At 40.9% G+C, this 230686-nt stretch carries 235 protein-coding genes, 1 tRNA gene, 1 riboswitch and 1 other annotated feature (1 of these 238 cut by a window edge); of the genes, 83 read left to right on the forward strand and 153 right to left on the reverse strand.

Features of this window, described 5'->3' with window-relative positions; translation table 11 throughout:
• A protein-coding gene (locus tag NYE23_RS13445) for a hypothetical protein (RefSeq protein WP_341078553.1) crosses the window boundary here: on the reverse strand, window positions 1–351 show its 5' portion. Its footprint begins 171 nt before the window's first position; the window shows 351 of its 522 coding nt (coding positions 1–351); it begins with the start codon at window positions 349–351; the stop codon falls past the left edge of the window.
• Between the two features lie 292 nt (window positions 352–643).
• On the opposite strand from NYE23_RS13445, the gene NYE23_RS13450 reads away from it, so the two are divergent.
• Together NYE23_RS13450 and NYE23_RS13455 are read left to right on the forward strand one after the other, a co-directional pair.
• A complete protein-coding gene (locus tag NYE23_RS13450; RefSeq protein WP_341078555.1) occupies window positions 644–946 on the forward strand; it encodes a hypothetical protein in 303 nt (100 codons plus the stop codon).
• A gap of 91 nt (window positions 947–1037) precedes the next feature.
• Window positions 1038–1844 (forward strand): glycerophosphodiester phosphodiesterase, encoded by an 807-nt coding sequence (locus NYE23_RS13455; RefSeq protein WP_341078558.1) that lies wholly within the window; start codon window positions 1038–1040, stop codon window positions 1842–1844.
• A gap of 41 nt (window positions 1845–1885) precedes the next feature.
• On the opposite strand, the gene NYE23_RS13460 is transcribed toward NYE23_RS13455, so the two are convergent.
• Window positions 1886–3349 carry a UDP-N-acetylmuramoyl-L-alanyl-D-glutamate--2,6-diaminopimelate ligase gene (locus NYE23_RS13460; protein WP_341078561.1) on the reverse strand — a complete coding sequence of 488 codons (1464 nt, stop codon included), beginning with the start codon at window positions 3347–3349 and terminating at the stop codon, window positions 1886–1888.
• A gap of 223 nt (window positions 3350–3572) precedes the next feature.
• Window positions 3573–4313: a protein-glutamine gamma-glutamyltransferase gene (locus NYE23_RS13465; protein ID WP_341078564.1), complete on the reverse strand. Its 741-nt coding sequence runs from the start codon at window positions 4311–4313 to the stop codon at window positions 3573–3575.
• Window positions 4314–4543: 230 nt separating this feature from the next.
• On the opposite strand from NYE23_RS13465, the gene NYE23_RS13470 reads away from it, so the two are divergent.
• The 3 genes from NYE23_RS13470 to NYE23_RS13480 all read left to right on the forward strand — a co-directional run bounded on the left by NYE23_RS13470 (window position 4544) and on the right by NYE23_RS13480 (window position 6562).
• Complete coding sequence (locus NYE23_RS13470; RefSeq protein ID WP_341078566.1) at window positions 4544–5980, forward strand: carbon starvation CstA family protein; 1437 nt, start codon at window positions 4544–4546, stop codon at window positions 5978–5980.
• A gap of 178 nt (window positions 5981–6158) precedes the next feature.
• Window positions 6159–6281 (forward strand): 3-methyladenine DNA glycosylase, encoded by a 123-nt coding sequence (locus NYE23_RS13475; RefSeq protein ID WP_341078567.1) that lies wholly within the window; start codon window positions 6159–6161, stop codon window positions 6279–6281.
• A gap of 14 nt (window positions 6282–6295) precedes the next feature.
• Window positions 6296–6562 (forward strand): hypothetical protein, encoded by a 267-nt coding sequence (locus NYE23_RS13480; RefSeq protein WP_076256854.1) that lies wholly within the window; start codon window positions 6296–6298, stop codon window positions 6560–6562.
• Between the two features lie 89 nt (window positions 6563–6651).
• On the opposite strand, the gene NYE23_RS13485 is transcribed toward NYE23_RS13480, so the two are convergent.
• Window positions 6652–7221, reverse strand: a complete 570-nt coding sequence (locus NYE23_RS13485) for an HAD-IA family hydrolase (RefSeq protein WP_341078569.1) — start codon at window positions 7219–7221, stop codon at window positions 6652–6654.
• 190 nt (window positions 7222–7411) lie between these two features.
• Between NYE23_RS13485 and NYE23_RS13490 the strand changes: the two genes are divergently transcribed.
• The gene (locus tag NYE23_RS13490) at window positions 7412–7645 is read left to right on the forward strand and encodes a helix-turn-helix domain-containing protein (RefSeq protein WP_076256850.1); all 234 of its coding nucleotides are present in this window, start codon (window positions 7412–7414) and stop codon (window positions 7643–7645) included.
• Window positions 7646–7799: 154 nt separating this feature from the next.
• Window positions 7800–8132 carry a hypothetical protein gene (locus tag NYE23_RS13495; RefSeq protein WP_095243969.1) on the forward strand — a complete coding sequence of 111 codons (333 nt, stop codon included), beginning with the start codon at window positions 7800–7802 and terminating at the stop codon, window positions 8130–8132.
• Window positions 8133–8687: 555 nt separating this feature from the next.
• Here NYE23_RS13495 and NYE23_RS13500 read toward each other — a convergent pair.
• From NYE23_RS13500 to NYE23_RS13510, 3 genes are read right to left on the reverse strand one after another with little or no spacing between them, the layout of a single operon-like run.
• Window positions 8688–9416 carry an exonuclease domain-containing protein gene (locus NYE23_RS13500; protein ID WP_341078572.1) on the reverse strand — a complete coding sequence of 243 codons (729 nt, stop codon included), beginning with the start codon at window positions 9414–9416 and terminating at the stop codon, window positions 8688–8690.
• A complete protein-coding gene (locus tag NYE23_RS13505) occupies window positions 9416–10396 on the reverse strand; it encodes a DUF294 nucleotidyltransferase-like domain-containing protein (RefSeq protein WP_341078574.1) in 981 nt (326 codons plus the stop codon). Before NYE23_RS13505 ends, NYE23_RS13500 begins: the two co-directional genes overlap by 1 nt.
• Before the next feature lie 33 nt (window positions 10397–10429).
• Window positions 10430–11680, reverse strand: a complete 1251-nt coding sequence (locus NYE23_RS13510; RefSeq protein ID WP_445662599.1) for an ammonium transporter — start codon at window positions 11678–11680, stop codon at window positions 10430–10432.
• A gap of 286 nt (window positions 11681–11966) precedes the next feature.
• On the opposite strand from NYE23_RS13510, the gene NYE23_RS13515 reads away from it, so the two are divergent.
• Entirely contained in the window at window positions 11967–12161 is a 195-nt protein-coding gene (locus tag NYE23_RS13515; protein WP_341078577.1) for an alpha/beta-type small acid-soluble spore protein, read from the forward strand.
• A gap of 82 nt (window positions 12162–12243) precedes the next feature.
• Window positions 12244–12369 carry a hypothetical protein gene (locus NYE23_RS13520; protein ID WP_341078578.1) on the forward strand — a complete coding sequence of 42 codons (126 nt, stop codon included), beginning with the start codon at window positions 12244–12246 and terminating at the stop codon, window positions 12367–12369.
• A gap of 47 nt (window positions 12370–12416) precedes the next feature.
• Here the strand turns inward: NYE23_RS13520 and NYE23_RS13525 are convergent, their stop codons facing one another.
• The 5 genes from NYE23_RS13525 to NYE23_RS13545 all read right to left on the reverse strand — a co-directional run bounded on the left by NYE23_RS13525 (window position 12417) and on the right by NYE23_RS13545 (window position 17734).
• Entirely contained in the window at window positions 12417–13325 is a 909-nt protein-coding gene (locus tag NYE23_RS13525; protein WP_341078580.1) for a COX15/CtaA family protein, read from the reverse strand.
• A 150-nt stretch (window positions 13326–13475) separates the two neighbouring features.
• Window positions 13476–14588, reverse strand: a complete 1113-nt coding sequence (menC, locus tag NYE23_RS13530) for an o-succinylbenzoate synthase (RefSeq protein ID WP_341078581.1) — start codon at window positions 14586–14588, stop codon at window positions 13476–13478.
• Window positions 14589–14606: 18 nt separating this feature from the next.
• Window positions 14607–15410: a GNAT family N-acetyltransferase gene (locus tag NYE23_RS13535; RefSeq protein ID WP_341078583.1), complete on the reverse strand. Its 804-nt coding sequence runs from the start codon at window positions 15408–15410 to the stop codon at window positions 14607–14609.
• Window positions 15411–15444: 34 nt separating this feature from the next.
• Window positions 15445–16827, reverse strand: a complete 1383-nt coding sequence (locus NYE23_RS13540; protein ID WP_341078584.1) for a YjiH family protein — start codon at window positions 16825–16827, stop codon at window positions 15445–15447.
• A gap of 52 nt (window positions 16828–16879) precedes the next feature.
• A complete protein-coding gene (locus tag NYE23_RS13545; RefSeq protein WP_341078587.1) occupies window positions 16880–17734 on the reverse strand; it encodes a MurR/RpiR family transcriptional regulator in 855 nt (284 codons plus the stop codon).
• A 498-nt stretch (window positions 17735–18232) separates the two neighbouring features.
• Between NYE23_RS13545 and NYE23_RS13550 the strand changes: the two genes are divergently transcribed.
• Both NYE23_RS13550 and NYE23_RS13555 read left to right on the forward strand, forming a co-directional pair.
• A complete protein-coding gene (locus NYE23_RS13550; RefSeq protein WP_341078589.1) occupies window positions 18233–19873 on the forward strand; it encodes a PTS transporter subunit IIBC in 1641 nt (546 codons plus the stop codon).
• A 2-nt stretch (window positions 19874–19875) separates the two neighbouring features.
• Window positions 19876–20661 (forward strand): endonuclease/exonuclease/phosphatase family protein, encoded by a 786-nt coding sequence (locus tag NYE23_RS13555; RefSeq protein WP_341078590.1) that lies wholly within the window; start codon window positions 19876–19878, stop codon window positions 20659–20661.
• 39 nt (window positions 20662–20700) lie between these two features.
• Here the strand turns inward: NYE23_RS13555 and NYE23_RS13560 are convergent, their stop codons facing one another.
• The 3 genes from NYE23_RS13560 to NYE23_RS13570 form a co-directional block, all read right to left on the reverse strand.
• Window positions 20701–21165: a GNAT family N-acetyltransferase gene (locus tag NYE23_RS13560; RefSeq protein WP_341078591.1), complete on the reverse strand. Its 465-nt coding sequence runs from the start codon at window positions 21163–21165 to the stop codon at window positions 20701–20703.
• A gap of 132 nt (window positions 21166–21297) precedes the next feature.
• On the reverse strand, window positions 21298–22263 hold the full coding sequence (locus NYE23_RS13565; RefSeq protein ID WP_341078592.1) for a proline dehydrogenase family protein: 966 nt from the start codon (window positions 22261–22263) through the stop codon (window positions 21298–21300).
• A gap of 198 nt (window positions 22264–22461) precedes the next feature.
• Window positions 22462–22534, reverse strand: a tRNA-Val gene (locus NYE23_RS13570).
• A gap of 247 nt (window positions 22535–22781) precedes the next feature.
• Here NYE23_RS13570 and NYE23_RS13575 point away from each other — a divergent pair.
• From NYE23_RS13575 to NYE23_RS13585, 3 genes are all read left to right on the forward strand, one after another.
• The gene (locus tag NYE23_RS13575) at window positions 22782–23546 is read left to right on the forward strand and encodes a SurA N-terminal domain-containing protein (RefSeq protein WP_341078594.1); all 765 of its coding nucleotides are present in this window, start codon (window positions 22782–22784) and stop codon (window positions 23544–23546) included.
• Between the two features lie 140 nt (window positions 23547–23686).
• Window positions 23687–24301 (forward strand): YczE/YyaS/YitT family protein, encoded by a 615-nt coding sequence (locus tag NYE23_RS13580; protein ID WP_341078595.1) that lies wholly within the window; start codon window positions 23687–23689, stop codon window positions 24299–24301.
• Window positions 24302–24410: 109 nt separating this feature from the next.
• Window positions 24411–24629 carry a hypothetical protein gene (locus tag NYE23_RS13585; protein ID WP_035327332.1) on the forward strand — a complete coding sequence of 73 codons (219 nt, stop codon included), beginning with the start codon at window positions 24411–24413 and terminating at the stop codon, window positions 24627–24629.
• Between the two features lie 223 nt (window positions 24630–24852).
• Here NYE23_RS13585 and NYE23_RS13590 read toward each other — a convergent pair whose 3' ends face one another.
• The 3 genes from NYE23_RS13590 to NYE23_RS13600 form a co-directional block, all read right to left on the reverse strand.
• Window positions 24853–26811 carry a TRAP transporter permease gene (locus NYE23_RS13590; protein ID WP_341078596.1) on the reverse strand — a complete coding sequence of 653 codons (1959 nt, stop codon included), beginning with the start codon at window positions 26809–26811 and terminating at the stop codon, window positions 24853–24855.
• Complete coding sequence (locus NYE23_RS13595) at window positions 26801–27331, reverse strand: DUF1850 domain-containing protein (protein ID WP_341078598.1); 531 nt, start codon at window positions 27329–27331, stop codon at window positions 26801–26803. Before NYE23_RS13595 ends, NYE23_RS13590 begins: the two co-directional genes overlap by 11 nt.
• A 139-nt stretch (window positions 27332–27470) precedes the next feature.
• Window positions 27471–28463, reverse strand: a complete 993-nt coding sequence (locus NYE23_RS13600; RefSeq protein WP_341078600.1) for a TAXI family TRAP transporter solute-binding subunit — start codon at window positions 28461–28463, stop codon at window positions 27471–27473.
• 228 nt (window positions 28464–28691) lie between these two features.
• On the opposite strand from NYE23_RS13600, the gene NYE23_RS13605 reads away from it, so the two are divergent.
• The 4 genes from NYE23_RS13605 to NYE23_RS13620 all read left to right on the forward strand — a co-directional run bounded on the left by NYE23_RS13605 (window position 28692) and on the right by NYE23_RS13620 (window position 31375).
• On the forward strand, window positions 28692–29414 hold the full coding sequence (locus NYE23_RS13605) for an alpha/beta hydrolase (RefSeq protein WP_341078604.1): 723 nt from the start codon (window positions 28692–28694) through the stop codon (window positions 29412–29414).
• Window positions 29415–29605: 191 nt separating this feature from the next.
• The gene (locus NYE23_RS13610) at window positions 29606–30124 is read left to right on the forward strand and encodes a YjcG family protein (RefSeq protein WP_341078607.1); all 519 of its coding nucleotides are present in this window, start codon (window positions 29606–29608) and stop codon (window positions 30122–30124) included.
• Between the two features lie 4 nt (window positions 30125–30128).
• On the forward strand, window positions 30129–30551 hold the full coding sequence (locus tag NYE23_RS13615; protein ID WP_341078609.1) for a GNAT family N-acetyltransferase: 423 nt from the start codon (window positions 30129–30131) through the stop codon (window positions 30549–30551).
• Window positions 30552–30700: 149 nt separating this feature from the next.
• A complete protein-coding gene (locus NYE23_RS13620; protein WP_341078610.1) occupies window positions 30701–31375 on the forward strand; it encodes a DUF421 domain-containing protein in 675 nt (224 codons plus the stop codon).
• A gap of 42 nt (window positions 31376–31417) precedes the next feature.
• Here the strand turns inward: NYE23_RS13620 and NYE23_RS13625 are convergent, their stop codons facing one another.
• Window positions 31418–31702, reverse strand: a complete 285-nt coding sequence (locus tag NYE23_RS13625) for a hypothetical protein (RefSeq protein ID WP_341078611.1) — start codon at window positions 31700–31702, stop codon at window positions 31418–31420.
• A gap of 204 nt (window positions 31703–31906) precedes the next feature.
• Between NYE23_RS13625 and NYE23_RS13630 the strand changes: the two genes are divergently transcribed.
• On the forward strand, window positions 31907–34225 hold the full coding sequence (locus tag NYE23_RS13630) for an ATP-dependent helicase (protein WP_341078612.1): 2319 nt from the start codon (window positions 31907–31909) through the stop codon (window positions 34223–34225).
• 37 nt (window positions 34226–34262) lie between these two features.
• On the opposite strand, the gene NYE23_RS13635 is transcribed toward NYE23_RS13630, so the two are convergent.
• The 7 genes from NYE23_RS13635 to NYE23_RS13665 form a co-directional block, all read right to left on the reverse strand.
• Window positions 34263–34517: a stage VI sporulation protein F gene (locus NYE23_RS13635; RefSeq protein WP_264737415.1), complete on the reverse strand. Its 255-nt coding sequence runs from the start codon at window positions 34515–34517 to the stop codon at window positions 34263–34265.
• 296 nt (window positions 34518–34813) lie between these two features.
• Window positions 34814–34927: a YjcZ family sporulation protein gene (locus tag NYE23_RS13640; protein ID WP_019381501.1), complete on the reverse strand. Its 114-nt coding sequence runs from the start codon at window positions 34925–34927 to the stop codon at window positions 34814–34816.
• 160 nt (window positions 34928–35087) lie between these two features.
• Window positions 35088–35444, reverse strand: coding sequence for a stage V sporulation protein AE (gene spoVAE / locus NYE23_RS13645; RefSeq protein ID WP_341078613.1), 357 nt, complete (start codon window positions 35442–35444; stop codon window positions 35088–35090).
• 13 nt (window positions 35445–35457) lie between these two features.
• A complete protein-coding gene (gene spoVAD, locus NYE23_RS13650) occupies window positions 35458–36471 on the reverse strand; it encodes a stage V sporulation protein AD (protein WP_341078614.1) in 1014 nt (337 codons plus the stop codon).
• The gene (spoVAC, locus tag NYE23_RS13655; protein WP_341078616.1) at window positions 36471–36944 is read right to left on the reverse strand and encodes a stage V sporulation protein AC; all 474 of its coding nucleotides are present in this window, start codon (window positions 36942–36944) and stop codon (window positions 36471–36473) included. The genes spoVAD and spoVAC overlap by 1 nt, the downstream gene beginning before the upstream one ends.
• Before the next feature lie 15 nt (window positions 36945–36959).
• On the reverse strand, window positions 36960–37433 hold the full coding sequence (locus NYE23_RS13660) for a YhcN/YlaJ family sporulation lipoprotein (protein ID WP_341078617.1): 474 nt from the start codon (window positions 37431–37433) through the stop codon (window positions 36960–36962).
• Between the two features lie 343 nt (window positions 37434–37776).
• Window positions 37777–38130, reverse strand: coding sequence for a DUF1360 domain-containing protein (locus NYE23_RS13665; protein ID WP_341078618.1), 354 nt, complete (start codon window positions 38128–38130; stop codon window positions 37777–37779).
• A gap of 131 nt (window positions 38131–38261) precedes the next feature.
• Between NYE23_RS13665 and NYE23_RS13670 the strand changes: the two genes are divergently transcribed.
• Complete coding sequence (locus tag NYE23_RS13670; RefSeq protein WP_341078620.1) at window positions 38262–38765, forward strand: CotY/CotZ family spore coat protein; 504 nt, start codon at window positions 38262–38264, stop codon at window positions 38763–38765.
• A 65-nt stretch (window positions 38766–38830) separates the two neighbouring features.
• Here NYE23_RS13670 and NYE23_RS13675 read toward each other — a convergent pair whose 3' ends face one another.
• The 4 genes from NYE23_RS13675 to mgtE all read right to left on the reverse strand — a co-directional run bounded on the left by NYE23_RS13675 (window position 38831) and on the right by mgtE (window position 43638).
• A complete protein-coding gene (locus NYE23_RS13675; RefSeq protein WP_341078621.1) occupies window positions 38831–39367 on the reverse strand; it encodes a CotO family spore coat protein in 537 nt (178 codons plus the stop codon).
• A 108-nt stretch (window positions 39368–39475) separates the two neighbouring features.
• Window positions 39476–40246, reverse strand: a complete 771-nt coding sequence (fabI, locus tag NYE23_RS13680; protein WP_341078622.1) for an enoyl-ACP reductase FabI — start codon at window positions 40244–40246, stop codon at window positions 39476–39478.
• Between the two features lie 140 nt (window positions 40247–40386).
• Window positions 40387–42246, reverse strand: coding sequence for a monovalent cation:proton antiporter family protein (locus NYE23_RS13685; RefSeq protein ID WP_341078623.1), 1860 nt, complete (start codon window positions 42244–42246; stop codon window positions 40387–40389).
• Between the two features lie 12 nt (window positions 42247–42258).
• A complete protein-coding gene (gene mgtE, locus NYE23_RS13690; RefSeq protein ID WP_341078625.1) occupies window positions 42259–43638 on the reverse strand; it encodes a magnesium transporter in 1380 nt (459 codons plus the stop codon).
• A 579-nt stretch (window positions 43639–44217) separates the two neighbouring features.
• Between mgtE and prpE the strand changes: the two genes are divergently transcribed.
• Window positions 44218–44952, forward strand: a complete 735-nt coding sequence (gene prpE / locus NYE23_RS13695) for a bis(5'-nucleosyl)-tetraphosphatase PrpE (RefSeq protein ID WP_341078627.1) — start codon at window positions 44218–44220, stop codon at window positions 44950–44952.
• A gap of 26 nt (window positions 44953–44978) precedes the next feature.
• Here prpE and NYE23_RS13700 read toward each other — a convergent pair whose 3' ends face one another.
• The 4 genes from NYE23_RS13700 to NYE23_RS13715 all read right to left on the reverse strand — a co-directional run bounded on the left by NYE23_RS13700 (window position 44979) and on the right by NYE23_RS13715 (window position 47884).
• A complete protein-coding gene (locus tag NYE23_RS13700; RefSeq protein WP_341078628.1) occupies window positions 44979–45863 on the reverse strand; it encodes an RluA family pseudouridine synthase in 885 nt (294 codons plus the stop codon).
• Window positions 45864–45902: 39 nt separating this feature from the next.
• Window positions 45903–46697 (reverse strand): NAD kinase, encoded by a 795-nt coding sequence (locus NYE23_RS13705; protein WP_009331194.1) that lies wholly within the window; start codon window positions 46695–46697, stop codon window positions 45903–45905.
• 26 nt (window positions 46698–46723) lie between these two features.
• Window positions 46724–47362 (reverse strand): GTP pyrophosphokinase, encoded by a 639-nt coding sequence (locus NYE23_RS13710; protein ID WP_035327274.1) that lies wholly within the window; start codon window positions 47360–47362, stop codon window positions 46724–46726.
• 144 nt (window positions 47363–47506) lie between these two features.
• Window positions 47507–47884 (reverse strand): UPF0738 family protein, encoded by a 378-nt coding sequence (locus tag NYE23_RS13715; protein WP_341078630.1) that lies wholly within the window; start codon window positions 47882–47884, stop codon window positions 47507–47509.
• 198 nt (window positions 47885–48082) lie between these two features.
• Between NYE23_RS13715 and NYE23_RS13720 the strand changes: the two genes are divergently transcribed.
• The 4 genes from NYE23_RS13720 (at window position 48083) to NYE23_RS13735 (ending at window position 50869) form a co-directional block, all read left to right on the forward strand.
• The gene (locus NYE23_RS13720) at window positions 48083–48673 is read left to right on the forward strand and encodes a CYTH domain-containing protein (protein ID WP_341078631.1); all 591 of its coding nucleotides are present in this window, start codon (window positions 48083–48085) and stop codon (window positions 48671–48673) included.
• Window positions 48674–48705: 32 nt separating this feature from the next.
• Window positions 48706–49344 (forward strand): lytic transglycosylase domain-containing protein, encoded by a 639-nt coding sequence (locus NYE23_RS13725; RefSeq protein WP_341078632.1) that lies wholly within the window; start codon window positions 48706–48708, stop codon window positions 49342–49344.
• 248 nt (window positions 49345–49592) lie between these two features.
• Window positions 49593–49997 (forward strand): globin domain-containing protein, encoded by a 405-nt coding sequence (locus NYE23_RS13730; protein WP_341078634.1) that lies wholly within the window; start codon window positions 49593–49595, stop codon window positions 49995–49997.
• 2 nt (window positions 49998–49999) lie between these two features.
• On the forward strand, window positions 50000–50869 hold the full coding sequence (locus NYE23_RS13735; protein ID WP_341080733.1) for a ClpXP adapter SpxH family protein: 870 nt from the start codon (window positions 50000–50002) through the stop codon (window positions 50867–50869).
• Window positions 50870–51386: 517 nt separating this feature from the next.
• Here NYE23_RS13735 and pepF read toward each other — a convergent pair.
• From pepF to NYE23_RS13760, 5 genes are all read right to left on the reverse strand, one after another.
• Window positions 51387–53204 (reverse strand): oligoendopeptidase F, encoded by a 1818-nt coding sequence (gene pepF / locus NYE23_RS13740; RefSeq protein WP_341078636.1) that lies wholly within the window; start codon window positions 53202–53204, stop codon window positions 51387–51389.
• A 122-nt stretch (window positions 53205–53326) separates the two neighbouring features.
• Window positions 53327–54490, reverse strand: coding sequence for a competence protein CoiA (locus NYE23_RS13745; protein WP_445662619.1), 1164 nt, complete (start codon window positions 54488–54490; stop codon window positions 53327–53329).
• A gap of 183 nt (window positions 54491–54673) precedes the next feature.
• Window positions 54674–55339: an adaptor protein MecA gene (gene mecA / locus NYE23_RS13750; protein ID WP_341078641.1), complete on the reverse strand. Its 666-nt coding sequence runs from the start codon at window positions 55337–55339 to the stop codon at window positions 54674–54676.
• A gap of 362 nt (window positions 55340–55701) precedes the next feature.
• Window positions 55702–56097, reverse strand: coding sequence for a transcriptional regulator SpxA (gene spxA / locus NYE23_RS13755; protein WP_009331204.1), 396 nt, complete (start codon window positions 56095–56097; stop codon window positions 55702–55704).
• Between the two features lie 475 nt (window positions 56098–56572).
• Window positions 56573–57148, reverse strand: a complete 576-nt coding sequence (locus tag NYE23_RS13760; protein ID WP_341078644.1) for a GNAT family N-acetyltransferase — start codon at window positions 57146–57148, stop codon at window positions 56573–56575.
• Window positions 57149–57393: 245 nt separating this feature from the next.
• On the opposite strand from NYE23_RS13760, the gene NYE23_RS13765 reads away from it, so the two are divergent.
• On the forward strand, window positions 57394–57582 hold the full coding sequence (locus tag NYE23_RS13765; protein ID WP_159868752.1) for a hypothetical protein: 189 nt from the start codon (window positions 57394–57396) through the stop codon (window positions 57580–57582).
• A gap of 115 nt (window positions 57583–57697) precedes the next feature.
• Here the strand turns inward: NYE23_RS13765 and NYE23_RS13770 are convergent, their stop codons facing one another.
• The 6 genes from NYE23_RS13770 to NYE23_RS13795 form a co-directional block, all read right to left on the reverse strand.
• Window positions 57698–58849, reverse strand: a complete 1152-nt coding sequence (locus NYE23_RS13770) for a putative glycoside hydrolase (protein WP_445662620.1) — start codon at window positions 58847–58849, stop codon at window positions 57698–57700.
• Window positions 58850–59272: 423 nt separating this feature from the next.
• Window positions 59273–60208 carry an ABC transporter ATP-binding protein gene (locus NYE23_RS13775; protein ID WP_341078648.1) on the reverse strand — a complete coding sequence of 312 codons (936 nt, stop codon included), beginning with the start codon at window positions 60206–60208 and terminating at the stop codon, window positions 59273–59275.
• Between the two features lie 2 nt (window positions 60209–60210).
• Window positions 60211–61278, reverse strand: coding sequence for an ABC transporter ATP-binding protein (locus NYE23_RS13780; RefSeq protein ID WP_341078650.1), 1068 nt, complete (start codon window positions 61276–61278; stop codon window positions 60211–60213).
• 11 nt (window positions 61279–61289) lie between these two features.
• A complete protein-coding gene (locus tag NYE23_RS13785) occupies window positions 61290–62207 on the reverse strand; it encodes an ABC transporter permease (protein ID WP_048010957.1) in 918 nt (305 codons plus the stop codon).
• On the reverse strand, window positions 62207–63142 hold the full coding sequence (locus tag NYE23_RS13790) for an ABC transporter permease (RefSeq protein ID WP_076256690.1): 936 nt from the start codon (window positions 63140–63142) through the stop codon (window positions 62207–62209). The genes NYE23_RS13785 and NYE23_RS13790 overlap by 1 nt, the downstream gene beginning before the upstream one ends.
• A gap of 95 nt (window positions 63143–63237) precedes the next feature.
• Window positions 63238–64884: a peptide ABC transporter substrate-binding protein gene (locus NYE23_RS13795; protein ID WP_341078658.1), complete on the reverse strand. Its 1647-nt coding sequence runs from the start codon at window positions 64882–64884 to the stop codon at window positions 63238–63240.
• Between the two features lie 613 nt (window positions 64885–65497).
• Window positions 65498–65718 (forward strand) — a binding site (T-box leader).
• A gap of 112 nt (window positions 65719–65830) precedes the next feature.
• Between NYE23_RS13795 and trpS the strand changes: the two genes are divergently transcribed.
• Window positions 65831–66820, forward strand: a complete 990-nt coding sequence (trpS, locus tag NYE23_RS13800) for a tryptophan--tRNA ligase (RefSeq protein ID WP_341078660.1) — start codon at window positions 65831–65833, stop codon at window positions 66818–66820.
• A gap of 23 nt (window positions 66821–66843) precedes the next feature.
• Here trpS and NYE23_RS13805 read toward each other — a convergent pair whose 3' ends face one another.
• From NYE23_RS13805 to NYE23_RS13845, 9 genes are all read right to left on the reverse strand, one after another.
• Window positions 66844–67590 carry a YjbA family protein gene (locus NYE23_RS13805; RefSeq protein WP_341078662.1) on the reverse strand — a complete coding sequence of 249 codons (747 nt, stop codon included), beginning with the start codon at window positions 67588–67590 and terminating at the stop codon, window positions 66844–66846.
• A 501-nt stretch (window positions 67591–68091) separates the two neighbouring features.
• Entirely contained in the window at window positions 68092–69012 is a 921-nt protein-coding gene (opp4C, locus tag NYE23_RS13810) for an oligopeptide ABC transporter permease (protein ID WP_341078664.1), read from the reverse strand.
• A gap of 12 nt (window positions 69013–69024) precedes the next feature.
• Complete coding sequence (gene opp4B, locus NYE23_RS13815; protein WP_035327217.1) at window positions 69025–69990, reverse strand: oligopeptide ABC transporter permease; 966 nt, start codon at window positions 69988–69990, stop codon at window positions 69025–69027.
• 97 nt (window positions 69991–70087) lie between these two features.
• Window positions 70088–71818: an oligopeptide ABC transporter substrate-binding protein gene (gene opp4A, locus NYE23_RS13820; protein ID WP_341078667.1), complete on the reverse strand. Its 1731-nt coding sequence runs from the start codon at window positions 71816–71818 to the stop codon at window positions 70088–70090.
• Window positions 71819–71853: 35 nt separating this feature from the next.
• Window positions 71854–72870 carry an ABC transporter ATP-binding protein gene (locus tag NYE23_RS13825; protein WP_341078670.1) on the reverse strand — a complete coding sequence of 339 codons (1017 nt, stop codon included), beginning with the start codon at window positions 72868–72870 and terminating at the stop codon, window positions 71854–71856.
• The gene (locus NYE23_RS13830; protein ID WP_341078672.1) at window positions 72870–73895 is read right to left on the reverse strand and encodes an ABC transporter ATP-binding protein; all 1026 of its coding nucleotides are present in this window, start codon (window positions 73893–73895) and stop codon (window positions 72870–72872) included. The genes NYE23_RS13825 and NYE23_RS13830 overlap by 1 nt, the downstream gene beginning before the upstream one ends.
• 154 nt (window positions 73896–74049) lie before the next feature.
• On the reverse strand, window positions 74050–74706 hold the full coding sequence (locus NYE23_RS13835; protein ID WP_341078673.1) for a DUF2268 domain-containing protein: 657 nt from the start codon (window positions 74704–74706) through the stop codon (window positions 74050–74052).
• A gap of 241 nt (window positions 74707–74947) precedes the next feature.
• Window positions 74948–76186 (reverse strand): beta-ketoacyl-ACP synthase II, encoded by a 1239-nt coding sequence (gene fabF, locus NYE23_RS13840; RefSeq protein ID WP_341078675.1) that lies wholly within the window; start codon window positions 76184–76186, stop codon window positions 74948–74950.
• Between the two features lie 46 nt (window positions 76187–76232).
• A complete protein-coding gene (locus NYE23_RS13845) occupies window positions 76233–77165 on the reverse strand; it encodes a beta-ketoacyl-ACP synthase III (RefSeq protein ID WP_341078676.1) in 933 nt (310 codons plus the stop codon).
• 217 nt (window positions 77166–77382) lie between these two features.
• On the opposite strand from NYE23_RS13845, the gene NYE23_RS13850 reads away from it, so the two are divergent.
• Window positions 77383–77769, forward strand: coding sequence for a hypothetical protein (locus tag NYE23_RS13850; protein WP_341078678.1), 387 nt, complete (start codon window positions 77383–77385; stop codon window positions 77767–77769).
• 186 nt (window positions 77770–77955) lie between these two features.
• Here NYE23_RS13850 and NYE23_RS13855 read toward each other — a convergent pair whose 3' ends face one another.
• From NYE23_RS13855 to NYE23_RS13870, 4 genes are all read right to left on the reverse strand, one after another.
• A complete protein-coding gene (locus NYE23_RS13855) occupies window positions 77956–78144 on the reverse strand; it encodes a ComZ family protein (RefSeq protein ID WP_076256669.1) in 189 nt (62 codons plus the stop codon).
• Window positions 78145–78173: 29 nt separating this feature from the next.
• Complete coding sequence (locus NYE23_RS13860; protein ID WP_341078682.1) at window positions 78174–79130, reverse strand: BMP family ABC transporter substrate-binding protein; 957 nt, start codon at window positions 79128–79130, stop codon at window positions 78174–78176.
• Window positions 79131–79239: 109 nt separating this feature from the next.
• A complete protein-coding gene (locus tag NYE23_RS13865; RefSeq protein WP_341078684.1) occupies window positions 79240–80067 on the reverse strand; it encodes a hypothetical protein in 828 nt (275 codons plus the stop codon).
• Window positions 80068–80147: 80 nt separating this feature from the next.
• Window positions 80148–80885, reverse strand: a complete 738-nt coding sequence (locus tag NYE23_RS13870) for a serine aminopeptidase domain-containing protein (protein ID WP_341078685.1) — start codon at window positions 80883–80885, stop codon at window positions 80148–80150.
• A 181-nt stretch (window positions 80886–81066) separates the two neighbouring features.
• On the opposite strand from NYE23_RS13870, the gene NYE23_RS13875 reads away from it, so the two are divergent.
• Entirely contained in the window at window positions 81067–81258 is a 192-nt protein-coding gene (locus NYE23_RS13875; RefSeq protein ID WP_341078687.1) for a DUF2929 family protein, read from the forward strand.
• 68 nt (window positions 81259–81326) lie between these two features.
• Here NYE23_RS13875 and clpB read toward each other — a convergent pair whose 3' ends face one another.
• Both clpB and NYE23_RS13885 read right to left on the reverse strand, forming a co-directional pair.
• On the reverse strand, window positions 81327–83924 hold the full coding sequence (gene clpB / locus NYE23_RS13880) for an ATP-dependent chaperone ClpB (RefSeq protein ID WP_341078689.1): 2598 nt from the start codon (window positions 83922–83924) through the stop codon (window positions 81327–81329).
• Window positions 83925–84076: 152 nt separating this feature from the next.
• Window positions 84077–84256: a YjzC family protein gene (locus NYE23_RS13885; RefSeq protein ID WP_076256660.1), complete on the reverse strand. Its 180-nt coding sequence runs from the start codon at window positions 84254–84256 to the stop codon at window positions 84077–84079.
• A 171-nt stretch (window positions 84257–84427) separates the two neighbouring features.
• Here NYE23_RS13885 and NYE23_RS13890 point away from each other — a divergent pair, with 171 nt between their 5' ends.
• Window positions 84428–85240, forward strand: coding sequence for an undecaprenyl-diphosphate phosphatase (locus NYE23_RS13890; protein WP_445662600.1), 813 nt, complete (start codon window positions 84428–84430; stop codon window positions 85238–85240).
• Window positions 85241–85276: 36 nt separating this feature from the next.
• On the opposite strand, the gene argF is transcribed toward NYE23_RS13890, so the two are convergent.
• The 10 genes from argF to NYE23_RS13940 form a co-directional block, all read right to left on the reverse strand.
• Entirely contained in the window at window positions 85277–86233 is a 957-nt protein-coding gene (gene argF / locus NYE23_RS13895) for an ornithine carbamoyltransferase (RefSeq protein ID WP_341078691.1), read from the reverse strand.
• The gene (locus NYE23_RS13900; RefSeq protein ID WP_341078692.1) at window positions 86230–89355 is read right to left on the reverse strand and encodes a carbamoyl phosphate synthase large subunit; all 3126 of its coding nucleotides are present in this window, start codon (window positions 89353–89355) and stop codon (window positions 86230–86232) included. Before NYE23_RS13900 ends, argF begins: the two co-directional genes overlap by 4 nt.
• Window positions 89348–90427, reverse strand: a complete 1080-nt coding sequence (locus tag NYE23_RS13905; RefSeq protein WP_341078695.1) for a carbamoyl phosphate synthase small subunit — start codon at window positions 90425–90427, stop codon at window positions 89348–89350. Before NYE23_RS13905 ends, NYE23_RS13900 begins: the two co-directional genes overlap by 8 nt.
• Window positions 90428–90504: 77 nt before the next feature.
• The gene (locus NYE23_RS13910; protein WP_341078697.1) at window positions 90505–91662 is read right to left on the reverse strand and encodes an acetylornithine transaminase; all 1158 of its coding nucleotides are present in this window, start codon (window positions 91660–91662) and stop codon (window positions 90505–90507) included.
• Window positions 91659–92432: an acetylglutamate kinase gene (gene argB / locus NYE23_RS13915; protein WP_341078698.1), complete on the reverse strand. Its 774-nt coding sequence runs from the start codon at window positions 92430–92432 to the stop codon at window positions 91659–91661. The genes NYE23_RS13910 and argB overlap by 4 nt, the downstream gene beginning before the upstream one ends.
• A 12-nt stretch (window positions 92433–92444) precedes the next feature.
• Complete coding sequence (gene argJ / locus NYE23_RS13920) at window positions 92445–93674, reverse strand: bifunctional ornithine acetyltransferase/N-acetylglutamate synthase (protein WP_341078700.1); 1230 nt, start codon at window positions 93672–93674, stop codon at window positions 92445–92447.
• A 13-nt stretch (window positions 93675–93687) separates the two neighbouring features.
• Complete coding sequence (gene argC, locus NYE23_RS13925; RefSeq protein WP_341078702.1) at window positions 93688–94719, reverse strand: N-acetyl-gamma-glutamyl-phosphate reductase; 1032 nt, start codon at window positions 94717–94719, stop codon at window positions 93688–93690.
• Window positions 94720–94906: 187 nt separating this feature from the next.
• Complete coding sequence (locus tag NYE23_RS13930; protein WP_341078704.1) at window positions 94907–95626, reverse strand: YwiC-like family protein; 720 nt, start codon at window positions 95624–95626, stop codon at window positions 94907–94909.
• A gap of 151 nt (window positions 95627–95777) precedes the next feature.
• The gene (mobB, locus tag NYE23_RS13935; RefSeq protein WP_341078707.1) at window positions 95778–96320 is read right to left on the reverse strand and encodes a molybdopterin-guanine dinucleotide biosynthesis protein B; all 543 of its coding nucleotides are present in this window, start codon (window positions 96318–96320) and stop codon (window positions 95778–95780) included.
• Entirely contained in the window at window positions 96308–97573 is a 1266-nt protein-coding gene (locus NYE23_RS13940) for a molybdopterin molybdotransferase MoeA (protein WP_341078709.1), read from the reverse strand. Before NYE23_RS13940 ends, mobB begins: the two co-directional genes overlap by 13 nt.
• A 226-nt stretch (window positions 97574–97799) precedes the next feature.
• Between NYE23_RS13940 and ric the strand changes: the two genes are divergently transcribed.
• The gene (gene ric / locus NYE23_RS13945; RefSeq protein WP_341078712.1) at window positions 97800–98492 is read left to right on the forward strand and encodes an iron-sulfur cluster repair di-iron protein; all 693 of its coding nucleotides are present in this window, start codon (window positions 97800–97802) and stop codon (window positions 98490–98492) included.
• A 112-nt stretch (window positions 98493–98604) separates the two neighbouring features.
• On the opposite strand, the gene moaA is transcribed toward ric, so the two are convergent.
• Window positions 98605–99621: a GTP 3',8-cyclase MoaA gene (gene moaA, locus NYE23_RS13950; protein ID WP_341078715.1), complete on the reverse strand. Its 1017-nt coding sequence runs from the start codon at window positions 99619–99621 to the stop codon at window positions 98605–98607.
• Window positions 99622–99906: 285 nt separating this feature from the next.
• Here moaA and NYE23_RS13955 point away from each other — a divergent pair, with 285 nt between their 5' ends.
• A complete protein-coding gene (locus NYE23_RS13955) occupies window positions 99907–100608 on the forward strand; it encodes a Crp/Fnr family transcriptional regulator (protein ID WP_341078718.1) in 702 nt (233 codons plus the stop codon).
• Between the two features lie 30 nt (window positions 100609–100638).
• Here NYE23_RS13955 and NYE23_RS13960 read toward each other — a convergent pair whose 3' ends face one another.
• The 3 genes from NYE23_RS13960 to NYE23_RS13970 all read right to left on the reverse strand — a co-directional run bounded on the left by NYE23_RS13960 (window position 100639) and on the right by NYE23_RS13970 (window position 103084).
• Entirely contained in the window at window positions 100639–101766 is a 1128-nt protein-coding gene (locus NYE23_RS13960; protein WP_341078720.1) for a TIGR04053 family radical SAM/SPASM domain-containing protein, read from the reverse strand.
• Between the two features lie 170 nt (window positions 101767–101936).
• Window positions 101937–102245 carry a metal-sulfur cluster assembly factor gene (locus tag NYE23_RS13965; RefSeq protein ID WP_048011912.1) on the reverse strand — a complete coding sequence of 103 codons (309 nt, stop codon included), beginning with the start codon at window positions 102243–102245 and terminating at the stop codon, window positions 101937–101939.
• A gap of 71 nt (window positions 102246–102316) precedes the next feature.
• The gene (locus NYE23_RS13970; protein ID WP_341078723.1) at window positions 102317–103084 is read right to left on the reverse strand and encodes an alpha/beta fold hydrolase; all 768 of its coding nucleotides are present in this window, start codon (window positions 103082–103084) and stop codon (window positions 102317–102319) included.
• A gap of 277 nt (window positions 103085–103361) precedes the next feature.
• Here NYE23_RS13970 and NYE23_RS13975 point away from each other — a divergent pair, with 277 nt between their 5' ends.
• The 3 genes from NYE23_RS13975 to NYE23_RS13985 all read left to right on the forward strand — a co-directional run bounded on the left by NYE23_RS13975 (window position 103362) and on the right by NYE23_RS13985 (window position 104644).
• On the forward strand, window positions 103362–104180 hold the full coding sequence (locus NYE23_RS13975; protein WP_341078725.1) for a Cof-type HAD-IIB family hydrolase: 819 nt from the start codon (window positions 103362–103364) through the stop codon (window positions 104178–104180).
• 123 nt (window positions 104181–104303) lie between these two features.
• Complete coding sequence (locus NYE23_RS13980; protein ID WP_174750431.1) at window positions 104304–104456, forward strand: hypothetical protein; 153 nt, start codon at window positions 104304–104306, stop codon at window positions 104454–104456.
• A 2-nt stretch (window positions 104457–104458) separates the two neighbouring features.
• Window positions 104459–104644, forward strand: a complete 186-nt coding sequence (locus NYE23_RS13985) for a DUF3813 domain-containing protein (RefSeq protein WP_341078727.1) — start codon at window positions 104459–104461, stop codon at window positions 104642–104644.
• A 35-nt stretch (window positions 104645–104679) separates the two neighbouring features.
• Here the strand turns inward: NYE23_RS13985 and NYE23_RS13990 are convergent, their stop codons facing one another.
• Window positions 104680–105429: a BsuPI-related putative proteinase inhibitor gene (locus NYE23_RS13990; RefSeq protein WP_341078729.1), complete on the reverse strand. Its 750-nt coding sequence runs from the start codon at window positions 105427–105429 to the stop codon at window positions 104680–104682.
• Between the two features lie 19 nt (window positions 105430–105448).
• Window positions 105449–106279, reverse strand: coding sequence for a YitT family protein (locus NYE23_RS13995; RefSeq protein WP_341078732.1), 831 nt, complete (start codon window positions 106277–106279; stop codon window positions 105449–105451).
• A 125-nt stretch (window positions 106280–106404) separates the two neighbouring features.
• On the opposite strand from NYE23_RS13995, the gene NYE23_RS14000 reads away from it, so the two are divergent.
• Both NYE23_RS14000 and NYE23_RS14005 read left to right on the forward strand, forming a co-directional pair.
• Window positions 106405–107259 (forward strand): DegV family protein, encoded by an 855-nt coding sequence (locus NYE23_RS14000; RefSeq protein ID WP_341078734.1) that lies wholly within the window; start codon window positions 106405–106407, stop codon window positions 107257–107259.
• A 109-nt stretch (window positions 107260–107368) separates the two neighbouring features.
• On the forward strand, window positions 107369–107500 hold the full coding sequence (locus NYE23_RS14005) for a DUF3941 domain-containing protein (RefSeq protein WP_009331260.1): 132 nt from the start codon (window positions 107369–107371) through the stop codon (window positions 107498–107500).
• Between the two features lie 52 nt (window positions 107501–107552).
• Here NYE23_RS14005 and NYE23_RS14010 read toward each other — a convergent pair whose 3' ends face one another.
• A complete protein-coding gene (locus tag NYE23_RS14010; RefSeq protein WP_341078737.1) occupies window positions 107553–108416 on the reverse strand; it encodes a CvfB family protein in 864 nt (287 codons plus the stop codon).
• A 157-nt stretch (window positions 108417–108573) separates the two neighbouring features.
• On the opposite strand from NYE23_RS14010, the gene NYE23_RS14015 reads away from it, so the two are divergent.
• Window positions 108574–109065, forward strand: a complete 492-nt coding sequence (locus NYE23_RS14015) for a YajQ family cyclic di-GMP-binding protein (RefSeq protein ID WP_035327116.1) — start codon at window positions 108574–108576, stop codon at window positions 109063–109065.
• A gap of 62 nt (window positions 109066–109127) precedes the next feature.
• On the opposite strand, the gene NYE23_RS14020 is transcribed toward NYE23_RS14015, so the two are convergent.
• Window positions 109128–109631 (reverse strand): GNAT family N-acetyltransferase, encoded by a 504-nt coding sequence (locus NYE23_RS14020; RefSeq protein WP_341078738.1) that lies wholly within the window; start codon window positions 109629–109631, stop codon window positions 109128–109130.
• 119 nt (window positions 109632–109750) lie between these two features.
• On the opposite strand from NYE23_RS14020, the gene NYE23_RS14025 reads away from it, so the two are divergent.
• Window positions 109751–110620 (forward strand): SDR family oxidoreductase, encoded by an 870-nt coding sequence (locus NYE23_RS14025; RefSeq protein ID WP_341078739.1) that lies wholly within the window; start codon window positions 109751–109753, stop codon window positions 110618–110620.
• A 75-nt stretch (window positions 110621–110695) separates the two neighbouring features.
• Here the strand turns inward: NYE23_RS14025 and NYE23_RS14030 are convergent, their stop codons facing one another.
• The 5 genes from NYE23_RS14030 to NYE23_RS14050 form a co-directional block, all read right to left on the reverse strand.
• Complete coding sequence (locus tag NYE23_RS14030) at window positions 110696–111742, reverse strand: LacI family DNA-binding transcriptional regulator (RefSeq protein ID WP_076261251.1); 1047 nt, start codon at window positions 111740–111742, stop codon at window positions 110696–110698.
• A gap of 121 nt (window positions 111743–111863) precedes the next feature.
• Window positions 111864–113402 (reverse strand): alpha-amylase family glycosyl hydrolase, encoded by a 1539-nt coding sequence (locus NYE23_RS14035; protein ID WP_341078742.1) that lies wholly within the window; start codon window positions 113400–113402, stop codon window positions 111864–111866.
• Window positions 113403–113490: 88 nt separating this feature from the next.
• Entirely contained in the window at window positions 113491–114333 is an 843-nt protein-coding gene (locus NYE23_RS14040) for a sugar ABC transporter permease (RefSeq protein ID WP_341078744.1), read from the reverse strand.
• 2 nt (window positions 114334–114335) lie between these two features.
• A complete protein-coding gene (locus NYE23_RS14045) occupies window positions 114336–115619 on the reverse strand; it encodes a carbohydrate ABC transporter permease (RefSeq protein WP_341078746.1) in 1284 nt (427 codons plus the stop codon).
• Window positions 115620–115882: 263 nt separating this feature from the next.
• The gene (locus NYE23_RS14050) at window positions 115883–117175 is read right to left on the reverse strand and encodes an extracellular solute-binding protein (RefSeq protein WP_341078748.1); all 1293 of its coding nucleotides are present in this window, start codon (window positions 117173–117175) and stop codon (window positions 115883–115885) included.
• A 314-nt stretch (window positions 117176–117489) separates the two neighbouring features.
• On the opposite strand from NYE23_RS14050, the gene NYE23_RS14055 reads away from it, so the two are divergent.
• Both NYE23_RS14055 and NYE23_RS14060 read left to right on the forward strand, forming a co-directional pair.
• Window positions 117490–119259: an alpha-glycosidase gene (locus tag NYE23_RS14055; RefSeq protein ID WP_341078752.1), complete on the forward strand. Its 1770-nt coding sequence runs from the start codon at window positions 117490–117492 to the stop codon at window positions 119257–119259.
• Between the two features lie 124 nt (window positions 119260–119383).
• Window positions 119384–120733, forward strand: coding sequence for an MATE family efflux transporter (locus tag NYE23_RS14060; protein WP_341078755.1), 1350 nt, complete (start codon window positions 119384–119386; stop codon window positions 120731–120733).
• 229 nt (window positions 120734–120962) lie between these two features.
• On the opposite strand, the gene asnB is transcribed toward NYE23_RS14060, so the two are convergent.
• Window positions 120963–122810 (reverse strand): asparagine synthase (glutamine-hydrolyzing), encoded by a 1848-nt coding sequence (gene asnB, locus NYE23_RS14065; protein WP_341078757.1) that lies wholly within the window; start codon window positions 122808–122810, stop codon window positions 120963–120965.
• A gap of 157 nt (window positions 122811–122967) precedes the next feature.
• Here asnB and NYE23_RS14070 point away from each other — a divergent pair, with 157 nt between their 5' ends.
• Window positions 122968–123531 carry a DUF2777 domain-containing protein gene (locus NYE23_RS14070; RefSeq protein WP_341078759.1) on the forward strand — a complete coding sequence of 188 codons (564 nt, stop codon included), beginning with the start codon at window positions 122968–122970 and terminating at the stop codon, window positions 123529–123531.
• A gap of 111 nt (window positions 123532–123642) precedes the next feature.
• Here NYE23_RS14070 and NYE23_RS14075 read toward each other — a convergent pair whose 3' ends face one another.
• The 5 genes from NYE23_RS14075 to NYE23_RS14095 form a co-directional block, all read right to left on the reverse strand.
• Complete coding sequence (locus NYE23_RS14075; RefSeq protein ID WP_341078763.1) at window positions 123643–126564, reverse strand: EAL domain-containing protein; 2922 nt, start codon at window positions 126562–126564, stop codon at window positions 123643–123645.
• Between the two features lie 192 nt (window positions 126565–126756).
• Complete coding sequence (locus NYE23_RS14080) at window positions 126757–127113, reverse strand: YisL family protein (RefSeq protein WP_341078764.1); 357 nt, start codon at window positions 127111–127113, stop codon at window positions 126757–126759.
• 186 nt (window positions 127114–127299) lie between these two features.
• Window positions 127300–128208: a fumarylacetoacetate hydrolase family protein gene (locus NYE23_RS14085; protein WP_341078766.1), complete on the reverse strand. Its 909-nt coding sequence runs from the start codon at window positions 128206–128208 to the stop codon at window positions 127300–127302.
• Between the two features lie 66 nt (window positions 128209–128274).
• On the reverse strand, window positions 128275–129462 hold the full coding sequence (locus tag NYE23_RS14090; protein WP_341078767.1) for a DUF418 domain-containing protein: 1188 nt from the start codon (window positions 129460–129462) through the stop codon (window positions 128275–128277).
• A gap of 143 nt (window positions 129463–129605) precedes the next feature.
• On the reverse strand, window positions 129606–131198 hold the full coding sequence (locus tag NYE23_RS14095; RefSeq protein ID WP_341078769.1) for a long-chain-fatty-acid--CoA ligase: 1593 nt from the start codon (window positions 131196–131198) through the stop codon (window positions 129606–129608).
• A gap of 207 nt (window positions 131199–131405) precedes the next feature.
• Here NYE23_RS14095 and NYE23_RS14100 point away from each other — a divergent pair, with 207 nt between their 5' ends.
• The 6 genes from NYE23_RS14100 to NYE23_RS14125 are packed head-to-tail and all read left to right on the forward strand — an operon-like array spanning window position 131406 to window position 133331.
• Window positions 131406–131627 (forward strand): spore germination protein, encoded by a 222-nt coding sequence (locus NYE23_RS14100; RefSeq protein ID WP_341078770.1) that lies wholly within the window; start codon window positions 131406–131408, stop codon window positions 131625–131627.
• Between the two features lie 13 nt (window positions 131628–131640).
• On the forward strand, window positions 131641–131880 hold the full coding sequence (locus NYE23_RS14105; RefSeq protein WP_341078772.1) for a spore germination protein GerPB: 240 nt from the start codon (window positions 131641–131643) through the stop codon (window positions 131878–131880).
• Window positions 131881–131905: 25 nt separating this feature from the next.
• Window positions 131906–132520: a spore germination protein GerPC gene (gene gerPC / locus NYE23_RS14110; RefSeq protein ID WP_341078773.1), complete on the forward strand. Its 615-nt coding sequence runs from the start codon at window positions 131906–131908 to the stop codon at window positions 132518–132520.
• The gene (locus tag NYE23_RS14115) at window positions 132517–132693 is read left to right on the forward strand and encodes a germination protein GerPD (RefSeq protein ID WP_009331284.1); all 177 of its coding nucleotides are present in this window, start codon (window positions 132517–132519) and stop codon (window positions 132691–132693) included. Before gerPC ends, NYE23_RS14115 begins: the two co-directional genes overlap by 4 nt.
• A 7-nt stretch (window positions 132694–132700) precedes the next feature.
• Window positions 132701–133087: a spore germination protein GerPE gene (locus NYE23_RS14120; RefSeq protein ID WP_341078774.1), complete on the forward strand. Its 387-nt coding sequence runs from the start codon at window positions 132701–132703 to the stop codon at window positions 133085–133087.
• A 25-nt stretch (window positions 133088–133112) separates the two neighbouring features.
• Window positions 133113–133331, forward strand: a complete 219-nt coding sequence (locus NYE23_RS14125) for a spore germination protein (RefSeq protein WP_035327074.1) — start codon at window positions 133113–133115, stop codon at window positions 133329–133331.
• Window positions 133332–133365: 34 nt separating this feature from the next.
• Here NYE23_RS14125 and NYE23_RS14130 read toward each other — a convergent pair whose 3' ends face one another.
• From NYE23_RS14130 to addB, 3 genes are all read right to left on the reverse strand, one after another.
• Window positions 133366–133677 carry an HNH endonuclease gene (locus NYE23_RS14130; RefSeq protein ID WP_341078776.1) on the reverse strand — a complete coding sequence of 104 codons (312 nt, stop codon included), beginning with the start codon at window positions 133675–133677 and terminating at the stop codon, window positions 133366–133368.
• Between the two features lie 176 nt (window positions 133678–133853).
• A complete protein-coding gene (gene addA, locus NYE23_RS14135; protein ID WP_341078777.1) occupies window positions 133854–137612 on the reverse strand; it encodes a helicase-exonuclease AddAB subunit AddA in 3759 nt (1252 codons plus the stop codon).
• The gene (gene addB / locus NYE23_RS14140) at window positions 137590–141096 is read right to left on the reverse strand and encodes a helicase-exonuclease AddAB subunit AddB (protein WP_341078778.1); all 3507 of its coding nucleotides are present in this window, start codon (window positions 141094–141096) and stop codon (window positions 137590–137592) included. Before addB ends, addA begins: the two co-directional genes overlap by 23 nt.
• 147 nt (window positions 141097–141243) lie before the next feature.
• Between addB and NYE23_RS14145 the strand changes: the two genes are divergently transcribed.
• Window positions 141244–142395: an MFS transporter gene (locus tag NYE23_RS14145; RefSeq protein ID WP_341078779.1), complete on the forward strand. Its 1152-nt coding sequence runs from the start codon at window positions 141244–141246 to the stop codon at window positions 142393–142395.
• Window positions 142396–142402: 7 nt separating this feature from the next.
• Here NYE23_RS14145 and NYE23_RS14150 read toward each other — a convergent pair whose 3' ends face one another.
• The 3 genes from NYE23_RS14150 to fabG all read right to left on the reverse strand — a co-directional run bounded on the left by NYE23_RS14150 (window position 142403) and on the right by fabG (window position 145021).
• Window positions 142403–142969: a GNAT family N-acetyltransferase gene (locus NYE23_RS14150; RefSeq protein ID WP_341078780.1), complete on the reverse strand. Its 567-nt coding sequence runs from the start codon at window positions 142967–142969 to the stop codon at window positions 142403–142405.
• A 78-nt stretch (window positions 142970–143047) separates the two neighbouring features.
• On the reverse strand, window positions 143048–144226 hold the full coding sequence (locus tag NYE23_RS14155) for a thiolase family protein (RefSeq protein WP_341078781.1): 1179 nt from the start codon (window positions 144224–144226) through the stop codon (window positions 143048–143050).
• 54 nt (window positions 144227–144280) lie between these two features.
• The gene (gene fabG / locus NYE23_RS14160) at window positions 144281–145021 is read right to left on the reverse strand and encodes a 3-oxoacyl-ACP reductase FabG (RefSeq protein ID WP_341078782.1); all 741 of its coding nucleotides are present in this window, start codon (window positions 145019–145021) and stop codon (window positions 144281–144283) included.
• Window positions 145022–145267: 246 nt separating this feature from the next.
• Here fabG and NYE23_RS14165 point away from each other — a divergent pair, with 246 nt between their 5' ends.
• The gene (locus tag NYE23_RS14165) at window positions 145268–145594 is read left to right on the forward strand and encodes a hypothetical protein (protein WP_341078783.1); all 327 of its coding nucleotides are present in this window, start codon (window positions 145268–145270) and stop codon (window positions 145592–145594) included.
• A 65-nt stretch (window positions 145595–145659) separates the two neighbouring features.
• Here the strand turns inward: NYE23_RS14165 and lepB are convergent, their stop codons facing one another.
• The 4 genes from lepB to NYE23_RS14185 form a co-directional block, all read right to left on the reverse strand.
• A complete protein-coding gene (gene lepB, locus NYE23_RS14170; RefSeq protein ID WP_341078784.1) occupies window positions 145660–146214 on the reverse strand; it encodes a signal peptidase I in 555 nt (184 codons plus the stop codon).
• 27 nt (window positions 146215–146241) lie between these two features.
• Window positions 146242–146865: a TVP38/TMEM64 family protein gene (locus NYE23_RS14175; RefSeq protein WP_341078785.1), complete on the reverse strand. Its 624-nt coding sequence runs from the start codon at window positions 146863–146865 to the stop codon at window positions 146242–146244.
• A 131-nt stretch (window positions 146866–146996) separates the two neighbouring features.
• A complete protein-coding gene (locus NYE23_RS14180; protein ID WP_341078786.1) occupies window positions 146997–147926 on the reverse strand; it encodes an LCP family protein in 930 nt (309 codons plus the stop codon).
• A gap of 274 nt (window positions 147927–148200) precedes the next feature.
• A complete protein-coding gene (locus NYE23_RS14185) occupies window positions 148201–150186 on the reverse strand; it encodes a S9 family peptidase (RefSeq protein WP_341078787.1) in 1986 nt (661 codons plus the stop codon).
• Between the two features lie 231 nt (window positions 150187–150417).
• Here NYE23_RS14185 and NYE23_RS14190 point away from each other — a divergent pair, with 231 nt between their 5' ends.
• On the forward strand, window positions 150418–150807 hold the full coding sequence (locus NYE23_RS14190) for a hypothetical protein (protein ID WP_341078788.1): 390 nt from the start codon (window positions 150418–150420) through the stop codon (window positions 150805–150807).
• A 105-nt stretch (window positions 150808–150912) separates the two neighbouring features.
• Here the strand turns inward: NYE23_RS14190 and NYE23_RS14195 are convergent, their stop codons facing one another.
• The gene (locus NYE23_RS14195) at window positions 150913–151467 is read right to left on the reverse strand and encodes a competence protein ComK (protein ID WP_341078789.1); all 555 of its coding nucleotides are present in this window, start codon (window positions 151465–151467) and stop codon (window positions 150913–150915) included.
• A gap of 200 nt (window positions 151468–151667) precedes the next feature.
• Between NYE23_RS14195 and NYE23_RS14200 the strand changes: the two genes are divergently transcribed.
• The 3 genes from NYE23_RS14200 (at window position 151668) to NYE23_RS14210 (ending at window position 152613) form a co-directional block, all read left to right on the forward strand.
• Window positions 151668–151904 carry an IDEAL domain-containing protein gene (locus tag NYE23_RS14200; RefSeq protein ID WP_341078791.1) on the forward strand — a complete coding sequence of 79 codons (237 nt, stop codon included), beginning with the start codon at window positions 151668–151670 and terminating at the stop codon, window positions 151902–151904.
• A gap of 63 nt (window positions 151905–151967) precedes the next feature.
• Window positions 151968–152243: a hypothetical protein gene (locus NYE23_RS14205; protein WP_341078792.1), complete on the forward strand. Its 276-nt coding sequence runs from the start codon at window positions 151968–151970 to the stop codon at window positions 152241–152243.
• 25 nt (window positions 152244–152268) lie between these two features.
• Complete coding sequence (locus NYE23_RS14210; protein ID WP_341078793.1) at window positions 152269–152613, forward strand: Type 1 glutamine amidotransferase-like domain-containing protein; 345 nt, start codon at window positions 152269–152271, stop codon at window positions 152611–152613.
• A 45-nt stretch (window positions 152614–152658) separates the two neighbouring features.
• Here the strand turns inward: NYE23_RS14210 and NYE23_RS14215 are convergent, their stop codons facing one another.
• The 10 genes from NYE23_RS14215 to NYE23_RS14260 form a co-directional block, all read right to left on the reverse strand.
• Window positions 152659–153951: a M48 family metallopeptidase gene (locus NYE23_RS14215; protein ID WP_341078794.1), complete on the reverse strand. Its 1293-nt coding sequence runs from the start codon at window positions 153949–153951 to the stop codon at window positions 152659–152661.
• A gap of 163 nt (window positions 153952–154114) precedes the next feature.
• The gene (locus NYE23_RS14220; RefSeq protein ID WP_009331384.1) at window positions 154115–154420 is read right to left on the reverse strand and encodes an AzlD domain-containing protein; all 306 of its coding nucleotides are present in this window, start codon (window positions 154418–154420) and stop codon (window positions 154115–154117) included.
• Complete coding sequence (locus NYE23_RS14225; RefSeq protein ID WP_341078795.1) at window positions 154413–155141, reverse strand: AzlC family ABC transporter permease; 729 nt, start codon at window positions 155139–155141, stop codon at window positions 154413–154415. Before NYE23_RS14225 ends, NYE23_RS14220 begins: the two co-directional genes overlap by 8 nt.
• 151 nt (window positions 155142–155292) lie before the next feature.
• Window positions 155293–156087 carry an ABC transporter ATP-binding protein gene (locus NYE23_RS14230; RefSeq protein ID WP_341078796.1) on the reverse strand — a complete coding sequence of 265 codons (795 nt, stop codon included), beginning with the start codon at window positions 156085–156087 and terminating at the stop codon, window positions 155293–155295.
• Complete coding sequence (locus tag NYE23_RS14235; protein ID WP_341080735.1) at window positions 156062–157084, reverse strand: ABC transporter permease; 1023 nt, start codon at window positions 157082–157084, stop codon at window positions 156062–156064. Before NYE23_RS14235 ends, NYE23_RS14230 begins: the two co-directional genes overlap by 26 nt.
• A 180-nt stretch (window positions 157085–157264) precedes the next feature.
• The gene (locus NYE23_RS14240) at window positions 157265–158275 is read right to left on the reverse strand and encodes an ABC transporter substrate-binding protein (protein ID WP_341078797.1); all 1011 of its coding nucleotides are present in this window, start codon (window positions 158273–158275) and stop codon (window positions 157265–157267) included.
• A gap of 192 nt (window positions 158276–158467) precedes the next feature.
• Window positions 158468–159244 carry an enoyl-CoA hydratase-related protein gene (locus NYE23_RS14245; protein ID WP_341078798.1) on the reverse strand — a complete coding sequence of 259 codons (777 nt, stop codon included), beginning with the start codon at window positions 159242–159244 and terminating at the stop codon, window positions 158468–158470.
• A gap of 125 nt (window positions 159245–159369) precedes the next feature.
• Window positions 159370–160926, reverse strand: a complete 1557-nt coding sequence (locus NYE23_RS14250) for a fatty acid--CoA ligase family protein (protein WP_341078799.1) — start codon at window positions 160924–160926, stop codon at window positions 159370–159372.
• A 192-nt stretch (window positions 160927–161118) separates the two neighbouring features.
• On the reverse strand, window positions 161119–162108 hold the full coding sequence (locus tag NYE23_RS14255; RefSeq protein WP_341078800.1) for a lipoate--protein ligase: 990 nt from the start codon (window positions 162106–162108) through the stop codon (window positions 161119–161121).
• Window positions 162109–162120: 12 nt separating this feature from the next.
• Window positions 162121–162855, reverse strand: coding sequence for an MBL fold metallo-hydrolase (locus NYE23_RS14260; protein WP_341080737.1), 735 nt, complete (start codon window positions 162853–162855; stop codon window positions 162121–162123).
• Between the two features lie 187 nt (window positions 162856–163042).
• Between NYE23_RS14260 and yhfH the strand changes: the two genes are divergently transcribed.
• Window positions 163043–163177, forward strand: coding sequence for a protein YhfH (gene yhfH, locus NYE23_RS14265; protein WP_076261153.1), 135 nt, complete (start codon window positions 163043–163045; stop codon window positions 163175–163177).
• A 54-nt stretch (window positions 163178–163231) separates the two neighbouring features.
• Here yhfH and NYE23_RS14270 read toward each other — a convergent pair whose 3' ends face one another.
• The 5 genes from NYE23_RS14270 to hemE all read right to left on the reverse strand — a co-directional run bounded on the left by NYE23_RS14270 (window position 163232) and on the right by hemE (window position 169734).
• Entirely contained in the window at window positions 163232–165400 is a 2169-nt protein-coding gene (locus tag NYE23_RS14270) for a YhgE/Pip domain-containing protein (protein WP_341078801.1), read from the reverse strand.
• Window positions 165401–165472: 72 nt separating this feature from the next.
• Window positions 165473–166045 (reverse strand): TetR/AcrR family transcriptional regulator, encoded by a 573-nt coding sequence (locus NYE23_RS14275; protein WP_341078802.1) that lies wholly within the window; start codon window positions 166043–166045, stop codon window positions 165473–165475.
• Between the two features lie 113 nt (window positions 166046–166158).
• Window positions 166159–167598, reverse strand: coding sequence for a protoporphyrinogen oxidase (hemY, locus tag NYE23_RS14280; protein ID WP_341078803.1), 1440 nt, complete (start codon window positions 167596–167598; stop codon window positions 166159–166161).
• Between the two features lie 31 nt (window positions 167599–167629).
• Window positions 167630–168562 (reverse strand): ferrochelatase, encoded by a 933-nt coding sequence (gene hemH, locus NYE23_RS14285; RefSeq protein ID WP_341078804.1) that lies wholly within the window; start codon window positions 168560–168562, stop codon window positions 167630–167632.
• 125 nt (window positions 168563–168687) lie between these two features.
• On the reverse strand, window positions 168688–169734 hold the full coding sequence (hemE, locus tag NYE23_RS14290) for a uroporphyrinogen decarboxylase (protein WP_341078805.1): 1047 nt from the start codon (window positions 169732–169734) through the stop codon (window positions 168688–168690).
• Window positions 169735–170031: 297 nt separating this feature from the next.
• On the opposite strand from hemE, the gene NYE23_RS14295 reads away from it, so the two are divergent.
• Window positions 170032–170541, forward strand: a complete 510-nt coding sequence (locus tag NYE23_RS14295) for an antibiotic biosynthesis monooxygenase family protein (protein WP_341078806.1) — start codon at window positions 170032–170034, stop codon at window positions 170539–170541.
• A gap of 84 nt (window positions 170542–170625) precedes the next feature.
• Here the strand turns inward: NYE23_RS14295 and NYE23_RS14300 are convergent, their stop codons facing one another.
• From NYE23_RS14300 to liaF, 3 genes are read right to left on the reverse strand one after another with little or no spacing between them, the layout of a single operon-like run.
• The gene (locus NYE23_RS14300; protein WP_341078807.1) at window positions 170626–171273 is read right to left on the reverse strand and encodes a response regulator transcription factor; all 648 of its coding nucleotides are present in this window, start codon (window positions 171271–171273) and stop codon (window positions 170626–170628) included.
• Window positions 171270–172313, reverse strand: coding sequence for a sensor histidine kinase (locus tag NYE23_RS14305; RefSeq protein ID WP_341078810.1), 1044 nt, complete (start codon window positions 172311–172313; stop codon window positions 171270–171272). The genes NYE23_RS14300 and NYE23_RS14305 overlap by 4 nt, the downstream gene beginning before the upstream one ends.
• Window positions 172314–172322: 9 nt before the next feature.
• Window positions 172323–173147 (reverse strand): cell wall-active antibiotics response protein LiaF, encoded by an 825-nt coding sequence (liaF, locus tag NYE23_RS14310; RefSeq protein ID WP_445662601.1) that lies wholly within the window; start codon window positions 173145–173147, stop codon window positions 172323–172325.
• A 251-nt stretch (window positions 173148–173398) separates the two neighbouring features.
• Between liaF and NYE23_RS14315 the strand changes: the two genes are divergently transcribed.
• A complete protein-coding gene (locus NYE23_RS14315) occupies window positions 173399–174805 on the forward strand; it encodes a hypothetical protein (protein ID WP_341078814.1) in 1407 nt (468 codons plus the stop codon).
• 39 nt (window positions 174806–174844) lie between these two features.
• Here NYE23_RS14315 and NYE23_RS14320 read toward each other — a convergent pair whose 3' ends face one another.
• A complete protein-coding gene (locus NYE23_RS14320) occupies window positions 174845–175501 on the reverse strand; it encodes a phosphatase PAP2 family protein (protein ID WP_341080739.1) in 657 nt (218 codons plus the stop codon).
• Window positions 175502–175661: 160 nt separating this feature from the next.
• On the opposite strand from NYE23_RS14320, the gene NYE23_RS14325 reads away from it, so the two are divergent.
• Window positions 175662–176867 (forward strand): M20 family metallopeptidase, encoded by a 1206-nt coding sequence (locus NYE23_RS14325; RefSeq protein WP_341078815.1) that lies wholly within the window; start codon window positions 175662–175664, stop codon window positions 176865–176867.
• Window positions 176868–176934: 67 nt separating this feature from the next.
• Here the strand turns inward: NYE23_RS14325 and NYE23_RS14330 are convergent, their stop codons facing one another.
• The 3 genes from NYE23_RS14330 to NYE23_RS14340 form a co-directional block, all read right to left on the reverse strand.
• On the reverse strand, window positions 176935–177660 hold the full coding sequence (locus NYE23_RS14330; RefSeq protein WP_341078817.1) for an EcsC family protein: 726 nt from the start codon (window positions 177658–177660) through the stop codon (window positions 176935–176937).
• A gap of 63 nt (window positions 177661–177723) precedes the next feature.
• Window positions 177724–178944 (reverse strand): ABC transporter permease, encoded by a 1221-nt coding sequence (locus NYE23_RS14335; protein ID WP_341078821.1) that lies wholly within the window; start codon window positions 178942–178944, stop codon window positions 177724–177726.
• The gene (locus NYE23_RS14340) at window positions 178937–179677 is read right to left on the reverse strand and encodes an ABC transporter ATP-binding protein (RefSeq protein ID WP_341078823.1); all 741 of its coding nucleotides are present in this window, start codon (window positions 179675–179677) and stop codon (window positions 178937–178939) included. Before NYE23_RS14340 ends, NYE23_RS14335 begins: the two co-directional genes overlap by 8 nt.
• A 632-nt stretch (window positions 179678–180309) precedes the next feature.
• Between NYE23_RS14340 and NYE23_RS14345 the strand changes: the two genes are divergently transcribed.
• The 3 genes from NYE23_RS14345 (at window position 180310) to NYE23_RS14355 (ending at window position 182640) form a co-directional block, all read left to right on the forward strand.
• Window positions 180310–180729: an HIT family protein gene (locus NYE23_RS14345; RefSeq protein WP_159346512.1), complete on the forward strand. Its 420-nt coding sequence runs from the start codon at window positions 180310–180312 to the stop codon at window positions 180727–180729.
• Between the two features lie 172 nt (window positions 180730–180901).
• Window positions 180902–181984, forward strand: coding sequence for a 3-phosphoserine/phosphohydroxythreonine transaminase (gene serC, locus NYE23_RS14350; RefSeq protein ID WP_341078829.1), 1083 nt, complete (start codon window positions 180902–180904; stop codon window positions 181982–181984).
• A 128-nt stretch (window positions 181985–182112) separates the two neighbouring features.
• Window positions 182113–182640, forward strand: coding sequence for a tryptophan transporter (locus tag NYE23_RS14355; protein WP_341078831.1), 528 nt, complete (start codon window positions 182113–182115; stop codon window positions 182638–182640).
• A gap of 48 nt (window positions 182641–182688) precedes the next feature.
• Here NYE23_RS14355 and NYE23_RS14360 read toward each other — a convergent pair whose 3' ends face one another.
• A complete protein-coding gene (locus tag NYE23_RS14360) occupies window positions 182689–182877 on the reverse strand; it encodes a hypothetical protein (protein ID WP_341078832.1) in 189 nt (62 codons plus the stop codon).
• A 194-nt stretch (window positions 182878–183071) separates the two neighbouring features.
• Here NYE23_RS14360 and NYE23_RS14365 point away from each other — a divergent pair, with 194 nt between their 5' ends.
• From NYE23_RS14365 to NYE23_RS14380, 4 genes are all read left to right on the forward strand, one after another.
• Window positions 183072–183425, forward strand: a complete 354-nt coding sequence (locus tag NYE23_RS14365; protein ID WP_341078833.1) for a YtxH domain-containing protein — start codon at window positions 183072–183074, stop codon at window positions 183423–183425.
• A 290-nt stretch (window positions 183426–183715) separates the two neighbouring features.
• Entirely contained in the window at window positions 183716–184291 is a 576-nt protein-coding gene (locus NYE23_RS14370; RefSeq protein ID WP_035326936.1) for an HTH-type transcriptional regulator Hpr, read from the forward strand.
• Between the two features lie 230 nt (window positions 184292–184521).
• Complete coding sequence (locus tag NYE23_RS14375) at window positions 184522–185070, forward strand: DUF3267 domain-containing protein (RefSeq protein ID WP_341078835.1); 549 nt, start codon at window positions 184522–184524, stop codon at window positions 185068–185070.
• 150 nt (window positions 185071–185220) lie between these two features.
• Window positions 185221–185400 carry a hypothetical protein gene (locus NYE23_RS14380; RefSeq protein ID WP_009331432.1) on the forward strand — a complete coding sequence of 60 codons (180 nt, stop codon included), beginning with the start codon at window positions 185221–185223 and terminating at the stop codon, window positions 185398–185400.
• A 79-nt stretch (window positions 185401–185479) separates the two neighbouring features.
• Here NYE23_RS14380 and NYE23_RS14385 read toward each other — a convergent pair whose 3' ends face one another.
• Window positions 185480–185572 carry a YjcZ family sporulation protein gene (locus NYE23_RS14385; protein WP_076261102.1) on the reverse strand — a complete coding sequence of 31 codons (93 nt, stop codon included), beginning with the start codon at window positions 185570–185572 and terminating at the stop codon, window positions 185480–185482.
• A gap of 64 nt (window positions 185573–185636) precedes the next feature.
• On the reverse strand, window positions 185637–185720 hold the full coding sequence (locus tag NYE23_RS14390) for a YjcZ family sporulation protein (RefSeq protein WP_064503397.1): 84 nt from the start codon (window positions 185718–185720) through the stop codon (window positions 185637–185639).
• 379 nt (window positions 185721–186099) lie between these two features.
• On the opposite strand from NYE23_RS14390, the gene NYE23_RS14395 reads away from it, so the two are divergent.
• Complete coding sequence (locus tag NYE23_RS14395) at window positions 186100–186990, forward strand: peptidylprolyl isomerase (RefSeq protein WP_341078836.1); 891 nt, start codon at window positions 186100–186102, stop codon at window positions 186988–186990.
• Between the two features lie 48 nt (window positions 186991–187038).
• Here NYE23_RS14395 and NYE23_RS14400 read toward each other — a convergent pair whose 3' ends face one another.
• From NYE23_RS14400 to NYE23_RS14425, 6 genes are all read right to left on the reverse strand, one after another.
• Complete coding sequence (locus tag NYE23_RS14400) at window positions 187039–187224, reverse strand: sporulation YhaL family protein (protein WP_035326924.1); 186 nt, start codon at window positions 187222–187224, stop codon at window positions 187039–187041.
• Window positions 187225–187347: 123 nt separating this feature from the next.
• The gene (yhaM, locus tag NYE23_RS14405; protein WP_048010717.1) at window positions 187348–188292 is read right to left on the reverse strand and encodes a 3'-5' exoribonuclease YhaM; all 945 of its coding nucleotides are present in this window, start codon (window positions 188290–188292) and stop codon (window positions 187348–187350) included.
• Between the two features lie 200 nt (window positions 188293–188492).
• The gene (locus NYE23_RS14410) at window positions 188493–189182 is read right to left on the reverse strand and encodes an LrgB family protein (protein ID WP_341078840.1); all 690 of its coding nucleotides are present in this window, start codon (window positions 189180–189182) and stop codon (window positions 188493–188495) included.
• A complete protein-coding gene (locus tag NYE23_RS14415; RefSeq protein ID WP_341078841.1) occupies window positions 189179–189538 on the reverse strand; it encodes a CidA/LrgA family protein in 360 nt (119 codons plus the stop codon). Before NYE23_RS14415 ends, NYE23_RS14410 begins: the two co-directional genes overlap by 4 nt.
• A gap of 154 nt (window positions 189539–189692) precedes the next feature.
• A complete protein-coding gene (locus tag NYE23_RS14420; protein ID WP_341078842.1) occupies window positions 189693–192686 on the reverse strand; it encodes an ATP-binding protein in 2994 nt (997 codons plus the stop codon).
• 23 nt (window positions 192687–192709) lie between these two features.
• Window positions 192710–193930 carry a metallophosphoesterase family protein gene (locus NYE23_RS14425; protein WP_341078844.1) on the reverse strand — a complete coding sequence of 407 codons (1221 nt, stop codon included), beginning with the start codon at window positions 193928–193930 and terminating at the stop codon, window positions 192710–192712.
• A gap of 205 nt (window positions 193931–194135) precedes the next feature.
• Here NYE23_RS14425 and NYE23_RS14430 point away from each other — a divergent pair, with 205 nt between their 5' ends.
• Window positions 194136–194768 carry a LysE family transporter gene (locus NYE23_RS14430; protein ID WP_341078846.1) on the forward strand — a complete coding sequence of 211 codons (633 nt, stop codon included), beginning with the start codon at window positions 194136–194138 and terminating at the stop codon, window positions 194766–194768.
• 51 nt (window positions 194769–194819) lie between these two features.
• Here NYE23_RS14430 and NYE23_RS14435 read toward each other — a convergent pair whose 3' ends face one another.
• The gene (locus NYE23_RS14435; RefSeq protein ID WP_341078847.1) at window positions 194820–196070 is read right to left on the reverse strand and encodes an ABC transporter permease; all 1251 of its coding nucleotides are present in this window, start codon (window positions 196068–196070) and stop codon (window positions 194820–194822) included.
• Complete coding sequence (locus NYE23_RS14440) at window positions 196063–196962, reverse strand: ABC transporter ATP-binding protein (protein ID WP_341078848.1); 900 nt, start codon at window positions 196960–196962, stop codon at window positions 196063–196065. Before NYE23_RS14440 ends, NYE23_RS14435 begins: the two co-directional genes overlap by 8 nt.
• A gap of 180 nt (window positions 196963–197142) precedes the next feature.
• Between NYE23_RS14440 and NYE23_RS14445 the strand changes: the two genes are divergently transcribed.
• Window positions 197143–197328, forward strand: coding sequence for a YhzD family protein (locus NYE23_RS14445; RefSeq protein ID WP_341078849.1), 186 nt, complete (start codon window positions 197143–197145; stop codon window positions 197326–197328).
• A gap of 358 nt (window positions 197329–197686) precedes the next feature.
• Here NYE23_RS14445 and NYE23_RS14450 read toward each other — a convergent pair whose 3' ends face one another.
• From NYE23_RS14450 to NYE23_RS14465, 4 genes are all read right to left on the reverse strand, one after another.
• Window positions 197687–198478: an enoyl-CoA hydratase gene (locus tag NYE23_RS14450; RefSeq protein ID WP_341078850.1), complete on the reverse strand. Its 792-nt coding sequence runs from the start codon at window positions 198476–198478 to the stop codon at window positions 197687–197689.
• Window positions 198479–198727: 249 nt separating this feature from the next.
• Window positions 198728–200350: a long-chain fatty acid--CoA ligase gene (locus tag NYE23_RS14455; protein ID WP_341080741.1), complete on the reverse strand. Its 1623-nt coding sequence runs from the start codon at window positions 200348–200350 to the stop codon at window positions 198728–198730.
• A 147-nt stretch (window positions 200351–200497) separates the two neighbouring features.
• Complete coding sequence (locus NYE23_RS14460) at window positions 200498–202012, reverse strand: coproporphyrinogen III oxidase (protein ID WP_341078852.1); 1515 nt, start codon at window positions 202010–202012, stop codon at window positions 200498–200500.
• Between the two features lie 254 nt (window positions 202013–202266).
• Complete coding sequence (locus NYE23_RS14465; protein ID WP_341078853.1) at window positions 202267–203133, reverse strand: Cof-type HAD-IIB family hydrolase; 867 nt, start codon at window positions 203131–203133, stop codon at window positions 202267–202269.
• A gap of 226 nt (window positions 203134–203359) precedes the next feature.
• A riboswitch (TPP riboswitch) is annotated at window positions 203360–203461 on the forward strand.
• Window positions 203462–203840: 379 nt separating this feature from the next.
• On the opposite strand from NYE23_RS14465, the gene NYE23_RS14470 reads away from it, so the two are divergent.
• The 5 genes from NYE23_RS14470 to NYE23_RS14490 all read left to right on the forward strand — a co-directional run bounded on the left by NYE23_RS14470 (window position 203841) and on the right by NYE23_RS14490 (window position 207937).
• Window positions 203841–204446 (forward strand): YkoF family thiamine/hydroxymethylpyrimidine-binding protein, encoded by a 606-nt coding sequence (locus NYE23_RS14470; protein WP_341078854.1) that lies wholly within the window; start codon window positions 203841–203843, stop codon window positions 204444–204446.
• Between the two features lies 1 nt (window position 204447).
• Complete coding sequence (locus tag NYE23_RS14475) at window positions 204448–205044, forward strand: ECF transporter S component (RefSeq protein ID WP_341078855.1); 597 nt, start codon at window positions 204448–204450, stop codon at window positions 205042–205044.
• Complete coding sequence (locus NYE23_RS14480) at window positions 205028–206728, forward strand: ABC transporter ATP-binding protein (RefSeq protein ID WP_341078856.1); 1701 nt, start codon at window positions 205028–205030, stop codon at window positions 206726–206728. Before NYE23_RS14475 ends, NYE23_RS14480 begins: the two co-directional genes overlap by 17 nt.
• Window positions 206715–207494: an energy-coupling factor transporter transmembrane component T family protein gene (locus tag NYE23_RS14485; protein WP_341078858.1), complete on the forward strand. Its 780-nt coding sequence runs from the start codon at window positions 206715–206717 to the stop codon at window positions 207492–207494. Before NYE23_RS14480 ends, NYE23_RS14485 begins: the two co-directional genes overlap by 14 nt.
• Window positions 207495–207736: 242 nt before the next feature.
• The gene (locus tag NYE23_RS14490; protein WP_009331452.1) at window positions 207737–207937 is read left to right on the forward strand and encodes an alpha/beta-type small acid-soluble spore protein; all 201 of its coding nucleotides are present in this window, start codon (window positions 207737–207739) and stop codon (window positions 207935–207937) included.
• Between the two features lie 67 nt (window positions 207938–208004).
• Here NYE23_RS14490 and NYE23_RS14495 read toward each other — a convergent pair whose 3' ends face one another.
• From NYE23_RS14495 to NYE23_RS14505, 3 genes are all read right to left on the reverse strand, one after another.
• Window positions 208005–208529 (reverse strand): D-glycero-alpha-D-manno-heptose-1,7-bisphosphate 7-phosphatase, encoded by a 525-nt coding sequence (locus NYE23_RS14495; RefSeq protein WP_341078860.1) that lies wholly within the window; start codon window positions 208527–208529, stop codon window positions 208005–208007.
• 129 nt (window positions 208530–208658) lie between these two features.
• The gene (locus NYE23_RS14500) at window positions 208659–209009 is read right to left on the reverse strand and encodes a YlbF family regulator (RefSeq protein ID WP_341078861.1); all 351 of its coding nucleotides are present in this window, start codon (window positions 209007–209009) and stop codon (window positions 208659–208661) included.
• A gap of 106 nt (window positions 209010–209115) precedes the next feature.
• Entirely contained in the window at window positions 209116–210255 is a 1140-nt protein-coding gene (locus NYE23_RS14505) for a DUF445 domain-containing protein (RefSeq protein ID WP_341078862.1), read from the reverse strand.
• 227 nt (window positions 210256–210482) lie between these two features.
• Here NYE23_RS14505 and NYE23_RS14510 point away from each other — a divergent pair, with 227 nt between their 5' ends.
• The 4 genes from NYE23_RS14510 to NYE23_RS14525 are packed head-to-tail and all read left to right on the forward strand — an operon-like array spanning window position 210483 to window position 215469.
• The gene (locus NYE23_RS14510) at window positions 210483–211898 is read left to right on the forward strand and encodes a YheC/YheD family endospore coat-associated protein (RefSeq protein WP_341078863.1); all 1416 of its coding nucleotides are present in this window, start codon (window positions 210483–210485) and stop codon (window positions 211896–211898) included.
• Window positions 211858–212961, forward strand: coding sequence for a YheC/YheD family endospore coat-associated protein (locus tag NYE23_RS14515; RefSeq protein ID WP_341078865.1), 1104 nt, complete (start codon window positions 211858–211860; stop codon window positions 212959–212961). Before NYE23_RS14510 ends, NYE23_RS14515 begins: the two co-directional genes overlap by 41 nt.
• A complete protein-coding gene (locus NYE23_RS14520; RefSeq protein ID WP_341078867.1) occupies window positions 212939–214303 on the forward strand; it encodes a YheC/YheD family endospore coat-associated protein in 1365 nt (454 codons plus the stop codon). Before NYE23_RS14515 ends, NYE23_RS14520 begins: the two co-directional genes overlap by 23 nt.
• Window positions 214300–215469 carry a YheC/YheD family endospore coat-associated protein gene (locus NYE23_RS14525; protein WP_341078869.1) on the forward strand — a complete coding sequence of 390 codons (1170 nt, stop codon included), beginning with the start codon at window positions 214300–214302 and terminating at the stop codon, window positions 215467–215469. The genes NYE23_RS14520 and NYE23_RS14525 overlap by 4 nt, the downstream gene beginning before the upstream one ends.
• A gap of 81 nt (window positions 215470–215550) precedes the next feature.
• On the opposite strand, the gene NYE23_RS14530 is transcribed toward NYE23_RS14525, so the two are convergent.
• Window positions 215551–215721, reverse strand: a complete 171-nt coding sequence (locus tag NYE23_RS14530) for a hypothetical protein (protein WP_341078870.1) — start codon at window positions 215719–215721, stop codon at window positions 215551–215553.
• Between the two features lie 99 nt (window positions 215722–215820).
• On the opposite strand from NYE23_RS14530, the gene NYE23_RS14535 reads away from it, so the two are divergent.
• Window positions 215821–216027: a YheE family protein gene (locus NYE23_RS14535; protein ID WP_341078871.1), complete on the forward strand. Its 207-nt coding sequence runs from the start codon at window positions 215821–215823 to the stop codon at window positions 216025–216027.
• Window positions 216028–216117: 90 nt separating this feature from the next.
• Window positions 216118–216303 (forward strand): hypothetical protein, encoded by a 186-nt coding sequence (locus NYE23_RS14540; RefSeq protein WP_341078873.1) that lies wholly within the window; start codon window positions 216118–216120, stop codon window positions 216301–216303.
• 195 nt (window positions 216304–216498) lie between these two features.
• Here the strand turns inward: NYE23_RS14540 and NYE23_RS14545 are convergent, their stop codons facing one another.
• Complete coding sequence (locus tag NYE23_RS14545; protein ID WP_035326844.1) at window positions 216499–216759, reverse strand: metal-sensitive transcriptional regulator; 261 nt, start codon at window positions 216757–216759, stop codon at window positions 216499–216501.
• A 128-nt stretch (window positions 216760–216887) separates the two neighbouring features.
• On the opposite strand from NYE23_RS14545, the gene NYE23_RS14550 reads away from it, so the two are divergent.
• Both NYE23_RS14550 and NYE23_RS14555 read left to right on the forward strand, forming a co-directional pair.
• Window positions 216888–217781, forward strand: coding sequence for a PucR family transcriptional regulator (locus NYE23_RS14550; RefSeq protein ID WP_341078874.1), 894 nt, complete (start codon window positions 216888–216890; stop codon window positions 217779–217781).
• Window positions 217782–217896: 115 nt separating this feature from the next.
• On the forward strand, window positions 217897–219006 hold the full coding sequence (locus NYE23_RS14555) for an ABC transporter ATP-binding protein (protein WP_341078875.1): 1110 nt from the start codon (window positions 217897–217899) through the stop codon (window positions 219004–219006).
• Between the two features lie 102 nt (window positions 219007–219108).
• Here the strand turns inward: NYE23_RS14555 and NYE23_RS14560 are convergent, their stop codons facing one another.
• The gene (locus NYE23_RS14560) at window positions 219109–219351 is read right to left on the reverse strand and encodes a hypothetical protein (protein WP_341078876.1); all 243 of its coding nucleotides are present in this window, start codon (window positions 219349–219351) and stop codon (window positions 219109–219111) included.
• 297 nt (window positions 219352–219648) lie between these two features.
• Here NYE23_RS14560 and NYE23_RS14565 point away from each other — a divergent pair, with 297 nt between their 5' ends.
• Window positions 219649–219867, forward strand: coding sequence for an alpha/beta-type small acid-soluble spore protein (locus NYE23_RS14565; protein WP_035326833.1), 219 nt, complete (start codon window positions 219649–219651; stop codon window positions 219865–219867).
• 68 nt (window positions 219868–219935) lie between these two features.
• Here NYE23_RS14565 and fumC read toward each other — a convergent pair whose 3' ends face one another.
• From fumC to NYE23_RS14615, 10 genes are all read right to left on the reverse strand, one after another.
• Window positions 219936–221318, reverse strand: a complete 1383-nt coding sequence (gene fumC / locus NYE23_RS14570; RefSeq protein ID WP_341078877.1) for a class II fumarate hydratase — start codon at window positions 221316–221318, stop codon at window positions 219936–219938.
• Between the two features lie 364 nt (window positions 221319–221682).
• Window positions 221683–223695, reverse strand: coding sequence for an ABC transporter ATP-binding protein (locus NYE23_RS14575; RefSeq protein ID WP_341078878.1), 2013 nt, complete (start codon window positions 223693–223695; stop codon window positions 221683–221685).
• Window positions 223692–225449 carry an ABC transporter ATP-binding protein gene (locus tag NYE23_RS14580; RefSeq protein WP_341078879.1) on the reverse strand — a complete coding sequence of 586 codons (1758 nt, stop codon included), beginning with the start codon at window positions 225447–225449 and terminating at the stop codon, window positions 223692–223694. Before NYE23_RS14580 ends, NYE23_RS14575 begins: the two co-directional genes overlap by 4 nt.
• Before the next feature lie 570 nt (window positions 225450–226019).
• On the reverse strand, window positions 226020–226808 hold the full coding sequence (locus tag NYE23_RS14585; protein WP_341078880.1) for an alpha/beta fold hydrolase: 789 nt from the start codon (window positions 226806–226808) through the stop codon (window positions 226020–226022).
• 217 nt (window positions 226809–227025) lie between these two features.
• Window positions 227026–227343 (reverse strand): YbjQ family protein, encoded by a 318-nt coding sequence (locus tag NYE23_RS14590; RefSeq protein ID WP_048011864.1) that lies wholly within the window; start codon window positions 227341–227343, stop codon window positions 227026–227028.
• Window positions 227324–227527 (reverse strand): hypothetical protein, encoded by a 204-nt coding sequence (locus NYE23_RS14595; protein ID WP_197200846.1) that lies wholly within the window; start codon window positions 227525–227527, stop codon window positions 227324–227326. Before NYE23_RS14595 ends, NYE23_RS14590 begins: the two co-directional genes overlap by 20 nt.
• 15 nt (window positions 227528–227542) lie before the next feature.
• The gene (locus tag NYE23_RS14600; protein WP_341078884.1) at window positions 227543–227743 is read right to left on the reverse strand and encodes a sigma-Y antisigma factor component; all 201 of its coding nucleotides are present in this window, start codon (window positions 227741–227743) and stop codon (window positions 227543–227545) included.
• Window positions 227740–228090, reverse strand: coding sequence for a YxlC family protein (locus tag NYE23_RS14605; protein WP_341078885.1), 351 nt, complete (start codon window positions 228088–228090; stop codon window positions 227740–227742). Before NYE23_RS14605 ends, NYE23_RS14600 begins: the two co-directional genes overlap by 4 nt.
• Window positions 228044–228607 carry an RNA polymerase sigma factor SigY gene (gene sigY / locus NYE23_RS14610; RefSeq protein WP_341078887.1) on the reverse strand — a complete coding sequence of 188 codons (564 nt, stop codon included), beginning with the start codon at window positions 228605–228607 and terminating at the stop codon, window positions 228044–228046. The genes NYE23_RS14605 and sigY overlap by 47 nt, the downstream gene beginning before the upstream one ends.
• Window positions 228608–228757: 150 nt before the next feature.
• The gene (locus tag NYE23_RS14615; RefSeq protein WP_341078889.1) at window positions 228758–230044 is read right to left on the reverse strand and encodes an MFS transporter; all 1287 of its coding nucleotides are present in this window, start codon (window positions 230042–230044) and stop codon (window positions 228758–228760) included.
• Between the two features lie 258 nt (window positions 230045–230302).
• Between NYE23_RS14615 and NYE23_RS14620 the strand changes: the two genes are divergently transcribed.
• Entirely contained in the window at window positions 230303–230626 is a 324-nt protein-coding gene (locus tag NYE23_RS14620) for an HPr family phosphocarrier protein (RefSeq protein WP_197207770.1), read from the forward strand.
• The last annotated feature ends 60 nt before the right edge of the window (window positions 230627–230686 follow it).

Below are 230686 nucleotides of genomic sequence, written 5' to 3' on the forward strand. Positions count from 1 at the left end.
TAATACCGTACCTACTCTTCCCCTTAAGGATTCATCTGTGTAAACGAGAGATTCCTCAGCAGAAGATAATGGTATAAGAACAAAGATATTCAGCAATATATCCAGCAAAACCGCAATAACAGCCGCTAACAAAAGAATGACTACGCTACTAAGAGAGGTTGTCATTTCAAAAATATAGCCTGAAGCGGAGAGAAAAGTAATAAATGCCAGAATCAGTACTGGATTTAGAAAGCTTCCCTCCCCTATTCCGTCTGCCATATCTCCAAAAAACACATACAAAATAATTAATATACCAGAAAAAATAAGTGTGCTGAGATAAATTGTCTGAATAGGAAAACCAAATAGTTCCATAACATGCACCCTATCCATTTTTTATAGTCCGGCTATCGATTCCGTGCCTCCTTCCTTTTTACTATTACAGCTTAATTTATATACGGATAAAGACCATGAATTGTTTCATTTTTCTAAACTTTCCTCCAATTAATACTGCTGCCTGTTAAGCTTGTCTAACTTCTTCCTCTTTTAGTCATTTTCATTATTATTCCTGCATACCATATTTGAGGATTTAAAATTCCCTTTTAGGATTAAATGGTGAAAAATGGTGGAATAAACAATATATCTGGTTTGCGGAGGGATAGGAATTATGACAAGATCTGAATTGCATATGGAGAAGCCTAAGAGCAAATTTATGCTGATGTCAATTGTCCTAATGGGATGTTTAGCTGCTGCTTTTACAGCATTATATTTTTATTCTCAAAGTCTGATTACTATTGAAGCCCCCAAAAAAGAACTGGGTGAGAAAATTATCATTCAGCTTCCTTCCGGAAAGAGTGTATTTACATATGAAAACCTTATAGTTGAAGAAGAAGGAAAACTTTTTTATAAAGGAGAAAGAAATACCCTGGATTTGACTGGCGGTACAATTGTTTATGAGGAATGGGATTAAACAGGGATTAAAAGTCGGTACTTAAAGAAATCCTCTGCAGTTGACAAAATGTTTTCACATCCTTTAAGATGAGCAAAAATGGCGAGGAGAAATGACTTTGAAGGTAATGAAAAATGTTTTTTTTACAGCTTTGGCTACAGTTATTTCATTTTTCGGCATTAAAAAAATGGCAAATACTGCACATAAGATAAAAAGAATAGGTCATCGGGGAGTTGCCGGCTACTGCCCGGAAAATACTTTTCCTTCATATGACCGAGCAATCGAAATGGGAGCAGATTATCTGGAAATTGATGTTCAATTAAGCAAGGATCGAAGGCTTGTCGTGATTCACGATTCCCTTGTAGACCGCACAACTGACCATAAAGGAAAAGTCTCTGACTTTACCTTTAAAGAGCTCAGAAAAATGGATGCCGGCAGCTGGTTTTCTACAAAATACAGCGGTGCCTGTATCCCTTCATTTGAAGAGGTCTTAGACAAATATGCGGATCGTGTCGGGCTTTTAATTGAATTAAAGAAACCGTCCCTGTATCCTGGCATTGAAAAGATGATCGCCGAGGAACTAAAAAAAAGAAAACTTGATTCAAAGGGTAAAGACCACATTATTGTGCAGTCATTTGAAACATCTTCTATGAGATTATTTCATGAACTGATGCCGGAAATCCCTGTCGCCATCTTAATCAACTATCCTCCTGACAAAATGGAGATAAAAAGTATTGCCGAATATGCAAGCTACATGAATCCTAAGTGGACTGTGGTTAATAAGCGCGTGATCGATCTTATTCATTCGAATGGCATGAAAGCAATCGCCTGGACTGTGCGTTCAAAGAAAGAAGCAGAAAAATTAAAGCATTACCCACTGGATGGCATTGTTGCTGATTATTTAGATCTTATTGAATAGACAAAAAGGGTGCAGTCCGAGTAATGGTCTGCACCCTTTGCTTATAAAACTGCCTGTTTTCTTCCGGTTTCCAGCAGCAGCTTTAAGGTTTCCAAATCATTTTCAGCTGGTAGAGCAAATGCCTTTTGATAAGCTTCAGGCCCTTTCCCGGTGATAAAGATCCAGTCATTTTCATTTGCTTCAGCCCAAGCTTTCCGAATAGCCAATGTCCGGTCGGGGATCACTTCACCCTTACCGTCTCCATATTTTTTATTCAGAGAAATTAATTGACTTAACATTTCATTTTCACACTCATCGTTTAGGTCATCAGCGGTCAAATAAAATTTATGGCAGTATTTTGCTGAGGCTTTAATCATATCCACACGCTTTGATTGATCTCTTCCGCCACGGAATCCATAAATTTGAAAGATTCTTTCAGCCCCCTGCTGCTTTGCTGTGTCAAGACAATATTCAAAGGCATCCACTGTATGGGCATAATCCACAACAAATTTGGCTCCTGATGGATGAATAATCATTTCAAAACGGCCAGGTATGCCCGGAAATGAAGCCAGAGCCTTTATCAAATCTTCCGGGTCAATCCCCAAATCAATCCCTGTCAAAAAAGCCATTGCTGCATTATATACATTATGGTGACCAGGAAGAGGAAATTCAATTTCAAAGGAATTCCCTCTCACCTCCAGAATAAAAACTGTCTTCCCATTTATAGCAGTGTCTTTTATTGAACAGCACTTCTCATCACCCAGCATAATCAAAGGAATTTTTTCATTTTGCAGATGCTCTGCCATTTTTTCTCCCCATGAATTATAAAGATTGACGACTCCTTTACCGCCTTCTTTTAACAAGTTAAAGATTTTCTTTTTATCATAAAAATACTGATCCATATTATCATGATAATCAAGATGGTCATGAGCCAGATTAGTAAATAGCCCGTAGTCTAATTCCAGACCTTCTGTTCTTGACTGCTCCAGCGCATGAGAAGAAATCTCCATAACGACAAACTCATCATGGCTTTTACTCAGCATTTTTTGAATCTGCAAGGCATCCGGCGTCGTGTTGCTGGTCTTATATTCCTTGTTATTAATAATGTTTGATACAGTTCCCAAGAGGGAGCAGGTCCTGCCTGCAGTCTCCAATATATGCTTTAAAATATAGGCGGTGGTCGTTTTCCCATTAGTTCCTGTAATGCCTATTATTTTATGCTTTCTTGATGGGCGATCATAGAAGCAGTTCGCCAGTTTCCCAAGACTGGTTCTGCTATCCGTTACTTTTATATAAGGCACATTTAACTCAATTGCTTCCTCACCCACTACGGCAGCCGCTCCATTTTCAACAGCTTGTCCAATAAAGTCATGTCCATCTGCCTGAAAGCCTTTAATCGCAACAAAAAGGCTTCCTTTCCCCACTTTGCGTGAATCCATTTCGATTCCTGTAATATCAGGATCGTTTGTTAGTTCACCCATCTCCCCGCTATCCTTTAGGCAATTAATAACCTGGGATAATTTCATATTTCTGTCTCCTTTAATGTTTAAACATCAAGTAATTTGGTGTATATATCTATAATCATTATCTTTTGTTTTCCCACATTCACAGGAAATATGCCTTCTAAAGGATACAAATATCGGGGTATGAGAAAAATCGTCTTAATATACTAGAATTGAGGATAATTTTGGGTGAATAGCTTCTGAAAAATAAGCGATTCACCCTATTGAATGTCAGCTTAATTTCATTTCACACTAAAGACAATGGCCGCTTGGCAAACTGTGATAGATACTTTACGTTCAATCGGCTATGCTGTGAAATGAGATAAGCATCCCTTGTAGCACCGGGCTTTCTTAGCGTGTTAAGAGCTCTTATCATCCCTGCTTCGCTTTCCATGCCAACCCCATGCCCAAAGAACATGCCCCCGCCCAAATAAACGGAATTCTCACCAGTCCAAACAGGATGATCATAATCAGGATTGTAAAAATAAACGACGTCACCAGGTATGAAATTCCGGCCTCTTTTTGTAACAATCGACAGGTCATGATCATAATTCCAGTCCCATACAAGTAGTCCCTGAAATAGTGTATTGAAGCGGCTGACAGAGATGGAGTCCAATACAGCTTTATAAAAAATCAGCACAATGGCTGTTGTGCATTCAAAAGCATATTCCCAGCTGTTCGTGAACACATCCATTATCGCATCTGACGGTAAAACAGATGGATCAAGCAGGTATCCATATTTTGTCCTTCTCCATATGCGCGGATTGAAGCGTGATGTGTTAAAGGGTGCAAATTCCACACGGCTCCCATGAAGCTGCCTGGCTGCTTTAATAATATTCTCCCTTAAAAGGATATCAAATAGCAGTTCATGCATTGAATCGTATTGATGAGTCTCAGGACTGCTCTCGAGCGCCAGATAAATTTCACGCTGAACTCCAATAAAGCTGGAAGCCCCCGGTTTATTCTGATTATTCGAAAGGATAATCATTCTCTTCCCCCCTTCAAATGAACTTATAGTAGCTTATGGTTTCATTTACAGGAGGGTTCCTTCATTCTTTGACTTCCTTCACGTTATCCAATCCAAGTTATTTATTATCGGAAAATATCTTTTTTTCTGAAATAAGCTTGCTTTTTATTCCAGATTCCCTGTACAATATTCAACATATTCTTAAGTTTCAGACTATACTTATAATTATTTTACAACAGGAGGATATTTTCATGGCGACTTTTTTAGGATCAATTGTTTTGCTGATTGCAGGTTATGCCATTTATTCCAAGGTAGTGGAGCGTATTTTTGGTATAAATGACAGCAGCCCTACACCCGCTTATACGGAAAAAGACGGAATGGACTTTGTTCCAATGAGCTGGTGGAAAGGCAGCTTGATTCAACTTTTAAATATTGCTGGGCTAGGTCCCATTTTCGGTGCAATTATGGGGGCATTATATGGGCCCGCAGCTTTTATCTGGATTGTTGCCGGATCTATTTTTGCCGGGGCGATTCATGATTATTTTTCAGGAATGCTTTCTCTAAGGCATAAGGGGGAACAATTTCCAAGCATTGTCGGAAGATATTTAGGAAAACCGGCCAAAACGTTCATTAATATCTTTTCAATTCTCTTAATGGTTTTAGTTGCCGCTGCATTTACTGCCGGTCCGGCACAGCTGATTTCAAGCATAACTCCATTAAGTTTTATGGCATCATTGCTCATTATTTTTGCTTACTTTATCCTGGCAGCTGTTTTGCCTGTAAACCGTATAATCGGAAAGATTTATCCTCTGTTTGGAGCAATTTTAATCTTTATGGCAGTTTCCATTGCAGTTGCACTGCTTTTCAGCGAAAAATCCATACCGAATGTAACACTGTCTAATCTTCATCCTGGTGAACTTCCAATCTGGCCTTTACTGATGGTCACCATTTCATGCGGAGCGATATCAGGTTTTCATTCAACACAAAGTCCGATTGTCTCACGCACATTAAAAAAGGAAAGTGATGGAAGAAAGGTTTTCTATGGTGCCATGATTGGCGAAGGAATTATTGCCTTAATCTGGGCAGCAGCGGGCATGACCCTTTTCGGCGGAACAGGAGGGCTTCAGGATGCATTAGCGGCTGGCGGTCCAGCGGGAGTGGTTAATGAAATTTCCGGCAGCCTCCTTGGTACGTTTGGAGGAATCCTTGCTATACTAGGTGTAATCATCCTGCCAATTACAACCGGAGATACCGCCCTGCGTTCCTCAAGAATGATGCTGGCAGAATCACTTTCGTCTTTAATAAAAATGGATGGGAAATGGAAGGTTATCATCACCACTTTACCTGTGGCTCTTCCTACTTTATATCTGGCAACAATCGATTACTCATTCCTTTGGAGATATGTCGGATGGACAAATCAGGTTACAGCGGCGGTCATGCTTTGGACAGCTACCATGTATCTTTTGAAAAATAACAAATTCCATTGGATTAGCGGTGTTCCTGCATTGTTTATGACCGGTGTAGTATCCACCTATATCTTCTATGCCCCTGAAGGCTTTCAAATGGATTATCAACTATCAATGCTTATCGGATCAGTCATTACATTCATTATTACAGGCTGGTATGTTTATCAAATCGTAAAACAAAAGCAGCTGAGCAAGAACAAACCCAGCCTAAAAGCTGCTTAAAACGTAAAAAAATGCACCTAACACAAGAGTGAAGGTGCATTTTTTAATTGGCTGGTCCCTTACAGATCAATTCTCTTATTTTGAATTAAGCCTTTAAAAACTCTCAGCCTGTAATTAGGAAGGTTTTCCACTGCCTTAAGCGGGTAATGAATACTAACAGTTAAAGGAGGTTATAACCATGGCGGATAAAACCAATTCAGAAAAAAATAATTCGATAGAACAAGAAAAAAAGAAAGAAAACAATAGAGATATCGAACCCCAAAGAGAGCCTGAAAAACCTCAGGAAGAAAACCGGAAATAAGGAGGATGAACAATATGGCCGACAAAAACATTCAGGATGGAAAGATGGATAACCCCGAACAATATAAAACCGAAAAAGAAAGTTTATTTGACAAGTATGAAAGCGAAAAGAATGTTGATCCTATTCCAATGGAAGACTTAAAGCAAGAGAAAGAAGAAGAAAAAAACGGATCCAAAATAAAGAGCAGTTCATCAACAGAGGAAAAGTACAAAGCAGACTTTGAAACTATAAAAAAGAAAAAGCTGTTTGGCGATAAATATGACGATGGAACAAGAACATAAATAAGGCAGGATACTATGAAGGACAAAATCAGGATAAAAAGAAATATGTAAATTAAACTCCTGGCACCCAAAAGTGCCAGGCTTTTTTACTAATATGGCTTTATTATCTTATTAAAATCCTTATAGTGTTTCAGATAGTAATCAGCTCCAGGGGCTTCATTCTGAAAAAGGCAGGTCCTAATGCCAAGTTTCTTTGCCGGCAGGATGTCTATTTCCCTGTCCCCTATTGCTAAATCAACCTTATGCTTGTCATGCAGAAATTCATAAGAAGCTGTGTGAGGCTTGCGGGGATAGCCATCGTCTCCTGCTACCATATCGGTAAAGTATCCATCTAATTTATGGAAGGTTAATATGGAAAGAACATCATCTCTTTCCTTGTGAGTCATAATTACATTCTTATCAGCCTGCTTTAATACTTGCTCCACATCAGGAAAAGGCTTTAAATCACTTGGACGCAACTGTCTCGCCCTCATCCTGGTTGTCTTTATTTGTTTGTCATTTAATTTAAAATGTTGAAAAGCATCGCTGAAAGAAACCTTTAGCTGACAAAAAATCTCTTCATCGGAAACCTTTTTATCACTCATAACCTCTCTGACGATCGCTGTGTAAGCTGGATATGTATCAAATAAAGTGCCATCAAAATCCCAAAGTATATTCAACAGGCAAAGCTCCCTTCTATTTTCTTTTTATCCTCTTATTTAGTTATTATACCTCCAGCCAATCTATTAAACTGCTTTTCCATTGTTATTAAATTACTTTGACAAACCTATATCACAATGCTAATTTTATAGCTATAAGACAAAAAACATAGCCCTGAAAAATGGGTGAATTGTTAAAGGATGAATAAAAATGAACAAAGAAATTATTAAGTTAATCAGAAAGAGCTATAACATGACACAGCGTGATTTCGCAAGAGTTGTAAGCTGCAGCTTCTCTTTAATAGCTCTGGTTGAGGTGGGCAAGAGAAGAGTAACAGCTGATCTGGAAAACAAGATCAAAATTGCTTTTGACCTCGATGACCAGCAGATGCAGTCACTTGCTTCTCTTGTTTCGGAAATCAGCAAAGTCCCCCCTTTCATGTAATCAGAGGCGGCCGTTTTAAAAACTTCCCTTCTAAGATAATATCGGCCACAAAGCAGCAGCCCGTCATTAAAATAGGCATTTGCCGTGCCTCTCCGCCCATTTATGCATAGATTATAAGGAGTTAGAGGATTTTTGCATAAAAGGAGAGTGCCCAATGTATCCATATGGCTATTATCAAGGTTATCTTCCTCAGCCAGCAGCCCACTTCACCCCTGAATATGAAATTCAGCAGTTCGAACAATATGATACTGACAGACAGCCCCAGCAGCTCGAAAGAAGAGTTACTGCTCTGGAAAGGCAAAATCAGGATCAATCCAGAGAGATTACACGCCTTAACAGGCAGCTCGTCAATTTGACTGACCAGGTTAGAATGCTTAATCAGACCGTTGACCGCCATACACGAAGACTTAATCGCCTAAACCAAAGACTAAGAGCAGTTGAGAATAGACTTAACATCCCTTTTACTCCATTTGACGGGGAATTCTAAGGGAGAACTTTGTACTTTTTGCTCCGAGCATCAGGAATACCAAATTTGCCCCAATCTCACAGTGATTGGGGCTTTAATTTTATTGGCAGTGTTATTATGACTGGGAGGTGGACAGCATTTGGGACTTTGTGTGTTGAATCTAAAAACTCTCCAGGTTCGGACTCAAACTTTCTTAAGTCCGGTGTTTCTATCTGGAGTTTCCTTGGTTTCAGACTCAAACTGGATTAATCATAGGATTCCTGTCCGAAGTTGCCCCAGGTTCAGACTCAAACTGGCTTAACCACAGGATTCCTGTCCGAAGTTGCCCCAGGTTCAGACTCAAACTGGCTTAACCACAGAATTCCTGTCCGAAGTTCCCCCAGGTTCAGACTCAAACTGGCTTAACCACAGGATTTCTGTCCGAAGTTGCCCCTGCTTCATACTCAAGCTTCCTTTAACCACAGGATTTCTGTCCTAAGTTCCCTCAGGTCCAGACTCATATTGACTTAACCATGGGATTTCTGTCCGAAGTTACCTATGCTGGCTTCATCTGCTCCGGTCCAAAGCTGACTTTTTTCACCTTAACCTGGCCAGGCGCTCGTATACTTCTTTTAAATTTGAGCACCCCATTTTATTAACTTCCCCTATTAAGCAGCACCATAGGATAGCTGTCAGCTTTGCATCTTCCAGCGCATGATGGCGGTCCTTAACAGGGATGTTATAAAATTCACAGATATCTTCTAATTTCCATAATACTTTATTAGGATCAGTTATCCTATAAAGGAAGGAAGTATCTAATATCCTGTGCTTGAATGGCGTGCGAAAAAGCTTCCAGCTGCTGTACTGCATAAAGCTTTTTTCGTGGTTCGCATGATGGGCAACCAGCGGCGTTTCCTTTACAAATTCAAGAAAGCTAATCAATACCTCCGATAGTGGAGGAGCTTTTTCTAAATCAGCCTCAGATAGACCTGTAAGCTCCTTTATTTTACTTGAAAGAGGCTTATCAAAATGAACAAGTGAATAAAAACTGTCTTCACTGACTTTCCCGTTAATAATTTTAACCGCACCAATCGAAATAATTTGATCCCCTTTATCAGGATAAAATCCAGTTGTCTCCATATCAAAGACAGCCACATCTAAATTCTCTAAGGGGATAGCCTTTAAATCTGCATTCTCCAGATCCCTCTGCATTTGTCTAATAAATGCTATATGCTGCGGATTGTGACCATTTATTCCACCTAAAATGTTAGTCTGAAGTTTGCCCTGAATACCTCTGACAAATTGGACAAAAGGATGGAACTTCATTAACCTGCACCCTTTTGAATGGTCCTTACCACAAACTGATGAAGTTTTTTGGCATCCTTTAAAATATCCCTCAGTTCATTCCGCTCTGATATTGATAAGGTTTTAAGCTGAATGTAGTGAGTATCATCATAGTCATCTGTTTGCCTGTATGACAGAAGCCTCCATTTTAACAAAGCAGCAAAATTATTTCGATATTTCCCCATTCCCTCATATTCATTTATTTTTATAATTTTATTGATTCGGGCAATAGTAGATGTATCCTGAATTCCTTCTTTCACAGCAAGGATTCTAACCGCATTTACATAAGGTATAAAGGCAGAGTATTTGAGATCCAGCTCTCCTTGATGGCTTCCCTTCTCCTCTGCCAGAAACTGGCCAAATGGACCTACCGACTTTTTCATGTGCATGCTGGTCTCCATCATTCTGGTCAGTAAATGTGGGCTTTTTTGAATGTTCACGGTAATAAAAGACTTCAATTCAGCTATATACTTTTCCTCGCCTGTCAGCACTCTGCTGTCATAAAAAATGTGGAGATTTCTCATCGTCTGCAGACTCTCCTCCTGCATCCATGCATGGATTTGTTCTTTCCATTCAGAGAATGATTTGCACCATAGCGGATTAGAACTCATCACATTCCCTTCGCAATATGGATAGCCAGCTGCTTTCAGACCTTTTGAAATTTCCTCCCCCAGCTCTAAAAAATACGCTTCCGCTTCATCAGCCCCCGCTTCAAACACCAATCCATGGTCCTGATCACTCAGAAAGCCTTGTTCCCTTCTCCCTGAGCTGCCCATTGTGAACCAGGCAAATTTCCATGAGGATGCTCTTTCAACTTTAATTCTATCCAAAGCTATGCTAATAACCTCTTTCATAATAAGGTCGTGAAAATCATTCAGAGCGCTGGCATCTGAGCGGAATTTTAAAATCTTTTCCTTTTTCCACTTTTTCACGGAATGATAAGAATTAAATGATGATTCCATCCAGGCACTCCCTTTAAAAAAGTCTATTCCTGCTTACGAGCTTATCTTTCTGTTTTCATCGGCCATGAAGACTTCGGGATACCCATAGCTTCCATGTTCACTTAAATCCAACCCCATAATTTCTTCTTCCTCTGTTACCCGAAGTCCTCTCAATATCTTCCCGGCAGCTGCCAAAATTATGAAGGATACAGCAAAAGCATAAAGGCCGGAAACAGCCACACCCATAAACTGGACTCCCAGCTGTTCAAAACCTCCCCCATAAAACAGCCCAGGTTTACCAACTGATGCCAATTCAGGTGTGGCAAAGAATCCAGTTGATAATGTTCCCCATACCCCGGCAGCACCATGAACAGATAGAGCAAAGATTGGATCATCGATCTTTCTCTTTTCAAAGAAACGCACACTGTAGAATACAAGGATTCCTGATACAAAACCTATAACAACAGCCGCCCATGTATCAACAAAAGCACAGGAAGCTGTAATTGCGACCAGACCTGCCAGAGCGCCATTAAGCATTGTCGGCACATCGGATTTACCCATAACCATCCACGAAATAATCAGTGCGGCAACTGCTCCTGCTCCGGCAGCAAGATTTGTGTTAAGAGCGACAAATCCAAAGAATCCATCTTCTACAGTCAATGTACTGCCGGCGTTAAACCCGAACCAGCCAACCCACAGGATCAGTACACCCAAGGCTGTATATACCTGGTTATGGCCATAGATATTGTTAGCGGAACCGTCTTTATTGAATTTTCCAATTCGGGGCTTAAGCAAGATCGTAGCTGCCAAGGCTGCCATAGCACCCGTTAAATGGACAACTGTTGAACCAGCAAAGTCCTGCTTGCCGTGTTCAGCAAGCCAGCCTCCTCCCCAAATCCAATGTGCGACGACAGGATAAACAATAGCAGAAAATAACACGGTAAAAATGAGGTAAACAGAAAGTTTTGCACGTTCAGCAAATCCGCCTAGTGCAATCGTAATGGATATACCGGCAAATGCCAGCTGAAATACGAAGAATACAGAAGAAGATAAGCTCATTCCCTCAAGCTCAGCACCTGAGTAAAAAAAATTTGATAACCCAACCAGTATATTTGCATGATCGCCGAAAATGAAACCAAAGCCAATGGCCCAAAATACCAATGATGATAAGCCAAAGGTAAAAATCGTTTTACCTGCAATATGCCCCGCATTTTTCATCCTGGTCGAACCGGCTTCGAGCATTACAAAACCCCCAAGCATAAAAATGACTAAAATGGCTCCCAGCATCACCCAAAGACTATTCATTAAAAATATGGCCTCCAATTATAATTCCTCCTTATTTTGAATAATGTAAGGATAAAAACGATATACATGTTACATTTCCTTACATCAATTAAATTTAATCCTTATTTTACTCATTTTTACACCGATGTCAATAAGTTTTTTGAAGATTTATAATTTTTATGTTATAAAACCTTACATAATTAGATTATTTGGATTGGCAATTTTATAGTTGCATCTGCGGTTCTTTAATCGGTTAAGTTAAGAACGAGCATTTAATTGCTCAATTTATCGTCGGGAGTGATGTATCATGGCAAGAAACAAACTTTTGGTACCCGGTGCAGGAGATGTATTGGATCAAATGAAACAGGAAATTGCCAATGAGTTTGGAGTTCAGCTTGGTGCTGATACAACCGCACGAGCAAACGGTTCTGTCGGCGGGGAAATGACAAAGCGCCTTGTCGCAATGGCAGAGCAGCAGCTTAAAAACCAGCAAAATCAGTAAAATTGCTTGCTGGGATACCGGCCCTGCCCTCGGGCCGGTCTTTCTTTCACCTAACAATACACTTACCGATGGAGGCAGACCTATGACCAACAAAAATGACAACCGCGAAAGAAAAAACAAATATCCAAATAATAAAAAGCAGGATGCAGAGTTCTCAAGAGAGGCAAATATCCGAAGCGAAATCACTAGAAAAGATCTGCAAAAATAACAAAACAAAAAAGGCATGTCACGTGACTGCCTTTTTTGGTATTACTATCATCCATAATAATGATTACTGCTCTTTTCTCCAAGCCTGCTGATCCTGCTGGAAGAGGAGGCAAATACGGCCGCCTCACAAATAACTGCAAATAATGCTGTTCCAAAAGCAAGATGGAGAACAGCCCAGGATATTTCAATGTAACTTACAATTGTCAATATACCGATAATGATTTGACCTAAAACCAGCAGGGAGGCAGCCATAAGCCGATTCTGCAATCCAGCCTCCCATCTATTTTTTAATGAAAGATATGTGAGTATAAATATATATAAAGACAAAACCCCGGCCAGAAGTCTGTGTCCGGTCTGGATTATTTCCGGAAAAGATACTGGAATAAAACCACTTGTACATTCAAGCCAGCTGCAGGCCAATCCGAATGATTGGTGCTTAATATAAGCACCAAGAAATAAAGTAAGAAGCAGCAATATCAACAGTGCTTTAAACTTGTTTTGAATACTCTGCTCTTTTCTTGTTTTAGTCCGCGACGACTGTTCATCAGCATGCTGCCAGATCCAGATTAGTACAGCAAGGAAAAACATCGCAACCATAAGGTGAACAGACACAATTATAGCAGGCAAATCCAGCCAAACTACAGCCGCCCCCAGTAAAATTTGAATTATTAATAGCAGCATCAATACCTTAGAAGCTTTATCAAGTCCCCGCACCTGTTTTGATTGCAGAATACTAAAGTACAATACAGCTGTCATTATTCCAAGTACTGCACCAATAACTCTGTGAGCAAATTCAATTAAGGTATCTCCTTCCAAAACCGGGATCACCAGCCCATTGCATAAAGGCCACTCCGGCCCGCACCCCATGCCAGACTCCGAAGATGCAACATACCCGCCGAATATAATTAAAATATAGGTTAGGATAATAGTTAAGAACGCCAGCCTTTTTATCTTCAAACTACACACTCCTTATATTTCAAAATTCTAAATTTTTCATTCAGTTTATCAAAACCTGGACAAACATTCGGTGATATGTGTCACAATATAGGGAGCGAGATGCAATTCACACAGTAAAACGCCAGAATTATCTCTGGCGCTGCATGGCTTTTATTTATTTGAAAATGTCCTGCTGCAAAGAGTTACATCCTCTATTTTAGAGTGATTAGGCTCATACCCTATTCCTGGGCCCTGAGGCACGAATATAAACCCGTCTTCCATAGTGACTTCAGGTTCGATGATATCTTCTTTCCAATAATGGGAAGACGGGGCTGTATCACCAGGAAGTGTAAAATTGGAAAGGGAAGTTATGGCAATATTGTGCGCACGTCCTATTCCAGCTTCAAGCATTCCGCCGCACCACATTGGAATGTTGTGATCTCTGCAAAGATCGTGAATTTTTCTTGACTCTGTAAGCCCGCCAACCCGGCCAATTTTTAAGTTTATGATTCTGCAGCTTCCAAGCTCAATCGCCTTTCGGGCATCCTCAAAGGTATGTATGCTTTCATCAAGGCAAATTGGTGTTTTCAAATGGTTTTGAAGCTTGGCATGGTCGATAATATCATCATGATCCAAAGGCTGTTCAATCATCATTAGATTAAACTCCTCCATCCTTTGAAGATGATTAATATCATTAAGTGTATAGGCGCAATTCGCATCAGCCATAAGCTTAATATCAGGAAACTGGGCACGGATGGCTTTTAAGATATGCACATCCCAGCCAGGCTTAATTTTCACTTTGATCCGCTGGTAGCCCTCTTTTACATATCCTTCAATTTGTTTAAGCATCTTTATTTCTGACTCCTGAATGCCAACACTAACACCCACTTCTATTTTTTCCTTTTCTCCGCCCAGAGCTTTTGAGAGCGAGATCCCTCTCTCCCTGGCATAAAGGTCCCAGACAGCACCCTCCAGCGCCGCTTTGGCATTGAAATTTCCCCTGATTGGCCTGAATGCTTCTGAAACATCATCAGGGTGCCGAATCTCTGATGCAAAAAGGATCGGTATTAAATGATCACTCATAATATGCCAATTTGTTTTAACTGTTTCTTCATTGTAGATTGGCTCCATAATGGAAACCGACTCTGCCCAGCCTGATTGTCCGCTTTTTGATTTTACTTCTACCAAAATAAAGTCCTTATCCACTTCTGTTCCGACACTAGTAGTAAACGGATTCATCAACTCCATTTTTACGTGCCTTAAAACAATGCTTTTAATTTCCATATTCCCATTCTCCCGGCATTATCTCTTTTCCAAAAGATATAAGTATTGGTTTTCCGCAGCGTCCTTTATAAGATCTGTTACAATCCAGCCTTTGCTGAAATAATGAGCAAAAGCATCTTTTGTGCTCTTTCTCCATTTCAGAGCCAATTCAAAATCCCGCTTTTTTATGTCCTGAAAATTCCCTGGGACCGGTATAAGAATTTTTTCATTATCATAGAATAAATTTACGTTTTCGGGGACAGCCAAACCATCAGCGACTCCTGTTTCTATTGCCCTTGGCAGAACTTCAAGAGAAAATTGGCGCAAAGGCCTTTCATCTTGAATTCGCCACTCCACTAGAAATCGGTCAGATGGTATGCCTGCATTCATATGGTCTGACATTTCACCATATGCATTTTCTATATATTGAGTGCATTCAGCCCCGAGCTTATGAAGATTGAGATTGGCATTTACGGTTTCAAGAGGGTCGTATGTCCAGGAAATGAGATCATAGCCTTTCTCAAGCGCTGTCTGTTTCTGAGCATTTTTTAGCTTTTCACCAATCCCCAATGCCCGGTACTCCGGGTGAATCCCCAGGCTGTGGGAGCAAAGATATACCTTTGTGCCGTCAAAGCCTGGAAAGCTGTATTGAAAACCGATCAGTTCCTCTCCCAGGAACGCGCCTAACACAAACCCTCCATTTTTAACCGTCGCCACTGTGTGATTAACCGGCACAGCTTCTTCCACACTCCATATTCTTGCTTCAAGTTCGTATACAGCTTCAAGATCCTTAACTGTGTGAAGGTTTTTAATGACCAGTGATGTTAATGCTTCTTGCTTCATAACCTTCCCCTTTCCCAGAAATTGCGATAAAATCCTAAAATATAATATGAGCTACAGCAGCTACAATCGGCAGCGTAATAATCGTACGGAGAAGGAAAATAAGAATTAAATCCTTTATGCTGACAGGGAGATTTGACCCTAGAAGCAGGCCGCCCATTTCAGACATGTAAACGAGCTGCGTTACAGAGACACAAGCAATGACAAATCTTGTCATTTCACTTTCAATGCCGCTGCCGATGACAGCCGGAAGGAACATGTCTGCAAATCCAACCACCATTGTCTGGGCCGCTTCTGCCGCTTCCGGAATTTGCATTAGAGCAAGGATTGGCTCAAACGGCTTGCCAAGAATCGAAAAAGCAGGGGTGAATTCAGCAATCACAAGGGCAACCGTTCCAATTGCCATAACAATTGGCAGAACTCCCATCCACATGTCTAAGACATTCTCAAAACCTTCTTTTACAACAGCGCCTGCACTATTATTTGTACGTGCTTTCTTAATAGCATTATTTAATCCCCATTTTACAGGTGTAGTATGTGAAGGAATAGAAGTTTCCTCCTTCATTACTGTCCCTTCATAAGCAGTATCAGCTTTTCTGGATAACGGCGGAATCCGCGGCATTACTACAGCTGCCACCAGACCAGCAAGGACAATGGTTAAATAGTAATGTATGAAATATTGCTCTAAATTCAAATATTGAATAATGACAATCGTAAACGTTATGGAAACAACCGAGAAGGTAGTTGCAACAACTGCCGCCTCCCGCTTTGTATAATATCCTTCTTCATATTGTTTTGTTGTTAACAGGACTCCAATTGTCCCATCACCTACCCATGATGCCAGACAATCAAGCGAAGAACGTCCCGGCAGCTTAAAAACAGGCCTCATAACTTTAATTAATAATGCACCAAAAAATTCGAGCAGGCCAAAATTTAATAAAAGCGGCAGCAATAAACCTGCCAGAAGAAATGTAGTAAACAGGATCGGAATTAGATCATAGATTAAGAGTGCACCCGTGTTCTCTGAAAATACTGGTTCCAGACCTATCTCAAATAAAGTAATAATAGCAAAAACTGTTCCAAGCAAACGGGCTGCTACCCAAAATTTACTCACATTTAGCAATTTGTTCAAATAGGGGCTGTTTAAGATAAAGCCCGGTTTAAAAATTACTGCTATCAGTGAACCAATAACTGATAGAGCCATTATAGTAACAGTAATCGCAGGTATTGAAGCACCCAGCAACCCGTTAATTTGATTTGCTAAATATGCAACCGGGATTGTAATCCCATCTTCTCCTTGAATCGGCACCATAAATAGTAAAACCCCGACCAGTGAAGGAATTAGAAATTTTAAATAGTCCCCGGCAGTATAGGATTCCGTATCCTCCTGCTGAATGAATTTCTTTGAAAGACTGCTCATGCGTTATTTCCCCCTTTTATTTTTATAATTTTAACTCCCCTGCTGTTCAGCTTTATTCAACAAATAACTTCTGATCAGCGTATAAGATTTCCAGTTCCTGCTGTCTTTTGGCAATCCTTTCACGATCCTGTTCATCGATACCCGCGATCAGCACTTCCAGTAAACAAATAACCGAAGCAATAGAATGATGTCCGGTATCCAGAAGTTCATCAGTAGTAAGTGTGACTGCAGCCATTTGTCCGATCGGCGAAAGCTGTCGATCTGTAATGGCAATTATCCTGGAGCCCTTCCTCTCAGCAAATGAAGCCAGCTTTATAGTTTCCTTTCGATAGCGAGGGAAAGAAAAAATGACAACTGCTGACTGTTCTGTCAAATCACACACATCCTCAGGTAGAAATCCATGAGGGCCTGTGATATAAACATTTACCCTCATTTGTTTAAGAGTGTAATAGAACCAGTATGCGGCCGCAAAAGAGCTGCCAAAACCCCCAATATAAACCCTGTCTGCCTGAATTAAGAGATCAATTGCTTTCCAAAGCTCTCTTTCATCAACCTGATCAAGCAATTGCCGAAGTATTTTCCTCTCTTGATCAATGACTCTCTTAAACAGGTTCTCTTTCGCTGCATTTATTATGTAAGAATCACGTTCATCTGCAGCATGCTGTTTCCCTGTCAGCCAGTCTTTTCTGATTTGTTCCTGCATTTGGGAAAAACCGCTGAACCCAAGTGCGTACGCAAGCCGAATGACCGTTGTCTCACTGACTCCTGCATTTCTTCCAACTTGAAATGCTGTTAACAACACCGCTTCATTAGCGTGCTCCATTATAAATTCAGCTGCTTTCCTCTGTCCTGGCGAGAGGGACGAATAGCTTTCTTTAATCATCTGGTTCATTGTTTTCTTATCCATGCCGGCTCCTCATGAATAGTGAAGGAAAAACTTCTTATGCAAAGTATAAAGCATGAAATGCTTCTTAAACAAGAAGTTTTCTACTATTCAAAATTATTTTTATTTACATTTTGTTTAGAAATTTATTCTTTTATGTGAAGGTAATCCTTCTTTTAGTAAATTTTAAAGGATGAAATACTTCTTTAGCAAGAGAAAGATGTATTTTTAAAAACGTAAATTTATTTTTATGCATAAAACCATACTAAGGTATTTCCTTATAGATGGATAACTTAAAAAATAATTATCAATGGAAATCCTTCGTTATCCTTAAACGTCTTAAACATTTTTACGCAAACGGTTGCATCATTTTCCTGCCCGTGTTATTTTAAGATAATAATAAAGCTAAATAGTATTTTCATAGAATAAATCCATGCATTCATCGAAATTTTTTCGTGAAATTATGGGAATGCTTTTTTAGCCCATCTAATGAAAGCCCATACAATAAGGGAGAGAAGAACAATGAAAAAATTATTTTCTTTTGATTTCTGGCAAAAGTTTGGGAAGGCATTACTTGTAGTAGTGGCCGTAATGCCAGCTGCAGGCATTATGATTTCACTTGGCAAGCTTGTTGGCATGACAGGTACTGACATAGCATTTGTGCAAGCGATTGCACGAGTTCTGGAGGATATCGGCTGGGCCATTATTACAAATCTTCATATCTTATTTGCAGTTGCAATTGGCGGTTCCTGGGCTAAGGAACGTGCAGGCGGAGCGTTTGCAGCTCTTATTGCTTTCATTCTGATAAATAGAATTACAGGCGCTATATTCGGTGTAAAGTCCGACATGTTAGGTAATTCCGAGGCCACGGTAAAATCCCTGTTTGGACAAGATCTCATTGTACCGGACTATTTCACTTCTGTTTTAGGCGCACCAGCATTAAATATGGGAGTATTCGTCGGGATTATCTCAGGTTTTCTTGGCGCAAATTTATTTAACAAGTATTATAACTATGATAAATTGCCAAATTCACTTTCCTTTTTTAATGGAAAGCGATTTGTACCCTTCACTGTAATCGGCGGCTCTGTTGCAGCAGCCTTGGTCTTATCAATTGTTTGGCCATTTATTCAAGGATTATTAAATGATTTCGGACAATGGATTGCTACATCACGGAATACAGCACCAGTTATCGCTCCATTTGTTTTTGGCGCACTGGAAAGATTGCTTCTTCCATTCGGATTGCACCATATGCTGACTGTACCAATTAATTATACAGAGCTCGGCGGAACTTACAAAATCCTGACAGGCTCTAATGCAGGTTCAACGGTCGCTGGACAAGATCCTCTATGGCTTGCATGGATTGCGGACCTGAATAACTTTTTGGCTGCAGGAGATACAGAAAGCTATAAGCAATTGCTGAATGACGTTACCCCTGCCCGCTTTAAAGTAGGCCAAATGATTCTGTCCGCTGCGGCCTTAATGGGAATTGCGCTTGCAATGTACCGCAATGTAGATCCTGAGAAAAAGAAGAAATACAAATCGATGTTCTTCTCCGCTGGTTTGGCAGTATTCTTAACTGGAGTAACAGAACCGATTGAATTTATGTTCATGTTTGCTGCTCCACTTCTTTATATCGTGTATGCAGTTATGACAGGTCTGGCATTTGCAGTCGTTGATATTATTAATATCCGTGTTCATTCTTTTGGCATCATTGAATTGATTACAAGAACACCAATGATTATAAAAGCTGGCTTATGGCTGGATCTTGTAAACTTTGTAATTGCGTGCCTTGTATTCTTCGGACTAAACTTTGGAGTTGCAAATTTTATGATCAGAAAATTCAACTTTCCTACACCAGGACGCAATGGAAACTATATCGAAGAAGAAAATACTGCTTCATCTTCTGATACTTCAGTCAAGAAAAATTCGCTGGCTCCTGTGTTAATCGAATTATTAGGCGGAAAAGAAAATATTGAAGATGTTGATGCCTGTATGACCCGCTTGCGTGTCACAGTCAAGGACACTTCATCAGTTGCTGGTGAACAGGACTGGAAGAGAAATGGAGCTTTAGGTCTTATCGTTAAAGACAAAGGCGTCCAGGCAATTTATGGACCAAAAGCAGATGTCCTTAAATCTGATATACAAGACCTTCTGGGAGCTTAACAATGAAATTATTAACTCTCAACTGTCACTCATGGCAGGAGGAACAGCAGCTCGAAAAAATTAAAATTCTTGCTGAGGCTATTAAAGAAAACCGCTATGATGTCATCGCTCTGCAGGAGGTCAGCCAGCATATCAAAGCCCCTTTGAAAGACGGCCATATCAGAGAAGATAATTATGCACTGCTGTTAATAGAAGAATTGAGAAAAATAGGTGTGGAAGATTACGTTTTCAAATGGGATTTTTCACATATTGGCTATGATATTTACGAAGAGGGTCTTGCAATATTGACAAAGCATGAAATAAAGGAGGATTTTTCCTTCTTTATTACCCAAAATAAAAACCAGGCACATTGGAAGACACGAAAAATTGTTGGTGTTAAATTAGTTTACAAAAACAGACCAATTACCTTTTATTCTTGTCACCTTGGCTGGTGGGATGATGAAGAGGAATCCTTTAAATTTCAGGCTGAATCTCTTCTTGCACATGCATCTAAAGATAAACCCGCCATTTTTATGGGTGATTTCAACAGCTCGGCGTATGTCCGCAATGAAGGTTATGACTTTCTCATAGGCAAAGGACTTTATGACACTTTTGAATTAGCAGACAAGAAGGATTCAGGAGTGACGGTTAAAGGCAAAATTGCCGGCTGGGACGAAAATAAACATGAGATGCGCATCGACTTGATTTTATCATCGTTTCCGATCCATCCAAAATATTCCCGAGTTATTTTTAATGGCCCAAACAAACCCATCATTTCCGATCATTATGGAGTGGAAATTGAAATTTAGCCATATGAAAATCCCTGACAATGGAATCAGGGATTTTCGTTATACCGTCAGCCTGTAAACCGGTTCGGAATGAAATGCCTGAAAAATCTCACCTGTCGGTTCAAAACCAACTTTCTCATATACACGAATAGCAGACTCGTTCTCCTTGATGACAGATAGGTAGATTTCAGCACACCCATATTTTTCTTTCATTTCCTCAATTACAAGTTTAATAGCCGGTATACCATAGCCTTTCCTCTGAAATTGATGTCCAAGCATCAGGCTGACAAGTTCATAGCGGTCATGCTCTTTATCCAGACCATGAGTCGCAAAGCCAATTAATGATTCACTATCGTATATAGCTTTACAGGTCCAGCCATTGACTGAAGCCAGAGCAATGAAAAAAGCATTCGAACCGACAAACCTTTCGAAAATTTGAAACTTCTTTTCCTGCTCTTCCTCAGATTTCAAATTAATAATCTCAAAAAAATTTTTCTCTGTAACAGGTTTCAACATCAAGTCCATTTCCGCTCCCTATCCTCTCGTTCTAAAATATTTACTAAGATAAGATTCGCAATTCCAGTCATAAATTCCTTTTGAAATAGAAAAAGCCTCCCTGCTTACTTAACACAGGGAGACTCTTGCTCATTATTTTTTTCACTTTTTTGTCAATCTGCCTAAAAGGAAAGCTCCTGCTGCTACACCAATCACAGTATTCGTTTTCTTAGTAAATACCTGCTTGGCAACAAGGTTTAAGTTCTGCGGCCGTTCTGCCAGGCGCCTCATGAAATAACCGTACCAGTCATGTCCAAAAGGAACATATGTGCAGAAATTATAGCCCTCACCAGCAAGCTTCAGCTGCATATCCTTGCGGAAGCCATAGAGCATTTGAAATTCAAATTTATCTTTAGGGATATTATTAGCCCTTACAAAATCTTTTACATGGTTAATTACATTATGGTCATGTGTTGCAATTGACGTGAATTTGCCATTAAGCAAATGCCATTCTATTAATTTTATAAAGTTAGCATCAATGTCATTTTTATCCTGATAAGCAATTTCTTCAGGCTCCTTGTAAGCACCTTTTACAATCCGCAGACGATAATCCTGATATTTCTTAAGGTCTTCTTCAGCATCAAGGAAATATGCCTGAATGACTGTACCGAAATTATTGTATTCCTTGGATAGTTCATCCAAAATGTCAAAGGAAGGCTGCAAACGCTTGGAGTCTTCCATATCCATATTCACAAAAATACCATAATGGTTTGCTCTCTCTACTATCTCCCTAACATTTTCAAGGCAGAAAGAGTAGTCAATATCAAGGCCTAATTGAGAAGGCTTTAAAGAGATATGTGCATCCACATGATTTTCATGAATGGCCTCTATCACTTCTATTATTTGTTTTTTCGCTTCTGCCGCCTCTTCTTTTTTATATACAAATTCCCCGAGGTTATCGACAGTACAAGAGATGCCATGATCGTTAAGCTCTTTTATGCTCTGAATAGCTTCTTCTAAATTTGTCCCAGCAACTACATTCTGCGCACCCAATTTCAATCCATATTTCTTTGCAGCGCTATTCAGAAATTCGTTCTGGGAAAGGCCTATAAACAGATCTTTCAACATAGAAATATCCCCTAACTCTTGTAATTTCACAATAAAATTATAGCATAGATTTTCAATAAAAATTATTTTGTGAATTTTTATATTTTAACGATTCCCTATCACTGTTTCGTTAAAACATTGCAGGAGTTCCCAGTCCAAAAGAAAAAATTTTTTGGAACAAAAAAATGTCCGGCTATCGGCAGCCAGACACTTTGAATATGATTCCGACTGGGTTCGAACCAGCGACCTCTACCCTGTCAAGGTAGCGCTCTCCCAGCTGAGCTACGGAATCGTTATGATTATTTCCCCGTATTGGGGACAATATAAAATATACTTCTTTCTAACATAAAAGTCAATACCTATATTTCATCCAGAAACTATCAGATTAAGAGCTTAATATCCAGATTACATTCCCTTTACAAATTCGGCTTTTGTGCCTTAAAGGTATCTTTTTATGACTATATGCTTTATAATGCCCTCTATATGATTCTTTTGTTAAATGAATCAGACTATACAGGGTTACGGAAGGAGAATTATTAATGAAGAAACTAATGTATCCCTTTTTACTAGTATTAATATCTGCCGTTTTAGCTGCTTGTGGAGCTGATGATGAAAGCAAGAGTGCAGATAAAAAAGAAGAACCTAAAACAGCGGAAACTGATCAGCAGGACCAGCAGAAGCAAATGGAAGAAATGCAAAAGAAAATGGACAAGCAAAAGCTTGATGAAGAAAAGACTGTTGCAGTAGTTAACGACCAGGAAATTCTTGGACGCGAATATAACAGTGTGCTTACTTCATCACAAATGATGTATCAGCAAATGGGACAAGATCCTACTACCAAGGATGCTGCAGAGAAAATTAAGAATCAGACACTTGACAGTTTAGTGGGCCAGACACTTCTTCTCCAGGAGGCTGATAAAAAAGGCTATAAAGCTTCTGATGAAGAAGTCAAAAAGCAGCTCGAAGAAACAAAAGGACAATTCAAGGATGATAAGGAATTCGAAACAGCAATGAAGCAGGCTGGCCTTAATCCCAATTCATTAGAAAAGGAAATTGCCAATAATATTAAATATACGAAATACATCGATGGCGAGATTAAACCTGAGAAAGTTACAGATGCTGAAATTCAAAAATTCTATGAAGAATATGCCAGCCAGGGTGGTGCTGAAGGACAGGAGCCCCCTAAATTGGAAGAAGTAAAACCACAGATCAAACAGCAGCTCGAACAGCAAAAACAGCAGGAAATGCTCGTTAAGCATGTAGAAGAATTGAAGAAAAATGCAAAAATTGATATTAAGGTATAAGTATCATTGAACAGCTCTCGTTATCGGGAGCTGTTTTTCTATGTTTCAAGATTTGTTTAATCATAATGGCACTTAATGGATATATTCTTCCCCTTGAGTAATTATTTAAATGCTGTAATATGTATTGGGGAGGATTCTACATGATTAAACACACTACATTGATTCAAATAATTGCAGGTTATTTAATTCTCACTCTCGGTGTTTCACTAATCATCTTATCCAGTCTTGGTGCAGGTGCCTGGGACACTGTTTATGTTGGACTTTTTAATCAGTTCGGTCTCACCATTGGAACATGGTCATTCCTGGTCACGGCTTCCCTTATATTTTTCAATGCCGTACTCTCTTGGGAAAAACCGCAGTTTAAATCATTCATTGGAACCATTTTAGCGAGTCTGGGGATCGATTTTTGGATGGAGCTTGTTTTTAGCAGCTTCACCGTTACACACTTTCCCTATCAGATACTTGCCTTCATTACTGGTATTATACTTCTGGGTTTCGGAGTATCTATCTATATCCGACCGCAATTATTCAGCGGCCCCATTGATGGATTAATGATCGCAACTGCCAAAAGGCTCAATATCAGCATGAAGACCGCACGTATTATTAATGAATTGTTAGCATTGGCCATTGGCCTTCTCTTAGGCGGTCCGGTCGGATTGGGTACTTTGTTTGTAGCCATCTTTTTAGGCTATGCCATACAATACGGGACTGTCCTTCTAAATCACTTAAAAGATAAGGGATTAAAGATTATTTAAAAGGCTTCATTAATGAAGTCTTTTTTTACGCGAACATTTATTCGCATTCTACTTGATTAAGAACGTGCGTTCGTTTATAATGTAAATAAAAGTAAGGAGGGATTTCTCTATGAAAGGAATTCTTTATCGAGCTATGGAAGAGAGAAAGCCTGTGGAAATCATTTATCTCTCCAAACGCAATTCATTTACACAAAGAAAAATTTTAATCAAAGAACTTCGAGGCAGCACGATATTAGCCTATTGTTTATATAGAAAACAAATGCGCATCTTCAACTTGAACCATATCATGTCCATTTTGCCCGAAAAGAAAGCTCGCCAGATCAGCTAAAAGACCAGTTCACTTCAATCATCAAGCCTGTATTTCACAGAAGAAGTACGGCTTTTTATTTTGCCTCCTTCCCGATTATCGGCCATAGCGGCCAAGAAGCCTGACAGACCCAGCAGCAGAAGCAAAAAGGAAGGATCTCATTGAGCATCCTTCCTTTTTTTATATTTTTATTTTTTGTGCTTCGGGAACTGTCTGGCTCTAGCAAGTGAGTTTTTTTATTAAGTTAAGCTGTTTGCGGCTTGGCCTGATCGTCTTTTTTTATGAAAACCTGCAATGCAATCAACAGGATAAAGATACCTAATCCTACAATATCAGTAACCCCTTCAGGGTAAATTAGGAGCAGGCCTCCTACAATTCCCAGCAGCCTTTCAAAAATATTTAACTTGCGAAGCCAGTAGCCAATTACGCCAGCTCCAATTGCCATCATACCTGCCAAAGCGGTGAATACTACCCAGATTAAGTAATACCAGGTTGTATCGATCATTAATAACTCCGGTGACAGGACAAACATGTATGGGATAATAAAAGCCCCAATGGCAAGCTTGGATGCTGTTACTCCTGTCTTTATCGGATCTCCTCCGGATACACCAGCTGCCGCAAATGCTGCAAGAGCAACTGGAGGTGTGACATCTGCCACAATACCGAAATAGAACACAAATAAGTGAGCAGATAAATCAGGTACGCCCAGAAGGATGATTGCTGGGGCAGCTATTGTTGATGTGATAACATAGTTTGCCGTTGTTGGTGATCCCATACCAAGGATAATTGCTGCAACCATTGTCAGCATCAAAGTTGGGATCAACAGCCCGCCGGAAAGATCAAGCAGGCCATTCGCCATCTTTAATCCAAGCCCTGTCTTTACAACTACACCAACAATAATACCTGCCGCAGCTGTTGCTGCAGCAACGCCCAAAGCCGTACGTGCACCATCAACTAAAGCATCGATAGCATCTCTGAATCCAATACGCGTTTCTTTGCTAATCATACTTACTGCAACCGTAATGACAATTGACCAGAGAGCAGCACGTATTACGCTCATTCCGCTCATTAGCAGGATGATAACTGCTAAAATCGGCAACAGCAGATAAATCTTCTTCATTACTTCTTTGCGGTTAGGCATCTCTTCATCTTTCAGACCTCTAAGACCTACACGTTTCGCTTCGAAGTGAGTCATGATCCAGACTCCTGCAAAATATAGAAGTGCAGGAATTGCAGCTGCCTTTGCAATATCCCAGTATGTAATGCCGCCGCCAATAAACTCAACCATCAGGAATGCAGCAGCACCCATGATTGGAGGCATAATCTGGCCGCCGGTTGATGCAGTCGCTTCAACTGCGCCAGCGAATTCTTTCTTGTAGCCAAGCTTTTTCATCATAGGGATGGTAAAAGAGCCTGAAGTTACTACATTAGCTACAGAACTTCCGCTAATTGTTCCCTGTAGTGCACTTGAGAAAATGGCAACCTTCGCCGGTCCGCCAGTTCTCTTTCCGGCGATGGATACGGCCAAATCATTAAAATACTGGCCTACCCCCGTTTTTACAAGGAATGAACCAAATAACAAGAATAGAAATATAAACGTAGCAGATACGCCTAGAGGGGTACCCAGGATTCCCTCGGTAGTAAAGAACATGGTCTGCACCAATCTTTCTAAATCAAGACCGCGGTGCGCCAAAAAGGCCGGCATATATGGCCCGAACATTGCATAGGCAAGAAAAATGACGGCAATAATGGTTATTGGAAGTCCAACCGCGCGCCTTGTCGCTTCCAGAACCAGAAGAACTGCAATTAGACCTACATAAAAATCGATCTCGGTCAGACGGCCGGCCCTCATGACAATTTCATCAATAAAAAGTGGCCAATAAGCTCCTACAGCAATACCCAGTATAGCTAAAATGATGTCGTACCAGGCAACTTTATGCTTTCTTCCCCTATCTTTCTTCCTTGCAGGGAATAACAGAAATATTAGGGCTAATGCAAAACCTAAATGAATCGAACGCTGCAGCTGGGCTGTAAGCATCCCGAAAACCCCTGTATATAAATGGAACAGTGAAAATGCTAAAAGCCCAAAAAAGACGATCCAGCCTAATACTCCTCCTAATTTCCTTGTACCAGCCTCTGGATCGTATTTTTCCAGCAATTTCTGCTGTTCCTCAAGAGATAATGTTTCCCCTTTATTTTCCAAGGATATTCACTCCTTTCAACACCTCGATTAAGTTTATCTTTTTTGCCTTTATTCGTACCCATGTACCAGGTTCGATATAATCTGTAAGGACATATTCTTCACCTTGCAGAATCAATCTGTGATTCGCTCTGACCTTACCCAGCCTTAAGTCAAATGAAGGAAAGATCCTTTTCATATTCTTAATATAATATTTGCCGTTCTTTTGTTCAAATTCCTCTCCATCTGCAGCATTTTCTGGCATACCGATGGCAAAATCCTCATACATGAGTTCGAACAATTTAATATTTCCATCTCCGGTTATAGTGTAGCTTTCTACAACATCTGTAAGGTGGATGGAATGTGTATACTTTATATTAAATGTTCTGTCCTCTTTAATCGGGAAATAAGCAATCACCTTTCCTTTGTTTTGATACTCAAAAACAACTGCCTGCTTAATGGGTATGAAGAACATGATTGCGATGGTTATGATTACGAGGAGTGCCAGGACCGCCTTTTTATCCCCTGGCTTATTAAAGTTCATGAAACCTCCACCTAAAAAAATTTGTCAGCTTTTACAATTGATTGCCACTTCATTTTAAAAATTAATTGACCGGCGCAATAACCTTATCAGGTTTTTTACAGCCGGCCAAATTTCATCATTTGATTATGTTAGTGAAAGATTATTCAGCTTTAAAGCCTTTTTCGTCAAAGTACTTTTTAGCACCAGGGTGCAGTTCAATACCAGTACCTTTAACAGCATTTTCAGCCTTAATCATTTTACCTTTGGCATGTGTAACTTTGTCAAGGTTCTCAAAGATTGCTTTCGTAACATCGTAAACTACATCCTCTGAAAGGTCATTTGAAACAACAAGCATTGCCTGTACAGCTACTGTCGGCGCAGCTTCCGCAAGCTTATATGTTCCAGATGGCACTTCATCCTGTACATAGTAAGGATATTTCTTAATTAATGCATCGATTTTATCCTGCTCAATCGGAACAATCACAACATCTTCAGTTGCAGAAAGTCCTTCTACTGCACCTGTTGGTGTTCCTGCTGTAACAAATGCAGCGTCAATAGTGCCATCCTGGATTCCGGCAGTCGACTCATCAAAAGAAAGATCCTGTTTTTGAATGTCATCCAATTTGATTCCATGCACTTCAAGGATCTGTTCTGCATTAGCAGCAGTTCCTGAACCAGGTGCTCCGATTGAAACTTTTTTGCCTTTTAAGTCTTCAACTGATTTAATGCCGGATTTTGCAGTAGTAACGATCTGGATCGTTTCAGGATAAAGCGTGCCAATTGCACTCACATTATCCACTGCTGCACCTTCAAACATTAATTTACCTTCTTGCGCATATGAAGCAATGTCAGTTTGAGAGAATGCAATCTCTGCATTGCCATCTTTCAATGTGTTCATGTTCTCTGCAGATGCACCTGATACTTCAGCATTTGTATCAATGCCTGTAGCATCAGAAATAATCTCAGCGAATGATCCGCCTAGCGGATAGTATGTACCGCCTGTTCCACCAGTCACGATGCTCATGAATTTTGGCTTTTCTGCGCCGCCTTCTCCATCTCCGCCGCCTTCATCTTTTCCGCCGCCGCAGGCTGCAAGAACCATAGAAAGCGCTAACAGCAGAGCTGTGGCTAGGAATATACTTCTTTTTTTCATCCTATTTCCCCCTTTTAAAGATTAGATTTTATCAATTATATACTAACATAAACCTTATTAGAATTGTCAAATGATTCCTAGCTGCTTTAAGATACGGAAATTTACTTACTCCAATAATTTGCATCCCGATCTATGAATGAGAATGCAAGTAAAAAGCAATTCCTATATATATATGATAAAATCATCATGTAAACTCTTACATAAAGACTAAACGGAGGAACAGACATTATGGATTACCCTAGAGGATCAATACAGGATATCAGGATTCAAAGCAAAGAATTGGGTGAAGAAGTTGAACTCCTCATTTATTTGCCCGCTTCCTTTTCACCTTTATATAAATACACTGTTGTTATAGCCCAGGACGGGAAAGATTACTTCCAGCTGGGAAGAGCCGGGCGCATCGCGGATGAATTATTAAATGAAAAAGAAATCGAAAATATCATCATTGTTGGTGTCCCTTATAAAAACGTCAAGGATAGATGGAAGAAATATCATCCGGACGGTGAACAGCATAATGCATATATCCGTTTTCTTGCACATGAACTGGTTCCATACCTTGACAATGAATTCCCTACTTATCAAATGGGAATGGGACGGGCACTTATGGGAGATTCCCTTGCAGCAACTGTTTCCTTAATGGCGGCCCTTCAATACCCTAATACTTTCGGAAGACTAATTCTTCAATCACCTTATGTTGATAACTCCGTTACAGAAGCAGTAGAGGAATTTACCCAGCCTCACCTTCTTAATATTTATCATGTTATCGGGAAAGGCGAGACATCTGTAAAAACCACAGGAGGAGAAGAAAAAGATTTTCTTACTCCAAACCGGGATCTTTCCAATTTGTTTAAGCAAAAGCAATTTCCTTACTTCTATGATGAATTCGAGGGAAATCATACATGGACATACTGGCAGCCTGATTTAAAAAGGGCATTAAAGTATATGTTTTAACTGGAAATTGAGTGAAAAGAACTATTCTTCCGCAATAAAAAGATTACCAAAGCTCACTGCTTTTTAATGTAAAAAAAGGTATAATTATATAATGAATTTAGAAAATTTGCTATAATAGTTCAACAAAGTGTTTTTCATTTAAGTTTAGCCTGCAAATTATAAAAATTATTAATAAACATGGAGGTTGTTGTATGGAGACTAATTACGGCATCGTTATTTTCCCGTCAAAAAAGCTGCAGGATTTGGCTAATTCTTATAGAAAGCGGTATGATCCGCATTATGCTCTAATTTCTCCGCATATAACTTTAAGATCGCGCTTTGAAGCATCTGAAGAAGAAATAAAGCGGCTGACAGAAACACTTTATGGAATAGCTAAAAAACACGATCCCTTTCAAATAAACGCATCAAAAATCAGCTCCTTCCAGCCTGTCAACAATGTAATTTATTTCAAAATTGAGCCTTCAATCCAGCTCGAAGAGTTACATGTTGAACTGAATGATTATATTAGCGGAGAAGCACCTGAATATAATTTTGTCCCTCATATTACCATCGGGCAAAAACTCTCCAATGATGAGCATTCAGATGTGTATGGAAGCTTAAGAATGCAGCCGGTGAATCATGAAGAGGTGGTCGATCGTTTTCATCTTCTGTATCAGCTGGAAAACGGATCTTGGACCGTATATGAAACATTCAGGCTAGGGAAGGAATAGTAAAATGGAAGTAAAAGTTGTATCATCTGAGCAAGAATTGCAAGATGCATTCTCAGTAAGGAAACACGTTTTCGTCAGCGAGCAAAATGTTCCCGAAGAAGAGGAAATCGATCAGTTCGAGGACGAAGCAGTCCATTTTGTTCTATATTATAATGGCATGCCTGCAGGTGCCGGAAGGTTTCGCACCGTAGACGGCAATGGAAAAGTGGAAAGAATTTGCGTATTAAAGGAGCACCGCAAGAGCGGATCCGGAAAAGCAATAATGGAAAAAATTGAGGAACATGCTATGAAACAAGGATTGCCTTCCTTAAAATTAAATGCCCAGACTCAGGCTATTCCTTTTTATGAAAAGCTGGGCTATCAGGTAATCTCAGAAGAATTTATGGATGCCGGAATCCCGCACCGTACAATGAAGAAAACGATATAGCGGACAAGCTCCTGCCATGTTGGCGGGAGCTTTTTTTAGATGCTCATCTCAGACAAAACGCGATAGAAGCTGCGTTGAAACTTATATGCAATAATTTTGGGCTTTCAGCAAACACTATTTGGGATACAGCATTCTAAGGAGTGGTTTGAATGGAATATTTACACATCTTAAGTGTACTTGTGGTAGGATATATTTTCTTGTTTATTATGGCTAAACTCCTGGGGAAAACACAAATTACACAGATTACTCCATTTGATTTTATCTCAGCCATCGTGTTAGGCGAGCTGGTTGGCAATGCCCTGTACGATCAGGAAACTGGGATACCCGAAATTTTCTTTGCTGTTGCAGTATGGGGAATTCTCATTTACGCAACTGAAATACTTACTCAGAAATATAAACGGGCACGCAAGCTTCTTGAAGGTGAGCCCTCTATTGTTATTAAAAAAGGGAAAATTATCTATGAAGAATTGAAGAAAAATCATCTCGACATTAATCAGCTGCAGCACCTCCTCCGATCAAAGGATGTTTTTTCAATCAGGGAATGTGAATATGCCATTCTGGAAACGGATGGAACAGTCAGCGCATTAAAAAAACCGCTTTTCGCGGCACCAACCATTCAGGATTTGAATCTCCCAATAAATAAAGTTGAACTTCCTGTAACAGTTATTTTAGACGGAGAGGTGGTTTGGGATAATCTTAAAAGCATTAATTGGGATGAAACAATACTTAAGAATGAAATTAAAAAATTAGGAGCGAGCGGTGTCAAAGATGTTCTGTACGCTGAATGGAAAAAAGGAGAGGCCTTGCACGTGCAAACGTACTAAGCCTCTCCTTCTATTAGATAACTAGCTCATGTTTCGGCTTTCTTAAATGCATTCACTAATAAAACGCCCTTTTCCTGTCAGCTCTCCATATGTTTGTTCTGCTTTTTTACTAATGGTCCGAGTTTGGGCTTCTGCCCTCTCCTGAGTATTTGATTTAGTTAATCTTCTTTGCATATCAAGGGGAAGTTCGTGACGGAAGGCTTTTGCATTGGATTGTGCTGATATCCTGGCAACTGGCACGAACCGGAACGGATCATACTTTGTGCCAATCTCTCTTTCTGCATACTGATTATATTGATATGAAGTTACAGGCAGAATGTAGCCCATGAATACTCCCCTTTCAATTATGTATTTATCTGATTAATAAGAGAATACGTATCTGAATTTGATTTTATGTACCCGTTTCCATGAAATTTTAAACAGAAAAGCACTTTTGAATCCTTTACCGGTTTGTTATGATTAAATTTGTCTTGTTGTAAAAAAAAATAATATTGTTAAACTCGGCAATTTATATATAATGGGGTATTTTTTATGAAAACAGCAAAGTTACATAATAAGACTGTGAATCTGGAACACTTGAACAGAGAGAGTTTTCAGCATATTTATGAGGAAGGCAAAAAAGGAAAGCTGTGCTGCCCTGATTGCGGAGCTTCTGTCCGTTTGTATTTGGGAATTCTGGATGAACCTCATTTTTATCATATTCAGCAAAGCAGCAGAACGTGCAAAGATATAATTCTTAACCCCGAATCAGTCCAGACGGAGACTGAAGAATATATAGAAAGAAATGGATTCAAAATTCCTGTTTCAAGGTCAATTGCTTCAGCTGCAGTAAAAGAAATCGAATCAGCCTTTAAAAAAGCTCAGCCGGTAAAAAATATCCCTCTCTATATTCAAGAAGGCACTGCCAGCCCCAGTTTCCCTGATGAATACCTTAAGTCTCTTTCACAAGCAGGTGTCTTTTTGGATAAAAAGCAGGCTGCGGCTGTGTCTCATCTAGATGGGCCACTGCTCGTTCTGGCAGGTGCAGGCAGCGGCAAAACCCGTGTTTTAACAACACGGACTGCTTTTATGCTTCGCGAGAAAAATATCGACCCTAAATCAATAATGCTCGTTACATTTACAGCTAAGGCTGCGGCTGAAATGAAGGAGCGCCTTACCCATTACCCTGGAATGGATGCCCGAAAGGTCAGGCAAATCGTTTCGGGCACTTTTCACAGCTTATTTTATCGGATCCTTTCTTTCCACAATCCGGAAAAATGGTCTTCAGGCAGGCTGCTTAATAAAGAATGGCAGCGGGAACAGATTATTAAAGAATCCAGCAAAGACTTAAAGCTCGATGAAAAGGAATTTGCCTTTGACATTGCCCTCCAGCAAATCAGCTATTGGAAAAATTCTCTTATCATACCTGGCAAGGTTAACCCAAAGAATGATTGGGAGGAACAAACCGCGATTCTTTATCAAAGGTATGAACAAACAAAAACAAAAAGGGAATTATTTGATTTTGATGATATGCTCACAGGCTGCCATGCCCTTTTTATAGAAGAACCTGAGATTCTTGAACAATATCAAAATCGATTTCATTATTTCCTGATTGATGAGTTTCAGGATATTAATAATGTTCAATATGAGCTAATAAAAATGCTGTCTGATAAAACCAAAAATGTCTGTGCAGTGGGGGACGATGATCAATCTATATATGCCTTCAGAGGAAGTGATCCCCAATATCTTTTAGATTTTGAAAAAGATTTCCCTGATGCTAAGGTAATTACATTGAATCAGAATTACCGCTCTGCTCATGAGATTGTATCAGCTGCAAACCAAATCATTTCTCTAAATAAATATAGACGTCCAAAAAGCATGAGTGCTCAATTTTCCGGTGGACAGCAGCCCTTCCTCTTTTTTCCTTATGATGAGGAAGAAGAAGCTACGATGATCCTGACTGATATCCAGGAAAAAGTTGAGGATGGGTATGAACCGCGGGATTTTGCAGTACTATTCCGTACCCATACCGGGAGCAGAGCCATTTTTGAGCGGCTGGCCAATTCGAGCCTTCCATTTAAATTGGATCAGGATGCCGAATCATTTTATGATCGGTTTATTGTTCGAAGCATGCTTGCTTTTCTAAAGCTATCGATAAATGAGGATGACCAGAATGCTTTGAAAGATATGCTCCCGTCTCTGTTTATTAAACAATCCGTCCTGCAGGATATTAAGGCAGAAAGCATCCTGCAGGATTGCTCATTGCTGGAAAGCCTGAAGTTTATAAAAACAGGCTTTGCTTTTCAGGAAAGCAAATTAAAAAAAGTGATCCCTGTTACCAGATCAATCACAGGGATTAGTCCCATCACCGCAATTGAAACGGTTGAAAAAGAATTGGGATTCCAGGACTTTATAAAAAAACGAGGCAATGAAGGCAATAAAATGGATAAAGGCTCTGATGATATTAAAGATTTGAAGGTCGCTGCGCGTAATTTCCAGTCTCTTCATGAGTTTCTGGAGCATACTGAACATATGAAAGCCATGAACAAAGAAATCAAGCGCCTCAGCAGGAATAATGATAATGCCATTACATTAAGCACTATCCACCGTGCAAAAGGGCTTGAATATAATGTGGTATATGTGGCCGGTGCAGCAGAAGGAAACCTCCCGCATGATCATGCACTGGAAGCTTACCGTTCAGGTGAGTCTGCCCCCTTAGAGGAAGAACGAAGATTAATGTACGTTGCCGTAACAAGAGCCAGGAAGGACTTGTATATTTCTGTGCCGGAAAAAAGGCGCGGACGGAAGGCATATCCATCAAGGTTCCTTGCCCCCATCACAAGAAGCGGCAGAAACAAAGGCGAAAAATAAACAGAAGACCTGGCTGCAACCCGGCCAGGCCCTTCTGTTATTTTTTATTTATCATCTGGGAAATTGTATTAAAGTCAAGCTGCTTTCCATCAGCAACGATCGATTTAACAATCTTATCTTCCATATCCTTAGAGACTGGTTTGTTTGCAATTTGTGAAACCCTTTTGATTACATTTCTCACAGTTTTTTCATCTTTAAAATTTGCATTCTGCAAAGAGCCGGCCAGTTCAAATACATCCTTCATATTTACGCCTGTTTTCTTTTCAAGGTTTTTAAAAAAGTTGTTATCCATACTGCTCAATCACGCTCCTTCATTTACTCTTTTATATCTTATGAAGGTGGGCGGAAAACGTGAAATGTATTAATCATTTATCGCAGTCTAACGGGCAGTAAGACCCCCACTTCAAGACTAAGAGAAATCAAAGGAGGATAAGTGATGGTCAAACTGCCCGTAAGGCCCGATTGGTTCAACTAACCATCAGCGGGGATAAAGAACACCCCCACTGATTGAAGTTTCACTTTATGTACATTATATGCAAAAAAGCCGACACAAAACCTGCTGCCGGTTCTGAGTCAGCTCTTTACAATCTAGTTGTAGAAACTTGCTCCAACGATAATGAGTAAAATGAATAGGACGACGATTAAAACAAACGTATTTCCATAGCCCCCGCCATATCCGCAGCCTCCATAGCCATAGCCCATGCCTCTCACCTCACTTGGATTTCTCCCTACACAATATGTGATAAATTAGCAGGGTGTATGGGCAAGCTCCCAAGACGGGCTTGGTTTATTCATTCATAAAGGAATAAAGGGCCTGTTTCATATTACTAAATAAAGCATTCCTGTGTATTTCCCTATGCATTTAGCCTTTAGGCTTGAAAATTAGTGCACCGATAAAACCGAAGATAATGGCTGCTGAAATACCGGAGCTGGTTACTTCGAACATTCCGGTCAACACACCGACAAGTCCATGCTGATCGGCTTCCTGAAGGGCTCCATGGACAAGCGAATTACCAAAGCTTGTTATCGGGATGGTCGCTCCTGCCCCTGCAAAGTCCGCTAGCGGTTCATACAGGCCAAGTCCATCAAGTACAGCACCTAATACAACTAAAAGACTTAATGTATGGCCTGGTGTCAGCTTAAAAACATCAAACATTATTTGGCCAAATACGCAAAATAGGCCTCCAATTACAAAAGCCCAGAAAAACATAGGCAGCATACAAATTCCTCCTCTAAGTCATCTCGATAGAAACAGCATGAGCAATACAGGGAATGCTTTCATTCTGCTGGAATGTCAATGGCGATAATAGTGCACCTGTTGCCACGACAAGGATTCTTCTATAAACCCCTCGCTTCATTTGATTCAAAAGATGTCCGTACAGGACAGAAGCCGAGCACCCTGCACCGCTCCCACCGGACTGGACTGGCTGATCATCTTTATAAATCATTAATCCGCAATCTTTAAATTTCTCTCTGTCTATTTTCAACCCATTATTTATGAGCAGTTCATAAGCAGTTTCCTGGCCAATTCTTCCCAGGTCCCCTGTGACAATCAAATCGTAATGGGATGGATCGAGCTGCATGTCCTTAAAATGTGCAGTAATGGTATCTGCAGCTGCAGGCGCCATGGCTCCTCCCATATTAAAAGGGTCTGTCAGACCCATGTCGATTACTTTGCCGATTGTGGCTGAAGTGGTAACCAGCAAATTGGGTCCAGCTGCTTTCGCGGATACCAGAGCCGCACCTGCACCAGTTACTGTCCACTGGGCTGTTGGAGGCTTTTGGCCTCCGTATTCTGTAGGGTATCTAAATTGCTTTTCAACAGCGGCATTATGACTGGAAGCTCCTGTCAAAACGTAATCAGCACCCCTGTAATTGACAATGAAGGATGCCAGAGCAAGTCCTTCCATTGAAGTTGAACAAGCTCCAAAAATCCCGAAATAAGGGATTTGGTTCGTTCTTGCGCTTAAACTTGAAGGTGTTATCTGATTAATTAAATCCCCTGCAATATAAAACTGAACATCCTCCTTTTGAACATTTGCTTTACTTAAGGCCGTTTGTCCCGCCTCTTCCAAAAGGATCCTGTGCGCTTTCTCATAAGAGTCTTCACCCATCCATAAATCATCATGAAGAACATCAAAATCCTCTGACAAATTGCCATTTGCCTCAAAAGGCCCGCCTGAAACACCGGCTGCTGCAATGACCGGGAGATGCTGAAAAACCCAGGATTGTTTTCCCTTTAGCATTAAATAACCCCCCAAATAGTTAATAGCGTTTTTATCAGGGCTACTACAAAAGCTGCAAATACACCAAAAAGAATAACTGATCCAGCGAGCTTGAACATGTTCCCGCCTACACCCAGCACAAAACCTTCCGTTCGATGCTCAATAGCAGCTGAAATCACAGCATTGCCAAAGCCTGTTACAGGAACGGCGCTGCCAGCTCCGGCGAACTGGCCTAAACGGTCATATACGCCAAAACCAGTCAGCAGCATGGATATAAAAATCATGGTAGCAACAGTTGGATTTCCGGCTGTCTGTTCGGTGAAATTAAAAAAATAGATATAAAAATACGTTATTGCCTGTCCAACAGTACAGATGAGGCCACCCACCCAGAAAGCACGAATACAATTTTTCAGGACCGGGCGTTTAAGTTCATGTTTTTGCTCAAGCTTCTCATATTGCTGCTGTTCAGGGGTTTTGTTTCCTTTTTTGCTCATGACTCCCGCTCCCTCCTATGTCATTTCATTTTTTAGTTTAATGATTTTATCAAGCTTCTTTTTAGCCTTTTTGTCTGTAAAATCGGGATTTTTCATTTTTTCCTGAAGTTCTACTGCCTCTATAAAGATTTTATAATCACTTGAAACAATGAAGTTCTCATCCGGGTATTTCTCCTCAAGCATTTTTGTCATGTTTTTTTCAATTTTCTTCATGTGAAAACGCTGCAGGTGCTTCACTTTATAAGCAACCAGTGTATCTCCATTGCTCTTAACCACTGCAACATCATAAAGTTCTTTCATTTTTTCAACGTCATGCTCAATGTTTTGGACTAAATCCAAATTTTCCTTTGTATTTTTATCAATTAATACTGCAGGGGGATGGGTCGTTTTGAGGAGTGCAAGGTCGCTGTCCGTCACCTTTCCATCACCGCTGCATCCTGATATTAAGATCAGTGAAAACGCGTTCATTAATAAAAGTCTCTTTTTCATATTAGTCCCTTCCTATGTAATATCTTTAATTATATTGTCCTCGAAATGTTTTGGATTTATGAACATTAATATCCATCCTATTTTTACCAGAAAAAAACCAAAAAAAAATAGCCGGAAACACCGGCTCCTTATTTTTATTGTTTCTTTCCACAGCCGCATCCTTTTTTCTTTTTCTTTTTCTTTGTCTTGCTGACCGGCTTTGATTTTTCGGATTGCTGATTATTATCCTTATTTAACATCGATGAGGCCCTCCATTAACAATAATTTTCCTCTTATTAATTTATGCGGAGCCTCAGGAGCTTGTGTAAAACATACGCCCAAATAAGATATAAATAGACCTATGCTAATCAATCAGTTTTTGCACAAGTACTTCTATAATAGCAGCAAGTCCCGCAATTGCTAAAATTAGCAGCACCGGAGCTGCAAAAGATGCATACAAGTAATAGGAAGCATATAAAAATATGGCACTCCACACACCAGTACACCAATAGCAGCTTAAAAGCTCCCCGAAAAAACTCCGAACTCTTCCTTCTTTCACTACCCAATAAACTTCTATTTCGCCGTTTTCATCTTTTTCTTCCACTTCTTCAAGAAATGGCTTGCGCAGAAATTCGGTAATTTTATCAAATACAATCAGTCTGGTCAGCCTGAAGGTTGCAAGAGCCAAAATCAGGAGCTCCAAAGGTGTTATGTCCATTTTTTTCACCTCAATTATAAAAAAATAGCCTATTTTTTGAAAAAACAAGGCGTTTGTCCGTAACCCATAGGGCACTTCGGCAATATGTTAGTAGTGTAGACCACAAGAAACAAACAAGGAGGAAAACAAAAATGGGTTGTGGAAAAAAAGACGACTTCAAAGGCAAAAGCTGTGTATGTGAAGTACTTCGTGCTATAAAAGATATTCAAGATAACGCAGAAGATGTGTGCGAATGCCCTTCAAACTGTTTCCTGGAGCCGCTTGGAGCAATATCACCTTCCGGCAGAAAGCGCCATAAGCGTCCAGATACACGCGTATTCACACTAAAAACTGCGGACGGGTCACCATTCCATGCATTCTTTACAGGAAATGACTGTGCTTGTGTATCGATCTTCTTTAGAGTAGAAGAAGTATTTGATAACTGCTGTGCAGTGCTTCGCGTTCTGGAGCCAGTAAACAGAAAATCTGGCCCGGACAAAACAGTAAACCTTGTTGATGACTGCTGCATCGACTTGAAAAAGGTTTGCGAAGTTGACTACTTCCGCAGTACAAATGATTGCGTAACTGTTGATTTAACATGCTTCTGCGCTGTTCAATGTATTGCAGATGTTGACCTGGATATTTGCGAAGACTAATTAAAAGAGGCCAGCCGAACATTCGGCTGGCTATTTTTTTTGCCGGCCTGCTTAAAAATTTAGGTCTACCTTCTAAGGCCGATCATTTTGACTGCATTTAATGATTGAAGATTTAATTTTTCAATACTTTCATCAAATAACTTGACCTCGATCCATTCTTCATTTTTTGAAACCAGAAACCCTCTTATGGCCTTTTCCCCGGTTTCAAATATGCATGGTATGGGCGGAAGCTGTTTTGGGAAATCAATTAAGTAATTCAGGCGCTCAGGTGTGTCCATTTCCTTAAAACTTTTTACCCGATTGAAAGCTGGTTTTCTTTTTTCAGTCGTAAAAGCAAAGGATGCACCTTTTTTCTCTTCTCTCCCTGATTCAAACTCTTCAATGGCTTCCTGCACTTCCAATTGCCCTGCAGTATTTTCGATTTTCTCTTTCGGCACCGTTTGTTCCTCTTTATTGCCAGCCAAATCCAGTAAACTTTGTTTCTGTTTACGTTCCTGCTCTGCTTTTCTGCTGGAATAGATTGTTTGCATCCTGTTTTCAGGAATTTGAAAATTCGGCTGCTGTATATAGAATAACGGCTCCTTTTCTCTTTTCTCAGTCACTATGCCCACCTCCGCAATCGTTATGGTTCATCGTATTATATGTATGCAGAACATGGACTTTCGTTTCTGAGGAAATAAAAAAGCCCGCTCATATTAGAGCGGACAAATTTAAAGGATATGGTAACCGGAATCCACGTGTATATTTTCACCCGTTATTCCTCTGGACAGACTGCTGAATAAGAATAGAGCAGTATCTCCTACTTCTTCAGGAGTTGTGGTTTTACGGAGCGGAGCTTTTTCTTCAATTTCTTTAAGGATCGAATTAAATTCGCTTATTCCTTTAGCAGAGAGAGTCCTGATTGGTCCGGCTGAAATGGAATTAACCCGGATTCCATCCTTCCCAAGATCATTAGCCAAATATTTGACGCTTGCATCAAGGGAGGCTTTTGCTACACCCATAACATTATAGTTTTTCACAACCTTTTCACCGCCAAGGTATGTGAGAGTCACAATGCTTCCGCCTTCTGCCATCAATCCCCTGGCTTCCTTGGCAACAGCAGTCAGGGAATAAGAGCTGATATTATGAGCCAGCAGGAATCCGTCTCTTGTTGTGCTCATGTATTCTCCCTGAAGTTCTTCCTTATGGGCAAAGGCGATGCAGTGAGCAATCCCATGAATTATACCCGCTTCCTCCTTAATTGTGCTGAAACATTTCGCGATGTCTTCATCACTTGTTACATCACATGGAAGCACTAATGATTGGGCATCCTCCAATGATTCAGCCAATTCACGAACACTTTTCTCAAGCCTTTCTCCCGCATATGTAAAGATTAAACGGGCACCAGCATCATGAAGGGATTTGGCAATTCCCCATGCAATACTTCTTTTATTAGCTACACCCATTACGACGAATGTTTTTCCATTTAAAGAAAGAGTCATTATAAATCCTCCTGAGTTTATTATTACAAGTTATTAGTACCTAGTGCTAATTGTACATCAATTCTGCGCAAAAGAAAAGCCGAAAAAAAATCCTGTTATTGCTGGAGGATTTTTTTCGGCTAGAAAGAAGCCATCAGATTCTAACACCATTCACAAAATTCAAGCTCCCGTTTTAATTCATCAACGTATTCCTTCGATCCAGTAACAATCAAGCGGTCATTTACATGCAGTTCAGTATCTCCGTGCGGAACAATGGAATCCTTTCCTCTAAATATCCGGACGAATATTACATCCCCTGTAAACGGGAACCTCCGAAGCATCATGCCTTCAAACTGCTCATTCTTTAATCGGATTTCATATAAAGCCGTCTCCTGGTTCGTTAATATGTTCACCACGCTTGGCGACTCGATTAACGCACGAAGCAGCGCCTTAGAGGAAAGAATAGTTGAAAACAGTTCAATGTCATGCTCCCGAAGCGTTTCTTCCATATCCGGACTTTCCATCCGGCAAATGACCCGGTCTACTCCCTTATCTTTAAAAGCAATGGATAATGTAGCATTGGTCTCTTCATCCCCCGTGGAAATTACAACAATATCCGAATCAAAAGCCTCTGTGCCCTCGAAATTTTCAATATCAAACTCCTCAACTTCAATGATATCAAACAAAGAGTCCGCTATTTGTTTTTCCGCCTTTTCCTGCTTCTTATGATATAAAGCCGGCTCGTAAAGGGATGACTTAAGCTCATTATAGATCGGCATAGTCATTTGGTTAGCACCAATAAAGGACACTTTAAGCTTCTTCTCCTCGGCAGCTTCCTGAGGAAATAGCTTTTTAAAGACAACAGGTGTGAATATACTTGTTATGACAGCAACTAATATCAATGTGCCGCTCATTTCTGCAGTAATAACACCCATTCTTTCACCTATCGTTGCTGCAGCAATAACAAGGGAAAGAGTTGACGTTAACAAGAAACCAGAAGCAATAACCGTTTTGATGTCATACCATCTTTTTAATATATAAATCGGGATAAGCTTTGACAGCAGCAGAGCAATCAGCAGCAATGGTATAAGCATAAGCATCTTGGGATCTCCAAACAAAGTCCATACGTCGAGCTCTACCCCAACCATTACAAAGAAAATCGGTATAAGGAACCCGTATCCAAATGAATCCAGCTTATGGATCATTTCTTGATTTGGCGCCAGCAGCGATACAAGAACCCCCGCAAGGAATGCACCTAATATATTCTCTGCCCCGACTGTTTCTGATAATGCCACAAGGAAAATAATTAGTGCAAAGACTGCTCTTGTTCCAATCTGAACAGTCCCTGTCGACATCGCTTCAAGAAAATTAAGGTTCTTAAACCTTCTGCCCAGGAAGTACAGCAATACGCCTACACCGAATAAGATGAGAAGAAGCCATGTATTTCCTCCGCCTGTATCATTTAAAGAAACAAATACAGCCAGCAGAATCATCGTAGCCAAATCTGCAATAACTGCAATTAAAAGAATAATTTGGCCAATGCCTGTTTTCATTAAATGTGCTTCCTTGAGAGTCGGAACCACAACTCCCAGAGAGATGGTTGAAATAATTAAAGTCATTAAAAAGGCATTATCAATGAAACCTGCCCAGACAAATAAATAAGAAAGCCCTAATGAAACAAAAAATATCCCTAAAAAAACAATTGAAGACACTGCAAATGAATTCGGCTCAAGTTTTCCGCTGGGAAGCTTTTCTCTCTTCTTTGCTGAAGAAAAAGCTGTAAAGTCAATCTCAAGTCCGCTCAGGAACATTAAAAATATAAAACCAAGTGTCGAAAGAGTTTCAAGCCACATATCCTCATTGACAATATCAAAGCCGCTTTTGCCGATAATTAAACCAATAAGAATCTCAGCCACCACTACCGGAATAAAATTAACCTTCAGCCGGTGCAGTATAATCGGCGTAATAAAAGCGGCGAGAATAACAATGACAAGCGATGCTACCGATGCCCCATGTTCCATAATATTACCCCCTTAACCTGTTAAATAACTCATAAATAATGTCGCCATTCCAAAGTAAATTAAAATACTGATTAGATCATTGATGGTTGTAATGAATGGACCTGACGCTACAGCCGGATCAATTTTCATTCTGTGCATTAGTAAAGGGATCAGTGCACCGGCAAGGGTAGCTACGATCAATGTAAACAAAATTGAAACGCCAACTAAAACACCCAGAAAGAAATTTCCTTTCCAGAAGAAAACAATGAAAGTCACAAGGATACCGCAAATGCTTCCATTAATTAATCCAGTCCCTGCTTCCCTTATCATCAGTTTCCATTTATTTTCTTTCTCCAGGTCGCCTGTTGCAATCCCCCGTACAGCAACAGCCAATGCCTGAGTCCCGGTATTTCCAGCCATCCCTGCAATAAGAGGAATGAAAACAGCTAAAATGGCCACCTTATCCAATGTGTCCTCAAACCTGCCGATAAGGCTTGCAGTTAACATACCCAAAAACAGCAGGATGATAAGCCAGGGAAGCCGTTTACGGGCAGCAGAAACTGGATTCCGGTCAATATGATCCATATCCGATACAGCAGCCAATTTGGAGTAATCATCAGATGCTTCTTCTTCCATGACGTCCATGACATCATCAACTGTGATAATGCCTAGCAAGTGGTTCTGAAAATCCACAACCGGTACAGCCAGGAAATTATAGTCCTTAATTTTTCTTGCAACTTCCTCCTGGTCCTCACCCACTGATACCGAAACTACTCTGTCATTAGTTATTTCCGATATCATCGTATCATCGTCACTTACTATTAAATCCCTTAATGAAATGACGCCAATAAGCTTTTTATCGTCATTAACAACATACACATAATAAATGGTTTCAGCCCTTGGCGCTTCATTCTTTAAGATATACATAGCAGAACGAACCGTCTGATTGGCTGACAGAGAGACAAATTCGGTTGTCATAATACTTCCTGCTGTATATTCTTCGTAATGAAGCAAATCCTTAATTTCTTTTGCCGATTCATCATCCATAATTGTTAAGTAGCTGACAACCTGGTCTTTATCAAGTTCATTTAAAACATCAACCGCATCATCGGCATACATTTCTGAAAGCATATCTGCTGCATAATGGGGATTCATCTCAGCAAGAACGTCTTTATAATCTTCTTCTTCAATCTCCAGGTTTTCAAAAAGAGCTGCCATTTCTTCAGGAGATAGATAAAGATAAATTTTTGCACGGATGTCCTCATCCAGATCTTTAAAAAATGAAGCCTGATCATATGGGTGCATATCAAGAAATTCATTCCTGAAGGTATCAATTTCTTCATTTTGTAAAGATTGGATTAAAAGACTGGCATTGATGTGGGAACCTGATCTTTCCTCTGCATGATCTTCCATACAAAATTAACCTCCTCTCATACCATAAAGCATCCATACTCTGTTGGATAACAGGAAAATGTACTTCACTATACTAGCAAATCTTTGTTTTTTTGTCGTCTCTGAGCAATCCATAAAGTGAAACTTCAATCAGTGGGGAGTAATTTTCTCCCCGCTGATTGTTAGTTGAGGCCCACAGGAAGTGGGTCACAAAGACGTTGCCACAGGATGTGTTCTTAGTCTTTGTCCTTATTTCGGGCCTTTACATTATAAAGCGAGGAGACTTGCCCAGGGGTGACAAGCATAAGACGGGCAGATGGCGGGAAGTGCTTTTCTTCCCATCAGCTGATTGGCTTATGACCTCGAGCCCCTAGGAGCCGCAGCTAGATCGGGCAGTTTGACCCCCATTTATCCTCCGTTGGTTCCTCTGTTTCTTTGAAGTGGGGGTCTTACTGCCCGTTAGACTGCGATAAATTTAATTTCCCCATTCTTTGAACTTAAAATCGTTAAAGCTTTTCCTGCTGCGTGAAAAATAAAGTGTCATGATAAAGATTATGAAAATTGATATGATAACAGTAGAACTTTAAAGGAGCCTAAGAAATGAGACTTGATATTATTGGTGATATCCACGGCTGCTTTGCTGAATTTAAAGAGCTGACTTTAGAACTGGACTATAGCTGGAAAGAGGGATTTCCTGTCCATCCAAGCGGCAGAAAACTGGCCTTCGTGGGAGACTTAACTGACAGAGGCCCAGATTCACTTGCAGTCATTGATGCAGTATATAACCTTGCAGCAAACAACTTGGGATACTATGTCCCGGGCAACCATTGCAACAAACTCTACCGCTTCTTTTTAGGGAATAAAGTGCAAATTACACATGGACTTGAAACAACAGTCGCTGAGTTTGAGCAACTGGCTCCCAAAACACAGGAGGAGGTCAGACAGAAATTCATGGATTTATATGAAAATGCACCTCTATATCGTGTACTCGATAACAACAAACTGGTTATCGCCCATGCAGGAATTAAAGAAAGCTATATTGGAAAACATTCCTCAAAAGTAAAAACCTTTGTTCTGTATGGTGATATTACAGGAGAAAAAAATCCTGACGGCACACCTGTAAGACGGGATTGGGCAAAAGAGTATGAGGGTGACGCTGTCATCGTCTATGGCCATACTCCCATAAAGGAAGTGAGAAGAATTAATAACACCTATAATATTGATACAGGCGCTGTTTTTGGCAATAAATTAACCGCGCTTAGATATCCGGAAATGCAATTACTGTCTGTCCAGTCCCGCCTGCCTTATGTTGAAGAGAAATTCAGGAAGATGTAACCAAAAAAGCCGGCAAATGCCGGCTTTTACAGTAGACAACTCATGTCTTCCGGAAGCTGTTGTTCAAAAATAAGGGTTTTGTGCAGGAAGGGATGTTCGAAGGAAAGGCTGCAGCAGTGCAGCGCCTGCCGCCTGATGAACAGTCTTGTGCCCCCATATAATTCGTCTCCTGCAAGGGGATAACCAAGCCAGGCCAAATGAACTCTGATCTGATGAGTTCTGCCGGTTTCAAGCTTCAGTTTTACATGTGTAAATTCTTTTTGGCGGCTGATGACCTGATAATTAGTACATGCGTATTGGCCTTCCTCACTGACTTCCCGTTCAATTATACTGTCTTTCTTTCGCGCAATTGGCTGTTCTATTGTTCCTGCGTCCGGGCAGATTGAGCCTTCTGCAAAGGCTTCATACATGCGATGGATTTTTCGTGAGCGCTGCTGTTTGCTGAACAAATGATGTACATGCCTGTGTTTAGCAATCAGAACCAGGCCAGATGTATCTCTATCCAGTCGTGTCACAATATGGGCAGCAGACTTTAAGCCGATTCGCTGATAATACCCAATCAGCCGATTCGCCAGACTTCCGGAAGGATGTTCTCTGGAAGGAATGGAACTCACACCTGCCGGTTTATTTACTACAAGAAGATAATCATCTTCATAAAGAATATCCAGAGGCAAGTCTTCCCTCTTCATGCCTTCACTCGGAACTTCTTCAGGGAAACCAACCTGAAGGACATCACCTTCCTTTAACACATAGCGGACATTGACTTCCTGATTATTTACTTGAATGAAGCCGCCGGCAAATTTTATATCTGTCAGTGCAGTTTTGGAAATATGATTGTCTTTTAAAAATTCCCTGATTAACAAGCCCGCCTCCGGGGCAGTAATTTTCCATTGTAATTCAAAACGTGCCATGAGCTGCAGGCTCCTGTTCTGTCAGATGGTGACTTTTCTTCAATCAGCAACAAAAGAATCGTGAACCCTTTTCCAGAATGGAAATGGCCTGAACCTGGCAAAACGGATCTTCTCATCTGCCACTCTGAATTGAATTGATTTTACATCTTTATGAAGAAGTGTCAAATGATCAATAGTAATTTGAAAATCCGGTTCATTCACAGGCTTCAGCATGCATGTATGGTGGGCCGGCAGTACCAGCGGCGAGCCCACTGTACGGAATACCTTATTATTAATGGAAGCCATTTCAGCAAGCTGGATGGCAGGCAAAGAAGGGTGCAGAATAGCTCCTCCCAGCGCCTTATTATAAGCTGTACTTCCTGATGGTGTAGAGACACACAGGCCATCTCCGCGGAACCGTTCAAAATGCTGGCCGCGTATTTCCACATCCATTACTAAGGTACCTTCTACCGCCTTGACCGTAGATTCATTTAATGCAAGATAACGGGTTTCTTTCCCTCCATGCTGGTAGCGGATAATCACTTCAAGGAGCGGATATTCAATCACCTGATACGGGGTTTTGGCAATTGCAATGACAAGCTTTTCGATTTCCTCCGGCACCCAGTCTGCATAAAAGCCAAGATGGCCTGTGTGTATACCTACAAACGCGGTCTTGTCCAGGCGGCTGCTGTATCGGTGAAAGGCATAGAGTAAAGTGCCATCCCCGCCTACCGATATGACTATATCAGGCTCTTCTTCATCATATGTAAGCTCGAAGTCCAATAAATAGGTTCTCATTTTATGCATGAGTGTATTAGATTTTGAATCTCCTTTTGAGGTAATGGCAAATTTCATCTTATCCAAGCTCCTCTTTTATACTGTTAGTTTTCTCCCTTTTGCTGCTTTTCCTTTTTTCTAGTAAAGAATGCCTGGGCATCCTGTATTTCTCCGCGAATGAGTGACATTTCTTCATCCAGCCTGAAAGCAGCCTCTGCCGCCCGCTGAAGCCTCATTTGAATATCTTCAGGGAATTGGCCCTTATATTTGTAATTCAAGGAATGTTCAACCGTGGCCCAGAAATTCATGGCAAGCGTTCGAATCTGAATCTCTGCAAGAATTTTCTTCTCTCCCTTGATTGTCTGAACAGGATAGCGGATCACGACATGATAAGAGCGGTAACCGCTTGCTTTTTTATGAGAAATATAGTCTCTTTCTTCAACAATTTCAAAGTCATTTCTTTGTCTTAATAGTTCAACCACTCTCTTAATATCATCAACAAATTGGCACATCATTCTTACACCGGCAATATCCTGCATTTCCGATTCCAATCTGTCGAGTGGAATGCCTTTTTGATTTGCCTTATCTAAAATGCTGGCAATAGGCTTTACCCTCCCGGTAACAAATTCAATCGGAGAATGGGAAGAGTCCATTTCAAATTGGCTTCTCATGCCTTTTAGCTTTACTTTCAACTCTTCAACCGCCTGCTTATATGGCGCCAAAAATAAGTCCCAATGCTTCACCTGCAACACCACCAAATATCCGAAATAAAAAAAGACGGCACCCGTACTGCACCTGCTGGCAGGCACTTATATGCTCATGTAAATCAGCAAAACTCTTATCTGTTCAAATACATAGCCTATCTCTATATCCAAGTATTAAGCCGCTTAAACATTCAGCTGAAATACATTCTCTACTTTTTCTACCATTTCATTTCCGTAATTGCTGTTCCCGCGGATATTTTCTATTAAATCTCCTAATTCCTCATGAAATCCTGCAAGCTCAAGGCGAGCATGTTTACTGTCAGAAGCAAAAACCCGCATTTGGCCATCAAGTGCCTTCTTTAATTCCGGCCAGACTGCTTCCGGAAGGGAAATATATGTATAATCATCATTTTGCTCTGCTATATAAATAAATGAAAGATTGTCGGAATCAGCTAATATTTGCTGCATAGCCGTTAAACCTGAAACGGTCCCAGATTCTATTCCCAAAATTAATTCGTTTCCAATCCATTCTGCATTTACAATTGTAAGTTTCTGTTTCATTTTTCTACCTCCATTGTCATTACCTATTCTATCGCAGATTTTATAGACAGTAAAACCCCTGCTGCAATTTTTACAGCTTCACGAAGCAAACTCCCCTGATTGAATTTATCACAAGCTTAAAAAGATCTTCAAAGGATTGAAGTCCATGCTGAATAAGGAGATAATACAGGTAATTACTTATAGCTGAGGTGTACAGGCTTGTCTAATAAAAATATTGAAATTGAATTTAAAAACATAATCACCAGAGATGAATTTACCGCTTTAATGAATTTTATGAATTTAGGCAGTGAAGATTTTTCTGAACAGGAAAATCATTATTTCGATACACCTGATTTTTTATTGAAGGAAATAGGAAGTGCATTAAGGATCAGGCAGAAAAACGGCTCGTTTGAATTGACTCTAAAACAGCCCCACCCTGAAGGGCTGCTGGAGACCAATGAAAATCTTACTGATTCCGAAGCAGCAGAGATGATTCAGACCGGAAAAATTCCCAGGGAACAGATAAAAAAATCCATAGAAGAGCTTGGAATAAAGACAGATAACCTTCAATATTTTGGTACTCTCACAACAGCACGTGCAGAAAAGGAATACAATAAAGGGCTGGCTGTTCTTGATCACAGCCGCTATTTGAATAAGGAAGATTTTGAGATAGAATTTGAAGCAGATAATCGGAAGGAAGGGCAAATCGTTTTTCTTAATTTACTTCAGCAGCTTAACATTCCTGTCAGGAAGACCGAAAATAAAATTAAGAGGTTTTACAACGAAAAATACAGACAGCAAAAGTCTTAAAAGAAGCAGACCTTTTGCCAAGGAGCAATACAATGAACATAGAACAGCTAAAACTATTGATGGAGCTGCAAGCTCTTCAAGGATTCAATAACTCTAAGCAAACAAATACTTCTAACCCACTGTTTCAAGAGCTGCTTTCAGGGCTGGTTTCGGAAAATAATGATTCATCACATCAAATTACAGGCGGACTTGGAGCAGTTGCGTCTTTAAAGCCTTATATTAGCGCTTTACAAGCTGATTCTCTTGCAGCAGCTCTCCCGCCTGTTAAACTAACCAAGTTCGCCGAATCCTCAAAAAGTGATTTCGATGATTTGATACAAAAAGCATCAGATATGTTTAATGTACCTGTTAATCTGATTAAGTCAGTCATTAAGCAGGAATCAAACTTTAATCCGAATGCCGTCAGTCATGCAGGTGCTTCAGGCTTGATGCAGCTAATGCCGGAAACAGCCAGGGGGCTTGGTGTAAGAAATATCTTCGACCCTGCAGAGAACATTTTTGCAGGAGTCAAATATTTACGGCAAATGATGGACAGATATGGGGATAATGTAGAACTGGCACTGGCAGCCTATAATGCCGGACCTGGAAATGTAGATAAATTCGGGGGTGTACCGCCTTTTAAAGAAACCCTAAATTACATAAAGAAAGTTACCACTTCATTTATGGCTTAAGCATTAAAACGGCCGCCCTATTTACCGGGCGGCTTTTTTATGTTTTTTTCAGCAAATGTTCCGGATTGACAGCATGTGCTTAATCCATACTAAAAAAATAAGCTTGCCAAGGAGACGTTAAAGGGGTACAGTAAGCTATTTGTTTGAGATATAAATCCCTCATTGATAAAATATAAAGAGATTACAGCAATTGATATTAAATAGGAAGTTTTTTTACAAATGATTAACTCATAAAAGGAGTTTTAAATATGGCCGAGAAAATGCACACTCCCTTCGACGCTATTGGTGAGGAAAAGCTTCACCAGCTAATTGACGCTTTTTACCTGCGCGTAGGACAACATCCTGATCTCGTTCCTATTTTTCCAGATGACCTGACAGAGACAGCCAGAAAACAAAAACAATTTATGACTCAGTATTTAGGAGGGCCTCCTTTATATACTTCAGAACATGGACATCCTATGCTTCGCGCGCGGCACATGCCTTTTCCTATAACAGAAACTCGGGCAAGGGCCTGGCTTTCATGCATGAATGAAGCGATGGACGAAATCGGGCTGGATGGACCATTGAGGGAAGACTTTTTTTCCAGACTTGTGCTCACTGCTCAGCATATGATCAATACACCTGAGGCCGGCGTGAAGGGTGATAGCCCGTGAATATGCCAGAATCCAATGAAATCAAGTTTACGTCACCACATTGCTATGGCAGTGAAAAAAAGCCCATAGAAGTCTATATGTTTGTTGACCCTCTTTGCCCTGAATGCTGGGCTTTGGAGCCTACCTTAAAAAAGCTCCTGATTGAATATGGCCGCTATTTTTCCATAAAGCATGTATTAAGCGGCAGGCTGGCAACTTTAAATATGGGGAAAAGACAAAACTACGAAAACATTGCTGATTTGTGGGAAAAGACAGCAAGCCGCTCTGGAATGTCATGTGATGGAAACCTCTGGTTCGAGAATCCAATTTCTTCACCACATCTGGCTTCAGTTGCAATTAAAGCGGCTGAATTACAAGGGAGAAAAGCTGGCATCAAATTTTTACGCAAGCTCCAGGAGGTTTTGTTTCTTGAGAAGCAGAATGTGTCAAATTTTGAAGTTTTAAAGGATTGTGCTAAGGAAGTCGGTCTTGATGTAGTAGAATTTGTTTCTGATATTCATTCAGATAGTGCAGCCAAAGCTTTTCAGTGCGATTTAAAAATAACATCTGAAATGGATGTTCAAGAAATACCCACTCTTGTCTTTTTCAATGAAAACATTGAAGATGAAGGCATCAAAGTAACCGGGTATTATCCTTATGAAATTTACGAACAGATTCTAGAAGAAATGCTGCCTGCTAAACCTGAGCGTGCTCCTCTGCCGCCCCTGGAATATTTCTTAAAGTATTTTAAGCTGGTGGCAAGTAAGGAAATCTCGGTAGTATACGATATGACTGACAGCCAAGTGAACAAGGAAATGAAAAAGCTTCAGCTTAAGCAAATCGCTGAATATGTACCTGCGAAATACGGTAATTTCTGGAGATATTCAGGGTAATCAAAGCTGTGCAAAATGCACAGCTTTATTTTTTCCATGAAAAAACCATGCAATCTTATGCACGGCTCTTTCAGGGTTTATTTTTTTACGAACAAAGGGGATGGGAGAAATTTTTCACGTCCAAACAAAAGGGGTAAATGTTTGCTTGTGATCAACTTCACATCTGTACTATATCATGGCGTAAAAGACCTTGACAATAAGTTTGTGCTTTTTTTCACAATATTGTCAAAATCAAGTCATGACACACTGGACAACCGCATAAAATAGATGTAAATCTGCCTAAGGAGGAGACTGCAATATGAAAAAACTGCCTGTATTTCTGATGCTGATGCTCATTTTGCTCTCCTTTATATTGAATATTTTTGGCTTGATGAAGCTTATCCCACTTTTCATTACTTCACCTATTCTCTTTATTTCACTCCTGATCTTATGTTTATATCTGAATGACCGAAGGAGATTTAAGGGGTTTTAAACCATCACAAAAGGTGCCAGGCAATTTAGCCTGGCACCTTCACTATTAAGAAAGCAAGCTTTCCATTTCATTAAGCTTTTCTTCGAATACTTTGCAGGCATCTTCAATCGGCTTGCTGCTCGTCATATCCACACCGGCTTTCTTTAGCACTTCAATTGGGTAATCGGAGCTGCCGGATTTCAGGAATTCAATATATCTTTCAACTGCAGGCTGGCCTTCCTGAAGAATTTGCTTGCTTAATGCCGTAGCCGCACTGAAGCCTGTTGCATATTGATAAACATAATAATTATAGTAGAAATGCGGGATTCTGGACCATTCCAAGCCGATTTCCTCATCAATTAAGATATCCTCATCCCCAAAATACTTCTTATTAAGTTCATAATATTCTTTAGTCAATGAATCAGCAGTTAAGGCTTCATTGTTTTGCGCCTTTTGATGAATGAGATGTTCAAATTCGGCAAACATGGTCTGGCGGAAAACAGTGCCTCTAAAGCCTTCAAGATAGTGATTCAGCAGGTACAGCCGCTTCTTATCATCATCGATTGTTTTAAGCAGATAATCGTTTAAGAGGGCTTCATTACAAGTAGAAGCTACCTCTGCAACAAAAATAGAGTAGTTTCCATAAGGGTATGGCTGATATTTTCTTGTGTAGTAGCTGTGAACCGAATGCCCAAATTCATGAGCCAGAGTAAATAAGTTGTTCACATTGTCCTGCCAGTTCATTAGTATATAAGGGTTGGTGCCATATGTTCCCGAAGAATAAGCGCCGCTTCTTTTGCCCTTATTCTCATGAACATCAACCCACCTATTTTCAAAACCCTCTTTTAAAATATTTAAATAGTCTTCACCAAGTGGCTTTAGTCCTTTTAAAATCAGATCTTTTGCCTCATTATAAGGGATCTCCATTTTAACTTCCTTCACCAAAGGAGTGTAGAGATCATACATATGAAGCTCCTTAACCCCAAGAACCTTCTTGCGGAGTTTGACATAGCGATGCAGCAAATGCAGGTTATCGTTAATGGTATTGACCAGATTTTCGTAAACACTTTCAGGAATATTGTTCGCAGAAAGGGCAGCATGGCGCGCGGAGTCATAATTCCGGATCTTTGCGTTGAAATTATCTTTTTTTACGTTTCCGCTAAGAGTGCTTGCAAATGTATTGCGAAACTTCCCATAAGTCTCATATACAGCTTTGAAAGCATCATGTCGGACACGCTGCTCATCACTTTCTAGAAAACGGATGAAACGTCCATGTGTAATTTCGACTTCTTCCCCATTCTCATCTTTAATGGACGGAAACTCCAAATCTGCATTGTTCAGCATGCCAAATGTATTACTGGAAGCCCCAAGCACCTCGGAAGCCTGAGCAAGCAGGGATTCCTGCTCAGCAGATAATACATGAGGCCTTTGAAGATTAATTTCCTCCAGGGAATGTTTATACAATTGCAGCTCGGTTTTTTCCTTTAAAAAGCCGGCAATCTTCTCTTCATCTTCAGCAAGCAGCTCAGGAACAACATAGGCAAGTGCACTTGCAGCTTCAGAATACAAACTTTTAATTTTGTCATCCATTCCCTGATAAAATGAATTTGTTGTATCCTGGTCATAACGCATATGGGCATATGTATAAAGCTTCCCAAGGCGTGAAAGTAGATGATCCTGGAACTGAAGCGCTGCATATAATGTTTCAGCACTTTCCCCGAGCCTGCCCTGATACTTTCCTGCATCAGGAATCAGCTTCTGTACTTCATTGTATTCCTTGTCCCACTCATCATCAGAAGGAAAAATATCCTCCAAACGCCAGGTATCTTCAGGTGAAATCTCGTTCCTTGCCGGCAGTTTCTTTACAGTTGTTTCTTTAGCCATACATTCATCCTCCATTCAAAAGTCCCATTACACTATCTTCTCTTTGAAGAAAAAAATTCCTGCTTTTTAAAGAGCAAAAGTGGAAGTCTTTGATTATTTTATGTTAATTAAGTCTTTTTCATTTATTTGCCCTGCAAAATCCTTTGAGAGAAGCGTCTATAAAAATCCTCCTCTATTTGGATTATCCGGCAGTAATGATCAGGCTCACCGCTTAATGCGGTTTTTTTGTATAAACCTTTTTCTGCATGTTTAACAATGTTTAAGTTAATAAGGACATCAAGATATTCTTTAATCGCATGAATTTCGGAGCCGGTTTGAACAAGTGGGATTGACCTGATTTTTATATCGTTATTTTTTACCCTCTTGCGAAAGGCTGCAATCATTTGCGAAAGAGAGAACGGCCTTTCTTTGCCGACTATATCCATAAACAAATAACTCTGCCACTGTATAGGTGAGGTTTCAATAAATGGAGAATGACGGACAGGCAGGCCAATTTCAGGCGGAAGAAACGCAGGAGCAATTGAGCAGGAGTATAAATCCTGAAGAAATTTATTTTTAATAGCACCACTATTTTGAGAAAGGGAATTCTTAATTTTCCGGACTTCTCTTTTCCAATCATCAATATTTATATTGTTTTTAAAATATGGACCAAATAATATATCTGCTTCTGCTTGGAAAATAGGTTTTACATCATAATGCGCGCAGGCATTTCTGACTGTGAGGGGCTGGATATGGTGGATATTGATAAAAGACTTTGTAGTGGGGCAAAAAGAAGGGATTACCCAATGGCCTGAAACTGCTTGCCGAATAAATAGGTATTGGAAACCAGATAAAGAAATTTTTGTTTTGCCAATACGCTTAATACTTTTTCCTGCCAGTATCCAAATTGGAACAATACCTGACTGAAAGTATGCTTCTGTCCGCTTTATAAATAACTCCTCAGAAATGCTTGAACATTGATATTCAAGAGCATAATGAACACCTTCATAATGGACACCTATATCCGGCCGCTGTAATATTTCAGGATAATATGGTTCCAGAATTGGATTTAAACCTTTTTTCTTTAGCCATTGAAACAATAGCAACTTTCCTGAAATATGGTATTCTGATTCCCTTTCATACCTTTCCGGACATTCAGAACCCTTTCTGTGGCTGAAATGGGGGATTTTCTTCTTACCGATTTTCATTATCACATTCTCTTTGCATTCCGGACAGTAAAAGTTGTGTTTTTCCCTGTACTGCTGTAAAGCCAGGATGCTGTGTGAACCTATAAGGCTTATTCGCACCCCATTCTCTGTTGAGGCAACTAACAAATGACCATCTCCTTTCCTCCTTATTGTTCTATTTTTAAAGGCTAAATTCCTTTTTGTCTGACGAATCTCTTAAAGTTTTTTCCTATGCTCATTGCTGCTACGAAACAGTTCGCGTACCAAAAAGCCGATTTCAAAAATGAAATCGGCTTTTCTTTACTATTTAAAATGTTTTCTCAGACTTTCAAAAACATCATTTTCTATAATCAATTTACCATATTCCATTACACGGTGTATAGTTGTACTTGTTTCGTGCCCGTATTCAAGAAGAATACTCAGCATGTTATCTATGTCATCCTCTTCAAAAAGCTCTTCAGGGAACTCTGCGAATAAATAATATTTCCCCTCAAAGGAATATAGTTTTGTGGTAATGGAATCAAGAATTGACCGCTTTGATAATGAAATAATGTCTTCAAAATCTTTAAATGATAATAGGAACTCAAGATCTCCTTCATATCCGTTATCATTATCATCATCAGATTTACGGAAATGATGATCAAGCATTTCCTCTATATGTTCATCCACAGGCAAATCTTTGACTTTTTCATCCGGGACAGGAAGTTCAAACTTTTGACCATCCTTTGATAGCTGAGCTTTTGTTACAAGAACCTCCAAACCCTTATCCAATGCTTGAACCTGGATCCATAAAGGGCCTTCCACAAGAAATTCTTCCTCCTGATGGACTTCATCCATCATTTCCCAAAAGAGTTCCTCACTCCGCTCACGATTGTACCAAATCTCTTCACGGTCAAAGCCTCTTTCTTCTATATCAAGATAAGAAATATAAAATTTAACGGTATGATCATTAATACGTTCGATTTCCATGCAGCAACTCTCCCTTCTGGCTATGATTGAAGGGACTAAATACCCCCAGCAGTCATGTGTTATCCATTTACCCGTTAATCAATTGGTTAATCCCCGATTAAAATGAAGGTAAAATGTATTTTGTACCTTGTACTTTTATTTTATGACAAATTGAGCATAAAGGGAATTAAAAAGTCATATGTTTAAAAAAACCGTTAAATGCCTATATTGTCCCTGGTGATATATCTTACCTCATTTGGCTTAACTAAATATTCTCTTATTATATCCATTTTCCTTTTTCTTTTTCACATAATAGACAAAAAGACCTTCTTCTGTTAACAGAACGAAGGCCTTTCAATTTTAAGTATTAGTAAATGCATTTGTTAATTAACCATGCGCTGTGCTTCACGCAGTTGGTAAGTACGGACTTTCCTTGGAAGGAAACGTCTGATTTCGTCCTCATTATATCCAACCTGCAAACGTTTTTCATCAAGAATGATTGGACGGCGAAGCAGCCCCGGGTTTTCCTTGATTAGCTCAAATAAATCTTGGAGAGGCATTGATTCAAGGTTTACATCAAGCTTTTGAAATGTCTTAGAGCGAGTTGAAATAATTTCATCTGTTCCATCTTCAGTCATTCGAAGAATTTCTTTAATTTCATCAATTGATAACGGTTCTGAAAAGATATTTCGTTCTTTATAGGCAATTTCATGCTCTTCCAACCATGATTTAGCTTTCCTGCAGGATGTACAACTTGGTGAAGTGTATAATGTGACCATTTTACAAATTCACACTCCTTAAATTTAGACATATATGAAACTATCAGAGATTATATTTGTTTAATCAAATATTTCTAGAGTCTTCTAGATTAAAATAACTTTAATCAAGGAATTTATATTATTAATTATACACCAAACAATATCTATTTGGTATAACTTTTTATAAATATGAAAAAAGTATTAAACATTCATTAAACAAATGGATTAAGAATTAGAATCTACTTAATAAGACGAATGAACAAGCAAAAAGTTTCATTTTTTTATATGTTTTTTGTTATAATTCTTTCCATAAAGTTTCTTAAGCCTTAGCCTAAGGGAATTTTATGTATGAGTTTTTTTAAGTGTATCCTAAATTATTCTTTATATACCCTTGTTAATTTTTTAATAAACCAAAATACTTATAAATATTTTCTCAATTAATTAATGAAAATGAAAACACAGCCATTTACAAAAATGGCTGTGTTTTTCCAATTTCTTATAAATCCTCTAAGACATCCGATCCATTTTTATTCTCTTCATAAGTTAGAACCTCTTCTACAGGCTGATATGACTTTCCATAAAAATGCGAATCCTTATAAGTGTGAATCATTTCATAGGTTTTCTTCATGGCTTCATAAATCATTTCTTCACTTTCGTTCTCAGGGGACCAATATAGAATTTCCATTGTATTGATTTCATTGGTCGCAAGAGACCGGCGGCTATACCCGATTGATTGGGCGTGCTCAAACCCTTCTCTTTTATAGAACTTGAGCCGTTTTTCAGTATCCGTGTCTTCATAATCAACCGGCTCAACTTCCAATATGATCGGTTTGCCTTTGGCTTTAAGCGTTTGAAGTAGTTTATGGCCAAGTCCCTGTCCTCTGGATTCCTTCGAAACAAACAGATAATCAATAAAAACAAAGTTATCCAGTTCAACATACATAAGCACATGATGTAGACCTTCATCTTTATGATAAATATCTGACCTTTCCTTTAATAAGGTTTCCATATGTTCTCTTGATTTCATTTCTTCAATCGGGAAATATTGATTCAGTTTTTCATACCAATGCATGGATCTTCTCCTTTTTCGCCCGTAAACAACTTATTTTTTATAGGGCATGAATATTTATTCCAGCATGATAAGCTCCCAGCTTTCCTTTCCACTTACTTTTATACTTATGCTTGTATTGTTTTCCAATCAGTTAAAGTATTTGTGGAATTTCCCCTTTTAATACTGGAAAATTTCGAATAAAATAAGATTAGGGATGTTTATACACTAATCACAGGAAACTGTGAAAAGAAAGATGGAGGTTTATCATGGTTGGTTACATAACTGATTTAACAATAGTTGCACTGCTCATAATTGGATTTACTGCCTTATTAGGTGTACTGACTAATGGTATTGGAGAAAAAGTATTTGGCGGTAAAAATAAATCCGAATTCGTGGATCAATCTGCAAGGGTACAGACTGGATGGAAAAGCGTAGGCGGAAAGAAAAAGCAGTAGCCTATGCCTCTATACTATGATACCGCATTCAAGATTGGTGTCAAATGATATGTAGCTTAATTAATTGATAAACAAAGCCAGAAGGAGGCCAAATAATTCGGTCTCCTTCTGGCTTTTATGGTGTATAATCCACCCCTGGCGTATACGAATTACCCGCATTCCATAAAAGAAATTCATTAATTCCCTGTTCGTTCAATGCCTTTATTTGAGCTTCAACCTCGGCTCTTCCATACTTCTTATAATTTCCGGCTCCTAAATAAGAGGCTGTAAAATCCTGAAGCCATGGTCTGGATACAGGAGGACTATCCAACTCTCCCAACTTTCTATTCTCAAGTTTAGCATATTCAGAAACCAGCTTATAAGGTTCCAGATCCGGTTTGGCTATGCCAAAATAAGAAGTCCAGTGGCTTGGATAAATCATAGAAGAAATTACATCCACATGTTCTGAGATCTTAGAAAAATTTTGACCAATTCCCGGTGCCTCAGGAAGGGTCGCCGTGTATCCAAAGATATCGACCGAAACCTTTACCCCATATGGCTCGAGCTGCTTCCTGGCATACTCGACAAAGTCAGTAACCGCACTTACACGCTTTTGTACATTTTCAATTTTAAGATTTTCGTATTCACCCATACTATATTTCAAGGAGCTATCACGGTGTTCAAACCCCTCAGGAAATCGGACATAATCAAATTGAATCTCCTGAAATCCCATTTTTGCAGCTTCGATTGCAATTCCAATATTGTAATCCCAAACTTCTTTTAAAAATGGATTTACAAATGATTCACCTCTGCCATTCTTCCATACAGTATTTCCTTCTTTATACGACCATTCAGGCTTTTTATTCGCTAGAACAGAATCCTTAAATACAACTACTCGTGCAATCGGATAAATTTGCTTTTCTTCCATGGTTTTCAAGATTTTTTTTGGATCCTTTATGTAAGGCTTGCCAATATCAGTATATGGTGATTTGTCTTCTGGAATATACGTCAGGTTGCCCCAATCGTCCTTAATATCAATTACCATCGCATTCAAATCGGTATCATCCATCATTTTCACTAATTTATTAAACTTTTCACCCCCTGCTGAATGTCCGGTAACATATATACCCCTTACAGCATCCGGATACTGAAAGTGATAGCCGGAATCAAATTGAAAACGGCTTATTTTTTCAGGAAGGGTTTTCACTAGTGAAACATGTTCCCTTTGAGGGTTTTGTCCTGATTCCTGATTTTCCTGTTCTTTTGCCTCACCTGGATCGGCTGACATGAATAAAGCTGATACTAACATTAAGGCAGCAGCTAAGTTTAATGTCTTGTTCACATGTTTTGCCCCCTTTTCTGAGTATTCTCTTTGTTACCTTAATTATAAATTTATTTCAAAGAATTAAGAACTATCTTTATACTAAATTATCTTAATAAGTATTTTTTAAACCAATTTTATTAAAAACTATCAAATTTCTGTTTAAATACACAAATTGATGGAAAAAAATAAATAATTGAAAATTCTAATAGTAATATTGCGGAAAATGATGTATTATATAGAAAAGTACACATTAGCGAATAAAAGTGTTAAAGAGAATTTCCACTCTCTGCATATTTGACTGGGCAATTTACATCTTGGTAATTCCTTTATAGCGAACATTTACTTTTCCAGGATGTAAAAAACGATCTCAGTCGAGATCGTTTTTTGTTATTTGGCATATTTAGCTTTTAATTCGTTATACTCTTTTTCAGAGCAATAAACAAAATGGCCAGTTGTTATTTCGCGCATTTCCAGCTTTTCATTGTCAGCGTAATTGTGAACTGCCGGATCATAAGATTTCCTTCTGCGGGAACGTTCTGTTTCAGGATCTGGGAGCGGAATAGCTGACAGCAGGGATTGAGTATAAGGGTGCATAGGGTTATTATATAAATCTTCAGCTGGTGCAAGTTCAACCAGTTTACCGAAGTACATAACACCAATACGGTCACTGATGTATTTTACCATAGATAAATCATGTGCGATAAACAGGTATGTCAATCCTTTTTCACGCTGCAGTTTTTTCATAAGGTTTACTACCTGAGCCTGAATGGAAACGTCCAATGCTGAAATTGGCTCATCCGCAATAATGAAATCAGGATCAACCGCAAGGGCGCGGGCAATTCCGATACGCTGTCTCTGTCCTCCAGAGAATTCATGAGGGTAACGGTTAGCATGTTCTTTGTTCAGACCGACAGTGTCCAAAAGTTCGTAAACCCTCTCCATTCGTTCCTTTTTGCTTTTAGCCAAGCCGTGAATATCGATTCCTTCAGCAATAATATCGGCAACCGTCATACGCGGGTTTAAGGAAGCATAAGGATCCTGGAAGATCATCTGCATTTTACGGTTAAACTTTTTCAGTTCTTTTGCAGATTTTTTGCCGTGAACGTCTTCACCTTCAAAAAGTACCTGACCATCTGTTGCATCATATAATCTGATAATAGTTCGTCCAGTAGTTGATTTACCGCAGCCAGACTCACCAACAAGTCCAAGGGTCTCTCCCTTATAAATATCAAAAGTAATCCCATCAACTGCTTTTACCATATTCGGACGGCCTACATTAAAATGCTGTTTTAAGTTTTTAATTTCGAGCAATTTTTCTGCCATTCTTATTTTCCCTCCTTCACTAATACAGGCTTTTCAAAAGTGGAGGATAATTGGCGCATTCGTTTTTTGACTGCTTCCGGCGGCTCAACCTTTGGAGCATCCGGGTGAAGAAGCCATGTTTTTGCAAAATGTGTTTCTGAGATTTGGAACATCGGCGGCTCTTCTTCAAAATCAATTGCGAGTGCATATTGATTTCTTGCTGCAAACGCGTCTCCTTTTGGAGGATTCGTCAGATCCGGGGGCGTCCCTGGAATAGCAGCTAGTTCAGCTTTCTCATCATTTTCTAAGCTTGGCATGGATGCAAGCAATCCCCATGTGTAAGGATGCCGCGGGTCATAGAATATTTCATCTACAGTACCCATTTCAACAATCTGGCCAGCATACATTACAGCTACCCGGTCCGCAACATTTGCTACAACACCGAGGTCATGCGTAATAAAGATAATGGAAGTATCCATTTTATTTTGCAGATCTTTCATAAGCTCCAGTATTTGAGCCTGAATCGTAACGTCAAGTGCAGTTGTCGGCTCGTCAGCGATGAGAAGTTTTGGATTTGCTGCAAGTGCAATCGCAATCATCGCACGCTGTCTCATACCGCCGGAGAATTCATGAGGATATTGATTTACCCTTTTCTCAGGCATCGGAATACCAACAAGTCTCAGTAATTCAATTGCTCTGTTTTTGGCATCAGTCTTAGACATATTCTGATGTTTAATCAGCACTTCCATTATCTGTGTTCCGACTCTCATCGTTGGATTCAATGATGTCATTGGGTCCTGGAAGATCATACTGATTTCTTTGCCGCGGATCTTTTCCATTTGTTTTTCTGTCTTGGGTACGATGTCGTCACCGCTTAGCAGGATTTGCCCTCCTGAAATTCGGCCTGGCGGCATAGGTATTAGCTTCATAATTGACTGGGAAGTAACACTTTTGCCTGACCCAGATTCACCAACAATCGCAAGCGTCTCTCCCTTATGAAGGTCAAAGCTGACTCCACGGACTGCTTTTACTGTTCCTCCATATGTTTGGAATGAGACTTCTAAATTTTTTACTTCAAGTAATTTTTCCATGTTCTCACTCCTTATTTACGCATTCTTGGATCTAGAGCATCACGCAAGCCGTCGCCAACCACGTTAAATGCAAAGATCGTTAAGCAGATAAACACAGCAGGGAAGAATAATCGCCATGGATAGTAACGCATAGCCGCCAGTCCATCATTGGCCATTGTTCCCCAGCTCGCAATCGGCGGTGTTAATCCAAGACCAATAAAGCTCAGGAATGCTTCTGTAAAAATAGCAGAAGGGACAGTCAGCGTCATTGTGACCAGAATAGGCCCCATTGAATTTGGAATTAAGTGTTTGCCCATAATCCTGCTTGTATTGGCACCAAGCGTTTTGGCAGCCAGGACGTATTCCTGATTCTTAAGAGATAATACCTGACCACGGACGATACGCGACATATTGATCCATCCAGTTATGGACATGGCTATAATCATAGTCGACAATCCCTGTCCAAGTACAACCATTAACAAGATTACTAATAATAGATAAGGTACACCATATAAAATATCGGCAAAACGCATCATTCCTTCATCTGTGCGTCCGCCTTTATAACCGGCAATCCCGCCCCAAAGCACACCAATAATCAAATCAATTACAGCTGCTGCAACTCCGATGAAGATGGAAATTCGTGCACCTTCCCATGTACGGGCAAACATGTCACGACCGAGATCATCCGTTCCAAACCAATGTTCAGAAGAAGGAGACTGGTTTTTGTTGCTTAGATCATTTGATGCATAATCATATGGAGTCATATATGGTCCAAAGATTGCCATGAAGATCAGCAGTCCTAATAATACTAATCCGAACAGGGCAAGCTTGTTTTTTCGAAATCTAATAAATACATCCTTCCAGAAAGAAAGACTTGGTTTTGAAATTTTCTCAGCTTCACCAAGCTGTGTACCGACTAACTTAAATTTATCTTTCGAAATCTGCATAATTACTCTCCTTTCTTCCCGCCTGCAAGTTTGATGCGTGGGTCGATGATTCCGTATGCAATGTCAACAAGGAGAATAGATACAAGCAACAGAATACTGTAGAAAACGGTTACACCCATTATGACCGTATAGTCACGGTTGTTGATACTAGTTACAAAGTGCGCACCAAGTCCAGGAATACCGAAGATTCTTTCAATAACGAAACTTCCTGTTAAAATACCCGCTGTCAGTGGCCCCATATAAGTTACTACTGGTAAAAGGGCATTACGAATCGTGTGTTTTACTGTAATTACTCCCCTGCTTAAACCTTTAGATTTAGCAGTCTTAATATAATCATTCGCCAGAACTTCAAGCATGCTCGAACGAGTCAGCCTCGCAATAAATGCCATTGGGGTTGATGCCAATGCCACGGCTGGCAGGACGCTGTGCATAAAAGATTCCCACCGTGCTACAGGGAAAATACCCATTTTTATTGCCAGGAAATATTGCAGGAATGATGCCATGATAAAGGAAGGTACAGAGATACCTAACACAGCTACAATCATTGCTGTGTAATCCGGCCATCTATTGTGCTTTAATGCCGCAATAATTCCTAAAAGAACTCCTACTGCAACGGCGATAAAAATGGCTTCCATTCCAAGAAGAAATGAAACAGGGAAACCTTCATTAATCAAGTCGTTAACAGTTTGACTTTTATATTTAAATGACGGGCCGAAATCCCAATTCACGATACGAACAAGATACTCCCAATATTGTGCATACCAAGGCTTGTCTAAGCCAAAATGAGCATTCAGGTTAGCTTCAATTTCGGGAGGAAGTTTTTTCTCTGATGCAAAAGGGTTTCCGGGTGCAATGCGCATGAAGAAAAAAGTTGCCGTAACGATCATCCATAAAGACAGAAGCATGTACAGCAAGCGTTTTCCAATATATTTCGCCATTGTCAAACACCTCCAATTTATTACTATGCCTTAATCAGAAACGAAGGTATATGGGACAATTAATCCCATATACCTTTCGTCTTAATCATTATTTTTTATTCAAAGTGTGCCCACTTGTACTGGACATCACCAAGACCAGATACAACAACATCTTTTAAGTTTTCAGCTTGTACCCAGTTATTAGTGTAGAAGTAAATTGGTGCTACTGGCATATCTTCCATGAAGATTGCTTCTGCATCCTTTAATAATTGCTGGCGAGCTTCAACATCTGTTTCAGTTGCAGATTTTGCAAGAAGATCCTGGAACTCTTTGCTTTCCCATCCAGTATTGTTGTTGCCGCCATCGGCGTCACGGTACATTTCAAGGAAGTTCATAGCATCATTAAAGTCACCTAACCAGCCTAAACGGCCAACTTGGTAATCCATTGTATTGATTTTATCAAGGTATACATTCCACTCTGAGTTATCAAGAGTTACTTCAACACCAAGATTTTGTTTCCACATATCCTGAATTGCCTGAGCAATCTTTTGATGTGCTTCTGAAGTGTTGTAAGATAGCGTTACAGCTGGAAGCTCAGACGCATCTTTATATCCAAGTTCTTCTAGACCTTTTTGTAAAAATTCTTTTGCTTTTTCTACATCATTGTCAGGGAAATAACCCTTTTCGTTCTCTTCAAACATTGTTGGAGGAACAATTGCCATCGCAGGAAGCTGCTCACCCTGAAGGATGTTATCAATGATTTCCTGACGATTGATAGCATGTGCAAATGCTTTACGGATATTAACGTTGTTGAATGGCTCTACAGTTGTATTGAACTTATAGTTATAGATACCAGCGATTGGCTGAGTTGTCAGGCGGCCATCATCTTTAAGAGCCTGCATAGCATCAGTTGGAAGTGCACCAGTAGGAGCTCCAGCCCAATCCAGTTCGCCATTGTCAAACATTGATAATTCAGTGTTTGGATCATTGATCATAATCATTTCAATGCTGTCCAGTTTTACTGATTCAGCATCCCAATAAGTTTCGCTCTTTTCAAGAACGATCTTATCACTGTGAGACCATTCTGTTAAATGGAAAGGTCCGTTAGTTGTATAGTTTTCACCAGCATCAGTTGCCCATTCTGGATTAGCTTCAGCAACTTTGCTGTTAACCGGCAGGTAAGTATAGAAAGCTGTCAATTCCAAGAAATATGGAGTTGGGTTAACAAGCTTAACTTCAAGAGTTTTGTCATCTACTGCTTTAACGCCTACAGCATCAAGTGAGCCTTTGCCAGTATTAGCTGCTTCAGCACCTTCGATGTAGTAAAGCTGGTATGCATATGTTGAGTTGTTAGCTGGATCAAGTGCCCATTTCCAAGCATATACAAAGTCATTAGCAGTTACAGGGTCTCCATTAGACCACTTTGCATCACGGATTTTGAAAGTGTAAGTCTTTTGGTCTTCAGAAATCTGAACATCTTCTGCCATTGCATTTTCAGGCTTGCCTTCTTTACCAATACGAGTCAAACCTTCAAGAATCTGACGAAGAACTGTACCAGAAGTAGCATCTTCTGCTAAGCCTGGGTTTAATGATGGTGGTTCAGTGTTGATGTTTACTCTTAGCTCCTGCGGTACATCAGACTTTCCGCCGTCATCTCCGCCTTTTTCGCCGCCGTCAGCATTGTCTCCGCCGCCGCTGCACGCAGCAAGGAACATGCTTAGCACAAGCAGCATGCTAAAAAAGATCGATAATCTTTTGTTCACGGTATTAACCCCCTATTAATTTCCTCAAACAATCTCTTTACCATTTGTCTTTCACCAAAAACACAACTGTGCGCCCCGGATATATTACTTAAATAGTCTGTTAATTCAATTTAAAAAATTTGCAGACTATTTAAAAGGCAACAAAAAAAGCAAGTTTATATTCTCTTAAAGATAGATTATCCTTATATTCTGATAATTCAGATTAAAATGGGTAATCTATAATATGTAAGCTATAAACTTACTCAATATGCACCATATTCTCGCAATCTGGAGTGATATAGTTTTGTTTTAAATGTAACAAATTCGTAAAGATTATGTTTGTTACGTTTATTATAAATAGTTTAAAAACTTATTGCAAGTGGCTTTTTGTACATGCAATTCCTTGAAGTACGACATTTTTCGTCAAAAAGTCTTATAAATTAAGATTTTTGAGATAATAAAAAAATTTTTCTTTTTAAGATATTTTGCTATTTTACAAAGAAATAATACCCATATATTGGTAAAATACTCCCTTATTTTGAAGATAAGTACGCCCTTTAATTTCTTATTCTGAGCTTGATTTTTGTATCCGAATAGTTTACCTTATAATATAATACGATAAAATTAAATGATCTTGTCGGCAATGAAAAAAGAGTAGTACATTTACCCAGGGTTTTAGCAGAGAGTCTGTGGAAGGTGAAAACAGGCAGCCCGGTAAATCGAATGGACTTTTGAGCCTCTGATTTTTCCAGGCGCTTCCCTGCGTTATCGGGGACCTATGCGTATTATGCATAGGGCAGAGTGACTCAGTTTTTTGAGTAATTAGGGTGGCAACGCGGACCATTCGTCCCTATCTTTAAAGGGATGAATGGTTCTTTTTTATGCCTTTTTTATGATTACAGGACAAAAACTTCACTTCAACGCCTGACAATTCATGTTCTTTAAAGCCGATTAAAGGAGGAAAAACATGAAAACCATATTTTCCGGCATCCAGCCCAGCGGTACAATTACTCTAGGCAATTACATTGGTGCCATGAAACAATTTGTTGAACTGCAGAATGACTACAACTGCTATTTTTGCATTGTTGATCAGCACGCAATAACTGTTCCCCAGGACAGACTGGAGTTGAGAAAAAATATCCGAAGTCTTGCTGCCCTATATTTGGCTGTTGGAATCGACCCAGAGAAATCCACCCTATTCATTCAATCGGAAGTCCCTGCCCATGCTCAGGCAGGCTGGATGATGCAATGTGTTTCTTACATCGGTGAGCTCGAGCGCATGACTCAATTCAAAGACAAATCAGAAGGTAAAGATGCCGTATCTGCAGGACTGCTGACCTATCCGCCTTTAATGGCTGCAGATATCCTTCTATACAATACTGACCTGGTTCCGGTTGGAGAGGATCAAAAACAGCACCTGGAACTAACCCGCGATCTTGCTGAGAGATTCAATAAGAAGTACAACGACATCTTCACTGTTCCAGATGTAAGAATCGCCAAAGAAGGCGCAAGGGTAATGTCACTTCAGGATCCATTAAAGAAAATGAGCAAATCTGATCCCAATAAAAAGTCATTTATTTCATTATTAGATGACCCAAAACAAATTGAAAAGAAAATAAAAAGTGCCGTAACAGATTCTGAGGGTATTGTTAAATATGATAAGGAAAACAAACCAGGAGTATCCAATCTCCTTACCATTTACTCAATCCTTTCAGGTAAAACTGTTGCGGAAATCGAAGGAGAATACGAAGGCAAAGGATACGGGGATTTTAAAGCCGGCCTGGCTGATATTGTTATTGGAACACTTAAACCTATTCAGGATAAATATTATGCATTAATGGATTCAGAAGAACTGGATCTTGTACTTGATCAAGGAGCAGAAAAAGCTAATAAAGTCGCATACAAAATGATTAAAAAAATGGAAAACGCCATGGGACTTGGCCGAAAGAGAAAATAAAAAAACAGCCTCGGGCTGTTTTTTTAATTTACTTTTGGACCATGTTCCATTTCCCACATCTTCTCAAAAAACGGCTGGCCTTTTATTAAATTTTCACAAAACTTTTCATGTTTACTTGACCAGCCGTATTTACTTTCATCAAATAATTCATACCAGGCCTCTTCAAAATTCATTGATTGTATTTTCGTATAGCGTTCAGGGCTCCACTCCGTATACCAATAACGGATTTCAGCATCATTTTTGGAGGAATGAAGCTGATCCAGCGCCATAAACAGAAGCTGTTTAAGCTGTCTTTCTTTTCTTGTCAGGCCAGCCATCAAATCCGGAGAAGGAGAAAGAATATGGAATTCCTTCAATGCGGTTTGATCATTAAAAGAGTAATTAGCCGTTTCTTGATTTTCAAGCATTTCATATGCCAGCTGCTCCTGCCTTGGTATTAACCTGCTTTTTCTGATTGGAATATTGTAGCCGATTGTATCTACAGCCAATATGCCTGTCCCATCTGATACAACAAAGCAATACTCCAGTTGGATGCGTTCATGATTTTTTCTTAAGTAAGCTTTTTGATAAATGTCATCAAGCAGTTGTTGTGGCAGCTCAGAAAGATCATTTTCAATATAATTGAAAAGAACCGGGTCAATCTTCAGCAGCGGAACCTGATCAAGCAGTTCTACTCCGTCATCTTTTCTCCATTCATGAAAATGGCATACATTGTATCCATTTTCTTCTCCTTCAAACCAATTCACCCAAACATCATGAAGATACAACATTTTTCAACCCCCACTTCAACAAACTATTTGTCACTCAGTATGGGCACCAGGCAGTAAATTTATTCCTATATTACACTCACAATCCATTTTTTGTAATAAACATTCCTTAATATAATCGATGAGATGCCCTTTATTCATCATCATTTGAATGGGGAAGATATATGCTCACTGATATAATAATGATTCCAATAGGTAGCAAATAGCATTCTGGACGATAGGTGATAAAATTCAAATATTCTTTAAAGGTATGTCCAGTTGTAAGCAAATTTAAATATCCTATGACACTGACTCCTCCCGAAACAGAAATTCCAAACCCCGTTAAAAGCCAAAATGCCCTAAATAACATGTTCTTTCCTATATTTGTGAGTCATAAAAGGTTTTATTGCCGCCATAAACTCACTCCCACTATCTTTTTTACATGTATATGAAGGAATTAGTTTAGATATGTACAAGCTATAGGCCATTAAACAACAAAAAACGCCTATATATAGGCGTTTTTTGCTATCTGTTGGATTTAGGATTGAAGGCATCTTTTAAGCCTTCCCCTATGAAGTTGATCGATAGAATTGTAAATGTTAGAACAGCAGCAGGCGGAATCCATATCCACCATTTACTTGTTAAAACATCAGGACTTCTTGCTTCCTGAAGCATGTTCCCCCAGGTTGGAATGTTGATTGGTACACCAAAACCAAGGAAGCTTAGGCCAGTCTCAGCTACAATCATGGCTGCAAGAGTAATAGTCGCCTGAACAATAATGGTTGACATGACATTCGGCAGCAAGTGTTTAAAAATGGTTTTTGGTGCAGAGCATCCAATGGATACCGCACTCATTATATATTCATTTTCCTTCTCAGCCATGACCTTGCTTCGCACCAGACGTGCCGTTCCAGTCCAGCTGAGTACACTTATTACAAATATGAGTGTTCCTGTACTTGATTCGATAAAAATGGATTTCAATACGATAACAAATAGCAGGAATGGAAAGTTCATCATAAAGTCTGTGAATCTCATCAGGGCATTATCGACCCAGCCGCCAAAGTATCCCGCAGTAGCACCAACGAGAGTACCAAGGGTAATAACCGAGATCGTGATAGAGAATGCAAGCAAGAGTGATGTCTTGCCGCCGTGCAGAGTTCTGGCAAAAACGTCTCTGCCAGACTTGTCTGTGCCGAAGTAGTGATCAGCAGATGGTTCTTTGCTCATTTGTGTCAAATTTATCTTAGCTGTCTCCTCAACCGGCATAGTAAGCGGCTCAGCTAATATGGACATTACACAGACCAGCAGCAGGAAAACAAGACTAATCATTGCTGCTTTATTGCGCAAAAACTTGCGGCGGGCGAGAGCCCATGGTGATTGACTCTTCGGGGGTTTAACAGGCTCTGCTAAACCGGGCGAAGTTTGCTGTGAAATTGATGGTTCCATACTCTCACCTACCTAACTTAAACGAATACGCGGATCTACTAATCCATATAGTAAATCTGCAACTAGATTTCCAATTAGTGTTAAAATAGTCAGCATCATGGCAATAGCCATCATGACTGAATAATCACGTGAATTAACTGATTCTACGAATAAATAACCGATGCCAGGGTATGTGAAAATGGTTTCTGTGATAATTGCCCCTCCAAATAGGTTGGCAATATCGAATCCAAGTAAAGTAACAATAGGTATGATGGAGTTTCTTAGAATGTGCTTATTATAAATCGCAGATTCTTTCGTACCTTTAGCTCTTGCAGTACGAACATAATCCTTGCGAGAGCTTTCGATCATATCATTTCTCAAGAACTGTGTATAAGCGGCTGTAGCCATGGCTCCCAGGACAATAGCCGGCAATACTGTATGTTTTGCTTTACTTAAGTAATATTCCAGTGTCCCTGCTTCTACCCCGCTGCCGATACTTCCACTGGCTGGAACCCATCCAAGATTGATGGCAAAAACATAAATGGCAACCAAAGCTGCAACAAAGCTTGGAATTGCAAGTGCTAGATAGTTAAACGCTGATATTAAATAATCTCCAATGCTATAGGCAAATCGCCCAGAGTATCTTCCCATTAAAAAGGCTAATAAATAAGTGATTAATAGAGCTGATATTCCTAAAATAATCGTGTTCGGCAAACGGTCACCAATTAGCTCCATAACCGGGCGTTTATGAACAAATGAATCTCCAAAATCTCCTTGGACCACACCACTCATCCAGCGGACATACTGCACAGGAATAGGATCGTTCAATCCCATCTGCTCACGCATTTCTTCAATATACTCCGGATCTGAGTTTAATGGGTCAATTTTTCCAGATAGTGCATCACCAGGCATAAGCTTTGCCAGGGTGAAAACCACTACTGAGATAAGGAAAATTATTGGAATCATACCTATGAGTCGTCGAATTGTGTACTGTAGCATTTCCATTCCCCTTACCAAACAAAAATTTATTCGCTGGTTAAACTTGTATTCCTTGGAGGAGCAACTCCCCCAAGGAATACAGGTTCCTCTTATTCTGTTACTCTACAATGTGCCACTTGTGGTACTCATCAGTTCCAAATGGTGTTACTTTAACTCCGCCCACACGCTTGTTGATCGCCCATGGATCTACACGCTGTTCGAAGAAGATGATTGGCAATTCTTCGTTAACAAGCTTTTGCCATTCATTATAGACTTCCTGACGGTGTTCGGTAACATCTTTACTGGAGTCTTCAGGGAATGTTACACCTTTTTTGATAAGAGCATCAGACTCTTCGCTGTACCATCTCCACATGTTCCATTTGTCAGTAGACAACCAGATGCCGGCTGGATCTGGGTCATTAGCAAGTCCCCATGCACCCATGAATGTTTCAACAGATGGGTCATCAGCTTCGATAGTGTCATAGAATAGGTTGAAATCTTTTAATGAACCGCCGTTTAGCTTAGCATTTAAGCCAACTTCCTGCCAGGATTGAAGGATGAATTGAGCACGTGCTTCTGAAGTTTCAGCGCCTGCCATTGCATCAAAGTTAATTGTAAATGGCTTGCCTTCTGGATCTTCACGGAAGCCGTCGCCGTCTTTATCTACATAGCCTGCTTCGTCAAGTAATTTCTTAGCTTTTTCTGGATCATACTCATACTGATTGATTTCTGAATCATCAATCTTAGCCCATGATACTGAAGGGAAAGGAGTGTTTAATGGTTTTCCTAAGCCGTTTGCAAAACCATCAATAAATGCCTGACGGTCAATGGCATGTGCCATTGCATGGCGAAGGGATTTGTTCTGGAACTTCTTGTTATCAGATACAACTACACCTTTTTTAGTGTCATAATGACCCCAGTCAAAAGCAATATAGCTGTAAGACATAGCATCTGCTTCTACCGGATTTACGTTATCAAGTGCTTTAATAGCTTCCCACTGATCTTTTGGAGCTTCAATAACATCGATTTCTCCATTTTGCACTAAACCTTGCGCAAGAGAACCATCAATAATTTTGTAAACTACTCCATCCAGTTTGGCTGGTCCCTGCCAGTAATCATCAAAACGCTCAAATTCGATCATTTCACCAGGTACGATGTTTTTCACTTTAAAAGGTCCTACACCGATTGGGGCTTTACGGATTTGATCGGCATCCGGAAGCTCTTTAGAAGAAATATCGCCGTAATAGTGCTTTGGCTCAGGATAGATCCAGATATTTTCCAATAAGTTAACAGAAGGTTCAGTTACTGTTACCTCAATTGTATAATCGTCTACTACCTTGATACCTTCAATTTTATCAGCTTTTCCATCTTTGTATTCTTGAGCACCTTTGATCATTGCTACGTTAGCAAAACGCGCACCTTCATACGTTGGATCTGCAATTAAATACCATGCAAATTCCATATCTTCTGCTGTTAATTCTTCACCATCATGCCATTTAACTCCTTGCTTAAGCTTGAAGGTTAACTTTGTTTTGTCTTCAGATAACTCATAGTCTGCCAAATTTGGTTCAGAAATAAGCTCATCATTTACCTTGAGCAAACCTTCATGCATAAACTGAAGGGCATTTGCATCATCTTCACCTTCATAATAAGCATAAGATAAAACGCCTTTGAATGGCTGTGTGTATCCAAAAGTTACTGTGCCGCCTTCTTTTACTTCTCCAGATGCTTTCCCATCATCTTTTGGTTCTTTTTCAGTGTTGGCTTTCTCTCCGCCGCCAGAACATGCTGCAAGGAATACAGACATGACAAGCAGAAGCGAAAGCAGCCAAAATGCTGATTTCTTCATTGTTTTCCCCCCGAAAAATATTTTTTGACAAAGCCTTATTTATATAAGTGACAAGCGACTCTATGCCCAGGCTTCACCTCCTTTAATTGCGGTTTTACACTCTGGCATTCCGGCATTGCATGTGCGCAGCGCGGATGGAATGTACATCCTTTTGGAGGGTCAATCGGGCTTGGGACATCGCCCTCTAAAATGATTCTATCTTTTTTCTTGCGCGGATCCGGTTCAGGAATCGCAGAGATTAGAGCCTGAGTATAAGGATGCAGAGGCTCTGCATAGAGGCTGTCCTTTTCAGCGACTTCTACGAGGCCTCCCAGGTACATAACCCCAATCCGGTCACTCATATGTTTAACAACACTCAAATCATGGGCAATAAATAAGAAAGTAAGATCAAATTCATCCTGAAGCTCTTTCAAAAGATTCAATACCTGTGATTGGACCGATACGTCAAGGGCTGAAACAGGCTCATCCGCAATAATTAGCTTAGGCCTTAAAGCCAGGGCTCTTGCGATTCCGATCCGCTGTCTTTGCCCGCCGGAAAACTCATGCGGATATTTATAGTAAGCATCTTCAGGCAGCCCGACTTTTGCAAGAAGCTCCATTACTTCAGGCTTCAATTCCTTTTCGGATTTGCTGTTATAATTCCTGATTGGCTCCGACACTAGGTGTCCGACCATCATCGTGGGATTTAAGGATGCATACGGGTCCTGGAAGACCATCTGGAAGTCCTGGCGGATTTTCCTCAGGCTAGTCCCTCTCACATTTGTGATATCCTGTCCGTCAAAGATGATTTGCCCCTCTGTCGGTTCCAGAAGTCTGAGGATTGTTCTGCCTGCTGTTGATTTTCCGCAGCCTGATTCTCCAACCAGTCCCAATGTCTCCCCTTTTCTAATCTCAAAGGACACATCATCGACAGCTTTAACGACAGCCACAGTCCTTCTAAGGATTCCGCCTTTTATCGGATAGTAAGTTTTTAGGTTCTTAACCTCTAAAAGCACTTCATTGCTGCTTTTATCCTTTTTTAGAACAGCTGTATTATTATGCTCTGTATTCATTATGCGTTCACCTCTTGTTTCGGCTGGCTTGTCTCATAAAGCAGGCAAGCAACCTCATGTCCATCTTCATTTTCTGCCAATTGAGGTGTAACTGTCAGGCATTCAGGCATTGCCTTAGGGCAGCGCGCCGCAAATTTGCATCCTGTTTTAGGCATATTTTTTAATGAAGGCACAATTCCTTTTATTGTGCTTAGCTTTTCCACTTCTTCATCCATTTTTGGAATGGCTCCCATCAGGAGCTGAGTATAAGGATGTTTTGGATTGTGAAATAAGGAATCTACATCTGTCCGCTCTGCTATCTTCCCTGCATACATTACAATTACTTCATCGCACATTTCAGCCACAACACCCAGGTCATGAGTAATCAGAATGACTGACATATCATTGACTTCCTGAATTTCTTTTAAAAGCTCAAGAATTTGGGCTTGTACAGTAACATCCAGGGCAGTAGTAGGCTCATCAGCGATCAGCAGCTTTGGCTGGCAGGCAATGGCAATGGCAATCATAACCCTTTGCCTCATTCCTCCTGAAAGCTGATGCGGATATTCATCTACAATTTTTTCTGGCCTTGAGATCCCTACACTTTTTAGAAGTGCAATACTTTTAAGCCGCGCTTCTTTTTTGGAGATTTTCATATGATTGAATAATACTTCCTGAAGCTGGAATCCGATAGAGAAAACAGGATTTAAAGAAGTCATAGGTTCCTGGAATATCATTGCGATATCCTTCCCCCTGATCTTATTAATCTCTGAATCTGTCATGTTCTCCAAATGAACACCGTCAAAGATAATCTCTCCGTTTCGGATTTTGCCAATGCCTTTAGGCAGAAGCTTCATTACAGAAAGGCTCATTACAGATTTTCCGCAGCCAGACTCTCCCACTATTCCAACTATTTGTCTGGGTTTTACTCTAAAAGAAACATTATCAACTGCGTTATAGTATGTACCATCTATGGAAAAAGCCGTTTCTAAATTCTTCACCTCTAGTAAAGGTGCGTCTTTATGTTGACGGGGATTTGCGCTCATAGGACACCTCTTACCTTTTTGAATTATTCTGTCAATTCATTCTATTTGTCTAAAATATTATTACAAAGTTATTACAATTGCAAGATTTTTTTAAAATTTGTTAAGATTCATTTTTCTATTTAAAAAAAGCCCACATTTTAGGGCTTTAAAGCGTTTATGATTCCAATTTATATACAGTTTGATCCAGAAAATATTCGGATGGCGCATTAAAAGATAGTTTTGTAGAAAAGTTTTTTTGCTTTCTAAATTCACTTACAATTTCATAGCCGGCAGCATAGCCCAGCAATGGAGGATATGGCCTCTCACCATATAATATCTTTTGATGGAGCCGATCATTCTTTTTTAATTTTAGGTATGGTTTAATCAAATTTTCCCAAGAATTCCTCATCTCTTCTTTCGAATACCTGCTGCACCACGATCCTCTGAAATTCTTACCACAGTGTAATTCTACAGCATTTTCGGCAAGCCCCTCCAATATAATGGAATCAAGCAGCGTATATTCTTCAAGTTTTTTCCTCTGGGAGTTAATTCTGCCGACATGATGATATTCATGCACAAATAAAGCCTCTAGTTCATCCTCTTCTATTTCTGAAGGAAGGAATAGAAAGAGCATATTTGCGAATGAAACTCCTGATTTACCTGGATGCCGCGAAAAAAGTCCGCCTCCTGCAGTAGGGAAGATGTATACATCGCTATCAGGCCCTTCCCACAATCTCCTATATTTTAAGTGAATCTTTCTTGCCAGATCCCATACTTTCTTTTCTTTCAGCTCCTTGAAATTATCCCTGCTGGACCTTGCAGGTTTATACATGCCGAAATCCGTTAAGTACTCGTATATTTTTCGGGGATTGTCATCATTGAAGGATCCGGTAAGTTTTTCACATATTTTTAGCGGTTCATTAAAACCTTCCTCGAGCCATAAATCCGTTCTAACTATCCCATTTCCGCACCTCCCTTTATTCGATAATATGTAGATATAAGGAATTTGTTGATCAAAATAAAAAGCTGATTCAAGGAAAGTTTGTTCCCTTGAATCAGCTTTCGTTTATCTCTTATTCATATCTTTTAAAGACAATGGTTGCATTGTGGCCGCCAAAGCCTAGTGAATTGCTCATTGCAGCTGTTATTTCTTTTTCCCTGGCCGTATTTGGAACATAATCCAAATCACATTCAGGATCCGGGCTTTCGAGATTAATCGTCGGTGGCAGGATTCCTTCCTTCAGTGCCAGAACTGTGAAAATGGCTTCAATTCCGCCTGCAGCTCCCAGAAGATGTCCTGTCATTGATTTAGTCGAGCTTACTGCCAATTTATAGGCATGCTCTCCGAACACCTCTTTGATTGCCAATGTTTCAAATTTGTCATTATAATCAGTACTTGTGCCATGAGCATTAATATAATCGATATCACCGGGCTGTAAGCCTCCGTCTTCAATTGCCATTTTCATGGCTCTTGCTCCGCCTTCTCCGCCTGGAGCAGGTGCAGTGATATGATAAGCATCCCCAGTAGCACCATAGCCTACTATTTCCGCATAAATTTTTGCGCCGCGGGCAAGTGCATGCTCAAGTTCCTCAAGTACTACAATTCCCGCACCTTCTCCAATAACAAACCCGTCACGATTTTGATCAAATGGGCGGCTGGCTGTTTTTGGATCTGGATTGGTTGAAAGCGCGGTGTTCGCACAAAATCCGGCTACAGACATTTTTGTGATTGGCGCTTCTGCTCCTCCTGAAATCATCGCATCGGCATCGCCGCGCTGAATAACCTTGAAGGCATCTCCGATTGAGTTTGTTCCAGTGGCACATGCAGTCACTGTACATGAGTTAAACCCCTTTGCCCCTAAATAGATGGAGACTTGGCCAGTTGCCATGTCAGGAATCATCATTGGCACGAAGAATGGGCTGACTCTTCTGTATCCGCGTTTCATAAATGTTTCATATTGGTTTTCAAAGGTTTCCATTCCGCCGATCCCTGAACCAATCCAGACACCGATGCGATGAGCATTTTCATCTGTAATCTGAAGGTTTGCATCTTTTACGGCCATCATGGATGAAGCAACAGCGTAATGTGTAAAGCGGTCCATTTTTCTGGCATCTTTTTTATCAAAAAAATCTTCCGGATTGAAATTCTTTACTTCAGCAGCTACTTTAGCCGGGTACTCATCGGCATTTAATCTAGTCAGCGGCCCTACCCCTGAAATACCTGACTTAATATTATTCCATGTCGTTTCTGTATTATTTCCAAGCGGTGTTACAGCTCCGATGCCTGTAACGACAACCCTTCTTTTGTTCATATGATTGCAGCTCCTTTTAAATTATCATCATATTTAAATGAGGTTCTTATCTTCCCCATCTCATCGCAATAGCTCCCCAAGTTAGCCCTCCGCCGAAGCCGACCATCACGAGCAAATCATCATCTTTAATTTTACCCGCTTCCAGTTCTTCCACCAATGCAATTGGAATAGATGCAGCAGAAGTATTTCCGTATTTATCCACGGTTTTCGACATCTTCTCAACCGGAAGTTCCAGTCTTTGACGGGAAGCTTCCATAATGCGGATATTCGCCTGATGAGGTATTAGGAAATCTACATCCTCTTTGGAGAATCCAGCTTTATCAAGTACATTGATGCAGCTTTCACCCATTTGACGAACAGCAAATTTGAACACTTCACGCCCGTTCATAATGATATGTTCATCCTGGTATAGGTGTTTTGCGCCTGTGCCATCTGCTCCTAATTCAAATGATAATATTCCCCGGCCATCCGAGACTGGTCCAATTACAGCTGCACCTGCTCCGTCTCCAAATAAAACGGCAGTATTACGGTCACTCCAGTCTGTAATTTTTGAAAGCTTTTCAACACCTACTACTAAAACATTTTTATACGTCCCGGTTTCAATAAATTGCTGTGCCGTTATGATACCATACATGAAACCTGCACATGCAGCACTAATATCCATTGCCGCCGCCTTACTTGCTTTTAGTCGCTCCTGAAGCATGCATGCAACTGATGGAAAGGGATTATCCGGTGTAACCGTTGCAACTAAAATCAGGTCTATTTCCTTTGCTTCAATGCCTGCATTATCCAATGCTTTAAGTGCTGACTCATAGGCCATATCTGATGTGTCCATGCTGTCTTCCGCAATTCTTCTCTCTTCAATTCCAGTCCTGGTCCGGATCCATTCGTCAGAAGTATCAACTATTTTCTCCAAATCAGCATTTGTTACCACTTTTTCAGGAAGATATCTTCCGATTCCTATAATTCCAGCATTCATGGAGTCCCACTCCCTTTTCAATTTTACAAACCTGTATCCAGTCTCTATCTAAATATTAATATCAATTATTATGACTTGGTACTAATTTTAGCAAATGTTTATATACTAACGCAACACTTTTTACCTTCCCTTACTTATTACTCCACAAATGTCTATACCCAGTCAATTTTTCTTCATATGCTGGTATATAGGCATCTGAAAAGGAGGTAAATAGCATATGCTTGATAAGGATGAAAAAGACAAGGGAAATACAGAAGACCCTTTAACCCATTTTTTATTTGGAGAAAGAGTCAGGAATCCTAAACCAGCTGAAGGCAAAATTGAATTCAACAGCAGTGCTGAAGAAGATCAGGGGAAAGACGACTGGCTTTTCGGCGGCATGAGCAGAAATGCTCATGAAGCTGACGATTGGCTCCTTGGGGGAAAAAGCAGAGAAACTAGTGAAAGGGAAAATACCGGTAAAGAAAATGAAAACAATATCCTGAACAACATTAACTTAGAGGAACTAATGGGCAACATTGATACGCTCATGTCTTCAGCTCATCATTTAAAGCCATTGCTGAAAAAAGCGGGTCCTTTGCTGGAGATGTTTTGGAAAAAGTAGGGGCGGGGTTATACATTATACTTTGCTGGTCCTTCACCCGATAGATTTAAAAATTTTAATATCCTGTATGGCTTTGGGCTTACGCCGCCTCCTGGGGAAGCCTCTTAGCTCAGCACTTTCTTTCAGTAAGAGATCCCTATCTCACCATCAAAATAACAAAAACCAGCCAAAAAGGCTGGTTTCCCATTATTCACTCTCATTCAAAGCATCCGCTTTGCCCATTTCGTAGGCTTCGTTCATGACTTTGGTGAATAGGTTCATGAATGGCTGGATCATTTCCATGGATAGTTCGATGCCTGCTTCGTCGAGCTGCTGTTTAGCTTCTGGCAGGTATTTCATGGCGATTTGCATGAATTCCATGTTTTTTTCGTTCATCTTGCAGTACCTCCTATGTATGATAATTACTATTCAGGCAGTTTACCTGTTTTTTTGAAATTCTCAATGGCAGCGTTTAGTTCTTTTTTGAACTCTTCGTCGACGTCAGGGCTGAATTTTCCGAGTGTAATTACTTCATCCTCAAAATCAAAGGACAGATTCCCTGATTCGAGTTCGCCTTCGTTATATTTTTCTGCCACTAGTTCATATAAAACATCGACATGCTGAATTGTACTGGTCAGGACGACTGATTCGCCCAGATCAGACTGATCGGAAATATAGCCGATGGCGTAGAGCCCTTCTTCTTTCAGCTTTTCGATGACAGGAACATTATACCCATCTCCGGCCGGATAGACAACATCTGTCTTATTGGCAATAAGTTTGTCCAAAAGAGCGATGGCTTTGTTATCATTGTCCCAGTTGCCGACATATTGGATCTGTACGTTCACATTATCATTGATATAGTTTGCACCTTCATAAAAACCTTCTACTTCAGGCTGCCATTCAAAAGCCGCAAGTACTCCTACATTATTCGTTTTCGTCATATGTCCTGCAACCATGCCCCCAAAGAAACCCATGGCATATGCTTCAAAGTTCAAACTGGTGGTGTTTTCATTTTGGGCGTCACCATTAAAGCTGACAAAGTGAATGTCAGGATATTTTTTTGAGATGTTATTAAAGTATGCAGCGTATTCATTGCCATGTCCAAAGATCAGGTTCACACCTTTTTGGTCAAACTCTTTAACAGCTCTTTCAACAACCATCTCTGAATTCATGCCTTCTTTATAATAAACATCAATATCATAATGGGATTGAATCTTTAGCATGCCTTTATAGCCTTTGGTCCCCCATACCTGGTCATTGACAGTATCGGGCACTAATAATCCAGCTTTCTCAAGTTTTCCTGCAGACATCGGCTGTCTGCAGGAGGCCAATAAAAGAAGGCACAAAAGAAGGATCCCTAATTTCTTTAATGTCTTATGCATCTTCTTTTTCTCCGCCTCTCTGTCTTTCGCTTACTACTACCGGTTTAATTTACCAGACTAATTCAATTCTACCTTTTCTTTATCTCAAATGGAAAGATTTTTTTCCGATTTACAAGCTATCCGTACTTCCTAATGAAATAAAATGTCTTCTTTGATTTTCTAGGCCATCTGAGAATTTTACTGAACACTGAATCGTTCTTTCAGTTACTTTTCCTATTGCCAAATCGGGACTTCTCCAATTTTCATTATAGTCTAAGGAAAGATAGTCAGCGCATTTTCGCCAGTGCCCGGTGATACTGCTTTCTAATAGATAGGACTCATCTAAATGCCTATCTGCACTACTTGATAAGAAATTGATGAGATCATCAATATAGATAGCATCATATATCCATTCTCTTTCACTTATTACTACTCTTTCTTTCGCAATCGACTGATGAAAACTAAATTCCTCAGGCTGCCAGGGACCATATATGACAGGCAGGTAAAAGGATGAAACTGAAATATTGTGTTCCTTAAGGATTTTAATAGCATCTTCCAGCCGGCTGTGTGTTCTGCTGATGTCTTTAATCCACTGAATAGGGAGCAGGAATGCAATTTTCACATGAAGGCTCTGGAATAAAGCCAGGTTTTTCATAAGAAATCCTTCAATAAGCTCCTTCTCCCTTAAAGCGGCAAGCTTATTCCTAATATACAAGTCGTATATATCGATAAAAATCATGTCATTTTTTAGTATTTCACCAGATTTAATCCATGCAGAATAGTTTTTTTCACGGAAATTGGCATTCCGTCCGATTGTCAGACGTTTATCGTGAATTAAAGCGCCATCTTTTTCTTTGTCGAAATGAACTCCATCTATCTCGCAGCCCTGTTCCAGAAGATGCTTGCACAGACTGAATCCTATAAATTCAAATGTCCCTAATATGACTGCCCTGTCCATCTTCACCCCTCCTTGGAAGCATATTAATGTATCCTATGCTCAAAGGATTGTCTTTATTTCTTAGCGGAATTACAGCAGATTTACAGAACTTTTTCATATTTTCTAAAGAAGCTTGTCATTTGAGAAGATATTCGCTGTTTTTTATCCGGGAGGATATAAAACACTGAGATAGGGCTATTTTCATTTTCCCATTGTATGGATCGTTTCTTTAAATAATCCGATTGCTTGTAAGCTCTTCCGCCGGCCAGAACCTGAATGATTCTGACGGGGACTTTAAGGCCGGATGTGAGGTTTTTTTCATGTTTGCTGAGAAGATCTGCTATGTTATCCGTTTCTATTTCATATGAAGCTGCCAGTTCTTTTAATAGTTTTTTATAAAAGAACTTATGCTCTTTTTCCTGGTCGAGATGGTGCTTTAGTGAAAGAATAGGATTTATTAATACAGCAGAACGGATTAAATCGCTCATTTCATGCAACAATCTAAGGGCAACCAATGCTCCCATGCCCTCAGCAATAATATGGATCTTTTCGTTTATTATTTCTGTACGCAGGATATGTTCATACAAATACTTAGCTTTCTCAACAGCCCGGTCGCTTCCCCAGTGCCTTCCGTATAAATTTGAATAAAAAATCGTATAGCCATCTTGCCTGAGTTTCTTAATTAATGAATATTTCCCTTCATTTTGAGTCCAAAAACTGCAGTTTCCGTCAACAAAGTGCCGATCATCCCCAATAATAAGAATACCGAAACCACTTGGTTTATCTGGGTAATGAATCATGCACCATTCTGTATCCAGCTGGAAGTTCCGGCTTTCCATAGTAAAACTCCTTTGCAAGTTTGTTCATAATATAATGTATGTAGGTAAACTTAAAATGAAAGGGAGGTTTGCCTAGTTTTAGACAGGTTCATCAATGGGCTGAAAAGAGAAAAAATAAATGTATTTCTTTAATGGCTTATGCTAATATGAAAAGGGATTAATTATATTAGAGGTGAAATAGATGAGATTCTTTTGGACATTCTTCTGGACTTTCCTTCTTGTTCAAATGTTAACGTACGTAGTTTCTTCAATGCTTGGAGCGCCTTACAATTTTGTAACCGGCACTATTCTGGCGGTTGGAACAACTGTTTTAATTTTTGTTGTCGCTTCCATCATTCCTGAAGGTCCTGTTGAGAAAGAAGGCATTCATTAATTTGCAGCTTCTGCAGGAAATGAAAAGAGTCATCCTGTTAATTCAGGATGATTCTTTTCATTTTATCCTTATTTTACCAGCAGTTCAATTTTGCCGTTTTCTGCTGATATGATAACTTCACTTTGATCTTTAATTTCTCCTGCGATTATTTTTCGGGCGAGTGCAGTTTCAACGTTCCTTTGAATAAAACGTTTGAGCGGCCTGGCACCGTAGACAGGATCGAAACCGTTTTCTGCAATATATTCTCTCGCATCATCATTTATACTTAACTTAATATGCTGATCTGATAATCTAGCTTGAAGCTGAGTAATTAATTTTAATACAATACCCTTTATTTCATTGAGAGCTAAAGGCTTAAACAAGATAATTTCGTCCACTCTGTTTAAAAACTCCGGACGGAAATGGCTTCTCAGCTGTCCAAGTACATTGTCTCTGGTCTCTTCAGTTATGTCTTCCTCATTGGCAGAGCGTTCCAGAAGAAAGTGGGAGCCAATATTGGAAGTCATAATGATAACCGTATTTTTAAAATCAACCGTGCGCCCCTGTGAGTCAGTGATCCTTCCATCATCAAGCATCTGCAGGAGGATATTGAATACTTCTGGATGAGCCTTCTCAATTTCATCAAGCAGGATTACTGAATATGGCTTTCTTCTGACAGCTTCTGTCAGCTGACCGCCTTCCTCATAACCTACATACCCCGGAGGAGCACCAATCAATCTTGATACAGCATGTTTTTCCATATATTCGGACATATCAATTCTGATTATTTGTTCCTCACTATCAAACAGTGACTGTGCAAGTGCCTTAGCCAATTCTGTTTTCCCCACTCCGGTTGGACCCAGGAAGATGAAAGAGCCAATGGGGCGGTTCGGATCTTTAATGCCTGCCCTTGCTCTGAGGACAGCATCTGACACAAGCTGAACCGCTTCATCCTGTCCAATTACTCTTTCGTGAAGGATATTTTCAAGGCGAAGAAGCTTTTCACGTTCTCCTTCAACAAGTTTAACCACGGGAATACCTGTCCATCTTGCCACAATGCCAGCAATCTCTTCTTCTGTGACTTCCTCTCTCAGCAGCCGGTCCCCTTGATTCTCATTAACTGCATTTTCAAGCTCTTTCAATTCCTTTTCCAAAGCAGGGATTCTTCCATGGCGAAGTTCTGCTGCTTTATTCAAGTCATAATTATTTTCGGCCTCCTCCAGTTCACGGCGCATTATCTCAAGCTGCTCACGCTTTTCCTGGACTTTTTGGATTCCTTCTTTTTCAAGCTGCCATTTTGCTTTCATGCTATTTGCCTGATCCTTTAGTTCAGCCAGTTCTTTTTGGAGGTCACCGAGTCTCTGTTTGCTTGCTTCATCACTTTCTTTTCTTAGCGCAGCTTCTTCTATTTCCAGCTGCATGACCCTTCTTGTAACTTCATCCAGCTCTGATGGCATCGAATCAATTTCCGTCCTGATCATGGCACAGGCCTCGTCAACCAGGTCAATTGCTTTATCAGGGAGGAATCGGTCTGTAATATACCTGTCTGATAAGGTTGCGGCAGCCACTAAAGCACGATCGTGGATGTTGACTCCATGATGAATTTCAAAGCGCTCCTTCAGCCCTCTGAGAATGGAGATCGTATCCTCTGCATCCGGCTCCTGCACCAGTACCTGCTGAAAACGCCGTTCCAGGGCAGGATCTTTTTCAATATATTTGCGGTGCTCCTCAAGTGTGGTAGCTCCTATACAGTGCAATTCCCCCCTTGCAAGCATGGGCTTCAGCATATTCCCTGCATCCATGGCTCCTTCTGTTTTGCCCGCACCAACAATGGTGTGCAGTTCGTCAATAAAAAGAAGAATTCTGCCCTCGCTTTTCTTAATCTCATTTAATACAGCTTTCAGTCTTTCCTCGAATTCACCCCGGAATTTGGCCCCGGCAATTAAAGCGCTCATATCAAGGGCAAAAATGGTTTTATCCTTAAGGCCCTCAGGCACATCTTTACGAACAATTCTCTGTGCCAATCCTTCGACAATAGCAGTCTTTCCTACCCCAGGTTCGCCTATTAAAACTGGATTATTTTTGGTTTTTCTTGAAAGGATGCGAATAACATGCCTGATTTCACTATCCCGGCCAATTACAGGATCCACTTTCCCTTGTTTCACCTCTGCAACAAGATCTCTTCCATACTTTTTTAAAGCTTCATATGTTGATTCCGGATTTTGCGATGTCACCCTTTGATTCCCCCTAATCTCCTTAATCGCCTGCTCTACTAGTTCTTTATTGATTCCGTATGACTTTAAAACTGCTGCAGTTTCGGTTTCCGCTGCTGCAGCAGCCATGAAAACATGCTCAACTGACATGAAATCATCCTGATAGATCTTCATATAATTTTCTGCTTCTGCCAGCAGCCGCTGCAGTTTACCTGTTATATACAATTTTCCATGTTCCGCTCCTGAACCGGATACTTGTGGTTTTTTCTTCAGTGCTTCCTGCATTTTATTAATAAAGGACTCAGCCTGAATCTGCATTTTTGACAGTATTAATGAAATCAGGCTGTTTTCCTGTTCCACTAAAGCGAGGAATAAATGAGCTTCATCCACCTCCTGATGCTGCCCGCGAATAGCTATGGTCTGTGCATTCAATAACCCTTCCTGAAGCCGCTCTGTCATCCGATTTACGTCCATTATGCAACCTCCCATTTGACCTTTTTTGACCTTTTGTTTTTATTATAATTCAATCTTTTCATATGTAAAGTTTTCAGCTTTTTCCATATCTAAAAAGCCATCCGGTCTTGGGATGGCTCTATTTCCTATTTCCCCAATTTCCATTTAATTAATCAGGGCTTTCTTTTATATGTCCAAATCCGGTTATGGTTGGATGTTTCCGGAAATTGGTCTCCAGCTCTCATTTTAAGCATTTGCGGATTATTGACGTTGCTCCCTGTTTCGCCAACTTCTATATAAATCCCATTATTAGGCGCTTTCTGGCCAGGCTTAAATTGTCTGTTTTGCCCCATCAAAATACCTCCTTTAATCGTAAATCACTTATTATTATTTCCACTCCTGCATCTCTCATAAGGGAAACTATTGGCATTCCAAAAAAGCAATGAACAGGATATTACTTTACTCTGCCATCCTTTTTATTGTTAAATGGGGAGGTGTGAGATTTCAATATGGAGGATTTAATTGTGACTGATTTTCTGACATTGCTTAAATACTTGTTTTTAGGTTTGTTTCAGGGATTTACAGAGCCTATTCCCATTTCATCGAGCGGGCACCTGGAAATTGCCCAGCACTTTTTCAATCTGGACATTAAAGGTCTTAGCTTTGCCCTTCTTGTAAATACAGCATCTTTATTAGCAGTTCTGCTTATATACAGAGAGGATATTATAAGGCTGATTCGAAATGGCATTGCATACGTTACAACCAAAGATAAACAGGCGGAATCAGATTTCCGGTTTATCATTTACTTGATTATCGGTACCATCCCTGCCGGTGTTATTGGCATTTTGTTTGAGGATTTTATTGATGATCATCTTGCCAATATTAAGACAGTAGGGATTACTCTTATCGTAACTGGACTTGCCCTGTGGCTGATCCGGAATTTACGCGGAAGGAAAAATGATGCTGAATTATCTTATAAGGATGCAATCATTGTAGGTCTTGCCCAGGCAGCTGCCCTGATACCGGGAATCAGCCGTTCCGGTGCTACCATTGTAGCCGCTATGGGACTTGGGATGAAACAGGAAACAGCATTAAGGTTTTCTTTCCTTTTATATATCCCCGTAAGTGCCGGCGGAATGATATTGGGTTTCAATGACATTTTAACAGATCCCAATTTATCTGAATTGGCTTTGCCCTATGCTATAGCCTTTTTTGCCTCACTGATTGCATCTTACTTTTCCCTGAAATGGTTTATGAATATTATGGCTAATGGGAACCTGAAGTATTTTGCGATTTATTGTTTTATTGTTGGGCCGCTTGTTTATTTCTTATCTTAATGAAAAAGCCTTCTCAGCGCTGAGAAGGCTTTTCCATTATAATATCTCTGCAAGAATGGCTTTTTGAACATGGAGCCTGTTCCCAGCCTGCTGAAAGACAGCGGAATTGTTTCCATCAATGACCTCTGCTGTAACTTCCTCACCGCGATGGGCAGGCAGGCAATGCAAAAAGACGTAATCTTTTTTGGCTTTTTGGACAAGATATTGATTAACCTGATAATCAGCAAAGTCCTTAAGCCTCTTGTCATTCTCTGCTTCCTGGCCCATGCTCGTCCAGACATCTGTATAGATGGCGTCGGCATTAGCAGCAGCTTCTTCAGGATTGGATGTAACGATTACCTTTGAACCGCTTATTTCGGCAAACTCCAGTGATTGCTGCAGAACAGATTGATTTGGTTCATACCCTTCAGGACAGGCAATCGTGAAATTTATCCCCATCTTGGCAGAAGCAATCATTAAAGAATGGGCCACATTATTGCCATCGCCTATATATGCCAGGTTTTGGCCTTTTAACTCCCCATTTTTCTCTTCAATTGTTAGAAGATCTGCAAGAGCCTGGCATGGATGATAAAGATCTGTCAGGCCGTTAATAACCGGGATGTCCGCATGATAAGCAAGTTCCTGGATCTTCTCATGTGAGAACGTGCGGATCATAATCGCATCAACATACTGAGAAAGCACTTTAGCTGTATCCGCAATGCTTTCTCCTCTTCCGAGCTGCAGATCCTGGCTGTTTAGATATAAGGCATGGCCCCCAAGCTGAAGCATCCCTGCTTCAAAGGAAACCCTTGTTCGCGTAGATGACTTTTCAAAAATCATGCCAAGAATTTTCCCTTTTAGGATAGATGTTTCTGCCCCCTGCAGATGAGCTTCCTTTAATTGCTTTGCTCTTTCCAAAAGCCCCTTTATTTCTTCTGCTGAAAAGTCTGCAAGTGTTAGAAAGTCCTTCCCTTTAATATTTAAGCTCTTATCCGCTGCCTGAATTGAAATCATATGACGCCCACTTCCTTTTCTGCCTCATTATTTTTTATGCCCTGCCAATCTTCAATGGATTTTACATCCCATTTGCCTGCCGCCAATGATTTTAATAAGGCAATAAGCGTTTCCTTTTCACTGAAAGTCAAAATTCTGTTTTTGGTTCCCATTTCTCTCATTATTTTATCTTCTTCACTCATTCCTGGATTATATAAAGCAAAGGTTTCCTGTGCATTCCAGTCCACATTGTCTTGAGACAGGAAAACAGGCACAGCTTTAGCCTCATTAATATATTGTGTTAATTCGTCTGTTTTTGGAGAATTTGCTATTACGACACATTTGCCCATAACTCCATTTAAACCAGCATGGAAAGACTTTCTGAGAGCTTCCTCATAATTTGCCGCCAGTGAAATGCCCTCACCTGTTGATTTCATTTCAGGACCTACTTTGCTGTCCAATCCCTTGAGAGCATAATTCGAGAAGACCGGGAATTTTACACAAACAAATGGGAGTTTCGAATCAGCCGGAATTTCATCTTTCGACAAATTATATTTCCCAAGCAATATTTTTGTCGCAATCTCTACCAGCTGCACACCCGTGACCTTGCTGATAATAGGCACCGTTCTGCTTGCACGGGGGTTAATTTCAAGAATAAATACCTCTTCACCCTTCACGATATATTGAATATTCATAAGTCCTTTATAATGGAGCTTTTGCACAATCGCTTTTGCATAGGCCAGCATTTTATTCTGGACTCTCTCTGAAAGATTTTGCGGCGGGAGAACGGACATGCTGTCTCCTGAGTGCACTCCGGTTTTTTCAATATGCTCCATAATTGCCGGTGCACAAATATAATTTCCGTCTGCTGCAAGATCAAGCTCAGCTTCTAAAGCATGCACGAATTGATCAATTAAAATTGGGTAAGGGACATCACCTTTCGTTAAATAACTCTCCAGCTCAGAAGATGAAGAAATACGTTCCATTCCCCTGCCCCCTATAACATAGGATGGGCGGACAAGAATAGGGTATCCAATGTTTTCGGCTGCTTCTTTTAACTCTGCTTCTGAGTGGACAACATCTCCTTTTATCCTCGGGATATTTAAATCATCCAATAGCTGATAAAAATGCTTCCGGTCCTCTAATGCATCAATGGTCTTGGAGTCAGTTCCAAGCAGGGTAACGCCATAAGCTTCAAGATCGGATGCCAGATTCAGAGCTGTCTGCCCGCCAAGCTGCACAATGACTTCTGAAACTCCTTCTGCTTCAATCACATTCAAGATATCCTCAAGAATTAACGGTTCAAAATAGAGCCTGTCAGCGGTCGTATAATCCGTACTAACCGTTTCAGGGTTGTTATTGATCATGATTGTCTCAACGCCTTCATCTTTCAGCGCAAACACTCCCTGAACAGAGCAATAATCAAATTCAATGCCCTGGCCAATCCTGATGGGGCCGCTTCCGATAATCAGGACTTTCCTCTTATCACTCTTCTCCTGTTCATTTTCACCAAAATAACTGGAGTAATAATAATTAGATTGTGCTTCAAATTCAGCTGCGCATGTGTCAACCATTTTATAAGCTGGAAGAATGCCAGCCTCTTTCCGTTTGTCCCTGACTGCTTTCTCCGTTACTTTCCATTCGAATGCAAGAAACATATCACTGAAGCCCTTTTCCTTAAAAAGCTGCAGCTCTTCTTTTGTTGCTCCATCAAGTGTTAAGGAAGAAATGTGTTTTTCCAGTTTCACCATTTCACTGAGTATGTGGAGATAGAAATAATCTATTTTTGTGATAGAGTGCAATGCTTCTAATGAGTGGTTTCTCCGCAGCAATTCAATCACGGTAAAAAATCTTTCGTCAGTCTGCTTTAATAGCAATTCCTCCAGTTCATCTGCCGATTTAGCTGATAAGACTGGTGATATTAAATCCATTCCTTTCACTTCAAGTGAATGGATTGCTTTTAAAAGAGCCCGTTCCAGATTCCGGTCAATACCCATCACCTCTCCGGTGGCTTTCATTTGTGTTCCGAGCTTGCGGTCTGCAGAAGGAAATTTATCAAAAGGCCATTTTGGAAATTTAACAATGACATAATCAAGAGCTGGTTCAAAGCTTGCAAATGTGTCTCCTGTTACAGGGTTGATGATCTCCGATAAGTTATACCCGACTGCAAGTTTTGCAGCCATTCTGGCAATTGGATAGCCTGTTGCTTTGGAAGCAAGGGCAGATGACCTGCTGACTCGCGGATTTACTTCAATCAAGTAATAATTCCTGCTATGCGGATCCAGGGCGAATTGAATGTTGCACCCTCCAATAATGCCCAGCTCTGAAATGATTTTAATGGATGCCGTTCGGAGCATCTGGTACTCATCATCAGTTAAGGTCTGAGAAGGTGCGACAACAATTGAATCACCGGTATGAACCCCTACAGGATCAATATTTTCCATATTGCAAATCGTGATGCATGTATTCTGGGAATCCCGCATAACCTCATACTCTATTTCCTTAAAGCCTGCTATGCTTTTTTCAACCAGACATTGGCTAATCGCACTTTCTTTTATCCCGCCCTGGACCAGGGATGTCAGTTCTTCGAGATCTCCGGCAATTCCCCCGCCTGTTCCGCCAAGGGTATATGCTGGACGGACGATAATAGGGAATCCAATTTCACGGGCAAATTGAAGGGCTTCTTCCACTTCATGGACAATGATGCTTTCAGGAACAGGTTCGTTAAGCTCGTTCATCAGCTTACGAAAAGCTTCCCGGTCTTCACCTTTCTTAATGGATTCAATACTGCTGCCCAAAAGCTTCACTCCATAACGTTCAAGCACACCTGATTCACTCAGTTTAAAAGCAAGATTTAATCCTGTCTGGCCTCCCAGTGTGGCAAGCAGGCCATCTGGGCGTTCTCTCTTTATAATCTTCTCAAGGCTGTCAGCTGTCATCGGCTCGAAATAAACTTTATCAGCAAATGCTTTGTCAGACATAATGGTAGCCGGATTGTTATTAACAAGAATAACCTTATATCCTTCTTCCTTTAATGCTGCGCAGGCCTGAGTTCCTGCATAATCAAATTCTGCTGCCTGCCCGATAACAATCGGGCCTGAGCCAATTACTAATATAGATTGGATACTGGTGTCTTTAGGCATAAGCAAAAACTCTCCTATTCTCCTCTTGAATCATGTTCATAAACTCATCAAAAATATAATCGCCATCCGCTGGCCCCGGATGAGCTTCCGGATGGAATTGCACCGTATGGATTGGCAGAACCTTATGCATCAGTCCCTCAATTGACTGGTCATGAAGGTTTATATAACGGGTTTCAAACCCTGTACCTTTTATGCTCTCGTCATCAACCACATAACTATGATTTTGTGATGACATAAAGACAGTGCTCTTCTTCATGTCCGCAATAGGGTGGTTGGCACCCCTATGGCCAAAGGACAGTTTCTTTGTATTGCCTCCAAATGCTAATGCTGCCAGCTGGTGGCCAAGGCAAATTCCCAAAGATGGATACAGCTCAAGCACCTTTTTTAGTTCCGGGAGTATGCTTTTTAATTCTTTTGGATCTCCAGGCCCATTTGAAAGCACCACACCGTCTGGATTTAGTTTTTTTATCTGTTCAAAGTTTGTATTATATGGAACAGATGTAACCTTGCAAGCTCTTTTCAGCAAAGAATCCACAATTGATTTTTTAGCGCCAAAATCCATGACAACTACATGGATGCTGCCCTCTCCAAAACACTCCATAGCTTGTGAAGATACTTTACAAACTTTTTCATCCTTTGGAAGCAGCAAGCCGTCAGCAGACGTTTCCGAAGAAGACATTTTTGCCGGCATGCTGCCTTCAGAACGGATTTTCTTTACAATGGATCGGGTGTCCATATGCCCTAATAAGGGAATATTCCATTTCTGAAGGTATTCCTGAAGCGAATAAGCCGATTTGTAATGTGAAGGATTTCTGCTTCCTTCATAAACAATAACTCCTGCCACATGAGGTTTCTTGCTCTCAAAATCATTCTCATTTATTCCGTAATTTCCGATTAAAGGATACGTAAACACAATAATTTGGTCCTTATAAGAAGGATCTGTCAATACTTCCTGGTAGCCTGTCATTCCTGTAAAAAAAACAATTTCCCCTTCTATATCCTTTTCAGGCTGATCTGTCAGCCATTGGCCCTTATAGGAATGGCCGCTATTTAAATGAAGGTATCCTTCCATTATCAACACCTCGAAGCAATCTGTATATTTATATAACTTTATTAATTTTTATTCATACACTTGGAAAATAATACAGCTTACACAGCTGATTTTGAAAATTCCTTTAGTATGGATTGCAGAATTTGTACCGCTTCATCTATTTCAGATTTGGATGCTGTCAAAGGAGGCAGCAGCCTCAAAACATTTTCCCCTGCAGGTAATGCCAGCAAGCCCTTGTCTCTTAATTCCTTTAACAAAGATGGAAGGGGGATATCTGATTCAATACCGACCATCAAACCAAGATAGCGGATCTCCTTAACAGCTGAAATCGGTTCAAGCGATTCTGCCAATTTTTCAGCAAGATACTCACTCATTTCCTGAACGTCCTGCAAAAAATCATCATTAAATATTGTCTTCATTGTAGCAATAGCTGCAGCAATGCTGATGGGGTTCCCGCCAAATGTTGATCCATGGCTCCCTGGCCCAAACACCCTTTCTATTGCTTTTCTTCCAATTACAGCGCCTATTGGCATTCCGCTTCCCAGGCCTTTAGCTGCGGTTACGATATCGGGAGCAAGGCCAAAATGCTGAAATCCAAAGGCTTTACCCGTTCTGCCAATGCCGGTCTGAATCTCATCTACTATCAGCAGCGCACCGTATTCTTTGCAAAGCTTCTCTGTTTCTGCAAGAAACTCCTGATTCCCAATGTGAATCCCGCCTTCACCCTGTACAATTTCCAGCATTACAGCGGCTGTTTCCAAATCCAACTCATCCTTTAATGCATTAATATCATTAAAAGGAACATATTTAAATGTTTCCAGCATTGAACCATAGCCATTTTTTATTTTATCCTGGCCAGTTGCAGCCATAGTGGCAAAGGTCCTCCCATGGAATGATTGCTGAAAAGTAATGATTTTTTCCCGTCCCGAAGCTTTCCTGGCAAGTTTGATCGCTGCTTCATTTGCTTCTGCTCCACTGTTGGCAAAGAATACAAGGTCCATGCCCGCAGCTTCTGAGAGTGCCTTTGCTGCATTCTCCTGCTGATCCTGTATGAACAAATTGGAAACATGCCAGAATTTATTCAGCTGTTCGCTGATTGATTTTTGTACAGCTGCTGGACGGTGACCCAGATTGCAGACACCGATTCCTGAGGTGAAGTCCAAATAGCGCTTCCCGCTTTTATCAAAAAGATAACTTCCTTCTGCTTTTTCCGGCTCGACTTCCCACCGGGCATATGTTGGAAATAGGTTACTCAAGTTAAGACCTCCTTCTTGGCAGATATGTTCGTCCCGATCCATATACCATCCTCATAAAACTTTTCTTTACCTGATACAATCATTACGCTATTTAGTCCTTTGCTGATTAAGCTCAAGGCAGAGGTAACTTTTGGAATCATCCCGCCTGTAATTTTTCTATCGTTAATATGCTGTTCAATTTCATCCGCGTCAAGCTGGGGAGAGAGGTTACCGTCAATGAAAATTCCTTTTACATCCGTTACAAAGATGCAATGTTCAGCTTTAATGGCATTGGCAACGGCTGCCGCAGCATAGTCGGCATTGATATTCAGTTTCGTGCCGCCTTCTGAAGCTGCAATAGGAGTAATGACGGGGACCAGGTCTTCGTTAAATAACATATCCAGTACTGACGGATTAACAGCCGTTATTTCTCCAACCAGTCCAAGCTCATCCTGATTGATACATTCTGCCTTTAGTAATCCCGCATCACTGCCATTTACGCCAAAACCTCTCAAACCATGCAGTTCGATCATTGAGGTAAGTTTGCGGTTTGATTGTCCTGACAAGACCATCTCTGCTACCTCCAGAACTTCCGGAGTCGTCTTTCTTAGCCCATTGACAAATTCATGTGGGATATTATAAAGTTCGAGCATGCTGTTAATTGCCGGGCCGCCTCCATGAACAAAAACAATCTGGTATCCTTCATTCTTTAACACTATAAGACTATCAAAAAAATCTTTCCCCAGTTCTTCCATAACACTGCCGCCGCATTTAATGACTATACTTTTCAAATAGCATCCCCCTCAGGTGCGATAGCTTGCATTGATTTTGACATAATCATAGGATAAGTCACATCCCCAGGCCTTCCCTATGCCAGCTCCCTGATGAAGATCCACAGTAATCTGAATGGCAGAATTGGATAAGTACTCTTTTGCTTCTTCTTCAGAAAATGCCAAAGGAACACTATCTTTCAGCATGACTATAGGTCCGATTGCGATATCTACCGAAGACGGATCAATAGCCGGCTGGCCCTGTCCGATTGCCCCGATAATTCTGCCCCAATTGGCATCTGCTCCATATATAGCAGTCTTAACAAGGTTCGAGCCGACAATCTGTTTAGCGATCATTCTTGCATCGTCATCGGTTTTTGTCCCCGATACCTCCACCTCGATCAGCTTTGTTGCTCCCTCACCATCTTTTGCGATCTGTTTGGCAAGACTTTCACAAGTTTTGGAAAGCATCTGTATAAATACATCCCAATCTGGATGATCCGGCGAAAGTTTATTAGTACCGCTGGCTCCATTGGCCATGACCATTACCATATCATTTGTTGAGGTATCCCCATCAACGGTTATCTGATTGAACGTTCGATCGGTAACCTGTTTTAAAGCGAATTGCAAATCAGAGCTGGCTATATTAGCATCAGTTGTAATAAACGCAAGCATGGTTGCCATATTGGGATGAATCATTCCCGAACCCTTTGCAGACCCGCCCATCGTGACTGTTTTTCCATCAATAACTGCAGAATAGCAGCACTTCTTCATCACTAAATCTGTTGTTAATATGGCTGTTTGAAAATCGTCTGAGTGTAATGACTCATTGCCGGGCTTCAGCATCTTAATGCCCTCTGCTATCTTATCCATCTGCATATACTCGCCAATGACACCGGTAGAGGCAACCGCCACATGCTGTTCCTTTAAATTAAATTTATCTGCAGCTGATTTTCTCATTTGATAAGCATCTTTTAGCCCCTGTTCCCCTGTACAGGCATTGGCACATGCGCTATTGACAATAACTGCCTGTATGAGCCCATCTGCTGCAATGCTTTCCTGTGTAACTTTTAGAGGGGCCGCCTGAAAATGGCTGGTTGTATAGACTGCTGCACAGTATGCAGGAGTATCGCTTAAGATAATCCCTAAGTCCTTTTTGGAATAGCGCAGCCCGGCATGAACACCAGCGGCTGTAAAGCCTTTCGGTGTGATGATGCTTCCGGCGGGCAGTTCAGTTACTTCAGCTTGAGATACTAATTGCATTTATCTTTCCTCCTTATGGATAGAGCGGAACAAATCCGAGACCCGCTGCTTCATCACATCCGCTCATTATATTGGCATTTTGCACAGCCTGCCCGGCAGCACCTTTCATTAAATTATCAATCACTGAAACGATTGTCAGTCTGCCCGTTCGGGTGTCCAAATGGATACCTATGTCGCAAAAGTTAGAGCCTGCAACCTCCTTTACAGAAGGGAAGGTATTTTCCGGACGAATCCGGACAAATGGCTGGTATTCATAGACTGATTGATAAAGTTCAAGAATTTGAGAAGAAGAGTATTCCTTGGTCAGCTGAACATAACTGGTTGTCATAATGCCCCGTGTTATCGGAATAAGATGGGTCGTGAAGGTGATAGGCTTCATTTCGGAATTCCATTTCATCAGCTGCTGTTCGATTTCCGGTGTATGCTGATGCTGGTTTACCTTATAAACCCGCAGGTTTTCATTTGCTTCAGCATAGCTTGTTGTTCTCGAAAGCGCCCTTCCCGCCCCAGATACTCCGGATTTTGCATCGATGACAACACTATCTGGTTTTATTAAATTTTCATTTACAACAGGTGCAAGACTTAGCAGAGCAGCTGTGGGATAGCACCCAGGATTAGATATGATTTCTGCGGATGCTATTTCTCTGCGATGCCATTCAGGAAGACCATATACTGCTTTTTCAACAAGATCTTCGCTGGCAGGATCCTTTTTATACCACTCGACATAATCTTTAGCTGGAATTCTTAGGTCACCGGATAGGTCAATTACCTTAACGTCTTTACCTGAAAAATCTTCAGCCAGTTTTCCTGATACTCCAGATGGTGTGGCCAGAAAAACAATATCAGACTGGTCTGCAATTTTGTCTGAATCAATACCCTGCAAATCTTTATCTACGATTCCATATAGATGGGGGTATTCATTCCAAATGGGGATGTCCTCTTTGGTGGAATGAATCGATTTAATGTTAAATTCAGGATGCTGCTTCAGGATACGGAGCAATTCAGCCCCCCCATATCCAGTTGTTCCGATTATTGAAACGTACATAATTGCTCCTTTCATACCCTTTTGCATATTTAATCATTTAAATACATATTTATGAATTTATGTTTCTCTTATTATAGAAACTGGTTCAAAAAATTGCAACCTATTTTACTGAAGTTTTAAAGATTTCTAATATTAATTATCAGCATTTCTTGATAAATGGAAAAAACCGGCCTGTTTAGGCCGGTTTTCAAGTGTGTATGGCAAATAATAACATAAAGAAGAATATGGAAGCATTAGCAATTTCATAAACACCAATTTTTTTAGGTGTAAATGACTTCCCATAAAATGCAATGGACCTGAAAAGGCTGGGAAGAAACGCAGCAGATACAATCCATCCGCCCGCCAGCAGCCAAAGTATCGGTACCGCAGTATGAAAGATCCATGAAACCCATTTAAAGGAACTATTTTTCTTTTCCCTGATCATTGATTTTACATAGAAAGTGCTTCCTGTAAAAAATAAAACAGATGCCGCAAACACAGTCCAGGCCATTGGTGAAATTTCCCCCTGCGGCAAGTAGCTGCTCGCAAGACCTGCTATTGAAAATGCACAAATAGCACTAAAGTCGTTGCCCAATGCTCTATCTCTGTTTTTGGAAGAATAGAGCGCATTAATAATAAAAAAAGGAACCATAAGAAGTCCGAAAATGATAATCGATGGCCTTTCCAGTAAAGGAACTAAAAGGAGTAAAATAGCCGGGACCAGATAAATGGCCGTCCATTTAGAATATAAAGCCATTCTTTTTCTTTTAAATAGCAGAAGGCCTGGATAAGTGGCCAGATATAGTAATATCCATCCTAAAAAAAACGGGATATGAGACCAAATAATATCAGATGCAGCTGCTCCGAGCCAAAATGGCAGAATCAGCATTGCCCAGGCACCATGCTGTTTTGGCATAAATAACTTCATCTATAATACCTCCCCGCTGCTTTCTGCCTATAATATATAATCTTCTGGGTAAATATAAAGTGAAGATTATCACTGATACACGCAACGCCACAAAACGTTCAATTTTGAGGATATTAAAAACAGCCCAATATAGAATTGGGCTGTTCTGCTTCTATCTTTTTTTCATTCTTTCGCTCACTAAATACTCAACAATCCAATCAGGGCCCTTGGGATCACCAATGCTGAAAAACGGAGCTTCAAAATTTGCATCGTTTGGTTTTATAACGTTATCATCCCAGCTGATCACTGTACGGATATTTGTCAATTCCTTCATAAGGTGCATATCTTCATCACTTCTTAGCAAGAGAACCTTAGAATAAGATGCCTTTTTATGACCCTCAATAAGCACGACGTCCGGCTGCAGCTGCAGCACAATCCTTACCTGCTCCTCCAGGCTCCAGCTTTTCTTCTCAGCATGCATAAGCAGTCTGCCTCCCCCTTCTACAAGTGAAGCGGCAGCCCCTGATTCAATATGGCTTGTGGAATCCTTTCCTTCCGGGGCTTCAGGTTTGCCGCCATGACCATGATGTTTAATGGTAATGACAGAAAGCCCCTTCTCTTTTAATCCGGAAATTAATTTATTTATCAACGTTGTTTTTCCGCTGTTTTGATAGCCTGATACCTGAAATATAACAGGTTCCTTTACCATGGCCATTCGCTTCCTTCATGATCCTCAAGCAATAGTACTTCAACGATGTCTCCGTTTCCATAGCCTCTGGTTCCGCCTGGCAGAATCATTAGCGAATTCGCACCGGCAAGACTCATCACAATATTTGATTTATCCACTCCGCTTGGTGCTGCCACCAGTCGTCCTGACAAATAATTTACAGACGTCCTGACAAATCTTGTAAATGGGTTTGCTTTTGGAAATTCTGCGACCAGTTCAGCAGTTTCTTTCCTTAAATGCGGTTTTTCAGAGAACAGCATTTTTCGGATGACTGGTCTTGTAAAAAGCTCAAACCCGACATAGCAGGCAGAAGGATTTCCCGAAAGTCCAAACAGAAGCTTCCCTTCATGCTGGGCAACTGTCGTCACACTGCCTGGCCTCATGGCAACTTTATTGAAAAGCACCTCTGCCTCAAGCTTTTCATAAATGCCCGGCAGATAATCAAAATCGCCCACAGACACCCCGCCTGTAGTAATCAGCATATCCACACGGTTCAACGCTTCTTTCACAGCATTAAAACATGTATCAAATTCGTCAGGAAGCTTTCCATAATAATTAACTTCCGCGCCGGCCCGTTCAATTTGCGCGGTAATCATATGAGCATTGCTGTTTCTGATTTTCCCCGGTTCCAGCGGTTCATGGACCTCCAATAGTTCAGTGCCTGTTGCAAATAATCCAATAACAGGCTTTTTGGCAACAGGCACTTCTGCATAACCAAAGGTTGCGAGAATAGCCTGAATTCCGGGATTGATCTTTGTCCCCTTCTTAATTAAAGAATCTCCTTTTTTTGCATCTTCTCCTTTGAAGGAAACATTGTCTCCAGCTTTATAGGAGCGCTTTATGGACATATAATTCTTACCTTCTTCTTCGTATGCTTTTGCCAGTTCAAGCATTACAACAGCATCGCATTCCTGAGGCATTTGCGCACCAGTCATGATCCTCACAGCCTGGAATGGACCAATGTTTTTAGAAGTCACATGCCCCGCCCCAATGTGGTCTACCACCTCAAATACGACGGGATTTTCCATTGAAGCTTCCTTGGTATCCGCAGAACGGACAGCAAAACCATCATATGGTGATCGATCAAAATGAGGGACATCATGTGTCGCTTTTATATCTTCCGCCAGAAAACGGCCGTTGCTTTCATTAATAGATACGTATTCTGCACTTCCGTTTACTTGATATGCCATGATTTTTTTTACTGCTTCAGCAACAGGAATGGGAGTTCTTTTCTCCAGCATGATATCAGCTCCTATGTACTTTTCTTAGTGTCTTTTCTAATTCAATTATTATAAACGTACATGAAAATCCATAACATGACAATCATCACACTTTCAGTTTTCATCTGTGCAAGATTTTACCCAAATAACTTTATAAAAAACCTGCAAGTGTGATGCCCGTCACCAAATTAAAAAGGAAATTCGTTTATTCTTTAGATAGTTCACAAGATAGAAGGAGGAAAATTAAATGACTATACAAATTACAGAAGATCGTCTGGTAAAAGATATTGTAAATGAATTTCCAAAGACAAGCGATGTTTTTAAACGTCATCGCATTGATTTTTGCTGCGGCGGAAATATTCCGCTGGCGCGAGCTGTTTCAGAGCAGTCAGCGGATATGGACGTCCTGATTAACGAATTAAACGAAATAATTCAAAAGGAACACCAAACAGATGATTTAGAGGTTTGGACAGACAGTACATCAGAAGACATTATTGAACATGTGATCAAGCGATATCATCGTCCTCTTGAAGAAGAACTATCATTATTAAGTCCGTATGTAACAAAGGTATCAAGAGTTCATGGAGAGAGCCATGAGGAGCTTCTTAAAGTCCATCAATTATTCTTTGAATTGAAGCACGAGCTTCTTGAACATACTTCCAAAGAAGAAGAGTCAGTTTTTCCACTTCTGCTGAAGCTTGAAGACCCTAAAGTTGAAAATCGCGAAGAAATCATCAGCTATATCCGGGAGCTTGAGAAGGAGCATGATCATGCAGGTTCAATTCTAAAGGAATTGAGGGAAATTACAGCTGATTTTACTCCTCCAGCAGATGCATGCGGATCTTACCGTCTTGTATATAAGCGGCTTGAAGATCTGGAAAGCCAAACATTCATGCATGTTCATCTGGAAAATAATATTCTTTTTCCTCGATATATTTAAACACTCATTATCTGCAGCCGATTTCGGCTGCAGATTTTTTGTGCATTCAAACGGCAAAAATAAAAGCCTGCCCGCTGTGTCCTTTTCTCATGACACAGCAAAGCATGCTTTTTTATCCCCCAATATAGGACATTTCAATCTTTTTCCTGTTTGCAGCAGTTTCTTCTGTCCGTTCGTCTGAATACCTGTCTTTTCTGCCATTCCAAATCTTAATAATCCGATCGGTAATTTCTTTGTCCGTGGCCCCTTTTCTCATAAATTCCTTTAAATCGTGCCCTTCCCCATTAAATAGGCACGTGAATATTTGGCCGTTTGCTGACAATCTTGAACGAGTGCAGCTAGAACAGAAAGATTCAGAAACAGATGTAATGAACCCAACATCTACACCGCTGTCTTTATAGCGGTATCGCTTGGCCACCTCTCCGAAATAATCCGGATCTACCGGCTCCAATAAATAGTGTTCCTTTAAGATGTCATAAATCTCTTTTTTAGTAACAACCTCGTCCATTTTCCAGCCGTTCGTGCTGCCGACATCCATGTATTCAATAAAGCGGAGCTGTAAGCCGTTATCTTTGCAGAACTTAGCCATCGGGACAATTTCAGAATCATTCAGGCCTTTTTTGACCACCATATTAATCTTCACGCCAAGTCCTGCTTCTTTTGCTGCTTCAATCCCTTTAATGACTGGTTTGACACCCACATTGCGTCCGTTGATTTGTCCGAAAAGCTCATCATCCAGACTGTCAAGACTGATGTTAACCCTCAGCAGTCCTGCTTCCTTTAAGTCCTTCGCATGTTTGGGAAGCAATACACCGTTGGTGGTTAGTCCAATATCTTTTAATCCCTCAATGTCTGAAAGCATTTTGACAAGTTTAGGCATGTCCTTTCTCATAAGGGGCTCCCCGCCTGTTAACCTGATCTTCTCCACTCCAAGGTTTACGAAAATCTTAGCCAGTCGTTCAATTTCCTCATAGCTTAGCAGCTCGCTTTTTGGAAGAAAAGCAAAATCAGGACCGAAGATTTCTGCCGGCATGCAATATTGGCAGCGGAAATTACAGCGGTCAATGACAGAAATGCGCAGGTCTCTTAAAGGTCTATTCAATTTATCTTTAATAATGGTTTTAGCCATTCCGTTCAACTCCATTTAAAGAGTGACTTTATTAAGCTTTCTATACAGATGTATATTTTAGCCTTTCCCTTAAAATAACAGAAATAACCCAGTATCTCAAATTAAGGGCTTTTACTATTAGAACATACAATCGCTGCAATGTTAATAGGGAATTGCTGTTTATTAGTTAAGACTGACCATTTCTATAGAAAATGCCACAATAAAGACACAAAAGCCGGCAATGTTATCACTATACAAATGATATTATTGTGAAAAAAGACAGTTGTTATATGAAGGAGGATTCCCATGGCTCATACAGCCATTAAACAGACACATTCCATTGAAATTAAAGAGCTTCTTCATTTCGCTGACCGTCATATGAAAACACAGAAAGGGGCTTATATTTTTCAGGAAGGCATGGATGCTGATGAGCTATATATCATCCTTTCCGGCAAGATTCAAATCAGCAAGATAACAGCGGACGGCAGGGAACTCACCTTCAGGCTATGCGGGGAAAATGAAATCATTGGTGAGCTGACCTTATTTACCAGTGACCCAAAATATTTATTGAATGCTTTAGTTCTTGAAGCTGGTGAGGTAGCTGTGATAAAAAAAGATGTCCTGGAAAAGGAGATTTTTAAAAATAGTACTCTGGCCTATGAATTTATGAAATGGATGAGCGACCATTTCCGCAATACACAGACCAAATTCAGAGACCTTGTGCTTAATGGGAAAAAAGGTGCCCTGTATTCAACTCTTATCAGAATGACTAACAGCTATGGCGTAACTGTGAATGGCGGCACACTTATCGATCTGCCCCTTACGAACCAGGAGCTTGGGAATTTCTGCGGCACCTCCAGAGAGAGCACCAACCGGATACTGGGTGAACTAAAGAAGGACGGTATTATTACAATAATGAATGGAAAAATTACAGTTAAAGATCTTCAGTATTTAAAAAATGAAATAGGCTGTGAAAATTGCCCCGCCGTATACTGCAGCATTGAATAGGAGCGCAGTCACACTGCACTCCTATTCCTTTTATGCTTTTGCCGCTTTCTTTCTAAGTGCCTTAGGAATATATACACAAAACGGCTCGCTCTCCATATAATCCCCTGTCATGGCAAATGCACGTGACCTTGATCCTCCGCAAACATAACGGAATTCACATTGACCGCATTTCCCTTTGTATTTATCAGGATTTCTGAGATCTTTAAAAATGGGCGATTCCCTGTATATTTCAGCCAGCGGCTGTTCCCTTACATTTCCTGCTTTAACAGGCAAAAGCCCACTTGGATAAACGTCCCCAATGTGTGAAATGAAAACAAACCCGTTTCCGTCATTTACTCCTTTAGGCGCCCTGCCTAAACCATCTATAGAACCCGTCAGCCCTTGCTGTGTAAGTGCATCGAGATATTGAATATCCTCATTTTGAGCCTTTGCTTCCTTCATTTTTTGCTGAATGACAACTCGGCGATAATGCTGGGCAGCTGTTGTCTTAATATCGAAGGAAACCTTTTTGCTTAAGTTATACAGCCATGTAAATACCTTCTCATGCTCAACCGGTGAGATCATATCTTTTTCCTGCCCTCTCCCTGTTGGGACGAGGAAAAACACACTCCATAGAACACATTTGAGTTCTTCTACAACCTTGGCCATCTCCTCCAGGTAATCGATATTATAGCGCGAGATCACTGTATTAATTTGGACTGGAATTTCAAGCTCGTGTAAATATTTTATCCTTTCAATCGTTAATTCAAAGGAACCGGAAGTCCCTCTAAAATGGTCATGAATTTCTGCATTTGGTCCATCAAGGCTGAAAGCCCATCGAGCCAAGCCGACCTGTTTGGCTTTTTCAATAGCCTCTTTTGTTACATTTGGTGTCGCACTTGGCGTCATGGAAACACGAACGCCTTTTTTCACGGCATATTCGGCAATGTCGAATACATCCTGCCTCATTAATGGATCTCCACCCGTAAACACAAGCATAGGGTTGTTCATTTCCTTGATTTGGTCAATCAGAGCCTTTCCTTCTTCAAAGGAAAGTTCCCTCGGATCTCTCCTGTACTGCGCTTCCGCACGGCAATGCAGACATTTTAGCTGGCATGCCCTTGTTAATTCCCATATCACAATAAAAGGGTCATTATTAAAATCTCTATCAAATCCCATTAGAAATGCCTCCTTGATGGCCTTACTCCCGGCCATTTGTCAACGCAAAGCAAACTATATTTTGTCTTTCCATTGTTATTATAGGATAATCGGCATGTGAAATAAGTGAACTACCTCACAAGGGCACAAAAAAACAGCAGGAAATACTCCTGCTGTTTTGAGCTTAAATTTTATCGTACGCCAAGTGCAATTTTTGCATAGCGGGACATTTTGTCCTTGGACCAAGGCGGGTTCCAGACAATATTCACTTCAGTGTCTTTTACTTCAGGGATATCTGCCAGCGCAGACTTTACTTGTTCAACAATTGTGCCTGCCAAAGGACAGCCCATGGAAGTAAGAGTCATATCAACTATAGCTTTCCCTTCCTCTTCCATTTTCACATCATATACCAAGCCTAAGTTTACAATGTCTATCCCCAGCTCAGGGTCTACTACAAGCTCCAGTGCACCCATAATGCTGTCTTTTAAATCCTGATCCATATCTGCAGCACTCCTTCATTATTTACTATCTTTATCTTAACAAAAATTTAAATGAAATGAAAAAATACAGGTTATAAATGTTCCTCAAACCATTTAACTGTTTCAAGCAGCCCCTCCCTGCTGACTTTATGCCCCGCCTGTTCATCTGATATAAACAGGAGGTTTTCAGGTGAGTCACTATACAGGGGCTGGATGGTCTCATAAAATTGGTATGTATAGGAATAAGGAACAACCGGGTCCTTTTTGCCATGCCAGAACATGAGCGGCCTTCCGCCAAGCTTTTCTGGCTGAAGGCCCAGATCCCGCTCCCTAAGAATTTTCAGAAGATCTGCTAGTTCTTCATTTGTGAGCGGAACCTTAATATTATTTTTCTTCAGTTCATCGAGCTGAAGCTGAGCAAACTTTTCATAATACGGCATACCCATAAGGCTAACTGCAGTTTTGACCCATTCATACTGTGTCAGGGCGCCCAAAGTTACTATTCCCCCCATGGAGGTGCCCACAAGGCCTATTCTTCCCTGATCAATCAGGTCCCAATCCTCATAGACATTCCTGATTATGTTCAATTCAGCAATGGTATTCAGAACAATATCCCATAGCTTGAAATTTAAATCGCTGCCTGATAAGCCTTCCGATCTTTCCCCATGAAATAAGGTGTCCGGAAGCACTACCCTAAACCCCTTTTCTGCAAGGAGATAGGCATAGTGCAGATTATGTTCTTTGGCACTCGTAAACCCATGAACAAAAATGATAAAAGGCAGGGGTCCCCCTTTTATTTCCTGTCTGGCAAGTTCAAGAACAGGAATTTCTCTGATAAGCTTATGTTCAATAACAACCACAATTTTTCCTCCTAAACCTGTAGTACCAAAGTGAATTTTTTTACAAAATTATAATAATATTGATAACATATATGTATAAAATGATTTTGTAAAAATTTTAGCTCCTGTCTTTATGTAAATTCTTTCTATTTTTCAGTTTAACATGTGGACTTTTCTTTTCCAAAACCTTTACACTTAGAAGAAAAGCGGGGCATACTTCAATATAAGCAATGAGCTGCAGTCCGCTGACTGCAATTAATTATTATTATAAAGTGCTGAGCGCTTAGAAGGAGATCTTATGGCAGAAAAACATTTAATTGCATTGGACCTTGATGGCACATTATTAAAAGATGACAAAACCATCTCGGCTAAAACTAAAATGATTATTCAAAAGGCACGTGAACAAGGGCATGAAGTGATGATTGCCACCGGAAGGCCATTTCGCTCCAGTGAAATTTACTATCGTGAAATGGAATTGACTACACCGATTGTCAATTTCAATGGTGCATACATACATCATCCTAAAGACCATAATTGGGGTGTTTACCACACACCACTGCAAATGAACGTTGCAAAGGAAATTGTCGAAGCCGTTAATAGCTATACTATTCATAATATCGTGGCAGAAGTTATTGATGATGTTTATTTACACTACCATGATGAGAAGCTTCTCGACATCTTCGGTTTTGGCGATCCGAATATTACAACCGGGGATTTGCGCAATTACTTAAAAGATAATCCGACAAGCATGCTGATCCATACTGATGAGGAACATGTAAAGTCCATCAGAAATCATCTTTCCGAGGTCCATGCCGAAGTAATTGACCACCGCAGATGGGCGGCTCCCTGGCACGTCATTGAAATCGTGAAAACGGGACTGAATAAAGCTGTTGGCCTCAAAAAAGCAGCTGATTACTTCCAAATACCGCCCGAGCGCATCATTGCTTTTGGCGATGAGGACAATGATCTTGAAATGCTTGAATTTGCAGGCTACGGGATTGCCATGGGCAATGCTATCGACCAGGTGAAAAATATTGCCAAAGAGGTCACATTAACCAATGAGGAAGATGGAATAGGCATTTATCTAAATGACTTATTAAATCTTAAAGCTCTTTAAGCAGCTGACCAAAAAGAATTAAAATGAAACCATTAAATCCCCTTTTTAAATCCTTCCTTTAGAGCATACTAAAGATGAAGCAGCCCAATTGCGGCTTCAAACTCTTTCATGGAGGGGATTCGAATGGGTAAACGTAATAAATCAAAACGCTTCGTTCAACAGGGTGCTGATACTGTTAGTAAGCATGATGAGCGTATCCCGTACCACATGACCTATGCTGAGGCGGAAGCCCAAAAATTAGCTAATGTGAAAGAATCATCCCTCGGAGGAATATAGCGATGGGTAACAGATTATTTCAGGAAGCCAGAAAATATGTGGAAATAGCTAAAAATTCTGCAGGCGAAGAATCTGTTTCCAGAGCAAAAAATGCTTTAAGTTCTGCATTTGCCAACTCCACCGCGGCTGAACAGGCACAGCTCCGGGAGATGCAGCAGGAACTTGAACAATATTCGCAGTATCGCTAAAAAGAGCTGGCGGCCTCAATGGCTGCCAGCTCTTTTTACCTCCTTTCCAGGATAACAGAAAAGGAATTTATTATATCTCCGTTTACATCTTTTTCATATAAATGCAAAAGCACTGTTCCGTTTTCAGGGAGGTTTTCAGAAGGAAGGCTTATTTTTATCCTAAAGCTCTTCCAATCATTTGATGAAGCCACTATGGCCTTTTCAGCCTGCAGCTCATTATGGCCGTCTTCAACTGCATACCATAGCTTTCCGCTTATTGGGCGAGCTTTAAATAATATTATATATTCGCCGTTCCCGCCTGTAACCTTTGCCTGGCTAAAGGAAGGATTTTGGCCCGGGATATATACAGATGCTTCAGTTTCAGGTTTTGTCTCAAACTCTTTGCCATTTAAGTTTGATGCCAGAAGCCTGGCTTTTACTATGTACTCTCCCTCCTGAACTCTTTTCCCTTTATGCCTGTAATCCCACTGCTCTTTCCATACTTTGCTATCATCCGGTTTGACACCAATGGTTTGAAAAGCTTGTAAAAATGCTTTTCCTTCAGAGGAGGAATATACCTTTTCACCTTCTTGAGAGAAAATTTCCACTTCGTAGAACTGTGAGGATCCAAACTCAAAGCTCAGCGGATAATTGGCCTTATTACTCAGAAGCAAATCGATTTTTAGTGTTTCCTGTCCTGCTTGAGGCATTACTTTGAAATCAAATGGCATTTCCTTTATAGAAGCTTCAAAACTTTGCAAAGGCATAGTGAGGATAATCACAGCAGCAGCCAAAAGCCGAAGCATCCTTCATCCCTCCATTCATTTAATCCCTGCGGAAGAAGCCATATACACCAGCTGTTTGAACAATATTTGTAAAAGCATTCGGATCCACTTCTTTTATGATTCTTTCAAGGTCAAATAACTCGTAGCGGGTGATGACAATCATCATCATTTCCTTATTTTCATTTGTAAAAGCCCCCTTTGCAGGGAAAGTTGTTATTCCCCTGACAAGTTTGTCATGGATTGCTTTTTTCATTTCTTCGGATTTTTTCGTGATAATCAGAGCTGTGAGTTTTTCATGTCTGGTGTGAATGGCATCAATAACCCTGGTAGAAGCATAAAGGGTTACAAGGGTGTACAGTGCTTTCTCCCAGCCATACAAAAATCCGGCCGTTATAATAATAATGGCGTTAAGTGTGAAAAAATATGTACCGACAGGTTTGTCTTTCATTCGGGACAAGACCATCGCAATGATATCCATTCCTCCTGTGGATGCCCCCCATTTAAGTGTCATCCCTACACCTACAGCTGCTATGACACCTCCAAAAACGGCATTAAGCAGGATATCTTTTGATACGTGGATTACAGGTATGACTTCCAGGAAAAAAGACATCAGGAATACGCTTAGAAAACTATAAATCGTAAACGAACGGCCAACCTTTTTCCAGGCTAATATGGTAACAGGGATGTTTAGAATGAACAGCAATATCCCTGTTGATCCGAAATCACCAAGAATGCTTGATAAGAGCTGTGCAACGCCTGTAAAACCGCTTGCATATACATTAGCGGGTATAAGAAAAAAATTCATCGCGATTGCATTCAATACCGCGCCAATCAATACAATAAATACTTTCTTAAATTCTAGCCAAACCATTTTTTACCCCCTGATTTTTTATTATTTCTTTACCCCAATAAGGCGCATTTTCAACACAATTCATTGTTTTTTCTCCTTGATTTCTATAAACTTAATTCATATAGTTTGAAAGCAGGTGAAAGATAATGTCAGTAAAAATTCTAGCTGACAGTGCGTGTGACTTGCCGCTTAGCTTTTATAAAGAACATGGCGTCACACTTTTCCCGTTACAGGTTCAACTGAATGATGGAGAATATGAAGATTTAGTCACCATAGAACCCAAGGATGTTTATAGAGCTATACGGGAAGGCCAAATGCCTAAAACATCTCAGGTATCCCCTCTTCTTTTTGAGGAAACGTTCAATAAAATGGCAGAAAACAATGAAGACGGCATTTATATAGCTTTTTCCTCCGAACTTTCGGGTACATACCAGACTGCTGTCATGATACTGGAGCAAGTAAAAGAGAAATACCCCGATTTCAAATTAGCCATCATCGATTCCAAGGCTGCTTCATTGGGATATGGATTAATTGTGAAGGCTGCTGCAGCTGCAGCGCAATCAGGCGCATCCAAGGAAGACCTCCAGAAAATAATCGAATCTCGCTGCCGGAACCTCGAGAGCTTATTTACTGTAAATGATCTTGAATACCTTGCAAAAGGCGGCCGCGTTTCGAAAGCCTCGGCATTTCTTGGCGGACTTTTAAATATTAAACCTCTTTTAACAGTAGAAGATGGCAAACTTGTGCCGATCGAGAAACTGCGCGGCAAGAAAAAGCTTCTTCGCCGCATTATTGAGCTGATGAAAGAAAATGGGACCTCCTTTGAGAAGCAGACTGTCGGCATCAGCCATGCTGATGATGAAGACACAGCTCTTGAAATGCAAAAGCTGATACTGGACGAGCTTAATGCCAAAGAAGTTTATATTACATCCATCGGCTCTGCAATCGGGGCCCATACAGGCCCGGGATCTATCGCGATTTTCTACCTTAAGCAAATCTAAACCATAAGTGCAGGATACATACTCCATTTCATTCTGACAGACAATATGACTGTACTTCAGTTATATTCCTGAAGGCTAAACCTATCAGTATGAAAGGAGTATTTTTATTATGCCGCATACTTCCGATAATGATAAGAAAGCGAAAGACAATAATGCGCTTCTCCACGAAAAAAATATGATGCGCGAGAAAAACCGCAAAGCCGGGAAAAACCAATATTCAAAAAAGACAGATCATCTTTAATAATAAAACGGGCAAGCATTGGCTTGTCCGTTTTATTATTTTTTGCAGTAGATTAGTCTTTCTTAATATAAGTCCAGCCATCTTCCTGATAAATCCTGCCTTCCTTCATAAGCCGGCCCAAAGCCCTTTTAAAGGAAGCTTTGCTTAACTGAAAACGCTCCTGGATATCTTCCGGGGCACTTTTATCGCCATATGGCATCGCACCGCTTCGGCTTTCAAGATAGGAGACGATTTTTTCGGAATCAGCATCAAGTGCTTCATGCTTTCTTGGAATAAGAGAAACATTCACTGTCCCATCTTCTTTCACATCAACTATGCGGCCTTCCACTTTCTCTCCAAGACGGGGCTCACTTTTTCGCTGGGATTCATGGATAAAGCCTTTAAAGCCCTCAGCTGTATAAATCCAGCTTCCAACTTTTGCGGTTCTATAAATATGTCCGTGAATATTCTTATTAAAGTCACTTTTGGATGCTTTAATTGAGATATCGGTAATGACAGGATCAGTAGCCATTTTCACATAAATTCTGTTATTCTTATTTACTCGGAGTGTAATGTATAATCTATCTCCTTCAATCGGCCACACAGCTTCATGGACAGGAAGATCCTCCTCCCCGAGGAGCATGTCCTTCTGAATGCCAATATTGATAAAAACGCCGATGCCGGGCTTTACATCGCTTACATGAGCCCATCCATATGTACCAGCCTGGACCTCGGGAATGACAGTTGTTGCTGCGATTCTTCCCTGTGAATCCATATAAAGGAAAGCCTCAACCTCCTGCCCTTCTTCGAGCTTTCCATCCGTCTCATTCTGATGAAGAAGAACATCCTCCTCTCCATCCGTCAAAAAATAGCCAAATGCCGCTTCCCTTGAAACGATCAGCTTTACAGCACGGCCCAAATTCTCTTCTATAGCCATCTCTTTTCCTCCTTCTCAGCAGTAAACAGCAAATATTCATTATATTAAATCTTTCCCAAAAAAGATCACATAACTCCTAAAGTTGTTTGAACTGCTATATTTTACTATAATAAGGACAAGAAGTGAAACTTAAATTGTAATCGCCAAGGAGGCTGTCATGTCTAAAGAAAGCTCATTTGATATTGTATCTAAAGTTGACTTTTCTGAAGTAACCAATGCCATTAATATTGCCATGAAGGAAATTTCCACCCGTTATGACTTTAAAGGCAGTAAAAGTGATATAAAGCTGGATAAAGAGGAGCTTGTGCTTCTATCTGATGATGAATTTAAGCTTGACCAGCTTAAGGATGTTTTATTAGGCAAATTAATTAAACGAGGCATTCCTGTAAAAAATCTTGATTACAGCAAGATTGAGGGAGCATCAGGAGGAACAGTCCGCCAAAGAGCAAAGCTTGTCCAGGGTATTGATAAAGAGAATGCCAAGAAGATTAATACCCTGATTAAAAACAGCGGATTAAAGGTGAAGAGTCAGGTTCAGGATGATCAGGTCCGTGTAACCGGCAAAAACCGCGATGACCTGCAGAAGATTATCGCTGCTGTTAAAGAGGCAGACCTGACTGTTGATGTCCAGTTCGTTAACTATCGCTAAAAAAAGCAAACGGAAAATTCCGTTTGCTTTTTGTTTGTTTAGTTTATCCATTCATGCTGCAGCTATTTAATAAATTTATACATCATTAGTTCATCTGCATAGGTCCCATCTTTTCTTTTTATATGTTTGACTTTGCGGCCTTCCTCCTGAAATCCGAATCGCCTGTACAGGTGGATAGCCCTCTGATTATACGCAAAAACCTCAAGGCATATTTTTTCCAGACCTGGTTCTTCTTCCGCCCATTTCAGGAATTGTTTCATCATTTTGCTTCCCAGTCCCTGATCGCAATGCTTCTCCTGTATTGTAATCCCGAAATAACCCAGATGGTTCACTTTTTTGCTTTTTGACCGCCGAAAGTTCAGCATTCCAACCACTTCATTGTCATGTTCTGCTAGTAAAATGAGATCTCCGGATTGAAGGCTCTTTTCAATCCACACTTCCTCTTCTTCAATTGTTAAATTAATCTCATCCGCCTCGGTCATTAGAAAATCTGTTTCTCTAAAAGCCTTCCGGCAATGAGCCAGAATGGCTTCCGCATCACTTCTGGCAGCTGATCGAATCTGCAATTCCTGTTCCCCCACTCTTTTTAAATCTATTATATAAGGGGAATGCAAATAATTTCCATGTTTTTTTACCATAATAAAATGGAATTAGAAGAGTATTAATGATTTGGAGGGATTTAGTAATGTCTAATACTCAAAACAATCCAAAGGAATTTCCGCCTCAGCATCAGGATCATCAGCCCGGCACAGAGGCGCCAATGCAGCCTGAGCCACAAACGGTTGATCCAAATTATAAAGGGTCTGATAAATTAAAAGGAAAAGTTGTTTTAATAACAGGCGGAGACAGCGGCATCGGAAAGTCAGCCGCCATTTATTTTGCCAAGGAAGGAGCCAGCGTGGCGATTGTCTATCTGGAAGAACATGAAGACGCAGAAAAGACTAAAGAGGCCATTCAGGCTGAGGGACAGGACTGTCTGCTGATCTCCGGTGATCTCGGAAGCGAAACATTCTGTAAGGATGCTGTCAGAAAAACAATTGATAAATTTGGTCAAATCGATGTACTGGTGAATAATGCAGCCGAGCAGCACCCTCAAAAAAGCCTGCTCGATATCACTGCTGAACAGCTTGAAAAAACATTCCGAACAAACATCTTTTCATTTTTCCATCTGACAAAGGCAGTACTGCCACACTTGAAAAAAGGGAGCTCCATCATCAATACTGCATCTATAACCGCTTATGAAGGAAACGAACAGCTAATCGACTACTCTTCTACAAAAGGTGCGATAGTATCCTTCACACGCTCACTGGCCAAATCACTGGCTGGACAGGGAATTCGCGTAAATGGAGTGGCTCCAGGACCTATTTGGACACCGCTTATTCCATCTACATTCACAGCGGAAAAGGTTTCAAAATTTGGATCAGATACCCCAATAGGCAGAGCAGGACAGCCTTATGAATTAGCTCCGGCCTATGTCTATCTTGCCAGCGATGATTCATCTTATGTGAGCGGCCAGATGATCCATGTCAACGGCGGAACAATTGTAAATGGATAAAGTGAAACTTCAATCACTGCCCGTTAGACTGCGATAACCAAAACTAAAGGGAAGCCTGCAGCAGGCTTCCCTTTTTTATGATACAATCTCTGGATCTTCAGTTAGCGGACTGCTGCATGAACAGCGTTTTACAATTTTGTGCGGAATAATAATTCGCTTCACAGGCTCCCGGGGGTTTTCAATTCTGTATATGAGGCTTCTGGCAGATTCAAATCCCAAATCGAAAATGTTGATATCGACAGAAGTCAGCGGCGGTCTGGACATTTCAGCTAACAGCACATTATTAAAGCTGATGATTGACATATCTTCAGGAACTTTAATTCCCAATTCATCCAAAGTATTCAGGACGCCTAATGCCATTAAGTCGTCGGCAACCACAAGGGCGGTTGGAGGTTTATCAAGAGAGATGAGACCTCTGACAGCCTCCTGTCCCCCTTCTTTAAGGAACTCCTCATGAACAATATATTCATTTACCAGCTCAATGCCAGCATCCCTTAATGCTTTTTCATAGCCAAGAAGGCGTTCAACTGTAACGGTTAAATTCAAATTTCCTCCGACAAATGCAATTTGCTTATGGCCCAGTTTAATTAAGTATTCCGTTACTTCTTTGGCTGCACGAAAATTATTATTATCAACATAAGTGATTTCTTCTTCATCTGAAAAGGGCTTACCTATAACCACAAACGGGAAATCTCTTTCCTTTAAGAAGGCAAGGACTTTGTCCTCCACTTTTGAATAAAGCAGAATTACTCCATCTACCCGGCCGCCCTGTACCATCTGGATCACGCCTTCGTAAATTTCATCATCCGTTTTTCCGGTTGTCATATGGAGGGCATAATGCCTTTCATGGGCACCCTCACTCAGACCTCTAAGTACAGTAGGGAAGAATGGATTCTGAAATACAACATCTGTGGAGCTGGGCATTATCAGTCCAATTGCGCGGGTTGACTGGCTTGCAAGACTGCGGGCAATAAAATTCGGATGGTATCCTAATTGTTCCATTGCCTCTCTGACTTTTTGCTTGGTTTTCTCGCTGATGCGAGGATTGTTGGCAATAACCCTTGAAACAGTAGAAGGCGCAACTTTTGCCATCTTTGCAACATCTTTAATTGTGACTGCCAATGGAATCACCCTCTCCTTGAGGTCTCTGTTATTAATATTATAATCAAAACAGGTTTGATTTTCTTTTCATTTTTAAACTGTTAACAGGATTAGGAAGAAGGGGAGGCAATTAAAAATAAAATTACTCTGATTTCTTCTTTTTGGACCGCTTCCATATAAGATAGAGAAAAATCATAAAAGCTGAATAAACTGCCGCAAGTGCTCCAATTAGCGGAATATTCAATCCTGATTTTTCTTTCAGAACATATACTTCAGCTTCTTCCCGATCAATAATCAACTCATATTTATCGTCTTTACTGCGGATAAGATCATTAGAAATCATGCCGCGGAGCTCTCTTCCCTCTTCCAATTGTGAGGAATCAAGCATCGCTTTCTGTGTCTTTGTTGAATTATTGATCGCAATCACCGTTGTTTCATCATCAAATGTCCGCTTATAAACAGCAAAACCGTCCTTTTCCTCCAGCAGTTCCATGTTGCCTCTCGTTAGAGATGGAAGTAACTTCCTAACTTCCCCAAGTTTTGTAATATAATCTATCAATTCTTTGTCTGTACGGAAATCCATTTGCCTGCGGTTGTCAGGATCCTCACCGCCATCCATAGCTATTTCACTTCCATAATAAACAATCGGAATCCCAGGTGAGGTATACATGTATGTTAATGCCAGCTTCCATCTTGGACCCGGGTGATGATTTTTTGTGATAGCATCACGGGTGAACCTGACAGTATCGTGATTATCCATGAAACTTCCCATAAGATAGGGATTTTCATAAAATGCTTTATTTCGGTCCCAGTTTGTAAAAAGCCAGTTTAACGGTTTGTCAGGTTCTGCAAAGGCGGTTCTTAGATGATCATTTAAAGGATAATCAACAAAGCCATCTATCCCCGTTTTTTCGTATTCGGCAATATATTTGGGATCATCCGACCATACTTCCCCAAGCAAATAAAAGTCTTCTTTGACTGATTTAACATTTTTGGCGAATTCGCTCCAGAAAGATTTTGGAACATGCTTAACAGTATCAAGGCGATAACCGTCAATATCCGTTTCTTCGATCCACCACTTAGCTGCGTCCATTAAATATTTTTTCACATCAGGGTTTTCCTGATTTAAATCTGGGAGGCCATAAATCCAGCCATTTTCAATTTCAGCCTGATTCGACCAGTTCACGATATCCCTTTTTTCATGGAACCAATCTTTTTTCCCAGGGTCATTAACCCAATCGTGATTGTAGCCAACATGGTTCACTACGAAGTCCAATATCACTTTCATATCTCTTTTGTGGGCTTCCTTGACTAGCTGCTTGAACTCATCCATTGTGCCAAAGTGTTCTTCCGTATTATAAAAATCTTTTATCCAGTAACCGTGATACCCCTTCTCTTCATTATCAAAAACTGGAGTCAGCCAAATTGCTGTAAACCCCATATCCTTAATATAATCAAGGCGTTCAGTAATTCCCTTGAAATCTCCGCCATGATAAGCCTTGGGGTCCTGAACATCAACTTTAAAGTCATTGTTTGGATCTCCATTGCTAAATCGGTCAACCATTAAAAAATAAATTGTTTCATCTTGCCATTTACGCTCTTCTTTTTCAGCTGCTCCTGCCGGCAGGGCATAAAAAAGAAGAAACGGGATTAAGATGAAGGTTATGATTCCTTTTTTCATCGCCGCTCCTCCTTCATTTTTCAAGCCGCTCCGAGACTCCAATCAGTTCGCAGCCTGCAGCGGCCAGTAAAGTTTCAGCCCTTTAAGATTAGCCTTTTGTTCCCCCTGCCGTCAAACCTGATACAAAGTATTTTTGGAACATGAGGAAAAGTGCAGCAATCGGAATCGCAATTAAAACCGAGCCAGCTGCAAACTTTGTAAATTCATTTCCAAATTGCTTGGCAACCATTTCATACAATCCTACCGCCATTGTGAACTTTTCATCTGTTCTTAATAAAATTCTGGCAAGGATGAAATCACCAAAAGGAGCAATGAATGAAAAAAGCGCAACTACCGCTACAATTGGTTTTGCAAGCGGCATAACAATTTGCCAGAAAACACGAAGATGGCTTGCACCATCCATTTTCGCAGATTCATCAAGTTCTTTCGGAATCGTATCGAGATAGCCTTTCATCAGCCATGTATTCATAGGGATCTGGCCGCCTACATACACCAGGATCAATCCAAGATGTGTATCAATTAAACCAGTTCTTGTCGCTAATACAAAAATGGCGATCAGTGCTGCAAAGTTAGGTATCATTTGCAGTACCAGGAACGTTAATAAACCATTTTTCCTCCCGATAAAACGGTAACGTGAAAACGAGTAGGCAGTCAATGATACTGTAATAACCGTAAGAATCATTGTAAGCGTACTTATTTTCAATGAATTCCAGTACCATTTAACATAATTGGACTTCTCTAAATCAAACAGATATTTATAATGAGCCAAGGTCGGATTTTCAGGAAACATTGTTGATCCCGACAAACTCTGGCCCGGATTTAACGAAGAGCCTACTACCCACAAAAGCGGATAAATGACAATAAAGCTCATTAAGGCAATGATAAAATATGAAAGTGTCAGCCGGATCATTTTATTTTTCTTCATGCTCATATCTACATCAAATCCTCTTCTTGGAATGATTTTGTTCTTCTAAACTGCCATAGTGCTACAGTGATGACGATAAGTGAAAGAATCATGGTAACTGCAGCTGCTTTGCCATATTGGGCAGAAGTCATAGTCAGTTTATAAATCCAGGATATTAGAATATCCGAACCGCCGGCATTTTGGCCTGGAATAGCCGGTCCGCCGCCATTGAACAAGAAGATAACATTAAAGTTATTGAAGTTGAACGTATACTGAGTAATGATAATCGGTGCCGTTGCAAACAAAACCAACGGCAGAGTAATCTTTGTGAATTTCTGCAGAATCGTTGCACCGTCAACTGTTGCAGCTTCATAAAGCTCATCCGGAATTGACTGCAACACACCTGTTGTCATGGCAAAAATGAACGGGAATCCAAGCCAGGACTGAATGAAAATTAACGCTAAACGTGTCCAATTTTCCTCAGTCATCCATGGAACAGCACCGATTCCAAGTGCATCCAGGATCGTTTTATTGATTACACCGAAAGTTTCATTGAACATGCCGGAGAAAATCAGGATTGATATAAATGAAGGCACGGCCCAGGGAAGAATGAAGATTGTCCGGATAATTGCTTTCCCTTTAAGATCCTTTTGATTTACGAGAATTGCCAGGAAAATACCCAGAGCTACCTGCAAAGTCGTAGCTACAAAAGTCCAGACTATTGTCCAGCCCATTACGCCAAAGAAGGTTTTTCTCCATAAATCCAGTTTAAAGATATCGATAAAGTTCTGAATGCCAACCCAATCTACCAGCTTTGCAGGCGGAGAATGGTATAGATCATAGTTAGTAAATGCAAGAAGAACTACGAATAAGATGGGAAAAATAACAACGAACACCAAAAGAAAAAAACCTGGTGAGATCATTAAGTATGGGAAACCATTGTCAAGGAGATTGTGGTACTGTTCTCTGACACTGTTTAATTCCAGTCCAAAATCACGTTTTTTCCCGTTATTGTAAGCATCATAAATATTAAAGGCATAAATGATCAGCCCCAATGCTGTTACGATTAATGCAATAATTCCGTCGATCAGAAGAAAAATCGAATGGTCCAGAACTGGTATTTCCCCTAGTGTGAAAAGTCCCCAGAAGCCCCAATTCAGTGTGTCAAAGAATGCTGCAAAAAACGAAACGGTAAGAATTAAAAATATGGCACCTTTAAGGAACTGTTTATTATAAAACTGTCCAAATCCAGGCAGGATGGATAATAGAGCAGCATTTCTTCCATGGTTGGATGTCATTTTTTTTTCGTCCATATGGCTATTGCCTCCCCTTTCTTATAGGAGAAAGTATTTTTCTATTATTATAATTCATTTATAAGAATATTAACGATTGTTTTTGTGCAAACGGTTGCTTTTAAGAGGAACATGAAAGCGGCTTTCTGCCGCTTCTCCTTAAAGGTTCGAAAGTATGCATTTGAAGCAGAAACCTATCTGCTCAGGCACCTTCCGTTTTATATCATTACATAAAAGTATGGGCAATACCTCCTGGGAGGTACCGCCCTTTTGTCTGTCAAGCTTTACTTGGCAGGGTGATTTGTTTCAATATTTGTTTTGATAGTTTTTACTGCATCATCAAGCGCTGCTTTTGGCTCCGCTTTACCTGTTGCAATTGTTTGAAGTGCAGAGGCCATTGGTCCCCAAACTTCAGCCATTTCAGGAATGTTTGGCATTGGAACAGCGTATTGTGATTGTTCAGCAACTGCTTTTGCAGCTTCATTGTCTGCGATTACCGGATCTTCAATAAGAGATTTTACAGGAGGGATTTCCTGAGTTGTCTCGAAACGGATCTTTGCGTTTTCTTCGTTTGTAATATGTTCAACTAACTTTGTTGCCCAGTAAGGGTTTTTAGTAAATGCAGTTACATTCCATCCCTTAACACCCATGAATGTCTTAACAGGCTCACCGTTTGGAAGCTTAGGCATTACAGAAACACCAACATCGATCCCTGCATCCTTCATTCCTTGAAGTGCCCATGGACCATTCATTACAGAAGCAGCTTTTCCTTCATTGAATAGGCCATCCATTGCAGCTCCTCCGCTTTCCCCGATAATTCCTTTAGGGAATAAGCCTTCGCTGTACCATTTTTGAATAAACTCAGCACCTTCAACAGCGCCTTCGTTATTTAAACCAACATCTTCACGGTCTAATGCTCCGTCATTTTCATTGAAAACATATCCACCCATGCCAGCAATAGGGCCGTGAGCGAAATAGAAGTTATCGAATAAAGCCAGGAATCCATACTGTCCGCCAGTTGTTAATTCTTTAGCTTGAGAATAAAGCTCATCCATTGTTTCAGGAGCTTTTTCCATTAATGCTTTATTATAGATGAAAACTGGTGTTTCGGTTGCTTTTGGAAGACCATATAGTTTTCCGTCATACATTTGAGCACTGATGGATGATTCTGTGAAAGTATCAAGAACGCTGTCATCAACTTTGATTTCCTGAAGAAGACCTTCTGTTACAACCTGGCCAATTTGGTCATGAGGCAGTGTAACAACGTCAGGTGCATTTCCTGCAGGTCCATCAAGTCTTAATTGGTCACGGATTTTATCAGCCATGCCTAATTCTTTGAATTCAACTTTAATTCCATATTCTTTTTCAAAAGACTCAATGGCAGGCTTTAATGCTACGCCTTTATCTGTGTCTTCCCAAACTACTAATTTTTCCGGTTTTGGCTCTTCAGCCTGGTTTTCACCTGTGCCGTTATCTTTATCTGTATTTTCCGGCTGTGCCTCACGCTGAGGACCGCAAGCTGCCAGCATTCCTATTACTAATACCAGCATCATAAAGAAAGATAGTGACTTTTTCATGATATTGCCCCCTTTAATAGATCTGTTGCTTAATGTAAATAGTACAACCGTTTGCACAAAATTGTAAACGCTTTAGTCTATTTCTAAAAAAATCAGCGTTCACTTAAACTATAATTCAATGAAACCGCTTAATGAAAACGATTGCACAATTTCTAATTTTTATTATACAAGGTTTTTGGGCTTTTACAACTACTTTTTTTCTAAATATTTTTGCTTGAAAAAAAATATTTACAAACACTCGGATTTATACTATACATTTTCGCTTCATTCCTATGGTATAATGCAAGCGATTGCACTTTGAAAGGGGAATTTTAATGGAAAAGGCAGCCATCATACACTACCCTGCTGATCATTTTGTTTATCCTATCAGCAGGGAAACCTTACATATTAGACTGCAAACAAAGAAAGATGATATTACTGAAGTCACTTTACTGCACGGTGATCAGTATTTATGGGCGGATGGTAAATGGCAGTATGAAAAAACAGATATGAAGAAATCAGGTTCGGATGGCATTCATGATTATTGGCATGCCTACATTAACCCGACATTTAGAAGGTCCCGATACGGTTTTCACTTGAAATCCGGTGAAGAAGAATTAATTTTGACTGAAAAAGGCTTTTACGAGGAGGCTCCTGCTGATTCAGGTTATTATTTCAACTTTCCCTACCTGCATTCTGAAGAAGTATTTCAAGCCCCATCCTGGGTGAAGGATACTGTCTGGTATCAGATTTTCCCGGAAAGATTTGCTAACGGAAATCCGGACAATGACCCCAAAGGTGTTCTTCCCTGGGGAAGTGAGGAGCCTTCTAAGAATAATTTTTTTGGCGGAGATTTTGAAGGCGTTATTGAACATCTGGACTATCTGCAGGAACTCGGCATTACCGGCATCTATTTCACACCTGTTTTTAAGGCATTTTCCAACCATAAATATGATACAATAGACTATCTGGAAATTGATCCCCAGTTTGGTTCGAAGGATACTTTAAAAAGACTGGTAAAAGAATGCCATGACCGGGAGATTAAAGTCATGCTAGATGCCGTTTTCAACCATAGCGGATTCTACTTCCCCCCATTTCAGGATGTACTTGAAAAGGGAGAAAAATCACCTTATAAAGATTGGTTCCATCCCCATAGTTTCCCTCTAAGAGGCGGGGAGTACCCTAATTATGAGACCTTCGCTTTTGTAGAGCAGATGCCAAAACTGAATACAAAAAATCCAGACGTAAAAAAATATTTGCTCAATGTGGCCAAATACTGGATTGAAGAGTTTGATATCGACGGATGGCGCCTGGATGTGGCCAATGAAGTTGACCATCATTTCTGGCGTGAATTCAGGCAAACTGTAAAAAACATTAAACCAGATCTCTATATACTGGGTGAAATCTGGCACAACTCAATGCCATGGCTGCGCGGAGACCAATTTGATGCTGTCATGAATTATCCTTTTACCACCAACCTGCTAAATTTAATTGCAAAGAAATCCATAACTGGCACTGAATTCACCAATAATATGACCGCTGAAATCCACAGCTATCCGGCCAATGTCTATGAAGCTGCATTCAATCTGGTTGGAAGCCATGATACACCGAGAATCTTAACGGAATGTGAAGAGAATAAAGACAGGGTAAAGCTAATTTACACACTTTTATTCACATTTATGGGTTCACCATGCCTATATTATGGGGATGAAATTGGACTAAATGGTGTAATGGATCCCGGCTGCAGAAAATGCATGGAGTGGGATGAGAAAAAACAGGACCGGGAATTGTTTTCTCATATTCAAAAGCTTATTAAGCTGCGAAAAGAAGAAAAGCTGCTGGCAAATGAAGGCCATTTTGAATTTATTCAAACAGAATCTAATATAGTTGCCTACCGAAAATATGATGATGAAAAAACGATCATTGTACTCGCCAACCCTGCGGATGAAAGTGCGGAATTTACACTGCCTTATCTGCTCAAGGGTGTAAAGATTACAAATATGCTTACAGACAAAGAATTTGCAGCAGACGCCGAGAATCTTAAAGTTCAGCTTGATGGCTGCGGATTTGAAATCCTGTCCTTTCCAGCCAGCTTCAATAAATAGGACACCTTATTGAAAAAAGAAAAGTTTTAAGCGCAGAACCTTAAAGCTTTTCTTTTTTAGTTTATAAATTGTCTTGGGTCCCTCCTATTTACACGAAAATCATTTATAAACAGGGAGAATAACCATGACTAAGAACCAGAAAAAAATGACATTATTTGCGTTAACCTGGCCGATTTTTATCGAAATACTGCTCCACATGCTCATGGGAAATGCCGACACTCTTATGCTTTCGCAATATTCGGATGAATCTGTGGCTGCCGTCGGGGTGTCAAATCAGATCCTTTCGCTCGTAATCGTCATGTTTGGATTTATAGCGACCGGGACATCCATCCTTATTGCCCAAAATCTTGGCGCAAATAATAATAAAACGGCTGCTGAAATTTCGATTGTCTCCCTGGGGGCAAACCTGGTATTTGGGATAATCCTTAGTATTCTTCTATTTGTATCAGGCAAACCGCTGCTCCGCATGATGGATTTGCCTGAGGAGCTATTAAGCCAGGCAAACGCCTACTTAGTCATTGTTGGCGGCTTTTCCTTTGTCCAGGCATTAATTATGACAATTGGAGCCATCATCAGAAGTTACGGATTTACAAGAGATGTTATGTACATTACTATCGGCATGAACATTTTAAATGTTATTGGCAATTACTTATTTATTTTTGGCCCATTCGGTTTTCCGGTATTGGGTGTAGAAGGTGTAGCCATATCCACTGTCGTCAGCAGATTGATCGGATTGGCTGCTGCTGTCGCCGTCCTGCTTAAAAGAACGGAAAAAGCACTTCCATTCCGATTACTTTTCCGCTTTCCAAAGGAACATATCAAAAATCTGTTAAAAATCGGGATCCCTTCAGCAGGAGAACATTTATCCTATAATGGATCGCAAATGGTGATTACTATATTCATCGCTGCTCTCGGAACAGAGGCTTTAACTGCAAAGGTGTATACGCAGAATATCATGATGTTCATATTCCTTTTCAGTGTCGCCATCAGCCAGGGCACACAAATCCTGATAGGCCATATGGTAGGCGGAAAGGATTATGAGGCAGCCTATAAAAGATGTATGAAAAGCCTGCGCCTTGCCATCATGATTTCATTCGGGACTGCTGTTCTTTTCTCCCTCTTCTCTGAAAAATTGATGGGCATATTCACTTCTAATCCAGATATCATAAAGGTTGGCAGTGTTCTCATTCTTTTGACCATCCTCCTGGAGCCAGGCAGATCGTTTAATTTAGTCGTCATTAACTCCCTGCGTGCAGCCGGCGATGTAAAATTCCCCGTTTATATGGGGATCTTGTCCATGTGGGGCGTAAGCGTTACCCTTTCCTATGTTCTCGGAATTCATTTTGGACTGGGGCTAGCCGGCATATGGATCGCTTTTATTGCCGATGAATGGCTTAGAGGATTGCTCATGTTATGGCGCTGGAGATCCAGAGTCTGGGTGAATAAGTCGTTCGTGTCTTCAAAAGCAGTATAATAAGAAAAGCGGAAGCGCCTTGCTCACCCCCGACAAGCACAAGACGAGCCTCACGGAAAGGCGTTTTTTGCTTTTATGGGAGGATTGGCTTGTGACCTCGAGGGGGTAGGCGCTGGAGCTAGACAGTTATCGAAGTTTAAAATTATATATATATTTACCAATAAATTCTGCAGCCCGCTGCAAACTTACTCCATAGCAAAAGCGGCAGTTACATCTGCCGCTTCTTTTTTTATTCTGCAATATTTATATTATAATCCTTAAACCACACATGAATCTGTGCAAGGTGTGCTAACAGCTGTGGACCAGTCATGAGCTGCCCAAACCATGGTTCCCGGAATGAGCCACCTCCCGACTCAATGATATCCCTCAGCTGGCCGCTGTCAAAGAATTCATACAGTGCGGATGAGCGGTCCTCCAGGTATCCATTTAGCATCTTTTGTACTGCAGCCGTATATTCTGGATTATGCGTTTTGGGATAAGGGCTTTTCTTTCTGTATAACACCTCATTCGGCAATATGCCTTCAAGTGCTTTGCGAAGGATTCCTTTTTCGCGGTTTCCATGCATTTTGATCTCCCACGGAATATTCCACACATACTCCACAAGCCGATGATCGGCAAACGGCACCCGTACTTCAAGGCTGGCACCCATACTCATTCTGTCTTTACGGTCCAATAAGGTCGTCATAAAGTAAATCATATTAATATAGAAAAGCTCTCTCCTGCTTGCGTCCTCCCTGCTCTCCCCGTCTAACGCAGGAGTTTCGGAGATTACCTGAAGATATTTTTCCATAGCATAATCTTGGAGATTCAGTTTCTTCCTCCAATTTTCTTTCAATAGATCCTGCCTGGCTTCGAGTGACCTCATCCATGGGAATCCCTTCCTCTTCAAGTCTTCCTCTCTATGGAACCATGGATAGCCGCCAAATATTTCATCTGCACATTCCCCTGACAGACTGACAACAAAATCCTTTTTGATTTCCCTGCAAAACCATAGCAGGGAGGAATCGACATCAGCCATACCCGGAAGATCCCTTACATGCACCGATTCGATTAAATCCTCTGCCAGCTGCTTCTGGGTGATTATACTGCTGTTATGTCTCGTATTAAAGGTATGGGACATCTTCTGTATAAATGCTCCATCTGAATTGGGCTGAAACTCATTAGCCTTGAAAAACTCATCATTTCCCTCGTAATCTATTGAATAAGTGGTCAGTTGGCCCTTTCCGCCTTTTTCGTAAGCTTTTGCAGCAATAGCTGTAATCGCACTGGAATCCACTCCGCCGGAAAGGAACGTGCATAACGGAACATCCGAGACCAGCTGCCTTGTCACAGCATCCGTAAATAGTTCCCTGACTCGCTCAGCCGTCTCCTCTACATTATCCTCATGTGGGGCACTTTTTACATTCCAATAACGCCATACCTTCAGTCCATTTCTCGAAAAGATCAGTGCATGAGCAGGTCTTAATTCATTAATGCCTCTGAAAATTCCTGAGCCTGGGGATCGTGATGGCCCTAGCCCAAAGATTTCAGCCAAGCCCTCCCTGTCGACTTCTGCCTTCACATCAGGATGGGCCAAAATAGCTTTCAATTCAGATCCAAATAAAATTCCCAGTTTCGTTTCTTTATAAAATAGAGGTTTTACCCCTAAGCGATCCCTGCCAATAAATACTTGTTCTTTCTTTTCATCCCAAACCGCGAAGGCATAGATGCCATTCAAATATTGCAGGCAATTTTCTCCCCATTCTATATAAGAAGTCAGCAAAACCTCAGTGTCAGAATGGCCATCAAACGAATATCCTTTTATAAGGAGTTCTTTACGGAGATCTTCCGTATTATAAAGCTCTCCATTATAGCAAATCGTATAGCGGCTTTGATGTTTTTCCCTAGTCATTGGCTGTTTTCCGCCTGCCGGGTCTACAACGATTAACCTTTTATGGCCGAATCCAGCATGCACATCTGTCCATATGTTTGTTTCATCTGGACCCCGCTTTGCCAGCGTATCCGCCATTTTGTCAATTGCAGCCGTTTCTTTTCTCAAATCCTTTTGGAAGTCAATCCAGCCGGTAATTCCACACACATTACATCATCCTTTCAAAGCGGAATCGCATGGGCACATTTTTCATGATGCTATTGTATGCTGGGCTAAGAAAAAAGTTAATTGTCCACATTCATGCGGTTATAAAAATCGCCAAAACTGTCTAAAAAGAAGTTGAGGAAGTTAATGGAGGTTTTATATGAATAGACAGCAGCGAACAAAGCTTATCGAATATCAATCCCGTGCTTTTACAGAAGGCACTGTAGAGTATATCAATGATCAATGGGTATTTTTTGACCATGAAACAGATGAAGCATCGATACTGGACGAATTCCTCCATCAGGAAATGGAAGTGTTCCGCTTTAAACGCTGGAAAAAGGGCATTTTATTCGAGGATGGCAAGGTGGTTTTTGATGATGAAACGTTTCACTTGAAGAACCAGGATTCGATTCGCATTCGGAAGCATCTGGTTTTCTCTCTCGAAAGATTATTGGAAGAAATGAATGATGACGCCTTCTACCAGTTCGTAACCACTCTAAATTCCATGCATTTTTCGGTCTATGACTGCATTTATTGCTATAACCAGCTCGCATTTTTTAATGATAAAGACAGGAAAAGCGGTGTTAACTTCATCGTTTTTGATAACCAGGATCATATTTGCAATGTGCAGCATCATTTTTGCTATTATGAAAAAATGAGTGACCGGTTTGAATTTACCTTAAACAGCGGAAAAAGAATGGTAATCGAGAAGATTTCTTCATAGAAAAGCAGGGGCTTCTTGAACTGGACATTATCTAACTTCAGAAGTTATACGCTTATCTCACAAAGAAACAGCAGCCTGCCTTTAATGGCAGTGCTGCTGTTTTATTATGCGCTAGCCGTGCGTTTGAACGTATTTAGAGAGACCTTCCTCAAAATCCCTGGTCATGAGCGGCTTATGTATATAGAAGCCCTGTGCATAATGGCATTTCAATTCCTTTAAGAGCTCAATCTGCTCCAGTGTTTCCACCCCTTCAGCCACCACCTTAACGGAAAGTCCATGTCCCATGGTGATGATGGCTTTTACAATGGCAACATCAGATGTATTTAGTCGAAGGTTATTGATAAACGACCGGTCGATCTTTAATGTATTGATTGGAAGGTCCTTTAAATAACTTAAAGAAGAATATCCGGTTCCAAAATCATCAATGGAAACCTTGACGCCGATATCCTGCAGAGACTGCATAACTTGTATACTATACTCAACATTCCTCAGCATCGTGCTTTCCGTAAGCTCCAATGTTAAATATTGCGGCTCCATACCGGAAAGCTCCAATGCCAACTTAACTTCCTGAAGAAATCCCGGCTGCTGGAATTGATAGGCTGACACATTCACAGAAATGGATAGAGATTCATAGCCGAGCATTTGCCAGCGCCTGTTTTGCTGACAAGCCGACCTCAATACCCAGCCGCCAATATCCGCAATGAGACCAGTTTCTTCTGCAAGAGGAATAAATTCACCGGGTGAAACTAGGCCAAGTTTCGGATGATTCCAGCGGATCAGGGCTTCGCTTCCGTATAAATTCCCTGTTTCAAGGTCTATTAATGGCTGATAGCATAAATAAAACTCATTTTTCTGCAAAGCTTTTCTTAAGTAGCTTTCAAGCTCAAGTCTGACCATTGCCTGTTGGTTCATTTCCATTGAGAAAAACGTGACCTTGTTTCCTCCCTGCAACTTGGAGCGATTCGTGGCAATATCCGCATTTTTCAGCAGTATGTGCTCATCCGATCCATCGTCCGGGTATAGGCTTACACCAATACTCGCAGTAACAATAAACTCCTGATCCGACTGAAATAAAGGATGGGATATTTCCTCTAATATTTTTTTGGAGGCTTTCATAACTTTTTCTATGGTTGCTTCCCTCGATAATACCAGATTAAACTTATCCCCGCTGAACCTTCCCAAATAAGAACCGGAAGGTAAAACCCTCTCAATTCTTTCGGAAATTTCCTTTAACACCATATCCCCTGCAAAGTGCCCGAGACTGTCATTTATGATTTTAAAGCGGTCAATATCAATAGAAAGAACAGCAATTTTCTTCTGTTTCTTCCTGGCTCTCTTTAATTGCATTTCCAATTGTTCTGTAAACTTCATTCTGTTTGGCAGCCCTGTATCCCGGTCAAAAAAAGCCAGTTCTGTTATCTTCTCTTCAATTTTTTTCTGTTCTGTAATATTTCTGCCGATTCCATAAATGCCTACACATTCCCCATTAACCGTAATCGGAATATTTTTCAGCTGAAAGAGATTTGTCTCGCCGGTTTTTGAATCAATATAAACGTTGTAATATTGCTCCTTTCCTCTTAATGCCCGATAAAAGTGCATCCGGACCCTTTGTACATCCATATCACTCACATAGGTAAGAGCTGTTTTTCCGATTATTTCTTCCCGGCTGTACCCGAAGGTTTTCTCAAATGCCGGGTTAACACTTGTGAAATTCCCCTTCAGGTCAGTTGAATAAACAAAGTCTGCATTATTATCAAATAGAGATTTATAATATTGTTCTGACATTTTAAGACTGCTGTTTAATGCTTTAATATCATCCTGAGAAGCATGCATTAAATGAGTTAAAGAAGTAATCGTTTTAAATTGGGCGGTTTTTTCATAAACAAATTCATTCTGTTTTTTCTTCTTTGATTCAGCACTATCTTCTGATAGAGCAAGGTATGTAAGAGAATGTCCTACCATTTGCGGAAGTCCGCCTTTACGGCAGGAAATCTCACCATAAGAGAAGAAGCCGTTCGCCGGCGCTATTCCCTGGAACATTGCCAGTTCTTTTTCTGTAAAATCTCTTGCAAATTGTTTCCTGGCCATGCAATTGTATATAAATATGCTTTCAGGAGAAACTTGATCAAGCTCTTTTAATTCTTGTAAAGACCGTTCAATAATGTCCTCCAGATTTGCATAAGCAAACGTAAGTGTGTCTCCTTCTTCAACTCTTCTGTTTACTTTAATTGCACCATTTTCAAGTAATTTTATAATAAAAACGGATACTTTTTCCCCGCGGTACTGTAACAGGAAAGGGAATTCAGTACCTGATTTCGGCAGTTCCTTAATAAAAGACTCTCCCAAATAGCGTTTTAGAATAGTTAACGGCCTTTTATGGTCCAGGGAATAGATGATAGATCCTTCTGCCTTTGTGACAGTAAAGCTTTTTCCAATCTCCTGCCACTGATAATTCTCAAAATGACGCACCCAAAGATGGCCGCTTTGAAGGGCAACTGCCGCAAGCCCATCGCTGGTGATTCCATGTTGAGTAAAAGAAAAACCCTCCTGGAATAAACCATTATCTCCGGCAAGTCCGCCGGAAATCACCATATCGGGCTGAGTTTCATTTATTCCCTCCAGCAGGTCAGTGGAATCGACATCAAACCCTGCAGGAAAGATAATTACAGCTTCTGTATTGAAGAGAGCAAGTTCCTGTGCCAGGGTTTTGCCCATTTCATAACTGTCCTTAAAATCGCTCCTGTTTAACAGGAAAGATTTTAATTCCGTTTTTTCGAAAACAGTAAAGCAAATGATTGTTTGTTTCTCCGTAATGAGCCCTTCATGAATTTCACCTGAAGTTGAACAGCCTGCTATATGTGCAAAGGGAAGCTTATCTGCCAGTTCTTCTTGAAGTTTCGCGATAAATTGGCTCTCAGGAGTTCCTGTAAAAACCTGCACAAGTAAATTCGGGTATTCCGTCAATTCATTCAAGTCTATAAATTTATTAAGCTCGCTATTATTTTTATATAAACATGTAATCGTCTGTGCCATAAAAACCCACCATCATAGTAAGATCATTAGACCCGCTGATAGGATTGCTCCTTGTACAGCAAAGGCTCCAGTTTCTAATTTTTTTATCATATAGTTAGCTATAGTTTTAAATTACCATATTTAGTGAAGTCATGACATGACAAAATTAGAAAAAGCTGCCTTTTCGGCAGCCTTTTCTATAAATATCCATATTTACGTCATAAATGTTAATGGCAATTTTACAAAGCCTAAATATAGAACCAGGATTAGTGCAACAATGAACTGTCCCCATAAAATAGAAGTCTTTTTTCCTTTGACAGTGCGGATGATAATCATTTCAAACATAGCAATTACCCAAATGCCTACTAATGACTTCAACACATAAAGAAGGTCGATGCTGTTAAGGCTGCTTAAAATCCAAATCCCTGTTCCAATGATCAGCAGATAAAATAATCTCAAGACCATGTGAACCACTTTTAAACCTTTTTGTTTGCCGCTTTTATGCATTATAAGGGCAATAATAAATAAAACAAGTGCCAAAAACCATGTTGTTATATGGGCATGTATCATTCCAGTGCCTCCTAATGTAAAATTCGATATCATCATACCATATTGGCTATGAAATTCCTAAAGTTAAGATGCAAAAAAGATTGTATAAGGGCAACTTTGTGAACTATTTATGGCAAAGTGTGATATATCTCATTGACAAATTAATACTAAAAAGCCTGTGTATGTGTACACAGGCCATCTTTCATTTTATTTCTCTATAAAATTTGTCAGAGTTCCTATATTTTCTACTGTAATTTCCACTTTATCTCCCGGCTTAAGAAAGCGCGGAGGCTTAAAGCCCTTACCTACCCCGGCAGGAGTTCCAGTAGCGATAATATCTCCTGGCTCAAGTGTCATGCCCTTTGACAGAACCGAGATGATTTCATCGATTGGAAAGATAAAGTTTTCAGTATTTGAACTTTGTCTCAGCTCTCCATTTACCTTTGTTTGAATGTCAAGCTGATTCGGGTTTTCAACAGCAGAGGCATGGACAATCCATGGACCCATCGGGCACGTGGCATCCAGGCTTTTACCGATAAAAAATTGCTTATGGCGAGACTGCAGATCCCTTGCTGTCACATCATTAATAATCGTATAGCCAAAAATGTGTTCCGATGCTTTTTCCTTTGGAATCGCCCGTCCTTTTTTTCCGATTACAACGGCAAGCTCTCCCTCATAATCAAGCTCTGCAGTGACATTCTTGTGATTTAAGACTGTTGCATCAGGTCCTATGACCGTTGTAGGCGATTTTGTAAAGACCATTATGTGCTCGGGAATGTCTTCTTTGCTTCCCATCTCAATGGCATGCTCGGCATAATTCTTGCCTACACAAAAGATGTTCTTATCCGGACGTGGAATCGGCGCTTCCAATGCAACGGAAGCGAGCGGGCGAAAGAGTTCCTCCCTTGCAGGATAGCTGCTTAGCCAATCTGTTAAACTATTTACTTTATCAATGAACTTATCCCCTAAAGAAATACATTCCTTCAAAGTCGCAGGCAAGTCACTTTTGCCTTCCATTTTTTCTAAAGCTGCTTTTAGCGGAAGCACCTTTGTCCCGGTCTCGTCCAGTAAACCAGCCCTGCTTCCTGTGCTATCCTTAAAAGTAACAAATTTCAATCCTATCACCTCATTCTATTATTCACTTTTTTAGTATAATATAAATTTTCAGATTTTTGGACAATTTTAACCCTTTCTCTTCCAATTAGGGATCTTCAAATAAGTGAAGCTCCTCCAGAGCCATTCGACCGGTCCATAATAATAGCGGACAATCCAGAAACGGCTGATGATGACCTGGAAAGCGAAGATGAACATAACTAAAAGTGTCCCCCAAAATGCAGAGACCTTCCCATAGAAGCCTAATCCATAACTGTAAAAAATAAAAGTCGAGATAATGGACTGGAAAAGATAATTTGAGAGCGACAGTTTCCCAACATATGAGAGCGGCAGCAGGAATCCTGGTCCCTGACTATTTTTCATCACCACCGGTATCCCTAAACCATAAGCAATAGCCAGCAGCGGACCTCCAAATATGTCCTGCATGTAATCCAGTCCCAGGTTGCTTTCCGTTATGTAAGGCAGCAATTTGAACAATAACCCTCCAGCCAAAGAAACCAGCATAATTTTCATGAGGATTGCCCTGTTTTTTTCTGGCTCCTCAAGCCATCGCAGCTTGGCTGCTCCTCCACCTATTAAAAACAAAGGAAAAATAGATGCCAGCATGATAGGCAGTGAAGCAAGATTATTAACACCTGACCAATCCTGGATACGCTGTGAGGTAATCTCGGAAAAGCTTCCATTTTGATAGGCCTGTAAAGAAGCTAATGCGGCTTCCTTGTCATAGATTGACAGCTCTTCAGGAGGAATAACCAGAGCTGTTGCAAATAACAATAGAACAAATAGCAGATTGGGAATGATATAAAGCAATATTCCAGTTAAAAGCATATTTTTTCCGGACAATTTTACAAACAATAAAAAGATAAAGCCAAAGATTGCATAGTTTATTAAAATATCCCCATGCCATATAAGAAAAGCGTGAATGATGCCTATCAGCAGCAAAAGGGAAAATCTCCTTGCAGCCATTCCTCCAAAATCAAGGCCTTTGGCCATTGCACTCTCCCTTAGAATGACTAACCCGTACCCGAACAGAATTGAAAACAAAGGATAGAAGCTTGCCTGCACAAAGATATCGATAAACGCATAAGCCCCTTTATCCGCCGGACTGTCCCACCATACAAAAGGATCAATGTACAGATATGGTGAATGGAAGGATAGCATATTAACTAAAAAAATCCCTAGAATTGCAAATCCTCTCATAATATCCAGCGAAATTATCCGATCCTTCTCCAGAACCGGGCTGACTTGCCTGTCCATAAAGTGCCTCCTTCTTTGTAAAGAAAATCTAACCTTAATGATAGAGAGCTGGAATCTGCTTGTCCAGAATAGAAATGCTCCAGCGCATGTAACTGGGCGCTGGAGCTGGATAGCAATCAACATTTGAAAAATCCCGCTTTTATTTAATTAACAAAACGGCCTGTTTTCCCTTTTGACTCCCAGTAGTTGTTCCGAAGGTGGATTTTTTGAATTTTCCCTGAGGCCGTTTTCGGCAGCTCTTCGACAAAAGTGACTCCTGTTACAGCTTTAAAGTGGGCAAGCTTCTCCCTGGTAAAACTGATAATCTCCTGCTCAGTCAATGTTTTCCCATTACGCAGGACTACAAAGGCATGCGGGGTTTCCCCCCACTTTTCGTGGGGCACAGCTATAACAGCAGCTTCCAGTATTGCAGGATGCTCATATAAAGCCCCTTCTATTTCTATGGATGAGATGTTTTCTCCGCCGCTGATAATGATATCCTTTTTACGGTCAACAATATCGATATTGCCATATTCATCAACATTTGCCATATCACCTGTATGAAGCCATCCGTCCCGAATAGCTTCCATCGTTGCTTCTTCATTTTTCCAATAGCCCTTCATGACTCCGTTGCTGCGGACAATTACCTCACCGATTTCAATGCCATTTTGGGCCACTTCTTCACCATGTTCATTGATTACCTTGACTTCACAGCCTATCATCTGATGTCCTGCCTTCGCTTTCATCCGGTACTGCTGGTTAAGCGGAAGTTCCTGAAGGTGAGAACGGATTGTCGATACTGTGCTTAGCGGAGATGATTCGGTCATGCCATATACCTGTATGAACTCCCATCCAAGCTCCTTCTCCACTCTTGTTACAAAGGCTGGCGGAGGAGCCGAACCAGCAATAACAACCCTGACATCCTGCTCAACTGATGGAACAAATTGTTCATAATGCTGCATCAGCGAATTCAGTACAGTAGGGGCCATATGCATGACTGATACTTTATGTTCCTGAAGGGCGTCAAATATCTTTTCCGGTGTGGCTTTTCTTAAACACACCTGAGAAGCGCCATTTGCCGTGTAATAAAAAGGCGAACCCCATCCATTCACATGGAACATCGGCAGGACATGCAGCAATACATCCTGATCGCTGACCCTCAAATGATGCATAGTTGACAATGCATGCAGGTAATTATTGCGATGGGTCAGCATGACACCTTTCGGGTTGCCTGTTGTACCGCTTGTATACAAAAGGCTGCATACGTCATTTTCGTCGAGGACTTCCCTTTGATATGGACTGCTGTCCTGGCTGCTGAGCCATGAATCATAATCGGTTTCTTCTGTATCTTCCTCTTTATAATGCACGATGATTTTTTCCACAGTTTTCAGCTGATCTTTTACAGGAAGTATAAGATGATAAAGGTCCTGATCTACAAACAGGATCTTTGATTCGCTGTGATTTAATATAAATAAATAGTCTTCCGGCTTCAGCCTGATATTTAGAGGAACCATTATTCCGCCCAGCTGAAAAACCCCATAAAACCCCTCCAGCATTTCAACAGAATTAGGTGCCAGGTAAGCAATCCTGTCCCCTTTTTGAATACCTGAAGCCCTTAGTCCATAAGAGAGCTGGTTAACTCTCGCGTTCAATTCTTCATATGTAAAAACCCGGTCATCAGCAAAGATTGCCTTTTTATTACCGTAAAGGGACACAGCACGATCTAAAAACTGTGAAAGTATTAATGGAACATTCATTTTGAAGCACCTCACTGAAAATTTTGTTAATTTTATATTTTCTATATTATCACAAAAGTTAAAACAGTTTCACGCCAAATTTGTCTGTTATATAACATTTTATCGTCCTTAAATTAACGAACAACTGAGATATTATTGGGCTGATTAATCACATTCAGCGTTTAGGCACATACGATATACAAGAAATCATTTAAAAGGATGTTATGTATGCCAGCTATTGTGGGAGTCGCACAGGTCATATCGATCGGGAGCAGTTCTGTCTTCAATATCGGGGACGTATATAAAATCATGCCAGTTTCGAACGCTAAGACCTTTTCAGGTGCCGGATCATTTAATACTGGGGATGGACTGAATGTTTACAATCAACGGAGCTCAACAAACACTTATGATTGTGATGGCGTGGATCAGGGCAATTATTTCAATGCTTAAAATGGGTGATACTATGAATTTCTATATACAGCAATCCATTCATATTCATTTTATAAAGATCGGCGGGATTACAAACTCTTCCGTCATGCAGATTGGAAGTGCAGGCATTATAAAGCCGGCTTCTTATTTGTATAACACTGGCGGCTTTACCGAGCCTGCACCTGAGGCGGAAGCTCCGGCGCCTGCGGGGCCAGCAGGGGGGAGTGTTTTTCTGGGGCCAGCTGTACCTCTGACAAGAGTACAGAAACGATAAGTTTCATTTTTAATAAAGCGAGGTGGTGCGCTTGAATCAGCAATTAAATGCCTATCTTCAGCAATTGCATGCTTTTGTAGAGGCACAGGAAAAACGAATACGCAGCCTGGAAGCAGCGGTCAACAAACTTCAGGAAGAGACTGAAGTCCTGAAAAGCCGTCCGCCGATGCAGGTCGATCGAATTGAATATAAATTCGACCAGCTTAAGGTAGAGTCTCTTGAAGGAACTTTAAATATTGGCTTGAATCCTTCTGAGCTGCAAAACATTGAAGATTTTGCCGTAGATAACAAAAACATTAAAGCACCTGTTTCGCCTAAAACCCAGATGAAGAGAACGATGGAAATTGAAGACACTATTTATCAGTATTTAGAACGGGAACTTCCGGAAATTACAGCTTCTGCCCAGAAGAAATTAAATGTTAATGTGGATGACTCGTATATTGGATTTATCAAAGAAGATATCAAAAAGCAGCTTCCTAACCGAATTGAGTACTATATCCAGCAGCAGGCATCGAATCGCTCAGGGCAGGAAAATGATAACGAAGAGATTATAGAGCTGATAAAGAAGGAAATTTACAATGGGGTCTATGCCTTTATCTCGCACTTGCCGGAGAATATGAAGGGAATGAATAAAGAATGAATTATCAGGTATATAACAGAGATCTGTGCGTTGGGAGCATAAGAGTGCTGGGTGTATCCAGTTCATCTGTTTTAATGGTGGGAGATACGCAAACGATCCAGCTGGCAGCCACTTTTGATACACCTCCTGAGTCACTTCTAATAGGGCCATTTGTGCCGCTGACACCGGAGTAAGCTGCCTATGCTGCAAAGAACTTCATCTGTTGATAGGATCCATATTGACACCATTGCCTTTTCTTCTGTATTTGAAATCGGGGACTCATGCTTTATTAAAGGATTCTCAAGAGCGATTGCTGATCAGCGAGAAGTTGAGTATTTTAACGCCAAGGAAGGGAATTTTTCAGTCTATCCTGTATTCAGTGAGCCCATCCCTTTAATCCCAATTGAAGAAGACATAACTATGCAGACAACACAGCTCAATCCGATCATTCGGGTTCAGAACATTGATATTATCGGGGTTTCCTCCTCCTCTGTCATCCATATCGGGAACAGTGGAAACATTTCAATGGAAGCCCGGGTCAAGCATATCCGTCAGATTTACCCAAAAAACAGCAGAACTCAAGGGTGAAAATTTTTCAAAAAGGATGTTTTACATGCCAGCTATAATCGGACCTGTACAAATCATTAATGTCAGCGGTGGAATTGTTCAATTCGGAGACTCCCTTTATATCTCTCCTAAAAACAATTCCAAATCAACAACCGGACAGGGTGCCGCTAACACAGGCGGCTTTGTCATTACAAACAATGGCCTTAGCGCCAGTAACGTACTGGATACCAGTCTGGTTGATCAGCCAAATGTCGGCAATAACTAATTGAATGAGAGTATAATGGACGATAGCACCTTCGTTATCGTCCTTTTGATTTCCGTTCATTCGACTTCCTTGCTTTTGTCAGCTTAGATGAAGGCTGTTTTCTGATCCATTGCAAATATCTTCGGATTTTATCATCCTGCTGCAATAACTGGATTGTATTCAGCCGTACAGCCAGCTCTGTATTCGTATATAAAGCATGAATCTGCTTATGGCAGGGTATGCATAATTTAGCGGTTGGAAGGAAGGTGCCCCCCATTTCTTTCGGTGTTAAATGGTGGACTGTTATATCAGTATCCCCCCTTAGGCATAATTCGCAGGTTCCGGTTTCTGTTTGCTTTTTTCCCATAGTAAGCCTCCTTTATATTTACAATACCCTTTATTTTGGGGTGGTAGTAATACGCGTAATCCTCCTCTTTGTGCTAGGGGATGATTCGTTTGTTCGCGGGAATTCTCTGGATGGGCGCGCAATAATGACCCTCCTGGACATACACAAAAGCCGGCAAGTCCCCTTGCCGGCTTTTCCTATAATTTAATTGTATGAGCTCCGTCAAAGAAAAACAGGTATCTTTCATTGACTTCCCTTTTTAAAATCTGTTCCAATGCTCTGGTGTACATATCAATTTGAACTTTGTACCTGTTTTCGAGAACCGGTTTGGCTTCAGCAAACCCTCCCTTAAAACGGCCGCTGATTCCATCCGTTTTATAATCCAGAAGCACCAACCCATGCTCATCTTCGAATACACAGTCCACAATCCCCTGAATGAGAACCGGTTCATCTTCACCCTGCCAATCAGAATAAATCTCCCGGGCAGGGAAAGATAAACTGAATGGTATTTCTCTGCGTACTGATTTAGCCTGAACCATTCTTTGTCCCAGTTCAGTTTCGAAAAATTGCACAATCAACTGTGGCTCAATACTGGCACACTGCTCTTCCGTGAGCAATTCTTTCCTGACCATCTCATCCATTTTGGAGGATATCGTTTCCACTGTTGCAGTCCTGCTGAAATCAATATGCTGCATGACAGCGTGCATAGCAGTACCCCGTTCAGCTGGAGAAAGTGATTTTTCCTGCATAAAGCGAGGCCGGCTGAGCATCGGTTTACTGATTTTACGGATTAATTCAGTACCGCTGTCTTCTTCTGAAAAAATCTCCCGCTGCCTCTTCACTTCCGAAACGGATTGTTTAGATCTAGCTTGAGCTGCCTGCTTAAAGGAATATTTCCAGGAAAGCTGTTCCTGAACTTTATCCCTATAAGCCGATTCTGCCGGAACTGTTTTTCCTTCATAAACCAATTTCAGCAAATCCGTTTCACCCTCATTGGCTTCTTCCGAAAGATTTTCAGCTTCTTCGCTTTTAATTATGGTTACATTCCAGCAGGAAGGGTGTTCAAGTATATCACCCGGGACGAGAGGGTGCACCGGCACTTCCCCTCTCAATGCCTCACACTCTCGATGCCGGACAAGTGCTGGGCCAATCCAGTCCAGATAACTGTTTGCAGAAGCCCTGTCATACTCATTCAGGAGCCAGTCTTTATGTTCGGATGCCTGCAGCCACTTATTTAATTTTTTATCTGCAATCTTGACAGACGAAACCAGGTACAGCTTTTCCTTCGCCCTCGTTAAAGCAACATATAGAACCCGCATTTCTTCAGCCAGCATTTCCATTTTCTTTTTTCGTTTAAAAGCAATTTGCGGCAAAGAGGGATACGAAATTCTCTTCTCGGCATTTACATATTTTGCAGCGAATCCAAATTCCTTATCAAGCATATATGGCTTTTTCAAGTCCATTGTATTAAAGCTGCGGGCAAGCCCTGCAATAAAAACAAAAGGAAATTCCAGACCTTTGCTGCTGTGGATCGTCATAAGGCGGACAACATCTTCCTGCTCACCCAAAGCGCGGGCAGCACCAAGATCATCGCCTCTGTCCCGCATTCGTTCAATAAACCTTAAAAAGCGGAATAATCCTCTGAATGAGGTTGCTTCATACTGTCTGGCTCTGTCGTACAATGCCCGAAGATTTGCCTGCCTCTGTTTTCCGCCAGGCATACCGCCGACAAAATCATAAAATCTGGTTTCTCTATAGAGATGCCAGATCAGCTCGGAAAGGGAGCCTTGGCGCGCCATTATACGCCATTCTTCAAGAGCGTCAAAAAATGGCCGGACCTTTTCATATAAATCTCCCGTTTCAAGGGTAGGGTGATTCCTGCAAAAAGAAGTTAATGCTTCATAGAATGAACCCCTTTTATTATGGATTCTGATTTGTGCAAGCTCTTCTTCGGTCAGATCCAAAATAGGAGATCTTAGAACCGATGCCAGCGGAATATCCTGATACGGATTATCTATCACTTTTAGAAGTGACATCATAATCGCTACTTCTGTTGCTTCAAAATAACCGCTGGAAAGATTGGCATAGACAGGGATTCCCTGCTGTTTGAATTCCTCCATAATCTGCGGTGCCCATGTCATGGAACGAAGCAGGATGACAATATCCCTGTACTTGGCAGGCCGTCCGGAATGAGTCTTTGTGTTGTAAACTTCTTTCCGATTCCCAATGATTTCTTTTATTTTTGACGCCATATATCTGGCTTCGAGCTGTGACTGGGCTAAATCTTCGCTTTCAAAACCCTCATCCATGGATTCAGGCTCTGGTTCACTCTTTTCACTTCCTTCAAGGTCAATAATAGCAAGCTCAACTGGCTGCTCCTGATCCTCTGAATAGGGAGCTCCTTTAATAAGTTCAGCCGCCTCGTCATACTCAATTTCACCGACAGACGTCCCCATAATCTGCTTAAAGATATAGTTGGTCCCATGCAGAACTTCTTTACGGCTTCTGAAATTTCGCGCCAGATCAATTCTGAGCCCTGCTCTTTCTCCATCCCGGTCAAACCGCGTGTACTTGCCCAGAAACAGATTAGGCTCTGCAAGGCGGAAACGGTAGATCGACTGCTTAACATCCCCTACCATGAATAAATTCCCGTTCTCTTCTGAATCTGCCGTTACCAGCTGCAAAATAGCTTCCTGAACCATGTTGGTATCCTGATACTCATCAACCAGAACTTCTTTGAACTGATTTCTGCAAACAAGAGCCGCTTCTGAAGGCAAAAGCCTTCCCTCCTCATCTGATGATGAAAGAATTTCAAGGCAATAATGTTCAAGATCAGCAAAGTCAACAAGCCCTTTTTCAGTTTTAACCTGATCAAAGCGAATGGAAAATACTTTAACTAACGAAACAAGCTCTTCGATATGAGGCTTCATTTCCGCCATATCACGCATGAAGCTTTCCTGCCTGCGGAAAAACAGTTCTTCCTGCAGGCCGGTTATGATTTTTTTGGCCTGATCTCTAAGTTTTTTTGCTTTTTCGACCAGTCCTTCATCATATTCATCACCCTTACACGTTTTAGCTCTGCCAAAAGACCATGATTGCATCGCTTCATACAGCATCGTCCATGAATCATTTTTCGCTTCAATTAGTGTATTTACAACGTGCAGATCTGCGATAAAGTTCTCAGCTCTCGGAGCCGGTCCCCCTGGAAGCTTGGTCAGCTCAAGCCCATATTCAAGCAGCTGTTTGGCTCCTTTCAGTTGAAGATCAATATCCTCCAAAAGTGAACAGACAAATGGAAGCTGCTCAAGACTGCTGACTCCGTCCACACTATACATTTCAACTATTGAATCAAGATATTGATCAGGTGAAGGGTTGGAACGGGCAAAATCGTATAAGTCCCTTATTATATCCTGAAGAGCAGTGTCACTTCTGTCATTTGTAAAAGTGTCAACAAGTGCAAAGAATCCTTCATTCCCCTCTTTGCCATATTCCTCTTCAAAAAGCTCTTCGAGTACTTCATCCCTCAAAAGCTGTGCTTCAGTTTCATCAGCGATCCGAAACCCCGGATCAATATCGGTCATGTAGTAATATTTGCGTATCATCTCTAAGCAAAATGAGTGCAAAGTCGAGATCGATGCCCTGTTTAATAAGCTTACCTGCTTTCTGAGGTGAGCAGACCGCGGATTATCATTAATAGCTTTTTCAAGAGCCTCCCCGATTCTGTGCCTCATTTCTGCTGCCGAGGCATTTGTGAAGGTCACAACAAGCAGTTCATCGACATTGATAGGATTTTCAACAGCGATAATCTTATTGATAATCCTTTCAACCAAAACAGCAGTTTTCCCTGATCCGGCTGCTGCAGCCACCAGGATATCCTGGCCCTTGGCCATAATCGCTTTCCATTGGTCATCAGTCCAGGTTGCACCTTCCGGCTTAGGCGGTATAGTCATTTTCATCTCCCTCCACCTCCTTCTTGATGATTTCAATCATGTCTTCTTTTGGCTTAGGAGTAAATAATCTGTAATCATTTGACTCAAGAGATTCATCAAATTGGCATACAGATTTATAGGCACAAAATGTACATGGTGTTTTTTCCTTCATTTTATATGGGGCAATTTCAACATTGCCCTCTGTAATCTTATTGCCTGTATTCCTATACATCTTTCTTACATACCGGCGCAAGTAATCAAACTCCTGCTTGCTTGCCACTTTAGACCGCTTCGAAAGAGTGCCGTCCTTTTTGAACCCGGCTGAGATAATGGATGAGTCGCCCGTCTCAAGAGTCTGGTCCATTAACCTGATCACATTTTCATCTCCAAGCAGCAGGCCATTCATTTTGAATTTCTTATAGATTTCCTGCTCGATATCCTCCAATGTCAGCATTTTTGAAGTGCTGACGATTGGATTATGGACATGGAAGTAAAGGACTCCTGCCGGATCGGCTTTTGTTCCAATTAAAGAGCCGGAATGGGCAATTATGATGTCCAGATATGTCAGCATCTGCAGAGCAATGCCATAGTAAACCTCACTTACGTTCAGATCCTTGGAGCTGGATTTATAGTCTATTACCCGTAAAAATGTCCCGTTTGCATCCTGAGCCTTGTCTACTCTGTCAATTCTTCCGACAAGCTCCATTTTAGCCCCGTTTTTAAGAGGAAAAGCAAGCGAAGGAAGCTCTCCTTTCGGACCAAACCCCAATTCAAGGCCCACAGGCGAGAATCCGCTTGATTTGGCATGCTCGCTGATGACATAAGAAGCCCTGCTGATAATTTGCTCAAGCTTTCTCTTAATATAGTGATGCCTGTTCGAGCTTAAGAGAATTTCATTTTGAAGTTTAGGAGCAAGCATTTCAACTGCTTCTTTTGCAAGGATCTCACACTGTTCCCTCGTCATATCTGTCCATGAAAGTTTCTGTGTCATAACTGTTTCTGCAATAAATTTTAAAGCAGCATGGAAAAGATCCCCGATATCCGGTGCTTCCAGGCGGTATACCTGTCTTTCCCGCAGCCTTAGTCCATGCTGCGCAAAATGAGAGAATGGACAGCTATGGAATAATTCCATTCTGGAAACACTCGCCTGAATATGGTCGCCATACAATTCCTTACTGACGTCTTCGCCAAGCTGAAGTGTCCTGTTTTCATAATTAAGGCTGGAAAGCACCTTCAATGCAGGCCTTCTCCACTGCCCATTTTTCAGGTAATAGTTATAAACATCCCACCAGAGGTCATAGATTGGATAGCTGCGTTTTTTGAGCTGAAGCTGCGAAGTCAAATATGATAATGCTGTATTAAGGTTATCCGCATACTCCAGCTGCTCCCTTTCCGGCAGTTCTGCCGGATCAGACATGAAGGAATGGTGCCTGCAATCAGGAAATAAATCCCCCAATCTCTTAATATAAAGAGAAGGCATAAGTGCTTTACCTTCTTCATTTGCCAGTGGATAACTGATAAAAAGTTTTTCTGATGGAGTAACAAACGCTTTATAAGCTATAAATTCTTCATCAAGCAGACGTGTGCGGCTTCCTGGCGCCAGTTTCATTCCGTTCGTGTTCAGTATTTCCCTGTCGTCATCTGCCAGCACACCATCCTCCGAGAATTTGGCAGGAAGAACTCCCTCATTCAGCCCAATGACAAAGGCAGCTTTAATATCGGTTAGCCTTGATCTTTCCAAATCGGCCGCCATGACCTGATCGATGGCAGGCGGAACAAGCGTAAAGCGAAGCGACTCCAGTCCGGCATCAAGAATGGAAGCAAAACGCTTAAGTGTCACTTCTTCTTCACCAAGCATTTCCACATATTGATCCAGAAGCTCCATAATGGCATTCCATGCTTGTCCATGTTCCCTGGACTTAACAAGGTTCCCTTTCTCCTCCTGGGCAGTTTTCCACTTTTCAATCTTCACAGGCACATCCAATTCTTCCATGTATAAAAATAAAGCTTCACAAAAGCCGCGGCCATCAGCAGCCTTTCTTAAGCGTCTGTGCAGTCTTAATATTGGGCCTGTAATCATTTCGCGCAAATCATTTAACTCATCTTCTTCTTTTTTCTCGGCATCAGTCTGGGCAACTGCTTCAAACTCTAGCCCCCTGATTCTTCTGTAAATCCATCTCTTCTTCTTCGTCCATTTGTCTCCTTGAATGCCATAGGCAAGAACATAGTTCTCAAGTCTGTCCATTTGCTCACGAAGCTTCCCGGGGTTTAACCTTGATGGAAAAATCAGCTCTGTTTTTATAGCTCTGAAAATCGGTTCATAGCGCCAATTCCCATTGATAATTTCCAGGGTTGACCGAATTAACTCAACGAGGGGGTGATTCAGCATGGTTCTTTTCTGGTCAATAAAAAATGGGATATCATAGTCACGGAACACCGTTTCAATCATGTCATGATAATCCTGGCCGTTTCTTGCAAGTACGGCAATATCACGGTAGCGGTAGCCATCTGTGCGAACAAGCTTATTTATTTTTCTGGCAACACCCTCAATTTCGGCCCTCCTGCTGACAGCCTGTCCAATGTGAATGTCCGCTTCCCCTGGAAGTGCCTCTGCAGGCCTGCTGTCAAAATGTGCCTCAAGATGCTTAAGTGAAGGGTTGCACCACCTTTTTTGTTCGGAAAGGAGTATTTCATCCACATCCAGCCTGTTGCGGGAAGCCATTTCTTTGATTGTCTGATAGTTTTCTCCCGGCATTCTGAATAAATGAAGCTCATCAGAAGCATTATTCTTAAACGGCTGGTCAAGTGTTAATGTGATTGTGACGTTTTTACACTGCTTCATCAGCTGTTCAACAATTGCATATTCCTGTGGTGTAAAGCTGTAAAAGCCATCTATATAAACCTCGGCATTTTTCAGATACTCTGAATGGGAGGCTTTTTCCGAAAGCAGGCGGAAATAATCCTCTGAATCTGTATATTTGCCAGATAGGGATTCCTCGAAATTTTTATAGATTATCTCAAGGTCATGCAGCTTGTCCTGGAGTGCCTTATTTGACTTCCCGCTTGCCGAGAGCTGATTTTGCCTTTCCGCCAGTTCATCGGGAGCTACACAATAACGTTTGAATTCGGTTATTATTTGTTCAACTTGCTGAATAAAGCCATTTTTGTCTGCAGCCCTTTGAAACAGCTTAAGATCATCCTTTTTATCTTCAATGATTTTGCGGATTAGCATGCTGATGCCTACACTATTAAGATGGTATCTGCTCATGCCTCCCGTTTCCTGAAGAATTCTCCAGGCAAGTCGCGTGAAGGAGTATACCTGGCTGCGGATCATTCCGCCAAGGCCAGGTGTTGTTATTAATTTATATTCTGAAAGGAACGTCATTTGTTCCGGCACTAAATAAATGATTGGATCTCCATCCGGATTAAACCGCAGTTCATCGCGGATTTCATTTAGGCAGTATTCCGTTTTGCCGCTCCCGGATCGGCCTATCAATAAACGTACGGTCATATTTTTCCTCCTTAAAAAAGCTCTCTTTCTATCATTATTTTATCATATAAGCTGTTCAATTTTTCGAATGGGGCTTTTCAAAATGGCGGAAGTGACAACTTTCCTCTATAGTGGTCAGTGCATAAAGTATAGTGGCAGGTGATATGGATGATTTCAAAACGGGTCTTGATTGCGACTTCAGTCATTTTGACAGTTACAGGCATTTTTGTTGCCAGCAATATTTATACACTGATTCCTATTTACGGGGAGATTGCAGACTCATATAAAGTAAATGAAAATCATATTGTGGCCGGGGGAAGTTTTTTTGCATTTTTTTATGCTGTTGGCCTGTTATACTTCGGACCTGCTTCCGATACATTTGGCAGACGCAGAATTATTATTTCAGGTTTGCTTGCTTCTGCTTTATCTACTTGTGCCGTCGGGCTTTCTCCTAATGCAGAGGCGCTCTATATTACCAGGTCGATTCAGGGAGTGACCCTTGGCAGTTTTGCTACTGTTGCCTTCGCTTATTCATTTGACCTTTTTCAGCCAAGGAGCCGTACGCTTCTGCTGGTTTTCATTAATACAGGATTTCTTGCTGCAGGCATACTTGGGCAGCTGATCAGTTCGGCAATTACTTTTTATTATAAATGGAACTATGTTTTTTATTTCTTTGCTGTTTGCTATTTCATCCTTTTCCTGGCCTCGTATAAAATACTTCCGTCAGTGTCTCGTCCGTTTAAAACAGAGACATCCACTGTTACTATTATGAAAAAACTAATAAGACAGGGAAGCCTGCTCAAATGTTACGCTATCACCTTTACTCTTCTGTTTTCCTTCGCAGCTTTTTATGATGCAATAGGCAGGAATTTCAGGGGAACTATGGAGGAATTGTTCACAATAAGGGCAGTGGGTTTGATTGGGGCACTTTTGTCACTCTTTACCGGAAAATTAATTGCGCGGATTGGGGCTTACTCCACATTGAAGCTTGGTTTGCTTTTGGGGACAGTCAGCATTATTAATATGTTTTTCTTCAGCAGCACGAATGCCCTGATGGCTATCTCCATCATGTTTGTGGCATCCATATCCCTTCTTGTACCCACTGTTATCACATTGATTGGCATGCTTGCAGGGGCTGACCGTGCAAAAGCCCTATCTCTCTATTCTTTTATACTATTAACCGGTGCAAGCTTTGCACCGCCAGCAGTAATGATTCTTCAATTTCATAATGTATTGTATTTGCTTCTTGCGTTTTCCCTTCTGAATTTCGTTTTCTGTTATATTCTTCCAAAAGAAGCTGCTTTTGATCTTCAGTCATAATAATAGGCTAAGCGTGGAACCCTATCCGCGCTTCTTCACTCTTTCCATTCCTTTCGGAGGAGGCCGTAGAGATACATATCATGCCGTTTTCCATCGCGTTCCAGAAACTCTCTGCAGCAGCCTTCTTTCCGAAATCCAAGGCTTTCATAAAGAGTCCTGGCTCTAGATTATACGAAAATACTGTAAGCTGCAGCCTATATAGATTCAGTTCCCTAAAAGCATAGCGGCTCAGGCATTGCATAGCTTCTTTTCCATACCCTTTTCCCCATTTGGCTTCATCTGCAATGGCTATGGTAACCCAGCCCGTTCTGTGCGGCCATAAAATGCCGTTTAACTCTGCATAGCCGATCAATTCATTTCCTTCTTTTAACCTGAGTGAAAATCTGAAGGTGTCTTGCGGGCACTCATCAAGCCACTTCTTAATTTCTGTTTCCTGTTTAGGTTTTACCGGAAGAGCATCCAGATTTCTCATGATTTTTTCGTCCGCATGCCAATCGATTATCTTTTTGATATCATCGTCAATAAATGACCCCAGAATAATATTTTCTCCTGACAATATCGTACTGCTTAACACTTTCTTCACTCCCGTAAAAAATCAATTATTCGCAAGATTGAATCCATTGGATAAAGAAAGAGCTCCCGAAGGAACTCTTTATTCGTACGTTTCCACAAAGACTGTGGCTCCCATCCCGCCTCCGACACATAGAGAAGCTATTCCTTTATGGCCTCCTCTTCTCTTCAACTCATGAACAAGACTCACAACAAGACGGGCACCTGTACATCCAATAGGGTGTCCAAGGCTGATTCCGCTTCCATTTACATTTACTTTTTCCCGGTTTAAGCCAAGCTCTCTCTCAACCGCCAAATATTGGGCCGCAAAGGCCTCATTAACCTCAATCAAATCAGCTTCTTCAAGTGACCAATTGACACTGGCAAGACCATGTTTAACTGCTGGAACAGGTCCTCTTCCCATTACTTTCGGATCTACTCCCGCTACAGAGAAGCCAGCAATCTTTGCCAGCGGCTTCAGTCCTCTTTCCAGAGCCAGCTCTTCCGGCATGAGGACTAGTGCTGCTCCGCCGTCATTCAGGCTGGATGAGTTTCCTGCTGTTACCGTTCCGCCCTTTCTAAAGACCGGCTTCAAGCTGCTCAACTTTTCCGCTGTTAAGTCTGCACGCGGGTTTTCATCTTTTGCAACGGTTACTTCTCCTTTCCGGCTCTTCACAGTAATTGGAACGATCTGCGAATCAAAGTAACCGTTTTCAATTGCATGCAGGGCCCTTTTATGGCTAAGCAATGCCGCTTCATCTTGCTCTTCCCTTGTGATGGAATGAATTTCTGCCAGGTTTTCTGCCGTTTCTCCCATCATGATATGATGGATTGGATCTTCGAGAATCTCCCATACTGTGTCGGTTACCTGTCCATGCTGCATACGTGCGCCCCAGCGATGCTGTTTTAATACATAAGGACTGGAGCTCATGGCTTCTACTCCTCCGGCAATCACGATATCTGACATGCCTGATGCAATCTGCAGGGCAGCGGAAATAATGGCCTGCATACCGGATGCACACTGTCTCTGGACTGTGAATCCTGTTGTCGTATCTTCAAAGCCTGCAAGCAATGCTGCTGTTCTTGCCGTGTTCGGTTCATCTGTACGCTGAATGCAGTGTCCCAAAATTACTTCATTCACGTCACCGCTCTGCAAGCCGCTTCTTTCGGCAGCCTCTTTTAAAACTGGTACAATCAGATCTGTCGGCAGAAGATCCTTAAAGGCTCCTCCAAAAGTCCCGACTGGTGTTCTTACTGCTGATGTTATTACAACATTTCTCATACTTTTCCACCCCTTTTATTACTGATTAATGAGCACTCGCTCGGAGTCAGGTTATTACATCATAATACCGCCATCTACATGCAGGACCGTGCCATTCACATAATCAGATTCGTCCGAAGCCAGAAACAGATATGCATTCGCAATATCTTCCGGTTTTCCCAGTCGGCCCAGCGGAACCATGCCCTGCATTTGGCCAATGACCTTTTCAGGCACTTTTGCTGTCATACCTGTAGAGATAAATCCTGGGGCCACGGCATTTACGTTAATTCCTTTTCTGCCGAGTTCTTTTGCCCATGTTTTGGTCATTCCCACCACACCTGCTTTGGCTGCAGCATAGTTTGTCTGTCCGACATTCCCATAGATTCCGGAAACAGAAGATGTATTGATGATTTTTCCGCTTCCCTGCTCCAGCATGAATGGAAGCACTGCTTGTGTACAATGGAAGACACCTGCCAGATTCACGTCAATAACCGCCTGAAAATCATCAGGGGATAACTTTGCAAGCATCCCGTCCCTTGTTATACCTGCATTATTGATGAGGATGTCAATTTTCCCAAATGCCGCTATTACAGCTTCTGCCATACTGTCTATGCTTTGCCTGTCAGCTACATTTACCTGAAAAAACTCTGCCTTTAATCCTTTTTCATTGAGCACTTGAGCCCGGGTTATTCCCATGTCTGCATCAAAATCTGCCATGGCTACTGCGGCTCCTTCACTTGCGAACCTTTCTGCTGCAGCGAGACCAATCCCATTGGCAGCACCCGTAATAATGGCGACTTTATCCTTAAGCCTCATTAATTGCACCTCCACTATATGTTCAAATATTCCGACATTAAAAACTAATACGTATCCGGTAAGGTGTACACCAGCTATTATTCGACAAAGCCCGCAGATTCTCCTGTATTCCATGCAATTATTGTTAAACAACGATCCAAGTCTTTCAAGGGAACTGTTGGGAATTTTTTGAATCGGTTTAACCGCAGCCAAAAAAGGCTAAGAAATATAAAACAATAGACAGCAAATTGGAAAGGGGCATTTATCATGAAAGTTGTTTATGGATTGATGGCACAAAACGGCGACGCCCAGGAGCTGTTGTGGGACTTGGGGTTTTGGGAAAGTGAAGAATCCGCAAAGGAATACTTAAATGCCGAAATGGCCAATTCACGCGGAATTACCGTAGAGCCTATTAATATTAATGACGCTATACCCATTCACCCGGAAGAACTGGAAGAGGAAAAAATGGTTGCCTGTTCCCTTTGCGGAATTGAATACAATCGTGAAGATGTGAATATGACTGACTATGATGAAAACGTGTGTGTAAACTGCGAACCTGAATATAGGAATAACCCCAATTTGCATGTTATCTAAGATGAGTCTTTCCTGCAAAAATAAAGGGACTCGAATTAATCGAGTCCCTTTTACTAGAAAGTCTTTTAGAATGACGCATCCATTTCATCAAGCGGCCAATAGCGCAGGTTTACTTTTCCTACAACCTGGCCGGCTGAAATAAATCCAAAATGCCGGCTGTCCCAGCTTCCGAGGCGATTATCTCCCATAACAAAAAATTTTCCCTCTGGCACCGTCTCTGTGCCCGTCATCTCCAGCAGTGTGAAATCACCTGTCAGTTTGCCTCCTGAGGTTTCTTTCCGGTATTTATCCAAGTAAGGTTCATCCACTTTCTTGCCATTAATAAATAATTCATCATTACTGTATGCAATTTCATCCCCTGGCATTCCTATTATTCTTTTTACAAAATCCTCTTCATCATTATGATGGAAAACAATTACGTCAAAGCGCTCTAAATCGCTGATCTGATAGCCGATTTTATTGACAATCAGCTTATTTCCATCCTGAAGGGTAGGCATCATGGATTCACCTTCGACAACGTAATTGGAGAAGAAAAAAGTCCGTATAAAAGCAAAGATGATAATGCCTATTGCAAAAGCCTTCAGCCATTCCGCTCCTTCTTTTCTCAATCCTTCCTTCACCTTTCATCTCCCCTATTACTTATACATTCAGTGCTTTTTATTCCCGCGATCTTTTTCTACGCTCATATTCATCTTTATTTCAATAATTTTGCCGACATACCAAAGAATGAAAATGACCAGTGCCACAATGGCAGTCCGAATTGGCTGTGTTATTAATGATCTGATATCATATCCGACAAAGCTTATTGTAAAAATCATTACTATCTTTCCGGTCAGGACTGCCAGCATATATTGAGCAATACTGATATTTGATAGCCCAGCTACAATATTGACAACCGCTGAAGGAGTAAACGGAAAACAAAGCAGGATGAACAATGGCCCGAATCCATGCTTTTCAACCCATTTCATAAGCTTCTGGACCTGCTTATGATTTTTCAAAAAACGGAGTATCCGTTTCTGGCCATATTTTCTGACCAGAAGGAAAACAATCAGCGCTCCTGCGACCGCTCCGACCCAGGAGTATAAAAATCCCAGCCAGAGGCCAAATGCACTTGCATTTGCCATAACGAACAAAAACAGAGGCAGAAAGGGCAAAAATGCTTCTAGCATTGGAAGCAGGATACCGGGAAGAGGTCCAAATGAACGATACTCCCGGATTAAATCCATTATATTCTCTAATGTAAACCAATCTTTGATCAATTCAAAATCCATTAGTATCTCCTTGTCCAATATGCAGCAATACCTTAGTCCAATCGTTTTGATAAATAATAAGTTTCCCCTAGTTTTACCATTTCCCCTTTTATTGTACACCTAATCCGCCAAAAACAGTGTTTCTGTCTTTTTTATTTTGAAAGAAATTCATGAATTGCCGCTTTATTCGCCTCTTTATCTATGCCCAAAACCGCAGCACCATTAATTCTCTCGTTTTCAAATGTTCCATCAACAGGAACACGAAGAGTCTCTACATTCCTGTTATCCTTAGATAAGAAATCTTTTCCAATATACAGAATATCACCCGTGTTCATATTGGTATTTACAAAAGGAGTTACCACCCCGATGAGTTTTGGAAGCTTGGTAATGGTCTGAAGGCTTGTAAACTGGCTTGCTACTTCTTTCATTACCTTCTGCTGGCGTTCTACTCTTCCAAAATCCCCTACTGCATCCTGCCTGAACCTGACGTACCCAAGGAGATGCTCTCCATCAAGCCGCTGCAGACCCGGTTCCAGTGTTACACCGATATTGGCAGACATTCTTTTTTCCACATCAATTTCTACCCCTCTTGGAAAAGCTTCATCAATTAAATGTACAAAGCCTTCAAAGTCAACAATGGAGTAATATTTAATATCTAAATCAAAGTTCTCTTTGAGCGTCTGCCTCAATAACTCAGGACCACCATAAGCAAGAGCAGAATTTATTCTGTTTTGTCCATGGCCCGGTATGTCCACATACATATCTCTCATAAAAGAAATAAGCTTATATGTGCCCTTTTCAGGATGATATTGTGCAACCATAATGGTATCAGCCCTTGATTTCTCTTCACCCCTTGCATCACTTCCAAGAATCAGGATATTCGTCCCGCCATACTTATCTTTTGCCCCGTTGAATTCAAACTCTTCTGTCTGTATATTTGCTTCTCCTTCTGTCTGGGAAACGCCTTGCTTAAACTGAAAATACGAATAGCCAAGGGTTCCTGCAATCAAGAGAAGCAGAATTAGGAGGAAAGATTTCCACTTTGTTTTCTTTTTCTTCTTTTCATATCTATCTGATCTCATAAGATAAGTCCTTTCTTTGCAGTAAAATTATAATTCACCCGCAGGTATGAAATACCTTCACCTATATTCGACTGCTGTTTCATTAAAAAGTTTCGATATCATTGCTGGTATATCCTGTATACCCTTATATTCTGCAGATGAATTGGATTCTTTGCAATTTATTTTAAATAGTTTCCTGCATAAAAAAATGACATCATTGATATATCGGCAAGTTTGGTGTACCTTTACAGGTCTATGAAAAAAACCGCAAACCCGTAGGCCTGCGGCAACATTTTTAGAGATATTCATCAAACCAGCCGGCTATATAGTTTAGGCGGCTGATTCTTAAATTCGGTTTTCCGCTTCTTGAAAGCTCATGATTGGCTTCAGGGAACCGGACAAATTTTGCTGTTTTCTTCCGATGCTTTAAGGCAATGAATAATTGCTCTGCCTGTTCAATTGGACAGCGATAGTCTTTTTCACTGTGCAGAATTAGGAGTGGTGTATTCATATCATTCACATAAGCAAGCGGAGAGTGTTTCCATAGTTTTTCTATATCATTCATATCACTCTTGATTTGCCAATCAGTAAAATAGTAGCCGATATCACTTACTCCATAAAAGCTGATCCAGTTGGAAATGGAGCGCTGAGTGACTGCTGCCTTGAACCGGCTGGTGTGTCCAATAATCCAGTTGGTCATAAAGCCTCCATAGCTTCCTCCCGTTACGCCAAGCCGTTCTTTATCGATGAAATCGAAGTTTTCGAGCGCGTAATCGACTGCATCCATAATATCCTCATAATCCTTGCCCCCGTAATCTCCTCTGACAGCGTCCACAAAATGCTGGCCATATCCATGGCTTCCCCGCGGGTTGATAAATAAAACCGCATAGCCTTTTGCAGCGAGGCATTGGAATTCATGGAAATAAGAATTTGCATACATAGCATGAGGGCCGCCATGGATCTCAAGCACAAGCGGTGCTTTTTGGCCCTCTTTCAGATGGACCGGTTTCATGATCCAGCCATGCAGGGCCCACTCATCCGAAGATTTAAACTGAATGGGCTCTGCATCTGCCAGCTCCACTTCGCTCAGGAACTCTTCATTGACTTTTGTCAGCTGTTTTAATTCCCCTGTCGGAACATCAAGCAAAAATAACTCACCAGGAGATGACGGCCTGCTGATGGCTACAACCGCTTTATTGATAGTTCCACCTGTTGTCAGTCCATATACATGCTGCTGACCAAGCAGGGCAGGATATAATTCCCCATCTAAAGAGCCATAATAAACAACTGTATTGCCATGATCAGTTGCCAGGAAATAAAAGCTTCTGCTATCCTCTGCCCAAAGAATTCCCGGTGTTACTGCACCCTGCTGGAAATCTCCGATGGCATAATCACCAGCCAATATGTCCGATTCTGCAGTCAGACACTGCAGATCTTCGAATTCGAGGTTATACACCCATACTTTGGTATGCGTAGCATTTTCGTATTCCCTTTCATGGCCGAACAATCCTATGTGTTTTCCATCCGGTGACCATGCAGCACTTCCGAAATAACCTTTTCCATCTGTGATCTTTTTCATGTCTTTTGTTTCAAGATGAATGATATACACATCACTTAAAAAAGAAAAATCCTTATCTTCATTCAAATCTGCCGAAACAGCAACCCATTTCCCATCTGGAGACCAGTCCTGCAATTGGAAATCATGTTCTCCGGATGTCAGCTGCTCCATCTCGCCAGTTTCTATATCTATTAATGCAACCTGGCTGAACCTTCCGTTCCAAAAACCCTGAGCGTCAGATTTGTGTTTCATTTTTTCAATTTCAATCGGTATTGGCTTTTCTTCCTTTTTTTCCTGATTTTCTGGTGTTTCTGCGTCTTCACCCGGTTTTATTGAAAGATTGAAGGCAAGCTTCTTTCCATCAGGGGACCAAACAGGATTAGAAGCACCATTTGCACAATGTGTCAGCTGTCTGGCTTCTCCGCCTGCTTTGCTCATCACATAAATCTGTGACTTCCCGCCTCTGTCTGATACAAATGCAATTAACTCCCCATCTGGAGACCAGCGGGGTGAATGATTACGGTGTTTGCCGTAAGTCCACTGAACAGGCTTATTGCTCTCTGCAGTATTTGTGTAAAAAATATTTGAACTATATGTATTTTCCTTTTCAAGCATTCTGGTCTCGACAAAAGCCAGATCATTTCCATTCATGGAAAGCTGCGGATCAGCTACAGATTTTAATTGATAAAGGTCTTCTGGTTTAATTGTTCTTTTTTGCGTCATTTATTCCATCCTTCCTACTGTGCTGTTCTACTTATTTCGACATCGGAAATAAAATCCCTTCTCAATAAGCTGCAGGCTGAAACTTTTTTTAATTATTGGAAATGATGAAGTATAACAGTATTTCGACAAATATAGGCTCTTGCAAGATAAAACATTCCTTTGTAAAATTGAATAAGAACATTTGTTCTTATTTATTGACAGGATACTATTGATTAAGGGGAGCAGAACAATATGACCAGAATTCCTGAGGAAGACCGTAATATCATGGAGCAGGCTATTTATCTGCCAATGGTGCTGACTGTTTTAAATCGCGACTCCATTGTCATTAATAAAAGCCCGTTTAAACTAAAACAGCCTTATCTTGATTTAGTTGAAGAAACAATGAAGGTCATTCAAAGTGAACTCTCTGAGGTAAAACGCTATATGAATATAAACCAGCTAAAGGTACAGGAAATAAAGAGGGATGAGGCATTTACTATGTTTATGTTCATGTACAAAGGATATGAGGAACACCATAATTATTTTAACCCCCGAATCCGCAATAAAGTTCAGGAGCTAATGACCTATTATCTCATTAAAAAACCTTTGCCTGGACCAGGGAAAAATCTAAAGGCCAATTAATTTTTGTAATAAGAAAAGCCTGCAGCTAATAAGGTAATATACATGGAAAACAGAAGCATGAAATTCCGCATGCTTCTTGGTTATCCTTCAATTCTAATCCCTTCTCTATTGGTAGGCTCCATTTCTCTCCGAAGCATTCATTAGTTTGGAACCATTCACATAATAAAGTGATTTTCTCTCTGAATCTTCTATCCTTTTTATCAATGTCGTTTTCAGCAGTGCTGTTCTGAGCACCTGATTATTAATAGTCGTATAAGATACTGGAATGATAAAGCTTTGCTTATTCTTAAAAGCCACTTGAGTTTGTGCGTTTTCCGCTCGCTTGAAGTAATTGATGTGATCCAATGCAATCCAGATGCATTCCGGATTGTTTGGAGAGGCCGTCGGGAAAAAATATATGAAATTTGTGGGGTCAACTGTTATCGGAGCTTTATGGGTAAAGCCCGTTAATTGGCGTGTACCCTCTTTTCTTCCTTCATAGCTTGATCCAAAATATTTGCAGCTGCTTTTAATTATTTCGATCGGCTTGAAGGGGGAAGTTATTTCATCATTAAGCTCCCAGATTTGCGAATAAACTTTTATACCATAAGAGAGAGGTTTAATAATCATCGTATTTGGATTGATTTCATATTCTTCGATTATTTGAATATTTTGGCTCATATATCTCCATCTCCTTTTTCTTTTTTGCGCTAGCTTTTCCATATTACCACCAATTTATCTAAAAATTACTAATTTATTCAATAGTTTTGAAATTGTTCACAATTTCGACAACCTGAAAATATTTTCTAAAAATTTAAAAAATTTAGTTGAATATTCAAAGGCAATTCCATATAATATTAAAAAGCTCAGGGGTGATTTCCATGAAGGAAAAACCATACACCGAATTAATGAAAACGAGTGGATCTAAGCGGAAAATCCTTAAGGAATCTTTTGTACTTGACCTTTACCTTGATATGCTGATTTCCGAGATTCTGTTGAATAATGAAAAAGAAAAGCTGATGAAAAAAGTAGACGCGGCGATTGATGAAGGAAATAAACCGGCATTTATGCATTTTTCGAAGCAGTACAAAGAACTTTCCAAGCGTTTTGGCACTTAAAAAGCAATTTGTCCCCCGCCAATCAGCGGGGTATTTTATTTTTAGTCAGGAAGGCGAGGAATAATGAACAGCAGGCATTTATTTTTAATGGGCGGAAGCCCTCCATTCGGGCATAGGTTTGGAAGAATGTTTACAGAGCTTGCCTGTGGCGCGGATGGCAAAATTGCTATACTCTTTTTGGAAAGGAAAGGCTGGGAGGTGTATATGGATAAGTATACTTCTGCCTTAATTCCTAATGGAGCCAGGAATTTCTGCTATCTGCCGCTTTCCCCTGACCCAGCAGAATCTTTTCTTCAAGAATTGATGTCCTGGTTCCGGCATCATTATTGGAGGCGATGATACAGAAAATTACAGAAGATCCATTGTGAATAGTGAAACTGGAGGATGCATTAGAAGGATGTACATGAACGGTGTTCCTGTAGCAGGCTTTTCGGCAGGCGCTCTCATCATCCCGGAGCATTGCATCATCCCCCCTATTGATACACCTAAAAGACAGCACCTCTTTTTGAAAGGGCTCGGGTTAATCAGGGATTGCGCCATCAGTGTCCATTTTACCAAGTGGAATGAACGGGAAAATCTAAAGGCAGCGGCAGAAAAAATCAATGCCGCAACGGGTTATGGAATTGACGATGCTGCAGGCGTCTATTTTCACAATGAAATTCAGGCTGACAATGAAGGAAGCATACATATTTATAAAAATGAAATTTAAAAAAGCAAGCCGTTTGGCCTGCTTTTTTAGTTATAATGAAGCAAATCAGTCCGCTGTCTCCTCCCGTTCTTTATGCTTCTGTTCCATTTCAAATTCTTCGAGCATAGAAATGCGCTCCAGCATCGTTGGATGCCCATATCGGAATACTTTCACAAGAAGAGGCGGATTTACCTGGCTTAAACCGGCACGTGTCAGCTCCTGAAATGTGCCTATTGCGGCTTTTGAATCCTTTGTCATTTCAATGGCATAACGGTCTGCCCTTGTTTCCTGATATCTCGAAACAAGATTAGATAAAGGGCTTGAAATAAAGAGCAGCATGGAAAGAATCATCAAAAACAGCGGCAGGGAACGTATATCATTTACTGCAGGAATTTTTAGCGCCCTGCCCCATTTATCTACTGCTTTTTCCATTAATTTAGCTGTCAAATACAGCCCCAGCAGAGAAAGGAGCAAGTATCCTCCAATTCCGATGTAAATATGCTTCTCCACGTAGTGGGCCATTTCATGTGCCATAATAAACAGGATTTGATCTTCAGTTAATTTATTCAGAGTTGTGTCCCAAAGAACAATTCTTGAATTTGAGCCGATCCCTGTTACATATGCATTCAGCGCATTCGTTTTCTCGGCCATATCGACCTCAAAGACATGTTCAGCCGGTATTTTAGCCTGATTGGCCAAATCAAGAATTTTCGTTTCAAGTTCCTTGTTTTTCAAAGGATAGAAATCATTATACAGAGGGTCAATGACAACCGGCTGCAGAAACATCATAAATAAGGTAAATGGAACAGACAATAGCCACGCGTAAAGCCACCATCTTTTCCTGCTCTTATTAATCAGCCAGTAAAGAACAGACACAATAAGAAGCATCATTCCATAATTAACCCAAAAATCAATGAGTTCATCCTTCATCCACCCGCTAAAGCTCTGAGTGGAGATATTATACGTTTTTGAAAGCGAAAAGCTGATATAGCTCAATGGCATCGTAGCAATAAAGGCGAAAAAAGAAAGCCAAATCAAATAGATCGCCGTTTGCAGGAATTTATATGGCGCAGTCTGTTCTGCCCATTTTTTAAAAGCCTTTGATAAGCCGAATAAAAGAATGAATAAATAAAATATCCATTCAAAAGGTGTAGAAATAAAAAACAGCAGATTTCTTATTTTAGAATATTCCTCACTGAGCATCAGTTCCCTGCCGTTCAGGAAAGTTGCAGGATCTGCCCGTGAACCTTCATACTCAAAGGGCAGACTGGTGTCAGCAAAATAGAATAGATACCAATAAAAAAATAAACCGTATACGAAAAAGGCCAGAGCCCCATAAAAACCTAATTTCCGCGCCATCAAATTCCCCTCCTATAGTACAACCTTTCTATATTTAGTTTAGTATAAAAATCTGTAAATAGAACTCTTTTGATGGGACAATCATTTCTTTCTATTCCAGCAGTTCTATTGAAAAAGCCGGTTCAAGAAGGAACCGGCTAAAGAACATCCATCATTATCTTTTCTAAAACAAAAAAGAATATACAGATAACACTGCGATCGATCCCAGGACGACCACAATCACATTTGCGCCTAAAAAGGCTGCCAGAAAAGCAGCAGCTGCACCCAGCAGACCAAACCAAATATCTTCATTTATAAATAGAATACCCGGAAAAATGAGTGCCCCTAATGTCGCATAAGGCACATTCTTTAATATCCCCTGAACAAAGCCGGGAAGCTCCTTCCCCTTAAAAAGCACAAAAGGCAGCAGCCTTGGGATATAAGTAACTGCTGCCATCCCAACAATCATCCACACAATATGGCTACTCATGCTCCTGCCTCCTGTTCCTGTTTTTTACACTTTCAATCCATTCCACTATTAAAGCCGATGAAAGCGTGGCCAATACAATTGCCCAGCCTGTCGATAGCGTATTAGTCAAAGTGAAAACCGTGTTAAAACACGCTGCAAGTGCGGCAAGAAAAACCACTTTTGCACTCTGTTTCATAGACGGAACGAGAAGTCCGACAAACATGGCATAAAGAGCAACAGACATGCTTTCCTGCAAGGTCTGCGGAAGGCTCGCCCCAATAAGATGGCCAAGCCCCGAGCAAATGACCCAGCTTGCATAGGAAACTGATATGAGCCCAAGCATATAACCGCTTGTTACTTTTTCTTCACGTACGGCTGCAACAGAAAAGGTTTCATCCGTAATCCCAAATGATAAAATCACCTTGTTGGCAGCCTGTTCATCATCCCACTTTTCATTAAGAGCGGTAGACATCAAAAAGTGCCTGATATTCACGATAAAAGTTGTCAAAACAATTTCAAATATGCCTGTTCCCAATGTAAGCAGGCTCAGGGATATGTACTGTGCTGCCCCGGCAAATACAAGCAAACTCATTAAAGCTGTTTCACCAATTGAAAGACCGGTTGTTTTGGCAAGCAGCCCAAATGTTAAAGCAATGGGTGCATATCCTATCGCGATGCTGATTCCCGACTGCACCCCTTTTCTAACTTCACCGGAAGGCTTTCCGACTGCAAGTTCTGCCATAATGCTCACCGCCTAAAAATATAATAAAAGGTTCTAAAAATTATACTATAATAGACTTAATATTAGAAGAATATGTTATCGCTTATAAATATTTCTGCACCGCTTGAACAAAAAATCCGAACAAGGCAAAAACCTTGTCCGGTCCACAAATCTAAATTAGAATCGCCTTGTCGCTGTTCATTTTCTCACCGCGGATTTTCTGGAATTCCTCCAGCAGTTTTTCCACTGTCAAACCTTTCTTCTCTTCCTCATTTGTTTCAAAAATGGTCTGGCCCTTGTCCATCATAATCAGCCTATTTCCCAGGTCAAGTGCCTGCTGCATATTGTGGGTGACCATCAATGTTGTGAGATTATATTTTTCCACAATCTCTTTCGTAAGACTGGTAATTAATTCTGCACGAGCCGGGTCCAAAGCAGCGGTATGTTCGTCCAAAAGCAATATTTTAGGCTCTGTGAAGGTCGCCATCAATAGGGATAGCGCCTGCCGTTCTCCACCTGACAGCAGTCCGACTTTTGCCGAAAGTCTATTTTCCAATCCCAGATGAAGCATTTCCAGGTGATTCTGGAAAAAGTCACGCCGTCTTCTGGAAACCCCTTTGCGAAGTCCGCGCGCAGAAGTTCTCGCATAAGCAATGGCCAGATTTTCCTCTATGGTCATGGAAGGGGCTGTTCCGGCCATCGGATCCTGGAAAACGCGTCCAATCAGCCTGGATCTTTTATGTTCCTTCACGAGAGTGACATCATTTCCATCAACCAGCACTTCTCCCATATCAGGAATCAATTTGCCCGAAATCATATTCATAAGAGTAGATTTTCCCGCTCCATTACTGCCGATAACCGTCATGAAGTCCCCTGGTTTCAGGTGAAGGTCGATTTTGTGCAGAGCTGTTTTTTCATCTGGTGTTCCCTCATTAAACACTTTATGAATCTGATTTAATTGCAGCAAAATGTTCACCACTTTTCCCGTAAGCATTTGTTTTTTTCGCTTCTGCCAATCTCCGGCGCTTTCTCTGCTTCTCCTTCTGCTGCTGAATAAGCTTTGGCAGAATCAGCGCACCAATCACAATTACTGCTGTAATCAGCTTCATATCTCCTGTTTCAAGGAATTCCACTCTCAATGCGAGAGTAACGATAATCCGATATAAAATGGCTCCTCCGATGACAGCCAGTGTAGCTCTGACAATCGATTTTGCACCAAAAATGGCTTCTCCGATGATTACGGATGCAAGTCCGATGATTATCATCCCGATTCCCATTCCGACATCACTGAATCCGTTATACTGTGCCACTAATGCTCCTGAAAATGCAACCAGTGCGTTTGAAATGCCCAAGCCGGCTATCTTCAGGAGGTCTGTATCAGCAGAAAAGCTGCGGATCATTGTCTCATTGTCTCCGGTCGCCCGTATAGCCAATCCAATGTCTGTCTTTAAAAATAGATCCATCAGTACCTTTACAGCAAATGCCAAAACCAGCATAAGCAATAGAATCCCCCAGGTCTTAGGAACAAAACTCATTCCCAGCGCTCCAAGCAGGCTTTGGATAGCCTGATCTATTCCAAGTCCCTGCCAGAATGCTGTAATCTTTGTGATAGCCGTTTCCTCAGACAGCAGAGGAACATTTGACTTACCCATAATCCTGAGATTGATAGAGTATAATGCAATCATCATTAATATTCCGGACAAAAGGGCGTTAATTTTTCCTTTTGTATGAAGAAGGCCTGTAAGGCAGCCTGCTGCAAAACCCGCAAGCAATGCTGCCATAGTTGCCAAAAATGGATTGTATCCTCCTGTTATCATGACAGCTGCTACAGATGCGCCCGTTACAAAGCTTCCATCCACCGTCAGATCGGGGAAATCCAAAATTCTGAATGAGAGGTAAACGCCCAGCGCCATTAAGGCATATATCGCACCTGCTTCAATGGAGCCAAAGATGGCAGTTGGCATAGTAATCTTCCTTTCTATTAGAAAAGCGCAAGCGCCTTGCTCACCCCTGATAAGCACAAGACGAGCCTCCCGGAAAGGCGTCCTTTGTCTTTTTTGGGGGGATTGGCTAGTGACCTCGAGGGGGTAGGCTGCTTGCGCTAGACAGTTATCGAGTAGAAAAGCGCTAATTATTTGCTGAAATTACTCCACAAACTCAGCAAGCTCGTTCCATTCATCTTTTAAGTCAATGCCCATTTCTTCTGCAGCCTTTTTATTGATTACCAGCTTTAGGTTTTGCGGATATTGGACAGGCAGTTCGGACGGCTTCTTGCCTTCTTTTAAAATTTTTGCCGCCATTTCCCCGGCTTCATATCCGATATCTTCATAGTCAAATCCATAAGCAGCAAATCCCCCGCGTTTAACTGAGTCCAGTTCTCCCACAAAAAGCGGGATATCATTGTCGTTTGAAACCTGAATGACAGATTCCAAAGCGGAAACGACAGTATTATCGGTAATAATATAGATAGCATCTGCTTTTCCGACAAGTGATTCTGCAGCCTGTTTCACTTCCGAAGAATTGGATACGGTAGCTTCGGCCAATTTCATATCTGTACCTGAAAGAGATTCCTTCACCTTTTCTATCTGCACCTCTGAATTTTGTTCTCCGGAATTGTAAATAACACCCACCGTTCCAGCCTTAAACTGTTCATCTATAAATTTAACCACGCTGGGTATCGCATCAGGATGCGTATCTGTTGTACCAGTTATATTTCCTTCAGGTGAATCCAGTGATTTTACTAATTGCGCACCCACTGGATCAGTTACTGAAGTAAATACAATTGGTATATCCTTCGTTGCATTCAGTGCACTTAATGCACTGGGTGTAGAGTTGGCAAAGATCAGATCCACTCCATCTCCGGCAAAATTATTGGCAATGGATTGATTATTATTCTGGTCCCCCTGGGCAATCTGGACATCGTAGCTTGCTTCAATGCCTGAATCCTCTAATGCCTTTTTAAAGCCCTCCAGTGCCGCATCTAACGAAGGATGCTCGACAATCTGCGTAACTCCTATATTAATTGACTCTCCCTTTTCTTTATCCGAAGAGCCGGCTTCCCCATTTGTACTTTCACTTCCGCAGCCGCTTAGCAGCAAAGTTCCTATAAGGCCTGCCACAGCTATAGCTTTAAATGTTTTAACTCTCTCTAACATACTGGTTGATCCCCCTTTTATATCTCTATCTTATTACTTCACTACTTTTATGCTTTTACGCTTTTATTCACTAAATTATATAGTCAATAGCTGTACGATTCAAGAGATTTTTTAATAATTTTCAAAAAATTTATTATATTAATAAAAAAACACCGCTAAAAATACTGCGGTGTCTCATATTGCTTATTTATTTTATTTCCCTTTAAACTCAGGTTTTCTTTTTTCAGCAAAAGCTGAAAGAGCTTCAACTCTATCTTCCGTTGGGATAATAACTTCGTATGCCTTCCTTTCAATCTGCAGCCCAGTCTGCAAATCAACACCCATGCCATGCTTTACAGCAAATTTAGCCTGCTGAAGGGCAAGCGGGCCGTTGTTAAGCATTTGTCCGGCAAATTCAAAACAATCATTTAAGAGATTATCCTTTTCAGTTACTTTAGTAAGGATGCCGTAATCAAGCGCTTCTTCAGAAGTGAGCCTCTTTGCCGTCAAAATTAGTTCAAGGGCTTTAGCCTGGCCAATCAGTCTTGGCAGCCTCTGTGTTCCTCCTGCACCCGGTATTATGGCTAAGCTTGTTTCTGTAAGTCCCATGGAAGTGCCGGAAACTGCAATGCGGAAGTCGCAGGATAGTGCCAATTCCATCCCCCCTCCGAACGCAAAACCGTTTATAGCAGCGATAGTAGGCTGCGGAAGCTGATCAACCAGGGAGAATACCTCACCTATTTTATATACATTCCTGCGTACTTCCTCATCAGATAGTGTCCTGCGTTCTTTTAGATCCGCTCCAACGCTGAATGCTTTTTCTCCAGCCCCTGTAAAAATAACAACACGAACATCAGGACTGGTGCGCAGTTTCTCAACTGATTCCTGAAGCTCCGACAAAGTTTCATAATTAAAAGCATTCATTGCATCAGGGCGGTTAATCTTCACGACCGCAATATGACCTTTTTTTTCGACTGCAATAGAACTCATCTGTATCTCTCCTCTTTCCTGTGCTATCTAATAATTCGATAAATTTCGTGAAAACCCTTTCAAATTTAGCAATTCAAATGAAGAATAGAAAAGGACAGACACATGCCATGTCTGCCCTTAAAAGCCTATTTAGCCTGAAGAACCTGATTCTTCAATGCTCTCCGTAAGATTTTTCCAGTTGTATTCTTTGGAAGCTCCTCTAAAAATTCGATTGATGATGGCACTTTATATCTAGCCAGATGCTCTGCACAGTATGCAAGCAGCAATTCTTCTGTCAGCTGGGGATTGCTTGTTACTACATAACACTTTACCGCTTCACCCAGATTCGGGTCAGGCACGCCCAATACAGCAGCTTCTACGACCTCCCCGTGATTATAGAGCACCTCTTCTACTTCCCGCGGATACACATTATAGCCGCCGACTAAAATAAGGTCCTTTTTACGGTCAACGATGTAAAAATAGCCCTCCTCATCCCTTTTTGCAAGGTCTCCTGTATAAAGCCAGCCATCACGGATTGTGGCCGCGGTTTCTTCCGGCAGCTTGTAGTACCCCTTCATTACGTTTGGCCCGCGTACAATCAATTCACCAACTTCGCCAACAGAAACTTTCTCTCCCAATTCATTTACAACTTTATTCTCGACGTTCATAATGGATTGTCCGATCGAGCCTGCTTTACGCGGTTTATCAAGCGGATTGAAGCATGTAACCGGAGAAGCTTCTGAAAGACCGTATCCTTCCGAGACAATGACATTGAATTTTTTCTCAAAGCCATGAAGAAGCGCAACCGGCATTGCAGCACCACCTGATATGCACAGCCTTAATGATTTCAGATCTTCCGGATTGCCATCTTCATACTGAAGAAGGAAATTGTACATGGTCGGAACTCCGGCAAAAACAGTAGGTGCATATTTTTTGGCGAGCCTGAAAATCTCTTTCGGGCTGAATTTTGGATCTATTAAAATAGTAGCCCCATTCATCAGAGGTGCATTGAGAGCAACCGTTAAACAGAAAACATGGAACATAGGCAGAGTAGTAATAACCCGGTCATTCTCGTTCATGTGCAAATAGTCGCTGACATCCTTTGCATTGCTGTAAAGGTTTTTATGTGTAAGCATTGCACCTTTTGGCTTTCCTGTGGTACCGGATGTATATAGGATAACGGCTGTTTCATCTTCTTCGAGTTCAGGGCCTTTAAACCCAATATCTCCTGAAGCAATTAATTGTGTAAACGATTTCATTTTTGAAAAAGCTGATAATGCAGACATATCCTGTTCTGAAGCTTGTCCCTGAGGTGTATCACAAATAATAAAGTTTTCCACCTTTGGAAGGGACTGATGCATCTTCTCAATTAAAGGCACTAATAGATCAAGCGTGACAACCGCTTTTACATCACCATTATTTACGATGTAACCAATTTCATCGGGTGTATAAATTGGGTTGATCGGTATAACAGTTGCTCCAAGCCGCAAGGCTCCATGCAGGCCGATGACAAAATGGGGTGAATTCCCCAGTAAAAGAGCAATATGATCTCCTTTTTTCACTCCCAGCTTTGAAAGCCCATCCGCAAATTTGGTTACAGCACCATCAAGCTCCGCGTATGTACTGGACTGATCCATAAAATAATAGGCAGTCTTATCGCCCATCTTAATCGCCGTTTCATGCAGCTGCTCTGTTAAATTCATTTACACTCCCCCTATAATGAATGAATAGTCATTCATTTCTATTAAATAAATTTTCTAAATATATTATATTGAAAGAAATTTTTGTATTCAAGTAGGAAAACGAATCTTTCACAATTTCTTTTTTTTCAGAGTGACTGGCTTGCAAGACCTTATATAAGAATAAGAAAAGCCGGCATTATGCCAGCTTTCTCATTAATACACCAGGTTGATGAATTCTTCTTTAGTCACATTTCCGAAGTAATGCTTAATTTCCACTCCTTCAAGAGCCTTTTCAATCTCTGACTTTTCATAGCGAATTCCAGTTAGCTTATTTTCAATTTCACTTACATCGCCCACCCCAAAGAAGTCTCCATATATTTTGCATTCCTCAACTTTTCCTTTTGTGACATTAAGTCTGATATCAATTTGACCAACAGGGAAGCGATGAGAATGCTGGAGATCAAATTTAGGTGACCTTCCATAATTCCAATCCCAGTTCTGATAGCGCTCCCTGGACAGCTGGTGAATCTTTTCCCAGTCCTCATCCGTAAGCTTGTACTCCGGAATTTCATCTAAATTCCCGAAAATATTCTTTAGAAGCAAAGTGCGAAATTCTTCAATAGTGATTTTTTCGTCCAGGAACTCCGAAATATTAGCAACCCGGCTTCGAATTGATTTAATGCCCTTTGATTCAATTTTATCCTTCTTTACCTTTAGCGCTGAAACGACACTTTCAATTTCGGAATCAAACAAGAGGGTGCCATGGCTAAACATTCTCCCTTTTGTGGAAAACTGGGCATTCCCGGATATTTTTCTGCCTTCTGCCATCAGATCATTCCGGCCGCTTAATTCAGCTTTCACACCAAGCTTCTGCAAAGCTTCTGTCACTGGTTCGGTAAACTTTTGGAAGTTATGAAAGCTATCGCCATCATCTTTTGTAATAAAGCTGAAGTTAAGATTGCCTAAATCATGATAAACGGCCCCTCCTCCAGATAGCCTTCTGACAACATGGATGCCATTATTTTCAACGTAATCGGTATTAATCTCTTCCACTGTATTCTGGTTTTTTCCGATAATTATGGAAGGTTCATTAATATAAAAAAGCAAATAGGTTTCTTCAATATCAAGATTCTTTAATGCATATTCCTCAATAGCAAGGTTAATTCTGGGATCTGTGATTCCCCGGTTGTCGATAAAAAGCATCAGTTTTCCTCCTTAAAAAATATGGGACCATTTATAATCCGCTATAGAAATAGGACCGGAATATTTAGTCGATGCCTCTTCCTTAAGCTTTCGAAGTTCACCATAATGAGGCAAATGTGTCAGCAGCAGATTTTTCACCTTTGCTTTGCTGGCTAATGTTCCAGCATCCAGGCTTGTCATATGCCCTGCATTTTTCCCGTTTTGATGACCATAAAAATTACACTCGCATACTAATAGATCAGCATTTTCGCTAAATGCCTCCAGCTCTTCTTTATAAGAAGTATCTGCCGTGTAAATAAGTGATTTGCCGTCTGCTTCAACTCTCATTGCGTAGCATGGCACAGGATGATTGGTTTTCAAAAAGCGAATTTGAAATGGTCCTGCTGTGAGAGTGCCTTCAGGGTCATAGGCGACTCCTTTTGTAATATCCTTGTATGTAAGTTTGGCAAATTCAGGCTGGTCGAAAGAATGTCCATAAATCGGGAGTGCAGCTGTTTTCTTGCCCAGGAAGCCCTGAATGAGCCTGGCATGCTGCAGCACCCCTATATCCGCAATATGATCTGGATGGTAATGCGAGATAATTAGCGCATCCAATTCTTCTGGCTGGAAAAAATTCTGCATTTTCGAAAGCACACCGCTTCCGCAGTCGACCAGCAAATGAAATCCTTCATGCTCCAGCAAATACCCGGAACTGGCCTCATCTGCTTTAGGATAACCGCCCCAGCTGCCGATTACAGTTAACTTCATCACAAATTCCCTCCTACTATAACTGGATAACCTGGCTTTCCTATGTCCAATATACTCGATTATGCCTATTTTTTCACTTTTTTAAAATTGTATTGAAACAGATGTTGACATAAGAATACTGTTATAATACAATGAAATTAAATAATCGAACTATTTAGAACAAAAACACAAATTAGGAGGCTTCAACATGATTCAAAACATTATGGAATTTTTCAGAAATCTGCCGGCAAAACAATGTTCAGAATGCGGGAAGTCGATCGAAGAACAGCATGAATGCTACGGTAACAAGTGTGAAAAATGCATGGGAATGACAGATTTATAGAATAATATATTTAAAGCCAGCCCAAACAGGGCTGGCTTTGTTTTTTTCTTATAATCAATCAGTCTGCTCTGCAGCAGCTGCAAATCTTTTCTTGTGCATGGCAGTAAAGTAAACAAAAGATCCTGCAATGAACAAGGCTCCAAAGCTCAGGAGAATTAACGCATTCTCCCACATAAAATCAAAATTGCCGCTTGAAATGACTGCCTTAAAACCGGAAACAGAATAGGTCATAGGCAAATATGAACTGATTGGCTGAAGTGCATTAGGTATCAGCTCAAGCGGAAAAGTACCGGCACTTGTTGTCAGCTGGAGTATTAAAATAATAATCGCAACAAACCGGCCTGGGTCACCCATGACAGTGACAAAGAATTGAATAAGCGCTATGAAAGTCAGGCTGGTTAGGATTGTAAACAGAAGAAACAATGGTACACTCTGCACTTCCAGGCCAAGTCCCAGTAAAAGAATCAACGCTGCAATGAGGCCCTGAACAATGCCTATTCCAGCAAGAATTCCGAACTTGCTTGCAAACCAGCTGAATCCTGAACGCGGAACGCCAGCCGGTTCCCTAAGCGGGAATACAATGGAAAGCAGCAGAGCTCCAACAAAAAGACCAAGAGACAGAAAATAAGGTGCAAATCCTGTACCATAGTTTGGAACTTCTGTAATCTTCTCATTATCTATTTCTACCGGATTTGCCATCATGTTATAAGTTTTATCGCTGGCATTTACTGATGAAGCATTTTCAGCTCCATCGGCTAATTTATTTGCTAACTCAGACGACCCTTCATAAATTTGTGAATTACCCTCAGCAATTTTGCCTGCACCAGCTTCAAGCTGCTTCGAGCCATCTGCAAATGCAGCAGAACCTTGTGTCAGTTGGCCAAGACCGCCTGACAAATCTGCTGCACCTCCTGCCAGCCTGTCTGCTCCGGCCTGTGCTTCACCAAACTTCTGAGCAAATGTTTCCATTCCCGCATCGAAATCTTTATGGCCCTGTACCAGCTTAAGAGAGCCATTTTCCAGCTCTGCTGTTCCCTGGGCAAGCTGATTTATTCCTTGCTGGAGCTGCTGCTGTCCTGCCTTTAACTGCCCCACTCTTTGGGACAATTCGGCTCCTCCACTAGATAGTTTGCCGGCTGATTCGGCAAGCTGGGCTGATCCGGCCTTCAGCTGTGCAAGTGCAGTCTGAAGCTCAGCCTTTTCAGGAGAACCTTCTGGAAGCTGCGATAAGATTCCCTGCAGCCTTTGTTCTAAAAGAGCAGTGCCTCCGCTGAGTTTTTGCGCTTCCGTCTGCCATTGCTCCAGAGATGAAGATAATGTGTTTGCACCATTTTCTAGCTGTTCGGTTCCATCGATCATAACTGGAAGTTTTTCTTTTACCGTTAAGATCCCTTCTTTTGTTTGTGTAACACCTGCAGAAAGATTTTCACTTCCTGATTTTAGCTGATCAGAAGCATTTCTCAATTCCGATTGGCCTCCTGCAAGTTTGCCTAAACCTTCTGAAAGGGATTTAGCTCCTTCTGCCATTTCCTTAGAACCTTTGCTTGCTGTGCTTACGCCGTTATTGAACTCAATGGATTTATCGGCCAAAAGCTCCAGCTTCTCATGCAAAGTTCTGGAGCCGTCCTTTAGATCAGCTGCTCCTTCACTGATTTGAAGTGCACCATCACTTGCCTGTCCAATGCCATCTGCAAGTTCCCCTACCTTATCAAACATGGTTTCTGAATATGTTTCTGTTACTTTTTCTGACAGTGACGCTTTAATCTTTTCTACAGCTGTTCCGCCAATTTGAGCTGATAAAAAATTGTAGCTCTCATTGGGAACGTAAATCAGATTCATTTTCTGCGGTTGGTCTTCCAGCAGAGTGGTAGCATTCGCGGAAAAATCCTTGGGAATTTCAACCAGCATATAATATTGCTGATCATTTAGATCCTTATATGCCTCTTCTTTATCTACAAATTGAAAATTAAAGTCCTTGCTTTCCTTTAATTTATCAACAAGATCATTGCCCAGATGCAATTCATTTCCTTCCATTACAGCACCGGCATCTTCATTAACGATGGCAACCGGGAGATCATCTAAATGATCATATGGATCCCAGAATGCCCACAGGAACATTCCGCTGTATAAAACCGGAATAAACATCACTGCGATTATCGGAATCAGCAGCTTTTTGTTTTTTATAATGGCTGAAAACTCCTTAAGGAAAAGTTTGTTTTTCACCGTAAATCCCTCCAAATTACTTTATGACTAAATTTCTCATTTGGTCATTTTTCTGAAAAAATAGAGGACTATCTAGTTCGATAATCCTTTCATAATGTATTGCTCAAACAGAAGAGCTATTTTTTCTTTTTCCAAAGGTTCATGACGCTGCTCCCAATCAAAAATAAGAGCAATATAAAGCTTAAGCATGACAAAGGAAGTCAGTTCCGGATCGCATTCCCTGATTTCTCCTCTTTCAATGGCATGCGTAACTTTGTCTTTTACATATTTTATTATCGCATCCTCCACTTTCCCAATTACATCTGTAACAGCAGGAGTTCCCATTTCCTTTGCTTCCTGGAAAAGCTTGATTGTCAGCTGATGCTCCATGCGGAATTCAAGTATTTTATACAATCCCCGATGAACATTTTTATGAAAGGGCAAAGAAGGATCAAGCGCTTCATCAGCTGCATTTTTCATTTCCGTGATGAGCGTATGGATAATTTCATCAAACAGCTCTTCTTTATTTTTAAAGAAATTATATATAGTGCCTTTTCCAACGTTCGCAAGCTTTGCAACCTGGTCCATAGTGGTTGCTTTATAGCCAAAAAGAGAAAATGATTTTGTGGCTGCTTCAAGAATCTGCTGTTTCCGATCTGCTGACATAAACTCACCTCTTCGAAAATGACTAAATGAACAATTTGGTCATTAGTACAAGAAGTAATCTATCATACTCTATTTAAAAAAGCAACCTTAAATGATGCCAATTTAAAAAGCTGTCACACACGGACAGCTTTTTGCTTGTTGCTCTTCAGGTATTCTAGTGTATTTCGAACTGCCTCTTCTGCTTGATCTATGCAGTCAGGAACACCAAGACCGTCAAATGAACTTCCTGCCAGAAAAATGCCCGGCACCTTATCCTGCGCCTGTTTCTTTGCCAATCCGACGCGCTCTTTATGTCCAACGGTATACTGAGGCATTGAATCCTTCCATCTTGTTACATAACTAAAATCAGGATTCATATTAATATTCATTGTTTTATTTAAGTCATCAAGCACAACTTTAACAATTTGATCATCTGACAGGTCCACAACTGCTTCATCACCAGCTTTGCCTACGTAACAGCGCAGAAGCACTTTTCCTTCGGGTGTAGAATGAGGCCATTTTTTATGTGTCCAGGTACAGGCAGTAATGGTGTAATCACTGTGGCGTGAAACAACAAAACCCGTTCCGTCTATATCCCTTTCAATCGCATCCTCTGGAAAAGCCAGAGCTACAGTTGCCACTGAAGTGGACGGCATTTCTTTAAACTGCTCAAAAAGTCCCCAGCCGGAGAAAATGCTGCACAAAGAATGGTGGGGAACAGCCATAACTATGGAATCTGCATTAAGGCTTTCTCCTCCATTCATTTCAACGGTATAGCTTTCGCCATTCTTAATAACCGCTTCAATGCGATGGCCTTTCAGTACAGTTCCAGGTTCAAGCTTGCTTTCGAGAGCATCGACCAGTGATTGAAGTCCTGATTTGAAAGTAAGAAACATTCCTTCTTTGCCCTTGCTGTTTCCGGCTTGTTTCGGCTGAGATCCTGCAGCCTTTTTCATTCCCAGAATTAAACTTCTATACTTCTGCTCAACCTGATAAAACTGCGGGAAGGTGGCCATAAGGCTCAATTGATCAATATCGCCTGCATATATGCCAGAGAGAAGCGGTTCAATCAAGTTATCGACAACTTCGTCACCAAGCCTTCTTCTGAAAAAGACACCCAGAGACTGATCAGTGGAAGGATTGGAACGCGGCAGCACAAAATCTGCCGCAGCTCTTGCCTTTCCTGCAGGAGAGAATAAGCCGGTTGTAATAAAGGGAGCAATCTGTGTCGGGATGCCCATGATGGATCCGCCAGGCATTGGATACAGTCGCTGCCTTACAAGTACATAGGACTTGCCGGATGTATTTCTCACAAGTTCCTTTTCCAGGCCCGCTTCCCTGGCAAGGCGGGAAGCACTTTGCTTACGGGCCAAAAAGGAATCTGGCCCTCTTTCGATCACAAAACCGTCTCGTAGTATTGTTTGAATCTTGCCGCCAAGGCGATGTGAAGCCTCTATGAGCTTAACGTCCAGAGCCAAGCCCTTTTCTTTAGCTTCCTTCTGCAGATAGTAAGCTGCAGCAAGACCCGTAATTCCTCCTCCGGCAACAATAACTTTCTGTCTCTCTCCCTGCACGGTAAATCGCCTTCTTTTCTAATTTTTCACTTTAACTATTCAGCAATTTAAATATGGCATCTGACATCGCATCAATGAACTCAGGCTGAGAATTTGGCATTTCAGGGCGGTAATAGCTTGCTCCCAGCTCATCAGTGACAACTTTGCATTCATAGTCATTATCGTACAGCACTTCAAGATGATCTGACACAAACCCTACAGGTGTGTAAACGAATGCCTTGTAGCCTTTATTTTCATAAAGATCTCTTGTCAAATCCTGCACATCAGGCCCAAGCCATGGCTCAGGTGTGTTTCCTGCACTTTGCCAGCCGACAGCATAGTTTTTGACACCTGCCTGTTCGGCTATGAAGTCAGCGGTTTCCTGCAGCTGGTGCGGATATGGATCCCCGGATTGCAGAATCTTTTCGGGCAAACTGTGTGCAGAAACAATTAACACTGCTGAATCTTTTTCGTCAGCAGGCATTTTATCGAATGTTTCCTTTACCCGATCAGCCCAATATTTAATAAACTTAGGCTCTTTATACCAGCTTTCAACTGACCTTATTTCAAGACCGCCAAGCTTTGCGGCCTCTTCTTTAGCTCTGCCGTTATATGATTTCACGCTGAAGGTTGAGAAATGAGGCGCAAGAACAATGCTGACAGCTTCTTCAATTCCATCCTCATGCATTTGTTTAACCGCATCTTCTATGAATGGTTCAATATGCTTTAAGCCAATATACATTTTGAATTCATATTCATCCTGAATTTCATTTAAATGCTGTTCAAGTTTTTCAGCCTGATCTTTAGTAATTTCTGCAAGCGGTGAAATTCCGCCGATCGCTTCATACCTGCTTCTTAAATCTTCAAGCATTTCCTCAGAAGGCTTTCTTCCCCTGCGGATATGTGTATAGTAACGCTCAATGTCTTCTTCCTTGTAGGGAGTTCCATAAGCCATTACAAGTAAACCCATTCTCTTTTTACTCATGTCATCCACCTCAAATTATTTCTGTCTCCAGTTTTTATTGTGCCAAAAAAACAAATCGATTACCAAAACTAATGCTCATAGCAATATGCAAGTTCAGCCTGCTATTGCTATAAGCCAGCAGGAGGCTATTTGCTTAATTTTGAGGCAGAGTATTCATGAATAAAAGCAGTTAATTTCTTTAATGTATCTGGATTAACCCCCGGGAAAACACCGTGTCCAAGGTTGAAAATATAACCCGGCTGAGCCATCCCCTGATCAAGAATAGCTTTTGCTTTTTCCTCGATAACCTCCCAAGGTGCAAGGAGAATGGCAGGGTCAAGATTACCCTGAACTGTTTTGGTGATGCCTTTTGCCCTTGCTTCCTGAATCGGAAGTCTCCAATCAAGCCCCACTACATCAAGCGGCAGATCGTGCCACTCCAATGCCAGATGGCTTGCTCCTACACCGAACATGATCAGCGGAACATTCTCTTCTTTCAAGGCAGAGAAAATGCGATTCATTACCGGCTTAATAAAATAGCGGTAATCTTCCACATTCAAGGCACCAACCCATGAATCGAAAATCTGGATGGCTTTTGCACCTGCTTTGACTTGGGACTTCACGTAGATAATAGTCATTTCCCCAAGCTTATCCATTAAAGCAAACCAGGCTTCAGGTTCTGCATACATAAATGCTTTCGTTTTGTTGTAATTCTTCGATGGCCCGCCTTCAATCATATAACTTGCAAGAGTAAACGGAGCACCTGCAAAACCGATAAGAGGAACAGTCAGCTGCTCTTGAGTAAGAAGCTTAATAGTATCCAGGACATATGGAACATCCTCTTCCGGATTAATTTCACCAAGCTTCTCTACATCTGCTTTGGAACGGATTGGATTTGATATAACAGGGCCGATTCCTGATTTAATTTCCACATCCACACCAATGGCTGGAAGCGGTGACATAATGTCTTTATAAAGAATGGCAGCATCATTGTTATACTGCTCTACCGGCAGCCTTGTTACATAAGCACAAAGCTCAGGCTGGTGTGTAATTTCGAATAGGGAGTATTTTTCTTTAATTGCTCTATACTCCGGCTGTGAGCGGCCAGCCTGGCGCATGTACCATACAGGAACATGCTCTGTCTGTTCTCCCCTTGCTGCCTTCAGAAATGTATCATTAAATGAGTTCGTCATTAAATTTTATCCACCTTTCAAGACTTGTCTGCGTATTATTGTAATATATATGTAACTAAATTAGAAATCTCGAGTATCTATCCTTTATGACTATATCCTTTTTTCTCTGTTTTTGTATAGATATGTACACCAAATGTCAAAAAATTGACGTTTTTAACTGTTTAAATAAGGGAAAATTGAAGATTGTAAGGATATCAGCACATTTTAAATATAATTTAATTAATGCAGTGCTTATAACTTAGTTTTTTTACCACTAAAAAGAACACTATAAAACTTATCCAAGTGGAGTGAGAAAAAATGAAGCTTTATATGGCCAGAGGAACTTACGATTTTTTGAAAAAAATTGAGGAAAAGCACCCTGATGAAAACATGGTTACAATGCAGAATACTGATAGTGCCTTATTAATTCATGAAACTTCAGGCGCCTCCATCTTTAAGGAGCCCAGTTCCTATGAAATAATTGATTCTTCCGGAACTTTCACTGATGCAAGATTTGCAGTTCTGAACAACATACCCGTTACAGATGAAGGCAGGCCGCTTTTTGAGCACCGGTTTAAAAACAGGGCTGGATTTATCGAAAATGAACCGGGATTTGCGGCCATCCGGGTTTTACGTCCTCTTGAATCAAACACATATATCATTCTAACGCTATGGCGGGATGAAAAATCCTTTAAGAACTGGCAGAACTCCAAAGCATATGAAAAAGCACATGAAAAGCGCGGGACGGAGAGCGGCATTGATAAGACACCGAATATTTTTTCCAGTCCTTCATATGTGACCCAATATTATATCCCTGAAGAAGAGTAATAAGAAAAGCGGCTGAAGATAAACAGTTATCGAAGTTCAAAGTCATCATTTCTTACCTTGTAAAAAAGGATGAGGCCTTATAGCTCATCCTTTTTTCGCCTGTTTTTTTATGATTCCATTTCGGTTGGCATACACGGCTGCTTGTGTACGGTCAGTAACGCCCAGTTTACTGAGGATATTGCTAACGTGTGTTTTGACGGTTTTGATGCCAATGAACAATTCTTCACTGATTTCCTGGTTTGTCATCCCTTCCCCAATGCAGAGCAGGACATCAAACTCTCTTTCAGTTAAATCATCATGAGGCTTTTTTTCTTTTTCTCTGAAACGGCTTACCATTTTCCCAGCAACCTTGGATTCAATGACAGGCTCCCCCTGTGCAGCTTTCTTAATTGCATTCACAACTTCGGCAGCATTTGCCGTTTTCAGCATATAGCTGAAGGCACCCGCTTCAATGGCCGGAAAAATCTGTTCATCATCGTAAAAGCTGGTTATGATAATAACCTTGCACTCAGAATAGCTTTTTAAAATCTGCCTTGTCGCTTCAATTCCGTTCCCATTATCCATCAGGAGATCCATCAAAACGATTTCCGGCCGTTCTTTGAGCACTAGCTTTACAGCTTCATTTCCACTGCCTGCTTCCCCAATGACCTCTATGCCAGTTTCAGTTGCCAAATAAGAAATAATTCCCCTTCTTACCATTTCATGGTCATCCACAACTGCTACCCTGATCATTTCAGCCTCCCCCCTTTTGCCGGAATTTTAATATCTATATAAGTTCCATCGTTTTCCCTGGATCGTATTTTGAATATTCCGCCAACCTCCTCACAGCGTTCCCTCATTGTCTTCAGCCCGTAAGAAGTGATTCTCTCTATATGAGGATTAAACCCTTTCCCGTTATCTGCAATAAAAAGATAGATGTAATCTTCCTCTTCCGTTAGGGTTACTTTTATCTTTCCTGCATCCGCATGGCGGAGCACATTAGATAAAGCCTCCTGGACAATCCGGAATATATGCTCTTCCGCTGCTTTGGAAAGGTTCTCAATCTCATCAATGCTTGCATGAAATTCGATGTTTGTCTTTGCCTTTAACTCCTGTATCAGCTTAATAATACCATCACAGAGTCTGTCATTACTCAGCTGCACAGGCCTAAGATGGAGGAGAAGCGCCCTCATTTCCCCCTGGGCTTTCGCAGCGATTTCAGAGATTTCACTTAACTGCTCTCTCGCTTTATCACTATCCAAATCAAAAACTCTCAGGGCTGCTGAAGACATCATACTTAATGCGAAAAGCTGCTGGCTCACTACATCATGGAGATCCCTGGCCAGGCGCTGTCTTTCTTCCATTACAGCTGCTGAATGGGCTGTTTGTGCCAATGCAGACTTTTCATCAGCAAGCCTCTGCATGGAAAAAACCTGCTCCTGAATATTTTCGGCCAGCTGATTCAGTTCATCTGATATTAATCCTATTTCATCTTTTTCATAAGATTCCATCCGATCAGCATACTTTCCGCTCCTTAAGGTCGAAACAAATAATAAAATATCACCGAGCCGCCCTTTTATTAAGTAGCTGCCCTTGAGCCCAAAATAGGCACCCGTAAGCAGTAATACCGTTAAAACATACAAAAACAGCCAGAAGGTGCTTGTTATAGTCAATGGCGATTCAGAATAATAAAATAGATAGACCTGCAATCCGACAAAATAGATTAATGAACTTATAATTGCCATCATAACAAAGCTCTGCACAAACCAATACCTGATTCCGCTTTTTTTCATCTTATACCCCTATACTTTATCGATCCGAATGGATCCGATTTTTACTTGTACAGCGATTTTCAGCTTTCTGGATGCTTCATCATAACCAGGCGACTTATAATGAAGACAGCGGTTGATGTCACCTGTCTTTTGATCAAAAATGCGGATGTCTCCTATATTAATATTTGACTGGATCATCACCGGAATGTTTTCGGGGATGATCATTTTCACATCTCCAATCCACCCTCTCACAATGACAGGCGTCTCTTTCTCCGGGATGAAAGCTTTGCTGAAATCAATAAAGTAATCACCGATCATTGTATATAAATCCATTGGCTCGAGAGACCAATTCGGCTGTTTAAAATCCACATCGCCAATTGAAAAGCCTCTTATATTTTTAAGCGGCTGAGGGCTTTCATATTTTGAGATATTAATAACTTTTTTCTCCGCTGCACCTTTATCTTTCCCGTAAATATCTGCCGGAAAATCCTGTTCAAAATGTATCTTTAAACGATCTTTTTTCAATAGAATATTAATGCCGATAAAAATAAGAAACAGTGGCCAGAGTTTCCAGAATTCCATAAAACTGAATTCAATTTCTCCGAGACGATCAAGGATTAATAGGAATGAAAATACGATTAGAAATAACCCGGGAAACATCCCGCTCCTGCTTTTCTTCAGTATGTATGACAGCAGATAATGACACCCTGCAGCCATTAGGATAAAGGGGTAAATTACGACAAATACCTCTTTTATTTCCAAGGAAATGACACCTATGTTCATAAGAAGAAGTAAAACTCCAACAGCTGATAAAGTTATCGCGAATATTATTTGATTAACTGACCTGTATCTCATAGGCTTTCCCTTCCCTCTTTTCTCCTATTCTTGTATTCGCTAATGCAAAAACATTTTCCTCCTGTACATTCATTTTATCAGTCAGCAATTCTATTGAAACATTCCCAGGGGTATTTCAGCCTCCTCCTCCGGACGGATTCAATTCATATCACCATTTATTTCTTTACATCATATTCTGTACTACATTCCGAATCGGGTGATTCGCCTAAACCGGCGCTTCTCTTATGGAATTTTGAAAGGGGGAAAATCAGGTGGGAGTTGAGCTGACAGCCATCCATTGGATATATGTGCTTTTTATTCTCTTCATCATCGGCTTCATGGTAATGAGGAGAGATACAACGCTTGTCTGTATTGCGGGCATCTTTTTAATTGCCATTACGGCTACCGGCTCCTTAAGCGGATCAATCAGCAGTATTTTTACCAGTTTTATATTTGCGATAACAGAACTCCTTTCCACTATACTGGTCATTTCCATTATAGTGGCCATGAGCCGGACACTGACTACAACCCGAATTAATGATGTCATGATCTCTCCTTTTACCAGATTAATCAGAACACCGGCACTTGCCTACTGGACGATCGGAATTTTGATGATGGTCATCTCCTGTTTTTTTTGGCCATCTCCTGCTGTTGCCTTAATGGGGGCAGTCCTTCTTCCCGTAGCTATCCGGGTAGGATTACCTGCTTTGGGTGTGGCAATGGCTATGAACCTGTTCGGTCACGGAATCGCACTATCCGGAGATTATATCATCCAGGCTGCACCCAAGTTAACTGCCGACGCAGCCGGACTTCCTGTAGGCGAGGTCATATCAGCCAGTGTTCCGCTTGTTATTATTATGGGTGCAGTCACGACTATTACCGCTTTTTATCTTATCAAGAGAGATATGAAGAGCGGCAAGCTGACTGCAGCTACTGGGCTTACTGGGGATACCCCGGCTGAACTGCAGCCTGATGCCAGTCAAAAACATCTGCTTTCACTTAAACAAAAGCGTTTTTTCGCGTTATTAATTCCAATCTTATTTGCTGCTGATGTAGCAGCCATGTTTGCCTTAGATCTTCAGGGCGGTGACGCAACGGCCTTGGTAGGCGGGACATCAATATTTATCCTCCTGATGATTACGCTCGCTGCCCATCGTAATAAAGGTCTTGAAAAAACAACAGCCTATTTAGTTGAAGGCTTCCAGTTTGGATTCAGAGTATTTGGTCCTGTCATTCCAATTGCAGCTTTCTTTTATCTGGGGGACGCTGGATTTTCTCAAATGATAGGAGACTTTCTGCCAAAGAGCTCCCATGGAATCGTTAATGATCTTGGAGTGGGGCTTGCATCTGTTGTCCCTTTAAGCAAAGAGGTAGGCGCCATTACACTGACTGCCGTTGGAGCCATTACGGGGCTTGATGGATCCGGATTTTCCGGCATCTCACTTGCCGGCTCCATTGCAAATCTATTTGCGACAGCTATCGGAACAGGTGCTGCAACCTTAACGGCTCTCGGGCAGGTAGCTGCTATCTGGGTAGGCGGTGGTACACTGGTTCCCTGGGCCCTTATACCTGCAGCTGCAATCTGCAATGTAGATGCTTTTGAACTGGCTCGCCGGAACCTGCTTCCGGTCACAATTGGCTTAATTGTGACAACTATTGCAGCCGTGTTCCTCATTTAAAACAGCTAAGAGACTATCGGGCGATAGTCTCTTTTGCTTTTATGCAGATTCCCGCTCATATGAATTCCTTCTGAACATTGATTTTAATGCCACGTAAAGGGAAATTGAAATGAATACCCAAATATAGCCTGCTGCAAATCCTGCTGCGATATCAGATGGATAATGTACACCCATCACAATCCTGCTGATCCCCATTAGAAAAATCCAAATGCCAGCTATAATGGCCGTGATCCATTTGGCTGACTCTGATTCCAGCTCGTTAATGATAAAATAGGCAATGAACGTATACAGAATCATCCCAATCATCGCGTGTCCGCTCGGAAAGCTGAGACTCGCCACATCAACAAGATGCTCCTGATCAGGGCGCGGCCTTCCAACAGCAACTTTAAGCCACTTATTTACTTCATTTCCCGCTGCTACACCAAAAACAAGAGCTGCCATCGCTTCATAATTCCTATACTTGATCCAAAGCAGCGCTAAGAAAACCAATGTAATAATCCCTACACCGATTTTACTCCCCATATTGTCCATGGCTTCAAAAAATGGATGGGTGCTTTTTGAAAATAATCCTGTAAAGAATTTTGACAAATAACGGTCAAAATTAAGAGGTTGTCCATTAGTAACGGCAACAAGAAAATAAAGAAAAATTGATGCGGATACAGCCAGGAAAAAATAGGTCCATTTAGATTTAAGCATTTCCAATCTTACTAATACCCCCCATTTTAGTTTTAATTTATAGTATCATCTCTTCTTCACTTTTATTATGTTAAGTTTGCAGAAAAAAAAACATTTCCCCCTTTATCCTATTAAAGAATGTTATAATAATGGAAAAATTACGTCGATAGGAGAGGAAATCATGTCTGATACACTATTTAAAAAACTGGAAAGCTATTATGATGAAATGGTCTCCATCCGGCGCTATCTTCATCAGAACCCTGAAGTATCCTTTAAGGAAGAGAAGACTGCTCACTATATCAAAACCTTTTATGAAAATCTGGGGATAGAAGTCCGTAGTCATGTCGGGGGAAATGGAGTGGTTGCCAGGATTCATGGAAGCAAACCCGGAAAGACAATTGCTATAAGAGCTGATTTTGATGCACTTCCTATCCAGGATGAAAAGGATGTCCCGTATAAATCATTGGTCCCCGGGGTAATGCATGCTTGCGGACATGATGGACATACGGCAACTTTACTTGTACTGGCGAAGGCACTCAATGAACTTCGCGAGGAATTAGAAGGTACATATGTAATGATTCACCAGCATGCCGAGGAATATGCTCCAGGCGGAGCGTTATCGATGATTGAAGATGGCTGCCTTGAGGGTGTCGATGCCATTTTTGGAACTCACCTGTGGGCATCAGAACCAACAGGGAAAATTCAATATCGAGTTGGTCCATTTATGGCGGCAGCAGACAGGTTTGAAGTTACCATCCAAGGAAAAGGCGGGCACGGAGCACAGCCTCACAAAACGAAAGATGCGATCGTAACTGCCTCCCAGCTGGTTGTCAATCTACAGCAAATCGTCAGCAGAAAAGTAAATCCAATTGACTCTGCAGTTGTAACAGTTGGATCCTTCGTTGCTGATAACGCATTTAATGTAATTGCCGATAAAGCAAAATTGATCGGTACTGTCCGCACATTTAACGAAGACGTCCGCACTAATATCGAAGCGGAAATCGAGCGCATTGTCAAAGGAACATGCTACACAGCAGACAGCGGCTATGAGTATCGGTTCCATAGAGGCTACCCTGCTGTTGTGAATCATAAAAAAGAAACTGAATACCTGGCTGAACTGGCAGGGGAAATTGATGAAGTCAGATGGGTAGAAGAAACAGACGCTGAAATGGGCGGCGAAGATTTCGCATACTATTTGCAGCATGTGAAAGGCACCTTCTTCTTTACCGGGGCAAGACCTGAAAATACATCCGAAAATTACCCGCACCATCACCCCAAATTTGATATTGATGAAAAAGCCATGCTGATCGCAGCCAAAACACTGGGAGCAGCAGCCTTAAACTATCATAGCTTTCAGCAGAGCAAGGACTCTGTTGAAGTAGGTTAATAAGCGGATATTTGAGCGCATTGCATGACACTCGCCTCAGGCTGATTATAAAAAAATAGCCCCAAGCCTAATCAGGCCTTGGGGCTGTTTTCAATATCCGCAGACGGTAAGCATTTTTAGCGGTTTCACCTAAGTGGTCAAGCAAATTATAGTTCGCATACGCCCCGACAGCAGCACCTATTCCCGGCACCAGCTGGAGCATTTTAACAAAGTCGATATAATCCCGGTATTCCTGCTGAAATGCCTTCCAGTCCATGTCAGCCAGTGTTTCTTTCCGGTCATCCCATCCTTCAATCAGCATTAGCGTTTCTTTCCTTTTATCATCACTGGAAAATGCAAGCTGAAAAACGTGGAGGAGAAACAGGCGCTCCTCATAATCATTTGTATCAAATCCATATATGGAGGCAGATTCAAAAAGAAATTTCATCTTAATGCTCAGCAGCAAGGGAAAATCAGCAATGCCAAGGAGTATTCCCCCTGCCCCGGTTCCGGCACCTTCGACAGCAGCTGTTTTGCGATATGTCGAAATCTTCTCTTCCAGCATGTGATCCATCATTTCCAGGCTGCGGCCGGCAGATTGTTTTTTTTTGGTGAGTGCATTCGATCCAATCAAAGTTGCCTTAACCATATTCTTAATGCTGTCTGTAATAATTTGATGAGCTTTTTCAGGTATTATACTATTTACCTTTATCTGAGCTTTTTTGGAAAGGCGATTCAGCATACTGGAGCGCTTGTTGATCCGTCTCTTCCATTCTTCAATTTCATAATATGCCTTTAATTCATACTCCTTCATTTTCCTACCTGCCTTTTTTCAGGATGACTCTATATACGCACAAAAGACAGCAAAGGTTTCATTTTAAGCCCGGCTGCCTGCCAGCCGTTTCTGAATATAGATATGAGTATATACATATGCAAATAAAACTCCAACGGCTAACGCTAAAAGCGAAGCCAGCCATCCGCCATTTGCCAGTACAGCCAGCGATAATAAGAGTGCCTGTACATAAAGTATTCCTGTCAGCAGCTGTTTAAAGGACTTCTCCTTTATATTCCCTTTAACCGGATATAAATTCACCCACAGCTTATCCTGATGGTGATTCCATAGCGGCAGCAGCTGAAAGCCGGTTAGGTACATGAATAGCGGCACAAGCAGGATTTGTCCCATTCCATACGAAATCAAATAAATTGCTCCAGCCCCAATAAGAGATAAACGAATGAATAAACCGAAGTAATCACCGGAACGGAGAAATGTACGGACATAAAGATTTTTAAAAGTTGCATCCTGTTTGAATGGAATACCTGAAAGCAGCCAATCAAGCCACTTCCGTCTTTTTACGCGGTCTTTCAGCTTTGGAACATCTGTAAACATATTGGCCAGCCTGTAGAAGGAGGTCATCCTTCTCTCCTCCTGATCAATCAAATATTCCCATTTTAGCCCTTTATCCCTGGATTTCATGCTGAAGAACAAATACAGCAGGATTAGCAGCACACCTGCTGCCAGCATGAAAATAGGGGAAGCGCCGCTAAAAAGAAAATATAGAAACACAGCGTTAACAGCATAACGGACACATGCATCCAATATGTGTACGCTTGTTTCGATATAATATTGTATCTTCCAGCGTATCAGCAAATTGATCATTTTCAGCGACAGCAGGATCAGCAGAAAGGGTAAAAACACTTTAAAATTGCCATCATTCACCGCTGCATACAAGGGCAATAAAACTCCCAGCCCCATAACTAGGAGATATGCATGCACAAAAAAGCTGACTGCCATCGAACGTCTGAAATAACCTGAAAGCCTGCCTTCAAGCGGCAGCAGAAAAATTTTGTCTGCTTCAGAAAAGAATGTATAAATCGGGCTGTATGTAACCAGGAGAGCTAAGATGATTGCGATAATCTCTGCAGCAGGAAAATCACCGGGCAGGTTTTTTATCCACTCCTGATAATAAAAAGCTGCAGTTCCCAGAAGAAACACCATGACAATGACAATATGGCCATTAAAAATATAACGGAGATAGCGGGAAAGCTCTTTGACAGTCCTCCCGAATCTCTCCTTCCATAATTGTTTTTCATCAAACATAATCTTCTTCCTTTGTGAGCTGGATATATAAATCATCGAGGGTTGCTCCCGGCATTGCAAATTGCTGCTGCAGCTCTGCTAATGTTCCCTTCGCCCTTACTTTGCCTTCATGTAAAATCACAAAACGATCACAATACCTTTCAGCTGTAGCAAGAATATGGGTGGACATAAGAATGCCCGCACCGCTCTCTTTCATTTTCTTCATTAAATCAAGAAGTGACTGAATCCCAAGCGGATCCAGACCTACAAATGGTTCATCAACAATGTATAATGACGGCTGCACCAAAAAAGCGCACATGATCATTACTTTCTGCTTCATTCCTTTAGAAAAGTGAGCCGGAAACCACTTCAGTCTTTTTTCCATTCTGAATTCCTTCAGGAGTGTTTCCACTCTTGGTTTATACTCTGTTTCAGGCAGACCGTATGCCATGGCTGTAATACGCAGATGCTCTTCGAGTGTTAGTTCATCATACAAAATCGGGGTTTCCGGAACAAAAGTGAATTGCTTGCGATAGCCTTCCTTATCCTTAAGGAATTGCATGCCATTGATCGTTATTTCGCCCTCTTTCGGTTCCATTAAGCCAATTACATGTTTAATGGTCGTACTTTTTCCGGCACCGTTAAGGCCAATCAGGCCAACGATTTCATTTTCTCCCACCTCAAAGGAGACATCCTTTAAGACCGGGTTTCTCGTATAGCCGCCGGTAACATTTTTAATCTCAAGCAGCGCCATTCTCAACGTCCTTCCTACTATATATAAGTCCATTGTAAAAAAAGCCAAAGCAAATTGTCCAGTTTGGGCAAATTCCTGTATATAAATTACGAGGCAGGACATTCTAATCTATGAAGGGGAAATAAATCATTTGAACACCATTCAGATGATCAAAACTTGAAATGAGGTGTCTGTCGCAGACAGTTTCCTTTCAGTATAAGCTTCAAACGTTCCTAATAAGGGGATGGTTGCATTGCACATGAAACCTGATGATCTTAAACACTTGATCGCTTTACCCGTAAGTGGTCACTAAGTCATTTTTTAAATGAGGTGTTTGTTAAAGACTATCATCCAAGCTTTATACGCCTGTAAAAGCATATAAAGAAAATAAGGGGATGGTCCGATTGAACAAAGATCGATTTTCTCTAGATATGAACACAATTCATTCATAAATGAGGTGTTTGTTAAAGAGAATTTACCTGAATCAGAAACGTTCCAATAGAAGCTTCCCCTTCACGAAGGCAGGATTCCAAGCGGATCCTGCCTTTTATTCTATGAATAGAACAATGCAATAATCCTATCCCTTTTGCTTTTTTGTTTTTTGGCGGATATGGTAGAATTGTGAAAAAGATATTTGGTTAGGAGCTGACATAATGAACGATTGTATCTTCTGTAAAATAATCAATGGCGAGATTCCTTCAGCCAAGGTATTCGAAAATGAGCATGTGATGGCATTTCTGGACATAAGCCAGGTCACAAAAGGGCATACACTTGTCATTCCGAAAGTACATAAAGAAAACTTATATGAAATGGATGCTGAAACAGCCCGGAACTATTTCGAAGCTGTTCCTGAGATTGCCAGAGCCATCAAGGCCGAATTTGATCCAATTGGCTTGAATTTAATTAATAACAACGGTGAACACGCCGGACAGACCGTTTTCCATTTCCACTCCCACCTTATTCCCCGTTATGGTGACGGTGATGGCTTAGGGGTTGTGTGGAAATCACATCAATCTGATTATTCAGCTTCAGATCTTAAGGAAATCTCTGATGCCATAAAAAAGCATCTGTAACCCTCTGATCCTCCTGTTTTTTCAGGGGGAATTTTTTTGCCTCTTTTATCTCTAATTTTTCAAAATGTTCATTTTTTTCTCTGTACAAATCAGTAAATTTTGTTAACATATTAACTATCTTTATTTCTTCACAGTGTTATAGTGAATTGATTTTATTTTTGGAGGGAGAAAAATGTACCGTGCTCTAAATTTTAATGCAGGTCCCGCTGCCCTGCCGGAAGAAGTATTAATAGAAGCGGAAAAGAGTTTGCTGAACTTCGGCAATACTGGAATGGGCATTATGGAGCTTAGCCATAGAAGCAAGGAATATCAGGCAGTACATGATCAGGCAATCACACGTTTAAGAAGACTGCTGGCCATCCCGGATGACTTTGAAGTGCTTTTTATCCAGGGCGGAGCAAGTCTTCAGTTTTCCATGGTGCCGATGAACCTGCTGGGAAAAGACCAGGCAGCCCATTATGTTCTAAGCGGTTCCTGGTCGGAGAAAGCTTTAAAAGAAGCAGATAAAATTGGCGAAACCGTCATTTCTGCCTCCAGCAAGGATCAAAAATACAGCTTTATCCCCGAATTCAGTCAAGATGATATTCCGGACAATGCTGCCTATCTTCATATTACCAGCAACAATACAATTTACGGTACACAATGGAAAACCTTTCCTTCAAATAAAAAAACACCATTAGTAGCAGATATGTCAAGCGATATTTTAAGCCGTCCATTGAAAGTAGAACAATTTGATTTGATCTATGCCGGTGCCCAGAAAAATCTCGGCCCTTCCGGTGTAACAGTAGTCATTATCCGAAAAGAACTTTTAAAAAGATCATCAGAAACGCTTCCAGTAATGCTAAATTACAATACATTTGCCAATAACAACTCTTTATATAACACACCCCCTACTCTTTCAATCTATTTGCTGTCTCTTGTGCTTCAATGGGCAGAGCAGATAGGCGGCCTACATCAGATTGAAAAGGCCAATGAGAAGAAGGCAAAAATGCTTTATGATGTTATTGATGAAAGTGAAGGCTTTTACATAGGGCATGCCCATAAAAACAGCAGATCCCGTATGAATGTCACTTTTAATCTTCACAGCGAGGACCTCTCCAGGGAATTTCAGAAACTGGCAAAAGAAGCAGGATTTGTCGGGCTTGGCGGACACCGTTCTATCGGGGGATGCCGCGCATCTATTTACAATGCTGTGCCAGAACACCATGTTGAAAAGCTGGCCGCATTCATGAAAGCTTTTCAAAATAATAATTAAAAAATATAACACCTTTGAATTCCAGTGATATATGTTATAATGAGTTAAAGTTTTTCGCTGCAGGCAAAGAGAGCACTGCAGGAGAGACGACAGAGCTTAGTCAGAGAATAGCAGAGGAGAGATGAGAAGTGAATACAAAAAATTTAGTGGCCTTATCCCTATTGGTTGGGATGGGCGCAGTGCTTCATGCCGTTGTTCCAGGGTTCTTTCTCGGAATGAAACCGGACATGATGCTTACCATGATGTTTTTAGGCATAATCCTTTTTCCAGACACCAGAAGCATTTTGCTTTTAGGTTTAGTTACAGGCCTGATTTCCGGATTAACCACAACCTTTCCTGGAGGATTAATCCCGAATATCATTGATAAGCCGGTTACTGCATTTACCTTTTTCGCCTTGTTCCTGATCGTAAAGAAATTCAGGAAGAATATCGTCAGTGCAGCTGTCTTAACAGCAGCAGGAACAATCGTATCCGGAATTGTGTTTTTAACTTCGGCATACCTGATTGTCGGACTGCCGGGACCTTTCACAGCATTATTTGCAGCAGTTGTACTTCCTGCAGCTGCAGTTAACACGGCTGCAATGGTAATCCTTTATCCTGTAGCACAATCAATCGCAAACAGAACCAAGCTGACTCAGCAGACGATCAGCCAATAACTATACAGAAAAGCCCGCAAATAAGCGGGCTTTTTTATTTGAAATTATTTAGAAACTGCCGACGATCAGACCCAGCAAGAACAAAAACGCACCGCCTGCTGCTAAAGCTGCTGCCCGTTTTTTCAGAACATACTTCGGAGGATAGACTCCGGGCTTCTTTATTGAAAGGAAAAAATGAATACCTCCTAAAAACAGCACCACACTTAATGCAAAAATTCCAGCCTCTGCTCCGGACAACCTGCCACCCCTTTCGCAAAATATCCTTCTACTGAATTGTATGCCTGTTTGCGAGGAGCTATGAGGATATGGTTTACGCTTATACATTTTGTGATATAGATATAGATATAGATAGAACACTTTTCATTTTCAGCTTTAGAAAAATGAATATTGTAGTAAAATAGACATATAAATAAGATTTTGAGGTGATGGTTTTGAAAGCCAAATCGTTATTGCTTGGACTATTAGCTGGCGGTGCTGCAGCAGGCATATCCACCCTATTAACTGCACCTGCTTCAGGAAGGGATACCAGACAGCAGTTAAAAGAAAACACAAGCATTCTGAAAGAGCAGCTTTTGGAATTAAAATCCGAATTGATGGCCATAAAGGAATCAGCTTCATTTGCTTCTAAGGAAGGTAAAACAGCTTTTAAGGAATTCTCAAGCGACATCAAATATTCAATCAGCAATTGGAAAAACGAAATCCTTCCCCATCAGCACAGGCTGCAGCGGGAATTGCAGGAAATTGAAACAGCCATACACGAACTTGAAACAAATATAAATAAATAGTAAATAAATAATCCTTCTTTTTTCTTTGGTTAAAAAGGAGGATTTTTTTATTTTTGAACGAAAACTAATATATTATTAAAATGCTTCAAATTTTTTTAAAACTTTAAATTGGCTCTCATCCCTTGACCTTAAGCCTTTTATAGAAATATTTAATTATATTTCTAAAAATTTTGTAAATTTATATCTTTATTAATTTTTGTTTTATTGGCATAATGATACTATAAAAGAAAAATGAACTTCCGGCCGTATGGCCAGGAATAATTAATTTTACAAAGTAGGTGAACTTTTGAATGTCGGACAAAGCAATTTCTATAAAGGAAGCAATGATTTTCAGCCAGCGAGTGGCACAGCTGAGTAAAGCCCTGTGGAAGTCTATAGAAAAAGATTGGCAGCAATGGATAAAACCCTACGATTTAAACATTAATGAACATCATATTTTATGGATTGCCTATCATTTAAACGGAGCATCGATTTCCGATGTTGCCAAGTTTGGTGTAATGCATGTTTCTACTGCATTCAACTTCTCCAAAAAGCTCGAAGAACGGGGTTTTCTCCAATTCTCTAAGAAAGAAAGCGATAAAAGAAATACTTATATTAAATTGACTGAAGATGGCGAAAAGGTATTATTAAGTCTTATGGAAACCTATTCTCCTGAGAAAAACGCGGTGTTCTCTGGTGCAATGCCACTAAGAGAGCTTTATGGAAAGTTTCCTGATATCATTGAAATTATGGCGATCGTCCGCAATATATATGGTGACGATTTCATGGAGATCTTTGAAAAATCCTTTGCAAACCTCGAAAATCAATTTGATGAAGATGAAGGCAAATTAAAGAAAAAACAAGCAGCTGAAAAGGAACTTGTTTAATTAGAGAAAGTTCCTCCCAGCATTATGTAAACCCTTACAAAGCGAATCGCATGCATTCGCTTTGTATTTATGAAAACGGTTGCTCACATATTCACATTACTTTGATTTGATTAAAGTTTTTTTTCGACAAAATCTGTTTGCTTTCCCTATTGATTTTTTTATTTATTCATCGTAAAGTATCATAAGTGAGTTTGAAAGATTACTATTTTACTCCTTGTGGAGGTATTTTTATGATGAATTGCTGGAAGACGATTAACTTCACGAAGCAATACGGATCGCAGAGACTTTTTATTTTGTCTTCCTTAACCATGCTGGCTACTTTCATATTTACATATGTTCCTGCAACGTATGTATTTATGCCAGGTTCCTTTTACGATAATTATTTCATTTTCTTTGCAGCGGGACTATGGCTGATATATCCTGTTCATAAGCTGCTTCACTACCTTCCGATTGCACACCTTGGAATTATCGTTAAAAAACAGCTGATAATTAAATATGGATTTATGCCAATTATATATATCCGAATAACGGAGCCTATTTCAAAACGGCTTTTCCTGACTGCCACTCTGGCCCCTATGTTCATTATAAACAGCCTGCTTCTGGCTGCTTGCTTTGTTTTTCCTCATTATGTACATTATTTAGTCATTCTGTTTGCTTTCCATGCAGGCCTGTCTTTTTCTGACATTGTCTGCGCAAAAAACGTCCTTAATGCTCCAAATCAATCTTATGTAGAAGAAAATGAAGATGGATTTGAGATTTTACTTCGTTCGAACCATTAGCAAAAATCGCGGGTATCCTGACAAAGGATACCTTTTACTTACCTGACAGGCAATCTTAAATACTATCTTTTTTTTGTGAACTTTGTTATTGTAATTAACAGACAAAACATGTTACAGCAATCATATGACTGCCCAAGGAGGGAATCTTGGATGATCTCCATCTTTATTATTTTTGCCGTTTTTATTTTATTTTATATCAACAAGATGACAAATTCGCTTTGTCTCCAAAAAGAGATTCCTGAGGAACGGCAGCCCAAAGTATTCAGAACCATTAACATTCTTATCACCATATTGCTAATCTCTTCATTTGTAGAAATCTTGTATGCTTAGGATATCCTGAGTGCTCTTACCATGAGCAAAAGCGGCGGAGAATTTCCGCCGCTTTTTATATATTGTGAAGGTTTTTATCTTAGTAAAGCCAAGATGCTCCTATGATGATCAGCAAAATGAATAACACGACAATTAGCGCAAAACCTCCGCCGTATCCGCATCCTCCGGACATTTGGAATCCTCCTTTCGATTTGCGGCACAAAGCCCAGCAGATGGACTCTATGCCGAAACTAGGCTTACAGCCAAGCTGCGCCTACAATTATCAATAAGATAAACAATACAACGATTAACGCGAAACCTCCGCCGTATCCTGCACCCATGGATAACACCTCCCCTTTAGGCTGCTACCATATCCTATTCATTTGCCTCTGTGGTCGGATAGGCTACTTTCCCGGCTATCCAAACTTTTTTAGGCTGCTTGAATTTGAAACCTCCCATCAGAGGGTTCCATGTATCATATGTACAATTGTCCTGAATGGGATGGGCGAATACCCAAATCTTTTTAAAAAACAATGGTTTATGAACCAAGCATTACTTTCTTCTTTTGTTATTTTTTTCATTTATGGTATAGTAGAGAATGTGATAAATGAAGGCACTGTGAAGGCAATTGCTGGTTTTTAAGAAATCTAAAAATTCAGCAGAAGACAGCAGTCAAGCTCACCAGAGCCAAATTTGAAAATTAATTTAGGAGTGTTCAACATGAAGAAATGGATGCTATCGCTCTCCATTGCAGCCGGAGTAATTGGATTAAGCGCATGCAGCAGCACCGGCGGCGACTCAGGAGATGTTGTTGTTGAAACAAAGAGCGGAAACATTACGAAGGACGAGCTTTATGAAGCAATGAAGGAAAAATACGGCGAACAGGCGCTCCAGGAGCTTATTTATGAAAAAGTTCTTTCTGATAAATACAAAGTAACAGACGAGGAACTTAACGAGAAAATTGATGAACTAAAACAGCAGCTTGGCGCTAACTTTGAAATGGCCCTTATGCAATATGGCTATAAGGATGAAGAAGATTTAAGGGAAACCTTCAAAACAGGCTTGCTTCAGGAAAAAGCCGCTATTAAAGATATTGAAGCAACAGAAAAAGAAGTTAAAGAATACTATGATAACTTCAAGCCGGAAATCAAAGCACGCCATATCCTGGTTGAAGATGAAAAAACGGCGAACGAAGTAAAGAAAAAGCTTGATGAAGGCGGAAAGTTTGAAGATCTGGCAAAAGAATATTCTAAAGACCCTGGATCTGCTGCAAATGGCGGAGATTTAGGCTGGTTCGGCCCAGGGAAAATGGTTCCTGAATTCGAAGAGGCAGCTTATGCCCTTGATGTGAATGAAATCAGCGCTCCTGTTCAATCAGAACATGGTTTCCATATCATTCAAGTAACTGAGAAAAAAGAGAAAAAGTCATTTGATGAAATGAAGAAGGAAATGGAATACCAAGTGAAAGTCTCCAAGCTTGATGGCGAGAAAATACAGCAGGCAATGGATCGTGAACTGAAGGCTGCTGATGTTGATATTAAAGATAAGGAACTAAAAGGAGTTCTTGATAAACCTGAAGCTGAAGGTGAAACTGGAACTGAAGCGAAATAATAAAAAACGGGGCTCCATGCTGGAGTCCCGTTTTTTATGTGTTATTAGTCATCCTGCTGATTGCTGAGCGGATTTACGCTCTTCTTTTTCCCGTTCAAGACGCTTCATATAAATTTCACCCTCGCGTTCTATGCTGTCATGCTCCACTTTTTTCTCTTCCCTGCCTGTCCTTACCGCCATATATGCACTTATAACGATTCCGGCTGCAACAAAATATACCCAAATTGGAATCATCTTTTTCCCCTCTTTCTTTTTATATGGTTGTCCATTTACTATAAAATGTATGCTGAACCGGAAAAAATATGATAGACAGACACTAAAAATGCCATCCTTTCCCATTAGGAAGGATGGCATTTATTATTTATGAAAACTAGGCTTATAGAATGAACGGTTATCCAGAGCAAATACCCGCTCCGAAAATTCTCCAGGTTTTACCCTTTCAAGAGCTCTATCAAGCATATTCATTTTTGCATCAATATTATCAATATAATGAAGAATTTCTGCTTCCTTGATTAATGGCGGCTTCGGACTGCCCCATTCTGCTTTGCCGTGATGGGACAAGACCAGGTGCTGAAGGACCATAATCTCTTCACCGCTGATTCCAAGTTCCTCAGCAGCTTTTCCTATTTCATTTATCATAATGGTTATATGCCCTAGAAGGTTTCCTTCTATTGTGTAGGATGTTGAAATCGGTCCGGACAACTCTGTAATTTTCCCTAAATCGTGCAGGATGACTCCAGCGTACAATAAGTCCTTATCCAGGCTTGGATACAAACCGGAAATTACTTTAGCCAAATCCAGCATGGAAACAACATGATAGGCAAGACCGGAAACGAATTCATGATGATTCTTGGTAGCGGCCGGATATTCAAGAAAGTCCTTTTGATGCTTCTTCAGTAAATGGCGGGTGATCCGTTGAATGTTCGGATTTTTCATTTCAAATATATATTGAGTGATTTTACTCATCATTTCATCAGTACTTAAGGGTGCTGTTTCGAGAAAGTCTGCCAGCTTCACCGGATCAGTTGGAGAGGCCGGCCGTATTTGGCGGATTCTTAACTGATTGCGTCCACGGTAATTTAAAATATCCCCCGCCACTTTTACAATGGTTTCGGGACTGTAGTTTTTGGCATCTTCATCAGACACATCCCAAAGCTTTGCTTCAATTTCTCCGCTTTGGTCCTGGAAGATAAGGGTCAAGAACGGCTTTCCATTACTCGCAATACCCTTAGTTGCATTTTTGATGAGCAGAAAAAGCTCGATTTGTTCTCCTACTTCGTAATAAACAATTCCTTTTGACATACGTGCGCCGACGCTCCCTTCACGAGGTTGTTTAAAAGGGCATTCAGAAATAGACACATCCTTTGCAGCCTCTTTAAACATGCAATTCTATTAACCTAGTATACCACACAGGTCCTGCTCTCTCCTAAATTAATCATGTCTTTTGTCCGCCATAAAAACCCATTCACTTTTTCATGAATGGGTTTTTTGATAATTGCGGGTTACAGCAAAAGCAGCAATATTGGAATAAATAACGAAAGGATAATTGCAGAAGTTGTCATGGCTATACACCCCATGGCACCTTCTTCCTCTCCCCACATGAGTGAACGGCTGGCTCCCAGCATCTGTGCTGAAGTGCCCATTGCCAATCCTTTGGCAGCTTTACTATTTATTCCAAGCCACTTCAATATGTTTGGTCCCATCATAACGGAAAAAAGACCAGAAAATAGCACAAAGAAAACAGTAAATGCCGTGGTTCCTCCTAGGCCATCCGAGACCGTTAAGGCTACAGGGAGTGTTACCGAACGCGGAATAAGAGATGCCATGATCTCCTGATTAAAGTGAAAAACCTGTGACATAATGTAAACCGAAAATATGCCTAAGGAGGTCCCGGCAAAGACTCCTGAGAATATTTTCTTAAGATGTCTTTTCATTAAGGGCCACTCCTTATATAAAGGAACCGCAAAAGAGACAACCGAAAGCTGGAGGAGCAGTTCAAACAGACTGCTTCCTTTCTGATATACTGATAGAGGGATGTTGCCCAATAGAAGAAGGATAACTAAGAGCGCAGTTCCGGTGTATAAAGGATTTAGCCAGCTCTTCTTAAACTTCCTGAAAACTTGCAGGCTTGCGATATAACTGGCAAGAGTCATCAAGATGCACCCTATACTATTGAATAAAACAGAATTCATTTTTGGTGCCTCCTTCTTATTTTCTCATACAATAGAACAGAATACGCTGTGCCCAATAAACAGCAAAAGCTGCTTAGAATCAGCACCAAAAGGAAATGAAAATTTAATAGAGGAATAAAATTGGGAGATAAAAATAATCCAATGACAAAGGGGATAAACAGCAGGGTCATGTGTTTAATTTGAAAAGATGCTGCTTTCTCTATCCATTCTAATTTAATTAAATTGGTTACCAATAAGAGTAATAACATAAGCATCCCCATGACACTTCCAGGAAACGGAATATGAAAAAACGCAGCCGCAAAATTCCCTGCAATCAGAAAGATAGCGAGTAACAATATTTGAATCAGCCAGGGCAAATGATTTTCTCCTTCCTAACCGCTTTTTATCATCTTACTGGATTAAAAAAGAAAAAACTTGATATTTGTAAGGTTTCTTAACACACTTTTTAATAATACTTGTGACTTTTTGTAAGATTTTCTTACCATACATATAAAAAAGCTGCCTGTTATATTAGACAGACAGCTTTTCCTTTGCAACCAAATATATTTGTTCTTCCTGAAAATGCGGCAGAAGATGCTTATGACAGGTGAAAAATAAAATTTGCCTCCCTGTAATGTTCTTTAACAGGTTAATCATTCTTTCCGTCCGGACATGATCAAAATTCACGAAGCTATCATCAATAATAATGGGGAACGGGTATTTGCCATAAATCGTCATGGCAAGTGCAAGCCTAAAGGATACGTATATCTGTTCCGAAGTCGCCTGACTCAGTTCTTTTGCTTCAAAAATTGCTCCTGTCCTGCTTTCTATCAGAAAACCGCTTCCTTCTTCTTTGGGAAAAATTCGTACATAACGGCCATTGGTTAAATAAGAAAGATATTGCTCTGCATTTCCCAGTATTTTGGGCAAACGCTCATTTTTAAAACTGTTTATCGTTCGATCTAATATATCCTTGGCAGCAGCATATTTTGCCCACTCCCTTGCTTCTGCTTCAAACTCAGATTTCAGCAAGGCGAACTTATGGAGGAGTTCCGCATATGTTCCGCCCTCTTCAAGAATTCCAATTTGATATTTTACCTCAGCAAGTTTGCTCTGCAGATCAGGAATACTTTTCTTTAGCTGAGCAGCTTTTTCGCTAACAGCTTGGCTCTCCGCTTCCGGTTTTGACAAAGTGGAATATTTTTCGATTTCTTCCTGTGAAAAAGAGTTAAGATTCATTTGCTTGCGGACCTGTGTTATCTGTTCTTCAAGTTCTGTTAATTTCTGTGCTTCAGCTGCTTTTTCCCGGTATTCCCCGGCATCGTCAGTGCCGGCACTTGAGAGCAGGTGCTCGCATTCTTTTTGGAAGTGGCTAAGTTCGGCAAGCACTGTGCTGAGTTCAAGCTTTAACTCTTGAAGCTTGGCTTCTCTTTCAACCTGCTTGATCTGTTTTTCTGTTTCTTCCTTTAGCTTTTTTTTCAGCTGATAGCCGATTTCCTGAACGCTTCCCGGCTCACCATCCAATAGAGCCTTTAGCATTTGAAAAGATTGAAGTTTCTCATTGATTCCCTTTTCTGCTGATGCCTTTCTTTCAAAAGTATATTTCTTTTCCCTGGTAAGGACTTTCAGCTTTTCAATCAGACTAAAAGCCTCACTTAAATAGTTTTTGGCAATTTCAGAAGGAAGCAACAGCTGTTTCCCCAGCTGCAGGAGTTCAGATTCAAGTTCGGCAGATTCCTTTTCCCATTTTTCAAAGGAGCTAATGACCTTTTCGTATTTTTCATTTGTCTGTTCAAGCTGAATCTGTAATTGTATAAGCTGATTTTGCCTTTCGCTGTCTTTCTTCAGCTGCGCCTCCAGGTCCGCAGCATGCTGAATGTCAGGATGCTTCAATTTCTCCAGCAGTGATTGTTCTTTTTCACTGAGGGCTTTTATCTCATCTTTAATAAAGCTGTCCTCTCCCTTAGGCTCCGTTTTGTTTGCACTAGCAAAACAAAAGGCTGCGCCTATCAACCCTGCACCTGCAATCACCCATAATTGACTAAAGATTCCCCAGCCGGCAAAAGCTGCAAAAAGAACTCCCAAAAACAAAAGCTGCCTTTTTTCCCGGTTTGTCTTTTGCTGTCTTTTTTCCTGTTCCTTTTTTTCTGTTTTAAGAAGGAACTGAAGTCTTTCCTGTGTATCCTGCAGCTCTTTTTCGATATTATGCTTATTAGCGGTGAAGCTTAATGTTTCTTTAATGGCCGCACGTTCATCTTCCATAAGAAGCTGCTCTTTCAATTCTCCAATTTTCTGTTCCGTATTCTCCAGCGCCGCCTTTTCATCGTTAAACCGATCGTCCAGCTCCAGTTTCATTGCTTGCAGGTGATTTCGCCGGGAATTTACTGCATTTATCTTTTCCTTCATAAAAACACTCGTATCAGCCTGTTCAAGCTGCTGTTCATCAATCTGAAGATGGAGTCTTTCCTGAAGATTTGCAATTTCCTCTGAAATATTATCCAGCTTTATTGATAATTCTTTTTCTTCTTGAGTTAATCTATCCAGCAGCGGCAGACCCTCAACTGCTGCATTGATATGCGGCTCATGCTTAAGAAGCAAATGATCAGGCTGACTGCTTTCCAGCTCTTGTTCCAAAATGTTTATTCTGGATTCCAGACTGGCTTTTCGCCCTTCCAGCGGCTGAATCAGGCTTTCGAGTTTCTCCAAAAGAGCAAGCCCATTTGCCGGAAAAGACATGTCTGTAAATCTTTCCCGTTCTTTGATCAGCTCTTGCTCCTCTGCCAGTAATGGATAGAGTTCCTTCCATTCTTTTAGACGGGATAGCTTCTGCTGATGTTTCTCCAGCTCATGCTGTATTTTCTGTAAATCGTTTTCCAGGCTTTCTTTTTCATCCAGCAATATCCAATACTGCTCATTATTCTGCTCTGCTTTTTTCAAATCCCGATGCAGCTGCTTCATCTCTTTCAGCTTTACATTCAGGGAAGGCTTTTTTCCGTTTGGTTTAAAGCGGCTTTCCAATTCCTTTTGAAGTATATTTTCAGCAGATACGAGATGATCCGTACCCAGTGACCCTGCTGAAAACAAATACCTTCCCAAATCTTCACCCTTCATTTGATTCAGATTTTGCAGCCCATGAATATTAAAGGAGAAAATAGATTGATACAGATTTTTATCAATATGGTGAAGGAGTTCACTTAAAAGTTCTTCTCCGCCCCTTGTTCCATCTTTAAGCAGGACGCTGACATCCCCTGATGCTTTGCCTTTAACCCGCTCTATAACCGCCTTCCCTCTATCAGGAAAAACAGCGGTAATCCTGCCGCCATATTTAGCTCCTTCCTTAGGCTCATACCTTAATTCCGATTGGGTCTTTGCCGGAAAGCCAAAAAGAACACTATGGATAAAAGACATGATGGTAGACTTGCCTGCCTCATTTTCTCCGTAAATAACCTGCAAGGACTGAATATCGTCAAGTATAAAGTCAGTAAGCTTTCCATAACCGTATATATGTATGTCTGTAATTATCAAGGGTCCACCTCCATTCATTGTCCTCAAGCTTTGTATAACAGGCCCACGAGCAGTGCTTCGGCTTCCTCGGCGATTCTCTGTTTTTCGTCCTTAGTGAGTTCGCCCATAAATCTTCTTGCCAGGGGATGCGAATACAAGGGCAAAGCACTTTCACTGCGCTCTGCAAACTGATCCGCAGTTTTAAAAAGCTCGCTGAAAAAATCTGATTCATGTGCCAGCTTTTCTTTATTCCACATTCTTTTTTCATTCACTGTGATACCGGAAATCCATACAAATGATTCCTCCTCTGCCTCTTCCTCCTGCAGCGTTTCGAGGAGCTCCCCATTGGTTATGCTTCTTAATTCGTGATCAGGCATGCATGCATCGGCAAGTATCAGATTTAGGACTGTTCCCTGCCTGTTTCGCCGCTTTTCTTCCATCAAATTCAAGCAAGTTTCATATACATCCTGATAGTTCACCAATCCGGAAGCATCTATTTCTGCATTTTCCCAGGTAACAGGAGCAGCCTCCAGAAACTCCGTCTTTGCACCAGAACTATCAAGATCAACTAAATAGCATCCTTTCGGACCGGTTTCTTTCCGGTTTCTACCCTGTATATTACCGGGGTATATGACGGGCGGCTCGGAAATGATGACTTCCCGTTTATGTATATGTCCAAGAGCCCAATAATCAAAGCCCTTTCCCAGCAAATCATTTAAACGGAACGGCGCATATGGATCATGATCACTGCTGCCTTCAAAAGAACCATGAAGTATTCCAATATGCAGATCAGCTCCATCTTCCCTGCTATATTGATCGATCATCCTTTCCAGCACATGTCTCTTAGGGTAGCTGAAACCGTAGAGATGAACAGATGTACCATTTTCAGCAGTATGCTTCACTGCTTCCACCTCACGGGAAAAAATATGGACATTTTCCGGCATTGGCAAATGGGCCCATCCGCCATCCATATGGTCATGATTACCATGGACTGCATAAACAGCAATCCCGCATTCAGCCAGCCGCTCCATCTCCTTCCGAAAACGGGTTTGTGCCTTTATGCTCCTGTCTTCACCGTCAAATAAATCCCCGGCTAAGATGACAAAATCCACAGAATGGAAAATGGCTAAGTCAATTATTTTGGTAAATGCATCAAAAGTACTTTCCTGAAGCTTTTTAAAAATGGCCGGAGGCAAATGCTTCAAACCGGACATTGGACTATCCAGGTGCAAGTCTGCAGCATGAATAAACGTAACCCTTTTCATGTAAACTTCCTTTCATTCCTTTTTCATTCATTTTACCCCATTTAAAAAGCGAATGCACGTTCCTATTCAAATTGATAAAGATATATCTTTCCTGAGTTTATTTAATTGGTTTTAGACCGGGAAGCTTGTGCATAAAAATGTACAAGACTCTTTCCCCGAGGACTGGCTTAGAGTTCAGGGGAAATTTAAAGGGCGGAGTGGTATATTGGGAATTGGAATTTATTTAAGTTATGTGTTTCTAGGATTGTCCCTGGCAGCTCCAATTGGACCGGTAAATGCCGTCAGGCTTGAAAAAGGGATAAAAAATGGTTTCTGGCATGCGTGGATTGTTGGAGTGGGCTCGATGTTTGCTGATGCGTTTTATATGCTGGTTGTATACCTGGGGCTTATCCATTTTTTGGATACTCCTTTAGTACAAATCTTTCTGTGGCTTTTTGGAGGATTTATTCTTTTATATACAGGGATCGAAAGTATTGTAAATGCCAATAAAATTTCCATAAGCTATGTGCGCAGCCAGGATTCATTGTTTAAATGCTTTTTCTCCGGATTTATTATGTCCATATCCAGCCCTCTCTCCATTCTGTTCTGGCTGGGCATTTACGGATCCGTCCTTGCAAAAACAGCGGCAGCCTATGGAAAAACAGAGCTCTTTTTATACAGTACCATGATTTTTCTGGGACTGATGCTATGGGATATTTTTGTGGCAGGATTGACCACAGGGTTTCGCCGATTCCTGACCTCCAAAGGGATCATCATCATATCGATTCTTTCAGGATTATCGCTGATTGGATTTGGGGCTTATTTTGCGTTCGAAGGAATAAAGGCATTATTTGCATAAATCATTTCATTTAAAAAGGCTCCGTTTCTTAAAGACGGAGCTTTTTTCATATTATTCGTTTTTAGTAAGCTGCAATGCTTTTTTAATATCTTTAAATGAATTGGATTTACCATACATCAATACTCCGCCCCTGTAGACTCTTGCTCCAAAGACAGCGAGCAGTATAATTGAAACGAGAAGGATCGCAATTCCGAGAATCGGCTCCCATACCGGCAGTGACAGCATTCCCACTCTCATGAACATGAGCATCGGAGTAAAGAATGGAATATATGACGTGATGGTTACAAAGGAAGCTTCCGGCTGGCTTAAGCCAAACATAGCAATCATAAAGCCTGCCACAACCATCAGGGTCATCGGAGTAATCATCTGCTGGATATCTTCAATCCTGCTTACCAGTGAACCAAGAAAAGCCGCCAGTGTGGCGTAAAGGAAATATCCAAGAATGAAAAAGATGAGTGCATAAGCGATAGTCGAAGCCGGGATGTTTCCAAATCCAAAAAATTCAAAAAAGCCGCCTTCCATTGTATCGAGATTTTGTTTGACTGAAAAATAACCAACTAATAGTATGAGTGCCATCTGTGTCAGGCTGAGCAGCCCGATTCCCAATATCTTTGCGAACATTTGCTTGATTGGGGAGACACTGGATATCAAAATTTCCATGACACGGGAAGACTTTTCTGTAGCTACCTCCATGGCAATCATATTAGCGTATAAGATGACTGCAAAATAAATAATAAATAACAGAACATAAACAAGTCCTCTTGCCTGATTCAGTTCTTCTTCTGTTTTAGCGTTTTCTTCAAGAGCTGTCTTATCAAAAGGCACCGGCTCATATAGTTTGCTTAATTGCTCCGGGCTAAGGTTTATTTGAGTGGCGGCCATTTGCGTTTTCAGCTGCTGCAGCCCGCCCTGCAATTCGGATGGGATGGCTGAATCGGCTATGCTTCTTGCTTTATAGGCTGCTTCAGGCAGCTCTTCTTTTGTAAAGGATAACAGTAAAAGTCCTTTATACTCTTCATCCTTAACAGCATTTTCCCCTTCTGCCTCTGACCCTTCATAGGCAATTAAAGATATATTGTTATTTAGGGCATCCATTTGTTCCTGAAGAGGAGCTAACAGCACACCTGTCTCATCGATTACTGCGATTCGTTCTTCATCATCCTTATTGAAATAATCAATAATACCGGATAAGTTGGCAAGACCTGCAACTATCACCACAGTAATGAGGGTCGTAACAATAAATGACTTGGTCTTCAGCTTGCTTAAATAAGTATGAAGAAGAATCGTCATAAAGTTATTCATAGGAAGCACCAGCCTTTTCTATAAAAATATCATTCAGAGACGGCTCTTCCAAAACAAATTTACGGACAAACCCCTTCTCTGCAACTTCTCTGAAAATAGCTTCAGCGGCATCTTCACCGGAAATCTGCAGCTGAATCCCCTCAGCTGTCTGTCTGGCTTTCACCACTCCCCTGATATCCTTCAAAGAGCTTAAATCATAATCTGCATGGATAATAAGATTTTTTCTGCCAAAGGAACGTTTAATTTCTTTTAAAGATCCGTGCACTACCGGCCGCCCTTTTTGCATAATGCATAAATGCTCACAAAGCTCTTCTACATGCTCCATCCTATGTGAGGAAAAGACGATCGTTGTACCGTTATCCTTTAACTCCATAACAGCATCCTTCAGCAGCTCTACATTTACCGGATCCAGTCCGCTGAATGGTTCATCCAGAATTAAAAGCTTTGGCTTATGTATAACTGCAGTAATAAACTGGATTTTCTGCTGGTTTCCCTTTGAAAGCTCTTCAATTTTTTTATTGGCGTATTCAGGAACTTTGAATCGCTCAAGCCAATAAGTTAATTCCTTTAAACAGTCCTGCTTTGCCATTCCTCTCAGTTTAGCTAAATAGATAACCTGATCCTTGACCTTCAGCTTTGGATATAATCCTCTTTCTTCAGGAAGGTAGCCTATCAGCGGACTGGTTGAATAATCGATGGGATTTCCATTCCACGTAATCTTTCCTCCGCTGGGATCCAATAGCCCCAGGATCATTCGAAAGGTAGTCGTTTTACCGGCGCCATTCGCCCCGAGGAATCCAAACATCTCACTTTCGGGAATAGATAGTGACAAATCGTCCACTGCCGTAAACGTACCAAAACGCTTTGTTACATGTTTAAGCTCTAACGCCATATCGATTTCCTCCTTTTCCTATTTAGCAGTACGTACATAAAAGGCAAAAAGTTCCCTGATTAAAAATATTTTGTATGTTAATTTACTAGATCTCCTATAAATAAATATTTTGCACATTTAAAGAAATTATGTAAGAATAATAGTAACTATCTGAATTTTATAATAAGAGGGTGTCTCATAATGAAGACTTATAAGCTTACTGCATTTGAACAGGACGGGGAAAAGATACTGGATGAAGCATTCCAGGCAGCTTCTGATAACGAAGCTAAAAGTGTGGGAGAAAATCTCCTTAAGGAAAAAGGGCTGGATGACAAAACTCACCGCTGCACCTCTCCTGCCGGCAAGCTGATATTGTTTCATAGGTAAAAAGAAAAGCGGAAGCGCCTTGCCCACGAAGGAACGCAGACTAAAAGCGCCACGTCCTGTGGCAACGTCTGCATGACCCCATCCTCCCAATAGCTTTCGCTTTTGATCGTGCGATGATTATGCTGACGAAGCCTTCCTTCTCCTGCGGGCCTCAAGCACAAGACGAGCCTCCCGGAAAGGTGTTCTTTCCTTCTGGAAGGGATTGGCTTATGTCTCGTCTTCCTAGGAGCCGCAACTGGACAAGCTTGTGACCTCGAGGGGATAGGCGCTGGAGCTAGACAGTTATCTGAGTTCAATGATGTACATTCTGGTTAAGAAAAGCAAAGGGCTCAGCTCTTTGCTTTTCTTCTGTGGATCCTTATTTCCCCTTAAACACAGGCTTCCTTTTTTCAATAAAGGCCTGGATTCCTTCTTTGTGATCTTCTGTTTGCCGCATTTTATACTGGCCGAGCTTTTCGAGCTCAAGCACTTTCAGCAGGAGCGGCCGGTTTTTATCAGCAAGAATTTTCTTTGTCTTAATCATTGCTTCTGTCGGTCTGTTCAGCCATTGGCTTAATTTTGCATCAACTGCTGTGCTTAAATCAGCTTCTGCTATTTCGTGAATCAACCCCAATTGCAAAGCTTCATCTGCAGTCAGCACTTTTCCTTCCCAGATTAAATGCTTCGCTTTATCTTCACCAATGCGCTGCTGCAGGAAGAAATGAGCCCCTCCGTCAGGAATTAAGCCGATTCCAATAAAATTCATGGCAAGCTTGCTGTTCTTGTCTGCCAATATATAATCAGTGGCAAGAGCCAGGCTTAGCCCCAAACCGGCAGCTGCCCCTGTTACAGCACTTATGGTCAGCTTTGGCATGCTATAAAGAGTTACAGCCAGCTCGCTAATGCAATCCATCACATCCGGGAAATCGCTTTCATTAGTTTCCAAAAGCATTGTTTTAATATCCCCGCCTGAGGAAAATGCGCGGCCCCTTCCTTTCAATACAACAATATCGATCTCATCCATTTGGCCAATATCTTTCATGGAAGTCAAGAGCCCTTTCAGCATTTCCACATTCAATGCATTCAATGATTCCGGCCTGTTCATCTCAACCGTTGCCACACGGCCATCAAGCTGCACGCTGACAGTATCAGTTACAAAATCTGTTGTCAAAATACTTCTCCTCCTTAATAAGCTTCTTTTATTATAAAGAGTATTATTATATTTAAAAAGTGTTTTATCTAAAAATTTATAATTTTGTCACTTGTTTGTCACGGCTTTGAAAATCCATCCATCTTATTTTCACTTTAGCAGAATAAACGGTATCTTTCCGGTGGGTTGACGCAGCTTGTTTAGCTATTTTTTAAACTTGAAGAATTTAAAAAGCAGCATCCACTGAAGGATGCTGCACTTGACTCTTATTTACTTTGCCTGTCCTGTATATTCTTTTTGGACCTGGTCTCTTAAAGCCATTTTGAGAAATTTCCCTACAGAGGTTTTTGGTATTTCCTCAAAGAAAAGTATTTCATCCGGAAGCCACCATTTTGCAAATTGCGGCTTCAGGAATTCATAAAGCTCTTCTTTTGTGGTTTGCCCTTTAAATGGCTCTTTCAGAACCACGCATGCCACCGGCCTCTCCTGCCATTGCTCATGCGGGACAGCAACAACCGCTGCCTCAAATACTGATTCATGAGCCATTAAGACATTTTCGATATCAACGGAAGAAATCCACTCCCCTCCGCTTTTAATTAAATCTTTTGTCCGGTCAACGATTTTCATAAATCCTTCTTCATCAATGGTTACGACATCTCCCGTGTAGAGCCAGCCATCACGGAATGCTTCATTGGTCCGCTCATCTTTATAATATTCAGAAGCAATCCATGGCCCTCTTATGGCGAGTTCCCCCATTTCCTTCCCATCCCATGCTGCTTCCCCATCCTTGCCGGCAATCTTCATTTCCAGCCCAGGTACAAGAATGCCCTGTTTGGCTTTTATGTCCAGCTTCTCTTCGGCAGATAGCTCTTCCTGATAGCTTTTTAAAGTCGAAATAACAACAAGCGGGCTTGTTTCAGTCATTCCATATGCATGCATGAATGGAATTTTGTGCTTTTGCTCGAAGGCTTTAATCATGCCTTTTGGCGCTGCCGAACCTCCACACAAAACCGATCGAAGTGAGCTCATATCATATTTATTTTCATCGAGTTCTTTTAATAATCCGAGCCAGATTGTCGGCACTCCGGCTGTTATGGTAACTTTTTCAGTTTGAATAAGTTCTGCCAGAAGTTTCGGTGTAAAATATGGCCCCGGCAATACAAGAGCGGTTCCAAACCAGACAGCAGCAAACGGCAGCCCCCATGCGTTTACATGGAACATCGGCACTACCGGAAGAGCGATATCTTTCTCACTTACCGCTGCACTGTCTGCCATCCCAAGTGCCATACTGTGGAGAACAATGCCTCTGTGGGAATAGACTACACCTTTAGGGTTGCCTGTAGTTGCTGAGGTATAGCACATTCCCGCTGGTAAATTTTCATCCAGATCATCAGGATATTCATAGGCACCGCTTGCTTCATTGATAAGCGTTTCATAGTGGTATACCGGCGAAAGAGACGTCTCCGGCAATTCTTCTTCATCTGTCATAATAATGAACGCCTTTACCGTCTTCAATTCATCCTTAACCTTCTCAATCAGCGGTACAATGTCAGGATCGATAAGCAGCACTTTATCTTCTGCATGGTTAATAATATATGTAATATGCTGAGGTGAAAGACGGATATTAATCGTGTGGAGAACGGCTCCGCTGCAGGGTATGGCGAAATAAGCTTCCAGGTGGCGATGATGGTTCCATGCCAGTGTCCCGACCTTATCCCCTCTATCTACTCCCAGCTTTTGCAGGCTTTCTGCCAGCTTTCTGGTCCGTTCTGCAATCTCCTTATATGTAAATCTCTGAATTCCGCCGGCCGTTCTTGAAACGACCGTTTTCTTTGGAAAATACTTTTCTGCCCGCTTGATCATTTGCGTCATAGTCAAAGGTGTCTGCATCATCATTACAATTCCCCCTTTTTAGAAAACGCTTACATTTAGAATTATAGAGTTCTATGATCTTTTACCTAATTCATTCTCTTAATTTTCAGGAATTCCTTTAATATTTTTCTTAATTTTCTAAAATATATTTAAAATAAAAATCCCCGCCTATTCGGCAAGGGATTCGTGTTTATTAAATAGCTCTTTTAATATTTTCAATTTCTCATCTGCATAATGTTCAAAACTGTCATTATACGATTTTGGATCCTTCGGGTTTGCAAAATGAGTGATTTTTCCTGTCTCGGGATCAATGAACTTACTGGAAGCCCCGCAGCCAAGCCCGATAATTGTCTGCTGTTCTTCCATTATCATGATGTTATAGATGCTTTCCTGATTTGGAAGGGCATAACCGACATTTTCAAGATTGCCGAGAATATTTTTCTGACGGTAAAGATAATAAGGATAGTAGTTATGCTCTTTTGTCCAATCCTCAGCCATATCCATCATTTTTTCAATTTCTTCCCGGTCAGCAACTTTATATTTTTGCTTGTTCTTTGTCATTTCCGAAGCTCGTTTAAAAGATAAAGTATGAACTGTAAGGGATTCCGGCATTAATTTCTCTGTTTCATCCAGAGTATGCGCAAATTCCCGCACTCCTTCTCCAGGCAGTCCAATGATCAAATCCATATTGATGTTGTTCATCCCCATATTACGGGCCAAATGGAATTTATCCACGGTTTCTTCTACTGTATGGTGACGGCCTATTGCTTTCAAGGTCTCCTGAATATAGGACTGAGGATTGATGCTGATACGATCAATATTCCATTTTTTCAGCACTTCAAGCTTTTCAGGTGTGATCGTATCAGGACGGCCTGCTTCCACAGTGACCTCTCTAATGTTTTCTACATCTGGAAAAGATTCATACATTTCCTCATAAAGCATATCCATCTCTTCTGCCGTAATGCTTGTCGGAGTCCCTCCACCATAATAGACAGTAGTGATTTTTACATTATTTTCTTTCAGCCAATTACCAATTTTGCGCATTTCAAAATGAAGGCCGCCAAGAAATGAGTTAACAGAACCCTGCCTGCCATTAATTGCATATGCGGGAAAAGTACAATACGCGCACTTTGTCGGGCAGAAAGGAATGCCAATATATATGCTTACCTCATTTTTCAAGTCATAAAGATCTGGCACAACAGCAAGCTGCCGGTCTACAATATTCTGCATAAGCTGGATTTTTTCATCTGTAATCAAGTACTCCTCCTTCAGCTGCTGATGAGCTTCCTGGAGAGGTGTCTGATTCTGCATGGCACGGTGAAGCAATTTTGTAGGACGTACCCCCGTTAGAATTCCCCACTTCTGGGTAATGCCCGTCCATTCCTGCAAAACAGTCAGATATACATGTGATACAGCATTCTTCACTTGTTTAAAATTCTCTTTTTCTGACTCAGCCGGAACGAAATTTTTTTCAAAATTGGCTGTAAGATGTCTGCTGTCTTTATCAGTAAGCTCTGCAGCAGCTTTAATGTGTTGTCCTCGCTCAATCTGAAAAGAAATTGTCAGATCTGCTGCAGAATTCTCACCCAGCACCACTTCACATTCTTCAAAAAAGAGGTTCCCAATCAGCCGAAGCGGCCGATGGAATCGTTCATCCTGTATGCCTAAAATTGAAATGTTCAAATCTATCACCTTTTTTTAGAAAATATAATAATCTGCCGGTGTTTCATCTCACTGATGGCAGCTGCAGAGTCTTTATAATTGATGTTGACAAACTCCTTTTAGTGTACAGAAATGGGGAAACAAGGTCAATATCAGGGAAGTGAATACTTTGGATCGCTTTATTTAATTCACTCTTTTTCTATCTTTCTCTTTATCCATTGCCCTAAATCAAAAAAGAGAGCCGATCTGCCTGACCGACTCTCTTTCATTCAATTTTATTTTAACAGATTCATTTTCTTCAGGAAGTCAATTGGATGCTGTTTGCGGAAATGTTCTTTAACCATGTAGCTTACACCGCTCTGGTCATTAGATCGTGTCAGCCAGTCTGCTGCCTTTTTTACATCTGCCGGGGCATTGCCCATTGCCACACCCAGACCGGCGGCTTCAATCATTTCCAGATCATCTTCAGAATCTCCTATGACGACCATTTGGTTTCTGGAAATTCCAAGATGTTCACATAAATAAAGCAAACCATTCAGCTTTGAAACTCCTGAAGGAACAATGTCCATCCTCAGATCATTCAGTTTAATGACTTCTACATTTTCAAACATGCCCCAAATGGCTGTCTTAGCATCCTCAAGGTCTTCTTTATCTTCAAAGTACACTTCAATTTTCGGCGGTGTGACCGGCTCATCTAATATGGTGTCACTTAATGAATCCACAAATTGCTGGGAAAAAAAAATGGGATCGCCGGTTGTAAAAACAGTTTTAGCAAGCATATTGGTATTGAGCTTCGTTTTGTTGGCAAGGGAATATTTTTCGTGCACCAGCCTGATTTGACAGGTAAAGCCTTCAAGCAGGCGCACGATTTCAAACGTTTCATCTTCCTGAATCCTTTTTACAAATATCGGTTTTTCCTGGGAGGCTGCAATATATGCCCCCCTGTGTGTGACCAGCAAAGAATTGATTTTCAATGCTTTAGCCACTTTTTTCGCGGATGGAAAGCTTCTGGAAGTGACAAGTGTTACATAAATTCCCTTTTGCTGAACATATTCTATCGCTTCTTTTGTTGATTTATGAAGTCTTCCATTTGATTGGAGTAGTGTTCCGTCTATGTTTAAAGCAAGCATTCTGTATATCATCCAATTTGCCCCCTATTCTCGGTGTAAAATTGTCCTATTACACTTTTATGAAGGAAAGGACTTGATTAGAACATAACATGGACAATGCGGAAATATTTTCATAGCTTACTGCTTAATGACGGCTATTGTCTGATTTTCCGATCATTTGATATAAAAAATGATAAATTATTCATTTACATTTTGTTTGCTCCGTATTAAGATGGAGTCATTAAAACTGCATATCAAAGTTTTGCACTAGGGGAGCTTTTTGGCTGAGAAGAACAATCCGTTCTGACTCTTATCACCCGATCTGGATAATACCAGCGTGGGGAAGTGCAGGTGAACGGCTATCATTTATAGTGTATTGATAACATTCAACTGCATTTCCTTATGGGAATGCAGTTTTTTATTTTCATTAGGCTCTTTTCGTATAAATTGTTGTTTTTGGCATATTAATGTTGTCCGTTGATTTCCGCTCCAGGCTGCTCGCTTTCCGCGGGGCGGGCGGTGAGCCTCCTCGACGCTTCGCGTCTGCGGGGTCTCACCTGTCCCGCAACTCCCGCAGGAGGTTGAATAAGCTTCCTCGGAAAACACCGCACGAAGAAAATGCGAATGCATTTTTGAGAATCTCGCACCTTCCGCTCCAATCAACTCAGTAAATAAGATACAAAAAGCAACAACTTTGCGAAAATAGCCTTTCATTAAAACTTAAATAGGAGGATGAAAAAATGCAGGAAAATTTTCTATGCGGAACAAGTGAAATTACAGGGTGCAGGTTTTCGATTTACCCCATGACTGACAGGTTTGCTGATGTTATTTTATCAGCTCTAAAAGAAGTGGACACGAGCAAGGTATGGATGGAAACAGATGATGTGAGCACCTGTGTGCGAGGCAGATCTAATCATGTTTTCGATGTGGTCAAAGCTATTTATCTTGAAACAGTTAAGCATGGAGACCATGTAGTATTTAACGGCACTTTTTCAAATGGATGTCCCGGTGATACTGCAGGAGATGCTTATCTTGCTGAGAATGAGGAACGGGCAAATGAAGAATCAGCAGCAGGGATCAGCCAGGAAGTCGCGGTCCAGTTCGCCCTTTATCCGATGGGGATTCCTGATTACATGAATGTCATTATGGACCAGGTCGAGCTTGCAAAGAATCAGGGAACTTTTACTAAAGGGGTGCATTATGCTTCAAGATTAGATGGGGATGCACACTCTGTTTTTAAAACACTTGAGGATGCTTTTGAAAACTGTAAGAAAAGCAATTCTGCGCATATTGTTATGACGGTGAATATGTCTGCCAATAGTCCATCCAAAAAGGAGACTGAATAATATGCTTGAAAAGTGGAAGCTTCGTGAAGTCATTGTTTTGTCTGTACTCGCTGTCGTGTTTGCAGTTGTATACCTGGTATTCATGCAATTTGGCAACGTGCTATATGCAATGTTCGGCTTAATTGGCTATGATCTTATTTTTGGCATTTGGTTTATTGTTTCAATTCTCGCAGCGTACATAATCAGAAAACCCGGGGCAGCTTTCTTATCGGAAACCATCGCTGCAGCGATTGAAGTCATGATCGGCAATGCAGTCGGTCCCCGCCTGATTTTGTCTGGCATGATTCAGGGGATTGGAGCGGAAGCTGTTTTTGCGGCCGCGAAATGGAATAATTACCGGACATGGGTGTTAATTGCTGCCGGCATGGGCTCTTCTGTTACAAGCTTTATTTGGGGCTACTTCATTTCCGGCTATGCGGCCCTCTCACCCGGTTATGTAACTGCTATGTTTTTTGTGAGGCTGATCAGCGGTGCTTTACTAGCTGGATTGCTGGGCAAATGGCTGAGCGAAAGCCTTGCAAAAACTGGGGCATTAAACAGCTTTCCTATTGGAAAAGAGCTGAAAAGGGGAAAATCGGAAAATGGCATTACAGCATAACCGGCACATATTAAAAACTGAACAGCTTTCCTTCAGATATGAAGATGTGGAGAAACCTATCTTTAAAAATGTGCAATTCAGCCTTTATCCAGGGGAAGCAGTGCTACTATTGGGCCCCAGCGGATCGGGAAAAAGCACACTAGCTTTCTGCTTAAATAAATTGTATCCGGAGGCCGTTGATGGCGAATTGGATGGGAGCATTTTATTCAAGGGAAGGAGACTGGAGGAATTCGGCCCTGGTGAAATTAATCAGCACATTGGGATTGTATTTCAGGACCCTGAAAGCCAATTTTGCATGACCACAGTCGAGGATGAGCTGGCATTTGGACTTGAGAATTTGAAAACGCCGCATGAAGAAATCGAGAGTAAGATTGATGAAGCATTGGAGCTTGTTCATCTTTTGCCATATAAACATGCCCCAATCCACAGCCTTTCCGGGGGCCAAAAGCAAAAGCTTGCACTGGCATGTGTTTTATCATTAAAACCGGATATCCTGATTTTGGACGAACCGACAGCAAATCTGGACCCGGCTTCAAGCTATGAACTTACTCGCATCATCAAAGAGCTTAAAGAGAACCTGGCATTTTCCCTTCTAATAATTGAGCACAAGCTGGATGATTGGATTGATTTGACCGACCGCTGTGTGGTCTTAAACAGGGAAGGCGAAATTTTATTTAATGGAAGCACTGCAGAATGCTTTAATCAATATGCAGAAGAACTTCTGCTTGAGGGCATCTGGCTGCCAAGCGCGGTTAAAGCCGGCCTATCTGGAAAAAAAGCAGGTATTTACAAAGGGGAAAAACTCCCGTTGACTGATCGGGAATTAATCGCCGGATTTGCAAATCCCTTTGGTGCACTTAAGATTTTAGACAACAGGAAAAACAAACACCAAGCCCCTGAAGAGCAGATCATCCTATCAGCAGAGAATCTATCCTTTAATAAAGCTGGTAAGGACTTGCTAAAAAATATTAGTTTTTCTGTAAAAAAAGGCGAATTTGTGGTAATTGCCGGTTCAAACGGATCAGGAAAAACAACGCTTTCCAGACTGCTGGCTGGCCTATATACCCCTTCCAAAGGCAAAATTCTATTTTATGACCGCCCCCTTTCCCAATGGAAGGAGCAGGAGTTAAGACAGAAATCAAGTTACGTTTTTCAAAATCCCGAACACCAATTTATTGCAGATTCTGTCTATGATGAAATTGCCTTCAGTTTAAAAATACAGCAGATTCCTGATGCCGATATTCAAAAAACAGTTCAGGCTGCTCTGCTTCAAGTGGACTTGCTCCAATGTGCTGACATGCATCCTTTTTCCTTAAGCCAGGGACAAAAGCGGCGGCTAAGTGTGGCATCGATGCTTGTGAATGACCAGGACCTGCTCCTCCTTGATGAGCCGACATTTGGACAGGATGCCAGGACGTCAGGGGAGCTTATGATGCTATTGGAAACAAAGATCCAAAGCCGAGGTTCAGTGGTGATGATCACACATGACATGGAAATCCTTCATTCCTATGCGGACAAAGTAATTGTTCTTTCAGAAGGAGAGAAGATCTACGACGGTTTGCCTGATGCATTATGGAAGAAAGATGAGATTATGAAGGTTGCTTCCCTAAAGGTTCCTTACATAGAAAAGCTAAGGAATAATATCGGTTCCATTGCAGGGAGGGAAAAGCTTGCTCTTACATGAATTTAACCCAAGCATTAAAGCATTCACTGTCATAGTCTGTGTGTTAATTCTATCGGTTTTCTTTGATCCGGTTACACCTTTTCTGACCTTAGTGATAACTGCAGCAGCCACCTTTATTTTTGGTAGAGTTTCATTCAAAAGATGGATTCTGCTTTTCTCGCCATTTGTCTTCATGGCTGCAATATATATTTGGTCGGCTTTGATTTTTTCTAAAGCGATTGAAGGAGAAACCATATTATGGGCATGGGGGATCTTCACATTGACTGAGGAGGGCTTTTTGCGTGCCCTCTCCCTTGGAATGAGGATTTTAAGCTTTACCTCTCTGTCCCTTCTGTTCATTTTAACAACAAAGCCGACAGAATTTCTGCTGAGTTTAATGCAGCAATGCCGGCTCTCTCCAAAGCTTGCATATGGAATTATGGCAGGCTATCGGTTCCTGCCATTAATGAAAGAAGAGTTTGAGATTATCCGAAGCGCACACCGGATCAGGGGAGTACCCAAAGCCCGGACACTCCCGGGAAAAATGGCAGAGCTTAAGAGGTATACAGTTCCCCTCCTTGCCGGAGCGATCCGTAAAGCTGAGAGGACGGCCATGGCAATGGAATCAAAAGGGTTTACCGGAGATAAAAACCGGGATTTTTATCATAAAGTCCCGGTTTCATGGAAAGATTGGGCATATTTTGCCTTGTTTATCGGCGCAGTACTGGTCAGTGCCTATATTTCATGGCTTTTCGGGTTTCTGAAGCTTTATAATGGCGAACTTTAGCAGGCGATTCTTGACTTCTGAGCGGATAGCATCTTTTTATGTGCGGAAAGAGCAATTTTGTGTGGGCATAAATTTTTTTCTGTGCGTTTATTTCCAATTTATGTACGCAAAGACTCTTACCCGCATTTTCAGAATCGGTAAATTACCATAAAACACCATAAATAACTATGAATAAATCTTATTTACTCTCCTAATGCTATAATTGTAACAATCAAGAAAACTACACCAAGGAGATGATTTACATGGCAAGAAACAGCAATTCTAATCAGCTTTTAGTATCAGGAGTCAGTCAGGCAATTGATCAAATGAAGTATGAAATTGCAACAGAATTCGGTGTGAACCTTGGCCCGGAAACATCTTCAAGAGCAAATGGATCAGTAGGCGGAGAAATTACGAAGCGCCTTGTGCAAATGGCTGAGCAGCAGCTTGGCGGAGCACGCTAGTCCTTCAACGAAATCATCGTAAAATAAAATGCCGCTTCCAGCCCAATCCTGGAAGCGGTTTTTTACCCTATTTAAGCATACTCAATATATCTTCCACTGCCTCAGAAAGTGATAAGGCCTGTATATCTGCACTTGTTGGATCAGAGCCTATAAAAACAGTTTTACACCCAGCCTTCTTGCCTGCCTCAATGTCGCGCTCATGATCGCCTACCATGACGCTTCTAGACAAATCAAGATTGTGCCTTTCGGACAAATCCATCAGCATGCCTGCATTTGGCTTGCGGCATTCACAGCCTGCTTTCGGCTTATGAGGACAATAGGCGACCTCTTTAATATGTCCGCCTTTTTCTGCGACAAGCTCCTGCAGCCTTTCATGAATTCTCTTTAGCTCCCTTTCTTTCAAAAAACCGAGTCCCACGCCGCCCTGATTGGTCACAACGAAAATTTCATATCCGGCTTTGGTCAGTTCTGCCACAGCTTCTGCTGCCCCTTCCAGTAAATATAACTGCTCAGGGTTGTTTACGAATTTTACCCTTTCTGATAAAACCTCATTTAAAACGCCGTCCCGGTCCAGAAAAATGGCTTTTTTCACTGTACTGCCCCTTTCATTAAATCAATATCTATCATAAAGGTACCCATACCTTGTTCTGTTTAATATAGAAAAATGCTTTTTCTTATAAAAAAACTCCCGGAATCAATTTCCGGGAGTTTTCTGATGGTATTATTCAGCTGCACCATAAAGGTCTTCAAGAGGCTTCATGATGATTTTGTTCATTTCTGCAATCATCATGCTCATGCGCTGTTCTGCTTCCATAAGCTTTGAGATCTGGGCGTGCTGCTGTACAAGTGCGACTGTCTTTTGAGCCTGTTCTACTTCTTCCTGTGTAATATCCTGGCCCATCATTTGTTTTTGCTGAAGTTCCATCTGGATTTTGCGGAAGTTATCAAACATCGCTTTTGCAGACGGATCTGCATTCACATCATCATATGCTTGCTTTAGAGCCTTATATTCATTGCTTTCCCGCACTGCTTTTTCTAATTCATAGGCTGAATCATATAAATTTACTGCCATAAAAAACACTCCTTCCGATTCTTGTTCAAAATGGACAATTCACTCTCCGTTTCGAACATCCACTACACTATAACAAACTATGACTGTAAACGCGAGACGATACCCTTTAATTAATCAATATAGCAATGATTCCCTGTACGAGGCCAATAATACCCCCAAGAAGGAAACCTAAATTTGTAATCATGGCTAATTCGCTTTTGATTATGGAAAAGACCATATCTTCTAACCTTTCAACCGAAAAATTGCTGACCTGTTCCCGGACAATTTCTGCCAGACGAAGCCGTTCCATAACCATTTCTGTCTTTCCTGAAAGCCAATCAGAAAGCATCTGAACACTTTTAGGAGCCAGCTCTTCTATCAGTACTGTCCTATAAGGGGCCATAAAAGATGAGAGAGGCTTTTTAAATACATTCTCCAGATTAATGACTCTGTGTGCAATATTCTTTAATACTGAAAGAATCTGTTCCTTTTCGAGCTGCTCTTCAATAACTGCAGCTTCCATCTCAAGAATTTTGCTCCACTCTTTTTGTAAAAGGGTTGTAATCAGGTCGGCCGTACCCTCATTACTTAAAAACCTAATGATTTCCGGCTGAATTTTATCCGCAAGATTAATGTTACCCATGAACATCTGCAGCATATTGCTGAGCACACCGCTTCGCTCACGTACAAAATCATCAGCCATTCTTTGTATCCTCATTTTGCCTTCAATGCTGGAGAAATAATCAACCCCTTTTTGAAGGATCATTGAACTGATAGCCGGAATTTTTTCATCCGCTTTATCCAATAGACCCTGAGGAATAACTTCTTTAAGAGGCAGGCCTCGATATTCACTAATAATTTTTTCATATTTCTGCTCAATTAAAAGGTTTATGCGATTCTCTGTTTTCGCTTGACCATCCGTGATTCCAAACGCTGCAAGAATGTCCTCTGCTGATTTTTCCGTTTGCAGGATCGTTTCCAGCTCTTTCTGAACAAGCCCGGACATATCACGCTGAAATTTATCATTAATGAACTTTTTCTTGATGCTTTCCGGTGTCAGAAGATGATTAACAACCAGCTTTCCCATCTGATCTGCCATTTCATCTCTTCTTTTAGGAATCAGCCCAGGGGTAAATGGAACCTTCCATTTACCTATGTACACGGCATTATAAGGTTTAAAGAGCATTTTAATAGCCAGGTAGTTAGTAAACCCGCCAATGAGAGCCCCAATTATCATCATTAAAATTATTGTCATTGCAATTTCCATAGATATCTCTACCTTCCTTAAGTTACAGGCGCCTGTCTTGACGCACCATTTAATTGCCCAGAACATACGATATGGTATCAGCTTTTGCCTATTTTTTCATTATACAGTGAAAACTTCATCAATGGGAGTTTTGCACATTCTGCCGCATAAATTCAGCATTCAATTTTCAAACTGCATGAGGCTGTTCAGAATAGGCTCAAATAAAGATTAGCAAATGAGGAATGATCATGTCAGTTTCTTTATTGCCTATTACGATTGTTCCGGTAAAAATGTTTCAGGAAAATCAATTTCGCATTCAAATTAGCCATTCTCTCGTACATTACTGGAATATTGATCTGCAAATGCCCCATTTGCTGCGGATCGGCAAGCAAGCCATTCAGGTAACCATTGAAGGAGCAAACATTACGAAAGATGAAATTATTTTCTGTGAACGGCTTTTTCAGGAATGCTGCCTGCCAATGGAAGATCTCCATTTTGTCGCCAGTTACTCCAGAAAGGACTTTACTATTACTGCCGGGCCGGTTATAGGACTGATGACGGATTTTAATGAAAGTAGCGAAGATCCTGACTTCCGATCTATTCATTCTTTTTGCGAAGAATTGCATGAGGTTGTTTCCGGCCTGCGCGGATATTTTTATGTATTTCATTTTCGGGACTGCAGCCAAGGCAAGCTGCAGGGTTACTGTCTGTGTGAGGGAAAATGGATAAAGCGTCCCGTACCTTTGCCGAGCGTAATTTATAACCGGATTCACTCCCGAATACTCGAAGCAAGTTCAACTTTTCAAACATTTAAAAATAGCATGATAAACTATAACATTCCAATGTTTAATGACCGTTTTTTATCGAAAAAGGAAGTTCATAACCTCCTCTTTTCTGAGGATCATATGCATCCCTATCTGCCTGATACATCCATTGCAGATGAACAAACCATCAAGGAAATGCTGGCCAGACACAGACTAATATTCCTTAAGCCCATACACGGCAGCCAGGGACGGAATATTATCAGACTGAGTATACACGGCGAAGAAATCATGACAGAACTATCGACCGGAAACGGCAGGGAAAATACGCTCACATTCAAAAATTATGACCGTTTTGCACAATGGTTTCAGCAGTACCTAAAGAAAACAATTTTTCTGGCCCAGCAGGCCATACCTCTGCAAACTTATAAAAACAGGCAGCTTGATTTCCGCGTGCTCTGCCATAAAAACTTTCAGGATATCTGGAGGGCAACTTCTGCAGTGGCAAGGATTTCTGCAGACCAGCAATTTGTTTCCAATATTGCAAGAGGCGGAGAGATTATGAAGCCTCTAAGGATATTCACGATGCACTCTGATCAGAAAACAGCGGTTCAGCAGCTGTCGTTACTGAAGGAGCTTGCAGTTGAAACAGCAACAATCATCAGCCAGAAATGCGAAGGTCTTGTTGGAGAACTCGGGATTGATATTGGATTGGACACTAACGGAAAACTTTGGATCATTGAAGTAAATTCTAAACCCTCCAAGAACTTCGAAGACAAAGAAAAAAGAGTAAGACCCTCTGCCAAGGCACTGATCGAATATGCTACGGCTTTATCTTTTATACAAAAAGGAGGATTACAGCATGCTTTCATTCGGAATCATGACCTTAAACAAACGGAGTGAACAGCCATACTTTATGGAATTGGCCAAAAGAGCCAATAAATATAATCTTAATTGCTTCAGGTTTGTGCCTACAGATATCAATCCTGTTTCAGAAAGGATTGCAGGTGATTCCTATAACCCTTCTTCAGGAGAATGGGAGCCGGCAGAGTTCCCTGTGCCGGAGATCCTTTATGATCGCTGTTTTTACAGAAATGACTCCCACTCAAAACAATGTATATCCATCGTGAATTGGCTGAAGGCAAGAAATGACATCCAGTTCCTTGGCTACGGATTGCCTAATAAGCTTGAATTATATGAAATTCTCTCCTGCTCAAACATATCACCCTATTTGCTGAAAACTGCACAATTTACCGGAGCTGACAGTTTCATAAACAGCCTCATTCCTGATCAGCCCTGCATTCTTAAACCTGCAAGCGGGTCACAGGGACATGGAATCTATTATATTGAGAAAACGGGCAAGGATATTCTTGTTAAAACAGATAAAAGGAATGCCCTGGTTTCACGCACCTTTGAAACCGAAGAAAAGGCAGCTGGATTGCTGAATAAATTGACCGCAAAACAGCAATACCTTATCCAGCCATATGTGAATCTATCAAACAAGAACGGTCAGCCCTTTGATATAAGAATATTGCTTCAAAAAGACAGGAATGGTGCCTGGAAGGAGCTGGGCCGGGGCATTCGCACAGGCAGAGAAGGAGGCATCGTCTCCAATTTAAGCGCTGGCGGCAGCAATATTTCTTTTGAGGAGTGGATCACTCAATACCCATCTTCATTAAAGAGCTTTCTTTCCGATGAGCTTTATGACATTATCGATACACTTCCTGCTGCCCTTGAACGAAAGCTTCCCCCGCTATTTGAGATGGGAATCGATATTGGAGTGGAAACTAACGGCTCTATTTGGATACTGGATATTAACTCAAAGCCAGGAAGGAAAACCATCCTAAACAGCCAGCCTGAGAAGGAGGAAGAGTTATATACCGCCCCCCTTCTCTATGCCAAATTCCTGGCAGCCAATAAGGAAATGGAAAGGAGAACGAATCATGAGAAAACAATATCAAATTGAAATATCCGATTCCGCCTCCAAAACAGTTTATATTCCAAATGAGCTGAACCTTCATACTCATTTGACGAAACTGGCATTTGGCACTCATTCGGCAGATTCTTCTTTCTTACTCCAGAAAACAAAGAAAAATTCCATCATCATAAGTAAAGATGTGGCCGAAGCAATTCATTTCCCTGATCTCAAGATTCCTCTGCATGCATTTGCCAATAAGGGTACTCTGTACCTCGGCCCGCTCGTAGGTATCTTCACATCAGGATTCACCTCCTTTCCTTTAAGGCCGGTTGGGGATCGGACCCTGTTTTTTGCCAAACTGCTTTCAGTCAAAAAAACGGTTGGTGCAATTCCGTTTTTATTTGGTGACCAGCAAATCAACTGGGAAAAAGAAACCATCCTGGGGCTTTTTTATCATGAGGAAGGCTGGGAAACCTTTGAAGTCCCTTTTCCGAATGTTGTTTATGATCGGCTTCCCAACCGAAGAAGTGAAAAAAGGAATGAGCTTAAGGAAGTTCGCGGCCGTCTTCAGAAAGACTATTTAATTCCCTGGTATAATCCTGGTTTCTTTAATAAATTGGATGTTTATGAAAGACTGCAGAACGATGATCATATTAGTCATTACTTGCCGGAAACCCACCCTTTTTCTTCATTTTCTGTAATTGAAAGAATGCTGGCTAATTATGGCCATGTTTTCCTAAAACCTATTAATGGAAGCCTTGGGCTTGGGATTCATCAGATTATTTATGATAAAAAGGATGGGTATTATTACTGCCGATATAGAGTGCGGGACGAAAATCGGCTGAGAAGGTTTAACACTTTGGAAAATTTAATGCGGAATGTTTTTGCGGGCCGAAGTTTAAGCCGGATGCTGGTTCAGCAGGGAATTCATTTACTCCGCCATGAACAGAGAGCGATTGATTTCAGGGTTCATACAAATAAAGATGAGAATGGGGAATGGAAAGTAACCGCTGCAGCCGGAAAAATGGCTGGACCCGGCAGTGTTACAACTCATGTGAAAAGCGGAGGTGAAATAAAAATCCTTGAAGAAGTATTTGAATCGGATGCAGAAAAAAAAGAGGCAGTAGCGAAGTTAAGTGAGGCAGCACTTAATATCAGCAAGGCACTGGAACGAAACATGGAAGGTATAATCGGTGAAATCGGCTTTGACTTTGGATTGGACCGAAATGGCCATGTGTGGCTGTTTGAAGCAAATTCAAAGCCCGGAAGATCCATATTCAAACACCCTCAGCTCAGGGAGTTCGACTTTCTTACCCGCAAGCTTTCACTTTCATTCGCCGTTTTCCTTGCCGAGGCATCTATTATGAAGCCTCAGGAAATAGTGAGATGAAGGTTTATTATGACTGGGCCAGCAGGACCTGGTTCAGCAGCAGCTGCTGTACCCTGGGGAGCAATCACCAGCCTTTAAGCATTTATAGCCCGCAGGCGGCACGAGATTCGTTTTCCTTTTCGTTATCCTTGCAGAACGGTAATGCAGGACCGGTGATTGGCATTCTGACCGGAAAAGGAAAGGATCAGTCCATTGCCGGCAATGGTCCTTTATTTAAGGCCCTTCAGAAAAGCATCCTGCAAAAGAGCGGGGTTTCCTATGTATTTACACCAGAGGACCTGAAGGATAATTCCGTGAACGGCTATATTTATATTCCAAGGCAGGATAAGTGGATTGAAGCCAGGTGCCCCCTTCCACATCTTGTCTACAACAGGGTGCCATTCCGCAAACTTGAAAAAACAGAAGATTTTCATAAAGCAAGCCGTTTTTTTAATGAGCACGCTATTCCATTTTTCAATCCGGGCTTTCTCGATAAATTCGGAGTTTACCAGCTATTGAAAGACCATCCTCCCCTGAAGGATTATATTCCTGAAACCATTCTTGTCACCGGGCCAAAGGCTCTTAAGGATTTTCTCAGCAGGTATAATAATATCTATTTAAAGCCTGCAAACGGGTCCAAAGGCAAAGGAATATACCAATTGATCCAGCTGGAAAAAAGCATCTCATTAAACGGTCTGCACGATTCATTCAGTTATGCTGATTATGATCATTTCTGGAACCAATGGGACACTCAACTGACGAACAAACCATATTTAGCACAGAAAGCGATCACCCCTGCCAAAATAGAAGGCAAGCGATTTGATTTTAGAATCTTAGCCCATTTCAGCGGAGGCAGCTATTCGGTTTCAGGGATTGGCATTAGGCAGTCTCAGGAACAGGACATTACAACCCACATACCGAATGGCGGGGTAATGATTCCATATGAAAGTGTCCGCACAAAAGAACATGATGCGTTTATTCATACTGCTGCATCGGAGGCAGGAAATCTCCTTGAGAAGACGAAAGGTTTTCATGGAGAATACTCAATTGATGCCGGATTAACTGATCAGGGCACTTATGTGATTTATGAAATAAATTCAAAGCCGATGAGTTTTGATGAAGTCTGGATAGAAGAAAAAAGAATTGAAGAACTGACCCGCTTATTTATTTCATTGTCCGGGTTCTAGAATGCTAATAAAAATAGCCGTACACCCACAGGGTGTACGGCTATTTTTATGCGATTTTTTCCAAGTGTCCCTGTCAAAGGATTAATAAGTCGTTACAGGGCTTTTCGCTGTCTTAACGCTATCCTTTTTAGAGGCACTGCCGGCGAAAGATTTAAACTGGTCTTTAAGCTTTTGGCGTGACTCCGGGTTTCTCATTAAATAAGCTGCTCCAAGGGCCATGGCTGACATCATAAATTTGTTGTTTCTTTTCATCCTTTTTGCCTCCTTTTAATGTTAAAATGTTTCTACATCTGTTCCATTCCCCTTTTCAGGAACATTAAACGGGATATTACAACATCTGGAGGAATCCTAATGCTGACACACTTTCAATTCAAACCTTTATATGAAAACAAACAATTGCCGGGATGGACATTTTCTTTTTACTTCAAAAAGCAAAAAATTGCCGGCATCTATCATCCTAATGGAAAAATTGAATGGACATCCGGAGATCCTTCCGGCCAGGAGGAAGACCTGAAATCCCAGATTCATGAATTGATGTTATTTCATGTATATGAATAAGAAAAAAATTAGAGGATTCATGCATGACGATAAAGCTCTTTTGGAAAAATAATCCCGCCAGGATATTTTATTTAAAGGAGCGATTTACACATGAATAAAAAACGCAAGGTTTCAGAGGACGTCCAGTATGAAGGCAGGGACAAAGCTTATATGGATATAGACAGAATCATAAACGAGGGTCTTTCCGGAGGTTCGGTCCATGGGCGCGGTGATGATGTTAATATCGAACAAGCCAGGGAACTGCATGAGGAAGAACCTCCATTCGAGGCAGAGTAAAAATAAGAGGCACCTGAAGTCAGGTGCCTTATATAAAGATTAAATTGAATTTATTCTGCAGTTAGATAACTGTCTAGCTCCAGGCGCCATCGGCTCGAGGTCATAAGCCAATCCGGCCAAAAGGTTAAAGAACAACCTTTCAGCCAGCTCGTCTTATGCTTGTCGCCGAAAAGCAGGCGCCTTCCGCTTTTCTGGTCATCTGCTTTTCACAATCATGTTCACTGCTTCCTGGATTGCATCCTCCGCATTTTTGCCTTCATTATTTGCTTCACGGATGCATGTCTCCAGGTTTTTAGCTACAATATATCCCATTGCTCGGTCAACTGCAGAACGGACAGCAGATAATTGTGTAACAACATCCTTGCAGTGTTTTTCTTCTTCCATCATTCGGATCACACCCCGCACCTGGCCTTCCAGCCTTTTCAAGCGGTTTTTCATTTCAGGTGTATATTCCATGAGTCTCACTCCTCATACTCTCATTTCCCTTTATAGAAGCATTCACAGATTAAGTTAATTTTTTCAATTAAATTATAACTGCTATAATATAAGAAACACAAAAATTTATCAAACCAAAGGGTAAAGATATGTTAAACAAATTACATGACCGGTATCCGGGCTCTCAACTTCAACTTAAAAAACCTGATCTTAGCTTTAATTCTGATATGTACTGGTTTCATCATGAGGAGTCAGGCCAATGGCTTGGCATTCCAGCTCAAGAGGTGTCTGCAGATAGTCTGATGGTCTTGAAGACTTTGTTTGAATTCCATGACAGTTCCATTCACCTTTCCCCTGCTGCCCAAGCCTGGTTTCAATACTTATTTTCAAATGGGAATCATCCGTCATTCGCAAAAGATGTTCCGTACAGGCTGGTTCAATTCAAAATGTCTGAGGGCGAATGGATACGTGAGGATATGGAAGCTGCTTTTAGAGGTTTTTTTGAAAAGGACATAACGATTTTATGGAATGGGGAAGCCACAGGGGTCATCATTGAGGAAGATAACGACTCTCTTGCCGAAGAAGACTTCCTTGCTGTTTCCAATGCTTTAGAAAGTGACTTTTTTGTAAAGACAGCCTTTTACATTGGCATTCCCAATAGGGCGGGAACTCAATTACACAATCTTTTTAAAGAAGAACAGCTTCTATTCGAGCAAGCCTCCTCTTTGCTTCCGGCTGAAAGAGTGCTGAATTTTGAAAAGCTTTTTCCTTCTCTTGTCACCGGGAATCTGGATGCAGTTATAAAAAAGAGCCTGCTTTCACGCCTTTCTTTACTGGTAGAAGACCCTGAACTCCTGCACACCATAAAAGTGTTTTTACAGAACAGCTCTAACGTTTCATTAACTGCGAAAAAGTTGTATATCCACCGGAATACTCTGCAATACAGGCTTGATAAGTTCACAGAGAAGACCGGTATTCATTTGAAGGACTTTAACAGCGCGCTGACTGTTTATTTAGCCTGTTTGCTGATTGAGCAGGCATGATTTGAGCACATTGCATAAAAACGCTTTCAGTTTTTTTGTGCAGTTTGGCCATATGGGAAAACCGCAGTATCCTTTAAACTGTATTTAAGAAAAAGATTATTGGGAGGTTACCCTGATGGCAGAATTAAAACTCGATAATATTTATAAAATTTATGATAATAAAGTAACAGCTGTAGAAGATTTTAACCTTCATATTAAAGATAAGGAATTTATTGTTTTTGTCGGTCCTTCCGGCTGCGGTAAATCTACAACTCTCCGTATGATTGCAGGTCTTGAGGAAATTTCAAAAGGCGACTTCTATATCGATGAGAAGCGTGTCAACGATGTTCCTCCAAAAGATCGTGATATTGCAATGGTTTTCCAAAACTATGCACTTTACCCGCATATGTCCGTGTACGATAACATGGCTTTCGGCCTTAAACTTCGAAAGTTTCCAAAAGATGAAATCGACCGACGTGTAAAAGAGGCAGCAAAAATTCTGGGGCTGGAGCCTTATCTTGACCGCAAGCCAAAAGCACTGTCAGGCGGACAGCGCCAGCGTGTAGCTTTGGGCCGTGCGATTGTCCGTGATGCAAAGGTATTCCTCATGGACGAGCCTTTATCAAACCTTGATGCAAAGCTTCGTGTTCAAATGCGTGCAGAAATTGCCAAGCTTCACCAGCGTCTTCAAACAACAACTATCTATGTAACACATGACCAGACAGAGGCAATGACAATGGCTACCCGCCTTGTTGTTATGAAGGATGGGGTGATTCAGCAGGTTGGCGCACCAAAAGAAGTTTACGAAAAGCCCGAAAACGTTTTTGTAGGCGGATTTATCGGCTCACCTGCCATGAACTTCTTTAACGGAACGCTTGAAGACGGCAAATTTATTATTGGCAAAACTCAGATTGCAGTCCCTGAAGGTAAAATGAAGGTTCTTCGTGAACAGGGATATTCAGGCAAAAACATTATCCTGGGCATTCGACCGGAAGATATTCACGATGAGCCGGTATTTATTGATGCATCTGCCGGTTCAAAAATCAATACCCGCATTGACGTTTCCGAACTGACTGGTGCTGAAACAATGATTTACTCAAGCATCGAAGGCCAGGATTTCGTTGCACGCGTGGATTCCCGCACAGATATTAAGCCGGGCCAAAACCTTGAGCTTGCTTTCGATATGAACAAAGCTCACTTCTTTGATGCAGACCATGAAAGAAGAATCCGTTCTGAAAAAGAATAACATTTAAGCCCCGTCAAAGCTGACGGGGTCTTTTTAATACGGTCTGCCTGCAGTGCCTTTTCTCCCGCTGTCACAAGGTGCTGCCGCTTTTCTATAATCATTTTACTCTTTGATAAACATTACCGAATCATGGCCGCATGATGGACACTTCAGCAAATGGGGACATTCCTCCTGCTGATAATCCCGGGGATAGCCATCTTCCATTTTCATCTGGTCAATTGGCATATAAGCACTATAATCATCGTAAAAGTCCATTACTCTTCCACTGTCCTCCATCCTGCTTCCGCAGGAGCTGCAGGCTGCTTCGAGTTTCTCAAAGCCGTTGCAGACTGGGCAAATAGCCATTCCAATCCTCTCACTTTCGTTTTCTTTGCTGATATTTATTATGATTTGTCTGTTTAATCTTCGTTATGTAAGACTCTTAATCAGAGGATTTTATCAGGAAAAAATTCCCGATTTTCTGAAAGAATAAACTTTTATAAATCAAACATAATAGAGAGTAAACACAGCGGCACCAAGTGCCCGCAGTGAAAAACGATGGGTTACGCCAGGCAGTGGAGCAGGATAAAATCCTTACGCTGGTGCAATTCCAGCTAACCCAGCCAAAAACCAATACACTTAAAATTTCGAGGAGGAAATCACATGAACAACCAATCATCTAGCAGAAGCAATTCCTCAAACCAATTACTAGTACCAGGAGTAGCTCAAGCACTTGATCAAATGAAGTACGAAATCGCTACTGAATTTGGTGTAAACCTTGGTGCAGAAACAACTTCCCGCGCTAACGGATCTGTTGGGGGAGAAATCACAAAACGCCTTGTACAAATGGCTGAACAACAGCTTGGCGGCGGTTCTTTCTAATAAAGCAAGATAACAATTGAATAAATATGGCTTTGGCCCTCCTTCTTGAAAGGGGGGCCATTTTAAATTTAGACCATCTTTTCGGGCACAACCCAATTCTCATATTGTTCTTCCGTAATATAGCCTGTCTTTAAGGCTGCTTCTTTCAAGGTTGTATTCTCCCTGAATGCGAGTTTGGCAATTTCCGCTGCTTTTTCATAGCCAATATGCGGATTGAGTGCTGTTACAAGCATTAGTGATCTCTCAACATGGCCAATAATCACTTCTTTATTAGCCTCCAGTCCCATCATGCATTTTTCATTAAAAGAGGCCATTCCATCTGAAAGAATACTGATGCTTTGAAGAAGATTATAGATAATAACAGGCTTGAACACATTCAATTCAAAATTCCCCTGACTTGCCGCGAATCCAATGGAGGCATCATTTCCAAAGACCTGGCAAACCACCATCGTAAGGGCTTCGCTTTGTGTCGGATTTACTTTGCCAGGCATGATAGAACTGCCTGGTTCATTTGCCGGGATCGATAACTCCCCAATTCCGCTGCGCGGCCCGCTTGCCAGCCAGCGGACATCGTTGGCTATTTTCATCAGATCTGCTGCAAGCCCCTTCAATGTCCCATGAAAATGGACAATTTCATTATGGCTGGTCAGGGCCTGAAATTTATTGTCAGAGGAACGGAACGAATAGCCTGTAAGTCTGGAGATTTCGTTTGCCATTTCAGATCCGAATGACTTCTCTGCATTAATGCCCGTTCCGACTGCTGTACCGCCAATGGCTAAATCAAGCAGATACTGCTTTGCGTCCTTCAGCATTTTTTCATTCTTTTCAAGCATGGCACGCCAGCCGCTGATTTCCTGACCCAATGTAAGAGGAGTTGCATCCTGTAAATGGGTCCTGCCTATTTTGACGATTGTTTTAAAGGCCTCTTCTTTCGATTTAACCGTCCTTATTAATTCCTTTAATGACGGAAGCAGCTTTTGCTCCGCCTCCGTATAAGCTGCGATATGCATGGCAGTCGGAAATGTATCATTGGAGCTTTGAGACATATTGACATCATCATTTGGATGCACTTTACTGTCTCGAATCCCCTTCTCTGCCAGCAGTTCATTTGCCCTTTTGGAGACAACCTCGTTTACATTCATATTTGATTGTGTGCCGCTACCTGTCTGCCATACAGCCAGAGGAAAGTGGCTGTCAAACTTATGGTTTAGAACTTCATCACAGGCTCTTGTGATAGCTTCCATTTTGTCATGGGAAAGCTTCCCAAGCCTGTTGTTGACAACTGCAGCAGAACGCTTTACCTTGGCAAAGGCATAAATTACTTCCATCGGCATCTTTTCAATGCCGATTTTAAAGTTATCCTTACTCCGCTGTGTCTGGGCTCCCCAATATTTATCAGCGGGCACCTTTACTTCGCCTAAAGTATCTTTCTCAATTCTAAAATCAGCCAATTTCATACCTCCTTAAATGATTATTATGATTCCTTTATATTCTTTTCCCTTATTTTCAAAATTTAATGATAAAAATCAGCATAAAAAAAACTGCCTGGCTGGAACAGCAGGCAGCTATGCTTTTATAATTGTATACCCAATAAAGTATCCAAGCACCATAATACTTGCTATCACTAAGGTAATGGAAAATTCCTCCATAAAAATCTCCTCCAGATATGTGTGATAACATAAGATTATCATGTATATCGGATTACAAATTCTTTATACCAGTACTATTCTGTGTCTGAAAAATGAATTTTTTTTGAACAAATCCCTTTTAGGATAAAACCATATTTAAAAAGATAACGCCATCCGGCGCTTCCCTCTATCCAGCAAGTGTTGACCCCTGCTGAAGCTGATACATCTGATAATATTTGCCCTTTTGCTCCATTAACTCATCATGGTTTCCTTTTTCAACGATCCTGCCCCTATCCAGAACGAGGATTTGGTCAGCATTTCGGATTGTTGAAAGCCGATGGGCGATGATAAAGGTGGTTCTTCCTTTTTTCAGCACGTCCATGGCTTCCTGGATAATTAATTCTGTCTCAGTGTCTATGCTTGATGTTGCTTCATCCAGTATCAGGATGGCCGGATCAAAAGCAAGGGCACGAGCAAACGAAATGAGCTGCCTCTGCCCGCTGGAAAGCGTGCTGCCCTTCTCGATAACCGGCTCATCAAAGCCTTTTTCAAGATGCTGAAATATCTTATCTGCTCCGACATCCTTCAGGGCTTTTTCCACTTTCTCCCGCGATATTTCAGGGGCATCAAGACCGACATTGGAAGCAATGGTCCCCGTGAACAAAAATGGATCCTGGAGGACGATGCCCATATGCTTTCTTAGCTCCTGCCTTGGAATCTGCTTTATATCCATGCCATCGATCATAATCTTTCCTTGCTGGCAATCGTAAAAACGGAAAAGAAGATTCATGATCGAACTTTTACCTGATCCGGTATGGCCTACCAGCGCAACTGTCTCTCCGTGCTTTGCTTCAAAATTAAGATCCTTCAGCACATATTCCTTCTCCTTATAGCCGAAGTGCACATGATCAAATGTAACATTCCCTTTATAGCGGGATATATTATTATCACTGATATCAATGCCTTCTTCATCAAGCAGTTTGAAGACTCGTTCACCCGCAACCAATGCCTGTTCAAGATTGGCCAATTGGTTGACAATGCCCTGCACAGGCTGAAACAGACGGTTAATATAGTCTACAAAAGCATAAAGCATCCCAAGTGAAATGACAGCTGCTGCATTGAGCGACTCTCCTCCGAAGTACCAGATGAATGCAACAAAAACCACATTTCTCAACACGCCCACTAAATTATGCGATGTAAGTGAATTAAGGCTCAAAAGTTTATTTTGAAAGGTAAAATGCTCTGTATTCAGCTTTTCAAAATCCTTCTGTGTATCTGTTTCGCGGCCAAACGCCTGGATAATGTTCATTCCCTGTATCGATTCGTTAACCATGCCATTGATATCACTCACCCTGGAACGGATAACGTGGTTGTATTTTGATGCATACTTACGGTACACAATCGCCCATACATATAAAATTGGGAGCAGGATTAAACATATCGCAGCAAGCTTGGCATTCAAAATAAACAAAGCGATATAAATACCTGAAATATATATGGCACTTGTAAAAAAGGTTGCCAATACGGTCACATAAAGCTCACGTATGGCTTCGGTATCATTAGTTATACGTGCAACCACCTTGCCTGCCGGAAGATTATCAAAATAACTGATTGGCAGCCTTTGTATCTGCCCAAAGACATCCTCTCTCATTTGCTGGATAATCCTATTTGCTGACTTTTGCAGAAAAAACCTCTGACCGTACTGAAAAAATGCAGCGATAACCAGTAATCCAAAGTAAAAGGCCAAAAGCTGAACAATTTTAGGAATCTCGGGTGAATAGAATAGCATCAATTCTTTACCAGTCAATACCTTCCCTGCATAGGTTTCGGTTTGGCCGCTTTTTTCAATAAAGAGTTTGCCCTCTTTGAAGGTTCGCTCTCCATCAAAAGCAATGTCACCCCTTATAAAGACGAATTGGCTACCAGCCTGCAGGATGCGTGCCTGATCTATTTTCCGCTCACCCTGATCAAGGTTTTGCTCCTTTTTGTAAAACTGACCATCATACTCCACACCATCTTTTCCGTCTTCTGTCTGATACCAGACAGATTCTATGCCAAGGATATGGTCATCAATCATCTTCTTCGCGATGAAAGGCCCCGCCAGATCTGCTGCTACAGCGACTGTAAGCATCAGCAGTGCAGCAATAATCGTTTTTTTATAATGAAGTGCATACTGGAATAACCGCTTTCCTGTGGTCATGAAAGCACCTCCTCTTCAGCAGATGTTTGAGTCTGCTGCCTCAAAAATTGTTCCTTGTACCATCCATTCATAGCCATTAGGTCTTCATGAGTGCCTTCTTCTGCTATCATGCCTTCATCAAGGACGATAATTTGATCGGCGTGCTGGACTGCTGACATCCTGTGAGTCGTAATGATCGTCGTTTTCCCTTTGCGCTCAGTCCGGATATTATCAATAATTTTCTTCTCTGTTTTAGCATCAACGGCTGAAAGAGAGTCATCAAGGATCAGAATTTCCGGATCCTTCACAAGGGCACGTGCAATCGAAATCCGCTGTTTTTGCCCTCCTGATAAGGCCACTCCTTTTTCACCGACCATTGTTTCAAGCCCTTCCGGCAGAAGCTCAAGGTCTTTTCGGAAAGCTGCCAAATCAATCGCTTTTTGCATATCCTCTTCAGTTGCTTCCTCTTTTCCAAAAAGGATGTTTTCCCGTACAGTCCTGGAGAAAAGAACATGATCCTGTGGAACATAACCGATCCATCCCCTCGTTCTTTCAAGCTCCTGTTCTTCAATCGGAACATCAGCAATCGCAAGCTTCCCTTTGCCGGACGGATATTCTCTTAATAGCTGCTTTATAAAAGTGGTCTTCCCGCTTCCTGTTTTTCCTACAATGCCCAGCGTTTCCCCGCGTTCAATATGCAGCTTAATCCCTGTGAGATTAGCCGTTTTTGAGGAAGGATATTGGAAATGAACATCCTTGAAGATAACATTGGCAGGGACATCAACGATAGACGGGTTTTCAGGATTCACAATATCCTGCTTAGCGGACAATGTTTCCTGTACCCGGTCAAGGGAAGCATTTCCCCTTTGCATGACATTAATTAATTCTCCAATAGCAAACATTGGCCAAATCAGCATGCCTAAATACACATTAAAGGACACGAGCTGGCCAAGGGTGATGGTTTGGTGGAAAACAAGATAAGCACCGTATCCAAGTCCTATCAGATAGCTTAGGCCCACAATCACCTTTATCGTCGGCTCAAATAGTGAATCAATTTTGGCCACTTCAATATTTTTGCTGTATACATCTTCAGTGAGTTCATGGAAACGCTGCTGATCTGCTCTTTCCTGAACATAAGCGCGCACCACCCGAACTCCCGAAACAGATTCAAGAACCCGGTCATTTAGTTCCCCGAAGGCATCCTGTGCGCTCATAAACCGCGTATGAATCTTCTTCCCGTAAATTTTTATCAGATAGGCCATGATAGGCAGAGGCAATATTGCAGCAAAGGTTAGTTTCCAGCTAACAAGAAATCCCATCGTAAACAATATTGTCAGCATAAATACACTGGAATCCACCAGTGTTAATATTCCGAAACCGGCCGTTACCGAAATAGCTTTTAAATCATTTGTTGCCCTGGCCATTAAATCGCCGGTCCGGTTTTTCTCGAAAAATGTTGGGGTCATTTTCAATAGGTGACCCATAAACTGTGAACGCAGTTTTCTTTCAACCAGGAATGCCCCCCCGAAGAGCTGGTACATCCAGATATAAGTTATTGCGTAGGACACGATTGTGATGACTGCCAATAAACCAAGGTATTCCATTATTTTAGCACTGCTCATCTGACCCAAGTGGATATCATCAATTGCCATTCCCACAAGCCTTGGAGGCATGACATCAAGAATTCCGACAATGATCAGCAGAGAAATGGCAATTGTATACCTTTTCCAGTTTTCTTTAAAAAACCAGCTTAATTTTCCCAAAATCGAAAACAACGTTCTCTCCCCTTTCCGGTATGAAGCTCACGTTTCTAATGAGAGCTTTCATACATAAACCAGCAGCAAATTCATAACTAGCCTCCATCCAGATCCTCCGGCAAAATTGTTTTTCTTTTCATTCTTACGGCATTCATAAAATTTTCCTCCTTTTTTGTATAGCTGCCGAAAACAGCCGCTCTTAAAACTTAAATATATGGAAACAGGCAATGCCTGTATTTCCTATTGGTGATAATTGATAATTGAGACGAAAAAAAGACATACCGCGGCATGCGATATGTCTTAAGAGACAAAAAAGCCCACGTTACGAAATGTAACCTGTGCTCCTTCAAAATAAATGTGCAGGCAGATCCTGTTTACATTTTTAAATGTTCTAAAGGAGAGGTTACAAACTTTAATTTTTGTGTTGTTGTTTGATGATGAATTAAGATCATTTTGTAGCCCTCCTTTTCATTTTTTTCCATATTGGTAAGATTATCACCGCTTACACTAAAAGTCAATCAGCTTTTTACCTACTTTTAAAAATTTTCTGTCATCGATATATTAAAAAAAAGGATCCACTGGGATCCTTTACGAAGCCAATCTTCTTTTTTGCCCGTTGATGAAGTCGATGGTTATCCTGTTAAAGGCATCAGGTTTGTCAATGTTGCATACATGTCCTGCACCTGTAATGATTTTGACTGAAGCTGTTTTAGCTTTTTGGGCAATGCTTTTTACAGACTTAATAAACAAATGGTCTTCCTGTCCCATAATAAAAAGGGTAGGGATGTGAGAAATGCTGGATTGGATTTTTCCCAGGTACGGATTAACCGATTTTGTTAAGGACAGCCAGTTGATGAATTCTTTTTGGCACATTTTTGCTGCCTGCCTTACAAAGGCATGTCTTGATTCAAGATGGTTTCTTTTTGGCATGATAATCCAAGCAAAAAGCTTATAAAGCAACATATATGGCAGCATATACTTAGTCAAATTAGCAATTGCTATCAAAAACCTTGTGCGCCAGTTCAATTCAGTAATGGCACCGCCCAGAATCATGGAAGCAACTCTTTCCGGATGATTCTGCGCGATTGTCTGTATCACTATAGTCCCAAGCGAGATTCCGACAAAGTGGGAGTCTGTGATATGAAGATGATCGAGCACATCCACTATATCCTGAGAAACTTCTGTAAAATGATCTCCTTCTTCCCAGGTGCCCCTTCCAGATTGACCATGCCCCCGCAGATCGACCAGCAGAACATTGAAATGCTTTTTGTACTCTCTCATTTGTTTATACCAGATTGCAGAGCTGCCCCCTGCACCATGAACAAAGGTAACCCATGGCAGGGACTCATCTTTCACATACGTACGGTAATATAGCATATATACTCCAATCCACATTCTAGTGTCATTTTCTTAGTTTTGTTTTTAAAGAAGTTTCATTCTATTGTAAAGGATTTCGGCGAAAAATGCTTATAATATCACAAAAAATTCACTAGATTCTTTTCAAGTATTTTCTGCCAAATATTCATAAACAAACCTTTCCCTATTTAGGACATTAAAAAACCAGCTAATTCTATGTCAGCTGGTTCTTCTCCTGCTATTCTTCAATTATTGCTGCAGTCCCATAGGCTATGATTTCCGCAGCATTCTGCATAACTGCTGAGGTTTGCAGCCGCATTCCGATGATTGCGTTGGCCCCTTTTGCCTTTGCATCTTCAACCATTCTGCCAATTGCCTTCTGTCTGGCTTCATCCATCATTTCAGTATATTCGCCAATTTCTCCGCCTACAATTGTTTTCAATCCAGCCAGAATGTCTTTTCCTATATGCTTGGTCTGGACTGTACTCCCCCTTACAAACCCTTTAATTTCTTTAATCTCTTTTCCGGATACCGTATCAGTAGTCACGATAATCATTTTGTTCTTCCTCCTCTTTTTCTCTTTTTCTCTCAGCTATCAGCACAATAAATAACGCAATGATCATTAAAGCATACAAAATATAAAACATAATCGCAGCCTTAATATTAATAAACAGCATGGCAATCCCGAGAAGCTGGCCGCCGGTTGCTGCAAGAAGCAGCATCTGCTTTAATTTTTTCATCCTTCCATCCCTCAATCAATCTTTTTTCTGCCAAATCTTTCTGACGAAAATCAAGTAAAACAGCGTTGGCATTGGCGCCTGAATTAAACCGATAATTCCCCATAGCCAATAATTGTGGCCGTGCTTTCTTGCATCAAGGAATAGGAACGTACTCTGTGCTATTAAGATGACTCCCACAATAATCAGCAACGGAAGAGATATTTCTCCGCTGTTCATGTGCCATTCACCTGTTTCACGAAGCTGACTGAGCTATAGGCCATAATAAAAACTGTGACAATTCCCTGCAGAATAAAAAATACAGACGGAACCTGATACAGCATGAATAATACAGAAGTTACAATGAGGAGTGCAGCAACAAAGAAGATAGCTAACTCCCTGATCAATTTCCTTTTCATTGCCTGTTTTTGGTCTGCAACTAAGTTTTCAAAAAATTGCAGATCAGGTGTATGTACCTGGACGTTTTCTTCCAGCGTTTCCAATACGTCTTCTATCTCCTTAACTGCAGCCAATAACTGCTCATCTTGATGATCTTGTTCCAGCTGCAGCACTTTCCTGTTCGCCATGAAGCTTCAACTCCTCTCTTACAGACATGATTCCATTGTGCACTCTTGATTTGACAGTGCCTGAAGATATGTTCATCATTTTTCCAATTTCCTCATACGAGTAGCCATAATAATGTTTAAGAACAATAGGTATCCTAATCTCGTCTTTTAGTTTTCCCAATGCGGATAAGGCATCATTCCATTCTTCATTTCGGCTTTCAAGATGCCATTTCATGCGTCTGAAAACTTCTTCCTGTGCTTTCCAGTTCTTCTCTCTTTTCGACTTTCGCTTCTGATCAATATACAAATTCGTAGCAATGGTTATCAGCCAGGAGGAAAATTTCGATTTGCCATTAAACAGGCCGATTTTTTCAACACATTTGGCCATTGTTTCCTGAGCAAGCTCTTCTGCTGCATCAGGATTCATTGTGATTTTGATTAAGTATTTAACCAGAAAGGGATAGTTATTTTTAAAAAGCATGGCAAAAGCGAGCTGATCGCCTCGTTTGGCACTTACTATAAGGTCTTTCTCCTCCATCAGCTTCTTTCCTCTCTTCTTATCATCCCATTGTTCTCTGTTTATTTCACTCATAAGACGTTCAAAAGATGAAAAGGTTCATTATTTTTTAAAATTATTTTTTATACATAAAAAGCCCCTGTTATAGGGGCTATTCTGTCTTGTATTACATTATACTGCACCAGTCTGTTCCAAAGAATGTGCTTCACCGGTTTTTTCTGATTTTTTCGTTAATCCCGGTAGAACGATGCTGTAAAATAAACCGACAAGTGCTAAACATCCGCCTACCATCCAATAAAGCATTTCCACTTTGAGGAACCCTGGAAAGCTGACGGCAATAAACCCGAGTGTTATGGATTGAGAAAGCATCATCAGCGGACTTATCCATCCCTGTACTCTTCCCATCATCTTCGGATCAACAATGCTTGGCATCCAGCCGCCAATTGCAATGTTCACTAAAGGAAGCCCAAAAGCTGCAGCAAATAATAAAGATAGGAAAATAAACGTGTTCTCTGCAAAAGAGGCAGCAATGATGAAGCTTCCGGATAACAGCAGTCCGGCAATGATCAGCTGATAAAGTTTGAATTTTTGAGTAAGCAAAGAGGCCACAAAGCTGCCAAGCAGAACGCCAATCCCAAAAGTTATTCCGAGCAGGACTGAGTATTCCTCATAGGATTGCGGCTCGAGTTTGTATTTCAGCATAAAAATAGGCATGACTGAAAATCCGCCGTTTACCACTCCGAAAACGAAAAAACCGACAAGCAAGGCAGATAATAATTTGTGCTGGAGAATATATTTTATCCCCAGATTAAAATCCTTGAAGACAAGCGGGATATTCAAGTCTTTAAGACCATGTGCGCCATTTGGCAGACGGACCTCTTCAGGTATGCGGCAGGATTTTATTAATAATGCACTGATGATAAAGGTAAGTGCATCAGCCACAATCGCACCGTATACTCCCACTGTCCAGTAGGCAAAAATGCCAAGGCCGTTTCCGAACAGCATGAAAAGACTCATCACCACCTGATTAAGGCCTGCAGCAGTTGTATAATCTTCACTTTTCAATATGCCTTGGATCATTGCATGTTCAGCGGGAAAGAAAAACTTCTGAATGGCACTCCTCAGGAACAATACTGTAAATACGAGCGGCATCCAGCCAATAATAATAGTCAGTAAAAGCACAATTGATAATAACGTGCTTATCCTATCACAATGATAAGCTATTTTCTGGCGATCCATCCTATCTGCAAACACTCCAACTAAAAAAAACACCGCCAGGGTCGGAACAGAGAACATCAATTCAGTTAATGTGGCATAAAAAGGCTGTTCCGAGAAACGATCCAGCAAATAAAACATAAATGCTGTTAAACCAATCGTGCTGCCCATCTGAGAAGTAAAGTTGGCGAAAAATAATTTCACATAATTGGCATTTTGAAATATCACTATAAATTTCTTCATCCCTTTTACCTCAGTTTCCCTGTTTATATCTCTACTATAAATTGCCCCAAACAGTTGATAAAGCGGCTTTTGATGGTTTTTATCTCATTCTGCAGACTGATGGTGCCTCAACCCCTAAATACGGATGATTTATAAAGGTAATTATTCACACTTGAACCTGGGTGGTTTACGGATTTGAATACCGGGGTAATTCCATAGTACAACCACATCATTAATCGATTAATATATAAAATACTTTTTTAAAAGGAGATTTTTAAAATGAAAGAAATTATTTCTAGTAATGTATTAGTTCGAAACAAGTTCACAATGAAGAAAATGCTTGAAATTTACCAGGCGTCAAAACAATTTGAAGGCACCACTTATCTCTACAGCAAGCACAAAGCGGTGGATGCCTCAAACCTTTCTAAATTAGTGTCTTTCCTTTTAACAGTGAAACCGCAAACGAGTCTGAAAATCATTGTGGAAGGAACTGAAGTCCAGAACCATCTGGAGCATATCAAAGACATGTGCAGCAACCATGTTTCTGTACTTCGCATGTCAGAAAAACGCTTAATCAATACAGCTGAAACAATTCAGCTATAATTGACTATTTTATTGCAGAGTGAATGGAGTGAAAATAGATGATACGTACAATTTTTATGG

Origin of the sequence: Cytobacillus sp. FSL H8-0458 (assembly GCF_038002165.1) — a bacterium.
In the GTDB taxonomy this organism is placed as follows: domain Bacteria; phylum Bacillota; class Bacilli; order Bacillales; family Cytobacillaceae; genus Cytobacillus.

What these genes read in the sequence shown, in the direction of transcription:
- NYE23_RS14240 (WP_341078797.1), bottom strand. Translation starts at nt 158,275, where the DNA reads ATGTTAGAGAGAGTTAAAACATTTAAAGCTATAGCTGTGGCAGGCCTT.
- NYE23_RS14025 (WP_341078739.1), top strand. Translation starts at nt 109,751, where the DNA reads ATGTCTAATACTCAAAACAATCCAAAGGAATTTCCGCCTCAGCATCAG.
- NYE23_RS13765 (WP_159868752.1), top strand. Translation starts at nt 57,394, where the DNA reads ATGGTTGGTTACATAACTGATTTAACAATAGTTGCACTGCTCATAATT.
- NYE23_RS14120 (WP_341078774.1), top strand. Translation starts at nt 132,701, where the DNA reads ATGCTGCAAAGAACTTCATCTGTTGATAGGATCCATATTGACACCATT.
- NYE23_RS13540 (WP_341078584.1), bottom strand. Translation starts at nt 16,827, where the DNA reads ATGAGCAGTCTTTCAAAGAAATTCATTCAGCAGGAGGATACGGAATCC.
- NYE23_RS13855 (WP_076256669.1), bottom strand. Translation starts at nt 78,144, where the DNA reads ATGAACGAAAAAAACATGGAATTCATGCAAATCGCCATGAAATACCTG.
- NYE23_RS14000 (WP_341078734.1), top strand. Translation starts at nt 106,405, where the DNA reads ATGTCAGTAAAAATTCTAGCTGACAGTGCGTGTGACTTGCCGCTTAGC.
- NYE23_RS14540 (WP_341078873.1), top strand. Translation starts at nt 216,118, where the DNA reads ATGAATAAAAAACGCAAGGTTTCAGAGGACGTCCAGTATGAAGGCAGG.
- NYE23_RS13455 (WP_341078558.1), top strand. Translation starts at nt 1,038, where the DNA reads ATGACTTTGAAGGTAATGAAAAATGTTTTTTTTACAGCTTTGGCTACA.
- NYE23_RS13865 (WP_341078684.1), bottom strand. Translation starts at nt 80,067, where the DNA reads ATGGACAGGGCAGTCATATTAGGGACATTTGAATTTATAGGATTCAGT.
- NYE23_RS14440 (WP_341078848.1), bottom strand. Translation starts at nt 196,962, where the DNA reads ATGGCGTTAGAGCTTAAACATGTAACAAAGCGTTTTGGTACGTTTACG.
- NYE23_RS13620 (WP_341078610.1), top strand. Translation starts at nt 30,701, where the DNA reads ATGGAATATTTACACATCTTAAGTGTACTTGTGGTAGGATATATTTTC.
- NYE23_RS13565 (WP_341078592.1), bottom strand. Translation starts at nt 22,263, where the DNA reads ATGTTGAAAGATCTGTTTATAGGCCTTTCCCAGAACGAATTTCTGAAT.
- NYE23_RS14010 (WP_341078737.1), bottom strand. Translation starts at nt 108,416, where the DNA reads ATGGCTATAGAAGAGAATTTGGGCCGTGCTGTAAAGCTGATCGTTTCA.
- NYE23_RS13770 (WP_445662620.1), bottom strand. Translation starts at nt 58,849, where the DNA reads ATGTCAGCCGATCCAGGTGAGGCAAAAGAACAGGAAAATCAGGAATCA.
- NYE23_RS13960 (WP_341078720.1), bottom strand. Translation starts at nt 101,766, where the DNA reads ATGGGATTTGATAGAGATTTTAATAATGACCCTTTTATTGTGATATGG.
- NYE23_RS13500 (WP_341078572.1), bottom strand. Translation starts at nt 9,416, where the DNA reads ATGAAGTTCCATCCTTTTGTCCAATTTGTCAGAGGTATTCAGGGCAAA.
- NYE23_RS13560 (WP_341078591.1), bottom strand. Translation starts at nt 21,165, where the DNA reads ATGGACTTGATGTTGAAACCTGTTACAGAGAAAAATTTTTTTGAGATT.
- NYE23_RS14345 (WP_159346512.1), top strand. Translation starts at nt 180,310, where the DNA reads ATGAACGATTGTATCTTCTGTAAAATAATCAATGGCGAGATTCCTTCA.
- NYE23_RS14145 (WP_341078779.1), top strand. Translation starts at nt 141,244, where the DNA reads ATGATTTCAAAACGGGTCTTGATTGCGACTTCAGTCATTTTGACAGTT.
- NYE23_RS13450 (WP_341078555.1), top strand. Translation starts at nt 644, where the DNA reads ATGACAAGATCTGAATTGCATATGGAGAAGCCTAAGAGCAAATTTATG.
- NYE23_RS13670 (WP_341078620.1), top strand. Translation starts at nt 38,262, where the DNA reads ATGGGTTGTGGAAAAAAAGACGACTTCAAAGGCAAAAGCTGTGTATGT.
- liaF (WP_445662601.1), bottom strand. Translation starts at nt 173,147, where the DNA reads ATGAGATACAGGTCAGTTAATCAAATAATATTCGCGATAACTTTATCA.
- NYE23_RS13580 (WP_341078595.1), top strand. Translation starts at nt 23,687, where the DNA reads ATGATTAAACACACTACATTGATTCAAATAATTGCAGGTTATTTAATT.
- NYE23_RS13470 (WP_341078566.1), top strand. Translation starts at nt 4,544, where the DNA reads ATGGCGACTTTTTTAGGATCAATTGTTTTGCTGATTGCAGGTTATGCC.
- NYE23_RS13825 (WP_341078670.1), bottom strand. Translation starts at nt 72,870, where the DNA reads ATGAATACAGAGCATAATAATACAGCTGTTCTAAAAAAGGATAAAAGC.
- NYE23_RS13860 (WP_341078682.1), bottom strand. Translation starts at nt 79,130, where the DNA reads ATGCATAAGACATTAAAGAAATTAGGGATCCTTCTTTTGTGCCTTCTT.
- NYE23_RS14040 (WP_341078744.1), bottom strand. Translation starts at nt 114,333, where the DNA reads ATGAGCATGAAGAAAAATAAAATGATCCGGCTGACACTTTCATATTTT.
- argJ (WP_341078700.1), bottom strand. Translation starts at nt 93,674, where the DNA reads ATGCAATTAGTATCTCAAGCTGAAGTAACTGAACTGCCCGCCGGAAGC.
- opp4B (WP_035327217.1), bottom strand. Translation starts at nt 69,990, where the DNA reads ATGCTACAGTACACAATTCGACGACTCATAGGTATGATTCCAATAATT.
- NYE23_RS13845 (WP_341078676.1), bottom strand. Translation starts at nt 77,165, where the DNA reads ATGAATGCTGGAATTATAGGAATCGGAAGATATCTTCCTGAAAAAGTG.
- spoVAC (WP_341078616.1), bottom strand. Translation starts at nt 36,944, where the DNA reads ATGAGCAAAAAAGGAAACAAAACCCCTGAACAGCAGCAATATGAGAAG.
- NYE23_RS13550 (WP_341078589.1), top strand. Translation starts at nt 18,233, where the DNA reads ATGAAAAAATTATTTTCTTTTGATTTCTGGCAAAAGTTTGGGAAGGCA.
- mgtE (WP_341078625.1), bottom strand. Translation starts at nt 43,638, where the DNA reads ATGGAAGATCATGCAGAGGAAAGATCAGGTTCCCACATCAATGCCAGT.
- NYE23_RS13995 (WP_341078732.1), bottom strand. Translation starts at nt 106,279, where the DNA reads ATGGTTTGGCTAGAATTTAAGAAAGTATTTATTGTATTGATTGGCGCG.
- fabI (WP_341078622.1), bottom strand. Translation starts at nt 40,246, where the DNA reads ATGACTCTTTCTTTAAATGGAAAAACATTCGTCGTAATGGGTGTAGCT.
- NYE23_RS13705 (WP_009331194.1), bottom strand. Translation starts at nt 46,697, where the DNA reads ATGAAATTTGCCATTACCTCAAAAGGAGATTCAAAATCTAATACACTC.
- NYE23_RS13465 (WP_341078564.1), bottom strand. Translation starts at nt 4,313, where the DNA reads ATGATTATCCTTTCGAATAATCAGAATAAACCGGGGGCTTCCAGCTTT.
- NYE23_RS14245 (WP_341078798.1), bottom strand. Translation starts at nt 159,244, where the DNA reads ATGAGTTCTATTGCAGTCGAAAAAAAAGGTCATATTGCGGTCGTGAAG.
- NYE23_RS14055 (WP_341078752.1), top strand. Translation starts at nt 117,490, where the DNA reads ATGGAAAAGGCAGCCATCATACACTACCCTGCTGATCATTTTGTTTAT.
- NYE23_RS14155 (WP_341078781.1), bottom strand. Translation starts at nt 144,226, where the DNA reads ATGAGAAATGTTGTAATAACATCAGCAGTAAGAACACCAGTCGGGACT.
- NYE23_RS13775 (WP_341078648.1), bottom strand. Translation starts at nt 60,208, where the DNA reads ATGGCAGAAAAATTGCTCGAAATTAAAAACTTAAAACAGCATTTTAAT.
- NYE23_RS14060 (WP_341078755.1), top strand. Translation starts at nt 119,384, where the DNA reads ATGACTAAGAACCAGAAAAAAATGACATTATTTGCGTTAACCTGGCCG.
- NYE23_RS14510 (WP_341078863.1), top strand. Translation starts at nt 210,483, where the DNA reads ATGTCAGTTTCTTTATTGCCTATTACGATTGTTCCGGTAAAAATGTTT.
- NYE23_RS14100 (WP_341078770.1), top strand. Translation starts at nt 131,406, where the DNA reads ATGCCAGCTATTGTGGGAGTCGCACAGGTCATATCGATCGGGAGCAGT.
- NYE23_RS14080 (WP_341078764.1), bottom strand. Translation starts at nt 127,113, where the DNA reads ATGATACATGCCCATATAACAACATGGTTTTTGGCACTTGTTTTATTT.
- NYE23_RS14185 (WP_341078787.1), bottom strand. Translation starts at nt 150,186, where the DNA reads ATGACGCAAAAAAGAACAATTAAACCAGAAGACCTTTATCAATTAAAA.
- NYE23_RS14320 (WP_341080739.1), bottom strand. Translation starts at nt 175,501, where the DNA reads ATGCTTAAATCTAAATGGACCTATTTTTTCCTGGCTGTATCCGCATCA.
- NYE23_RS13480 (WP_076256854.1), top strand. Translation starts at nt 6,296, where the DNA reads ATGGCCGACAAAAACATTCAGGATGGAAAGATGGATAACCCCGAACAA.
- NYE23_RS13760 (WP_341078644.1), bottom strand. Translation starts at nt 57,148, where the DNA reads ATGCATTGGTATGAAAAACTGAATCAATATTTCCCGATTGAAGAAATG.
- NYE23_RS14395 (WP_341078836.1), top strand. Translation starts at nt 186,100, where the DNA reads ATGAAGAAATGGATGCTATCGCTCTCCATTGCAGCCGGAGTAATTGGA.
- NYE23_RS14575 (WP_341078878.1), bottom strand. Translation starts at nt 223,695, where the DNA reads ATGACCACAGGAAAGCGGTTATTCCAGTATGCACTTCATTATAAAAAA.
- sigY (WP_341078887.1), bottom strand. Translation starts at nt 228,607, where the DNA reads ATGGAGGAGAAAGACCTTATAGTAAGTGCCAAACGAGGCGATCAGCTC.
- mecA (WP_341078641.1), bottom strand. Translation starts at nt 55,339, where the DNA reads ATGGAAATCGAACGTATTAATGATCATACCGTTAAATTTTATATTTCT.
- NYE23_RS14445 (WP_341078849.1), top strand. Translation starts at nt 197,143, where the DNA reads ATGAAGACTTATAAGCTTACTGCATTTGAACAGGACGGGGAAAAGATA.
- NYE23_RS13495 (WP_095243969.1), top strand. Translation starts at nt 7,800, where the DNA reads ATGTATCCATATGGCTATTATCAAGGTTATCTTCCTCAGCCAGCAGCC.
- yhaM (WP_048010717.1), bottom strand. Translation starts at nt 188,292, where the DNA reads ATGTCAAAAGGAATTGTTTATTACGAAGTAGGAGAACAAATCGAGCTT.
- NYE23_RS13980 (WP_174750431.1), top strand. Translation starts at nt 104,304, where the DNA reads ATGGGTAAACGTAATAAATCAAAACGCTTCGTTCAACAGGGTGCTGAT.
- addA (WP_341078777.1), bottom strand. Translation starts at nt 137,612, where the DNA reads ATGAAAATGACTATACCGCCTAAGCCGGAAGGTGCAACCTGGACTGAT.
- NYE23_RS13900 (WP_341078692.1), bottom strand. Translation starts at nt 89,355, where the DNA reads ATGCCTAAAGACACCAGTATCCAATCTATATTAGTAATTGGCTCAGGC.
- NYE23_RS14390 (WP_064503397.1), bottom strand. Translation starts at nt 185,720, where the DNA reads ATGGGTGCAGGATACGGCGGAGGTTTCGCGTTAATCGTTGTATTGTTT.
- NYE23_RS13830 (WP_341078672.1), bottom strand. Translation starts at nt 73,895, where the DNA reads ATGAGCGCAAATCCCCGTCAACATAAAGACGCACCTTTACTAGAGGTG.
- NYE23_RS14005 (WP_009331260.1), top strand. Translation starts at nt 107,369, where the DNA reads ATGCCGCATACTTCCGATAATGATAAGAAAGCGAAAGACAATAATGCG.
- NYE23_RS13850 (WP_341078678.1), top strand. Translation starts at nt 77,383, where the DNA reads ATGCTTGATAAGGATGAAAAAGACAAGGGAAATACAGAAGACCCTTTA.
- NYE23_RS14605 (WP_341078885.1), bottom strand. Translation starts at nt 228,090, where the DNA reads ATGGCGAACAGGAAAGTGCTGCAGCTGGAACAAGATCATCAAGATGAG.
- NYE23_RS14425 (WP_341078844.1), bottom strand. Translation starts at nt 193,930, where the DNA reads ATGAAAAGGGTTACGTTTATTCATGCTGCAGACTTGCACCTGGATAGT.
- NYE23_RS13520 (WP_341078578.1), top strand. Translation starts at nt 12,244, where the DNA reads ATGACCAACAAAAATGACAACCGCGAAAGAAAAAACAAATATCCAAAT.
- NYE23_RS14090 (WP_341078767.1), bottom strand. Translation starts at nt 129,462, where the DNA reads ATGGACAGGCAAGTCAGCCCGGTTCTGGAGAAGGATCGGATAATTTCG.
- NYE23_RS13535 (WP_341078583.1), bottom strand. Translation starts at nt 15,410, where the DNA reads ATGAAGCAAGAAGCATTAACATCACTGGTCATTAAAAACCTTCACACA.
- argF (WP_341078691.1), bottom strand. Translation starts at nt 86,233, where the DNA reads ATGATTTCAATTCAGGCAGCGGATAAGAGCTTAAATATTAAAGGGAAG.
- NYE23_RS14560 (WP_341078876.1), bottom strand. Translation starts at nt 219,351, where the DNA reads ATGGCTATTTGCCCAGTCTGCAACGGCTTTGAGAAACTCGAAGCAGCC.
- NYE23_RS14590 (WP_048011864.1), bottom strand. Translation starts at nt 227,343, where the DNA reads ATGATTATCGTGACTACTGATACGGTATCCGGAAAAGAGATTAAAGAA.
- NYE23_RS13575 (WP_341078594.1), top strand. Translation starts at nt 22,782, where the DNA reads ATGAAGAAACTAATGTATCCCTTTTTACTAGTATTAATATCTGCCGTT.
- trpS (WP_341078660.1), top strand. Translation starts at nt 65,831, where the DNA reads ATGAAAACCATATTTTCCGGCATCCAGCCCAGCGGTACAATTACTCTA.
- NYE23_RS14260 (WP_341080737.1), bottom strand. Translation starts at nt 162,855, where the DNA reads ATGAAGTTAACTGTAATCGGCAGCTGGGGCGGTTATCCTAAAGCAGAT.
- NYE23_RS14530 (WP_341078870.1), bottom strand. Translation starts at nt 215,721, where the DNA reads ATGAAAAGAAACAACAAATTTATGATGTCAGCCATGGCCCTTGGAGCA.
- NYE23_RS14555 (WP_341078875.1), top strand. Translation starts at nt 217,897, where the DNA reads ATGGCAGAATTAAAACTCGATAATATTTATAAAATTTATGATAATAAA.
- NYE23_RS14165 (WP_341078783.1), top strand. Translation starts at nt 145,268, where the DNA reads ATGAAAGTTGTTTATGGATTGATGGCACAAAACGGCGACGCCCAGGAG.
- prpE (WP_341078627.1), top strand. Translation starts at nt 44,218, where the DNA reads ATGAGACTTGATATTATTGGTGATATCCACGGCTGCTTTGCTGAATTT.
- NYE23_RS14105 (WP_341078772.1), top strand. Translation starts at nt 131,641, where the DNA reads ATGAATTTCTATATACAGCAATCCATTCATATTCATTTTATAAAGATC.
- NYE23_RS14190 (WP_341078788.1), top strand. Translation starts at nt 150,418, where the DNA reads ATGACCAGAATTCCTGAGGAAGACCGTAATATCATGGAGCAGGCTATT.
- NYE23_RS14515 (WP_341078865.1), top strand. Translation starts at nt 211,858, where the DNA reads ATGCTTTCATTCGGAATCATGACCTTAAACAAACGGAGTGAACAGCCA.
- NYE23_RS13805 (WP_341078662.1), bottom strand. Translation starts at nt 67,590, where the DNA reads ATGTTGTATCTTCATGATGTTTGGGTGAATTGGTTTGAAGGAGAAGAA.
- NYE23_RS14180 (WP_341078786.1), bottom strand. Translation starts at nt 147,926, where the DNA reads ATGAGATCAGATAGATATGAAAAGAAGAAAAAGAAAACAAAGTGGAAA.
- NYE23_RS13545 (WP_341078587.1), bottom strand. Translation starts at nt 17,734, where the DNA reads ATGGATAAGAAAACAATGAACCAGATGATTAAAGAAAGCTATTCGTCC.
- NYE23_RS14115 (WP_009331284.1), top strand. Translation starts at nt 132,517, where the DNA reads ATGAATTATCAGGTATATAACAGAGATCTGTGCGTTGGGAGCATAAGA.
- NYE23_RS13685 (WP_341078623.1), bottom strand. Translation starts at nt 42,246, where the DNA reads ATGGAACATGGGGCATCGGTAGCATCGCTTGTCATTGTTATTCTCGCC.
- NYE23_RS13585 (WP_035327332.1), top strand. Translation starts at nt 24,411, where the DNA reads ATGAAAGGAATTCTTTATCGAGCTATGGAAGAGAGAAAGCCTGTGGAA.
- fabF (WP_341078675.1), bottom strand. Translation starts at nt 76,186, where the DNA reads ATGAACAAAAGAAGGGTTGTCGTTACAGGCATCGGAGCTGTAACACCG.
- spoVAE (WP_341078613.1), bottom strand. Translation starts at nt 35,444, where the DNA reads ATGCTGCCTATGTTTTTCTGGGCTTTTGTAATTGGAGGCCTATTTTGC.
- NYE23_RS13635 (WP_264737415.1), bottom strand. Translation starts at nt 34,517, where the DNA reads ATGGATAACAACTTTTTTAAAAACCTTGAAAAGAAAACAGGCGTAAAT.
- NYE23_RS13515 (WP_341078577.1), top strand. Translation starts at nt 11,967, where the DNA reads ATGGCAAGAAACAAACTTTTGGTACCCGGTGCAGGAGATGTATTGGAT.
- fabG (WP_341078782.1), bottom strand. Translation starts at nt 145,021, where the DNA reads ATGAGGCTTAAGGATAAAGTCGCCATTATTACGGGTGCTGCCAATGGG.
- NYE23_RS13505 (WP_341078574.1), bottom strand. Translation starts at nt 10,396, where the DNA reads ATGGAATCATCATTTAATTCTTATCATTCCGTGAAAAAGTGGAAAAAG.
- NYE23_RS14070 (WP_341078759.1), top strand. Translation starts at nt 122,968, where the DNA reads ATGAATAGACAGCAGCGAACAAAGCTTATCGAATATCAATCCCGTGCT.
- NYE23_RS14340 (WP_341078823.1), bottom strand. Translation starts at nt 179,677, where the DNA reads ATGGCGCTGCTTGAGATTAAAAATGTTACCGGCGGCTATACGAGAAAC.
- NYE23_RS13700 (WP_341078628.1), bottom strand. Translation starts at nt 45,863, where the DNA reads ATGGCACGTTTTGAATTACAATGGAAAATTACTGCCCCGGAGGCGGGC.
- NYE23_RS13790 (WP_076256690.1), bottom strand. Translation starts at nt 63,142, where the DNA reads ATGGCGAAATATATTGGAAAACGCTTGCTGTACATGCTTCTGTCTTTA.
- NYE23_RS13835 (WP_341078673.1), bottom strand. Translation starts at nt 74,706, where the DNA reads ATGTATAAACCTGCAAGGTCCAGCAGGGATAATTTCAAGGAGCTGAAA.
- NYE23_RS13905 (WP_341078695.1), bottom strand. Translation starts at nt 90,427, where the DNA reads ATGGAAGGATACCTTCATTTAAATAGCGGCCATTCCTATAAGGGCCAA.
- NYE23_RS14125 (WP_035327074.1), top strand. Translation starts at nt 133,113, where the DNA reads ATGCCAGCTATAATCGGACCTGTACAAATCATTAATGTCAGCGGTGGA.
- NYE23_RS14525 (WP_341078869.1), top strand. Translation starts at nt 214,300, where the DNA reads ATGAAGGTTTATTATGACTGGGCCAGCAGGACCTGGTTCAGCAGCAGC.
- NYE23_RS14050 (WP_341078748.1), bottom strand. Translation starts at nt 117,175, where the DNA reads ATGAAAAAGTCACTATCTTTCTTTATGATGCTGGTATTAGTAATAGGA.
- NYE23_RS13475 (WP_341078567.1), top strand. Translation starts at nt 6,159, where the DNA reads ATGGCGGATAAAACCAATTCAGAAAAAAATAATTCGATAGAACAAGAA.
- NYE23_RS14505 (WP_341078862.1), bottom strand. Translation starts at nt 210,255, where the DNA reads ATGGAAATTGCAATGACAATAATTTTAATGATGATAATTGGGGCTCTC.
- NYE23_RS14255 (WP_341078800.1), bottom strand. Translation starts at nt 162,108, where the DNA reads ATGCTTTTTATCGACAACCGGGGAATCACAGATCCCAGAATTAACCTT.
- opp4A (WP_341078667.1), bottom strand. Translation starts at nt 71,818, where the DNA reads ATGAAGAAATCAGCATTTTGGCTGCTTTCGCTTCTGCTTGTCATGTCT.
- NYE23_RS14410 (WP_341078840.1), bottom strand. Translation starts at nt 189,182, where the DNA reads ATGAATTCTGTTTTATTCAATAGTATAGGGTGCATCTTGATGACTCTT.
- NYE23_RS14015 (WP_035327116.1), top strand. Translation starts at nt 108,574, where the DNA reads ATGTCTAAAGAAAGCTCATTTGATATTGTATCTAAAGTTGACTTTTCT.
- serC (WP_341078829.1), top strand. Translation starts at nt 180,902, where the DNA reads ATGTACCGTGCTCTAAATTTTAATGCAGGTCCCGCTGCCCTGCCGGAA.
- NYE23_RS14075 (WP_341078763.1), bottom strand. Translation starts at nt 126,564, where the DNA reads ATGGCACAGACGATTACATGTTTATATAAAAATAATAGCGAGCTTAAT.
- NYE23_RS13605 (WP_341078604.1), top strand. Translation starts at nt 28,692, where the DNA reads ATGGATTACCCTAGAGGATCAATACAGGATATCAGGATTCAAAGCAAA.
- NYE23_RS14455 (WP_341080741.1), bottom strand. Translation starts at nt 200,350, where the DNA reads ATGATGCAGACACCTTTGACTATGACGCAAATGATCAAGCGGGCAGAA.
- NYE23_RS14130 (WP_341078776.1), bottom strand. Translation starts at nt 133,677, where the DNA reads ATGGGAAAAAAGCAAACAGAAACCGGAACCTGCGAATTATGCCTAAGG.
- NYE23_RS14465 (WP_341078853.1), bottom strand. Translation starts at nt 203,133, where the DNA reads ATGATATACAGAATGCTTGCTTTAAACATAGACGGAACACTACTCCAA.
- NYE23_RS14565 (WP_035326833.1), top strand. Translation starts at nt 219,649, where the DNA reads ATGAACAACCAATCATCTAGCAGAAGCAATTCCTCAAACCAATTACTA.
- NYE23_RS14220 (WP_009331384.1), bottom strand. Translation starts at nt 154,420, where the DNA reads ATGAGTAGCCATATTGTGTGGATGATTGTTGGGATGGCAGCAGTTACT.
- NYE23_RS14175 (WP_341078785.1), bottom strand. Translation starts at nt 146,865, where the DNA reads ATGGATTTTGAATTGATCAAAGATTGGTTTACATTAGAGAATATAATG.
- NYE23_RS13735 (WP_341080733.1), top strand. Translation starts at nt 50,000, where the DNA reads ATGCCAGAATCCAATGAAATCAAGTTTACGTCACCACATTGCTATGGC.
- NYE23_RS14325 (WP_341078815.1), top strand. Translation starts at nt 175,662, where the DNA reads ATGTCTGATACACTATTTAAAAAACTGGAAAGCTATTATGATGAAATG.
- NYE23_RS13625 (WP_341078611.1), bottom strand. Translation starts at nt 31,702, where the DNA reads ATGGGCTACATTCTGCCTGTAACTTCATATCAATATAATCAGTATGCA.
- NYE23_RS13930 (WP_341078704.1), bottom strand. Translation starts at nt 95,626, where the DNA reads ATGAAGTTATTTATGCCAAAACAGCATGGTGCCTGGGCAATGCTGATT.
- ric (WP_341078712.1), top strand. Translation starts at nt 97,800, where the DNA reads ATGACTATACAAATTACAGAAGATCGTCTGGTAAAAGATATTGTAAAT.
- NYE23_RS14195 (WP_341078789.1), bottom strand. Translation starts at nt 151,467, where the DNA reads ATGAGCCAAAATATTCAAATAATCGAAGAATATGAAATCAATCCAAAT.
- NYE23_RS14200 (WP_341078791.1), top strand. Translation starts at nt 151,668, where the DNA reads ATGAAGGAAAAACCATACACCGAATTAATGAAAACGAGTGGATCTAAG.
- NYE23_RS14500 (WP_341078861.1), bottom strand. Translation starts at nt 209,009, where the DNA reads ATGGCAGTAAATTTATATGATTCAGCCTATGAATTAGAAAAAGCAGTG.
- NYE23_RS14535 (WP_341078871.1), top strand. Translation starts at nt 215,821, where the DNA reads ATGCTGACACACTTTCAATTCAAACCTTTATATGAAAACAAACAATTG.
- NYE23_RS14490 (WP_009331452.1), top strand. Translation starts at nt 207,737, where the DNA reads ATGGCAAGAAACAGCAATTCTAATCAGCTTTTAGTATCAGGAGTCAGT.
- NYE23_RS14370 (WP_035326936.1), top strand. Translation starts at nt 183,716, where the DNA reads ATGTCGGACAAAGCAATTTCTATAAAGGAAGCAATGATTTTCAGCCAG.
- NYE23_RS13955 (WP_341078718.1), top strand. Translation starts at nt 99,907, where the DNA reads ATGGCTCATACAGCCATTAAACAGACACATTCCATTGAAATTAAAGAG.
- NYE23_RS13595 (WP_341078598.1), bottom strand. Translation starts at nt 27,331, where the DNA reads ATGAACTTTAATAAGCCAGGGGATAAAAAGGCGGTCCTGGCACTCCTC.
- NYE23_RS14470 (WP_341078854.1), top strand. Translation starts at nt 203,841, where the DNA reads ATGCAGGAAAATTTTCTATGCGGAACAAGTGAAATTACAGGGTGCAGG.
- NYE23_RS14380 (WP_009331432.1), top strand. Translation starts at nt 185,221, where the DNA reads ATGATCTCCATCTTTATTATTTTTGCCGTTTTTATTTTATTTTATATC.
- NYE23_RS14095 (WP_341078769.1), bottom strand. Translation starts at nt 131,198, where the DNA reads ATGAATGTTCCATTAATACTTTCACAGTTTTTAGATCGTGCTGTGTCC.
- NYE23_RS13975 (WP_341078725.1), top strand. Translation starts at nt 103,362, where the DNA reads ATGGCAGAAAAACATTTAATTGCATTGGACCTTGATGGCACATTATTA.
- menC (WP_341078581.1), bottom strand. Translation starts at nt 14,588, where the DNA reads ATGGAAATTAAAAGCATTGTTTTAAGGCACGTAAAAATGGAGTTGATG.
- NYE23_RS14545 (WP_035326844.1), bottom strand. Translation starts at nt 216,759, where the DNA reads ATGGAATATACACCTGAAATGAAAAACCGCTTGAAAAGGCTGGAAGGC.
- NYE23_RS13885 (WP_076256660.1), bottom strand. Translation starts at nt 84,256, where the DNA reads ATGGGGCAAAACAGACAATTTAAGCCTGGCCAGAAAGCGCCTAATAAT.
- NYE23_RS13460 (WP_341078561.1), bottom strand. Translation starts at nt 3,349, where the DNA reads ATGAAATTATCCCAGGTTATTAATTGCCTAAAGGATAGCGGGGAGATG.
- NYE23_RS14550 (WP_341078874.1), top strand. Translation starts at nt 216,888, where the DNA reads ATGTTAAACAAATTACATGACCGGTATCCGGGCTCTCAACTTCAACTT.
- NYE23_RS14475 (WP_341078855.1), top strand. Translation starts at nt 204,448, where the DNA reads ATGCTTGAAAAGTGGAAGCTTCGTGAAGTCATTGTTTTGTCTGTACTC.
- pepF (WP_341078636.1), bottom strand. Translation starts at nt 53,204, where the DNA reads ATGGCTAAAGAAACAACTGTAAAGAAACTGCCGGCAAGGAACGAGATT.
- NYE23_RS14250 (WP_341078799.1), bottom strand. Translation starts at nt 160,926, where the DNA reads ATGAATTTAACAGAGCAGCTGCATGAAACGGCGATTAAGATGGGCGAT.
- hemE (WP_341078805.1), bottom strand. Translation starts at nt 169,734, where the DNA reads ATGACGAACTCATTTAATGATACATTTCTGAAGGCAGCAAGGGGAGAA.
- NYE23_RS13965 (WP_048011912.1), bottom strand. Translation starts at nt 102,245, where the DNA reads ATGGATCAGGATTTAAAAGACAGCATTATGGGTGCACTGGAGCTTGTA.
- addB (WP_341078778.1), bottom strand. Translation starts at nt 141,096, where the DNA reads ATGACCGTACGTTTATTGATAGGCCGATCCGGGAGCGGCAAAACGGAA.
- NYE23_RS13875 (WP_341078687.1), top strand. Translation starts at nt 81,067, where the DNA reads ATGAGATTCTTTTGGACATTCTTCTGGACTTTCCTTCTTGTTCAAATG.
- mobB (WP_341078707.1), bottom strand. Translation starts at nt 96,320, where the DNA reads ATGGCCATGGTAAAGGAACCTGTTATATTTCAGGTATCAGGCTATCAA.
- moaA (WP_341078715.1), bottom strand. Translation starts at nt 99,621, where the DNA reads ATGGCTAAAACCATTATTAAAGATAAATTGAATAGACCTTTAAGAGAC.
- NYE23_RS14045 (WP_341078746.1), bottom strand. Translation starts at nt 115,619, where the DNA reads ATGGACGAAAAAAAAATGACATCCAACCATGGAAGAAATGCTGCTCTA.
- NYE23_RS14305 (WP_341078810.1), bottom strand. Translation starts at nt 172,313, where the DNA reads ATGAAAAAAAGCGGAATCAGGTATTGGTTTGTGCAGAGCTTTGTTATG.
- spoVAD (WP_341078614.1), bottom strand. Translation starts at nt 36,471, where the DNA reads ATGCTAAAGGGAAAACAATCCTGGGTTTTTCAGCATCTCCCGGTCATT.
- clpB (WP_341078689.1), bottom strand. Translation starts at nt 83,924, where the DNA reads ATGGACGTAAATCGGATGACAGAGCGGCTTCAGGAAGGGTTATTGAAT.
- NYE23_RS14600 (WP_341078884.1), bottom strand. Translation starts at nt 227,743, where the DNA reads ATGAACAGCGGAGAAATATCTCTTCCGTTGCTGATTATTGTGGGAGTC.
- NYE23_RS14335 (WP_341078821.1), bottom strand. Translation starts at nt 178,944, where the DNA reads ATGTTTGATGAAAAACAATTATGGAAGGAGAGATTCGGGAGGACTGTC.
- NYE23_RS14595 (WP_197200846.1), bottom strand. Translation starts at nt 227,527, where the DNA reads ATGAAAAAATTAAAGCAGATGCTGCTTCTTGCAGCAACCGGCGGCCAG.
- NYE23_RS14225 (WP_341078795.1), bottom strand. Translation starts at nt 155,141, where the DNA reads ATGGCAGAACTTGCAGTCGGAAAGCCTTCCGGTGAAGTTAGAAAAGGG.
- NYE23_RS13640 (WP_019381501.1), bottom strand. Translation starts at nt 34,927, where the DNA reads ATGGGCTATGGCTATGGAGGCTGCGGATATGGCGGGGGCTATGGAAAT.
- NYE23_RS14035 (WP_341078742.1), bottom strand. Translation starts at nt 113,402, where the DNA reads ATGAAAAAAGGAATCATAACCTTCATCTTAATCCCGTTTCTTCTTTTT.
- NYE23_RS13985 (WP_341078727.1), top strand. Translation starts at nt 104,459, where the DNA reads ATGGGTAACAGATTATTTCAGGAAGCCAGAAAATATGTGGAAATAGCT.
- NYE23_RS13940 (WP_341078709.1), bottom strand. Translation starts at nt 97,573, where the DNA reads ATGCTGGAGAAAAGAACTCCCATTCCTGTTGCTGAAGCAGTAAAAAAA.
- NYE23_RS14400 (WP_035326924.1), bottom strand. Translation starts at nt 187,224, where the DNA reads ATGATTCCAATTTGGGTATATTTTGTTGCAGCCGGAATCGTTATAAGT.
- NYE23_RS13990 (WP_341078729.1), bottom strand. Translation starts at nt 105,429, where the DNA reads ATGCTTCGGCTTTTGGCTGCTGCTGTGATTATCCTCACTATGCCTTTG.
- NYE23_RS14480 (WP_341078856.1), top strand. Translation starts at nt 205,028, where the DNA reads ATGGCATTACAGCATAACCGGCACATATTAAAAACTGAACAGCTTTCC.
- opp4C (WP_341078664.1), bottom strand. Translation starts at nt 69,012, where the DNA reads ATGGAACCATCAATTTCACAGCAAACTTCGCCCGGTTTAGCAGAGCCT.
- NYE23_RS13510 (WP_445662599.1), bottom strand. Translation starts at nt 11,680, where the DNA reads ATGAATAGTCTTTGGGTGATGCTGGGAGCCATTTTAGTCATTTTTATG.
- NYE23_RS13730 (WP_341078634.1), top strand. Translation starts at nt 49,593, where the DNA reads ATGGCCGAGAAAATGCACACTCCCTTCGACGCTATTGGTGAGGAAAAG.
- NYE23_RS13490 (WP_076256850.1), top strand. Translation starts at nt 7,412, where the DNA reads ATGAACAAAGAAATTATTAAGTTAATCAGAAAGAGCTATAACATGACA.
- NYE23_RS14520 (WP_341078867.1), top strand. Translation starts at nt 212,939, where the DNA reads ATGAGAAAACAATATCAAATTGAAATATCCGATTCCGCCTCCAAAACA.
- NYE23_RS14295 (WP_341078806.1), top strand. Translation starts at nt 170,032, where the DNA reads ATGAAGCTTTATATGGCCAGAGGAACTTACGATTTTTTGAAAAAAATT.
- spxA (WP_009331204.1), bottom strand. Translation starts at nt 56,097, where the DNA reads ATGGTCACATTATACACTTCACCAAGTTGTACATCCTGCAGGAAAGCT.
- NYE23_RS14205 (WP_341078792.1), top strand. Translation starts at nt 151,968, where the DNA reads ATGAACAGCAGGCATTTATTTTTAATGGGCGGAAGCCCTCCATTCGGG.
- NYE23_RS13725 (WP_341078632.1), top strand. Translation starts at nt 48,706, where the DNA reads ATGAACATAGAACAGCTAAAACTATTGATGGAGCTGCAAGCTCTTCAA.
- NYE23_RS13715 (WP_341078630.1), bottom strand. Translation starts at nt 47,884, where the DNA reads ATGAAACAGAAACTTACAATTGTAAATGCAGAATGGATTGGAAACGAA.
- NYE23_RS13780 (WP_341078650.1), bottom strand. Translation starts at nt 61,278, where the DNA reads ATGGAAAAATTACTTGAAGTAAAAAATTTAGAAGTCTCATTCCAAACA.
- NYE23_RS13665 (WP_341078618.1), bottom strand. Translation starts at nt 38,130, where the DNA reads ATGGACATAACACCTTTGGAGCTCCTGATTTTGGCTCTTGCAACCTTC.
- NYE23_RS14385 (WP_076261102.1), bottom strand. Translation starts at nt 185,572, where the DNA reads ATGTCCGGAGGATGCGGATACGGCGGAGGTTTTGCGCTAATTGTCGTG.
- yhfH (WP_076261153.1), top strand. Translation starts at nt 163,043, where the DNA reads ATGATTCAAAACATTATGGAATTTTTCAGAAATCTGCCGGCAAAACAA.
- NYE23_RS14300 (WP_341078807.1), bottom strand. Translation starts at nt 171,273, where the DNA reads ATGATCAGGGTAGCAGTTGTGGATGACCATGAAATGGTAAGAAGGGGA.
- NYE23_RS14620 (WP_197207770.1), top strand. Translation starts at nt 230,303, where the DNA reads ATGAAAGAAATTATTTCTAGTAATGTATTAGTTCGAAACAAGTTCACA.
- NYE23_RS13555 (WP_341078590.1), top strand. Translation starts at nt 19,876, where the DNA reads ATGAAATTATTAACTCTCAACTGTCACTCATGGCAGGAGGAACAGCAG.
- NYE23_RS14215 (WP_341078794.1), bottom strand. Translation starts at nt 153,951, where the DNA reads ATGGCGCGGAAATTAGGTTTTTATGGGGCTCTGGCCTTTTTCGTATAC.
- NYE23_RS14330 (WP_341078817.1), bottom strand. Translation starts at nt 177,660, where the DNA reads ATGAAGGAGTATGAATTAAAGGCATATTATGAAATTGAAGAATGGAAG.
- NYE23_RS13630 (WP_341078612.1), top strand. Translation starts at nt 31,907, where the DNA reads ATGAAAACAGCAAAGTTACATAATAAGACTGTGAATCTGGAACACTTG.
- NYE23_RS14615 (WP_341078889.1), bottom strand. Translation starts at nt 230,044, where the DNA reads ATGAAGAAATTTATAGTGATATTTCAAAATGCCAATTATGTGAAATTA.
- NYE23_RS13615 (WP_341078609.1), top strand. Translation starts at nt 30,129, where the DNA reads ATGGAAGTAAAAGTTGTATCATCTGAGCAAGAATTGCAAGATGCATTC.
- argC (WP_341078702.1), bottom strand. Translation starts at nt 94,719, where the DNA reads ATGTACGTTTCAATAATCGGAACAACTGGATATGGGGGGGCTGAATTG.
- NYE23_RS14235 (WP_341080735.1), bottom strand. Translation starts at nt 157,084, where the DNA reads ATGCCAACTGCCATCTTTGGCTCCATTGAAGCAGGTGCGATATATGCC.
- NYE23_RS14435 (WP_341078847.1), bottom strand. Translation starts at nt 196,070, where the DNA reads ATGAATAACTTTATGACGATTCTTCTTCATACTTATTTAAGCAAGCTG.
- NYE23_RS14275 (WP_341078802.1), bottom strand. Translation starts at nt 166,045, where the DNA reads ATGTCAGCAGATCGGAAACAGCAGATTCTTGAAGCAGCCACAAAATCA.
- NYE23_RS13600 (WP_341078600.1), bottom strand. Translation starts at nt 28,463, where the DNA reads ATGAAAAAAAGAAGTATATTCCTAGCCACAGCTCTGCTGTTAGCGCTT.
- NYE23_RS13610 (WP_341078607.1), top strand. Translation starts at nt 29,606, where the DNA reads ATGGAGACTAATTACGGCATCGTTATTTTCCCGTCAAAAAAGCTGCAG.
- NYE23_RS13870 (WP_341078685.1), bottom strand. Translation starts at nt 80,885, where the DNA reads ATGGAAAGCCGGAACTTCCAGCTGGATACAGAATGGTGCATGATTCAT.
- NYE23_RS14375 (WP_341078835.1), top strand. Translation starts at nt 184,522, where the DNA reads ATGATGAATTGCTGGAAGACGATTAACTTCACGAAGCAATACGGATCG.
- NYE23_RS14585 (WP_341078880.1), bottom strand. Translation starts at nt 226,808, where the DNA reads ATGCTATATTACCGTACGTATGTGAAAGATGAGTCCCTGCCATGGGTT.
- NYE23_RS13660 (WP_341078617.1), bottom strand. Translation starts at nt 37,433, where the DNA reads ATGAAAAAGAGACTTTTATTAATGAACGCGTTTTCACTGATCTTAATA.
- hemH (WP_341078804.1), bottom strand. Translation starts at nt 168,562, where the DNA reads ATGAGTAAAAAGAGAATGGGTTTACTTGTAATGGCTTATGGAACTCCC.